Below are 223022 nucleotides of genomic sequence, written 5' to 3'. Positions count from 1 at the left end.
GGGGACCTACCTGCTGCCGCGCAACGTCGATGTCCAACGCAGCGCCGTGATCGACGCCACCCCGGCCGAGATCATCGCGCTTGCCTCGTCGACCGACGGGTTCCAGCGGATCAACCCCTACGCGTCGGCCGATCCGGCGCTCAAGATCACGCCCTTCGGCCCGGTGGCGGGCGTCGGCAGCGGGTTCGCGTTTGACGGCAAGGATGGCAAGGGCACCCAGACGGTTGCCTTCGTCAGCGACACCCGCGTCGTTTATGACATCGACATGGGCGCGATGGGCAAACCCACGCAGATGATTGACCTCGAACAGGTCGAAGGCGGCACGCGCGTCACCTGGTCGGTCGAGGCCGACATGGGCCACAACCCGGTCTTCCGCGTCTTTGGCCTCTTCATGGATGGCATGATGGGCGCTACGTTCGACCAGGGCCTCGCCAACCTCGCCAAAGCCACCGCCTGACAGGGAGCCAGACCAATGCAATACACTTTCCTTCTTTATTCGAACCCTGCCGATTTCGCCGATATGGGCCCCGAGGACTGGGCCAAGTCGAAAGCGGCCTACCAGGCCTATATCGCCGCGTTGCAGGAAGCAGGAGTATTCGTGGCGACCGACTGGCTGCAACCGGCCTACACGGCAACCACGATCAGCCTGAAGGATGGCGAGGCGCGGGTGCATGACGGACCCTTCGCCGACACCAAGGAGACGCTGGGCGGGTCCTTCACGGTCGAGGTGCCGGACCTCGACACGGCGATGGACTGGGCGCGCAAATGCCCCGCCGCGCAGACCGGCAAGGTGGAGATCCGCGCGTCCGCCATGAACGGATGACACCCGATGCGACCCGCGCCGCCGATCTTGCGGCGCGGGACAGCTATGGCCGCCTGCTGGCCATCATCGCCCGCCAGACGGGCGATATCGCTGCCGCCGAAGATGCGCTGGCCGAAGCCTTTGCCACCGCCCTTGCCACGTGGCCACGCGACGGGGTGCCCGACCGGCCGGATGCGTGGCTGCTGACCGCGGCGCGGCGCAAGCTGATCGACGCCCAGCGCCGCGCCGCACGGATGGATGTGACCGACACGCCCCCGGAACCCGATCCCTTGCCCACCGATCCAGACCGCCTCCCAGACGACCGGCTGCGCCTGATGTTCGTCTGCGCCCACCCCGCCATCGACACCCGCATCCGCACGCCCCTGATGCTGCAAACCGTGCTGGGGCTGGAGGCTGCGGACATCGCCAGCGCCTTCCTCGTGTCGCCCGCCGCGATGGCGCAGCGACTGGTGCGCGCCAAGGCCAAGATCCGCGCCAGCGCGATCCCGTTCACAGATCCTTCGCCCGAAGACCTGCAACCCCGCCTCACCGCCGTGCTGGAAGCGATCTATGGCGCCTTCGCGCTGGACTGGCTGGCGGGGCCGGGCGACCTAAGCGCCGAGGCGTTGTTTCTTGCCCGGCTGGTCGTGCGACTGGTGCCGGACGAGGCGGAAGCGCTGGGGCTGGCCGCCCTCGTCTGCCAGGTCGCGGCGCGCAGGCATGCGCGGGTGCGGGACGGGATTCTGGTTCCGGTGGAGGAGCAGGAGACCGGGGCGTGGGACGAAGCCCTTGCCGAGGAAGGCGCGCGGTACCTGATGGCGGCGCAAAGGCTGGGCAAGCTGGGTCGCTTCCAGCTGGAAGCGGCGATCCAGAACGTGCACCTCGCCCGGCGTGACAGCGGGGTCACCGACTGGCGGGCGCTGTCGCAGCTTTATGCCGGGCTTTTGCAGATCGCGCCGACGCTTGGTGCCGCCGTCAGTCGCGCGGCGGTGGTGGGCGAGGATGCAGGACCCGAGGAGGGGCTTGCCCTGCTCGACACGATCGCGGCCGCGGATATCGCAGGATTTCAGCCCGCATGGGCGGTCCGTGCGCATCTTCTTGCAAAGACCGGGGAACATGTCGACGCGCGCACGGCCTATGACAAGGCGATCGCGCTGACCGGGCATCCCCCGACCCGACTGTTCCTTGTCCAGCGCCGCGACGCGCTGGAAAACGGCCCCAGAATTACCTTGAATTGACACTATTCAGGTCATGGTAAGAGGCTATCTGTATCGTCAGTCCTGCGATGATGGAGGAGTGAGACGATGGCTTATGCTGCACAGGATCCGTTGGTCATGTCACAGGTGTTCAGCCTGGTCGCCCGCGAAGTGCGCCGCGCCTCGTCTGAAAGCGACCTCAAGAAACGGCTGGCGTCAAAGGGATACGGCATCCGCAAGTCGCCGCAGGGGCGCGTCCTTGTCACCATGCCGCACGGTGTCGAACTGGGGCTTTTGCCGCTCGGCTGAAAGGCCGCCCGCCTAGCGGCCGGCAGCCTTTCCCTTGGCAACACCATCGAGAAACACGGTCACGACATCCGCCATCTCGGCCGTCTGGCTGTGGCCATGCGAATGGCCATGGTCAGAGGATGACGTACTGTGCGACTTGTGGCTCGACGCGCCGAGCCGCGCCAGAAGCGCGATCAGCAGACCCGTCGTCAGGTACACGCCGCCAAAGATCAGCGATGCGACCACCGGGCCAAGCTCTGCGGCGATCAGGGTCCACCCCGCCGCCGTCAGAAAGCCAATGCCGATTGCCGCGCAGATCGCGGCAATCGTGTATTCCAGACCGCGCGTCGCAACGCGGGTCACGTGGTCTGACAGGCTCACGGCGCGTTACCGGCCGTTGCGGGTCATGTAACCCAGCAGGAAACCAAGCCCTGCCGCGATGCCCAGCGTGGCGCTGGGATTGGCGCGGGCCTTCTCGATCGCGCGCGCGCCGAGGACCTGAGCCTGTTCCTGCAGATCGGCTGCCGCGTCGCGGGCAGCGTCCGCACCGTCGGCGATCTTGACGCGGGCCGCGGCGGCACCCTTGGCCGCGCGTACGCGCAGGTCGTCCTTCTTGGCCTCTGCCATGTCGGACATTTGTTCGGCGAGCGAGGCGATGTCCGCCTGCAGCTGCTCGATCTGGTCGTTCAGCTCCGCAAATTCCTTGGGTGCCGATTTTCCGTTCGTCTGTGCACGTGCCATTTCAGCCTCCGTCCAAATAAGTGTTCAGCGACGCAACGCGCTGCACCGGGACGGGTTCCATCGGCTTCAGGAGGCTTCGTCGAATTCCTCGATGATCTTCACGGCGTCTTCGGCGGAATCGACGAAATGGAACAGGTCGAGGTCCTCGGGACTGATCGTGCCCGCATCCGATAAGGCATCCCAATCCACGATCTTGCGCCAGAACGCCTCTCCGAACAGCAGGAACGGTACCTTTCGCATGCGTCCGGTCTGGATCAGCGTGAGCGATTCGAACAACTCGTCCAGCGTTCCGAACCCGCCGGGGAAGACGCAGATCGCCTTGGCACGCATCAGGAAATGCATCTTGCGGATCGCGAAGTAGTGGAAGTTGAAGCACAGGCCCGGCGTCACGTATTCGTTCGGCGCCTGTTCGTGGGGCAGCACGATGTTCAGCCCGATGGACGACCCGCCCGCATCCTTGGCGCCGCGGTTGCCCGCCTCCATCACGCCCGGTCCGCCGCCCGTCACGATGACGTCCTCGCGGCCATAGCTTTGCATGGATTTCAGCGTCATCAGGCGGGAGAACTCGCGCGCCTCGTCATAGAATTTGGACAGGTCGCGCAGCGTCTTGGTGCGGGCCTTGTCCTTCTTGGCGGGTTCGGGGATGCGGGCCCCACCGAACAGCACGATGGTCGAGGTGATGCCGCGTTCGTCGAGGATCATCTCGGGCTTGAGAAGTTCAAGCTGCAAGCGGACGGGGCGCAGTTCGTCGCGGCACAGGAACTCGGGATCCGCAAAGGCAAGCCGATAGGCCGGCGCCATGGTCTGTGGCGTCTGGGGGACCTCCTCGGCAACCTGGCGGTCGCTCCCGGCATCGCGCATGGGGCTGTGACGGTCGTCTTTCATCGCTGGCACGTCCTTTGCATTCGTGTTCTGTCTGTCTAGCGTCCCGGCGGCGCAGGCACCAGTCAGGAGAGCGTTATGATCGGACCCCCGGAAATTGCCGCCGCCGCCGACCGGATCAGGGGCCATGTGCGGCGCACGCCGGTGGTCGAAGGCATCGCCGGGGCGGTGATGCTGAAACTGGAACACCTGCAGCACACCGGAAGTTTCAAGCCGCGCGGCGCGTTCAACACGCTGCTGTCGCAGGATGTGCCGGCGGCGGGGGTCGTGGCGGCCTCGGGCGGCAATCACGGGGCCGCGGTTGCCCATGCCGCGCGCGCGCTGGGGCATCCCGCGCATATCTTCGTGCCCGAGATCGCCGGGCCGTCGAAGATCGCCTTGATCGAACGCACCGGCGCGGAGCTGACGGTGGTGCCCGGTGCCTACGCCAATGCGCTCGACGCAGCGCGGGAGCACGAGGAACGGACCGGCGCGATGCAGGTCCACGCCTATGACGCGCCCGGCACCGTCACCGGGCAGGGCACCCTCTTTGCCGAGTGGGAGGCGCAGGGGCTGGACGCCGATACCGTCCTGATCGCGGTAGGCGGCGGCGGGCTGATCGGCGGGGCGCTGGCGTGGTTCAACGGGCGGCGGAAGGTCGTCGCGGTGGAAAGCGAGGGCACGGCAACCCTGCACACCGCGCTGGCCGAGGGACCGGATGCCCAGATCGTACCCGCAGGGATCGCTGCCAACGCGCTTGGGGCATCGCGGATCGGGCGCATCGCCTATGACCTTGCCAAGCGTGACGGGATCGACAGCGTCGTGGTCACGGACGCCGCGATAGCCGACGCCCAGCGCCTGCTGTGGCAGGAGATGCGGCAGCTGGTCGAACCGGCAGGGGCCGCCGCGCTGGCCGCCCTGGCATCCGGCGCCTACCGGCCCGCAAATGGCGAAACCGTCGCCGTTCTGGTATGTGGAGGGAATATTGCACCCGATCCTTTGACCTCGTGAGTTTCCGTCATGCGCCTGTGCATTGCTTCCATCCTGATATGGTTGGGATCGTTTTCGGTTGGCGTCGCTTGTTTCGCCCCGCCGCCGGAAATCGCCGCACCGATGCACGAACTTGTCGCTCGTACGGACATCATCGTGCTCGCCAAGGCCGTCCGCCCCCATCCGAAACAGCGCGCAGCGTTCGGTAGGTTCGCAAATAGGCAATTCGGAGCGCGAAGCCCGGTACCGTTTTTCAAGGTGATAGAGGCGCTGAAAGGCGATCCCGGCAGGCATGTCGTGGTACCTAACGGAGCGTACTGGACACGCGACCAGATCCCGCCGCAGGCTGATTACAACGGGCACCGCGAGCCGCTGGTCTGGAGCGGGGCAGCGTTTCGGGCCCCGAACACGCCCGCCTGCACGGTTGAGCCCAATTTCCGCGAGGGTGAAACCTATCTTCTGTTCCTCGGCCATCCGCATTGGCGGGGTTATGAACGGATCGCTACCGCCGACGACCTTTGGCTTGCTACGGTACGTCGGATGATCGCCGATCCGACCGTCCGGATCGGTGTCGACGTCACGCGGGCCGAATGGCTGAAGATGCACGCCTATGCGTTCTTCGGGAGGGTCGAAAGCTGCGTCGGACCGACCATTCGCGTGACCGAGGTGTTGAAAGGCGACCTGCCGCGCCTTTGGCGCCCGCCGCCGGGGTCCGTGCCAATGAGGCAGTTTGGCGGGAAACCGCACGCTGCGAGGTCGCATCGCAACGGGTTGCCCTGCGTCGAAGGCAGGGCTGTTTTCGCGCTTGGGCATGGTCCGCAAACCTACGAAGGGCGGACCCGGTTGGCAGACGCGTTTCCGATCAGTGATGGGGAAATCTTTCTGGCTCCCTATGAGCGCAGGCAGCGGAATTACCGCCTGACGGGGCCGGACGCCATGTCCGTCGAGGCGGTTCGACAGCTGTTCGATTGAAGCCGGGGCGATCACACCGTATACGCCCCCGGAACCTGAACACACGGAGGCCTCATGTCGAACGCAGCCCTGGAAACCGCCATCGAAGCCGCGTGGGACGCGCGCGACACGATCACGCCCGGCACCACCGGCGAGACGCGGGAGGCGATCGAAGACACGCTGAACGCGCTCGACAGCGGCACGTTGCGCGTCGCTGAAAAACAGGATGACGGGTCGTGGCACGTCAACCAGTGGGCCAAGAAGGCCGTGCTGCTGGGCTTCCGCCTGAAGGACATGGAACAGCAGGCAGGTTCGCCGCAGGGCGGGGCCTGGTGGGACAAGGTCGACAGCAAGTGGAAGGACTGGGGTGACAACGAATGGGGCGCGGCGGGCTTCCGCGCTGTGCCCAACTGTGTTGTCCGCAAGTCCGCCTTCATCGCGCCGGGCGTGGTGCTGATGCCGTCCTTCGTGAACCTCGGCGCCTATGTCGACAGCGGCACGATGGTCGACACTTGGGCGACCGTCGGGTCCTGCGCGCAGATCGGCAAGAACGTGCACCTGTCGGGCGGCGTGGGGATCGGCGGCGTGCTGGAACCGATGCAGGCCGGGCCGACGATCATCGAGGACAACTGTTTCATCGGCGCGCGGTCCGAGGTCGTCGAAGGCTGCATCGTGCGCGAAGGGTCTGTGCTGGGCATGGGCGTCTTCATCGGCCAGTCGACCAAGATCGTCGACCGGGAAACCGGCGAGGTCATGTACGGGGAGGTGCCGCCCTATTCGGTCGTCGTTGCAGGCTCGATGCCGTCGAAGAACAACGTCTCGCTTTACTGCGCGGTGATCGTGAAACGGGTGGACGAGCGGACCCGTTCGAAAACCGGCATCAACGAGCTGTTGCGCGATTGATCCCGAACGGGGGTCGGCTGACGAGCAGCCGACCTACGGCGCCGCGGGGATGTAGGTCGGCTGGTTTCCAGCCGACCCCCTTCAGCGGCGCTTGCGGCTGACCTTGGCCGCTTTCTTCTTCGACTTCACGACCCGCCGCTTGACCGGGGCCTTCTTGCGGCCTCCCGCCTTGGGGCCGCGGTGCAGGGTCTCGCCCTCGATCTCGATCAGCTCCATCGCCAGGCCGCCCGTCACCGGTGCTGCCTCGGTCAGGCGCACGACGACACGTTGGCCCAGGCTGATCACCCGGCCCGTTTCGCTGCCCATCAGCGTGCCGCTGTCGCGGTCGAAGGCCCAGTATTCGTTGCCGAGGTTGCGCATCGGGATCAGGCCGTCGGCACCGGTTTCGTCCAGTTTCACGAAGACCCCGAATTTCGCGATCCCACTGATACGTCCGGTGAAATCCGAACCGACCCGTTCCGACAGGAAGGCCGCGAGGTAGCGATCCGTCGTGTCCCGCTCGGCGATCATCGACCGGCGTTCGGTTTCCGAGATATGGGCCGCTGTCTGTTCCAGCCGTTCGATGTCCTGCTCGGACAGGCCGTCATCCCCCCAGCCATGCGCCGAGATCAGCGCGCGGTGCACGATCAGGTCGGAATAGCGGCGGATGGGCGAGGTGAAATGCGAATAGGCCCGCAGCGACAATCCGAAATGGCTGAAGTTCGACGGCGAGTAATAGGCCTGCGTCATCGACCGCAGGACGCTCATGTTGATGAGCTCCGCCTCGTCCGTGCCCTCGGCCGCATTCAGCAGCGCGTTCAGGTGCTGGGTTTTCAGCACCTGCCCCTTGGCCAGCGTCAGCCCGGCCGCCTCTGCCGTGTCGCGCAGGCTTTCCAGTTTCTCCGGCGGCGGCTCCTCGTGGACGCGGAACAGAAGCGACGTGCGCTTGGCGATCAGCGTCTCGGCGGCGGCGACATTGGCCAGCACCATCGCTTCCTCGATCAGCTTGTGGGCATCGTAGCGGTCGGAAAAGGCGACCGAGGTCACATTCCCGTCCTCGTCCAGCACCACCTTGCGTTCGGGCAGGTCGAGGTCGAGCGGCTGCCGTGCCGCGCGCGCCTTTTTCAGCGCGGCATAGGCGGCGTAGAGCGGTTTGAGAACGTCTTCGACGAAGGGCGCGGTTTTCTCGTTCGGCTCCCCGTCGATCGCCTTCTGGACTTCCTCGTAATTCAGCGAGGCGGGTGACCGCATCAGCCCGCGCACAAAGCGGTGGCCGATCTTCTCTCCGGCGGCGTTCAGGCGCATATCCACCGCGATGCAGGCGCGCGGGACACCTTCGTGCAGCGAGCACAGATCGCCCGACAGCCGGTCGGGCAGCATCGGCACGACACGGTCGGGGAAATAACTGGAATTGCCGCGCTTGCGGGCCTCGTAGTCAAGCGCCGTGCCGGGGCGGACATAGTAGGCGACATCGGCGATGGCGACCCACAGGATGTGCCCGCCCGCGTTCTTTGGATCGGTGTCCGGAAGGGCGCATACGGCGTCGTCGTGGTCCCGCGCATCGGCGGGGTCGATGGTGATGAGAGGCAGGTCGCGCAGGTCTTCGCGGCCCTTCAGGCCTGCCGGTTTCATGGCGTCCGCCTCGGCAATCACCTCGGGCGGGAAATCGTCAGGGATGCCGTGCTGGTGTATGGCGATGAGCGATACCGCACGGGGGGCCGTCGGGTCACCCAGCCGCGCCACGATCCGGGCCTTGGGCAGGCCAAGCCGGGCGCGGGGGCCGGTCTGTTCGGCCTCCACCAACTCGCCGTCCTTCGCCCCATGCGTCGCGCCCTCGGGCACCAGCCATTCGCGGTCGGCCTTCTTGTCGACGGGCTGGATGCGCCCGCCTTCCGATCCCTTGCGGAAGATGCCGACGATGCGGGGAGCCGTCTGGCCGATACGTCGGATCAGGCGGGCTTCGTAGTGGTGTGTCTCGCCTTTTACCTCGGTCAGGCGGGCGAGGATGCGGTCGCCTGCACCCATCGCCGGATCGGTGGCACGCGGCAGCAGCAACACCTTGGGTTCCGGCCCTTCGCCATGCCATTCCATGGGCCGCGCGAACAGGTCGCCGTCCGCGTCAGGGGCCATGACTTCCAGCACCGAAACCGGCGGCAGGCGGTCGGGGTCGCGGTAGGTCTTCTTGCGCTTTTCCAGATGCCCTTCCTCCTCCAGCTCCTTCAGCAGGCGCTTGAGGTCGATCCGCGCGGCACCCTTGATCCCGAAGGCCTTGGCGATGTCGCGTTTCGAAGTGAGGGTCGGGTTCTCCGCGATCCACTCGAGGATCTCGGGCTTGGTGGGGATCTGGCTCATGCTTGGGAGGTAGCACGGGCGGCAGGCGGCGTCATTTGGGTATTTCCGGAAAGATGAAGCCGGAGGTCGGCGGCCGTGTCGACATCGTGCAGGGTGTCGATGGTGGCAGTGCGCAGGTGGCCGAGGGAAGCGATGGTATCAGTTCGGGCGTGTTCGGTGGACCAGCGTACGTTCTGGAACAGGGTGGCGGGCGGGGTGCGCGGGTGCTTCAGGCCGATCAGCCAATAGCCACCGTCCGGCGCGGGGCCGAGCGTGGCGTCGTGCGAACCAAGCGAACGGAAGGCGCGGGCGATGTGGGCGGGCGTGATGCCGGGAATGTCGGCACCGATGGTGCAGGCGGGGCCGGGCGGCAGGCTGCGGAAGGTGCGGGCCATGCGCTGGCCGAGGTCCCCGGTGCCTTGCGGGATACGCGGCAGGTGCGCGGGCCAGGTTCGGCTGGTGAGGCCTTCGACATCGGGGGAAACGGCGAGGACAAGCTGCCAGCGCGGATCGTCGAGGCGGCGGAGCAATGCGCGGGTCTGGTGGCGGAACCACCACGCGGCGGCGATCATGCCGATATCGCGGCCAAGGCGTGTCTTGACGCGGCCGGGGTGAGGTTCCTTGACCATCACCACCAGCGTTTTCACAGGCTGCGTTCCATCATGATGTGGTCGATTCCGGCATCGTCGAACACCTCACCAAACCGGTGGTATCCCAGCCGTTCGTAGAAGCTGATCGCGCTGAGTTGCGCGCCAAGGATCGTGCGGGTCGCGCCCTGCGCCGCGGCGAGGTGCTGGCAGGCGTGGATCAGTTGCGCCCCGATCCCCTGCCCGCGATGCTCTTTCAACACGGCGACGCGCCCGATCTTGGCGGTGGTGCCGTAGGGAATGATCCGCGCGGCCCCAACGGGTTCGTCTTCCACTGTGGCGAGGACATGCAGCGCGTCGGTCGTGTCGTGCTCGTCCGGCTCCAGTTCCGGCGGCACGCCCTGTTCATCGACGAACACGGTGCGGCGGATGGCCCAGCAGGTGTCGACATCGTCGGTCTGCATCAGGGCCAGAGTCATGCGAACCAGTCCCGCAGGGCGCGGGTGTAGATGCCCTTGAGCTGGTGGATATGAGCGACCTCCACATGTTCGTCGACCTTGTGCATCGACTGGCCGACAAGGCCGCACTCGATCACCGGGCAATGCGCCTGGATGAACCGCGCGTCCGAGGTGCCGCCCGAGGTGCTGAGTTCGGGCGTGCGGTTGGTTTCCGCCTGCACGGCGGCGACGATCAGGTCGGAGAACGGGCCCGGCTGGGTGATGAAGCTTTCGCCGCTGATCTTGATCTGCACGTTGATTGCGACCCCGAAGGCGGTGGCGACCTCTACCGCCTCGGTGCGCAGCCAGTCGGACAGGTCCGCCCCGGAATGGGCATCGTTGAACCGGATGTTCACGCAGGACGTGCATTGCGCCGGGATCACGTTGTTGGCGGGGTTGCCGGTGTCGATGGTCACGACGGCCAGTGTCGAGGGGTCGAAGTGGTCGGTGCCGGTGTCCAGTTCGTGCGAGGCGAGCCGATCCATCAGCCGAACCATAGCGGGCAGCGGGTTGTTGGCGCGGTGGGGATAGGCGGAATGGCCCTGCGTGCCGGTCACGGTGAACCACGCCGACATCGACCCGCGCCGCCCGATCTTGAGCATCTCTCCCATCTCGGACGGGCAGGTTGGTTCGCCTACAAGGCAGACGCTCATCGCCTCGCCCGCCTGCTCCATGTGGTCCAGCAGCGCGACGGTGCCGTCGGTGGCATCGCCTTCCTCGTCACCCGTTATGGCGATCAGGATCGCCCCGTCGGGCGGTGTATCCGTGACGAAATCGATGGCGGCCGCGACGAAGGCCGCGACGCCCGATTTCATGTCACAGGCGCCCCGGCCATACATCGTCCCGCCTTCGACCTCGGCCCCGAAAGGGGCGTGGGTCCAGTCGGCCTCGTCCCCGATGGGTACGACGTCGGTATGGCCGTTGAAGCCGAAGGTGCGGGGGTGGGCCTTGTCGCCCCAGCGGGCCAGCAGGTTGCGGATGCCGCCCCGGTCAACCCATGTGAGTTCGAACCCGGCGGCGGCGAGCGGTTCGGCGATCACGTCCAGCGCGCCTGCATCGGCGGGCGTGACGGACGGGCAGCGGATCAGCGCGGCGGTCAGTGCGGCGGGATCAGTCGTCATCGTCCTCGGCCTCCAGCGGGGTGAAGAACGGCTCCATCTGCGCGACGATCACGGCGTTTTCGTCCAGCGCGCGGGTCATCAGGGCGCGTTCCTCGTCGGGGATCTCCTCCCCGGCCGCAAGACGATCATCCAGCGTGCCGTGGCCTGTCACGTCCAGCGGCGCCAGATCGGCCTGCTTCAGGATGGCGACGGTTTCGCGCACCGCCTCTGCCTCGTCCACGCCCGAGGCATAGCAGACAAGGCCGGCACCGGTGGCGCCGTCGGGCAGGCCATCGCCCGCCTTGCGGCCGACCTGCACGACAAGAGTGTAGACGGAATGGGTTCTGGTCATGCGCCACAGGTGACGGGTGCCGGGGGTGGGGTCAACCCCCCGGCACCCGGTGCCGCGCGGTCCGCTCAAGGGGATGAAGGCGGCGCGCGGCAGGTGGTCGGCGCGTCAGGGACGGCCGAGGAAATCGGAACTGACGGTGCCCTTGAAGCAGCGGGGGAAGAACGGGAACGTATCGGTCGCGAAATAGGCGTAGGTTCCGGCAGAGGTCATCGCGCCATTGCACTGGTCGAGGTTGCCGGACCCGGCGACGTTTTCCCAATCCTGTTCGAACGCGCCGTCATATGTGCCGAAGGGCGCGGTAGGGCGCTTGCCGGATTTCAGGCGCCACGACGACTGCGCCGCGTCCCCGACATAGTGGATTTCGAACCCGTCCGCGGCGTACCCGATCAGCGTGCCCTCCGTGCCGTCAAGGAATGCGGGCGAGGCGGCGTGGTAGTGATAAAGCCCGCGGTTGTCGGGATGGCCAAAGGCCGCGTCGATACCCAGCGCGTCGGCGGAGCCCATGCCTTCAAGCCGCCAGCCGCTGGACGGGTCACGCGAAAAGCCGCGCGGGCTGGATCCGTCATACCAATCGGCGGTGCCGGGCCGGAACAGGATGCCGCTGACCGAGATGCCCGAGGCGTTTGTCCGCTCGGTGATCCTGCCGGTCAGGTCCGGGGTCGCGTCCACGCAATAGGTGATGGATTGCGCGACCACCCGGTTGGGCGAATTGGCGTTCGGGAAGCTGCCGGTCTGGTGTGTCGGTGTCGCGTCGGAGGTGATGCAGCGCTCTCCGCCCGAGACCTCTTCGCTGGCCGACCCGATGGTCATCGCGGTGGCGGCGGTCATGATAAGCGATCCGGCTATGGCCATGTTGATCAGGACTTGCATGCATGTCTCCCTTCGCAGTCTCGCAGGGTGACACGCGCGGGGCCGGACGTTCCGTCGCAGAAAGTTCAGAAATCCGTGGACCCGCCCAGCGCGCGCAGGGCGTCCTGGCGGTCCACCCGGCCATCCGAGACCAGCACCTGCGCGGCATCTGTCATGCTGACAAAACCCTCCCGCGCCGCCGCGCGCGCAAGGGTGGCCGGATCGACCGCGTCCTCGATCACACCGGCAAAACCGGACGAGACGCGCAACAGTTCGGACACGACCGTGCGCCCGGAACGGCCGGTCTCCCCGCAGGTGGCGCATCCCGAACCGTTGCACGCCGTGCAGGTTGTCCGCACGAGCCGCTGTGACAGGACCCCGCGCAGCGTCGCGGCCAGCAGGTAGGCGGGCACGCCAAGGTCCATCAGGCGCGGGATCGCGGCGATGCTGTCGTTGGTGTGGATCGTCGACAGCACCATCCGCCCGACAAGCGCCGCGCGTACCGCGATCTCGGCGGTTTCCTCGTCGCGGATCTCGCCGACCATGATGACGTCGGGATCCTGCCGCAGGATCGCGCGCAGGGCGTTGGCAAAGGTCATGTCGATGGCCGGTTCCACCTGCACCTGGTTCACGCCGGGCAGCGAGAACTCGATCGGGTCCTCGACCGTCAGGATCTTGCGGTCGTCGCTGTTGAGGCCCGACAGCGCGGTGTAAAGCGTCGTCGTCTTGCCGCTGCCCGTGGGTCCGGCGACAAGGAAGATGCCGTTCGGTTCCGCCACCATCCCGGCGATCTCGGCCGCGCGCGCGGCGGGGAAGCCCAGCGCGTCCCACGACAGCGCCACGCGCGACCGGTCCAGCAGGCGCAACACGACGCTTTCACCGAATTGAGTGGGCAGGGTCGACAGGCGAATGTCGATTTCGCGGCCCCGCACCGCCATCCGCGCGCGCCCGTCCTGCGGACGCCGCTTTTCCGAGATGTTCAGGCCCGACATGACCTTGAGCCGCGACACGAGCGCCGCGCGCTGGCTGTCGGGAACCGTCTGGCGGGTGTGCAGAACGCCGTCGATGCGGAAGCGGATCAGCGCGGCGCGTTCGCCCGCCTCGACATGGATGTCGGACGCGCCCTCGCCCACCGCGCGGGCGACGATATCGGCGACCAGCTTGATCACCGGGCCGTCATTGGCCATCTGCCGCAACCGTTCGAGATCGGTCTCGGCCACGTCGGCCTGCGGGGCGTTCTCTTCGGCTTCCAGTCCGTGCAGGGCCGCCTTGATCGACGAGGGTGGCGCGATGGCCATGTCGACCGGCCGATCGAGGTGGAACCCGATGGATTGCACCGTCTCGGCACCGCGCGGATCGGACGTGGCGACCAGCAACCGCCCCCCGACATCGCGCACCGGCATCACCTCGGCCCGCGCGAGGAATTCCGGAGATAGCGAAAGCGCGCGGGCGTGGTCGCTGTCGAATTCCGCAGACGACACGAAGGGCAGGCCGACATGCCGCGCAAGCGCGCCGAACAGGTCGTCTTCGGGCAAAAGCCCGAATTCGAGAAGCGTGCGTTCGATCGGCGTGCCGGTTTGCGCACTCGCCCGCGCGGCGCGTTCGGCGGCCTCGGCCGATACGTGTCCTTCGCGCGTAAGTAGTGTCAGAAATCCGCGTTCGTCCATGACGATATGCCTGTTGCCAAAAAGTCGTGCCTTGGAACAAGGCTCTATCATTTAAGGACTTACTGGAATAGATTGTTGAAAAACTAGGCAGGTAAAAACCTGCCATTCGGGCGGTAACATGACTGAACTTCGGGAAACGCATGCACGGGGCGGACCGGTGTCGCGGGGACAATCCGCGCTTCCGGGATGGCTTGGTGCTTTGTTCCTTGGGCGGCCATTGGCCCGCCGGATGCGCGTCGTGCCGGACGGCAAACCGCGCCGCAGGACGATCCCGAAGGCGCTGTTGACCGGGGAAGGCCCGCAGGTGCGCGGGCGGCGGATGCACCGCGTGATCGACCTTGTCGTGCCACCCGACCTTGTTCTGAAACGAACCGTCACAGCGCCGGCGACGGCGCGCGGCAAGCTGGAAGAACTGGCCCTGCTGGACCTGCGGCGTCGCACGCCTTTCGGGCCCGAGGACGTGCACTGGACGCTCGACCCGCCGCACGTGGCGGGCGACACGCTGACGGCGACGCAATGGGTGGCCAAGCGGGCCGACGTCGCCGCGTGGCGCGAGCGGCTGGAAGAGGCGGGCTACCGCCTGCGCAAGCTGGTGGTCGAGGGCGCGTCCGGATCGCGGACCATCGCGGACTTCACCCGCCAGATCGCGCCGGGGGCGCAGCGGGTCATCGGACTGAACCTCGCGCTTGCGCTGATCGCCGCCGGGGCGGCAACGTTCGGCTGGCTTTACCCGGCTTGGGAGGCGCAGCGCCAGGCCACCCGCATCGAAACCGAGATCGCGCGCTTGCGCAGCGATACGCTCGACCTGCGCAAGGACGTGCAGGCCCTGCGCGCGCAGGATGCCGAACGGTCCGCCTTCTGGGATGCGATCACCGACCGCCCGATCCTCGTGGACACCTTGCGCGCCGTGACCGACGCCTTGCCGGACGAGGCGTGGATCGACACGCTGACCTACCAGCCCGACCGCGCCGTCCTGACAGGGGAAACCGGCGGGACGGCGGCGGACCTCGTTCTGCGGCTGAACGCGCGCGACCGGTTCGACAACACCCGCCTCAGCGGGGCGGTGTCGCGCACCTCGGAAGGTGCGGAGCGGTTCCAGATCAGCCTTGATCTGAGGGCGGTCAGATGATGTCTCGCGGTCTCTTGGTCGGGATCGCGGTTGCCGCGCTGGGCATCGCGGGCTGGATCGGGCTGGGCGCGCCGCTGGCGGACTGGCGGGAGGATGCTCTGGCGGGCCGGGCAACGGCGCTGGAAGACCTGCGCGAGATGCATGCCCGCGCGGCGGCATTGAAGGCGGATCATGCGGCCCTGTCCCGGACCGACGCGCTGCCCCTGATGTGGCGCGCGGACCAGATGGGCGAGGCGACCGCGCAAATTCAGGCGACGCTGTCGAAGGCGGCCAGTGACGGCGGTGTCAGCCTGCGGTCGATCAGCCCCAATCCCGCCCGCGACATGGACCTTGCGCAGGCGGCGGGTTTCAACCTCGAACTCGAGGCGACGCTCGACCAGCTGGCCGCCTTCCTGTCGACCATCGAACATCACGCGCCCGCGCTCCTGGTCGAACAGGCGATGTTGCGGCGGCTGGTGCCCACGGCGGGGCAGGCCCCGCAACCGCTGCTGTTCGCACGGATCGAGATTGCCGCGCCCGTGATGCTGACCGGTGAGGATCGGCCATGATGAGCAGGGTGCTTGCCGGTCTCGGGACGCTCTGCCTTGCGCTGCTTGCAGGCGCGGCCAGCCTTTGGGCGCACAACGTGACCCAACGCCAGCCCCCCCTGCCCGACCTTGCCAACCTGTCCGCCGAGGCGGAATTGGCCGCAACCGGGCAGGAGAGCGACAGGGCAACCGCGCGCAGGCGGCCTGCCACAGGCGATTACGACGCGATCCTCGAACGCCCGCTATTCGCCCCGACCCGCCGCCCGGTGGTCATCGCGGCGTTGCCAGAACCGGAACCGGACCTGACCACCCAGCTTGCCGCGCCCGAGGCCCCGGCGCCGGTGATACGGCTGCGCGGCGTGATCGGCGCGACGGGCGGCAACCGCGCGCTTGTCACGGTCGATGGCGCGGATGGCGGCTGGCTGACCGAAGGCACAGAGGTCAGCGGCTGGACGGTAACCGGCATCGGCCCCGACTGGCTGGACATCTCGCGCGGAGAGATCCGCAAGCGCATAGACCTTTACGAGCGGTGAACGCATGACCCTTGCCCCGATCGCCAGATTCCTGAGCGCCTTTCTTGCGCTGGCCTTGCTTGCCGCTTGCGGCGACGCGCCGGAAGTGTCCCGCGGCACGGCACCCCTGCTGGCCAACAGCGCGCAGGCCGATGGCGGGTCGGTGCGCGCGGGCGCGGGTGCGATCCGGGCCGGTTTGAACGGGCCCGGACCGGAACGCCGCCGCCTCGGGACCGACAGTTTCCTCGGGGCCGAGGTCACCCGGCCCGACCTTGTCGAGATGTCCGAGGACGGCGCCTTCACGCTGAACCTCGTCGACGTCCCGATCGAGGCCGCGGCAAGGGCCGTGCTGGGCGATGCGCTGGGACGCAACTACACGATCAAACCCGGTGTGAACGGCACGGTCACCCTGCAGACCACGCGGCCCTTGTCGGAAAAGGCGCTGCTGGAAACCTTCCAGACGGTGCTGGAAATCAACGGCGCGGCGCTGCAACCGGGCCCCGACATGATCACCATCGCGCCCGCGCGCGGCGCGGCGAAACGGATCACCCGGTCGAACAGCGCCGCGCAGCTGGGATCGCGCGTGGTCGCCGTCCCGCTGAGTTACATCGGCACCGCCGAAATGGTGCGCCTGCTTGAGCCGATCATCGGGGAGACCGTGGGCCTGCAACCCATCGCCAAGCGCAACATCCTGCTGATCTCGGGCGCGCGGGACGAAATCAACGCCGCCATCGACGCGGTCAACCTGTTCGATGTCGACGTGCTGAAGGGCAAGTCGGTCGGTATCTACCGCCTGAAGGCCGCCGAACCGGAAGCCGTGGTGGACGAGTTGAACCTGATCTTCGAGACCGGAGAAGGCGGGTCGTTGCAGAACGTCGTGTCGTTCATCCCGTCGAAACGGCTGGCGGCGGTGATCGTGGTGTCCTCGCGCTCGAAATACCTGATCGAGGCCGAACGCTGGATCCGCGACCTCGACAAGACCGCCGGCGGGACCAAGCGGCGCCCGACCGTCTATGCCCTGCAGCACCGCAGCGCCGAGAAACTGGCGCCGATCCTTGCCGAGATGATCGACGACGTGGTCGAGGACGACATCAACCCGACCGAGGGCCGGCCGAGGGTCGTGGCCGACGACACCAAGAACGCGATCATCGTCTGGGGCAACGATTCCGAACAGGATAACTTCTCGCGCCTGATACACACGCTCGACACCGTGCCCGTGCAGGTGCTGCTGGAAGCGACGATTGCCGAGGTGTCGCTGAACGACGAGTTGAATTTCGGCCTGCGCTGGTTCTTCGAGAACGGGGACCTGAAGGGCACCTTCTCGGACGCGAGCACTGGTGCCGTGGCATCGGCCTTCCCCGGTCTCAGCTTCCTGTTCCAGGGCTCGTCCTCGGCGGTGGCGCTGAACGCGCTGGCGTCGGTCACGGATGTGAACGTGGTGTCCTCGCCGTCGCTCCTGGTGCTCGACAACCAGGAGGCGGTCCTGCAGATCGGGGACGAGGTGCCCATCGCGACCCAGCAGGTGCGCGACACGACCGACCCGGCGGCGCCGGTCGTCAACACGATCTCGTTCCGCGATACGGGCATCATCCTGCGGGTGAAGCCGCGCGTGTCGCGCACAGGTCAGGTGATCCTTGATATCGAGCAGGAAGTGTCCAGCGTGTCGAACACGACGACCTCGGGGATCGACAGCCCGACCATCTCGCAACGGCGGATCGAAACCAACGTCGTGGTGACCGACGGGCAGACCATCGCGTTGGGCGGGCTGATCGAGGAATCGCGCAACCGGACCAATACCAAGGTGCCGGGCGCGGGCGACGTGCCGATCCTCGGCACCCTGTTCCGCAATCGGCGCGACACGGTGGGTCGGACCGAGCTTTTGGTCCTGATCACGCCGCGCGTTGTCAGGGACGGACATGAATCGCGACGGATCACCTCGGAACTGCGGTCGCGCATCACCGGGGCAAACGGGTTGATCCAGACAGGCATTGCAGTGGAGTCGACCGGCCACCGCATCATTGACTAGGCCGCGCCACGCGGGGCACGACAGGCGCAGGGGGAACGATGCCGCGATTTGCCTACAGCGCCTATGCGACCGACGGCTCGATCGAGACGGGCGAGGTGTCGGCGGCATCCGATGTCGCGGCGCTTGACCAGCTGGCCGCGCGCGGGCTGACGCCCGTTTCGCTGAAACAGGGCGGATCGGCGGTGCCGTGGTACCGGCGCGACATTTCCCTGACGGGCCGTCCACCGGCAGCGAAACCGCAGGTTCTGGCAGAGGCGTTCCGGGCGCTGTCCTCCCTGTTGCTGGTCAACTTCCCGCTGCCCCGCGCGCTGGATTTCGCGGCCCATTCGACGCCTGATCCCGCCATGCGCCGGGCGCTGGAACGGGTCGGGCAATCGGTGGCCGACGGGCAGAAGCTGGCCGACGCCATGGCCGAGGAAGGCACGACCTTTCCGGCGCGGCTTGTGACGATGGTCGGGATCGGGGAGGCCGCCAACACGCTGCCGCAGGTCACCGGACGCATCGCCGAGACCCTGACAGCCGAGGTCACGCAACGGCGCGAACTGCGCGCGGCGCTGGTCTACCCGGCGATCCTGATCGTGATGTCGGCGCTGGTTCTTGGCGTGCTCGTGTTCTTCCTCGCCCCGACGCTGGTGCCCGTCTTCGCCTCGTCCGGCACGCCGCCGCCCGCCGTGCTACGCGCCATGATCGGGCTGCGGGACGTGCTGAGCGATGACTGGCCGGTGATCCTTGCCGCGGTTGCGGGGGGTGGGCTGCTGCTGCGATGGCTGTGGCCGCGACTGCGCCACCGCGCCGCGCCGGTTCTGCTGCGCCTGCCGGTGATCGGGCCCTACCAGCGGCAGGTCAACACGCTGGAGGCGGCGCAGACGATGGCGCTGATGCTGGGCAGCGGCGCGACGCTGGTGCAGGCGCTGCGCACGGCGCACGACACCGCCACCCACCCGGCCTACCGCGCGTTGCTGGAGCAGGCGGAGACCACGATCACAGGGGGCGGCACCCTGTCATCCGTCCTGTCGGCCAGCCCCCTGATCGACCCGATGGCTGCCGCGCTGATCGAGGCGGGTGAGGAAACCGACCGGCTTGCCCCGGTTCTGGACCAGTTGAGCGACGAGTTGCGCGACCGCACCCGCCGCACGCTGGCGCAGGCGATCCGGCTGGTGACGCCGGTTCTGACGCTGGCGATCGGGCTGATCGTCGGCGCGGTCATCCTGTCGACCGTATCCGCGATCATGACGCTGAACGATGTCGCCCTCTGACCGGATCCGCCTGTCACGGTCCGCCGGCATCAGCCTGCTGGAGATGCTGGTCGTGCTGGGCATCCTCGGCGCGATCATGGCCATCGCGATCACCAACCTGCGCCCGCCGCCATCGCGCCTGACGCTCGAAGGACGGGCGGCGGACCTTCTGCGCGAGGCGGCGATCCTGCGCGGGACGGCGATTGAACTGGGGCAGACCATGTCGCTGCAGGTACCCGGCTGCGATGCGGCGGACCACGCGGTGCAGTTCTTCGCCGACGGAACGGCGCGCGGGGCGGATGCCTGCCTGATCGAAAGAGGGCGGGTCGTGAGACTGCGGGTGAAGCCGGTGCTGGGACGGCTCACCATCGTCGAGGACGCGGAATGACGCGGCGGCGGGCCGGATATTCGCTGTTCGAGGTGCTTCTGGCCTTCGCCATCATGGCGCTGGTCCTTGCCGCGCTTTTGCCGGGACAGGCGCGGTTGCTGAACCGCAACGAGGCCTCGGTGCGGAGCGGTCTGGCGATGGACCTCGCCCTGTCGCACCTCGCCCTTATGGGCGTGGCCGAGCCGCTGACCGTCGGGGAAACGCGCCAGCGCCACGGCGCGTGGACGGTCACGCGCGCGGTCGTGCCGCAAGGGCGCATCACCGGCACCGATACCGATCTTGTCGCGGTGACGGTCACCGTCGCCGACGCGCGCGGGCGGACCCTGGCCAGCCTCGGCGAAGTGCGGGTGGCCGGGCCATGACACCGCGCAGCGGCCTTGGGCTCTTTGAACTTCTCGTCGCCCTTGCCCTGCTAGCGATGATCGCGGCGGGGCTGGCCGGCAGCCTGACGCTCGCCATCGGGCTGTTCGACCGGACGAGCGTGACGCAGGATGACGCGATGCTGGCCACGCGGACCCGGTTGCGCGGTTGGCTGGCAACCGCGGCCCCGCCGACGCGGCTGGTCCCCTTTCCGGCGAGGTTCATCGGGGTCGAGGACGGGTTCAGCTTTGTCACCGTGTCTGACACGCCCTTTGCCCCCGATGCCACCGCGCTGCGCGTCGCCGTGCAGGTCACCGACGACACCTTGCGGCTGACAGCGACGGCGCTGGACGATACCGGCAACGTCATGGACACGTGGACGACGCTTGTACCCGTCACCATCCCGCTGAGCGTGAGCTATTTCGACGAGACGCGCGAGCCCGCCCGCTGGCGCGCGCGCTGGACGCGGCAGGCCGCGCTGCCCTCGCTGGTGCGGATCGCACCCGCCTCGCCACGCGATGCCGGGGAGGACTGGCCGGAATTCGTGGCGCGCACGGTCCTGAGGTAAACGGGGCGCCGCGCCGTGCGTCAGCGCAGTTCCAGCACCACGTCGGAAATCGCCCCGAAGGCAACGATGCCAAGCGCGCGCTCGGGCGCGCCGTCGATCACGGCCAGAACCCGGAAGGTCGTGTCGGTGGGTGGAGCGATCCACGCGCGGTCGAGCGATAGGGCAAGGTCCGCGCGCGTTCCTGATCGCCCCGCCAGCACTTCCAGAACCTCGATCGGGGCGGCGTCCGGATCGATGCCTTGCCGGCCCGACACAACGGTTGCGACCCTGCTGACAACCGCCATGGCCTCGTCCGAGGCGCCGACGATGCGCCGGAAATCCGCCACGCGCTGCAGCCTTGTCATGGGTTCTCGCGCGGCAGCAAAGGCCGCGACCCGGTCGACCGGTAAATCCGATGCCTCAGCCAACCGGCGCAGCATGTCGGCAGGTGCCGTGTTCAGGTCGATCAGCCCCGCAACGTCCCTTAGGTACAGCGTGACCCGCGCGTCACCCCATTGCAGGTCGAGCGGCTGATCGAAGGGGACCTTCCCCGGCCCGGTCCCAAAGGTCTTGAGCGCGATGTCGACAAGCGATTGCGTCCGGTGCGCGTACCGGGCGAGCGTCAGGTCCGCGAAGGCCAGCCGCTGACCTGCCACAAGCCGCGCACTTGCCACCGCGAACAGGAGCGTGATGATGGCCAGCATCGACAGCACGACCACGAGGGCAAAGCCCGAGCGGCGGGACGGACGGGGCGAAGACGCGCGCATGACGCAAGGCTATCAACCGCGGGAGGGGATGCAAGCGATGCGGCTGGCGGTGCTGCCGGTGGCGCATGCCGCCATCTATGCCGCGCTTTGGTGGACGAGCCCCCTTCCACCGCCATCCCTTGTCGCGCTGGCCGTGGCGGGGGTGCTGATCTGGATCAGTTGCATCGACATCCAGCGGTTCGAGATCCCCGATACCGGCGCGGTCGCGCTGGCGGTTCTGGCGGCGTTGGCATTGCCTTGGGCGGACCGGGTGGCTTTGGCTTCCCATCTGATTGCCGCTGCCGTCTGGCCGCTCTTGTTCCTTGCCGTCGCAACAGGTTTCCGGTGGCTGAAAGGGTATGACGGCCTCGGCCTTGGCGACGTGAAACTGATGATCGGGATCGGCCTGCTGTGCGGGCTGGGCGGGACGGTCTTTGTCGTGCTGTTCGCCGCGCTTGCCGCGATCCTGTTCCTGCTGGTCGCGTCTCTCAAAGGGTCCGGCACGTCGATGCGCCCGGACAATTCCGCAGTTGCATTTGGACCTTTCCTTTGTCTTTCTGCATGGGGCATCTGGGTTTGGGGAACGTTCGAATGATCAGGCCAAGAGGCGACCGGACAGGGCCGCGCAGCGGGATCACGATCCTCGAAGTGCTGATCGTTCTGGCCGTGATCGCGATGATCGCCGCCGTGGTGGGACCGCGCCTGATCGGCTATCTCGGCCGCGCCAAGAGCGAAACCGCCCAGCTTCAGATCCAGCAGATCGGCAACGCGTTGCAGCTCTTCTACATCGACACCGGCCGTTATCCGACCAATGCCGAGGGGCTGGCGGTGCTGATGACCGCGCCTGCCGGGGACGTGACGTGGTCGGGGCCCTACCTCGACAGTGCCGAGGCGCTGAGCGATCCCTGGGGACGTGCCTATGTCTATGCCGAACCGTCCGATGACGGGTCACCGGGCATCACGTCGCTTGGGCGTGATGGCGTGCGCGGTGGAACCGGCGAAGACCGCGACCTGTCGCTCAACTGACCGCCTGCCTCATCCCGTCGCGGGCAGGCAGGCGGTCGCCCGGTCGACATATGGCGACAGAACCCCGTCATCGGCGATGCGCCGTGCAAGGGGCGTCGCCATCGGCGTGCTGCGCATGGCGGACAGCATCGCGCCCACCGAGGCATCCGCCGCCGTCATGCGCGACCCGAACAGGAAGGGCTGGCCGTCCAGCATCCGCGCCAGCGCCACCAGATCGGCATCCACCCGCGCCAGCCGGTCCTCGGCAGAGAACCTGCCAAGGCCTTGCACATTCAACCCCTTCAGGATGTCGCGGCGCAGACCGCCCGCGACGAGATGCCGGACGACCGGCGGGATGGATCCGAAGTAGGTGTCGCGGATGGTCGGCCAGACATCGTCGTTGCCCCAGCGATCGAGCATCAGGATGAAATACATGTGCTCTTCCGCCATGCGGATGACGGCGCGCGATGCGGCCTTGTCGCGCGGGCTAAGGCCGGGATCGAACTCCGCGCCCTGCGCTTCCAGCCATGCGCGGATGTTGTCACTGTCCGCGATCACCTCCGGCCCCGCACGCAGGACGGGCAGTTTCCCGTACCGCGTCTTGCGCGGGTCGCTCACGTCCTCGCGCTGCCACGGCTGGCCCGACATCTGCAGGAGCAGCGCCGCCTTGACGCAAAAGGGGCTGGGGCTGAATTCGCCAAGGGCGGCGGGGTAGGTCAGAAGCTTGAGCATGAGGCGGGCCGGGGCTGTTTTCAGGTGTCGTGACCGTAAGCGTAGGTCATGACAGATTTTGTCAGCAATCCATGGTATCCCTGACCCATGTCCAGAACCGCACGCCTTTTCCACCTGATGCAGACGATGCGCGGCATGGCGCCGCCCGTGACGGCCGAAGCCCTGTCAGATGCCCTGTCCGTCTCCCCGCGCACGATCTATCGCGACGTGGACACGTTGCGCAGTCTTGGCGCGGTGATCGACGGGGCGGCGGGATACGGGTTCACGCTGGTCGAAGACAACGCGATCCCGCCGCAATCCTTCTCCGACGACGAGCTTGAGGCGCTGGTTCTGGGCCTGCGCGAGGTAGAGGTGACGGCGGAGCCCGTCCTCGCCGCCGCCGCTGCCGGCGCGCTTGCCAAGCTGCAGGCTCGGTTGCCCGACCGGCAGGCGCACAGGCTGAAACACGCCGTCCTGCATGCGCGCCGGTTCAGCCCGATCCCCGAACCCAAGGTCGACACCGCCGCCCTGCGGCAGGCCACGTGGGACGAACGGCGCGTGCGGTTCGCCTATACAGACAAGGAAGGCGCCGAAACCGTGCGCGAGGTCGACCCGCTGGGCATCGTGCATTTCGACGCATCGCACTGCCTGATCGCGTGGTGCCACCTGCGCAAAGACTACCGCGTGTTCCGGCTGGACCGACTGCGCGAGTTGCAGATCACCGATACCAGTTTCCGGCCCAACCGCGTGCCGATGCTGCGCACCTACATGGAGGCGCTGGCGGCGCATTGCTGACGGGGCGGGTCCATGGGCCCGGCCCTTTCGAACCGCCGGATCGCGCGGTAGGGTCGGCGTACAAGGCGGGAACAGGGCCGCCGGGTGGTGGAGCAGCGACATGCGGTGGATGCGGGCAGTATCAGCGATCGTTCTGGCGGGCGTCGGATCGGCGGGCATGGCCGCGCCCGATGGATCGGTGCGCCCGAAGACCCGCGATGGCGGGATCACGCTCGCGGCCCTCGCCACCGCGCCCAACGCCTCCTTGCGCCCGGTTCTGCGCCCGGCGCCCGCTGAGACACGGGTCAGCACGACCCACGATGCCGGGCTACGCCAGTGGGTCGCGGCGTTCCGGTCGCGGGCTCTGGCCGAGGGCATTTCGGCACGGGTCTATGACAACGCTATGGCGAGCGTGCGGTATGTAGCCGACGTGGTGCGCCGCGACCGCAACCAGTCGGAATTCACCAAGACGATCTGGGATTACCTCGACACCGCCGTTTCGGACCACCGCATTCGCAACGGCAAGGCCGCGCTGAAAAAGCATCGCGCGCTTCTGGACCGGGTCGAAAAGCGGTTCGGCGTGGACCGCGAGATCGTCGTGGCGATCTGGGGGCTGGAATCGGCCTATGGCGCGGTGCGCGGCAAGACGGACGTGATGTCGGCCATGGCGACGCTGGCCTATGACGCGCGCCGCGCCGCGTTTTTCGAGGCGCAGGTTCTTGCCGCGCTGAAGATCCTGCAGGACGGCCACACGACGCCGGCGCGGCTGAAGGGGTCGTGGGCGGGCGCGATGGGGCATACTCAGTTCATGCCGACTTCGTGGCGCGATCACGCGGTCGATTTCAACGGGGACGGTCGGCGCGACATCTGGGGCGATGACCCGACCGACGCGCTGGCGTCGACCGCGGCGTATCTCAAGGCCAATGGATGGCGAACCGGCCAGCCATGGGGCGTCGAGGTCCGGGTGCCCGACGGTTTCGACTATGCGAGCGCGCGGCGGGAGAACACCAGGATGCCCAGCGCCTGGGCGCGGCTGGGTGTGGTGGCGATGGACGGGCGCGCGGTGCCGGATCACGGGCGCGCATCGGTCCTGCTGCCCGCCGGGCATCAGGGCGCCGCGTTCCTCGTCTTCGACAATTTCGAGGTGCTGGAAAGCTACAACACCGCCGACGCCTACGTGATCGGTGTCGGGCACCTGGCCGACCGGATCACGGGCGGTGGGCCCATCCGGGGCGACTGGCCCCGGCAGGATCGCGCGCTGACCTATGACGAGCGGATCGAGTTGCAGACCCGACTGACCGCCGCCGGGTTCGACACCCGCAAGATCGACGCGCGCATCGGGCCGCTGACCATCGCGGCGGTCCGCGCGTATCAGCAATCCAAGGGCTGGGTACCGGACGGATACGCCTCGCTTAACGTGCTGAAGTCGTTGAGGTAGCCAACCCCGTTCAAAGCCATGGCGCCAGTGCGTCATCCGTGATCCGCCTGAGGCGGGCGCGCTTTGCATCGTCGCCCACGTCCGGATGATGCGGACGGGGTTCGTCTTCGGCGAACAGCACACCGGTGACGTCCTTGAATTTCGACGACGCTACAAGGCGTACGATACGATCGGCCCCCACCTCGGGTGGGGACGCCATGATGCGCATCACGCCCAACATCACCTTTTCCGCACCCGTCAGATTACGCAAAAGGTTCGAGCGGATGTACCCCGGATGTTGCAGGTTCACCGTCACGCCCCGACCCTTCAACTCCTGCGCAAGGTCGAACGAGAACATTTCGAGCGCCAGCTTTGATGCCGCGTAACTCTCGGTCAGGCCCAGGTCCGGTTCACGCTCCATCTCGTCGAGATCAAGGCCGTCCAGATAGGATGTGTCAGTGGACAGATTGACGATCCGCGCGGGGGCCGATGAGACAACCCGATCAAGCAGGAGACGGGTCAGGAGAACCGGCGCGAGGTAGTTGACGGACCAGTTCATGGCGAAACCGTCTCGGGCTGGCTTCGTGCTCATGGCATTGACCCCGGCACAGTTCACCAGCGCGTCGATACGCGGGACAGAGGCGCGGATTCTTTGCGCACATTCCTTGACGCTTTGCATCGTCGCGAGGTCGCATTGTTCGAACTGCGCAGTCCCGCTCCCGCCGGATGCATCAAGTTCTTTAAGGATCACGGATCCCTTTGCCGGATCGCGCCCGAGGATCACAAGGTTCGCACCCATGGCATGCAGCATGTCGACGGCAACCCGTCCCATGCCATCGGTCCCGCCGGTGAACACGATGGTCTTACCGGACAGGTCACGATCTGCCACGGGCACCGCGTGTCGGGGATCGGGTGCGCGGTGCTGCGGCGTGAAGAGTTTCAGGGCGATGCGGGTCTTCTTGCTCAAGAGCGGCACTGGCAGTGGTCCTTCGGCAGACAGGCGGAACGCATGTCATTTTGACATTTATTGTTTGAATGTAAAGTTGACGATCTTTGTCCATTTGTCAAAATGGCGTCCATGAGCAGTTCCGAGAAAGAGATCCTCGACGCGGCGTTGCAGATGTTTTCCCGTTATGGCGTCAGACGCACCAGCATGGGCGATCTCGCGAAGACGGCGGGGATCAGCCGCCAGACGCTTTACAACGCGTTCCGAAACAAGGACGACATCCTGCGCGCCCTGATCCGCGCTTTCACCGACGATGCCATCCGCGGGATCGAGGCAGAGATCGGGACTGTGAAAAACCTCGGCGATGCCCTTGATATCGTCTTTGACAAGATGGTTCTGGCGGGATTCGACCTTGTGCTGGACACGCCGAATGCGCAGGACTTGGTCGATGGCTTCAATGCGTCAGGGCAGGAAGAAATGACCCGCGCCGCTGAGCGGTTCCGCGACGTGATCGAACGCATACTGATCCCTCACGAGGCCGCTTTGAAGGAAGCGGGCCTGACACCGGTGGCCTTGTCGGATTTCATCCAGCGGTCCGCCAAGGCGGCAAGTAACACGGCGCGGGATCGTGAACATCTTGCAAGGCAGCTGGAAACGCTGAAACGGTTGTGCCTTGCGACGGTAGATGCGTGAGCGTTCAGTCGCCCAGCTTGGCGTGAACCTCGTCGAGGTCGATCTCGCCGATGGGCATCTTGTTGCCCGGATTCTCGAAGTCGTATTTGAACAGGTCGAAATCGCGGTGGTAGATTTCGTACACGAGGTGCATCGACAGGTCGTCGAAGTAATCCTCCACCGGGTGGGCGCGCTTGGGTCCGTGCCCCTCGCTTTCGTTGAAGCGCGGGATCTTGGCGAGGTCGACGGGATGGGCAACCTCGATCCGGTCGAGGACCTGCTGCATGCCGTCGTTGAACGCCTCGGTCCAGAATATCTTGTCGTACTTGCCGCCGTTCACGATGAAGGTCGAGATATGGCCCGACATCGCGGACCAGTGGATGTCCGGCTCCATCGGGCGCTTCCAGCGGATGGTGTCGCGCGCGAACAGCAGGAAGCGGCGGAACGACTTGATCTGGTCGAATTCGGCCTTGCCGTCGGGGCCGCCCACCTCGATCCCGTATTTCTGGATCAAGAGCGGGACAAGGTTGCCGCGATACCGTTTGCCGTTGCGCTGGATGCCGCAGATCTTGTCGAAGAACGACGACAGGATGCGGGTGTAGGGGTTGCGGACGCAGGTGAAGGCATAGCTTGAATGCGTTTTCACGTTGGCGCTGATGACCGGCTGGCTGACGTCCAGCGACCACTTGTGCAGGCCGTCCTTGGCGTCGTGAATGTCCCCGTCGAAGAAGCGCCCGTGATCGGAATAGAACATGATCTGGCCGATGGTCGAACAGGCGCATTTGGGTACCACGCGGTACACCACGCTCTCGCTCTCGGTCATCCAGGTGCCTGGAAAGCCCATGCCTGCCATCCTCCTCGGCGCAAAACCCCGCGCCACCAAGCATCCGATTGCGTCACAATTGTGGTTCGCTTGTGAACGACTTTATTTTCGGGTGAATGCCTGTTTATTCAGTCTGCATTCACGACTATCAAAGTAAACAATACAGGTAAACACGCGCTTTCGGTTCTCAAATGGCAAAAATTGCCTTCATCCTGCTGTGTCACAAAGACCCAGAGGCCATCATCAAGCAGGCGCAGCGGCTGACCGCGGCGGGCGATTACATGTCCATCCATTTCGACGCGCGCGCGGCGCCGTCGGCCTATGCCCGGATCCGCAAGGCGCTCGCCGACAACGACAACGTCACCTTCGCGCGCAAACGGATCCGTTGCGGGTGGGGGGAATGGTCGCTGGTGCAGGCGACGCTCAACGCGATCGAGGCGGCGGCGGACGCCTTTCCGCGCGCCACCCATTTCTACATGCTGTCGGGTGACTGCATGCCGATCAAGTCGGCGGAGTATATCCACGACTTCCTCGGCAACCACGACCGCGACTTCATCGAAAGCTTCGACTATTTCGAAAGCGACTGGATCAAGACCGGCTGGCGCGAGGAGCGGCTGATCTATCGCCACTTCTTCAACGAACGCGAACAGAAGAAGCTGTTCTATGCGTCGTACAACCTTCAGAAGCGGTTCAACCTGACCCGCAAAGTGCCCGAGGACATCCAGGTGATGATCGGGTCGCAATGGTGGTGTCTGCGGCGGCGCACGATCGAGTGGATCCTCGATTTCGTCAAACGCCGCCGTGACGTGATCCGGTTCTTCCGCACGACGTGGATCCCGGACGAGACGTTCTTCCAGACCGTCGTGCGCCACCTCGTGCCGGGGCACGAGATCGAAAGCCGCACGCTGACCTTCCTTTTGTTTTCGGATTACGGGATGCCGGTGACGTTCTACAACGATCACTACGACCTGCTGCTGAGCCAGGACTACCTGTTCGCGCGCAAGATCAGCCCCGAGGCGAAGGAACTGAAACGGCGGCTCGGGGTGCTGTATTCCTCGGAAGGAACGGAGTTCCAGATCTCGAACGAGGGGGCGAGCCTTTACAAGTTCCTGTCCGGGCGCGGGCGCATCGGCCGGCGGTTCACGATGCGGTTCTGGGAGAGCGAGGCGAGCCTCGGCCACGAACGTGAGTTGCTGATCGTCGTGTGCAAGAAGTGGCACGTGGCCAAGCGGTTGCTGGAGCGGATCCGGCAGGTCACGAACGTACCGTGCGTGGAATACCTGTTCAGCGAGGCCGATACCGACCTGCCGGACCTCGGCGGTATCCAGGCCACGATGAACAAGCGCCACCGTCACCGGCGCGCGCTGATGCGGATGCTGTTCGAGTATTACGACACCGACCGGATGATCATCTGCCTCGATCCCGCGAACCTCGACCTGATGCAGGATTTCTGCGGCGACCGGGCCTCGACCAAGCTGCTGGAGATCGAGTGCCACTTCTCGGACGAATACCTGATCGGCCACGCCCAGCGCGTCGGACTGGCCGGCAAACGTACCCCGCGCGAGACGATCGACCGGCTGATGCCGACCATCCGGCACGACCTGGTGTTCGAAAGCGACCGCATCCGCGAGGCCGACTTTCCCGGCCACCTGCGCATCCGCGAAAGCAATCCGGTCGACCTGAATGTCGATCCGCTGATGGAGTTCCTGTCGATCTCCCGTGACCAGGCGCATCACATCGCCAGCGCCGACCACCTGTTCACCGATTGAGGATCACGCCGATGCACGACTATGACGATCAGAACATCTTTGCGAAGATCCTGCGGGGGGAGATCCCGAACGACACGGTTCTGGAGACAGAGCACAGCCTTGCCTTCCGGGATATCCAGCCTCAGGCTCCGGTGCACGTGCTGGTGATCCCGAAGGGGCCTTACGTAGATTACGATCATTTCGCGAGTGCGGCGTCGGATGCCGAGATCGTCGATTTCACCCGCGCCGTGGGCGAGGTGTGCCGGCAGGAAGGCGTGCAGGAAGACGGCTTCCGCCTGATTTCCAACGCCGGGCCGCACGGCGTGCAGGAAGTGCCGCATCTGCATGTGCATGTCGTCGGCGGTCGTCGCCTTGGCCGGATGCTGCAGCCTTCCTGACCGGGGGTCGGCTGACGAGCAGCCGACCTACAATTACCGTGCACGATTGAATGTAGGTCGTGGTGATTTCACCCGACCTGCCGATTGACGGCGGCGGAACATTCGCCAATAACCGGCGCACTGCCAGAGGATGCCTGACCATGTCGACCGACGCGCCTGAAACCCGGATCGTGGATGCCTATCGCGTGGCCTGTGATGGCGGCGAGGGCGCGCTGGGCCATCCCCGCGTGTGGCTGCAGATCCCGCAGACGGTGGGCTGGGTCGAGTGCCCCTATTGCGACGCGAAGCTCGTACATCGCGATTTCGAGGGCAAGGTCTGACGAATCGGCCCGATTTGCGGGCTGAAGCCGCAGGAGCCTCCGGCGGACATAATTAGCAAAGAGAAGAAGGGGACAGGGCGAGTGTGCCGTGCCCCCGTGGTGTGTCAGCTGGCGTCGCGGCGTTCGCGCAGGGCGTCGGCGATGCGGCGGGGTTCGGGGTTGCCGCCGGGCTTGGCGGGCCAGCCTTCGCGTTGCCGCGACCGGTCGCCATCGTGTTCGTCGGTCTGGTCGTGGAACAGGACCACGCGCGTGGGGTAGGGCATGTCGATCCCGGCCTTGTCGAGCGCCTGGTAGACCTGCTGGATCACGCGCCCGTAGATATGCACCACGTCGGCGCGTTCGGGAGCCGTCCACCAACGCAGGCGGATGGTGTTGCCGTCCATCGCCATGTCCCACGGGATGGTTTCGGGGGCGGGATCGGAGAGGACGCCTTTGACGCTGGCGCAGGTCTCTTCCATGATCCTGCGGGCTTCGTCCCAGTCGTCGTTGCACCCGATCATGATGTCGTACTGGCTGCGGCGTTTTTCGAAGGCGGTGTTGACCACGACGGCATCGGTGTAGATGTCGGCGTTGGGGATCACCACGCGGCGGCCATCGTAGGTCTTGATCAGCGTGGCGCGGGTTTCGATCTTTTCGACGGTGCCTTCGTGGCCGCCGGACACGATCTGGTCCCCCACCTCGAACGGTTGGCGCAGGAGGATCAGGATGCCTGCGAGCATGTTCTGCAGGATATCCTTGAACGCGAAGCCGATGGCGACGGAGCCGATCCCGAGGCTGGCGAAGAGGTCGGCGGGGGTGACCGAGGGTGCGACGATGGTCACCGCGAGCATCACGCCGATGATCGTGATCGTCCAGCGCACGAGGCTGCCGCCCACGTCGCCGAGGTTGCCCCGGTCACGATTCTTCGCGCTGCGGCGAATCAGGCCTCCGACGATGCGGCCGAGGATCCAGAACAGGACCAGCACCACCAGCGCCAGCCCGATATTCGGCAGGAGCCGGAAGAACCCGTCGATCCATGCATCGAGTTTTTCAAAAATGTTGCCGACATCGGCATCGACCTGGTCCAGTCCGGTTTCGTTTTCCATTGGGTCCTCGGCAGTCGTTTCGTGCCAGCGCAACGGCCAAGGGGCGACCGGGGTTCCCGATCGGGCGGTGCCTCTGGCATGGCCCGCGCAACCGTGGCACACAGAGCCGGTCCAGAACGGAGGCGGGAATGGGTTTCGGCAAAGGTCATCATCTGCACCTGATCGACGGGTCGGCCTTCATCTTTCGCGCCTACCACGCGCTGCCGCCCCTGACGCGGAAGTCGGACGGTTTGCCCATCGGTGCGGTCAGCGGGTTCTGCAACATGCTGCATCGCTATGTCGAAGCGAACACCGGTGCGGATGCCCCGACCCACGTGGCGGTCATTTTCGACAAGGGCAGCCACACGTTCCGCAACGACATGTACGACCAGTACAAGGCCAACCGCGAAGAGATGCCCGAGGATCTGCGGCCGCAGATCCCGCTGACGCGGCGGGCGACCGAGGCGTTCAACATCGCCTGCAAGGAGTTGGAAGGGTACGAGGCCGACGACATCATCGCCACGCTGGCCGTGCAGGCCCGCGAGGCCGGGGGGCGGGTGACGATCATTTCTTCCGACAAGGACCTGATGCAGCTGGTCGGCGGCGGGGTCGAGATGCTGGATGCGATGAAGAACACCCGCATCGACCGCGAAGGCGTGTTCGAGAAATTCGGCGTCTACCCCGAGCACGTCGTGGACGTGCAGGCGTTGGCGGGCGACAGCGTCGACAATGTGCCCGGCGCGCCGGGGATCGGGATCAAGACGGCGGCGCTTTTGATCAACGAATACGGCTCGCTCGAAGAGCTTCTGGACCGCGCCGAAGAGATCAAGCAGCCCAAGCGCCGCCAGACGTTGATCGACCATCGCGAACAGATCGAGTTGTCGAAGAAGCTGGTGACGCTGGACGACAAGACGCCCATCGACTTTACGCTGGATGATCTGGAAGTGAAGGAGCCCGACCCCGAAGTCCTGATGCCTTTCCTGACAGAGATGGAGTTCCGCACGCTGACCAAGCGCCTTGCGGACCAGCTGGGTGTCGAGGCACCTGTGATCGAGGCGACCGTGCAGGCCCCCGGCGATGCACCGGAAGAGCCCGAGACGGTGCCGTTCGACAAGGCCACCTACACGCGGGTCGGTGACCGCGACGCGCTGCAGGGCTGGATCGAGAAGATCAACGAGCGCGGCTATGTCGCCGTCGATACCGAGACCACCGGGCTGAACGAGATGATCGCCGATCTGGTCGGCATCTCGCTGTGTGTCGAGGCGGGGGAGGCTTGCTACATCCCCCTGACTCACCGCGCCGAAAGCGGCGAGGGGCTGTTCGGGTCGGACGAGTTGGCCGAGGGGCAGATGCCGCTGGACGAGGCCATCGCGCTGCTCAAACCGGTGCTTGAGGACCCGGCGGTTCTCAAGATCGGGCAGAACATGAAATACGACGCCAAGATCTTTGCCCGGTATGGTATCGACGTGGCGCCGATCGATGACACGATGCTGATCAGCTATGCCCAGCACGCGGGCCTGCACAATCACTCGATGGACAGCCTGAGCGAACGCTACCTCGGCCACACGCCGATCCCGATCAAACCGCTGCTCGGGTCGGGCAAATCGGCGATCACCTTCGACAAGGTCAAGATCGAGGATGCGGTCGCCTATGCCGCCGAGGATGCGGACATCACCCTGCGCCTGTGGCAGACGCTGAAACCGCGCCTGCACGTGGCGGGAACGACCAAGGTGTACGAGCGGATGGAGCGTCCCCTGGTCCCGGTGCTGGCGCAGATGGAGCGGCACGGGATCAAGGTAGACCGCGATACGCTCAGCCGCATGTCCAACGCCTTTGCCCAGAAGATGGCGGGGCTGGAGGCGGAGATTCACGAACTGGCGGGCGAGACCTTCAACGTTGGCTCACCCAAGCAGTTGGGCGAGATCCTGTTCGACAAGATGGGGCTGGAAGGCGGCAAGAAAGGCAAGACCGGGGCTTATGCCACCGGCGCCGACGTGCTCGAAGACCTTGCCACCACCCACGACCTGCCCGCACGGGTGCTGGACTGGCGGCAGCTGTCGAAACTGAAATCGACCTACACCGACAGCCTGCAGGAACACATCAACCCCGATACGGGGCGCGTGCACACGTCCTACTCGATTGCCGGGGCGAACACCGGGCGGCTGGCCTCCACCGATCCGAACCTGCAGAATATCCCCGTACGGACCGAGGAAGGCCGCCGCATCCGCGAGGCGTTCGTGGCCGAGCCGGGGAACGTGCTTGTCTCTCTCGACTACAGCCAGATCGAACTGCGCATCCTCGCCCATATCGCGGGAATCGACGCGCTGAAGGAGGCGTTCCGCGACGGGCAGGACATTCACGCCGCCACCGCGTCCGAGATGTTCAACGTGCCCTTGGACGAGATGACGCCCGACGTGCGGCGGCAGGCCAAGGCGATCAACTTCGGCGTGATCTACGGCATCAGCGGGTTCGGCCTTGCGCGGAACCTGCGCATCCCGCGGGCCGAGGCGCAGGGCTTCATCGACCGGTATTTCGAACGCTTTCCCGGCATCCGCGACTACATGGACGCGACCAAGTCCTTCGCCAAGGAACACCTCTACGTCGAAACCCTGTTCGGCCGGAAGATCCACACGCCCGAGATCGGGGCGAAAGGCCCCCGTGCCGGGTTCGCCCAGCGCGCGGCGATCAACGCGCCCATCCAGGGCACCGCCGCCGACATCATCCGCCGCGCGATGATCCGGATGCCCGACGCGATCGAGGGCAAACCCGCGAAGATGCTGCTGCAGGTCCACGACGAATTGCTGTTCGAAGTGGCCGAAGATGGCGTGGACGACCTGATCGCCACGGCGCGCGAGGTGATGGAGGGCGCCGCCGACCCGGCGGTGAAGCTCGACGTGCCGCTGATCGTCGATGCAGGCCGGGGTGCCAACTGGGCCGAGGCGCATTGACCCGGTGTATTGAGTGACCGCGGCCCCCGACGCCCCGAGGGTCGAGGTGCGGTCCCGCACCGACCTGCGCGACTGGCTTGGGGCAAACCATGCGACCGCGCCGTCGGTCTGGCTTGTTACCTACAAGAAACACACGCCGCATTACCTCGGCTATGACGAGTTGATCAGCGAATTGCTGTGCTGGGGCTGGATCGACAGCCAAACGCGCAAGGTGGACGAGGATCGCACAAGCGTTCTGATCGCACCCCGAAATCCGGAATCCGCGTGGTCGGCCATCAACAAGCGCAAGGTCGAGGAAGAGCGCACAGCGGGTCGCATGACCCAGGCGGGCGAGGCACTGGTCGCCGCCGCGCAAGCCAACGGGATGTGGTCGTTTCTCGACGATGTCGAGGCGCTGATCGTGCCGGACGACCTTGCCGCCGCCATGTCGGACCACCGGGAGGGGTGGGAGGCCTATCCACGCTCGGTCAAGCGCGGCGCGCTGGAATGGCTGAAAACCGCGAAAACCCGACCGACCCGTGACAAGCGTATCGCCGATATCGCGGGCTCGCTTGCTGAGGGGCTGCGCCCCTCCCCCTTCCGCCGATGAGATTACCGGTGTAGGTCGGCTGCTCAGCAGCCGACCTACCTTGTTTCGCCCATGATCGTCCTTTTCAACAAACCCATGAACGTGCTGTGCCAGTTCACCGATGGCGAGGGGCGGCAGACACTGAAGGACTTCGTGGATGTGCCGAACGTCTATCCCGCCGGGCGGCTGGACCGCGACAGCGAGGGGCTTGTGGTCCTGACCGACGATGGCCGCTTGCAGGCGCGCATTTCCTCGCCCCGGTTCAAGAAGCCCAAGACCTACCTCGTGCAGGTCGAAGGCGCGCCGAGCGATGTCGACCTTGCGCCGCTTCGGTCCGGCGTCACGCTCAAGGACGGGAAAACGCGGCCTGCCAGGGCACGCGTTATCGACCCACCGGATGTCTGGCCCCGCGTCCCGCCTGTGCGAGAGCGCAAGTCGGTGCCGGATACGTGGATCGAACTGACGTTGACCGAGGGGCGCAACCGGCAAGTGCGCCGCATGACCGCCGCCATCGGTTTCCCCACGTTGCGGCTGATCCGCTGGTCGGTCGGGGATTGGTCGCTGGACGGGTTGGCGCCGGGCGCGTGGCGGAAGGTGTAGAGCCGCGCGATTGCCGGGCCGCGGTACGTCGATCCGACGGGTCTGCTAATTGCTTTATTTCAACCAAATCCGCGCGACAATGAAGCGACGCGCCAAACCCCAACAAATCGACGTGCCGTGGGGGCGGCCCGTCGATGGCGCGGCGGCCTGCGGCCTTGATTCCGCGCCGTCCTGCTCCGTCGTCAGAAATTCTCCACCCACGGGCGCACCGCGATCTCGTGCGACCATGCAGAGCGGTGCTGCCGCACCAACGCCAGATAGGTCTGCGCAATCGCATCCGGTTCCAGCATGGCGTCGGGCGTCTGCGGGATGCGTTCCGGCCGGTCAGGATTGCGGATGCCGCCGTCGACGTTGATCCACGCGACGTGCACGCCCTGCGGATGCAATTCCCGCGACATGGATTGCGCCAGCCCGCGCTGCGCGAACTTGCCCATGGCGAATGACGCGGACTTGGCGAACCCCTTCACCCCGGCACTGGCTCCGGTGAACAGGATCGTGCCCTTCACGTCGCCGTCCTGCGCCAGCATCCGCCGCGCCGCCGCCTGACCCAGCGCGAAGGACCCGAACGCCGTGATCTCGACCGCGCGCTTCACCTCATCCGGGTCAAGGTCGATCAAGGGACCCCGCGACCGCGCCGACGGGTTGTAGATCGCCACGCTCAACCTGCCCGGCAAGCCGTCCACAAGCGCGCGCGTTGCCGCCGCGTCGGACCCATCCAACGCGTGCACGCTGGCCCCGGTCTCTGCCGCCAGCGCGTCCAGCTTGTCGATATTCCGCGCCGCCAGCGCGATGTCGTATCCTTCGGCTGCGAACAACCGGGCGCAGGACGCGGACAGCCCGCTTCCCGCCCCGACGATCAGGCAGGTGCCGGTCATGGCAGGTCCTCTGACGGGATGATCGGGAAGAAGGAGCCACCCGACCACAGGCCGAACCACCCGTCATGATGGGTCCCGATCTCCACCAGCCGGTAGAACGACTTGCGGTCGATCAGCGCCTCAAGATTGGCCCGCACCAGCACATAGGGTGACGGCTCCCCGGTTTCGGCATCCCGCTCAACCCGGATCGGCGCGGACGGGCCGGCGGTGACGGTGTCGCCCACGTTCGTCTCGAACGTCAGGACCTGGTCTTCTCCTTCACCCGATACCTCGAAATCCACCGCGACAAACGGCGCGTCGTCGACGGTGATCCCCACCTTCTCGACCGGGGTGACAAGGAAATACGCGTCGCCATCCTTGCGCAGGATGGTGGAGAACAAGCGCACGAGTTCTGGCCGCCCGATCGGCGTGCCTAGGTAGAACCACGTCCCGTCCCGCGCAATGCGCATGTCGAGATCGCCGCAAAACGGCGGGTTCCACAGGTGTACCGGCGGCAATCCGCCTTTCGTTGCGGCACGGGCCGACGCGGCGATGCTTTGTGCGTCAGGCTTCACGGCTTTTTGTGCGGTCATCTTTTGCCATCCCCGTTGGGCGCGTTACACTCTCCCCCACGAATATAACCCGAAAGGACGCGCGCGCCATGACGGACCCCACCCAAATGGTTGGTGACATCGAAGCCCTGGGCGAGAAGTTGACGGCGGCCAAGGCCTCCATCGCCGCAAGGTTCATCGGGCAGGAGCAGGTCGTGGACCTGTCGCTCACCGCCCTGATCTGCGGCGGCCATGCCCTGCTGATCGGCCTGCCCGGCCTTGGAAAGACCCTGCTGGTCGACACGCTGGGCACCGTGATGGGGCTGAACACCAACCGCGTGCAATTCACGCCCGACCTGATGCCGGCCGACATCCTTGGATCGGAAGTGCTGGACCAGGGCGAGGACGGGTCGCGCAGCTTCCGCTTCGTGCCGGGCCCGGTCTTTTGCCAGCTCCTGATGGCGGACGAGATCAACCGCGCCTCCCCCCGGACGCAATCGGCGCTCCTGCAGGCGATGCAGGAAAAACAGGTGTCTGTCGCCGGTGTCGACCGCCCGCTGGACGCGCCGTTCCACGTGCTCGCCACGCAGAACCCGATCGAACAGGAAGGCACCTACCCGCTGCCCGAGGCGCAGCTTGACCGGTTCCTCGTGCAGATCGACGTCGCTTATCCCGACCGCGAGACCGAGCGCGACATCCTGCTGGCCACCACCGGTGCGGAAAGCGGCACCTCGACCGAGGTCTTTTCCGCGGCCGACCTGATCGACGCGCAGGACCTGCTGCGCCGGATGCCGGTGGGCGACAGCGTGGTCGACCAGATCCTCGACCTTGTCCGCCGCTTGCGGCCCGATGATCCCAGCGCGCCCGACGTGGTGCGCAACACCGTGGCATGGGGCCCCGGCCCGCGCGCCGCACAGGCGCTGATGCTGACGGTGCGCGCCCGCGCGTTGCTGGACGGTCGCCTTGCGCCCTCGGCAGAGGATGTCGTGGCGATGGCGCTGCCCGTGTTGCAACACCGGATGGGGTTGAGCTTCTCGGCCCGCGCCCGAGGCGAAAGCCTGCCCGACCTGATCCGCGCCCAGACCGAGGACGCGGTGAGCGTCGCGGCGTGACCCAGACCGCCCCCTCCCTGCGGCTTGAAGCTGAAGAGGCCGCCGCCCGGCTGCCCGACCTTCTTGCGCATGCCGATCACCTCGCCTCTACCGTGCTGCTGGGCACCCATGGGCGGCGGCGTGCCGGGCTGGGGGATGATTTCTGGCAATACCGCCCGGCACGGCCCGGCGATTCGCGGCGGATGATCGACTGGCGGCGTTCGGCGCGTGGCGACACGCAATTCGTGCGCGAACGCGAGTGGCAGATCGCCCAGACCGTGCAATTGTGGATCGATCAGGCCGGGTCGATGCGGTTCACCTCGGGCCAGCACCCCGACAAGGCGCACCGCGCGCGGCTGGTCGGCCTCGCACTGGCCGTGTTGCTGTTGCGGTCGGGTGAACGTGTCGGCCTGACCGGCACCCGCCTCCCGCCGCGGCGGGGGGACATCCAGATCCTTCGGTTGGCCGAGATGTTCCTCGACGCCGAAGATGCCGATTACAGCCCGCCGGAACACCGGGGGATGCTGCCGCGCAGCCAGGCCGTGTTCGTATCGGATTTCCTGGGAGAGATCGACGAGGTCGAAACCGCGCTGACCAAGGCCGCCGACCGGGGCGTGCGCGGGGTGCTTCTGCAGATCCTCGACCCGGTCGAGGAGAATTTCCCCTTCCGGGGCCGCGCGATCTTTCAAAGCGTGGGCGGGTCGCTTGCGCATGAAACGCTCAAGGCCGATGACCTGCGCGACCGGTACCTCGACCGGCTGGCAGAGCGGAAGGCGCGGCTGTCGCACCTCTCCTCGGTCACCGGGTGGCAATACCATTGCCACCATACCGACCAATCGGCGCAGGCGGCGCTGATGTGGCTGTACCATGCGCTGGACCGGAGGCTGTAGATGCTGAGCCTCGGCGCCCTCGCCTTTACCACGCCCTGGCTGTTGCTGGCCCTGATCGCCTTACCGGTCCTGTGGCTGATCCTGCGCGCCATCCCGCCCGCTCCGATCCGAAGGCTGTTCCCGGCGGTCACGCTGCTTCTGGGCCTGAAGGACGAAGACCACGTATCGGACCGCACGCCGTGGTGGCTGTTGCTGCTGCGCTGCCTTGCGGTGGCGGCGGTGATCCTCGGGCTGGCCGGGCCGATCCTGAACCCCCGCGACAATGCGCAGGCCGGCGACCAGCCGCTGATGGTGCTGCTGGATGCGTCATGGGCTTCGGGCACAGGTTGGGCGGCGCAGATCGCCGCCGTCGACGCGGCGCTGGCAGAGGCGGAACGCGACGACCGGCCCGCCGCGCTGATCCAGCTGACGGACCCGCAGGAACCTGCCTTCCGTTCGGCCCGTGACGTGCGCGCGCAGCTGTCCGGCCTTGCGCCCGAACCGTGGACCCCGCGGGACGCCGACATGGCGGCCACGATCAGCGCACTGGCGTCTCTTGATCCGTTCGACACGCTGTGGCTGTCGGACGGGGTGGCACGGGACAACCGCGTACCCTTGCTCGACTTGCTGACCGCGCAGGGGCGCGTGCAGGTGATCGAGCCCGGCACCCCGGTCGTGGCCCTTGGCCCGGCGAAGTTTGCGGACGGCGCGATCACGCTGACCGGGTACCGGCGCGACACCGACGCGATCCCGGCGCTTCAGGTCGCGGCCTTCGGCACCGACCCGAACGGCACCGTGCAGGAGATCGACCGGATCACCCTCCCCTTCGACGCGGACGCCACGGTTGCAGAGGCCGTGCTGGACCTTCCCGCCGAACTGCGCGCAAGGCTCACCCGCTTTGCCATAGTTGGCCAGACCAGCGCGGGCGCCGTCAGCCTGCCGGATGACAGCCTCGCCCGGCGCGAAGTCGCGCTGTTCGCGGGCCGCGATGACCGGGAGGGGCTGGAACTGCTGTCGCCCGTGCACTTCCTGACCAAGGCGCTGGAGCCGACGGCGGATTTGCTGGATGCGCCCTTTGGCGACGTTCTGCCGGCCAACCCTGATGTCATCATCCTCGCCGATGTCGTGTCGCTCACGGCCGAGGAAACCGAAGGATTGACCGACTGGGTGTCCGAAGGCGGGCTCTTGCTGCGCTTTGCCGGGCCGCGCGTGGCTGCAAGCGATCTGAGCCGGGATACCGAAGACCCGCTGATGCCCGTGCGCCTGCGCGCCGGGGGGCGCACGGTGGGCGGCGCGATGTCGTGGGGGGAGCCGAAATCGCTGGCCCCCTTCCCCGCCGAAAGCCCGTTCTTCGGCTTGTCCGTTCCCGACGACGTGCGCATCTCGGCCCAGGTGATGGCCCAGCCCGATCCGACGCTCGCCGACCGGGTGATCGCGCTGCTGAGCGACGGCACGCCGCTGGTCACCCGCAAGCGCATCGGGCAGGGGCAGGTCGTGCTGATGCACGTGTCGGCCAATGCCGAATGGTCCACCCTGCCGCTGTCGGGCCTCTTCGTGCAGATGCTCGAACGCCTCGCCGTGTCGACCGCCATCACGGCGCCGGATGCACAGGATCTCGCGGGCACGTTCTGGGAACCTGCAAAAGTGCTCGACGGGTTCGGCACGCTGCGCGATGCCTCGACCCTGCCGGGGGTGAGCGGCGAGACGCTGGCCGAGGCTCCGCTGGGTCCCGACATGCGGCCGGGGCTTTACACTTCGGGCGACCGCGCCATCGCGCGCAACGTGATCGAGGTCGACGCCGTGCTGACGGCAGCGACATGGCCTGCGGGCGTGTCTGTCGCGGGGCTGGAGGCGCCACAGGAACAGCCGCTCGGCGGGTGGCTTCTGGCGGCGGCGCTGGCGCTGTTGCTGATCGACATCCTTGCCTCGCTCTGGCTTTCGGGCCGTCTGGGCGGGATGCGCGGCGCGGCGACGACGGCGAGCCTTGTCCTTGGACTGGCCCTTGCCTTCCATCCGCATCCCGGCGCGGCGCAGAGCGAGGAATTGGCCGCTATCGAGGCCACGAAAGAGATCGTGCTCGCGCATGTCCTGACCGGCGACCGCCGCGTCGACGAGATCGCCGAAGCAGGTCTGCGCGGGCTGAGCCAGACGCTGTTCCAGCGCACCTCGGTCGAACCGGCGGCACCGCGCGGCGTGAACCTCGAACGGGACGAACTGGCCTTTTACCCGATGCTTTACTGGCCGATCACCGCCGACCAGCCATTGCCCTCGCGCGAGGCGTCAGCGCGGCTCAACGCCTTCCTGCGGTCCGGCGGGTTGATCCTGTTCGATACGCGGGATGCGGATGTGGCCGGGTTCGGCGCGTCGTCACCCGAAGGCCGCAAGCTGCAACAGATCGCGCGGACGCTGGACATCCCCGCGCTGGAACCCGTTCCGGGCGACCACGTGCTGACGCGCACCTTCTACCTGCTCCAGGATTTTCCCGGCCGCCATGCGGGTCGGGATGTCTGGGTCGAGGCCGCGCCGCCGGACGCGCAAGCGATCGAGGGGATGCCGTTCCGCAACCTCAATGACGGGGTCACGCCGGTCATCATCGGCGGCAACGACTGGGCCGCCGCGTGGGCGCGCGACACCGACGGGCGCACGATGTTCCCCGTCGGACGCGGCTTTGCCGGCGAGCGGCAGCGGGAAATGTCCTACCGGTTCGGCGTGAACCTCGTGATGCACGTGCTGACCGGCAACTATAAATCCGACCAGGTGCATGTGCCCGCCCTGCTGGAAAGGCTGGGCCAGTGACGAACCTCGTGGTCTTCGATCCCCTTTTGCCGATGCCGGTGCTGATCGCGCTGGCCGTCGCGCTTGTCGCGGGGCTGGCCCTTGCGATCTGGCGGGGTCTTTCGGGCTGGGCGCTGCGGGCGCTGGCGGGCGCGGCGATCCTTGGCGCCATCGCGCAACCGTCGCTGGTGCGCGAGGACCGCGCGCCGCTGGATGACATCGTGATCGTGGCGGTTGATGCATCCGACAGCCAGCAACTGGCCGACCGGGCGGAAACGACAGAGGCCGCCGCCGCCGACCTGATCGCGCGGCTGGACGCGCGCGACGGCACGACAACCCGGCGGGTGGACATCGTGAACGAGGGCGAGAACCTTGGCACGCAAGCGATGGCAGCGGTGTCCAAGGCGCTGGCGGAAGAGCCGCGCGCACGGGTATCCGGCGTGATCCTGATCAGCGACGGGCAGGTGCACGACATGGACGCCACCCCGTCCCTGCCCGCGCCGATGCACCTGCTTCTGACCGGGTCGGAAGAGGATTGGGACCGGCGCATGATCGTCGAAAACGCCCCCGCCTTCGCGATCCTCGGCGAGGAGGTCCTCCTGACGCTGCGGATCGAGGATCAGGGCGCGGCACCGGCGGCCACGCAAACGGTCATCGATATCGCCGTGGATGGTGAAGAGCCGCAGCGGTTCAACATGCCCATCGGGCAGAACGTGAACCTGCCGATCCGCCTGCCCCATGGCGGGCGCAACGTGATCGAGTTCTCGACCCCCGCCGTCGACGGCGAGTTGACCGACCGCAACAACCGCGCGCTGATCCAGATCAACGGCGTGCGCGACCGCTTGCGCGTGCTGCTTGTATCGGGGGAACCGCATGCCGGGACGCGGACGTGGCGCAACCTGCTGAAATCGGACTCGTCCGTCGACCTTGTGCATTTCACCATCCTGCGCCCACCGGACAAGCAGGACGGCGTGCCGGTGTCGGACTTGTCGCTGATCGCTTTCCCGACGCGGGAGCTGTTCCTCGACAAGGTCGACGATTTCGACCTGATCATCTTCGACCGGTACAAGCGGCGGGGCATCCTGCCCGCGCTCTACCTCGACAACGTGCGCGGCTATATCGAGCGGGGCGGCGCGGTTCTGATCAATGCCGGGCCGGATTTCGCCTCGGCCGACTCGCTGTTTCGCTCGCCGCTTGGGCAGGCCTTGCCGGGCGAGCCAACGGCCCGTGTGGTCGAACGCGCCTTCGCCCCGACGGTGACGGAAATCGGCGACCGCCACCCGGTCACGGCGGGGCTGGGCACGCCCGCCGACTGGGGCAGATGGTTGCGGCAAGTCGAACTGTCGCCACGGTCCGGTGACATCGTCATGTCGGGCGTGGACGACGCGCCGCTTCTGATGCTCGACCGCGTGGGCGAAGGGCGCGTGGCGCTGCTGGCGTCGGACCAGGCGTGGCTCTGGTCGCGCGGATACGAAGGCGGCGGCCCGCAACTGGAATTGCTGCGGCGGCTGGCGCACTGGATGATGAAGGAGCCGGACCTCGAAGAAGAGGCCCTGCTGGCCGAGGCGACGGGCCAGACCATGCGCATCATCCGCCGCACGCTGGGCGAGAATGTCGGCGACGTGACGCTGACCTCGCCTTCGGGCCGGACCTTCACGCTGCCGCTCGCGGAATCCGCGCCCGGCCGGTTCGAGACGACGTTCACCGGGACCGAGATCGGCCTTTACCGGCTGGAAGAAGGTGAGCACAGCACTGTCATCGGCCTTGGCCCCGCATCGCCCAAGGAATTCGAGGCGACGATTTCGACCGGCGAAGTCGTCGCGCCCGCGCTGGAATCGATGCGGGGCGGCGTGCACCGGCTCGAAAACGGGGCGCCGCGCATCCGCGAGGTGCGCGAAGGGCGGCCTGCGGCGGGGCGGGGATGGATCGGGCTGACGCCGCGCGCGGCCTACGAAACCCTGTCGGTATCGCACACGTCCCTGTTGCCCGCTTGGCTGGTTCTGCTGGTCATCGCGGCGCTGACCATCGGCGCGTGGTTGCGCGAGGGCCGCAGCTGACGCGGTTCAGGCGGGAGCCCCGCGCACCCGTCCACGGCGCGTGGTGGTCCAGAACAGTGTGCCGAGGATCGCTAGGTTACCAAGGTTCCACAGGATGCCGTTCCAGAACGCCCATTCGTAGGACCCGGTCACGTCATAGATCCAGCCCGACATCCAGCCGCCCAGCGCCATGCCGAGGATCGTCATCATGATCACGAAACCGACGCGGGCTCCGGCCTCTTCGGCGGGCAGGTAATCCCGCACGATCACCGCGTATCCAGGTACGATCCCGCCCTGGCTGAGCCCGAAGACAAGGCTGACGACATAGAGCGACGCGAGGCCCTGGGCAGGCAGGTAGAGAAACAGGGCGAGGCATTGCAGACCCGACCCGATCAGGACGGTAACCAGCCCGCCCAGCCGGTCGAACAGCAACCCCGAGACCAGCCGCGACACGACGCCGCCGAACAGCATCAGCGACAGCATCTCGGCCCCCACCGCCGATCCGAAGCCAAGATCGACGCTCAGCGCCACGATGTGGACCTGCGGCATGGACATCGCGACGCAGCAGCCCACGCCGGCAGCGGCCAGCAGGATCTGCAACTGCCGGGGCGTGAACGGCATCCGCCCGGCCCGCGCGGCCACATCCGCATTGGCCACTGCCCGCGCCCCCGCACTGATCTTGTGGCGCAGGAACAGGCTCAACGGCACCACGATCACCAGCGCGATGGCGGCAAGGGCAAGGTAGACCGCCCGCCACCCTTCCTCGGCCAACAGGCCCGACAGTAGGACCGGCCAGATCGCGCCGCTCAGGTAGTTGCCGGATGCAACGATCGCGACGGCGACCCCGCGAAAGCGCCGGAACCAGTGAGAGATATCGGCCATCAGCGGCCCGAACCCCGCCGCCGTGCCCAGCCCGATGGCGAATTGCGCGGTTGTCAGCCACCAGATCGACGGCGCCAGCGCCGCCGCGACCGACGCCGCCGCGAACAGCGCCACCGCACCCAGCAAAGCGAGCGTCACGCCGTGGCGATCCACCACGCGGCCCATCGCCATGTTGCCCAGCGCGAAGCCGATCATGGTGGCCGTGTAGGGCAGCGAGGCATCCGCGCGGCTCACACCGAACTCGGCCTGCACCTGCGGCAGAACCATGATCACCGCCCACATGCCGACATTGATGATCGCGGCAATCGCGAGCGTCACCACGAGGCGGATCCACGAATATCGGCTGTCGGTTTCCATGCCGGGACGCTAGGCGCGCGACGCGCGGCTGTCGATCCGCCGATTTAGATTTTGACACGGGCCGGTAACTTCGCAGACTAGCGGCAAACGGGAGGACGCATGTTTCTGGGACTGGATCTGGGCACGTCGGGGCTGCGCGCCCTGCTGGTGGACGATACCGGCGCGTCGGTAGCCTCGGCCGAGGCGGGCTATTCGGTGTCGCACCCGGCAAGCGGCTGGTCGGAACAGGACCCGGCCCACTGGATCACCGCCTGCGACAGCGCCATGCGCGCGCTTGCGGCGGACCATCCCGGCCCGATGAGCGCCGTCCGCGCGCTGGCCATTTCGGGGCATATGCACGGCGCGGTGCTGGTGGACGACACCGGTGCGCCGCTGCGGCCCTGCATCCTGTGGAACGACACGCGAAGTCATGCGCAGGCGGCGCGGCTCGACGCGACGCCGGGCGTGCGGGAGGCATCGGGCAACATCGTCTTTCCGGGTTTCACCGCGCCCAAGCTTGTCTGGGTGGCCGAGGAAGAGCCCGACATCTTCGCGCGGGTCGCGATGGTGCACCTGCCCAAGGACTACCTGATCCGGCACCTGACTGGCGAGGCGGTGGCAGAGATGTCGGATGCCGCTGGCAGCGCGTGGCTGGACATCGCGGCGCGCGACTGGTCTGCGCTCTTGCTGGACGCCGGGGGCATGGATCGCGCGCAGATGCCGCGCCTGATCGAAGGGACCGAGGTGGCGGGTACCCTGCGCGCCGACCTCGCGCGCGATTGGGGCCTGCCCTCGAACGTGCAGGTCGTGGGCGGCGGGGCCGACAATGCCGTGGCCGCCTGCGGTGTGGGCGCGTGGGCCGAAGGGGCGGGGTTCGTGTCGCTTGGCACCTCGGGCGTGATCCTCGCCGCGCGGGACACCTGCGCACCGATGCCCGAAACCGCCGTGCATACCTTCTGCCACGCGATCCCGGAGCGCTGGTACCAGATGTCGGTGATGCTGGCGGCGACCGACAGCCTCAACTGGCTGGGCGGGATCACCGGGCAACCCCCGGCGGCGCTGTCGGACCTGTTGCCGGATGCGCCCACCGGGCCGTCCTCCGCGCAATTCGCACCCTACCTGTCGGGTGAACGAACGCCTCACAACGATGCCGCGATCCGGGGCGGGTTCACCGGGCTCGATATCGCGCATGGACCCGCCGACATGGCACAGGCGGTGATGGAAGGCGTGGCCTTTGGCTTGCGCGACGGGCTGGAGGCGCTGAAAGCCACGGGTGCGCGGCTGGACCGGCTCATCGCCATCGGCGGCGGCACGCAATCGCCCTTCTGGTGCCAGACCCTTGCCAACGTGCTTGGCGTCCCGCTCGACCTGCCCGCGCAGGGAGAGTTCGGCGCGGCGATGGGTGCGGCCCGGCTGGCCATCTGCGGTGCCACCGGCGCGGACGTGGCCGGCGTCATGACCCGCCCCGACATCGCCCGCACGATCGATCCCGACACGACCCTCACACACGCTTATTCATCGGCCTATGCGCGGTTCACCGCGACCTACCCGGCCCTCTCCGCCCTGCAAGGAGCCTGATTCATGACCGACTTTTTCAAAGGCATCGACGCCATTTCATACGAAGGTGCCGATAGCACCAACCCGCTCGCCTACCGCCATTACGACCCGGACGAGGTCGTCGCCGGAAAACGGATGGAAGATCACCTGCGCTTTGCCGTCGCCTACTGGCATTCCTTCGCATGGGAAGGCGGCGACCCGTTCGGAGGGCAGACGTTCGAACGGCCTTGGCACCCGCAAGACAGCCTCGACACCGCCAAGCTGAAGGCCGATGCCGCGTTCGAGATGTTCCGCCTTCTGGGCCAGCCCTATTTCTGCTTCCACGACGCGGATGTGCGGCCCGAAACCGGCACCTTCGCGGGCAACCTCGCCGGGCTGCAGGAAATGACCGACTATTTCGGCACCAAGATGGAGGAAACGGGCACCAAGTTGCTGTGGGGCACGGCCAACATGTTCTCTCACCGGCGCTGGATGGCGGGCGCCTCGACCAATCCCGACCCTGATGTCTTTGCCTTCGCGGCGGCGACGGTGAAATCCTGCATGGACGCGACGCAGGCGCTGGGTGGCGAGAACTATGTCCTGTGGGGCGGGCGCGAAGGGTACGAGACGCTGTTGAACACCGACATGGGGCAGGAACTGGACCACATGGGCCGCTTCCTGTCGATGGTGGTCGAATACAAGCACAAGATCGGTTTCAAGGGGCAGATCCTTGTCGAGCCGAAACCGCAGGAACCGTCCAAGCACCAGTATGATTACGACGCCGCCACGTGCTTTGGCTTCCTCCAGAAATACGGGCTGGAAAAAGAGGTGAAACTGAACCTCGAACAGGGGCACGCGATCCTTGCTGGCCATTCGTTCGAGCACGAGATCGCGACCGCCGCTGCCTTGGGCGTTTTCGGGTCGATCGACATGAATCGCAACGATTACCAATCCGGTTGGGACACCGACCAGTTCCCCAACAACGTCCCGGAAGTTGCGCTGTGTTACTATCACATCCTGAAGGCGGGCGGTTTTACCACGGGCGGCACCAATTTCGACGCCAAGCTGCGCCGCCAGTCGCTGGATGCCGAGGACCTTCTGGCCGCGCATGTCGGCGGCATGGATGTCTGCGCGCGGGGGTTCAAGGCGGCACTGGCGATGCTGGACGACGGCGGTATGGAGCAGGCTTTGGCCGAACGCTACGCGGGCTGGAACACGCCCGAAGCCAAGGCAATGTTCGACAGCGACCTCGCCACCATCACGCAGCGCGTTCTGGATGACGAAATCAATCCCGAACCAAGTTCCGGCCGGCAGGAGCAACTGGAAAACTGGGTCAACCGCTTTGTCTGAGGACCGCCCGGCCATCGATCCGAGAGACATCGAAACAGCCGTGTTAGAGACGGAAAAGGCGCGGATCACCGTGCTGTCCATCGGCTGCGCGATCCAAGCGTGGGAGGTTAAAAGCCGCCCGCACCGGTCGGTCGTGCTCGGCTATGGCAACCCGGCGGATTACATCGCCAACCCGGTGGCCATGGGCATCGTGATCGGGCGCGTGGCGAACCGGATCAGCGGCGGGCGTTTCACGCTGGACGGCCAGACGCACACCCTGCCCCGCAACGCCGGACCTGATCACATCCACGGCGGCCCCGGCGGGTTCGGCTGGCGCAACTGGCGGATGGAACGGGACGGGTCCCGCGCGGTACGGTTGACGCTGACCTCGGAGGACGGCGACCAGGGATATCCGGGCAAGGCAGAGGCAAGCGTGACCATGACGCTCGACGGGGCGGCGTTGCGGTACGACATGAAAGTCACCGTGGACAGGCCCAGCCCGGTGAACCTTGCGCAGCACAGCTATTTCAACCTGATGGGCGATGGCGACGTGATGGACCACGTGCTGCAACTGCGCGCGTCGAACTACACCCCCAACGGCCCCGACCTGATTCCGCTGGGGAAAGTCGCGCCAGTTGACGGCACGATTTACGATTTCCGCAAACCGCGCCGATTGGGTTTGGCCGATCCCGACCGCGAGGGCAGCGATGCCAATGTTGTCCTCGACCCCGGCGAAGGCCCTGCGGCGACCCTGACCGCGCCGGACGGGCTGCGCCTGCGGCTCTGGACGGACCAGCCGGGATTGCAAGTCTATTCCTCGGTCACGCTGGGCCCGCACGGCACGCCGATGCCCGGCCCGCGCCACCTGCCCTTTGCCGCGCTCTGCCTCGAAGCGCAGGGGTATCCCGACGCGCTGAACAAGGGCTTTCCCGCCTCCATCGCAACGCCCGACGCCCCCTACACCCAGACAACAACGATCGAGATCGCATGACCCTCCACTCCGCGCTCAACCTCGCCGACTTCCCCCTCGACGCGCCCGGATCGGACGCCTACGCGGCGCTTGTCGCGCGCTGCCGGAGCGAGATGGAAGCCGAAGGGATGTTCAACCTCGACGCTTTCGTGACGGCTGCCGCCGCGCAGACGGAGGCCGACCGCCACAAGCCGAAGATGGCCACCGAAAGCTTCAACCACGCGCGCACCCACAACGTCTATTTCCGCAAGGAGGTGCCGGGCCTCGCCCCCGATCACCCCGCCCTGCGCCCGTTCGATACGTCGAACAACACGCTGTGTTCGGACCAGCTGGACGGGTCGCTTGTCGGGCAGATCTATCGCTGGCAACCGCTGATCGATTTCCTTGCCACCGTGATGGACAAGCCCGCGCTTTATCCGATGGACGACCCGCTCGCGGCGTTCAACGTCATGCAATACGCCGAGGGGCAGGCGCTGAACTGGCATTTCGACCGCTCGGAATTCACGGTCACGCTGTTGCTGCAGGCCCCGGACGAGGGCGGCGCGTTCGAATACCGCACGGGCCTGCGCACACCCGACGATCCGAATTACGAGGGTGTCGCACAGCTTCTGGCAGGGGATGACCCGCAGATGAAATCCATGTCGGTCGTGCCGGGGACGCTGAACGTGTTCAAGGGTGTGAACACGCCACACCGTGTGACCCCCGTGGTCGGGGATCGCCCGCGAATGATCGCGGTTCTGACCTATTATGAACGCCCCGGCGCGATGTTCACCCGCGAAGAGCAGATGGGCTTTTACGGGCGCACCACCTACGCCTGAGCCAGCCAGAATTTCCGTACGAAAATTCTCCCTCCGTCACGCCACCTGGTGAGCGATGGCGCATTGCTTCCACAGCGTCTTCAGCGCCGTGACAAGGCGGTCGATGTCGCCATCGGTGTGCAGCGGGCCGGGGGTGAAGCGCAGCCGCTCCGTGCCTTTCGGGACGGTCGGGTAATTGATCGGCTGCACGTAGATCCCGTAATCCTGCATCAGGATATCGGCGATCTGGCGGCATTTGACCGGATCCTTGATCATCACCGGGATGATATGGGACGGGTTCGGCAGGTGCGGGATGCCTTCGCGGTCAAGCGCGGCGCGCAGCTTGGCCACCTGTTCGCGCTGGCGCTTGCGCTCTGCGCTCGACGCCTTCAGGTGCCGGATCGAGGTGGTCGCGCCCGCCGCCACTGCCGGGGGTAATGCCGTGGTAAAGATGAACCCGCTGGCAAAGGACCGGACGAAGTCGCACAGCGCCTCGGACCCGGTGATGTAACCGCCGACAACGCCATAGGCCTTGCCCAGCGTGCCCTCGATCAGCGTGATCCGGTCAGCCAGCCCTTCGCGTTCGGAAATGCCGCCGCCGCGGGGACCGTACAGGCCCACGGCATGCACCTCGTCGAGATAGGTCATGGCGCCGTGTTTCTCGGCCACTTCGACGATTTCCTGCATCGGGCAGATATCGCCGTCCATCGAATAGACACTCTCGAACGCCACGATCTTGGTCGCGTTCGACGGAAGCGCGGTCAGCTTGCGGTCAAGGTCTTCGGGGTCGTTGTGCTTCCAGATCACCTTCTGGCAGCGGGCGTGGCGCATGCCTTCGATCATCGAGGCATGGTTCAGCTCGTCCGACAGGATCACCGCATCCGGAAGCCGCGCCCCGAGCGTCGACAAGGCCGCCCAGTTCGACACGTAGCCCGAGGTGAACAGCAGCGCGCTTTCCTTGCCGTGCAGGTCGGCCAGTTCCGCCTCCAGCACCTTGTGGTGGTGGTTGGTCCCCGAGATGTTGCGCGTGCCCCCCGCGCCCGCGCCGCACTCGTCGATCACGCGTTTCATCGCGGCGCGCACCTCGGTGTTCTGGCCCATGCCAAGGTAGTCGTTCGAACACCAGACCGTCACCTCGTCTGGTGCGTCGTCATCGTGGCTGCGCGCGCGCGGGAAGGCACCGCAGCGGCGCTCGAGCTCGGCGAAGATGCGATAGTTGCCCTCGTCTTTCAGCACGTCCAGTTGTTCGTTGAACAGCCCGTCAAAGTCCATCGGCCATCTCCCTTGTCGTGTCTTGTCGTTTGGGCGCGGGCAGCATCCAGCGCCAGAGTTTCGCATCCGGCAGCGGCAGCACCATCAGCCAGTGTTCCAGAAGGGCGAGCGTCGTGATCGCCGCCAAAAGGGCAAAGCCCGTCACGTCCGCCGGCGCGCTCACCGCGTAAAGCCGCTCCAGCCAGCAGGCGGTGGCGAAGGTCAGCGCGGTGATCGACACGGGGTAGAGCCAGTTCATCGGTGCGATCCGGAAATGGCTTTGCAGGTGCGTCAGCTTCGCGGGCAGGAATTCCACGTTGATGCGCGGCACCCCGGCATAGAGGTTCAGCTTGGCCGACACCCGCGCAAAGTATAGCACCACGAAGGTCCAGAGGCCGAATGCGTTGGGTGCCCCCCAGCCGAACCACAGGATCGCGATAAGCGCGGCGGTCAGAAGTATCTCGTGATAAGCCACGGTGCCCCATGCCCGCAGGAACCGCTCCCATTCCGGGACGCCCTCGGGACAGGGGGAGGTATTCGGCCCGGTGATCTCTCCCGTCAGGAAGGCCAGTTCGATCCAGCCCCAGACCGCCAGCGCCGACAGGAATGCATAGGTGGCTGCCATGGGCGTTTCGATATGGAACGTGGTGCTCAGCCCCCAGACGCCCAGCGCGAAGACGGGCAGCGACAGAACCGTCAGCGCCGTGCCCCTGTTCGCCCGGTCCGCCACGCGCACCGCGAACAGGATCGCCCCGGTGGAAAACCACCAGGCAAACAGCGCGAAGGCCGCAGCGATCCAGGGGCTGGTCACAAGCGCCCCCTGTCCCGAGGCGCGCATGCAAGGGCGCGACGAGGTGCCATCAGTACGCAGGCTCCAGCCGGACGCTATCGGGCACGTCATGGCGAATGGCCGGGATCGTCAGCAGCGACAGGAACGCCGCACCCGCCTGCGCCTGCGCCACAATTTTCGCAAGAAAATTGTTGGCCGCTGCAAGGTCGGCATTGGCCTTCTGCAACCGCACCAGCCCGCGCTGCCAGCGCGGATGCTCGATATCCAGCGTGATCGGGAAGATCTGTTCGCTGAGCTTCGATGTCTTGGTATAGACCTCGTGAGCGTACCAGTCCGGGTCGACCCCCAATGCCTCGTGGAAGGCGGGACGCTGATGGTCACGGACGTACATCGTGGCATAGACCGCCGTCAGGAAGAACTTGATCCAGTAGACGTTGATGCCGCTGGTCAGCTTCGGGTCGGTTTTCATCAGCAGCGCGAACGCCTCGCCATGGCGGAACTCGTCGCCGCACCATTCCTCGAACCACTTGAAGATCGGGTGGAAGCGGTGTTCGGGATTGGCCTGCAAATGCCGGAAAATCGTGATGTAGCGGGCGTAGCCGATCTTTTCGCTGAGGTAGGTCGCGTAATAGATGAACTTCGGCCGGAAGTAGGTGTACTTCTTCTTCTGCGTCAGGAAACCGAGGTTCACCGCAACCCCCGCCTCGCGCAGCGCGTCGTTGATGAACCCGGCATGCCGCGCCTCGTCCCGCGCCATCAGTTGGAACAGCTGCACGATGTCACCGTTCTTGCCGCGCCGCTTCATCTCCTTGTAAAGGACGCAGCCCGAGAACTCGGCGGTGCAGGAAGAGATCAGGAAGTCGATGAACTCCTTCTTCAACTGCGGCTCCATCCCGTCCCAATCGACGGTGTCCCAGTCCTCATTCTTCTTGAAATGACCCTTGTTCGGGTCTGATTCCATCTCTTCGATCAGCCCGTCCCACTCGGCCCGGACGGGGGAGACGTCGATCGCGTCCATCTCGTCGAAATCGGTGGTGTAGAAGCGCGGCGTCAGCAGGGTGTTCTGCATCGCCACGTCGGTGGCAAACTGGCTGTCGTACTTGGCCTGCTCTTCCTGGATGGCAAGGCCCTCTTCGACGGTGGTGGCGTCGGCGGTGTGCTTGGCGTGCATGTTCGTCGCACCGGAGGTGCGCGGGTTCTGAATATTCACAGCGTCACCTCCTCGGAGAAGGAGAACTCGCACAGCTCCATCACCTCAAGGTCGCCGGTCAGGCGCGTCCACTGGCGTTCCAGCCACGAGGCGCGGACGATGGTGGCCTCGCGCTGTTCGACGACGATCTCGCCGAAGGGCGCCATGATTTCGGCACCATGCACTTTCACCTCGTCACCGGGGTGGATGACCGATCCGTCGTCGAACCGCACATGCGCGTGCAGGCTTTCGAACTTGTGGCTCACCTCGACGGTGCAGGGGACTTTCTCGAACTCTCGGGTCAGCAATCCCATGGTTCTCTCCTCATTGCGCCAGAAGCCGGGCGAAGGCTCTGGCATTGTCTGCGCCGAACCCCATCAGGTCGGCGCTCCATCCGGTGGACGGGTCGGTGATCGACAGCCGTCCGTTTTCGTGGCGAGAGACGGTGACGGGACCGTTCAGGTCCGTGCCCGCCTTTGTGCGTTCGCGCTGCAACACGCGCGCGACGCCAGCGATGAACCCGCCTTTCGCTTCGTCAAGATGCGCGATGGCGCTGCCCATCGGGTCAAGCACGATGATCCGGCCCGACTGGTCGGCCCGCAGGATCACGTCGCGCGACATGGCAACCTCGGACACGGGCGGGGTGGCCGACAGGGGCCTGTCCGTCAGACGCGCATACGAGGCGACGACCAGGGCGCCCAGAACCAGTCCAAGCATGGCCTTGCCCATGAAGGGCGGGATCACCGGGGTGTCGTGCGAACGCGTGTCGGCCATCGTCTCTACTCCGCGGCGATCGCCTGCTTGGGCAGGCGGATTTCGGGTTGGGAAATGCGCGCCTCTGCCGCCTCGCCGATCAGGCGGGCGATGCGTTCGGCATCGGGGATGCAGCGCAGGGCGGGCTGGGTCTTTTTCATACGCCATGGCCGCACGTGCGGCCATGTCATGACGTAACTGAACTGCACATCGCCCAGCGTGTCGAAGGCGATGGTGCCGGTGCCGCGCCGGCCCATGGCAAGGTCGGCGCGGGCGATCTGGCGATAGGGCAGGTTCAGCGTGACGGTCAGCGCCGCGCCAATGCGCATCGCCACCCGCCGGTTCGTCACGGTATAGACGGTCGCCCAAGCCTGGATCGCGGCAAAAGCCGTCAACAGCGCGACGACGATCGCGCCGAGGATCAGGAACGGCATGGAGACCGCCACCGCCTGACCCAACGGCATCAGGTCCACCGCCGCGCCGAACCGCCACAGCGCCAGCACGACGAAATACCCGATCACCCACGGCAGGCTCAGCGATTGCCACGCCAGCGCGCGCCAGTCAGGCCGCCCCTGCCACAGGATTACCTCGCCTTCCGGCGGAAGCTCGGGCAGGCCCTTGATCGGTTCCTGGTCAAAATCGTCGTGCATGACGCACCTCCTGTCAGAGCTGCGGCTCTTGCCGCGCTTCGCTCGCATAGAGGTAGCCACCGGCGTAGTAGCCGCTGATCTTGTCCTCTTCGAGCTTGGTCACCTGCGCATCGCTGGCCGTGGTCGGGATGCCCGCGAAGTTGTGGGCATAGAGCGACTTGATGAACACCTTGCCCATCCAGATGCGCGCCAGCGTGATCGGCACGATCCGCGTACCGCCGCCATGTGCGTCGTCGAGCGTGTATTCGAGGTAGCGCACCAGCTGCTCGGGTTCGTCCACCCACATGTCGGTGACGGTGCCCACGACCTGCTTGTCACCGGAGATCACGGGGTACCCGCGCGGGTCCGACCCGGCGGCGTGCACGAATTCGGTGTTGCGCATCGGGATGATCTTGGGATGGCCTTTCCAGTTAAGCTCGGGGATGTCCTCCCGCGGGGCCCATGATGCGGGGCCGACGCCATCGGCCATCGGATCGCCCGTCGGTTCCAACGGGTACCCGTTGCCCGGACCGACCCGTTGCAGCGCGATATCCGCGCGCTCGGGCGTCTGTTCGGACGGAAGCGACTTGGTGCCGCGCCCGTTGGGCAGGATGAAGGTCTTGTCCTCGGGCACGGGGAACGGCCCCTGATTGGCGGCGACGTTTCCGTCGTCATCCGTCATCGGGTAACCTTCGCGCATGTTCTCGCGCTGGAGGTAGTACACCAGCAGGGCGAAGAAGATGTAGAACAGCCAGAGCGTCAGGCTGACCAGATCGAAATTGCCAAAGAATGGTTCCGCCATGGGATGGTCTCCTTAAGTCTCAGGTCGGAAAATCCGCCAGGCCCAGCCGGGCCTGACGGGTGTTGAGTTGCCGGGTCCCCGCGCGAACGAGGGGACCCAGGATGATAAGCGTGACGAACAGAAGTCCGATTTCGAGGTGGTAGACGGCCGAATAACCGGTCGCGGGATTGGCCAGTGCCTCACCCCACCGTCCGGCGAGGGCCGCACCGCCCACGATGTCGCGAATGCCGCCACCCAGCGCGATGGCCAGCCCCGCCGCCGTGGCCTGCGCAGCGCCCCACGCGCCCAGCGCCAGACCGCGACCGGCCAGCCCTTCGGCGGGCAGCGTCATCGCGGCCATCAGGGTGGCCACGGCAAAGTACCCGCCGCCAAACCCGATCAGCACCGCACCTGCGTAGAACAGGGGTGTCGATTGCAACGGCGCGGCAAAGATCACCAGCGCGAAGGCGAACAGCCCCGCGACCAGACCCATCCCCGCCATGCGGAACGGGTTGCCTCCCCGCGCCAACCTGCGACCCGCCAGCGCAAAGCCTGCCAGCGCCCCGCTTGCCCACAGCGCCGTCAGCCACGTGGTCTTTGATACCGAAAGGCCAAGGATCTCGCCGCCATAGGGCTCCAGCAGAACGTCCTGCATGTTGAACGCCATCGTCCCGGCAAAGACGACCGCCAGCAGCCGCCCCGCCGTACCGCCACCGGCATAATCCGCCCATGCGTCGCGGAACCGGGGACGCGGCGCAGCGCGCTCCTCCCGCGACATCGGGCGCACCTTTTCCTGTTTCCACAGCGCGATCAGGTTCAACAGGATGCCGGCCAGCGCCGCCCCCTGCACGACCCGCACCAACCGCTCCTGACTGAAATCGGTCAGGAGCCAGCCGATGACGAGCGACGACAGACCCATCCCCAAGAGGAACATCACGTACAAAAGCGCCACGACGCGCGGCCGCGTTTCTTCATCCGCACGATCGGCGGCCAGTGCCAGCCCCGCCGTCTGCGTCATGTGCAGGCCCAGGCCCGTCATCAGGAAGGCCAGCGCCGCCAGCACTTCCCCGGCCCATGTGGGCCCGAGCGTCTGGTCACCCGACAGCACGATCAGCGCAAAGGGCATGACCGCCAGACCGCCCATCTGCCACAACGACCCGAACCACAGGTAAGGCACCCGCTTCCACCCGATGGCGCTGCGATAGGTGTCCGACCGGAAGCCCAGCAGCGCCCGGAACGGCGCGATCAGCACCGGCAGCGCGATCATCAGCGCCACGACCATCGCGGGCACCGAAAGCTCGACGATCATCACCCTGTTCAGCGTCCCCAGCAGCATGACGGTGGCCATGCCGACGGAGACCTGGAACAGCGACAGGCGCAGCAACTGGCCCAGCGGCAGACCCTCGCTCGCCGCATCCGCGAAGGGCAGCGCGCGCATCGTCAGGCGCGTCAGGGGATGGGGCGCGCGGGCGGTCATGGCGTCAGCTCCATCGCCGCGCTGATGTAGAACCCGCGATGCACCCGCGTGACCGGGCGCAGCATCCGCCGCACGCCCGCATCGCGGCAGGCGCGCTGCAAACCGTCGAAGCTGTGCGGCACCATTGTGGGCGAGCGGTCAGCCTTGGGAAACATCTGCCCCGCGCGCCACATCATCATCAGCAGCGCCGAGCGCGGCGCGACGGTGAACACGATCGACCCCGACGTGCGGTATTCAAAATCATGCAGCGCCCGCGCGATATCGCCCGCCGAGTAATAGATCAGGCTGTCCATCGCGACGACATGTTCGAAATAGCCGTGCTGGGCGCTCAGCATGTCACCGGAGGCAAAGCTCACCTGGTGACGCACATCGCGCGGCAGGCGTGCCCGCGCGATCCCGATCAGCGAGGGCGAGATATCGACGCCCACAACCTCCGCCCCGCGCCGCGCCAGTTCGACGCTCAGCGCCCCGGTGCCACAGCCCGCATCCAGCACCCGCTGCCCCGTCATGTCGAGCGGCAGGCGCGTCAGGATCATCGCGCGCATCTCGTCCCGGCCCGCGCGAACCGTCTGGCGGATGCGCGACACCGGCGCGTCCGACGTCAGCGCCTCCCACGTGCGCGTTGCGGTGCGGTCGAAATACGTCTCCACCCGTGCGCGCGTGCGCGCATAGGCCGACCGCGTCGCGGGCAGTTCGGCGATATCACCGCTCATGCGGGACAGGGGAGGGCGCGATCCGTCCATCAATCGAAACCCAGAAGCTCGAAAATCTCGCGGTCGGGCAGCGGGGCGGGGGCCAGCGGTTCGGTCCCGCGCCACAGCGTCTCGGCCAGCCGCACGTATTCGGCCCGTGCCATGACGATGTCGTCCTCGTCCGGCATCTCGAACAGCGTCTTCTTCTTCAGGCGAGACCGCCGGATCGCGTCGAAATCGGGCATGTGCGCGATGCGGTTGAAGCCCACCACGTCGCAATACCGGTCCACCTCGTCCGTGGCCTTCGACCGGTTGGCGACACATCCCGCCAACCGCACCTTGTAGTTCGCGCTCTTGGCCTGAACGGCGGCGATGATCCGGTTCATCGCGTAGATCGAGTCGAAATCGTTGGCCGTCACGATCACCGCACGGTCGGCGTGCTGCAAGGGCGCCGCAAAGCCCCCGCACACCACGTCGCCCAGCACGTCAAAGATCACCACGTCGGTGTCATCCAGCATGTGATGCTGCTTGAGCAGCTTTACCGTCTGCCCCACGACGTACCCGCCACAGCCGGTGCCCGCAGGCGGCCCACCGGCCTCCACACATTGCACGCCGCCCCAGCCTTCGGTCACGAAATCCTCGGGGCGCAACTCCTCGGGGTGGAAATCCACCTCCTTCAGGATGTCGATCACCGTGGGCTGCAACCGCCCGGTCAACGTAAACGTGCTGTCGTGCTTCGGATCACACCCGATCTGCAGCACCCGCTTGCCCAGCTTGGCAAAGGCCGCCGACAGGTTGGACGAGGTCGTCGACTTCCCGATCCCGCCCTTGCCATAGACCGAAAAGACCTTGGCCCCCTCGATCTTCATCGAGGCGTCCTGGTGCACCTGCACCGATCCTTCGCCATCCTGCCCCCGCAGCACCGGGGGATTGCGATCCAATGGGCTCATCCGCCCCTCCTTTCGAAGGACTCCACGGTCCTTCTCTGGTTCAAAAATACCTCGGGGGTGTGGGGGCTGGCCCCCACGCACGCCCGATCCAAGAGGCCACGCACGATCATTCCGCCGCCACCCCTTCCATCCGGTCTTCCAGCGCATCCGCCGCCGCCTGCAACGCATCCAGCGTCTCGGCATCCGGCGTCCAATAGGCGCGGTCCGACGCTTCCAGCAGACGGTTCGCCATCCGGCTGGAGGCAACCGGGTTCAACTCCGCCAGCCGCGCGCGCATCTCGTCGTCCAGCACGAAAGTCTCGCTGATGCGTTGGTACACCCACGGCTCCACCTGTCCCGTGGTCGCCGACCAACCCATCGTGTTGGTCACATGCGCCTCGATCTGGCGCACGCCCTCGGCCCCGTGCTTCAACAGCGCCTCGTAGAATTTCGGGTTTAGCGAGCGGGAGCGTGTCTCCAGCGCCACCTGGTCCGCCAGTGTACGTACCTTGCCCGTCCCGCGCGTCGTGTCGCTGATATAGACGGCGGCCTCATCGCCACCCCGCGCCCGCTTCACCGCACGCGAGATACCGCCCAGCGTGTCGAAATAATGGTCAACCGTGGTGACCCCCAACTCGACCGATTCAAGGTTCTGATAGGCCAGATCCACATCCGCCAGCGCCCGCGTCAGAAGTTCCGCGTTCTTCCGCGCCTTGCCGTCCGTGCCATAGGCGAACGACTTCCGCGCCTCGTAGGCATCGGCCAGCTCGTCTTCCTCGCCAAAGGCCGAGGCATCGACCAACTGGTTCACGTTCGACCCGTACGCGCCCTCGGCATTCGAGAAGACGCGCAACGCCGCCGTCTCCATGTCGCAGCCATGCTCGGCGGCATAGGCTCGGGCATGGGCGCGGACAAAATTCATCTCGTCCGGCTCATCCGCCATCGCCGCCAGCAGCGCGGCCTCGGCCAGCAGTTTCGTCTGTAACGGCAGCAGGTCGCGGAAGATGCCCGACAGGGTCATCACCACGTCGATCCGCGGGCGACCCAGCTCTTCCAGCGGGATCAGGTCCGCCCCGCACATGCGCCCGAACGCATCGAACCGCGGCTTCGCCCCGATCAGCGCCAACGCCTGCCCAATGGGCTCGCCATCCGACTTGATATTGTCCGACCCCCACAGAACCACCGCGACCGACCGCGGCAGCGTCGCGTGCGTTTCCAACAGCAATCGAGCCTGTTCCGCACCCGCACGGCAGGCATATTCCGACGGCATCCGGAACGGGTCGAACGCGTGGATGTTGCGGCCCGTGGGCAGGATGTCGGCGTTGCGCACGATGTCGCCCCCCGGCACCGGCGGCGTGTAATGCCCGCCCAGCGCGCGGATCAGACCCGGCAATTCGGTGTCCTGCGCCAGCGCCTCCCGCGCGGCCTCCGTCGGCTCCGGCATGGCGTCGAGGTAGCTTTGCCGCTCCGCCTCCGTGAGTGGTGCGCCGACGACGTGCAGTCCCTCGGGGATCAACGCGCTTTCGGTATCGAGCAGCTTCAGCCACAGCCCGTCCGGGTCGTCCCCCGGCAGGTCCACAGTCGCCGCCTGATCAGCGATCAGCGTCGCAAGCTCATCGTCCCGCTCGGCATCCGGTAAGCTCCGCCACCGCGTCAGCGAGTCCTTCAACTCGGCCAGCGCCTTGTAGAGCCCCGCCTGCGCCAAGGGCGGCGTCAGGTGCGTGACCGTTACCGCGCCCGACCGGCGCTTGGCCAGCGTCGCCTCGGAAGGGTTGTTGGCGGCGTACAGGTAGACGTTCGGCACGTCCCCGATCAGCCGATCCGGCCAGCACTGGCCCGACAGACCCGCCTGCTTGCCCGGCATGAATTCCAGCGCCCCGTGCATCCCGAAATGCAGCAGCACATCGGCCCTGAACGTCTCCCGCAGCCACAGGTAAAAGGCGCTGAACGCATGGGTCGGCGCAAAGCCACCCTCGAACAGCAGGCGCATCGGGTCGCCCTCGTACCCGAACCCCGGCTGCAACCCGACAAACACGTTGCCGAACTGCTGGCCCAGCACGAACACCCCCCGCCCGTCCGACTGCACGCGCCCCGGCGCCGGGCTCCACACGGCCTCGATCTCGTTCAACCACGGCGTCCCGCGCACGATGTCGTCAGCGGTGACCAGCGCGGCCACGTTCGCTTCCTGCCCGTACTGCGCCGCCGACCCGCCCAGCACCGCCTCGCGCAGCGCCTCGACCGTCTCCGGCACATCGACTGAATAGCCCTGCTCCGCTAACCCGCGCAGCGTGTTCAGAAGCGAGGCAAACACGTCCAGATGCGCCGCCGTCCCCGCCGCTCCCGCGTTCGGCGGGAAGCCGAAAAGCACGATCCCAACCTTGCGATCCGCATTCCGCGCCCGCCGGTTCCGCGCCTGCCGCGCCACCCGGTCGGCCAAGGCCTCCACCCGCTCCGGCGCAGGCGCCATCGCATCGGCCCGCGCACCCTCCGGCGCATGCCCGGCCCCGTGCCGCCCGGCAAAAACCGTCGGCACCGTCGCGCCATCCAGCTCGGGCAAAGCGATCAGCATCGTCGTCTCGATCGGCCCCAGCCCGCCCTGCGACGCGTCCCACTGCTGGAGCGTCTGAAACTCCAGCGGATGCGCCGCGATGTAGGGCACGTCGAGCCGCGTCAGCACGTCAATCGCCGCCGCATTATCGTTATAGGCAGGCCCGCCAACCAGCGAAAACCCGGTCAGCGACACCAGCGCATCGATCCCTTCGAAATACGCGTCAATCGCGGGCCGTCCATCAAGGCCACCAGCAAAAGCCGGGATCACCCGCAGCCCCCGCGCTTCGAACGCGCGGATCACCGCGTCGTAATGGGCAGTGTCAGACGACAACACGTACGACCGCATCATCAGCACGCCCACCGCAGGTGCGTCACTCGCAGGCAAGTCCGCCAGATCGGTCACGATGCCGCAATCGGGGTGATACAGACCCACATCGGGGTACTCGGTCGGCAAGGGCGCATCCGCCCCGCGCCACTCCGGACGGCTCGCATAACGCGAGATCAGGAACCGCACCAACCCCTCGATATTGTCGTCCGACGCACCCAGCCAGTACTGCATGGTCAGGAACCACGCCCGCAGGTCCTGCGCCTTGCCCGGTATCAGCCGCAGGATGCGCGGCAGCCGCCGCAACATGCGCATCTTCTTCGCGCCATCCTCGGTCTTGGGCTCGGACGACCCGCGCAGCTTCTTCAACAGCTGCATCGTGGACGAGGTCGGCGCCGCCATGTCGAGCGCACCCATCTTCGTCAGCTTCACGATCTGCGCATCCGCGATGATGCCAGCCATCGCGTCACACTGGTCCCGCCGCGCTTCCAGCGCCGGGCGGATCGCGCGCACATGATCGTCAAGGAACAACAGCGAGGTCACAACGATATCGCCCCGCTCCACGTCCTCCTTGGCCGCCTCCAGCGCCTCCGGTCGCTCGCCCCACTCGGCGGCGGCATGAACGGCAATCTCCAGCCCCGGAAACTCCGACGCCAACCGCTCGGCTGCCACGTCACACGGCCCGGCGGCATGCCGGTCCAGCGTGATCAGAACCACGCGATATGGATCCAGATCACCGCGCATAATGCGCCTTCGCCTCGTAAAGGGTCTCGACACTGATCTCGGCCACGCCCCGTTCAGCCGCGAAGGCCTCGGTATTCCGCCGCGCCTTGCCACGGACAAAGAACGGCACCTTCCGCAACTCGCGCTCGGCATCCGTCAACCAGATGACCTCTCCACCCGGCGCGGGTTCGATCTTCTCTGGTTCGGAAATACCTCGGGGAGTGTGAGGGGCTGGCCCCTCACTCCCGCCAACCGCCAAAGGCGCATGACCTCCATGATGCGACGGCCCCGCCGCATCGTGGAATTCGAAATCCTCGCGGAACATCGTCAGCAGATGCTCCTCCAGCCCCATGACCAGCGGGTGCACCAGCGTGTCGAACAATACGTTCGCGCCTTCCAACCCCATCACCGGCGAATACCGCGCCGGGAAATCCTGCACATGCACGGGGGCCGAGATCACGGCGCAGGGGATGCCCAGCCGCTTGGCCGTGTGGCGTTCCATCTGGGTGCCAAGGATCATCTCGGGCGCGGCGGCCTCGATGGCGCGTTCGACTTCAAGGTAATCGTCGGTGATCAGCGCCTCGACACCATAGTCCCGCGCCATCGCGCGGAGGGGTCGGGCCATCTCGCGGTTGTAGCAACCAAGGCCAACCACCTCGAACCCCATCTCGTCCCGCGCGACTCGGGCCATCGCCATTGCGTGGGTGCCGTCGCCGAAAATGAAAACGCGTTTGCCGGTCAGGTAGGTCGAGTCGACCGATGCCGAGTACCACGGCAACCGCAACCGGCTCTCATTGAGCCGCGGTGTGATGCCCAGAAGGCCCGCCAGTTCCCTGACGAAATCGTGGGTCGCGCCGACGCCAATCGGCACGACCTTGGTGAAGGGCAGCGACAACTCACGCTCCATCCACCGGCAGGCGGCTTCGCCCGTCTCTGGGTACATGAGCACGTTGGCATGGGCGGCGCCCAAACGCGTCAGGTCGCTCGGAGACGCGCCGTAAGGTGCGGCGACATTCACGTCGACGCCCATATCGTCGAGCAGCGCCGTGATCTCGGTAATGTCGTCACGGTGGCGGAAGCCAAGGCCGGTGGGGCCGATCAGGTTGACGGACGGGCGCGCCGTCTTTTCGCACGGACGCGCCAGCGCGCGCACGATCTGGAACAGCGTCTCATCCGCGCCGAAGTTTTCCTTGCGCTGGTAAGACGGCAGTTCCAGCGGGATCACCGGGACGGGCAGACCCATCGTTTCGGCCATGCCGCCGGGATCGTCCTGGATCAGTTCGGCGGTGCAGGACGCGCCAACGATCATCGCCTCGGGCAGGAAGCGATCATAGGCCTCTTGCGCGGCGGTCTTGAACAGGTTCGCCGTGTCAGAGCCCAGGTCGCGGGCCTGGAACGTCGTGTAGGTCACAGGCGGGCGGTGATTGCGCCGCTCGATCATGGTGAAGAGCAGATCGGCATAGGTGTCGCCCTGCGGCGCGTGCAGGACGTAATGCAGCCCTTTCATCGCCGTGGCGACCCGCATCGCACCCACGTGGGGCGGGCCTTCATATGTCCAGACCGTCAGCTTCATGGCTGGCGCCGGGCCGGGGGTTTCACACCCCCGGACCCCCGTGAGGTATTTCGCAACCAGAGAAGCCTCATTCCGCAGCCTCCAGTTGCAACAGGTCCTTGCGGCGCACCGGGCGGGCAAAGAGGGAGGCGAGGTCGCCCGCCTGTTCGTAGAAATGCACCGGCGTGAAGACGAGCTCGATGGCCCACTTGGTCGTCAGCCCTTCTGCTTCGAGGGGATTGGCGAGGCCGAGGCCACAGACGGTGAGGTCGGGCGACGCGGCGCGGCAGCGGTCGAGTTGCTTGTCGACATGCTGGCCTTCGGAGATCACCTGGCCATCGGGCAGGAGCGCGAGTTCGTCCCGCATCAGGGTGGAGTGGATGAAGGGCGCGCCGACCTCGACTGCTTGCATGCCGCATTCGCGGGTCAGGAAGCGGGCGAGCGGGAGTTCGAGCTGGCTGTCGGGGAAGAAGAACACCGACTTGCCGTCGAGTGGCTGCGCCGCCCGGGCAACGGCCTTGCGGGCGCGGGCGCGGGGGGCGGCGGTCACTGCCTCGAACCGCTCTTGCGGGACATCGAATTCGCGGGCGATGGCCTGAAGCCAGGCCGTTGTGCCCTCCTCTCCGAACGGGAAGGGTGCAGGCAGGTGGCGGGCGCCACGGCGGGTGAGGGCCGCGTGGGTGTCGCCGAGGAAGGGTTGGGTCAGGGCGTAGACGGTGTTTTCACCCACGCCCATCTCGGCCTCGGCCCGCGGGGCGGGGAGGACGCAGACATCCTCGATCCCCATGCCGCGCACGAGGTCGAGCATCTGGTCCTCGACCACGTCGGGCAGGGCACCCACCAACATCAGTTGGCGGCGGTCCGTTTCGGGCAGGACGGGGACCATGGCGGCGAGGCAGGCGTCTTCCCCCTGCGTGAAGGTCGTTTCGATTCCCGACCCGGAATAATTCAGCACCCGGACATGCGGAGCGTGCTTTTGCGTCAGCCGTTCGGCGGCGCGGGCAAGATCCAGCTTGATCACTTCCGACGGGCAGGACCCCACAAGGAAGAGTTGACGGATGTCAGAGCGACGTGACAGCAGTTTGGACACTTCGCGGTCCAGTTCCTCGTGCGCATCCGCGAGCCCGGCCAGGTCCGATTCTTCGAGAATCGCCGTCCCGAACCGGGGTTCGGCGAAGATCATCACCCCCGCCGCCGATTGCAGAAGGTGGGCACATGTGCGCGACCCGATGACGAGGAAGAAGGCGTCCTGCATCTTGCGATGAAGCCAGATGATGCCGGTCAGTCCGCAGAACACCTCGTGCTGGCCGCGCTCCTTCAGGACAGGGGTGGCGGAGCAGCCTGCAGCCGGTGCCGGAGGGGTCAGGTCGTTCATGCCGCGACCCCGCCCTGAAGCCGCGCCTGGCGGAGTTTCCACAGGAACTGCCCGGCATTCACGACGTAGAGCGCATAGGCCGTCAGCGCGAGCGCAATCTGGGTGGCTGGCCCGGCTGTTTCCGTAAACAGGGCAACGAGATAGGCGGTGTGGAGCGCGATCACCGCGAAGCTGACCATGTCCTCCCAGAAGAAGGCGGGGGCGAGCAGGTACTGGCCGAAAACCTCCTTTTCCCAGATCGCGCCGGTCACCATGATCAGGTATAGAATGCCGGTCTTGGCAACGATCGAAACGGTCGCCGCAAGGTAGCCCTCTCCGGTTGCCAGGTAGCGCAGGACAAGCACCAGCGAGACGAGGAAAACGGCGAATTGCAGGGGCGCCAGAACGCCCTGAACAACCGTCCACCGCGAGGCATCGCGGCGGCGTTTCTGTTCAGGCGTATAGAGCGCGGCACCCGCGCGATGTTGCCCGGAGGCGCGAGCCATTCATCGACTCCCTGTCTAGACATCCAAGGCAAGCGTAGCGGGCGGTGGGCGAAAGTGTCAATTCAAACTTACAGTTGCCCAATTGACAGATTGGCGGCCGAATGGCCGAGATTGACAGTTATTCCAAGGGTTTTTGATGATTTCTCCACGATTCACGGAAGGGCGCAAAGTTGACACCGGGGACGATGTCATATCACACTTGTCTATTCGCTTTGACATTTAAGGCCCGATCAACGACACTCCGGGGGTCTCGCGATGGTTGCGGCCCAGGTCTGGGTCGGGGATCGCCGGACGGCGAGGATGGCTCCAATGTCAAAGGACACATCGCGACGCGCACCGGTGGGAGCAGCCGCTCCCAGCCCCGGCGTCAGTGCCCTTGCGGTGCAGGCGTTGTCCCTGTTGCGTGCGCCCTCCCCGGCCCTGCATACCGACCTTATGGACCGCAAGCTCGTTGCAGCGATGCGTACCCTCATCCTGCAAAGCCCCGCTTGCCCCAGCGACATGATCGTGGACGAGATGCGCGAGGCGGGCCTTGACGACGCGCAGATCGTCGACCTCTACATTCCCGCCGTTGCGCGCGAGTTGGGCGATTGCTGGCTGTCGGACGAATTGCCCTTCGCGCAGGTATCGATCGGCGCGGCGCGGCTGCAGGCGCTTTTGCCGCTTCTCAGCGACGCGCCGCAGGACGGGGTCCGGGGGAAACACGGCGCGGGCCTACTGATCGTCACCCGGAATGAAACCCACACGCTGGGCGCCTTCGTTCTGGCCCACCAGATGCGCCGCCGGGGTATCAGCATCCACGTGACCGTCGGCCCGCCGGAAAACGAGGTGACCGCGCTGGTGAGCCGTGGCGGATTCGATGCGGTCCTGATCTCGTGCGCGCAGCCGTCCGGCCTTGTATCCGTGGGCAATCTGGTCGATACTATCCGCAAGACCTGCGCCGTTGTGCCGCCTCTCGTTCTGGGGGGCGCGGTGGCCCAAGGGTCGGACGATCTGGTTCAAGAAACAGGCGTGGACCACGTGCTGACCGAAGTGACTGACCTGCTCCGCTTGTTCGGTGCTCCCGTGGCCAACGGAGCCATCGACCGATGAGCACGGACGGGTCAACTTTCTGGACAACCCATTCGATTCCGCTGATCGAGCCCGAATTCCTGTCGAGCATCGTTTCGGCGGCCTCGGACATCGCGCTTGTCGTGTCCGCGGATCACGAGGTTCTGTCGGTGCTGACCAATACGGGCGTCGCGCCGTTCGGGAACCTGTCGCACTGGGAAGGCAAGCCCGTCACCACGATCCTGACCTCGGAAAGCGTCGGCAAGTATTACGCCGCGATGGAGGTCATGGCCTCGTCCGACGAGGCGAAGACGACATCCGAACTCAATCACCAGGACGGGACGGACTGGCAATTCCCGGTGTCGTATTCCTTCCACCGGATCGGCCACAAGGGCGCGGTTCTGATGCTGGGGCGCGACCTGCGACCCATCGCCGAAACGCAGCAGCAACTGGTCCAGACCCAGATCGCGCTGGAAAAGGGGTACGAGGCGCGGCGCGGGTTCGATGCGCGGTTCCGCTCGCTCCTGCACACGGTGCGCGACGCGGTGGTTTTCGTCTCCGTTCCCGATGGCCGGATCGAGGACCTGTCGAACACCGCCGCGGACGTTCTGGGTGGTACGGCGGACAGTTTGCGCGGCACGTCGTTCGTTCAGGCCTTCCAGGATCGGCAGCGCGCCGAATTCGTCGAGGCGCTGACATCATTGAGCGGCAAGGAAACCGGCGGAGAAATGTCGGTTGCGCTGAAGCGGTCGGGCCAGAAGGTGCGGATCGAACCCACGCTGTTCCGGGCAGCGGGTGCGCGGCTGGTCCTGTGCCGGCTTGTGCCTCTTGGCGATGGCACCGGCACGGCGATGGCTGCACCGTCGCACCTTGACGCGTTCTTCGCAGGCGCGGCCGACGCGATCCTGTTCACCAACGGCAAAGGCGTGATCGAAGCGGCGAATGACAGCTTCCTCGATCTTGCAGACGTCGCGCAGGAACAGCAGCTGATCGGACGCAGCTTTGCCGATTTCCTTGGTCACGGGCAGATCGACCTGAACGTGCTGATCGAGAATGCACAGCGCACGGGTCAGATGCGGCTGTACGCGGCGCAGCTTGTGAACGAGCTGGGCATCCGTCGCCCGGTCGAGATTTCGGCGACCGCGCTCAACGACATGGAACCGCGGCAGATGGTGTTCGTGCTGCGGGATGCGGAACGATCGGAAACCGTGCGCCAGCCGATGTCGGATGCGTCCAGCGAACAGGCACAACGGTCGGTGATGGAGCTTGTGGGCTCGTCGCCGCTGAAGGACATCGTGGCCGAAACGACCGACGTGGTCGAACGGATCTGCATTGAAACGGCGGTGAACCTGACGCGGAACAACCGCGTGGCCGCGGCCGAGATGCTGGGCCTGTCGCGGCAGTCGCTTTACGTGAAACTGCGCAAATACGGCATGTTGTCCAAGGACGCCTCTGACTGACAGGCACTTGATCAGAATCGGACTGTCAGCCATAGTTGACACATGTCCATTTCAACTGTCACGGCATCACGTAAATACCCTGATCCGACGGCGCTTCTGACCCTGATCAAGCCGATCACGTGGTTTCCGCCGATGTGGGCGTTCCTGTGCGGTGCCGTGTCATCCGGCGCAGCGGTAGCCGGATCGTGGGGCGTGGTCGTTCTGGGCATCCTACTTGCCGGTCCCGTCGTCTGCGGTATGAGCCAGGCCGCGAATGACTGGTGTGACCGGCACGTGGACGCGATCAACGAACCCGACCGCCCGATCCCGTCGGGCCGCGTGCCCGGCAGGTGGGGCCTGTGGGTCGCGCTTGCCATGTCGGCGCTGTCGCTGGCGATAGGCTGGCTGCTGGGGCCGTGGGGGTTTGGCGCGACTTGCCTCGCCGTGCTGGCCGCCTGGGCCTATTCCGCCGAACCTGTGCGCCTGAAACGGTCGGGCATCCTTGGCCCCGGCCTTGTCGGACTCAGCTATGAAACCTTGCCGTGGTTCACGGGCGCGGCAGTCCTGACCGCCGGCGCCCCGCGGATCGAGATCGTCATCATCGCGCTCCTCTACGGCATCGGCGCGCACGGGATCATGACGCTCAACGATTTCAAGGCGCTGGACGGAGACCGCCAGACCGGCGTGAAGTCGCTGCCGGTCACGATGGGCCCCAACGCCGCCGCGCGCACCGCCTGCTGGGTCATGGCAGCACCGCAAGTCGTCGTCGTGACGCTCCTCGCGCTGTGGGGGCCGGTCTGGCACGGGGTCGCGATCGCGGCGCTGCTTCTGGCGCAGGTCTGGGCGATGGTCGTGATGCTCGAAGATCCGAAGGCCAAGGCGCCCTGGTACAACGGCACCGGAGTTCTTCTTTACATCTCGGGCATGATGGTCGCGGCATTTGCGTTGCGGAGCATGGTCTGATGCTGGGCTGGGGTGGCATCGCGCGGCTGTGCCTTGCCAATGCCGCCATCGGCGCGCTCGCCGCGCTGCCGGTCAACCTGTTCAACCGGCTGATGACGGTCGAGCTTGCCCTGCCCGCGTTGCTGCCCGGCCTGCTGGTCGCCCTGCATTACGGCGTGCAACTGACGCGGCCCGTCTGGGGCCACCGGTCCGACGCCAAGGGCGGGCGGACGCCGTTCATCCTTGGCGGGATGGTGGTTGTCGGGCTGGGCGTCATCGCCGTCGCATGGGGGATCGCTGTCGCGGAAAGCTCCACTTCCGTCGCGCTGGCGATCTGGGTCGCGGCCTATATCGCCATCGGGCTTGGCATCGGGGCGGCCGGCACATCCTTCCTTGCGCTTCTGGCCACCGCGTCGCCCGACGCCCGCAAGGGCGCGGCGGCGACGCTTGCGTGGCTGATGCTGATCGCCGGGGCCATCGCGGCATCCGTCGGCGCGGGCATCGCGCTTGATCCCTATTCGACCTCGAGGCTTCTCGTGGTCGTACCATCCGTTGTCCTCGTCGCGCTGCTGATCACGGGCCTCGCCGTCTGGCGGGTCGAAAGGCGCTGCGGCCCGGCACCGCTGCCGGAAGAGGCCGCCTTGCGCCCTGCCCTTGCGGCCACGTGGGCCGATCCGGCGGCGCGAGCCTTTACCGGGTTCGTCTTCCTGTCGATCCTTGCGTTCTACCTGTCCGAACTGGTGCTCGAACCCTTCGCGGGTCACGTGCACGGCCTGACGCCCGATGCCTCGACCCGTCTGTCGGGTGGCAAGGACGGCGCGGCTCTAATGGGTATGATCGCCGCCGGGGCACTGTCCACGTTTGGTATCGGATCTCTGCGTGGCTGGGCGGTGGCGGGTTGCGTGATCTCGGCCATGGGACTGATCGCGCTGGGCGCGGGCCTGCCGCTGATGCCCGCAACGGTCACGCTGGGCCTTGGCAACGGCTTGTTCGTCGTGGGGGCCATAGGGTCGATGATGCGGCTTGCGGCGGCACGGGCCGGGGCCACCGGCACGCGCATGGGTGTCTTCGGCGCGGCACAGGCCGTCGCGGCGGGGCTGGCCGGGTTGATCGCCACCGGCACGCTTGACCTCGCGCGCCTCGCCATGCCCGACGCCTCGGCCTACGCGCTTGTCTTCGGGATCGAGGCAATCCTGTTCCTCTGGGCCGCCATCGTGGCCCTGCGTCTTCTGTCACCCGCAACCGCGCCCGCACCGGCGCCCCTTGTCCATCCGGGAGAATAGCCATGTATGACGTCGTAGTCGTGGGCGGCGGCCCTGCCGGGGCCACAGCCGCCATGGACCTCGCCAAGGCCGGGCGACGGGTCGTGATGATCGACCGCGCGGGGCGGATCAAGCCCTGCGGTGGCGCTATCCCGCCCCGCCTGATCCGCGATTTCGACATCCCCGACGACCAGCTGATCGCCAAGGTCGACACCGCGCGCATGATCTCTCCCACGGGCCGCAAGGTCGACATCCCGATCGAGAACGGATTCGTCGGCATGGTCGATCGCAAGGATTTCGATCCCTATCTGCGCGACCGGGCCGAGCTTGCCGGGGCGGAACGGCGCACCGGCACTTTCACCGGGATCGAGAGGGACGCGGATGGCACGCACGTCCTTTACCGCGACAAGTCCACCGGCACGACCGAGCGGCTGACCACGCGGCTGGTGATCGGGGCGGACGGCGCGCGGTCGCGCGTCGCGGCGGACAGCGTGCCGGGCGGCGACACGATCCCCTACGTGATCGCGTATCACGAGATCATCGCGGCCCCACCGAAGAACGAGGTCTATGACCCGATGCGTTGCGATGTCGTCTATGACGGCAGGATCAGCCCCGATTTCTACGGCTGGGTGTTTCCGCACGGATCAAGCTGCTCGGTCGGCATGGGGACCGGCGTGGACGGGGTCGACCTGAAACAGGCGACCGCCGATTTGCGCGCCGCCAGCGGGTTGACCGATTGCGAGACATTGCGCCGCGAAGGTGCGCCGATCCCCCTCAAACCGCTCGACCGGTGGGACAATGGCAGCGACGTGGTGCTGGCCGGGGACGCGGCGGGCGTGGTTGCGCCCTCGTCCGGCGAAGGCATCTATTACGCGATGTTCGGCGGGCGCGTGGCGGCCATCGCCGCCGCCGCCTGCCTGTCCACCGGCAAGGCGAGCGACCTCGCATTGGCGCGCAGGATGTTCATGAAGGACCACAAGATGGTCTTCCGCGTCCTTGGCTCGATGCAGAACGCCTATTACCGGTCGGACGCGCGCCGCGAACGCTTCGTCTCGCTCTGCCATGACGAGGACGTGCAGCGCCTGACGTTTGAGGCCTACATGAACAAGGAACTGGTCCGCGCCCGGCCCATGGCGCACCTCAAGATCGGGCTCAAGAACATTGCCCACCTCACCGGGCTCGTGCGAGAGACATTCGTATGACGATCATGATTCCCGCCTGGGTGGATGGAGAGATCACACCCGTCGAAAAGCTGGAGGTCCATGAACGCGGGTTGCGGCACAAGGCCGTGTCCGTGTTCGTGATGGACGGGGATCGCGTGCTTCTCCAGCGCCGGGCCCTGTCGAAGTACCACACGCCTGGCCTGTGGGCGAATACCTGCTGCACCCATCCCGATTTCGGCGAAACCGCCGAGGCCTGCGCCGAACGGCGGCTGTTCGAGGAACTGGGGATCGCGGGCGTGTCGCCGGTGCATTGCGGGCAGGTCGAGTACCGGGCCGAAGTTGGCAACGGGCTGATCGAGCACGAGGTGGTCGAGATTTTCCGCTGCGATGCGAGCGCTTCGCTCGATGTCCTGCCCAACCCGGACGAGGTTATGGATGTGCGGTGGGTGTCGCTCGACGATCTGGACCGTGACATCGCCGCCAACCCTGCCGTGTTCACACCATGGCTGCGCATCTACCTCGCGGAACACCGCGACCTGATCCTGCCGGTCACGGTCTGAAGTCGCGCCATCGACGGGCCGCGGGACGTCGATCCACCGATCTTTCCCGGGCCGTTTATGTCGGCAAGATCCGCGTGCCCTCATATGACGCGCAGACCCCAGCCAAATCGACGTGCCGTGGGGGCGGCCCGTCGATGGCGCGGCGGCCTTCGGCCTTGATTCCGCGCTTTTGTCCCGGTTTCGCAGTTTCGCCTCCGCCCAATATTGACTCGCGTAAAATTCCCGCGCATCCAACCGGGACCCATCGGAGACAGACATGAAACGCTCCCGCATCAACGAGATCTTGCGCGAAGGCGATGCCTTCATCCGGTCGTTCGGCTACATCATGCCGCCTTTCGCCTACTGGTCACCCGACCAGTTCAAGGCCGCCGACCACCGCATTCACGTGGCGCGCGGCATGGGGTGGGACATCACCGATTACGGGCGGGAAAAGTTCGACGATATGGGCCTGTTCCTGTTCACCGTGCGCAATGGCGATCCATCGCATCTCGGCCAGCCCACGGGCATGATGTATGCCGAAAAGATCATGATTTCGCGCAAGGACCAGTATTCCCCGATGCACCGGCATATCGTGAAGGCCGAGGACATCATCAACAAGGGCGGCGGCACGCTGGTGCTTGAGCTGTTCAACTCGCTCCCTGACGGGTCGATCGACCGCGATACCGACGTCACCGTACATTGCGACGGGACCCCGCGCACCGTTCAGGCCGGCGGGCTGATCAAGCTCGATCCCGGCGAGTCGGTCACGCTGATGCCCGGCGACTGGCACGCCTTCTGGGGTGAAGGCGACGACGTCCTGATCGGCGAGGTCAGCACCGTGAACGACGACAAGACGGACAACGTGTTCGAGATGGATATCGGCCGCTTCGCGAATGTCGAGGAAGACGAAGCCCCGCTGCACCTGCTTGTGTCGGATTATGACCAGTGGCTGACATGATCCTGTGTTGCGGCGAAGCCCTGATCGACATGGTGCCGCGCAAGACGGCGGAGGGAGAGGATGCGTTCCTGCCCCTGCCCGGCGGCGCGGTCTATAACACGGCGCTGTCGCTGGGCCGACTGGGCGCAAGGGTCGGCTTTTTCTCGGGCCTGTCGACGGACGTGTTCGGGCGAAAACTGCGCGCGTTCCACGAGGAAAGCGACGTCGACACCTCCCGTGCCGCGATGTCGGACCGGCCCACGACGCTTGCGATCGTGGAACTGAAGGACGGGCACGCGACCTATTCCTTCATGGATGAAAACAGCGCGGGCCGCATGCTGTCGGTGTCGGATATTCCCGACATCACCGGCGTCTCGACGCTCTATTTCGGGGGAATCTCGCTGTGCGCGGAACCGGCAGCCTCGGTCTATGCCGAGATGTGCACGCGCTATGCCGCGGACCATGTGGTGATGATCGATCCCAACATCCGGCCCGGCTTCATCACCGACGAACCGGCCTACCGCGCGCGGATCGAACGCATGCTTGCGGTCTCAGATATCGTGAAAGTGTCGGACGAGGATCTCGACTGGCTGTATCCCGGTGCGGGGCCGCAGCGTATTCTGGAGCTGGGTCCAAAACTGGTACTGATGACCAAAGGCGCGGACGGGGCCGAGGCGCATCGCGCGGGTGGTGGCATGGTCAGCGTGCCGGGCGTGCCCGCAACGGTCGTGGACACGGTCGGGGCCGGTGACACGTTCAACGCGGGCGTGCTGGCATCTTTGCAGCAGGCCGGAGCCCTGACCAAAACCGCGATTGCCGATCTGCCGGACGAAACGCTTGCCGACGCGCTGGCGCTGGGTGCGAAAGTGGCCTCGGTCACGGTGAGCCGGGCCGGCGCGAACCCGCCCTGGGCGTCGGAACTGAAGTGAAGGGGGTTGGGTGAGGATCACCCGACCTACGTAGGTCGGCTGCTTGTCAGCCGACCCCCTTTCAGGATCGCAGCCGCGTCACGTTGCTGGCGGCAGGATTGAGAGCCAGTCGCACCGTTTCCGCCATGTCCTGCGCCGTCAGTCCGGCATCAAGGTACATCTGGTCCGGCGAGGCCTGGTCGATGAAGCGGTCGGGCAGCGTCATGGTGCGCACCTTCAACCCGGTGTCGAGCAGGCCCTGCGCCGCCATGTGGTGCAGCACCATCGCGCCGAACCCACCCTGCGCGCCCTGCTCGACGGTGACCAGCATCCGGTGCGACTGCGCGAGGTCGCGGATCAGGTCGGTATCCAGCGGCTTGGCAAAGCGGGCATCGGCCAGCGTCACCGTCAGCCCGTCCTCTTCCAGCATGCGCGTCGCGCGCCGCGCCTCGTCAAGATGCGCACCGAAGGACAGGATCGCGACATCCTCGCCCTCCTGCAGGACCCGGCCCTTGCCGATCTCAAGCGGGACGCCCCGTTCGGGCAATTCGGTTCCGACGCCCGCGCCGCGCGGATAGCGGAAGGCGATGGGTCCCGTGTCATGCGCGGCAGCGGTCGCCACCATGTGCACCAGTTCCGCCTCGTCCGCCGCGGCCATGACCACCATGTTCGGCAGCGCCGCAAGGTAGCCCACGTCGAACGCGCCCGCATGCGTGGCCCCGTCGGCCCCGACCAGCCCCGCCCGGTCGATGGCAAAACGCACCGGCAGGTTCTGCAAGGCCACGTCGTGCACGACCTGGTCATAGCCGCGTTGCAGGAACGTGGAATAGATCGCGCAGAAGGGCTTCAACCCGCTGGCGGCCATGCCCGCCGCGAAGGTCACGCCGTGCTGTTCGGCGATGCCGACGTCGAACACGCGCGCCGGAAACCGGTCTGCCATGATGTTCACACCCGTCCCCGACGGCATTGCCGCCGTGACCGCGACGATGGACGGGTCGCGCGCCGCCTCTTCCGTCAGCGCCTTGCCGAAGACCGAGGTATAGGACGGCGCGTTGGGTTTCGATTTCGATTGCTGGCCCGTGGCGACGTCGAATTTCGACACGCCGTGATACTTGTCGGCGCTGGTTTCCGCCGGGACGTATCCCTTGCCCTTGACCGTGCAGCAATGGATCAGCACCGGCCCGGTCGCCCGCGCGCGCGCCGCGCGCAGGACCGGCAAAAGCTGGCTCATGTCGTGGCCGTCGATGGGGCCGACATAGTCAAACCCCAGATCCTCGAACAGCGTCCCGCGCGGATGCGCGCCTGAAACAAGCGCCTTTGCCCGGCGCATGCCGTCGCGCATGGGGGCGGGCATCGCATCGGCGAAACTGTCGGCCATTTCGCGCATCCGGGCGAGCGGTTCGTTGGCGTAAAGCTGTGACAGGTAGGAGGACATCGCGCCCACGGGCGGGGCGATCGACATCTCGTTGTCGTTGAGGATCACGAACATGCGGCGGCCTTCGGCACCGGCGTTGTTGAGCGCCTCGTAGGCCATGCCCGCACTGATCGACCCGTCGCCGATCACCGCGATGGCGTCTCCCGTCGGCTGGCCCATGTCACGGCCGACGGTGAAACCCAAGGCCGCGCTGATCGAGGTCGAGGAATGGGCGGCACCGAACGGGTCATAGACGCTTTCGCTGCGCTTGGTGAACCCGCTCAGCCCGTCTTTCTGGCGCAGGGTGCGGATGCGGTCGCGGCGTCCGGTCAGGACCTTGTGCGGGTAACACTGATGACCGACATCCCAGATCAGCTTGTCCGCGGGGGTGTTGAAAACGGCGTGAATCGCCACCGTCAACTCGACCACGCCAAGCGACGATCCGAGGTGCCCGCCGGTTTCGGACACGGCCGATATGACCTCGGCACGCAATTCTTGCGCCAATCTCGAAAGCTCGGAATCCGTCAGCGATTTCAGGTCCGAGGGACCGGCCACGCGGTCAAGCACGGGGGTTTCGGGACGGGTCATGGCAGCGTCTCCCACGGCGGGCGCGCTTTTTCGCGCGACTTGTGTTAAAAAGGCGCCGCACGGAGGGACCCGTGCGACGCCAGTTTCCTGTCGCCAACAGGAAGGGAACCGGGGTGGAAGCCCCGTATCCTGAAGTGTGCTGTCACCCCAGGATGGCGAAGATGCGCGACCGGGCAGGAAGCGCCCCGCCGCGCATCTGTCTCGTCAGCCACCCCCGATGGTCGCAAGCTCGGGGTAGGCTTCCAGCCACAGATGGCCGTTCACGGGGCGGTTCTGCCCCTGGTGGCAGGTCAGGCATCCGGCCTTGGGTGCGTCACCCATGATCGGGCCCAGACGGTTGTCGGGCAGCGTGTCCTTCAGCGGCACGAGGTAGTCGGCGTTCAGCGTCTGGACCATCTCGCGCGCCACCTGTGCGGTGGCCCATTGCGGCGTCACCTGCCCGCCGTCATAGAACGCGCGGCTGTTGTGGCAGAACACGCAGTTCACACCCAGCGAGTTGTCGTAATAGTTCATCAGGCTGAACGTCATCTCGGTCTGCTGGATCGAGGCGACTTCGCCCTCGGCAATCGAGCCTGCAACGCGGCTTTCAAGGTCGTGGACCTGGATGACCTCGTCCCCCAGCAGGTAGGATTCCAGCGCGTTCGACGGCAGCGAGGTGGATTGCGATTGCATCGTCGCGCGGTTCTGTACCGCCGACCAGCCGCTCGCCGCCTCGTTCACCGCACCCAGCTTGAACCACACGCCGTTCGGGACAGGCTGGCCCCGGTGGCAGGTGTAGCAGGTCACGCCCACGCCCTCGCCCGAAGCATTGACGTGATAGCCATACTCCTCGTTCAGGAACTGCGTCATCGAGATCATCAGGTAGGCGACGTTGGTCTGGTAATTGTCCTCTGCAAAGAGGTTGGGGATGCCGGTCCATGACCGCATCGCCGTCACCAGCTCGTCCCCGAGACCCGGATCATACTCGACCGCCGGCGCCTCCCCTTCCGGAGCGACGACATAGTTTGCCGCCGCCATTTCCGGGTCGGCCTTGCGGGCAGCAAGCGCGCGGACGAACTCGGTCTGGCTCATCCCCGTGCCGCGCGGGCCGGATTGCTGGGACGCGGTGGCATAGGGCTGCCCCCACGTGATCAGCATGATCGCCACGAACACCGCCCCGCCGAGCGATCCGATCAGGATGGCCGGACCGAAGACATCGGTCGGGTTATCCGCGTTCCATTTGTTGAACCACTTGGGAAACATCGATCAGCCCTCCTGTCCGAACTGGGTGTCGTAGGCTTCGTAGCCGTAGTCACCGTTGTATTCCGGAGCGAAGTTGTGCTCCTGCGCCCAGATGAACCAGTTGTCGACGACGGTGCCGGTCAGCAGGATCCCGATCCCGCCGGTGATCGGCGTCAGGACGGCGAACCACCACGCCCAGCGGTGAATGCCTTCCATCGTGGCGTTGAAGCCCATGGTCCAGCGCCAGAACAGGGCGGCCCGTTCGGTCGCGGTACCCCGGTCATAGATCTGCTCCAGCTCGCGGTCGCCGCCAAAGCGGGTCACCGCCAGGATGGTCGCGCCGTGCATGGCGAACAGCAGGACCGAGCCGTACAGGAACACGATCGAAAGCGCGTGGAACGGGTTGTAGTAAAGGTTGCCGTACCGGATCGAGAACGCGGTCGTCCAATCGAGGTGCGGGAAGATCCCGTAAGGCACCGCTTCGGACCACGCCCCCATCAGGACGGGGCGGAACAGGCCCAGCACGAGGAACAGCCAGATCGCGGCACCGAAGGCCCAGAAGATGTGCTTGCCCATCTTGTGCTGCTCGGCCAGGAACCACGTCCGCGCCCACCAGCTCATCACCGATACCAGCAGGAACATCGAGGCGATGATGTACCATCCCCCGTCATCCAGCGGCGGCATGGACAGCCCGTATTCAGGGCTTGGCGGCTCGAGCGCCAGCCAGAACAGCTGCCGCAGGAATTCCGGGATGGACCAGCCGACCTGCGCCAGCATGTTCAACCCGATGATGTTCAGCGCCAGGATCCCGGTAAACAGCGACACAAGCCCCGTCCAGCCCAGGTAGATCGGCCCGATCTGCGCGTTGCCGACCCAGCCGACCAGGGTGGAGAAGAAGGGCTTTTTCGTGCGCTCCTTCATCATCTGGTTCTCGTTGTCCGTCCCCATTTCAGGGGAGCCCTGGACCTGAACCTGGTTAAAGATGTTCTGATATTCGACGATCATGGCTTACATCCCCGCCTGAGAAGGCCACAGCGGCAGTTCCAGCCACCAGTTCCACCAGCTCGGCCAGCTTTCGGTCCAGACCGGGCCCGAGATGATGATGCACACCGCGCTCCAAAAGCCGGCATTCAACGCCAGCAGCAGGCCAACCCGGTGGATGCCCAGCGTGCCGACCGAATAGCCGATGAAGTCGCGGAAGAAGGTGTCCTCGTTGTCGGGGCTCAGGCTCTCATCGTCCTTGTTGGCCGGGTTCGCGGCCGACAGGACAAGCCCCCCGTGCAACGCCAGTGCCAGCGTGGTGGTGAAGAAGAAGGTCACCGCCAGCATGTGCGCCGGGTTGTAGTGGAAGTGCAGGTAGGCGTAGCCGGTGTTCGACACCCAGTCGAGGTGACTGAAGATCCCGTAGGGGAACCCGTGCCCCCATGCCCCCATCAGGAGCGGGCGGAAGACAACCAGCGTGACATAGGCGAGGATCGCGAAGCTGAAGGCGAAGGGAACGTGGTATCCCATGCCCAGCTTGCGGCAGATCTCCACCTCGCGCAGCGCCCAACTGCTGAAGGCCCCGATCGCGCAGATCGTGATGATCTGCCACAACCCGCCTTCCAGAAGCGGTGCAAGGCCCAGACCGTAACTCAGGTCGGGCGGTGCGATGTTGATGAGCCAGGGGTTGAAGGTGCCCTGTTGCGAGGCCCCCCAGAAGATCAGGACCGTGCCGAGCAGCGCAAAGAACGCCCCCGTCACTCCGAAAAAGCCGACGTAGAAGGGTCCGACCCAGAAATCGAACAGGTCACCGCCGATCAGCGTCCCCCCGCGGACGCGGTATTTTCTCTCAAAACTCAAGAGCGCCATCTTGATGTCTCCGCGATTGCCGGCCGGCGAAGTGGCCCAGCGTGGTCATTGTGGTTTGCCGCGGGCGAGGTCACCCCCGCCCGCAGCGCTTCAATGGATCAACCAGCAGCCTTCATGGCTGCGATCTCAAACCAGTTGAAGTGGTCGGTGCTCAGGAGCACCAGGTGGATCATCGCGGCCAGCAGGAACAGGAACACGCCCTGTGCCACGAACACGCGACGCGGATCGAAGATGAGCCAGATCTTGTAGAACTTTGCCATTTATCGATCCTTTCTCAGAACCACGGACGCCAGATGAACACGGCCAGATGAGCGACCACTGCGACTGCCGAAAACAGCCAGAGCCCGCTCATGTAGACCGCATGCAATTCTTGCGCCTGCTCGTCTGTGAGACCTGTGAAGGACAGGTCGGAGTTATCAGCCATTAACTTTCCTCCGGAACGTTACGCTGATGCCGCGACACCCTCGCGGCAGGGTCCGAAGAGGCCCTGACGGGCCCCACCGGGCTCTGACCGCCGGGGCGGCCAGTGCGGTTTCCCGGACGCGACAGCGTCACGCCGAGAAGATCATGGGCGTCACCGTCCGCGCCTGGCTCCAGGCACGGGCCAGCGGGCCCTTGTTCGGTTCGCCCTTGCGGTGCAGCGGGTGCGTGATCCAGGCGATCAGCGCAAACGGCAGCGCCGCGGCGAAGATGATGGCGAAATAGACCCTGAATTCGGCACGCGTGCCGTGCTTGCGGGTCTGGGGGGTGTTCGAGGTGATGTCGGTCATGCCCCGGTTCCTCCTGTTGAATTCGATGGGTCGAGCGCCTCGACCGTTTCGCGCACGACACGCTCCGCGCCTTGGGCCAGCGCCGCGCGCTCGGCCTCGTCGCGCAGCGTCTTCGCGGCGGAAATGCGTGTAAGCACCGGGTGCTGGGCCACGATCCGGTCCAGCGCCGCCTGCGCGTCGGCATCCCACGGGAAGTCCCGGCGTAGGGTGGTCGGCGTCGCCTCGGCAGCGTCCATCTGGGTGCCAAGCGGCAGGATGTGGAACAGCGCGTCGAACAGCCCGTTGCAGACCTCCTGCAACAGGTAGGTCGCCCCGGCATAGCCCATGAAGGGCGTGCCCGTGTGGCGCCGGATCGCGGCACCGGGGAACGAGGCTGGAATGAACGCGGGCGACGGCCCGTGCCCGCCCTTCAGTTCAGCCAGGTACATCTTCTCGTTGATCGACCCGAAGACGATCAGCGGGCGGTGCTTGGCCATCTCGGCCCGGACATGATCGTTGTCGGTCTTCGACCCGCGCGACCGCGCCACGGCAAAGGCGCAGGGCAGCCCCAGATCGCTTTCGAAGTAATGTCGGATGCCGCGCGCGTAAGTCTCGGTCGCCACGATCCCGAAAGACGCGGTGGCAAAGAAATCCTGCGTGACCGACCGCCACAGATCCCAGACGGGCTTGATGGTCGAATGTTTCTCCCGCTCGATGAACGGCTCGGGATCAAGGTCCAACAGATCGCCCAGCATGCGCAGGAACTTGGTGGTGGAATCGATTCCAATCGGGGCCTGCAGGTACGGCTTGCCCAGCACCTCGCACAGCCCCCGCCCGAACTCGCGGTACATGCAGACGTTCACGTCGGCATTCACCAGGTCGCGCATCTCGGCCACGTGGGCACCAAGGGGCATGACCATGTTGATCTCCGCCCCGATGCCTTCGACCAGCCGCCGGATCTCGGCCAGGTCGGATGGCATGTTGAACGTGCCGTACATCGGCCCAAGGATGTTCACGCGGGGCTTTGCACCCTCCTCGCGCGTCTTCTCCTTGGGCATCCGGCCCTTGGTCATCCCGAACTCGGTAAAGATCCACGTCATCGCCCGGTCGGCGGCTTCCCACTGATCCTCGTCGATGGTGCGCGGCAGGAAGCGCTGGATGTTAGTGCCTTGCGGGGTCACCCCGCCACCGATCATCTCGGCAATCGACCCGGTCACGACGACGGCAGGCAGCGCAGGGTCCAGCGTGCCCCAAGCCCGCTTCATCGCGCCCTCGGTCCCGTCGCGGCCCAACTCTTCCTCGCCCAGCCCCGTCACGACGATGGGTAATTCATGCGGCGGCAGCGCGTCGGTGTAATGCAGCACCGACGTCACCGGCAGGTTCTCGCACCCGACCGGCCCGTCGATCACGCATTGCAGGCCCTTCACGGCACAGAACGCATACACCGCGCCCCAGTACCCACCGGCCCTGTCATGGTCCTGTATCAGCACGGGGAGGCCCTCCCCCGCTTCTTCGGTTGAAAAATACCTCGGGGAGCGCGAGGGGCTGGCCCCTCGTTCCGGCGATATGCAGCCCGCACCACCATCAGATCATCTCCGCCGCCTTGGCGGCCTTGGCGGCGCGGTCCATCTTCTTCTGGTTCAACGCGCGGAAATCCTCGCGCACGTTCGGATCGCCCTGCCAGACGCCCGCCGTGTCACCGGCACCCACGCCTTCGAAGAAAGCGCGCATGTCGTCCATGCGGTCCTTGTTGGCCATCGCCGCCTTGATCACCTCGATCAGCGACCCGGCACCGGCCGGTCCCATCAACGGCCGCGCCGAGATGAGGTTGGTGAAATAAAGCGACGGAACGCCCAGCTCCTTGGCCTTCTGCACCACGGGCGTCGTGCCGATGGCAAGGTCGGGGCGCAGGCCTTCGACGGCGGCGCAATCGTCTTCCAGCGAAGCGCGGAACCTTACGGTAACGCCATGCGCCTCCAGCCAGTCGCAATCGTGACTGTTCCACCGCGATCTGGCGCAAGCCGTTCCCACGTAAGGCACTGTCGCGCCCGCTTCGATCAGCAGACGCGCGACCAGCAACTCGCTGCCTTCGTACCCCGAAACCGTGATCGTTCCGCTCAGGTCAGCATCGGCAAGCGCCGCCTGAACCTGTGGCACGAACGCGTTCTGTGCGGTTGAAATCAGGCTCTGTTTCAGCCCGAAAGCCTCACCGATACCCGCCAGCCAGTCACGCGTGCCATCGACACCCACGGGCGCCGATCCCACGACGGGCCGTCCCGCGGCCTCGAACTCCCGCACGGCAGAGGTGTAGAACGGATGTATCGCCGCGACCGCGCCGCAATCGAGCGCGGAATATAGCTCGCGCCATTCCCGACACGGAACAACCGGCCCTGCCGCAAGACCGAGGGGTGCCAGCATCGCCCCGATCATCATTGGATCGGCAGGGAACATCTCTCCCAACAGGGTCACGGTCGGCCGGTCGGAGACGCCTCCGACAGGTGCCGCGACGGGTCCCGCCTCGATCTCCTGGCGGGCATAGTTGAGCATCGCCCCGGCCAGCACGTCCTTCGCCTCGGCATGGGTCGGCACACCGAAGCCGGGCACGTCGATCCCCACGATGCGCACGCCGTTGATCTCGTCCGGCAGCAGCCGCAGAGGCACGCCCGACGCGGTCGGCACGCAGAGGTTGGTCACGACGATGGCGTCGTATTTCGCGGGGTCGGCCAGTTCGTGCACGCTGTCGCGGATGTCCTCGAACAGCTTGCCAGTCACAAGCGTTTCGGAATTGAACGGCACGTATCCGACGGACCGTCGCGCGCCGTAGAAGTGGGACACGAAGGTCAGACCATAGACGCAGCAGGCAGAGCCGGACAGAACCGTCGCCACGCGCCGCATCCGCAGTCCCACGCGCAGGGAGCCAAAGGCCGGGCACATCGATTGCGGCTTGTCATGCGGCCCGGTCGGGTAATCCGCCGCGAATTGTTCAAGGAGTTCGGATTGCCCTGCCGTGCGCGCGGCTTTTTCGAGGTCCGCGCCGGAATGACAGCCAATCGCCGCGTCGCCCTGCGGCTGATCGCCCACTTCCTCGCGCCCCTTGCCAAGGGTCACATCGGCCTCGTGTGCCGCGTCATATGTGATCTCGCCGCTCACTTGCGGGCTTTCGCGTCAAAAGGACAGGTGGCAGGCGCTGCCGGGCGCGGTGTGACCGCGGCGGTGGCAGGTTCCCGATCGCCACCGGGACTGGCGGCATCCAGTTCCCGCAGGCCGCGGTCCCAATCGTCCATCTGGTCGAGGTCAAACATCGTCGTAAATGACCTCCAGGCTTTGCTTGGGCTTGGCGTCGGCGCCGCGCATGTCGGCATCCGTTGCGGGTTCAAGCACCACGCCCGCGCCCGTGTCGGACCCGTCGAACAATTCCAGCAATCCGTCCTGCGACAGCGGCGTCGGGCGCACCGGTGGTGCTTCGGCCACGTTCATCCCCAGCTCGGCAAACAGCGGGCCCCACGGGCCGTCCATCGTGCCGACGATCTGGTAGTTCGCGGATTTCTTGCGCAGGTCGTCATCCTGCGGGATCGCGGCCAGCACGGGGATATCCACCGCCTTGGCAAAGGCCTGCGCCTCACCCGTGCCGTCGTCCTTGTTGATGACCAGCCCCGCGACGCCCACGTTACCGCCCAGCTTGCGGAAATACTCCACGGCCGAGCAGACGTTGTTCGCCACGTACAGCGATTGCAGGTCGTTCGACCCGACCAGGATCACCTTCTGCGCCATGTCCCGCGCGATGGGCAGGCCAAACCCGCCGCAGACCACGTCGCCCAGGAAATCGAGCAGGACATAGTCAAAGTCCCAATCGTGGAAGCCAAGCTTTTCGAGCAGTTCGAACCCGTGGATGATCCCGCGCCCGCCACAGCCGCGCCCCACCTCGGGGCCACCCAGTTCCATCGCGAAGACGCCGCCACGCTTGAAGCAGACGTCGCCGATCTGCACTTCCTCGCCCGCGAGCTTCTTCTTGGTCGAGGTTTCAATGATCGTCGGGCAGGCCTTGCCGCCGAACAGCAGCGAGGTGGTGTCGGATTTCGGATCGCAGCCGATCAGCAGTACGCGCTTGCCCTGCTCGGCCATCATGTGGCTGAGGTTGGCCAGCGTGAAGGACTTGCCGATGCCGCCCTTGCCGTAGATCGCGATGATCTGGGTCTTCTTGGTCGCCTCGGTCGGGATGACGTCGGCCAGATCCTCGTTCGCCTCGTCGCGCAAACGGTCGCTGAACTCGGTCAGCTTGGGCGGAGCGCCCTTGTCCTTGATGACGTCGTCTTTCACGCCGCGTCCTTCCAGTTGAGGATCATCTTGAGGCAGGCGGGGTCCTGGAACGCCTTGGGATAAGCGTCAGCCGCCTGCGTGGCGGCGCGCTGGTGCGTGATCAGCCCGTCGAGCGACAGGGCGCCGCAATCGATCAAACTGCGCGTGGCGATCAGGTCTTGCGCCGTCCATTCCGCGGCCACGCGCAGCCGCGCCTCCTTCATGAAGGCGGGAGGAAAGGCGAAACTGAGGGGTTCAGCGTAAAAGCCCGCAAGGACGATCTCGCCCCCCTTGGCGATCCGTCCGATCAGGTCGTTCAACAGGGCCGACTGCCCGGAGGCGTCATAGATGCTGGCGAAATCACGCCGATCATCCTCGGCCGGGTCGATGACCTCGTAGCCTTCGGCCCCCGACCTGCGGGTGGGGTCGATTTCCCAGACGGTCGGCGCGGGCGCGCCCGAGGCCAGCGTGAGCCGCGCCAGAAGGCGGCCCAGAACGCCATGACCCACGATCAGGTCGGGCGGGGTGTTTTGCAGGCCCGCCATGGCATGGCGCGCGGTCGCAGCCAGCGCCAGCAACGCGCCCTCGGCCCCGAGGCCGGGATCGATGCGGGCGACACGTGCGGCGGAACTGGTGATATGCGCCGAGGCCCCGCCGAACAGTCCATGGGCATCGTCGAAACAGGCGCCGCCGGGGACGAACACGGTGTCACCGGTACGGAAGCCGCTGAGTGGACCGGCCTCGACCACCTCGCCCGAGGCCTCGTAGCCGGGCACAAGTGGATACCCCATGCCGGGAAACGGCGGCATCTCGCCCGTCCAGAACAGTTTCTCGGTCCCGGTGGAAATGCCCGAATGCCGGACTTCGACGACAACGTCATCCGCCGCTGGCGGTTTCAGCGTCACGGCCGCAACGGACAGATCACGGGGACCAGTCAGAAGGACGGCTTGAGTCTGCATCGTTGACGTCTCTCTCCCTGAAGGTGGTGACGGAATCGTCCCGCCCTTCACACTTAGTTGACTGTCAGTTTAACTAGACAGTCTTGTTTGTCAAACATGATAGACAGTTTGAGAGCGCTTTAAGTGTCCTTGATCGCTGACACTGCCTGCGTGACATAGCTGCGCCGTGGGCGGTGGATGCGCAGGTTAGAGAAGCCAGCTTCGCGGCACATCCCGGCGATCCTTTCGGCAGAGCGGACCCGGCCGGTCTGCATCGCCATGGTGTAGATCGCGAAGTACACATCGGTGATCGAATCGGGACTGTCACCGCCGGACATCGGCTCTGACACGATCAGGCGGCCCTTCTCCGGCAAGGCGTCGTATGCCTTCTTCAGAAGCTGCATCACCGTCGCGTCCGAATGGTCGTACAGCACTCGGATCAGTGAAATGGCATCTGCCCCATTCGGCAGCGGCCCGGTCTTGAAAGAGCCGGGGGTGATCGTCAGGCGGCCCGCGCGCGCCACGTCGGTCAGGCGGCTGGGCACCTCTTCCACCACGTTGGGCAGGTCGAACAGCATCAGTTGCAGATCGCGGTTGCGGGATGCGGCCTCTTCCAGGAACACGCCCGATCCGCCGCCCACGTCCATCAGGCAGCGCACGCCCCTAAGCGAAACGGCGTCAAGCGTGTCCGCCGCCACAAGGCGCTGCGATTGCGCCATGAGATCGGTGTAGATTCGCGCGTCGTCCTTCGGAATGTCGGTGCCGCCGCCGAAGACATAGGGCCAGAACCGCGCCAGTTCGGTGTCGTCGGGACCTTTGAAGAACGCCACCGGATCGGCGAGGTCGCGGTAGAGAACATCGTGATGCCGGATCATCGCCTGAAGGCCCGGCACGCCGACCAGTGCCGCCCCCTTGCGCGCCAGATTGACCCGCCCGTCGCGCTGGCGCTTGAACAGGCCCATTGCGATCGCGGCATCCGACAGGACGTGCATCCGCGGTTCGGGAATGTCTGTCAGGCGTGCGAGGCTTTCGACGGTGCGCGGCCCGTCCAGCAGCGTTTGCGGCAAGTCGAGCCGCACCAGCGCCATCAGCACCTGGCTTTGCACAAAGCCCTGCACAAGGCCAAACATATCGGCCCCGTCTCGCGTGGCGAACCGGCGGGTCAGGGGGAACTTTGCCGCCCAGCGCTGGAACCCCGGACGCGCGACAAGCCTGTTCAGGTCGGGAAAAGGCCAGCGCCGCGACGGTCGGGTGCGACGGGGCGCGACGTCGACCACGGATCAGGCGCGGCTGTGGGCCGGGGCGACAGGCGTCAGCCGCTCGGCATAGGCGCGCACCATGTGGGCCAGCGCCGCTTCGCCCGGACAGGCCGGGATCGACGCGATCGCGCCTGACAGGATGTCCTTCAGACGGCGGATCGCGCCGTCGACTCCCAGTTCGGCCACGGCGGACGGACGGCCATGCAGATCGTCCTGACCCACGGGCTTGCCCAGCGTCTCGGCATCGTAAAGCGCGTCGCGCAGATCGTCGGCAACCTGGAACGCTTCGCCGATGCGCGCGCCCAGTTCTTCCCACGGCTCCGCCTCCTGCCCCGCGGCCACCGCTCCCATCTGCGTGGCCGCGATGAACAGCGCGCCGGTCTTGGACATGTGATAGGCGCGCAGGTCGATCTTGTCCTCGCTCTCCCAGCCTTGCCCGGCGCAGATACCCATCGGCATGCCCGACCGGGTGGCGAGGATCCGCAACAGTTCCAGCCCGCGCGAGGGCGCGGCATCAGCGGCCCGCGCCAGCGTCTCGAACGCCAGCATGATGAGGCTGTCACCCGTGAGCACCGCCAGCGGTTGCGAATAGGCGCGGTGCACCGCCGCCTTGCCGCGCCGCATGTCCGCATCGTCGAAACAGGGAAGGTCGTCGTGCACGAGGCTTGCGCAATGCATCAGTTCAAGCGCCGCCGCCGCGGCATCGGCCAGCTGCGGCTGGTCGTCCCCGCACGCACCGTTGACCGACATCAGGATCGTGGGCCGTATGCGTGCGCCGCCGGGCGTCGTCGCATAGTCGAGCGCTGAGGCAAGCCGGGACGGCGCGGGCTGTCGCGCAGCGTTGCGGACCGCTTGCGTCAAAGCAGCATCGATACGCGCCTTCGGGTCGGAATTCATGCGGGCGGCCCCTTGGTGTCAGTTTAGACTTACAGCATACTGTAAATCATACTGGACAACTTGCTTGAGCGAGTCAACAATTCCGGGATGGATGGAGGATCCCTTTCGGATCGGCCGCGCGTGGCGGTCATCGGCACTGGAATCGGCGGGTTGAGCGCGGCGGCGCGGCTCGCTCACGCGGGCCTGTCCGTCACCCTGTTCGAGCGGCAGGCGCAGATCGGCGGCAAGATGCGCGTCGTGCCCAGCGCGGCGGGGCCGGTCGATACCGGGCCAACCGTTCTCACGCTGCGGGCGGAATTCGACCGGCTGTTCGCCGATCTCGGGGCGCGGCTTTCTGACTATGTCGACCTTGTGCCGCTGCCGGTGCTGGCGCGGCATTTCTGGCCCGATGGCAGCCGGCTTGACCTGTTCGACGACATCGACACCTCTGCCCGCGCGATCGAGGCTTTTGCAGGCCGCCACGCACGCCGGGATTACCTGCGGTTCCGTAAGAAAACCGCGCGTCTCTTCGATGCGTTCGAGGCGCCGATGATGCAGACCGCCGTGCCGAAACCGGCCGACCTGACGCGTCACGTGGCGCTGCGTCCATGGCTTGTCCCGGCGATGGCGCCCATGTCGACCCTTGCCCGCAGGCTGGCGCGGGATTTCAGCGACGCGCGGCTTGCGCAACTGTTCGGGCGCTACGCGACCTACGTGGGTGGATCACCGTTCCAGTCGCCTGCGCTTCTGTCCCTGATTTCCGAGGCGGAAGCGCGCGGCGTCTGGGCGCCACGCGGAGGGATGCTGGCGCTGGCGCATGGCGTGGCGCAACTGGCCACAGAACTGGGCGCACGCATCATCTGCAACGCCCATGTGGACGAGATCATGACGTCAAATGACCGGGTGATCGGCTTGCGCAGCGGCGCCGACATCTTCCCGGCGGACGCGATCCTGTTCAACGGCGATCCCCGCGCGCTTGCCCTTGGCCACCTCGGCGCAGCCGTTGCGGACGAGGCCCCGCTGACCCGCACCGATGCGCGCAGCCTGTCGGCCAATGTCTGGGCCTTCTCCGCCACGCCGCAGGGCGCGGACCTTGCCCATCACAACGTCTTCTTCAGCGCCGACCCGGCTTGGGAATGGCGCAGTCTCGATGCCGGGCACTGGCCCGAGGACCCCACGATTTACGTCTGCGCGCAGGACCGCGCAGAGGGCGCGCCCGACGGGCCGGAGCGGTTCGAACTGATCCTGAACGCACCGCCCCTGACCCGCCGCACGCCCGAACCGGAGGATTACAAGACATGCCACCGACAGACATTCCAGACCCTCGCACGGCACGGGCTGACCTTCGATCCACCCCCCGGACCCGAGGCGCTGACGATGCCGCAGGAATGGGAGGCGCGCTTCCCCGGGTCGGACGGCTCCCTTTACGGGCAGAGCCCGCACGGGATGATGGCCGCCTTCCGCAGGCCGACGGCGCGGGCCGCGATGAAAGGGCTCTACCTCGCCGGGGGCGGGGCACATCCGGGGGCGGGCGTGCCGATGGCAACCCGTTCCGGTCGCCTCGCGGCAGAGGCGATGATCGCCGACCTGTCTTCAACCTCGATGTCCCGCCCAACGGCTATGCGTGGTGGTATGTCGACGGGATAAGCACCTGCGGGACCCGCGCGATCTCCATCATCGGCTTCATCGGATCGGTCTTTTCGCCGTGGTACCGCTGGTCGGGTCGCCGCGACCCGGCCAATCACTGCTGCATCAACGTGGCGACCTATGGCCCCGGTGGCCGGTTCACGATGACGGATCGCGGACGTTCGGCCCTGCGCCTGTCGGACGACGTTTTTCGCGTCGGACCGTCGTCGATGCGGTGGACGGGCAGCGAACTGGTGATCGACATCAACGAAATGGGCGCGCCGCCCATGGTCACCCGCGTGCGCGGACAGGTCCGCCTGACACCGCGCGCCATCACCGGCGTCGAGCTGCCGTTGACCGACGACGGCGCACATGTCTGGCGCCCCTTTGCGCCGGTCAGCGACATCTCTGTCAGCCTCGAATCAAAAGGCTGGCAGTGGAGCGGTCACGGCTATTTCGACGCCAACTTCGGCACCCGCGCGTTGGAGGAGGACTTTGGCTACTGGACGTGGGGCCGCTTCCCGACCGCCGGGGGCGCGACCTGTTATTACGACGCGACCCGGCTGGACGGATCGACGCTGAAATGCGCGGCCACGTTCGACAAGGATGGGGAGGTACGCCTTGCCGACCTGCCGCCCGCGCAACCGATGGCGCGCACGATCTGGGCGCTCAGGCGCGAATGTCGCGCCGATCCCGGCACGCGTGCGGAACAGCTCCTGCCGATGCTCGACGCGCCCTTCTACACCCGCGCGGGCGTCAAAACGCGGCTGAACGGGGAGTGGACGACGGGTGTGCACGAAGCGCTGGATCTGACCCGGTTCCGCTCACCCCTGCTGAAGCCGATGCTGGCGGTGCGTGTTCCCCGCGTTCCGCGCTGGAACTTCACGGATTAGAGACTGTTTCGCCTCAATCGGCGCTTGCGTCGGGGTTCAGGCGCAGGACACTCAGGTTCAGCGCAGCCGCGACCGACACCCATGCAAGGTATGGCACGAAGAGCAGGCCGGCGATCTGGTCGACCTGCCAATGCGTCACCATTGCGCCAAGCACGGCGAGCCACAGGAAGATAATGATGATCAGCGCGGCGCGCATCCGGCGCAAGCCAAAGAACACCGGCGTCCAGAGCGTGTTGAACGCGATCTGCATGGCCCAGAATACCAGCGGCAAGGCGGCGCCTTCGATCCCGGCGACGCGCGCCCCAGCCACGGACATGCACAGGTAAAGCGTCGTCCACGTCACCGGAAACATCCATTTCGGCGGGTTCCAGGACGGCTTGTTCAGACCGTCATACCACTTGCCCGGATCGAACATCGCGCCGGTTGTCGCGGCGGCCCCGCAACTGACCAGGAACAGGCTGAAATAGACCCAGAACATCGCTATCGCGCCTCTTCCCGTGTCTTGAGCGTGGCAAAGGTCGCGTACAGCGTATCGCTCCAGTCCGGCGCGCGGGTTCCGGGATCGGCGGTGGCATCGACGAGGAACGCGACCTCGGGCAACGGGCGCGCATAGATCACGGGCGACCGGGGCCATGCCAGCGACAGGCCGGTCTGCCAGATCGACAGGCCCAGAAGCCCCAGCTTGGTCCCCTTGGATGTCACCGCGCGGCGCGTGACGCTGTCATGGTCTGCCTTGCGGATGCGCGGACCGATGGCGGCATAGATGTGCCGCGCGGCGTAAATCCCTGTTCGCGCCTCGACCGGCAGGGACGGAACACCCGCTTCGGCCCTTGTATAGAGCCTGTCTGCCTCTCTCAGCAGGCGGTGCACCATGGCGCGGATCGCGCGGGATGGCTCGGGGCTGGCGAGGAACGCGTCAGGGTCGATCCATGCCTCCTCGAACCAGTCGAGCGGTAGGTAAAGCCGCCCTTCGCGTGCGTCTTCGCCCACGTCGCGGGCGATGTTGGTCAGCTGCATCGCGACACCCAGATCGCAGGCCCGTGCCAGCGCGTCGCGGTCGCGCACGCGCATCAGCACGCACATCATCGCCCCCACCGCCGCCGCCACCCGCGCGGAATAGCTGCGCACGTCCGACAGCGTCTGGTAGCGGCGTTCAAGCGCGTCCCAGGCCAGTCCTTCCAGCAAGGCCTCGGGCAAGGCGCGGGGCATTTCGAACTGTTCGACAATCGCGGCAAAGGCGCGGTCCGGCGCGGCGTTGCGCGGACGCCCGTCATAGACACGTTCCAACCGGTCCTTGAGATCCGTCACGGCAGCGGTCTTTGCATCGCCTAGGTCGACCTCGTCATCGGCAAGGCGGCAGAAGGCGTAGAGCGCAAGCGCCGGGTCACGCACGCGCGCCGGCAAAAGCCGCGACGCGGTGTAGAAGGACAGCGACCCGTGGCGGATCGCTTCGCGGCAATGGGCAAGGTCGGCAGTGTCGATCATGCGCGCACCCATGCGTCAGCGGGCGGAACAAGCTGCGCCATCACGTCGGCGCTGGCGATCACGCCCGGCAGCCCGGCACCCGGATGCGTGCCCGCCCCGGACAGGTACAGCCCTTCGACCTCTTCGCTGATGTTGTGCGGCCGGAACCATGCGCTTTGGAAGATGCGCGGCTCCATCGAAAAGCCCGCACCCAGCGGCGACAGGTACCGGTCGCGGAACGTGTCTGGCGTGAACACAAGCGAACTGCTCAGATGCTCACCCAGCCCCGGCAATAGGCTCTGTTCCAGCATGTTTTGCACCTTTTCGCGGTACTTTTCGCCGATCTCGGCCCAGTCCGCCGCGTCATGGCCCAGATGCGGGACGGGGCTGAGGGCATAAAAGGTGTCGTCACCCTCGGGCGCTGCGGTCGGGTCGGTCACCGTGGGCCGGTGGACATAAAGGCTCATGTCATCCGCCAGCTTGCCCCGGATGAAGATGTCGTTCACCAGACCCTTGTAGCGCGGGCCGTTCAGGATCGTGTGGTGGCCCACATCGGCCCATTTCCCCCGCGTCCCGCGCGTTCCGAAATACCAGACGAACAGGCCCATCGACCACCGCGACTGCGCCACGCGCCTGTCGGTCCAGCGGCGGCGCACGTGGTGGCGCAGGAGGTGGGTATAGGTGTGGCCCGCATCCGCGTTCGACACGACCAGATCGGCGGTGATCACGTCGCCGCCCGTCAGCTTCACACCGCAGGCGCGCTTGTCGCGGATCAGGATTTCGTCCACCTCGGCCCCCTGCCGCACGATGCCGCCCTGATCCTGCACCACGCCCGCCATGGCCTGCGCGATCGCCGCAACGCCGCCCATCGCGCAATGCACGCCGAACTCCTTTTCGAGATGGCTGACGAGGATATACATCGAGGTCACGTTGAACGGGTCACCCCCAATGAAGAGCGGGTGGAACGACAGCGCCATGCGCAGGCGCGGGTCGCGGATGCGCGACGCCGCATGGGCATAAACCGACCGGTCCGCGCGCAGCATCCCGAAAGTCGGCAGCACCTTGATCAGGTCCCACAGGCGGTGCATCGGGCGCTTGCCCAGATCCTCGAACCCGAACTCGTATCGCCGCGCGCTGTCACGCAGGAAGCGGTCATAACCGGGCAGGTCGTCGGGCGACAGGCGCGCCACCTCGGCCCGCATGCCTTCGTCCGACTGGGTCGCATTGAAATGCGATCCGTCCGGCCAGCGGATCTGGTAGAACGGGTCAAGCGCGCGCAGGTCGACATCGTCATCGAAAGACCGGCCGCAAGCCTCCCACAAGTCGCGGAACACTTGCGGCACCGTCACGATGGTCGGACCCAGATCGAACCGGTGGCCGTCCTGCCAGATGGCCGACCCGCGCCCGCCGGGCACGTCCAGCCGATCCAGCACCGTCACGCGGTACCCCTTGGCCCCCAACCGCATGGCCGAGGCAAGGCCGCCCAGCCCCGCACCGATCACGACGGCATGGGGCGCAAAGGCGCGCGCCGCGTGCTGGTGAAAGCCCGGATCGACTCGTGTCATCATGCGAGCAGCCTAAGGCTGTCTACTTTGATTTACAATTAGTGTTTGCCGCGATCAGTATGTCACTCTAGACTGACAGTTGGAACAAAGTGGAAGGATGCTCCCATCCAAACGGTCACGCTCACGCTCTACCGTTTCGACACCTGGCGCGCCCGTGCCTGGGCGCTGGGCATGATGGGGCTTGGCCGCATCCTGCTTCCCCGCGTCCCCGATATCGGGTTCTGGAAACTGTGCGGCGCGGGCAAGGGAGAGGGGTTTACCCCGACCGCGAACATGGCAACCGTTGCGATCCTTGCGACATGGCCCGACCACGCCACCGCGCAATTCGGCACCCAGCATTCCGCTTCCTTCCAGCGATACGCCCGCAAGGCCGACGAAAGCTGGACAGTGTACCTGTCCGCAACGCGCAGTTCGGGCGCATGGGCGGGCCAGGCGCCTTTCGAGGTCTCGACCCAGACGTCCGATGGCCCCCTTGCCGCGTTGACCCGCGCCACGATCAAACCCGGCATCGCCGCGCAGTTCTGGCGGCGCGTTCCGGATATCAGCCGGATGATCGGGTCGGACCCGAACGTGGCCTTCAAGATCGGGATCGGCGAAGTGCCCCTGCTGCACCAGGTCACGTTCTCGATCTGGCCGGATGCGCAGGCCATGGCGGCCTTTGCCCGGCAGGACGGGCCGCATGCGCGCGCCATCCGCGCGGTGCGCGCAGGCAAGTGGTTCCGCGAGGAATTGTACGCCCGGTTCGCCATCCTTGGCGATCACGGGACATGGGGCGGGTCCAGCCCGCTCGACCGGTTGGAGGCAGCATGATGCGCCACGTCTTCCCCTTTTCCGCGATCGTCGGCCAGGAGGCCATGAAGCGCGCGATGATCCTCACCGCCATCGACCCGACCATCGGAGGTGTCCTCGTCTTCGGGGACCGTGGCACCGGCAAATCCACTGCCGTCCGCGCGCTTGCTGCGCTTCTGCCTCCCATCGACGTGATCGCCGGATGCCCCGTCAACTCGGATCAGGCCGAGGATGTGCCGGAATGGGTCCAAAACGCGGGAACAGAGACGCATGCCGTCCCAACGCCTGTCGTTGATCTGCCCCTTGGCGTCAGCCAGGACCGGGTCACCGGCGCGCTGGATATCGAACGGGCGCTGACCCGTGGCGAGAAGGCGTTTGAACCGGGTCTGCTTGCACAGGCGAACCGCGGTTACCTTTATATCGACGAGGTCAACCTGCTAGAGGACCACATTGTCGATCTTCTGCTGGACGTCGCGCAATCGGGCGAGAATGTCGTCGAACGTGACGGCCTGTCGATCCGCCATCCCGCGCGTTTCGTGCTGGTCGGATCCGGCAACCCGGAAGAAGGTGACCTGCGTCCCCAGCTTCTGGACCGGTTCGGGCTGTCGGTCGAGGTGACCTCACCCACGAACATGGCGGAACGTGTCGAAGTCATCCGCCGCCGCGACGCGTTCGACCGTGATCCAGCCGGGTTTACAAATGACTGGCACACAGCCGATGCGATCGTGCGCGACCGGATCGTGAAGGCACGCGAGACCATCGCCTCTTACGACGTGGGCGACGATGTGCTCGAAACCTGCGCGCGTCTGTGCATCGCACTCGGATCCGACGGCCTGCGAGGTGAATTGACGCTGCTGCGCGCGGCGCGAGCGCTGGCGGCCTTTGAAGGCGCCAGCGAGGTTGCGCATCACCATGTGACGGTCGTGGCCCCGATTGCCCTGTCGCACCGCCTGCGCCGCGATCCCCTGGACGATGCCGGGTCATCCTCCCGCGTGGAACGGGTGCTGGCTGACGTGATGGCATGACCGGCGCAAGCACCTGCTGGTCTGACACCGTCGTCGCGCTTGGCGCGTTGAACCGCGCACCCGGATTGCACGGTCTTGTTCTGAAAATGCGGCCCGGCCCGGTGTACGACGCGGCGATGCAGGCCGTTGCCGATACGTTTCCGAAGACAACACGCTGGACACCATCGATGCCGGCGGCCGCGCTGACGGGCGGCATCGACCCGGTGGCAACGCTTGCCGCCGGGCGCGCGGTGCACAGGCGGGGCCTGTTGCAGCAGGAGGCCCCGTTGATCGTCGCATCGGCCGAACGGCTTGAACCGCAAACGGCGGCGATCATCGCGCAGGCGATGGACGACGGTGGCGCGCCTCCCCTCATCCTAATCGACGAATCGGCAGAGGCCGAGGAGAGCCCGCCGCTCTTCCTGACCGACCGCGTCGCGTTCTTGTGCGACCTGACCGGCCTGTCGATGCGGGAGATCGGGGAAACGACTCCGGACAGTCCGGCAACGGCAGTTGTGGAAGATCCCGAAGCCACGCTTGCCCTGATCGCGGCAAGGCTTGGCATACCCGGCGTACGTCCGGTGCTTCTTGCCCTTGGTGCGGCGCGTGCCCTTGCCGATGGGGATGAGGTGACGGAAGCCGATGTCGCGCAGGCGGCGGCGCTGGTTCTGGCACCGCGCGCCCTGACCTTGCCCGAAGAGATGGACGAGGACTCGCCGGCAGAGGAGACGCCCAAGCAGGAAGAATGCGCCAACGATGGTGACACGGGCGGCAGCCGCCCGCTTGATGACATGGTGATCGACGCCGTGCGCGCGCGCTTGCCAGACGGGCTGTTGGACACTCCACCCACCCTCGGCAAGGCCGGGCGCGGGTTTTCGGGGTCGGGCGCGAAACGGCGTGGCAACCGCCGGGGCCGCCCCCTGCCCGCGAAGGCAGGAGCGCCGGACGGACATGCCCGGCTTGACCTGGTTGCAACCTTGCGCGCCGCGATCCCTTGGCAAACCCTGCGCCACCGGGCCGCTCCGGACCGGACCGGCGTGATCCTGCGCCCATCGGACCTGCATGTGCAGCGGATGGAAGAGCGTGCGGACCGGGTCCTTGTCTTTACCGTCGATGCGTCGGGGTCGTCCGCGATGGCGCGGCTGGGAGAGGTGAAGGGCGCAATCGAACTGGTGCTGGCACGCGCCTATGCGCGGCGCGATCACGTGGCGCTGGTGGCGTTCCGCAAGGAACAGGCCGACACGATCCTGCCGCCAACCCGGTCGCTGGTGCAGGCGAAACGCCAGCTTGCCGCGCTGCCCGGCGGGGGCGGCACGCCGCTGGCCACGGGGATGGAGGCCGGCCTGCGGCAGGCATTGCACGCGCGCAGCCGCGGGATGACGCCCCAGATGATCCTGCTGACGGACGGGCGCGGCAATATCGCCATCGACGGTACCGCCAACCGAACCAAGGCGAGCGAGGATGCGCAACAGGTGGCCCGGCACCTTGCCGCGTCGCGAATCGACACGCTGGTGATCGACACCGGCGCGCGTCCGCAAGCCCCGCTCGCGGAACTGGCGCGGAACATGCATGCCACCTACGTCCCGCTGCCCCGCGCGCAGGCCAGCCAGATTTCGGACGTTGTCGCGGACGCGCTGTAATGCACTGGCCGCGAGACCTTGAAGGATGGCCGCATCGCGAGGCCTCCACCCGCATCGCGGGACCGGTGCATCGCTGGCACGTTCAGGCCAGTTGTTCGCCGGACACCGAAAAACGGGACATCCTTTTGCTGCATGGAGCGGGGGCAAGCACCCATTCGTGGCGGCACCTGTTCACGCTTTTGTCTGACCGCTTTCGCGTCAAAACGCTCGACCTGCCGGGGCACGGGTTCACAACGCTCGGCGCGCGTCACAGGTCCGGCCTGACCGCGATGGCGGAGGACGTGACATCCTTGTGCACCGCGCAGGAATGGCGGCCCGCCACGATCATCGGGCATTCCGCCGGGGCGGCGGTCGCCTTGGAAGCGGCGCGGCGCGGGCCATTGCGAGGCGTGCCGGTGATCGGGCTGAACGCCGCGCTGGGCGCGTTTCCCGGTCTGGCCGGAGTGCTTTTCCCGATGCTTGCACAGGTTCTCGCCGCCGCGCCGCTGGTCCCTCGCCTCGTGGCCCGGCAAGTCGGGCAGGCGCGGCAGATCGCGCGGCTGATCGAAAGCACCGGCAGCACGCTCGATCCCGAAGGTCTGGAACTCTACCGCCATCTCGCCGCCGATCCGGATCATGTGTCGGGCACGCTTCAGATGATGGCGCAATGGGACCTCGACCCATTGCTGGAAAGCCTTGGCGAACATCCGTCCGACGTCACGCTGTTCGCAACCGAAGGCGACCGGTCGGTGCCCGCCATCACCTCGGTCGAGGCGGCGAAACGCCTCCGGCAAGGGCAGGCGATCCTGCATCCCGAGCTTGGGCATCTTGCCCACGAGGAAGACGCCGAACGCGTCTTGGGCTGGATTCTGCCGTACCTGCCTGACTGATTTGCCCAAAAAAGCAGCAAAATGATGCATGGCAGGCAGCGTTCCCGCGCATTCTTCGCGACTTTTTCGCGTGTGCAGCATTCCTGCACCAACACAACCCGGCCCATTCAATTCTCGGGCAATGGTTGAAGCGTGCAACCGATGCACCGTTGCGAAGCGATTTTCGGGCCTCAAGATATCGTAACCACCTGACCAAAAACGCATATTCCTGATTGAATGGGGACATGCCCTGTTCGGTACGATTCAAAGAGGGCGCGAATGGCGGGTAACTCCCCGTTCTCCCGGCAGGAATCTGCCGAGATGCCGCCAGAAAATTAGTCGTTTGCCGTGACCGAAGAAGAAGTGTAGAACCGGGCTGTGGAGTTTTTCTGCACATCAAGTCTGGAGAGCAATATGAAAAAGTTTTCGATTGCTGCTGCTATCGCTGCTGTGGCTGCCGTTCCGGCCGCCGCTCAGCAAGCATCGACCGATCCGTTCGTTGCTACGCAAGGCATCGCTGACCCGCTGTACATCGCACTGGGCATCGCGTTCCTCGCAATCGCAGTTGCAGCTTCTTCGGGCACCGACTAAGTCGGACGCCCTTTGAGTCATTGAAGGCGGCGGCCCCCTCGGGGGTCGCCGTTTTCTGTTTTCGGCAGTTTTTAACTGTAAATCTGCAGGCCGGTGGTCAGACCTGATGTTTGCGGTACCAGTCCACGAACCGCGTTACGCCGGTTTTCAGATCGGTCCGGGGCAGCGGCCCCACAAGATCCGTCAGCAAGGTCGTGTCCGCCCAGGTCGCCGGAACGTCCCCCGGCTGGATCGGCATCATGTTCCTCGTGATGGGTGTGCCCAGCGCGTCCTCGATCGCCTGAACGAAGTCCAGCAGGTTCACCGGCGCGCCGTTTCCGATGTTCACAACCCGCCATGGGGCAACGGGCGAGAGCGAATCAGCATCGCCAACCGGCGAGCCCACGACAGGCGTCACGTCAATCAGCCGCAGGATTCCTTCGACAAGGTCATCGACATAGGTGAAGTCGCGCATCATGTCGCCGTTGTTGTAAACGTCGATCGCCTGACCCTGCATCGCGGCCTTCACGAACTTGAACAGCGCCATGTCCGGGCGGCCCCACGGCCCGTAGACGGTGAAGAACCGGAACATCGTGGTCGGCAGGCCATAAAGGTGGGCATAGGAATGGGCCATCGCTTCGGTCGCGCGCTTGGTCGCAGCGTAGAACGACATCTGGTGATCGGCCTGCATCGTTTCGCGATACGGCATCTCGGTATTCGCACCATAGGCGGAACTGGTCGACGCCAGCAGCAAGTGGCGCGGCGGATGCGCGCGCGCCGCTTCGATCACTTCGAACGTACCGCACAGGTTCGACTGGACGTAGGACCGCGGCGATTCGATCGAGTACCGAACACCAGCCTGCGCCGCGAGGTGGATGACCGTGTCGGGCGTATACTCGGACATGACATCCAGGATGACGCCCGGTTCTTCGAGCGCGGCGATGACAGGAATGAACCCGTCATGCGCTTCCAGTTGGGCGAGGCGCGCGTCTTTCAGGGCCGGATCGTAGTAGGACGACATGTTGTCGAGCCCGATGACGCGCCACCCGTCGGCCAAGAGCCGTGAAGACAGGTGAAATCCGATGAAGCCGGCGGCTCCGGTCACCAGTGCGGTGCGCGTCATGTGAAATGCTCCACAACTTCAATAGGATCAGTTTAACCTGCACCCAAGAGAATAAGAAAGGACAAACACACGCCAAGCGCGATCCCGCCCAAGGCCCACAGCAGACCGACCCTCAATCGCATGCGCGACGGCGCTTCCGGTTGCGGATTTGCCTGCCTGACAAGCACGTCCTGCATCAGTTCCGGCAGTCGCGGGCCGAACCGGGACAGGACCAGCGCCGTCTTTGCTAGATCCCGCACAAGCGCGGCGGGACCGATGGACCTGCGGATATAGGTTTCCACGATGGGCTGCGCGACCTGCCAGATGTTCATATGCGGGTCGAGAGACCGCGCGACCCCTTCGACCACCACCATGGTGCGCTGCAGCAGGATCAGTTCGGTCCGCGTTTCCATGCCGAATCGCTCGGTCACCTCGAACAGGTAGGACAGCAGGCGGCCCATGCTGATTTTCGTGGCATCCATTCCAAAAATCGGCTCACCGACAGCTCGCAGGGCGCGCGCGAATTCGTCCACGTCCTTGTCGGCGGGCACGTATCCGGCCTCGAAATGGACCTCGGCGACGCGTTTGTAATCCTTGCGGATGAACCCGAACAGGATCTCGGCATAGACGCGGCGGGTGTATTCATCGATATGGCCCATGATCCCGAAATCGTAGGCGATGATGTCCCCGTTCGGCGCGACCTTCAGGTTGCCCTGGTGCATATCCGCGTGGAAATAGCCGTCGCGCAGCGCGTGGTTGAGGAACAACTGCAGGACCCGCGCGGCCAGGTCGCGCCGGTCATGGCCCGCCGCATCGATCGCGTCGTTGTCGCCCATCGGCACGCCTTCGGCCCAGCCCAGCGTCATCACGCGCCGACCCGAATAGGGCCAGATGATCTTGGGCAACTGGAAGCCCTTGTCATTGGCAGTGTTCGCCGCGAACTCACTTGCCGCCGAGGATTCAAGCCGGAGGTCCAGTTCCCCCTGCACGACGCCGTCGAAATGCTCGATCACGTCCATCGGGCGCAGGCGGCGCGCCTGCGGTGCGGCGATCTCGATGATCCGCGCGGCAAGATAGAAGGCGTCCACATCCTTGCGGAACGCCCGTTCGATCCCCGGCCGAAGCACCTTGACGGCCACCGTCTCACCCGTGTCCCGCAGCCGCGCCTTGTGCACCTGCGCGATGGAGGCCGCGGCAACCGGTTCGGACAATTCGGAAAAAACGGTGTCGGCATCGACCTCCAATTCGCGCGCGATCGCCTTCTTGGCTTCGCCGATAGAAAAGGGCGGCAGCTTGTCCTGCAGCACGCGCAATTGCTGGGCCAGTTCCGCACCCACCACGTCGGGCCGCGTCGACAGAACCTGACCGAACTTGATATAGGCCGGGCCCAGCGCCGTCAGCGCGCGGGTCGCGGGCGGCATCGACGGATCGCCGCGATAGCCCAGCCACTGGAACGGCCAGCCCAGCACCCAGGCCACGGCCCGCAACGGGCGCGGCGCATCGAAGGCATCAAGTACGACGTTCATCGCACCCGTCCGTACCAGCGTCGCGCCGGTGCGGATCAGCCGGACGATATTGTGTGGGCCGCGCATCTAGCGAGGCCGCCCATCAGGGCGGATGAGCAGCACCTTCACAGTTTCCACCCCGAATGCAGGCAGGCGATCCCCATGGACAGGTTGCGGTATCGCGCCTGTTCGAACCCCGCGTCGCGCACCATGCCAAGGAAAGTCTCCTGGTCGGGAAACTTGCGGATCGACTCGACGAGGTACTGGTAACTGTCGCGGTCGTTCGCGATCACCTGCCCCATGGCAGGGATCACGTTGTAACTGTACCGGTCATAGGCCCATTGCATCAGATCGTTCGGGATCTGGCTGAATTCCAGGACCATCAACCGCCCGCCGGGCCGCAACACGCGAAATGCCTCGTTCAAGGCCTCCTGCGGCCGGGTGACGTTCCGGATGCCGAAGCTGATCGTGTAGACGTCGAAACTGTTGTCCGGAAACGGCAGGGCCATCGCATCACCGACCACCCAATCGAGGCTGTCGGCCAACCGCTCGGCCTCGGCCCGGTTGCGGCCTTCGATCAGCATCGGCTCGGTCAGGTCGAGAACCGTCGCATTCCCATGCCCCGCCCGTTTCAGAAAGCGAAACGCGATGTCACCGGTGCCACCCGCCACGTCAAGCAGCCGCTGCCCGGCGCGGGGCGCCAGCCAGTCCATCATCGCGTCTTTCCAAAGCCGGTGGATGCCCACCGACATCACGTCGTTCATGATGTCGTATTTCGAGGCGACCGACCCGAACACACCCTGAACCAGCCCGGCCTTGTCCTCTTCGCGCACCGTCAGGTTGCCGAAATGCGTGGTCTGGTCGTCGTTCATCGGTATCTTCCGTCCGTGGCAAAGCCGCTGTGACCCCTGACACAAATGTGGGCGCGAGACAAATCGTCAAATTCCCACGTTGTCGCAGGGCTTCGGGCGGCGCTTGTGTCCCGGCACGGGCGATGCTCAAGTGCAGCGTCTGCCGAGGGAGCACGCGATGCCCGAATTGCCCGAAGTCGAAACCGTCCGCCGCGGGCTTGCGCTGGTGATGGATGGCGGGCGGATCGACCGGGTCGAGGTGCGTCGCCCGGACCTGCGCTGGCCCTTTCCCGAACGCATGGCCGAACGGCTGACCGGCCAACCCGTGCTTGGCCTGCGGCGGCGGTCGAAATACATCCTTGTCGACCTTGGTTCGGGCGAGACGCTTCTGGTGCATCTGGGCATGTCGGGCCGGATGACCATATCGGGCGATCCGCTGGGGCGCTTCGTGCACGACCATCCGCTGCGCGAAACGCACGATCACGTGCAGATCGACATGCAGAGCGGCGCGCGCATCACCTTCAACGACCCGCGCCGGTTCGGCGCGATGGATCTTTTCCCGTCCGACGACGCGGACCGGCATCCGCTGCTGGCCAAGCTGGGTCCCGAACCTCTGGGCAACGCGTTTGACGAAACGGTGCTGAAGACCGCGTTGAAAAACCGCAACACGCCAGTGAAATCCGCGCTTCTGGATCAGCGGATCGTGGCGGGGCTGGGCAACATCTATGTCTGCGAGGCGCTGTTCCGGGCGGGAATTTCGCCGTCGCGCAAAGCCGGTCGCATCGCCGGCGATCGCGTGGCCGCGCTGGTTCCGATCATCCGCGACGTGTTGACCGAGGCGATCGACGCCGGCGGCTCCTCCTTGCGCGATTACCGCCAAGCCGATGGAGAGCTTGGATATTTCCAGCACAAATTCGATGTCTACGGACGCGAGGGCGCGCCGTGCCGCCGCGACGGTTGCGACGGAACGGTTCGCCGAATCACGCAGGCCGGACGCTCAACTTTCTATTGCGCGCAATGCCAAAGATAACTTGGCGGGGTGACACATGGCTGTTAGGTGTGGCGCCTTGAGGTAACAACCGAGAGCCCGCTCATGGCCTACGAGACGATCACCGTCGAGATCGAAGACCATATCTGCACCCTGACCCTCAACAGACCGGACGCCCTGAACGCCCTGAACACGCAACTTCTGGGCGAGATGATCGAGGCGTTGAAGGATGCAGACCGCAACGACAAGGTGCGCTGCATCATCCTGACGGGGTCCACCAAGGCCTTTGCCGCGGGTGCCGATATCGAGGAGATGTCGCACAAGACCTTCGTCGAGGTGCACAGCGAGAACCTGTTCGCCGATTTCCACGACGATTTCGTGCGAATCCGCAAACCCGTCATCGCGGCGGTCGCGGGATACGCTCTGGGCGGTGGGTGCGAGCTGGCCATGATGTGCGATTTCATCATCGCCGCCGACACCGCGAAATTCGGCCAGCCCGAAATCAACCTTGGCGTTGTCGCCGGGATCGGCGGCTCGCAGCGCCTGACCCACGCGGTGGGCAAGGCGAAGTCGATGGACATGCACCTGACGGGCCGCTTCATGGATGCCGAGGAGGCCGAACGCTCGGGCCTCGTCAGTCGCGTGGTCCCCGCCAAGAAGCTGATGGAAGTCGCCCGTGGCGCGGCTGAGAAGATCGCCGCGAAGTCGACGATGACGGCGCGGGTGGTCAAGGAGTGCGTCAACCGCAGCGTGGAGATCGGCCTGACCGAAGGCGTTCTGTTCGAACGCCGCGCCTTCCATTCCTTGTTCGCGACCGAGGACCAGACCGAAGGCATGAACGCCTTTGTCGAAAAGCGCGAAGCGCAGTTCCGCGACAAGTAACGCAAACCGTTTGCATCATGCGGCCCGTTCGGGTAGTGCGGCGCATCACATGCGCGTGCTGCCCGCTTTGGCAAGAAGGTTCCTCCTCTGATCACGGGTGGGCATTGCGCGCTTTTTGCACTGACCCACGACCCGGAAAGAGGGACACGACACATGGCAAATTCGCCCCAGGCCAAGAAACGCGCCCGCCAGAACGAAGCACGCTTCGCCGTGAACAAGGCGCGCCGCTCGCGCATCCGTACCTTCCTGCGCAAGGTTGAAGAAGCAATCGCATCCGGCGACAAATCCGCGGCCGAAGCGGCCCTGCGCGCCGCCCAGCCCGAGCTGATGCGCGGCGTCACCAAGGGTGTGTATCATAAAAACACCGCATCGCGGAAAGTGTCGCGGCTGGCCTCCCGCATCAAGCAACTCGGTTAACCCGAATCGAAATTTTTTTCGCGATCGGCGTCTCCCTGTGGAGACGCCGATTTTTTGTTTGTGTCGCAAAAATTTCACGTCGTTTTTACATTTGTCTGAACCGGGATTCGGTCGCCTACTCTTCAAGTCAAGAGCAAAGGTTTGTTGAACCGAGCGCAGGCGAATTGGTAATCCTACCGGTGCGACTCGCGTCGCGTTGGGGGGACTTGATGGTCCTTGGAATGATCGCTGCTGCTAAGTGATTGTGAGAGTATGGCAAGCGGGTGTGGGAGCCCGGCGTACCGGCATCGTTCCGACCATGGTCTGCATACGTCCAAAAGGACACTGTAGGAATGTCGAGGCTGTGCGGCGTGCCTGATCGGGCGCCGACACAAACCGGTTCGGCGTGTCGCGAGCATAGTGGGAAACTCCGTGCAGGTGCCGCGTTAAGGGCGCCGCGCGTGACAGGCAGAGAGATGGCGATGACGCGAGATCAATGGGGGGCTTTGCAGAATACGCTGCAAGAGACCGTGGGCAGAAACAATTACGTGAACTGGATCAAGCCGCTGGAATATTCGGGCGTCGACGATGGCGTCGCGCGGTTTCTCGTTCCCACGACCTTCCTTGGCAATTACGTCTCGCAGAATTTCGGTGACCTGATCCTGTACCAGATGTCGGCCCGTGGCGCCGATGTCCGCCGGATCGAGTTCGCGGTGCCCACCACCCCGATTGCCGAACCGAAGGCCGCGCCGGCCGCCCGCCCCGTTCCTGCCAAGACAACCCAAAGGTCCGACGCCATGCTTTCCGCCCCGCTTGATGAACGCTTCACCTTCGACAGCTTCATCGTGGGCAAACCGAACGAGCTGGCCCACGCCGCGTCCCAGCGCGTCGCCGAAGGTGGTGCCGTCACCTTCAACCCGCTGTTCCTGTATGGTGGCGTGGGCCTCGGCAAGACGCACCTGATGCACGCCATCGCCTGGAAGCTGAAGACCGACCGTCCCGACCTGAACGTGCTGTACCTGTCAGCGGAACAGTTCATGTACCGCTTCGTGCAGGCGCTGCGCGACAAGAAGATGATGGACTTCAAGGAACTGTTCCGGTCGGTCGATGTGCTGATGGTCGACGACGTGCAATTCATCGCCGGCAAGGACAGCACGCAGGAAGAGTTCTTTCACACGTTCAACGCACTGGTGGACCAGAACAAGCAGATCATCATCTCGGCCGACCGCGCGCCGGGCGAGATCAAGGACATGGAAAACCGGATCAAGTCGCGCCTGCAATCCGGCCTGATCGTCGACCTGCACCCGACCGATTACGAATTGCGCCTTGGCATCCTGCAGTCGAAGGTCCTGAAGCAGCAGGCCAGCTATCCCGACCTCGAAATGGACGACGGCGTGCTCGAATTCCTCGCGCACCGCATCACGTCGAACGTCCGCGTGCTCGAAGGCGCGTTGACCCGGCTCTTTGCCTTCGCCTCGCTCGTCGGCAAGCCGATCAACATGGAACTGACGCAGGATTGCCTTGCCGACGTGATCCGCGCATCCGAGCGCAAGATCACGGTCGAGGAGATCCAGCGCAAGGTGGCCGAGCATTACAACATCCGCCTCAGCGACATGATTGGTCCCAAGCGCCTGCGCGCCTTCGCCCGGCCCCGGCAGGTGGCGATGTGGCTGTGCAAGAAGCTGACCACGCGCAGCCTGCCCGAAATCGGTCGCCGGTTTGGCGGGCGCGACCACACCACCGTCATGCACGGTGTCAAACGGATCGAGGAGTTGCGCCTTGCCGATCCGCATATCGCCGAAGACATCGAAATCCTGCGCCGGTCCCTCGAAGGGTAGCGCGGCGGACTCACTCGGGCCTTAAACAGGGCGCGTCAGGGTTGCACACCTTGACGCGCTTTTGCTTTGTGCCGACAACCGCCAATAACGCACTTGAGCGGGCGGCTGTTTGGTCTAAAGTCGCGGTCCGGCACGTGGAGGGATGGCGCATGAAGGTCAGCATCGAACGGGGCACATTGCTGAAGGCGGTGAGCCAGGCGCAGTCCGTGGTTGAACGGCGCAACACCATCCCGATCCTTGCCAACGTGCTGATCGAGGCCGCCGATGACAAGGCGCAGTTCCGCGCCACAGATCTGGATATCGAGGTGGTCGACCAGGCGCCTGCACAGGTCGAACGCTCGGGCGCGACGACGGTGAACGCGGTCACCTTGCACGAGATCGTGCGCAAGCTGCCCGACGGCGCGCTTGTCACCCTGACGGAAGAGCCGGGATCGGGTCGCCTGACGGTTGAGGCGGGCCGGTCCAACTTCCAGCTTGCCACGCTGCCGCGCGAGGATTTCCCGGTCATGCCGGCCTCGGATTATGCCGCGAACTTCTCGGCCAAGTCGGACGTTCTGCGCCGCCTGTTCGACAAGTCGAAATTCGCGATCTCGACCGAAGAGACGCGGTATTACCTGAACGGCGTCTACATGCATGTCGCTGAGGGCGAAGGCGGGCAGACCCTGCGTTGCGTCGCGACGGACGGCCACCGCCTGGCCCGGATCGACGCGGACCTGCCCCAGGGCGCGGAAACGATGCCCGGCGTGATCGTTCCCCGGAAGACAGTGGGCGAGTTGCGCAAGCTGCTGGACGATGACGACACGCCCATCGCCGTGTCGGTGAGCGAGACCAAGGTCCGCTTCGCGACCGAGGACATCACGCTCACCTCCAAGGTCATCGACGGCACCTTCCCCGACTATTCGCGCGTCATTCCCTCGGGCAACACGCGCAAGATGGAAGTGGATGCCAAGGAATTCGCCAGCGCGGTCGACCGGGTGGCCACCGTGTCGTCGGAACGCTCGCGCGCGGTGAAGATGCAACTGGACGAGGATCGCCTGATCCTGTCGGTCAACGCGCCCGACAGCGGCGCTGCCGAGGAAGAGCTGGGCGTGGCCTATGGCGACGACAAGCTCGAGATCGGGTTCAACGCGAAATACCTTCTGGAAATCGCGAGCCAGGTGGACCGTGAGAACGCCGTGTTCCTGTTCAACTCGGCGGGTGATCCGACCCTGATGCGGGAAGGCAACGACACTTCGGCGATCTACGTCGTGATGCCGATGCGCGTGTGACGCGCCAGCCGTCGATTTCGACCCTGACACGCCGTTTCCGCGCATGAGCCTGCATGTCGCGTCCCTGACCCTGTCGCATTTCCGGTCGCACCGCGTGGCCCGCCTGCGGCTTGATGCGCGGCCCGTCGCGATCCACGGAGCGAACGGATCGGGGAAGACAAACCTGATCGAGGCGATTTCCCTTCTTTCGGCCGGGCGCGGCCTGCGCCGGGCCGCCGCCGCCGACATGACCCGCCGCCCCGAGGCGCTGGGCTGGAAACTGACCGCCGAAGTCATCCGCGATGGCGAGACGATCGAGGTCAAAACCTGGTCTGATGCTGGCGCGGCGCGGCAGGTGCGGATCGACAGCAAGGCCGCCTCGCAGCTTGACCTCGCCGAACGCATCCGCGTGCTGTGGCTGATCCCCGCGATGGACCGGCTGTGGATCGAAGGAGCCGAGGGGCGGCGCAGGTTCCTTGACCGCGCCGCGATGAGCCTCTTTCCCGACCACGCGACCGCGACGCTGGCCTATGAAAAGGCAATGCGGGAACGCAACCGCCTGCTGAAGGAACAGGTGCGCGACGCGCACTGGTACCGGGCGCTGGAACGCCAGATGGCCGAAAGCGGCGCTGCCGTGCATAGCCACCGCATGGCGACGCTCGACGCGCTGCGCACCGCGCAACAGGATGCCACCACCGCCTTCCCTGCGGCCGAACTGAGCCTTGAACCAATCGAGGGCGATCTGCCGGAAACCGCCGAAGACCTCGCCGACGCGCTGGAAGAGAGCCGCTTTCGCGATCTCGCAGCCGGGCGCACGCTGGTCGGCCCCCACCGCGCGGATCTGAGCGGGCGATACGCGGCCAAGGACGTACCCGCCCGCGATTGTTCGACCGGGGAGCAGAAGGCGCTTCTTTTGTCCCTGATCCTGTCGAACGCGCGTGCGCTCAAGGCGCGGATCGGCACGCCGCCGCTCTTGCTGCTGGACGAGGTCGCTGCCCATCTCGACGCGAACCGCCGCGCCGCGCTTTACGACGAGGTCTGCGCGCTGGGTGCGCAGGCATGGATGACCGGGACGGGCCCCGACCTGTTCGAGGACCTCGGCGACCGCGCCCAGCGCCTGCTCGTCGAAGACGAAGACGGCGTCAGCACGGTGACCGTGGAATGACGCTGTCGGCGGGAGACATGGCGCTCTATGTCGGGGCACTTCTGATCCTCTTCTTCACCCCCGGACCGGTCTGGGTTGGACTGATCGCACGCAGCCTGTCCGGCGGGTTCCGTGCCGCCGTGCCGCTGGCGCTGGGGGTCGTGGTGGGCGACGTGCTGTGGCCCTTCCTCGCGATCCTTGGCGTGACATGGGTCGCCAGCATGTTCGACGGGGTGATGACGGTCCTGCGCTGGGTCGCGGCGGGGCTGTTTTTCTGGATGGGCTGGCAGTTGATCCGTACATCGGACCGCCCCATCGTGACCGACAGCCGCCTGACGCGCCCCGGCTGGTGGGCGGGGTTCGCGGCGGGTGTTGCGCTGATCCTCGGCAATCCCAAGGCGATCCTGTTCTACATGGGCGTCCTTCCGGGGTTCTTCGACCTCACGCGGGTCACGTGGCAAGACATCGCCGCCATCGTCGCCGCGTCGATCTTCGTCCCGTTATTCGGCAACCTGACGATGGCGTTCTTCATCGGCCGCGCCCGCGCACTGATTGCATCGCCCGAAGGGTTGAAGCGTCTGAACATCGTGTCAGGGCTGATGCTGCTCGCTGTGGGCTGCCTGATTCCCTTCACCTGAGGCGGGGTCGGCTGACGAGCAGCCGACCTACATCTCTGCCCGCAAGTAGGTCGGCTGCTCGCCAGCCGACCCCCTTCACAAAATACAGCGCATCCGCGTGACAACCCCCTCTATACCTTGTATAAATCGCCGGAATAAGAACGAGAGGGCATCCATGTCCGACGCCGAGCAAGACAATGCCGAATACGGCGCAGAATCCATCAAGGTTCTCAAAGGGTTGGAAGCAGTCCGGAAGCGTCCGGGCATGTATATCGGGGATACCGATGACGGCTCTGGCCTGCACCACATGGTGTACGAGGTGGTGGACAATGGCATTGACGAAGCGTTAGCCGGACACGCCGACTTCGTGCGCGTGAAAATCCACGCCGACAACAGCGTGTCCGTGCGCGACAACGGCCGCGGAATCCCGGTCGATATCCACGAGGAAGAGGGCGTTTCGGCGGCCGAGGTCATCATGACCCAGCTGCATGCCGGCGGTAAATTCGACAGCAACTCCTACAAGGTCTCGGGCGGTCTGCACGGCGTCGGCGTATCGGTCGTGAACGCGCTGTCCGTCTGGCTGGAACTGCGCGTCTGGCGCGATGGCAAGGAGCATTACGCCAAGTTCGAACATGGCGAGACGTCCGAGCATCTGCGCGTCGTCGGTGACGCCAATGGCGAGAAAGGGACCGAGGTTCGGTTCCTCGCCTCAACCGGCACGTTTTCAAACCTCGACTACTCGTTCGAAACGCTGGAAAAGCGCCTGCGCGAGCTGGCCTTCCTCAATTCCGGCGTGCGCATCATCCTCGAAGACGAACGGCCCGCCGAACCGCTGCATTCGGAACTGTTCTACGAAGGCGGCGTGAAGGAGTTCGTCAAGTACCTCGACCGGTCCAAGACACCCGTGATGGCCGAACCGATCCACGTGGTCGGCGACCGGGACGATATCGGGGTCGAGGTCGCGATGTGGTGGAACGACAGCTACCACGAAACCGTCCTGCCCTTTACCAACAATATCCCGCAGCGCGATGGCGGCACGCACATGGCGGGCTTTCGCGGTGCGCTGACGCGGGTCATCCAGAAATACGCGCAGGAAAGCGGCATCGCCAAGAAGGAGAAGGTGAATTTCACCGGCGACGACGCGCGCGAGGGGCTGACCTGCGTGCTGTCCGTGAAAGTGCCCGATCCCAAGTTCTCGTCCCAGACGAAGGACAAGCTGGTCTCGTCCGAAGTCAGGCCCGCCGTCGAAGGCCTGATGAACGAGAAACTGACCGAATGGTTCGAGGAAAACCCGAACGAGGCCAAGATGATCGTCGGCAAGATCATCGAGGCGGCGCTGGCCCGCGAAGCCGCCCGCAAGGCCCGCGAACTGACCCGGCGCAAGACGGCGATGGATGTGAACTTCCTCGCAGGCAAGCTCAAGGATTGTTCCGAGAAAGACCCGTCCAAGACCGAGCTGTTCCTTGTCGAGGGTGACAGCGCCGGGGGCTCCGCCCAGACGGGCCGCGACCGGCTGACACAGGCGGTGCTGCCCCTGCGCGGCAAGATCCTGAACGTGGAACGCGCGCGGTTCGACCGGATGCTGTCGAGCCAGGAGATCGGCAACCTCGTCATGGCGCTGGGCACCGGCATCGGGCGCGACGAGTTCAACATCGAAAAGCTGCGCTACCACAAGATCGTCATCATGACGGATGCCGACGTGGACGGTGCGCATATTCGCACGCTGCTGTTGACGTTCTTCTATCGCCAGATGCCCGAACTGATCGAAGGCGGGTACCTCTACATCGCGCAACCGCCGCTTTACAAAGTGCAGCGAGGCAAGTCCGAGGTCTATTTGAAGGACCAGACCGCGCTGGAAGACTACCTGATCCAGCAAGGCACCGACGGCGCGATGCTGCGGCAGGGCAATGGCGAGGAAATCACCGGGCAGGACCTTGTCCGCGTGGTCGAGGAGGCGCGGCAGCTCAAGCGCGTGCTCGACGCGTTCCCGACGCATTATCCCCGCCACATTCTGGAGCAGGCCGCCATTGCCGGGGCTTTCGTGCCGGGCGCCGTGGATAGCGACCTGCAAGGCGTGGCCGACCGGGTCGCCCAGCGCCTCGACATGATTGCGCTGGAATACGAACGCGGCTGGATGGGCCGGATCACGCAGGACAAGGGCATCCGCCTTGCCCGCATCCTGCGCGGGGTCGAGGAAGTGCGCACGCTGGACGGCCCAATGCTGCGGTCGGGCGAGGCGCGCAAGACCGGCTCCTTCACGCAAAGCCTTCAGGATGTCTACGCCACCCCCGCGACGCTGCACCGCAAGGACCGCGCGCAGGAAATCCACGGGCCGCTGACCCTGCTGGATGCGATCCTTGAAGAGGGTGAAAAGGGCAACCAGCTGCAACGCTACAAGGGTCTGGGGGAGATGAACCCCGACCAGCTGTGGGAAACCACGCTGGACCCGGATGCGCGCACGCTGCTGCAGGTCCGGATCGAGGACATGGCCGAGGCGGACGACCTGTTCACCAAACTGATGGGCGACGTGGTGGAACCGCGCCGGGAGTTTATCCAAGCCAATGCGTTGAGCGTCGAGAATTTGGACTTTTAGCGCCCGAATCCCTCATTGAACGTTGACTCCGCAAGCGAGATTCCCAACACTTGGCATGAGGCCCATCGGCAGCCACAAAACCTTGCGTCACACTTTGGCGAGAAAGGAGGTGGAAGATGGCAAAAAGTTGTAAACCGGTCACAAGAACGGTTCGCGCGACGAAGAAGCCAGGACCGAAGATTGTTTCGGTGAAGCCGCATCGTCGTTCCAAGCCCAAAAAGGGCTGCTAATCCGCCAAGATTAAAGCGATACGCTGATGGGCCTCACCTTCAAATTAGTAGAATCCATTCTTAGGACTTCTGCAAACAAAAAAATTTCTCAACTCCGCGATGCTTAGGCACGACCAGCAAGAGACTGCCCAAAAACGTGCCGAATTTCCCACAGCGGGGAATCGCCGTATCCTGTGCGGATAGACTTGGTCAACGCGGTCGCTTACCGCTGATCCAACGGCGATTTTTGAGGGCGAGGCATTGACCATGGCAGATCACCCAGTTTGCAGGCGTGCCGGTTTCATTGGTCTGGTTGCGGCGTCGGCCCTTGCAGCGGCAAGTGCGGTTCAGGCGCAGTCACGGCCTGAGAGTTTCAACTTCTACGGTCTGCCCGGTCTGGTCGACATGCCGACCGCCAACATGGCGCCGGACGCGACCCTGTCGACGACCTTTGCCGGGTTCGGGGACCAGACCCGCACGACGCTCGCCTTCCAGATTACTCCGCGTATCCAGGCGGCGTTCCGGTATTCCTCCATCCGGCAATTGCCGATCCCCGGCGCGGTAAACGGCAACTTCTTCGACCGCAGCTTCGACATCCGCTACCAGGTCCTGAAAGAGGGCCGGTACTGGCCCAGCGTCGTGGTCGGCCTTCAGGACTTCATCGGGACGGGCCTTCTGGGCGGCGAATACATCGTGGCCACGAAAGAGGTCGTGCCCGGACTACAAGTCACCGGCGGGGTTGGCTGGGGCCGGTTCGGGACGGTCAATCCGTTCGCGACAACAGGCACACGCCCGACCGCCATCGACCCGCAAGGCGGCACCCTGACATCGGATCGCTGGTTCCGCGGCGATGTCGCGGGTTTCGGCGGCGTCAGCTACAGCCCGAATGACCGCCTGACCTTCAAGGTCGAATACTCGTCGGACAACTACAACCTCGAACGCACGAGCGGCCAGTTCCGCGGCACGTCGAACTGGAACTACGGGATCGATTACCGCCTGCGCAACGGCCACCAGTTGTCATTCTATTATGCCTATGGCGAGGAATTCGGCGCGCAACTGACGATCCACGCCAACCCACGCCGTGCCATCGTGCCGGGCGGGCGCGACCAGGCCCCGGTCCCGGTATCGCGCCGCGACCGGACCGTTGCCGCCGATCTTGGCTGGGTCACGCGGCCCGATCAGCGCGCGAACATCCGGCAGCAGATGATCACCGCGCTCAACACCGACGGGCTTGAATTCCAGGGCTTTGAATCGGACGGGCGCCGCGCCGTTTTGCGGATGCGCAACGGCACGTACAACACCACGCCACAAGCCGTTGGCCGCGCCGCGCGCATCATGAGCCGCGTCGTCCCACCATCGGTCGAGGAATTCGTGATCATCCCGGTGGTCAACGGCCTCGCCATTTCGGCGGTGACGCTGAAACGCTCGGACATCGAGGACCTTGAAAACAGCAAGGCCACGGCGATCCTTGCACGGGCCGAGTTCACCGACGCCTTCGGCAAGCTGCCGGCGCTGGATGACGACAACATCTATCCGAAATTCATCTGGTCGCTTGCGCCCTACCTGTCGCTGTCGGTGTTCGATCCCGACAGCCCGGTGCGCGCCGATCTGGGTGGTCGCCTGCAGGCGCGGTACGAATTTACGCCGAATTTCGTCCTGTCAGGGTCGGTTACCAAGCGCCTTGGCGGCAACCTGACGGACCTGCGCCCGTCCAACTCGGTGCTGCCGCGGGTGCGCACGAACTTCAACCGCTTCGCGGCCGAGGGCGATCCGGCGCTCGAACACCTGACGCTGACGGGCTATGCGCGCCTTGGGAAGAACCTGTATGGCCGCGCGACCGTCGGGTATCTTGAGCCGATGTATGCCGGTATCTCGGGCGAGGTGCTGTGGAAACCGGTCAACAGCCGCCTTGCGCTGGGGGCCGAGATCAACGCGGTCCGCCAACGCGAATACGCACAAGGGTTTGGGCTTCAGGACTGCGCGACGCTGAAGGCGAACGAGAACTTCTCTGATTGCACGATCATCACCGGGCACGCCTCGGCCTACTACTCGTTCGGCAACGGGTTCCACGGCCAGCTTGACGTGGGCCGCTACCTTGCCGGTGACTACGGCGCGACCCTGTCGATCGACCGCGAATTTGCCAATGGCTGGCGCGTGGGGGCCTATGCCACGATGACCGACGTCTCGGCCGCCGATTTCGGCGAGGGGTCGTTCGACAAGGGCATCCGCATCACCGTCCCGCTGGGCTGGGTGACGGGTACCGCGACGCGCCGTACCAACACGGTCGCCATCCAGTCGCTGACCCGCGACGGCGGCGCGCGCCTGAATGTCGATGGCCGGCTCTACGACCGCATCCGCGACTATCACCGACCGGACATGGAACGCAGCTGGGGAAGGTTCTGGAGATGAGTGGCATGACGCGCTGGCGCAATCTCTTCGCGGGCTTCGCCGCCCTGACCTTTGTCTCGGCCTGCGGAAACGCGCCGGACAGCCAATCGACCCGGTCGCTGCTGAAAAGCCTGTTCGAACTGTCGCGCACCGCACGCAGCGCCCCGCCACAGGCGACGCTGACGCCGCAGCAGATCGAACAGATCCTCGCCGCGACGCCGAATTCGGTGATGCTGTTCACCTCGGAAAAGACCAAGTCGCAGGCGCCGATCATCCAGATCGAACGCAACCTCGCCTACCGCACCTACGCCACCGGCGGGCGGCAGACGGTCACCATCAAGAACGGGTTCGTCACGGCCACACGCGGTTTGGGTGGCGACCTGATGTCGTCCGAGATTGACCAGTCGCTGGCGCTGGTGTCGCGCCGGTCCGCCGGACAGGCGACACGCGTGATGCGGTTCCTGACAGGTGATGACCAGACGTTCGAATACAATTTCGACTGCGTGATTTCGGTCCAGGGCGGTCAGGGTGGCCTGCAGGGCATGCGCGAGGATTGCCGCGATGGCGAGACCACGTTCATCAACACCTACGCCGTGGACCGCAACGGCCGCATCCGCGCGTCGCGCCAGTGGCTGGGCAATTTCACCGGTTACGTATCGCTCGCCTTGCTACGGGACTGACGCACCGACACGCCTTTGAAAACGCTCGCGAACATCAGCTGCCAGTCGTAGCAGAAGTTGCGGTTTTCGGCATAGATCATGTCGATCCGCGCCTTCGCGGGCAGGCACCGGCGGGCATAGACCTCTTCGGTCTCTTCCGGCGTCGTGCAGGGATCCAGCAGCTCTCCCTCTCGCTTGTGAAAGACGAGCGTCGCGAGCCCCGTGACGCCGGGCCGCGCGCGCAGGACCCGTTCGAAAAGGTCTGGCCGCATTTCGACATAGCGGCGCAATTCCGGGCGCGGCCCGACAAAGCTGATATCCCCTTTGAAGATGTTCCAAAGCTGCGGAAGCTCGTCCAGACGCTTGGCGCGCAACTTTCGGCCCGTCTCGGTGATGCGATGCGCCTTGTCGCCGCCTGACACGCCGGCATCCTTGTCATCCACGGTCATGGTGCGGAATTTCAGAAGCTGGAAGCCTTTCGTCGGTGTTTTCATCCGTTCCGACACGTACAGGATCGGGCGGCCATCGGTTTTCAGGATACGCCAGACGCACCACAGGATCAGCGGCGACAGGACGACCATCAGAACCAGCGACCCGACGACATCCAGAAGCCGTTTCAGGGGTGTCATCATGCGCCTGCTCCGCCTGCCGCCATCATCGCCTCGTGTAAGCGGGTGTTTGCCGCATCGAACCCGAAGGCATCCGTTTCGCCACCCATATGCCACGTTCGGGACTTGTCTGTCGCCGGTCGGCAACCGCAACTTGCCCAAATCGCCAAAGTGTGTCTATCAGTCTTGAAACGACAATAAAGGGGCCAAGAGCGGTGCTCCTGAGACAGAAGACCGGGGATACGTCATGCGCATCGGTGTGAAGCTGTTCGTCGCCTTTTTATGTGCCTTGACGTTGAGTGCCTGCAACGTGCCGCGCGGCGCCGCCCTGCAAAAGGAAATCACCCGCGAAGCCACGGCAGAGAACCCCACGGTAGAGGTGGTCCTGGTCTCCCGCGCGAAGGTTCCAGTGGTCAATTCCTGGCCGGTGACGGGGTGGCACGGGCATTACCATTGGCTGGGCTCCAGCCATGGACACGATTCCAAGGTCATCCGCCCCGGTGACACCGTCAATCTCATCATCTGGGACAGCCAGCCGAACTCGCTTCTGACCAACGAGGCCGAAAAGGCCGTGCGCATGGAGGGGCTGGAAGTTTCCGGCGGCGGGGCGATCTTCGTGCCCTATATCGACACGGTGAAGATCAGCGGCCTGACGCCTGACCAGGCGCGTCGCCGCATCCAGACCCGGCTGGAGCCGGTCGTGCCGTCGGCGCAGGTGCAACTGACGATGGCGGCGGGTTTCGGCAACTCGGTCGACCTGGTTTCAGGCGTGAACAGTCCCGGCAGCTACCCGATGCCGAACCAGAATTTCACCATCCTCAGCCTGATCGCTCAGGGTGGCGGGATCTCCACCCAGTTGCGCAACCCGCTGGTGCGCCTGATCCGTGGCGGTTCGACCTATGAAATCCGGTCTGAAGCGCTGTTTTCCACTGCCCACAAGAACACCCGGCTGTTCGGTGGCGACAAGATCGTCGTGACCGAAGATGACCGCTATTTCACCGCCATCGGCGCGTCGGGCACCGAAGACATCATCTATTTCCCCAAGGAACACGTCACCGCTCTTGAAGCGATCTCGCTCATGGGCGGGTTGATCGACGACCGCGCGGATCCGCAGGGCGTCCTGATCCTGCGGGAATACGATCCGCTTTCGATCCGCTATGACGAAAGCGGTCCCTCGCGGCAGCAGGTGATCTTTGCCTTCGACCTGACCTCGGCAGACGGGCTGTTCGCGGCGCGGAACTTCCGGGTCAATCCCGGCGACACCGTGCTGGCGACCGAGTCGCCCGCCGTGAAGACCCGCACCATCCTGGGTCTGTTCGGAACCGTCCTTGGGTCAGCCGTGCAGGCGTCAAACGCCGTCAGGTGAGCCGGGGCCGAACCCGGCCCGACCCACCGCAACGTAGGCGTCGAATCCCGCGTCCCGCGCATCTTCGGCCGAGTAGATGTTGCGCAGGTCGGCCATGCGCAGACCGGGCGCGGCTTCGGCCATGCGCTTGAGGTTCAGGGCGCGGAACTCGTTCCATTCGGTCAGCAGGACCAGAACGTCGGCGCCCTCTGCAGCCTCATAGGCATCCTCGATCCACTCGACACCCGGCAACAGGGCATCCCCTTCGCGGCGGCCTTGCGGATCTGTCACGCGCACCCGCGCGCCACCACCGACCATCGCGGGCACCAGCGTCAGGGACGGCGCATCGCGCATGTCGTCGGTGTTGGGTTTGAACGTCACACCCAGAACGGCGATGGTCTTGCCGTTGAACGACCCGTCACACAGGTCGCGCACCTTGTCGACCATGCGGCGCTTGACCTCGTCGTTGACGGTGATGACGGTTTCGGTGATCTGCATCGGCACCGCGTGCTCCTGTCCGATCCGGGCCAGCGCGCGGGTGTCCTTGGGAAAACATGATCCGCCATAACCGGGCCCGGCATGCAGGAACTTGTTCCCGATCCGGCCATCCAGCCCCATGCCCTTCGACACCTGTTTCACGTCGGCACCGGTGCGTTCGCACAGGGCGGCGATTTCGTTGATGAAGGTGATCTTGGTCGCGAGGAACGCATTGGCGGCGTACTTGATCATCTCGGCGGATTCGAGGTCGGTCGTGATGATCGGGAAATCGCGCAGGTAAAGTGGGCGATAGATGTCGGCCATGACCTGCGCAGCGCGATCCCCTTCCACACCCACGACAACCCGGTCGGGTTTCATGAAATCGTCGATCGCCGCGCCTTCGCGCAGGAATTCGGGGTTCGAGGCAACGTCGAAATCAAGCTGCGGATTGGCGCGCGCCACGGCTTCCTTCACCTGTCGGTTGGTGCCCACCGGGACGGTCGATTTGGTCACGACGACGATATAGTGATCCGCGACCTGCGCGATCTCTTCCGCGGCTGCCATAACGAACCGCAAATCGGCGTGCCCGTCGCCGCGACGGGTTGGCGTGCCGACGGCGATGAACACCGCATCGGCACCGGACACTGCCTTGGCCAGATCCTGCGTGAAGGTCAGGCGACCCGCATCGACGTTGCGCGCCATGAGCGTGTCGAGGCCCGGTTCGTAAATCGGAACCTCGCCCCGGTTCAGCTTGTCGATCTTGGCGGCATCCTTGTCGACGCATACGACGTCATGGCCGAAATCGGAAAAGCAAACGCCCGATACCAGCCCGACATAGCCGGTTCCGATCATCGCGATTTTCATGGGAGTCCCCTTGCTGCCTTGCCGCAGGTCTATGACGCAATTCCTGCAACAGCGTCAACGGCGGGCGGGCAGGCGAGGTGGCGGTGGGCCGCTGACGCGCGGCCCACCGGGATCGGATCAGTTGGAGGCTTCTGCCGCTTCCGGCGCGGGGCCGACCGAGACAAGATACGCCCACACGTCGCGGGCATCGGTTTCGTCGGTCAGCTTGAACGACATTTTCGAGCGGGCCGAGTTGTCGTCCAGAACCTCGCGCAGCCAGCCGCGCGGATCGGCGACGTAGGCCACGAATTCCTCTTCCATCCAGCCGTCGGGCATCGTTTCGCCCGCGGCGATCAGGTCCTTGCCGTATTTCTTGCCGAAGTCTTCCTCGGCCCCCGGCTGACGGCCGAACACGCCGTACAGGTTGGGGCCAGTGCGGCCGCCCTTGACGATGTCGTTGCCTTCGGCGTCCTGGATCATGTGGCAGGATTTGCACTTGCGGAAGACTTTCTCGCCCGCCTCGGCATCTCCGGTCGCGTGGCCATCGGCATAAACCGGTGCGGCCAGAACAAGCGACGTCAGAAGCGTCGCGATTTGCGTTTTCATCGTAAACCTCTTGTGACTTTGTTCGTTATCCATCACCCATCAAGACAGCGGTCAGGTTTCCATAGAAATGCGCTGGCCGCTCGCCGGATGCGCGCGTGCCCGCTGAAGGTATCCTGAATGTCCGGCTTGGCAAGCCAACACTTGCGTGAACACCGAATGCGGGAATTTCTTAGAACCAATGCCAAGTGGCTGGGGGCCGGGGCGCTTCTGACGTTCCTGTCGGGATTCGGGCAAACCTACTTCATCGCGATCTTCGCGGGCGCCCTGCGGTCCGAGTTCGACCTGTCCCATGGCGCGTGGGGCGGGATCTATACGATCGGCACGCTGGCCTCGGCGCTGGTGATGGTCTGGGCGGGTGGATTGGCGGACCGGTTCCGCGTGCGCGCGCTGGGCCCCGTCGTTCTGGGGCTTCTGTCGCTGGCCTGCCTTGCCATGGCGGTGAATTCCACCGTCTGGCTGTTGCCCGCGATCATCTTTTTCCTGCGGTTCGCGGGGCAGGGCATGTCGACCCACCTTGCGCATGTGTCGATGGCGCGGTGGTTCGTGGCGACGCGCGGCCGCGCGCTGGCCATCGCGTCGCTGGGTTATTCCGTTGGCGAAGGGTTGCTGCCGGTGGCCTGTGTCGCGCTGATGGCGTTTGTCGATTGGCGGCTGATCTGGGTCGGGGGGGCTTTCGTCGCCCTCGCCGGGGTTCCGATCCTGTTGACCCTGCTGCGGACCGAACGAACGCCTGCCGCAACCGCGCAGGACCAGAACGCCACCGGAATGAATGGGCGGCACTGGACAAGGCGAGAGGCGCTGGGCGATCCCCTTTTCTGGATCATGCTGCCCGCCGTTGCCGGCCTGTCGGCCTTTGGCACCGTCTTTTTCTTCCAGCAGGTGCTGTTCGCCGAGGTGAAGGGATGGTCGCACCTGCAGCTGACGGCCCTGTTCCCGCTATACCCGCTGGTTTCCATGGGGGCGATGCTGGTCTGGGGATGGGCGCTTGACCGGATCGGGACGGCACGGTTGTTGCCGTTCTTCATGCTGCCGATCACGCTCGCCTTTCTGCTGTTCGCGCTGACGGACAGCATCTTCGGCACACTTCTTGGCCTTGTCGCGTTCGGGATCACGTCCGGTGCCAATGCCACCGTGCCGACGGCCTTCTGGTCGGAATTCTACGGCACCCGGCATATCGGCGCGATCAAGGCGCTTGCGACGGCGGTCATGGTCTTCGGGTCCGCCGTCGGGCCGGGGATTTCCGGGCTGATGCTGGATGCCGGGATTGGTCTTTTGACCCAATTCCAGGGTTTCGCGGTCTATTTCGTGGTGGTCACGCTGCTTTTGACGCTGGGTATCCGAAAGGCGGCACGCAAGCTGCCGGTCACCGCCGCTTCCTGAGATAAACGTAATACGCGCCGTCCCCGCCATGGCGCAGGTGCGCCGGGGTGACCTGCAACACGGCTGACGCCGCCGGTCCCGAGGCCAGCCATTGCGGCACGACCTGCCGCAGCACGCCGCGACGGCGCGGGATCGGCCAGGGCGCCTCGTCCGGAGAGCCCTTTCCGGTGATGACCAGAACCAGACGCTTGCCCGCCGCGTGGCTGGCATGGATGAACCCGATCAGGGCAGGATGCGCCTGCGCCTGGCTCATGCCATGCAGGTCGATACGGCCTTCGGGCTTCAATTTGCCACGGGTCATCTTGCCATGGGTGCGTGCGTCCATCCGCACGGGATGATCCGCCAGCCGGTCCCGCATACGGCGCGTTGACTGGTGGATTTCCGGCAGCGGTTTCGCCTGCGATCCGACGTCGAACCGCGGCACTTCTGTTTCGGTCGGGACCGTCGTGACGTCGGGCAAGGCTTTGGTCGGTTCGGGTCGTTTCGCCTTTTCCAGCGGGAACAGCCGGTCGGTCGTGCGCGCGACCTGGTTCCACAGTTGCTCTTCGTCGGGGCGAAGCTTGCGCGGGCTCACTGGATCCCCTCGGGCAGCAGGGCATAGGCGCGCTGGATCGGAAGAAGGACGACCATCCGGCCCGGATCGCGCATCCGGCCTGCCGTGCGGCCGGCCTTGTCCCCGGTGCCCACGAATACATCCGCCCGTTGCGCGCCCTTGATCGCAGATCCCGTATCCTGCGCGATCATCACGCGGCGCAGCGGCAGCGCCCCGTCCTTTTCGACCCAGACCGGCGCACCCAGCGGGGTGTATCGCGGATCGACCGCGATAGAGCGCATCGCCGTGATCGAGCGGTTCATCGCACCAAGCGGCCCCTTGTCCGCCGGGACCTGGCTAACCTCGCGGAAGAAAACGTAGGACGGGTTGTGGTTCAGCAGGTCCTCACCCGCCGCGCCGTTGCGGGACACCCAGTTGCGGATCACCTGCGCCGATACCTGGTGTGATTTGTAGACGCCGCGCCGGACCAGCTCCTGCCCGATCGACCGGTAGGGATGGCCGTTCTTCCCGGCATATCCGACCCGCAGGTATGACCCGTCCGGCAACCGGACGCGCCCCGATCCCTGAACCTGCAGGAAGAATTTTTCGACCGGATCATCGACCCACGCGATTTCCAGCCCCCGTCCTTCCATCACGCCGGATGTCATGATCTCGCGCCTCGAGACCCATGACCCGTCACGCGCTTCGGGCGGGAGGGCGTAAAGGGGATAGCGGAAGCGATCGGTCCGGACGCGGGAACCTTCAAGTTCGGGTTCAAAATAACCGGTGAAGAGCGGTTCTGCCCCGTCTTCGACAAGCACGGGACGGAAGAAAAGTTCGAAAAACGTGCGGCCGCTCTTCTGGTCGGCCGCGGCGGCGCACAACGCTTTCCAGTCGTGCGATTTCAGGTCACGGCAAGTGGATTTGAAAACCTCGAACGCGGCGTCGTGGTCGTCGTCGACCCAACCATCAAGTTGGTCAAACCCGAGGATCGTGTGCGTCACGTCCTTTGACTGTGCAGGCCCGGTCATGGCCGCAACTGCCAAGGCCGCAACGCACAGCGCACGCTTCATTCGCCCGTGGCGACCAGTTGCCAGTTTGGATCGTCGCGACCCATCGTGCGCGCGAAGGTCCAGACGTCTTTCTGGCGCTTGATCTTGCCCGCTTCGCCTTCGACGATGGTGCCACCTGCATCGCGCACGACCGAAGTCATCTCGGACACGAAGCGCACGGTGATCTCGGCAAGGTTGGTGGCCTCGTCGAACTCCGCCTCGCTCAACGTCAGTTCGCGGATGCCGACGAATTCGGCCTCGACCTTCAAGCCCTGGCTTTCGCGCGCCTCGACCACCTCGGCAAAAGACTCATAGACGTCGTCGGACAGGAACGGCTTGATCTCGGCCAGTTCGCCACGCTCGAATCCCATCAGGATCATCTCGTAGGCGCCGCGCGCGCCTTGCAGGAAATCGGAGACGCCAAAATCTGGTTCCACCGCCTTCATCCGCGCAAGCGCGTCAGCGCTGGGGCTTCCGGACGGGACGTGATCGGTGATGTCGGGGTCAGGGCCGCCTTCGATCACCTCGAACGACCGCTCGCGGCGCGATGACGTTGCCGCCGTACGCTCTGCGGGCGGTTTCTCGAACCCTTCGCGGGTGCCCAGAACGGACTTGAGCCGCAGGATCAGAAACACAGCAATTCCAGCCAGCACCAACAATTGCAAAAGCGGCGAATTCATCAGGGTCCTCACGAGGCTCATGGAAAGGTCGTCAACTTGCCCCTATGTAGGTGCTGCGTGGGTGCAAGTCCACCGCGACCCCGCGCGTCGAGATGTCATCCTGCCGGAGATGCGCCATGTGGCTTTTCCTGGCCTTTCTGGCCGTACCCCTGATCGAAATCGCCCTGTTCATTCAGATCGGCGGATTGATCGGTTTGTGGCCCACGCTGCTGATCGTAATCCTGACCGCCATCGCCGGGACCATCCTTGTGCGCAGCCAGGGCGCTGTGGCGCTGTCGCAACTGCGCGGGTCGATGGAACGCTTGCAGGATCCGACCGGGCCGCTGGCGCATGGCGCGATGATCCTGTTCGCGGGCGCGCTTTTGCTGACGCCCGGTTTCTTCACTGACGCCTTAGGTTTCGCGCTGCTGATGCCGCCGGTACGCAACTGGGTGATCCGTTTCGTACGGTCGCGCATCAAGGTGCAAAGTTTCCAGATGGGCGCGGGCCCGACGCGCCCGGACGCCCGCCGCCACGAAGGCACCGTGATCGACGGAGACTATTCCGAGGTCACCGAACCGGACCCACCCAAGCGCCCGACGCATCGCCCATCGGGCTGGACAAAGCATTGAGACCGCTGGTGTAAGCTGGTACGTCTCTGCCAACTTTATTTCAGGGAGACGCCATCATGGCCGACGAACAACAACCCGAGGCAGCACAGCAGGCGCCTCAGGTCAAAATGAACGTCCTTGCGCAATTCATCCGCGACATGTCGTTCGAAAACATCCTCGCCCAGAAGGGTGTAGCGGGTGACGTGCAGCCGGACGTGCAGGTTCAGGTGAACCTCGACGCCAAGAAACGGCCCGTCGAACACCAGTTCGAAGTGTCGATGAACCTGAACATCACCTCGAAGGCCAAGGAAGGCGACACCGTCTTTTTCGTGCTCGAGCTCGACTATGCGGGCGTGTTCCACGTCGAAGGGCTGGCGGACGAACAGATACATCCCTTCCTTCTGATCGAGTGTCCGCGGATGCTGTTCCCGTTCGTGCGGCGCATCGTCAGCGACGTCACGCGCGACGGCGGCTTCCCGCCGCTGAACCTCGAGACGATCGATTTCGTCGGGATGTATCGCAGCGAGCTGATGAAACGCCAGGCCGCGGCCGGCGCATCGAACGGCAAGCCCGCCGACGCCTGATCAAAATATCTTGCGATGTTCGAAAGCCCCGCCCGATCCGGCGGGGCTTTTCGATTCTAGCCGCGCCGCCACACCGCATCGTCACCAAGGGCATCGACGAAAGCGTCATGCGCGGCGGCCTCTTCGGCCGTCAGCCGGGACGCAAGCGGGGACGGGCGGGGCGACGGGCGCCACACGCTGCCCGCTTCCTGCGTCACGGCTCCACCGCCCGCGCCGGCAAGCCCGAAATCCGGTTGCCGCCCGCCGATCAGTTCCAGGTACACCTCGGCCAGGATTTCACTGTCGAGCAAGGCGCCGTGCAGGGTGCGCGACGAGTTGTCGATCCCGAAGCGTCGGCACAACGCGTCAAGCGAGGCTGGCGATCCGGGAAATTTCTTGCGCGCGATGGCGAGCGTGTCGATGGCCTGTTCCCAAGGCAGGTGCGGCAGCTTCATCCAGCCCAGTTCGGCATTGAGGAATTTCATGTCGAACGCAGCATTGTGGATCACCAGCTTTGCGTCGCCCACGAAATCGAGGAAGGCCTGACCGACCTCGGCAAACTTGGGCTTGTCGGACAGGAATTCATCGCCCAGCCCGTGCACCTCGAACGCCTCGTTCGGCATGGACCGTTCGGGGTTGATATACTGGTGATAGGTGCGTCCCGTCGGCAGGTGATTGAGCAACTCGACGCCACCGATCTCCACGATCCGGTCACCCTGTTCGGGATCGAATCCCGTCGTTTCGGTGTCGAGCACGATTTCACGCATCACGCTTGCTCCTGATGTCCTGAACGATGGCTTTCACCTGAGCGCGAGCATGATCCATCGATGTCGTCTCGACAATATATGTCGCGCGCGCACGCTTCTCGGAGTCGGGCATCTGCCGCGACAGGATCAGCTTGAAGTCATCCTCGCTCATGCTGCCCCGCTCCAGAACCCGGTCGCGTTGAATATCGGGCGGCGCGGTCACGACGACAACCGCGTCCATCTGGTCCTGGGCCCCGGTTTCGAACAGCAGGGGAATGTCGAGCACGACGATGTCGGCCTCGGCCTCTTTCAGGAACCGCTCCCGATCCTCGCGGACAATCGGGTGAACGAAGGCGTTGATCCGGTCCAGAAGGCCGGGATCGGCGCGGATCGCGTCGCGCAGCGTCGCCCGGTCCAGTCGATCGTCCTTCAGGGCGGCCGGAACCAGTGCGCCAACCGGGCCGATGGCCGGACCACCCTGTGCGTAGGCGCGGTGCACGGCCGCGTCCGCATCCCAATGCGCGCATCCTTCATCGACGAACATCGCCGCGGTGGTCGACTTTCCCATGCCGATCGACCCGGTCAGGCCAAGCCGAAAGGTCATCTGAGGATCGCGGCGCGCGTGGAGTCGTCCACCGTGGGGCGCATGCCGAAGAACCGCTCGAACGCCGGAACGGCCTGGTGCAGCAACATTCCCAATCCGTCGACGCAAATGCATCCGCGCTCTGCCGCCGTGCGCAACAGGCGGGTTTCGAGCGGGACATAGACAAGATCGCTGACCACGGTGCCCCGACGCAAACCGTCCAAGGGCACCCGCATCTCGGGCTTGCCCTGCATGCCAAGGCTTGTCGTGTTCACCACCGTTGTCGCCTGTTCCAGCAGGTTGCCCGCCTGAATCCAGTCCGCGACGCGCACGCGCTTGCCGAATTCGTCGTGCAGCTGCTCCGCGCGGATACGGGTGCGGTTTGTCACGATGATATCCTGTACGCCCGCCTCGATCAGGGCGGCGACAACCGCCCGCGCCGCGCCACCCGCACCCAGCACGACCGCCGGTCCCGCCTTGGGATTCCAGTCGGGCGCTTGCTGGCGCAGGTTCTGGATGAACCCGTAGCCATCGGTGTTGTCGGCGTGGATCTTGCCGTCACTCCGGAAAATGATCGTATTGGCCGCCCCGATCAGCGTCGCACGGTCGGTGATGAGATCGGCAAGCTCCATCACCCGTTCCTTGTGCGGGATCGTCACGTTGATCCCGCGAAAGCCCATCTTGGGCAGGGTGCGCAAAACCTCGCCCAAATCCTCGGGCTGGACATGCATGGGGATGTAATGGCCGCGCAATCCCAACTGCCGCAGCCAATGCCCGTGAAGTTGCGGGGATTTCGAATGCGCGATCGGCGCTCCGATCACGCCGGCAAGGGGTACGTTTGGCGTCGTCATTGCGGGAGCATGTCGCGGCTGGTCAGATAGGACAATATCGGAAGCAACGGCATCCCGAGAATTGTGAAGTAATCGCCGTCTATCCGGGTGAACAGGCGCACGCCTTCCTCTTCGATCTTGTAACCACCAACCGAATGGCGAACGCTGTCCCAGTTCCGCGCGATATAGTCCTCCATGTAACTGTCGGTGAACATCCGCATCGACAGGTGCACCACCCCGACATGGCGCCAGACGGGCTCCCCGTCCTCGCAGATCACCGCACCGGAAATCAGGCTATGACGCTTGCCGCGCAGCTGGGTCAGCTGGTCGCGCAATTCCTCGATACTGTCCGGTTTCGAATAGATGTACCCGTCCATCGCCAGAACCTGGTCTGATCCAAGAACCATCGCACCGGGATGACGGTCACTGATCTTGCGGGCTTTCATTTCCGCCAGCGTGTCGGCAACGTCGCGCGGCGGGGCCTCTTCGGCCTGCAAGGCGCGGCGCACCGTTTCCTCGTCAATGCGCGGCACGTCTACGTCAAAGGACACGCCGGCCTTGCGCAACATCTCGGCCCGGATCGCGGATCCGGAGGCAAGAACAAGGTTCGACATATGGATAACTCCCGAACAACCCAGCGTGTATCCCGGCGCATAATTCAGGGGACAGGGAGGAGGCAATCCGGATCGGGGATAAACCGCCACCCGCGACGCGCCTCGTCAAAGGGTCATGCACGGGGGAAAGGGATAACGTGCGCGGGTGGCACAGCGATGGCTTGAAGAGTTTTGTCCGCCAGTTTATCCACAGCTTGGGCAAAATCGATATTCGTTACTGCGTTGTTTATAAACTGTTTTCTGAGAGAATGTGAAAGTTTTTCAATCATCCCGGTGGTCATACACACAGTACGCAACCTGTGAAGAAGAACCGGAACAACCGAATAATCCACGGGTCAGGGCCACCCCAACATAAACATCTTCCTTTTTCTTATATTTCTTTATTTAAGGGGAGAGAGACCACAGGACCCGTTCCATGCTCGACTTTCTTGCACTTGCCTATCCGTGGACCAAGAGCCTGCACATCATCTCGGTGATCGCGTGGATGGCTGGGCTGTTCTACCTGCCTCGCCTGTTTGTCTATCATGCAGAGAAGGCGGGATCGGAAGGAATCTTGCACGATACCTTCGTCGTGATGGAACGTCGTCTTCTTAAGGCGATCATGAACCCGGCCATGATCGCGACGTGGCTGTTCGGTCTGGCTCTCGTCCTCACGCCCGGACTCGTCGACTGGTCGAATGTCTGGCCGTGGATCAAGGCGGTGAGCGTGATCGCGATGTCGGGGTTCCATGGCTGGTGTTCGGCGCGTCGCAAGGAATTCGCGGCTGGGACGAACACACGCAGCGGGCGGACCTATCGGATCATGAACGAGGTTCCGACGCTTTTGCTGATCCTGATCGTGATCTCTGTGGTGGTGAAGTTCTAGCGCCTGCTTGACTTGGCCTGTCCGTGTGCCTAACTACCCGCGCCTCTGTCCTGAGGTGAACTTTCCCTTGATACCCGAAATCATCGTGCCCCTGGCGCGATACCGCAGGTGTACGTGATGTCCGAAGAAAATCTGAGCCTGGCCGAACTGAAGGCCCAAAGCCCCAAGGCGCTGCTGGCGATGGCCGAGGAGCTGGAGATCGAAAACGCCTCCACCATGCGGAAGGGCGAGATGATGTTCCAGATCCTGCGCGAACGCGCGGACGAGGGATGGGAAATCTCGGGCGACGGGGTGCTGGAGGTGCTTCAGGACGGGTTCGGGTTCCTGCGCTCGCCGGAAGCGAACTACCTGCCGGGTCCGGACGACATCTATGTCTCGCCCGAGATGATCCGCAAGTTCTCTCTCCGGACCGGTGACACGGTCGACGGTGTCATCAAGGCACCGGACGATAACGAGCGGTATTTCGCGCTGATGAACGCGCGGTCCATCAACTTCGAGGAACCGGAAAAGGCGCGCCACAAGATCGCGTTCGACAACCTGACGCCGCTCTACCCGGACGAACGGCTGAAGATGGAGATCGAGGATCCCACCATCAAGGACAAGTCGGCCCGCGTGATCGACCTTGTCGCGCCCATCGGGAAAGGCCAGCGGTCGCTGATCGTGGCGCCGCCGCGGACCGGTAAGACGGTGATCCTGCAGAACATCGCCCATTCGATCGAAGCCAATCATCCGGAATGCTACCTGATCGTGCTTCTGATCGACGAACGTCCCGAAGAGGTGACGGACATGCAGCGGTCGGTGAAAGGGGAGGTGATTTCCTCAACCTTCGACGAACCGGCGCAGCGGCACGTCGCGGTATCGGAAATGGTGATCGAAAAGGCTAAGCGCCTTGTCGAACATAAACGAGATGTTGTGATCCTTCTGGACTCGATCACAAGACTTGGTCGTGCCTTCAACACTGTGGTGCCATCCTCGGGTAAGGTCCTGACTGGTGGTGTGGATGCGAACGCCTTGCAGCGGCCCAAGCGGTTCTTCGGTGCGGCGCGGAACATTGAAGAGGGTGGATCGCTGACCATCATCGCTACTGCGCTGATCGATACCGGCAGCCGGATGGACGAGGTCATCTTCGAGGAATTCAAAGGTACCGGTAACTCTGAACTCGTGCTGGATCGCAAGATCGCCGACAAGCGCGTGTTCCCGGCCATCGACATCCTCAAATCCGGCACGCGGAAAGAGGACCTGCTTATCGACAAGGTCGATCTGCAGAAAACCTTTGTCCTGCGCCGTATCCTGAACCCGATGGGGACAACTGACGCCATCGAGTTCCTGCTTGGCAAACTCAAGCAGACCAAGACGAATTCCGAATTCTTCGACTCCATGAACACCTGATGCGCCATGGCGGATCACGGTGACACGATATTCGCGCTGGCATCGGCGCGGGGCAAAGCCGGCGTTTCCGTCATCCGGATCTCGGGGCCTGGGGCCCGCGACGCCGCCGCCACGCTGACCGGTGATCTGCCACCGGATCGGGAGGCGAGGTTGCGTGTCGTGCGCGATGCGGCTGGTGGCCGGATCGACGCGGCCTTGGTTCTAGTCTTCCCCGAAGACCACAGCTTCACGGGTGAAAGCGTCGTGGAGCTTCAAACCCATGGCAGCACCGCCGTGGTGCAAGCTGTTCTTGCGTGTTTGGGTCAGCTGGAGGGGTGCCGTCTTGCAGAGCCGGGGGAATTCACCCGCCGTGCGCTCGATAACAACCGTCTGACGCTCACCGAAGTCGAAGGTCTGTCCGACCTGATCGAAGCCGAAACGGAAGCCCAGCGGAAACAGGCAGACCGGCTGTTTCGCGGCGAGTTGCGCGCACGGGCTGAGGAATGGCGACAAGACCTAATCCGGGCCTCGGCGCTGATCGAAGCGTCGATTGATTTCGCGGATGAAGAGATCCCTGATGGTGTGATTGCCGAGGCTCAAGACCTGATCGCGAAGACGAAGCGGTCAGTTGATCTGGAATTGAACGGGGCACAAGCGGCGCGTGGCGTGCGGGAAGGGTTCGAGGTTGCGATTGTCGGGCGCCCGAATGTCGGAAAATCGACGCTTCTGAATGCGATCGCGCGCCGGGATGCGGCAATCGTTTCGGACATCGCCGGGACGACGCGTGATATCGTGGAGGCTCGCGTCGATCTGAACGGTCAGAACGTGCTGTTCCTCGACACGGCGGGACTGCGGGAAAGCGGTGATACGATCGAACAGCTGGGTGTGGAGAAAGCACGGTCTCGGTCAAGTGCTGCCGATTTGCGCGTGTTTCTTGGTGAGGGCGCATCGGAACTGGGTGTTCCTGTCGAGTCGTCGGATATCGTGATCGGCGCCAAGGCAGATATTTCGGGGCAGGGCGTGTCCGGTCTAACCGGAGAGGGTGTGGCAGAGCTTTTGAAAGAGGTGTCTGATCGGTTGGAGACATTCGTTGCCGGTTCGTCGCTTGCCTCGCACGAACGGCACGTTGTCGCATTGTCGGATGCGAGCGCAGAGCTCGCTTTGGCCGGATCGCTGTTGGGCTCGGACGAGGGCGCGTTTGATCTGGCGGCTGAATCGATCCGGGCATCCATCACCGCTTTGGAAAGACTGGTTGGCCGAGTCGGGATAGAAGACGTATATGACGAGATATTCCGGTCTTTCTGCCTGGGCAAATGAGGATGTTTCACGTGAAACACTTTGATGTGGTTGTCATCGGGGGTGGGCACGCAGGGTCCGAAGCTGCGCATGCGTCCGCGCGCATGGGTGCAAACACCGCGTTGGTCACCATGCAGGAAAGCGATATCGGCGTCATGTCGTGCAACCCGGCAATCGGAGGGCTGGGCAAAGGCCACCTGGTGCGAGAAATCGATGCGATGGACGGAATACAAGCCCGCGTCGCTGACGCAGCCGGCATCCAGTTTCGCTTGCTTAATCGTCGCAAGGGGCCTGCCGTTCAGGGGCCACGTGCCCAAGCCGACCGCGCTTTATATCGCGCTGCTATGCAATCTACCTTGCGCGCTCAACCGAACCTGTCGCTGGTTTTCGGAGAGGTGGTGGACATCGTCATCACCGGGAATATCGTGACGGGCATCGTTCTTGCGGACGGATCGGAGCTCACCTGCAAGAAGCTGGTTCTGACTACCGGGACTTTCCTTGGCGGGATCGTGCACGTTGGGGATCGGAGTTTCGCTGCCGGTCGCATGGGTGACAAGCCGTCGAACCTGTTGGCGGAAAAATTGCGCGCGCTTGACCTGCCTGTGGGCCGCCTGAAAACAGGTACACCGCCGCGCCTTGATGGGACGACGATTGACTGGTCGGCGCTGGAACAGCAGCCGGGTGATGAGAACCCGACATTTTTCAGTTTTGCGACCCGGCAGCTGCAAGCACAGCAGGTGTCCTGCGGGATCACTCATACAAACATGGCGACCCACAAAATCATCGAAGCGAACCTGGCTCGCTCGGCGATGTATGGAGGGCATATCGACGGGATCGGCCCACGTTATTGCCCGTCTATCGAGGACAAGATCGTCAGGTTCCCCGACAAGACCTCCCATCAGATCTTCCTTGAGCCGGAAAGCCTGTCGAACGACGTGATTTATCCCAACGGGATTAGCACGTCGCTGCCGGAAGACGTGCAGGAAGCTTATGTTCACAGCATCGCGGGTCTTGAGAGCGCAAAAATCCTCCAACCCGGTTATGCCATCGAGTACGACTTTTTTGATCCAAGGAACCTGAAGACGTCCCTCGAACTTCCGCAGATCGAGGGTTTGTATTTCGCGGGTCAGATCAACGGGACGACGGGGTACGAGGAAGCGGCGGCTCAAGGGTTGGTTGCCGGTCTGAGTGCGGCGGCGACCGTTCAGGAACGCGATGGGCCGCGGTTCGATCGGACCAACAGCTATATTGGCGTCATGATCGACGATCTCGTCACTCGCGGCGTTTCCGAGCCCTACCGCATGTTTACGTCGCGCGCGGAGTTCCGCTTGTCATTGCGAGCGGACAACGCGGACCAGCGCCTGACCTCGATGGCGATCGCATTGGGTTGTGCGTCTGACGATCGAAAGATCATGTTCGAAGCTAAGATGGACAACCTTGAAGAAGGGCGGACGGTCCTTCAATCGACCGTCTTTTCACCCACGCAATTGCGGGCGGCCAATTTCAACGTCGCACTCGATGGCAACATGCGCTCGGCCTACGAGTTGCTGGCCACGCCAAACGTGGATCGCGAGGACGTCACACGTTTGTCGTCGGAGGTCGCCGCGCTGGAAGATGATGTGCTGTTCCAACTGGCGACCGACGCGCTTTATTCGAAATACATGGATCGCCAGGCAAGCGATATTCGCGCGCTTCAGAAAGACGAAGCAACCGTGATCCCTGAAGATTTCCGATTTTCTGATCTGGATGGAGTGTCCATGGAAATCCGGAATAAGCTCGAGAAGGTACGGCCGCAATCACTGGGGCAGGCGTCGAGGATGGAAGGCGTGACGCCTGCGGCGCTGCTTGTGATCCTTGCGGCGATAAAGCGGAGAGAGAAGCTCGCAGGATGACCGATGTTTCACGTGAAACACGCGAGGCGCTGGGAAAATATGCGGAGTTGGTGAGGAAATGGTCCCCAAGGATCAATCTGGTCGCCCCGTCCACGCTGCCCAACCTCGAAACACGCCACATCGCCGACTCGCTGCAAGTGTTTCACGTGAAACAAGGCCCTTGGCGCACTTGGGTCGATCTTGGATCAGGCGGCGGTTTTCCTGGAATCGTGGTTGCCATTGCGGGCAAGCACGAATTTCCGAGCGCGCGAGTCACGCTTGTTGAAAGCGACAAACGCAAGGCAACGTTCCTCCGCGCGGTGATACGAGAGCTTGATTTGCCCGCTGATGTGCTCTCCCAGCGTGTAGAACAGGTCAGGATTGATCCTCCGGACGTTCTGTCGGCACGGGCGCTGGCGCCGCTGCCCAAACTTCTCTCGATTGCGGAGCACCTGTTGGGCCCAGACACAACGTGCGTCTTTCCCAAGGGCAAAACATGGGAATCGGAGGTCGAAATGGCGTGTCAAGAATGGTCATTCGAACATGACGTGGTACAAAGCACCACATCCCCTGAAGCCGTGATTTTGCGCATCCGAAAGGTCTCACGTGTCTGATCCCTACACCTCGCACCCGCCCAAGATCATCGCTGTTGCGAACCAGAAGGGCGGCGTGGGCAAGACGACAAGTACGATCAACCTTGCTGCCGCTTTGGTGGAAGAAGGGAAACGCGTGCTGATCGTGGACCTTGATCCGCAAGGCAACGCGTCGACGGGCCTTGGCATTTCGCATGAGCAGCGCGATCGCACGACCTATGACCTTTTACTGGGTGATGTGCCCTTGGACGACGTGATCCAGGGGACATCGCTCGAAGATCTCGCCATTGTTCCGGCGACGGTCGATCTCAGTTCCGCAGATGTCGAGCTGATCGCGACCGAAAAACGCAGCCACATGCTGCACGATGCCCTGCGGCAACCGGCCATGGCGGAGTATGACCTCGACTTCATCCTGATCGACTGTCCGCCATCGCTGAACCTGTTGACCGTCAACGCGATGGTGGCCGCTCATTCGGTGCTCGTCCCGTTGCAGAGTGAATTTTTCGCGCTGGAAGGGTTGTCGCAACTGATGCTGACGGTGCGAGAGATCCGGGACACGGCCAATCCGGGCTTGAGGATCGAAGGCGTCGTGATGACGATGCACGATATGCGAAACAAGCTTTCGCAGCAGGTAGAGCAGGACGCGCGCGATACACTGGGTGACCTGGTGTTCAAAACCGTGATTCCACGCAATGTTCGGGTCAGTGAGGCACCGTCATTCGCGATGCCGGTGCTGGATTACGACACGTTGTCGAAAGGCGCGCAGGCATACAGGGCGCTTGCGCGTGAAATTCTTGAGCGAAACAACCGGCGCGTCGCGGCCTGAAACGGGGGGAGCAGACATGGCAGAGAAGAAACGAGGCTTGGGGCGCGGACTTTCAGCGCTGATGTCCGACGTCGATATGACACCTCGCGCCGACACCAAGCCGCGCGCGCCGGATTCGTTCCTGCCGATTGAAAAGGTGCATCCAAACCCGGACCAGCCGCGTCGTCAGTTCGACAAGGAGGCCCTGGAAGAGCTTGCCTCGTCTATCGAAGCGCGCGGCATCGTTCAGCCGCTGATCGTTCGGCCACATCCCCAGACCGAAGGGGATTACCAGATTGTCGCGGGTGAGCGGCGGTGGCGGGCGGCCCAGATCGCCAAGCTTCATGCGGTGCCGGTCGTTGTTCGGGAATTTGACGATCTCGAAGTGCTCGAGATCGCGATTATCGAGAATATTCAACGGTCTGACCTCAACCCGATCGAGGAAGCGGCAGGCTATCGCCAGCTTCTGGATCGCTTTGGGCACACGCAGGACCAGTTGGCGGAATCGCTGGGAAAAAGCCGCAGCCACATTGCCAATGCCATGCGTCTTTTGCAGCTTCCGACCGAGGTTCAGGAAATGGTGCAGGACGGCCGGTTGAGCGCCGGCCATGCCCGCGCGCTTATCACGACGGATGATCCGCTGGGACTGGCGCGGCAGGTCGTCGCCAAAGGCCTGTCGGTGCGCGAGACCGAGAAGTTGGCGAAAGGCGGATATGAGCCCAAAGCGCCGAAAGCGACACGCAGTGCGGAAAGCTCTGGTGAGAAGGATGCAGATACCAAGGCGCTCGAAGGCGATCTGTCTGCAAGCGTCGGAATGCCGGTCGACATCAGGCACAAACCCGGCACGGAAAGCGGGCAACTGACGATTTCGTACCGGTCACTGGATGAGCTGGACACCCTGTGCAGGATCCTTTCGATCACGCACTAGGGCGGGTCCAGATAAACACCAGCACGCAAAGCAGGGCGATCGCCTGAATGGCGAGGACCCAAGTCGCCACACCCAAAGCCAGCGAAATTGCGAAGACGATTGCAATTGACACCGTCGCCAACCGTTTCGCCGGGCGCGAAATGGCACCTTTTTCGCGCCAATCGTGGATCATCGGGCCGAAGGTGGCGTGGTTTTCCAGCCAGGCCTGCATGCGAGGCGAGCATTTGGCGAAACAAAACGCGGCGAGAAGAATGAAAGGTACCGTCGGTAGCAGGGGAAGCACCACGCCGAGTAAGCCAAGCGCCAAAGCTGTCAGTCCGGATGCGTACCAGACCGACTTCATCATCGCGCCAACAGCCGTCGCAAGATGTGATTGAGAACCTGCATCCCTGCGGGCGTCGCGGCGATCCGGTCCTTGTCCAGTATCAAGAGACCATCATCGACGAGCCCCCTCACCTTCGTCAGTTCAAGCGGATCCGGCGAGAGAGAAGCAAACCGAGATACAGAAACCCCGGAATAGAGCCGCATACCCATCAGCATCATTTCGTCGGCCTGCTCTTGCATCGTCAAGGCGTCGGTCGAACGCATGGACCTGCCGGATGACGCGGCATCGAGCCACTTGGCCGGAGATTTGGGCTCTACGGTCGCATACCGCGTACCGTCGCGCGTGATCCGGCCATGTGCACCGGGGCCGATCCCGGCATAATCACCGTATCTCCAGTAGATACCGTTGTGCCGCGATTCCGCGCCCGGTTTCGCATGGTTAGAGACTTCATAGGCCGGAAAACCATGGGCAGCGCAGGTGGCTTGTGTCGCTTCGAACATGTCGGCGCTCAGATCTTCGTCAGGCAATCCCTTCAGCCCGCCGCGCGCATGGCGATCGCCGAACGCGGTGCCGGATTCGATGGTCAGCTGGTAAAGAGACAGGTGATCGACCGCCATGGACAGTGCCTCGGACAGTTCATCTTCCCAAGCGGCCTTCGACTGGTCCTGGCGGGCATAGATCAGGTCAAAACTCACCCGGTCGAACACGTCGCGGGCGATATCAAAGGCGCGAAGGGCGTCGTCCCGTCCGTGAATGCGGCCAAGCTTGTGCAGATCGGGATCGTTCAGCGCCTGTATTCCCATTGACACGCGGTTTACGCCGGCTTCGGCAAAGGCCGCGAACCTCGCACGCTCGACCGAGCCAGGATTGGCTTCGAGCGTGATCTCGATATCGTTGGCCGGGGTCCAGGCGGTTGTTGCCGCCTCGATCACCGTGGCGACCGTTTCGGGCTGCATGAGGCTGGGGGTACCACCGCCGATATAGATCGAATTCAGGAGGCGAGGGCCAATTTCGTCTCTAACACGGGCGATTTCGGCCTTGTACGCGCTTGTCCATCGGTCGTGATCGATCCAGCGGGCGACATGGCTGTTGAAATCGCAATAGGGACACTTGGCTTCGCAATAGGGCCAGTGGACGTACAGCCCAAAGCCGCCGTTTTGCCAATCCTCAGCCAAAGCACCCGGCAATCAGCTTGGCGAAGGCGTCGGCGCGGTGGCTGATCTTGTTCTTTTCCCAGCGGTCCATTTCGCCGAACGTGATGTCGTACCCGTCAGGTTGGAAGATCGGATCGTATCCGTGACCCTGATCGCCGCGCATGGGCCAGACGACGCGACCGGGCATCACACCGGGAAACACCTCGTCATGTCCATCGGGCCACGCGAGGACCAGCGTGCAGCAAAACCGAGCGGTTCGTGGGTGGGGCGCATTGATCGCTTCGAGTTTGTCGTGGGTCTTTTTCATCGCCATGACGAAATCGCGTCCCTCTGGCGTTTCGGCCCAGTCGGCGGTGTAAACGCCGGGCGCGTTGCCAAGCGCATCAATTTCGATCCCGGAATCGTCCGACAAAGCGGGCAGTCCGGTTGCTTTTGCCGCCGCGTGCGCCTTGATCCGGGCATTTTCAACGAAGGTGGTGCCGTCTTCGACCGGTTCGGGCAGGTCGAATTCCTTTGCGCCCTTCACTGTGACGCCGTGCGGCTGGAACAGATGCGCCATCTCTTCCAGCTTGCCCTTGTTGTGGGTGGCGACGAGGAGCGTGCCCCCGTCAAACCGGCGCGTCATGCCGTGGCATCCTTCTGGATGGCGACCAGTTGATTGACGCCGGCCTCTGCCAGATCAAGAAGCTGGGTCATCTGGTCACGGGAAAAGGTCGCGCCCTCGGCCGACATCTGCACTTCGATCAACTGGCCCGCGCCGGTCATGATGAAGTTGCCGTCGACGCCCGCCTCGCTGTCCTCGGGGTAGTCGAGGTCAAGCACAGGCTGGCCCGCGTAAATCCCGCAGGACACCGCCGCAACGTGATCGGTCAGCGGATCGGTGACGATGGCGCCGGATTGCAGCAGCTTGTTCACCGCAAGACGCAGCGCGACCCAGCCACCCGTGATCGATGCGCAGCGGGTGCCGCCATCGGCCTGGATGACATCGCAATCGACGGTGATCTGCCGTTCGCCCAGCGCGTTGCGATCAACGCCCGCGCGCAGGGCCCGCCCGATCAGACGCTGGATTTCCACGGTGCGGCCGCCCTGTTTGCCCGCTGCCGCCTCCCGCCGCATGCGGGTATTGGTGGATCGGGGCAGCATCCCGTATTCCGCAGTGACCCAGCCCTGACCCGATCCCTTGATGAAGGGAGGCACGCGGTCTTCAAGCGTTGCGGTGCACAGGACATGCGTGTCGCCCACGCGGATCATGGAGGATCCCTCCGCATGTTTGGTCACACCAGTTTCAATTGTAACAGATCGCATTTCGCCAAGCTGGCGACCGGAAGGGCGCATGGAACTACTCCTTGGAGGGGTGATCGCTGGATACCGCCGCGGCCCATTGAAAGGCAAGGCTCATTGACCTTTGTTAAGGCGAAAGCCATCGTCACAGCGGAGGCGTGAATGAGCGAACAATCCCGTATTCTTTCGGACATGACCACGCGATCGCGTGAGGTCTTTCGGCGGGTCGTGGAATCCTACCTTGAAACGGGCGGTCCGGTCGGGTCCCGCACGTTGACGCGCGCCATGGATGAAAAGGTCAGCGCCGCCACGATCCGCAACGTGATGCAGGATCTTGAATACCTTGGGCTTCTCGACAGTCCGCATGTCAGCGCAGGACGGGTGCCGACGGAACTGGGGCTGCGGCTGTTCGTCGACGGGCTTCTCGAAACCGGGGACCTGCCCGACGACGAACGTCACGCCATCGAATCGTCGATGTCGTCCAACAGCCAGGACGTCAGCGACGTTCTGGACCAGGTCGGGCAGGCGTTGAGCGGATTGACGCATGGTGCGTCGCTGGTCCTGACGCCGAAACGGGAAGCACCGATCAAGCATATCGAATTTGTCAGCCTCAGCCCCGACCGGGCGCTTGTGGTGCTGGTATTCGCGGATGGATCGGTCGAAAACCGGTTGTTCACGCCGCCGGTCGGGCAAACCCCGTCTTCGATGCGGGAGGCGGCGAATTTCCTCAACGCGCTGATGCAGGGCCGCACGTTGTCAGACCTGCGGACGGTGATGAACCGCGAAATCGCGGCGCGGCGGCAGGAGATCGACAAGCTGGCGCAGGACCTGATCGATTCGGGCCTCGCCGCGTGGCAGACCGACGCCGACAATACCGACCGCCTGATCGTGCGGGGGCGTGCCAATCTTTTGGGCGAAGCAGGCGACATCGAACGCATCCGCACGCTGTTTGACGACCTTGAACGCAAGCGGGACATCGCCAAGTTTCTCGAACTGACGGACGAGGGCGATGGGGTGCGCATCTTCATCGGGTCAGAGAACAAACTTTTCTCACTTTCGGGTTCCTCTTTGGTGGTGTCTCCCTATATGAACGCGGATCGAAGGATTATCGGGGCCGTGGGCGTGATCGGACCGACGCGACTGAATTACGGACGCATCGTTCCAATCGTTGATTACACGGCTCAGCTGGTTGGGCGGATGGTGTCGGACCGGAATTAGAGGTGGAGCATGGGAAACCCGAAAGAAGACGAGTTTCTGGATGATGTTGCGGCAGCCGAGGCCGAGGAATACGTCGATGGAATCGACGAACTGGCGGTCGAGGAAGACGAGCTGGAATCGCTGAAAGCCGAACGCGACGATTTCAAGGACCGCTTCATGCGGGCGCTGGCGGACGCGGAAAACGTGCGCAAGCGCGCCCAGAAGGAACGCCGCGAGGCAGAGCAATATGGCGGCTCGAAACTCGCGCGCGATCTGCTGCCCGTGTACGACAACATGATCCGTGCCGTCTCGTCCGCGACTGACGAGCAAAAGGAAGTATCGGCCGCGCTGATCGAAGGGGTCGAGCTGACGATGCGAGAGCTGATCAACGTGTTCAAGAAACACGGGATCGAGCCTGTTCAGCCGCAAGTGGGCGACAAGTTCGACCCGCAACTGCACGAAGCGATGTTCGAGGCACCCGTTCCGGGCACCAAGGCCGGGGAAATCATCCAGGTTTCCGCCGATGGCTTCCTGCTGCACGACCGGCTGTTGCGCCCGGCGCAGGTAGGCGTGTCGTCCTTCACGGGCTGACAGTCGTCAGGATGTGTCCTTTAGCGCGTCTTTCAGGTCGTAAAGGGCCTGAAGCGCCTCGCGCGGGGTGAGCGTGTCCGGGTCAATCCCTGCCAGAAGGTCATCGGTTTTCGACTTGGTGGGCGAAGGCGCAGGTGTCGCCGCGACCGAGAATAGCGGCAGGTCGTCGATCAACGCCTTGGGACGGACTCCGCCTTCCCGCTCACCCTGTTCCAGCGCCTCCAGCACGATCCGCGCACGCTCGACGACGCTGGGCGGAAGGCCGGCAAGCTTCGCCACCTGCACGCCATAGGATCGGTCCGCTGCGCCCTTGCGCACCTCGTGCAGAAAGATCACGTCGCCCTCCCATTCCTTGACCGCCACGGTCGCGTTTTCGACGCCGCCCAGCTTGTCAGCCAGTGCGGTGAGTTCATGGTAATGCGTTGCGAACAAGGCGCGGCAGCGGTTGGCGTCGTGCAGGTGTTCCAGCGTGGCCCATGCGATCGACAGCCCGTCATAGGTTGCCGTCCCGCGCCCGATCTCGTCAAGGATGACGAGCGCGGCCTCGTCCGCCTGGTTCAGGATGGCGGCGGTTTCCACCATTTCGACCATGAAGGTCGACCGCCCGCGCGCCAGGTCGTCCGACGCGCCGACGCGGGAAAACAGCTGGCTCACAAGTCCGATCCGCGCCGACTTGGCCGGGACGTAACTTCCCATCTGCGCCAGAAGGGCGATCAATGCGTTCTGGCGCAGGAAGGTCGACTTACCCGCCATGTTCGGCCCGGTCAGAAGCCAGACCGCGCCATTATCAGTCTCTGTTAGCGCGCAATCGTTGGCGATGAACGGGTCGCCCGTCTGCGACAAGGCCGCCTCAACCACCGGGTGCCGCCCGCCTTCGACCTCGAACGCGCGGGAGGAGTCGAGTGTGGGACGGCACCAGTCAAGATCGCGCGCCAGGTCGGCAAGGGCGGCGGACAGATCGATATCCGCAAGCGCCTGCGCGGTCAGGCCAAGCGACGGCGCAGCGTCCAGAATTGCAGCTTTCAGGCTGGAATAGAGCCGCATCTCGATATCGAGCGCATGCGCCCCCGCGTTCAGGATCCGCGTCTCCATCTCGCTGAGGGGGACGGTGGTGAACCGCACCTGGTTGGCCGTGGTCTGCCGGTGGATGAAAGTTTCCGACAACGGGGCCGACATCATCTTTTCCGCGTGGGTCGCGGTGGTTTCGATGAAGTAACCCAGCACGTTGTTGTGCTTGATCTTGAGAGAGGAAATTCCGGTTTCGTCCCTGTATTCACCCTCCATCCGCGCGATCACGCTACGGCCCTCGTCCCGCAAGGTGCGCGCTTCATCCAGATCGGCATCGTGGCCCGGTGCGATGAACCCGCCGTCACGCGCCAACAAGGGAGGCTCGGCAACAAGCGCGGCATCCAGAAGTGCGTGCAGCGTCTCGTGGCCTGTCAGGTTGGCGACGTGATCCTTCAGGGCGGGCGGCAGGTCACGGCCCTGGCACAGGGATGCGAGGGCTTCCGCCTGTTCCAATGCGGCGCGGATCGCCGTCATGTCGCGCGGGCCGCCACGGTCCAGCGACAACCGCGACAGGGCGCGGTCGATATCGGGCACCTTGCGCAGCGCATCGCGGAGGTCAGTGCAGAAGGTTACATCCGTAACCAGAAGGTCCACCGCATCGAGCCGATCGCTGATCGTGCCCATGTCCCGCGAGGGGCTCGACAATCGCCGTTCCAGCAGTCTTGCGCCCGCCGAGGTCACGGTGCGGTCAATCGTGGCAAGAAGCGATCCGGCGCGGCCACCAGACAGGCTTTGAGTCAATTCAAGGTTACGGCGCGTTGCGGCATCGATCTGCATGAAGGCCGCACCCGCCTCCCGCACCGGCGGACGCAACAGCGGGACCTGACCTTTCTGGGTGATGTCGATGTAATCGACGAGCGCACCCATCGCCGAAGCCTCGGCCCGGTCAAAGGTGCCAAACGCTTCGAGGGAGGCAACGCCAAGCGCGCTGCAGACCCGCCCCGGCGCGGCGGTGCTATCGAACGCCGCGCGGCTGTGCAGCGTCGGTGCCGCTCCGGCCTCGGCCACGAGGTCCTGCACCTGCAAATCGGCGTCCTGGGCAAGGATCACCTCTGCCGGGCGCAGGCGGGCCAGTTCCGGGCCAAGCCGGACGGAGGGCAAGGGCATGACGTGGAATGCGCCGGTCGAGATATCGACCCACGCGAGCGCCGCCGCGTCGCGGATCTGGGCGAAGGCGGCCAGATAGTTGTGGCGGCGCGGTTCTAGCAGCGAGTCCTCGGTCAGCGTGCCGGGGGTGACCAGCCGCACGACCTCGCGCCTTACGACGGCCTTGTAGCCGCGTTTCTTCGCCTCCGCCGGGCTTTCCATCTGCTCGCACACGGCGACGCGAAAGCCCTTGCGGATCAGGGTCAGGAGGTAGCCTTCGGCGGCGTGCACCGGGACACCGCACATCGGGATATCGGCCCCGTCATGCTTGCCGCGTTTCGTCAGCGCGATGTCGAGCGCGGCAGAAGCCGCCACGGCATCATCGAAGAACAACTCGTAGAAATCGCCCATCCGGTAGAACAAAAGCGCCTGCGGATAGGCGCTTTTGATCTCAAGATATTGCGCCATCATCGGCGTGACGGTTTGCGCGCTCACCACTTCCCCCCGGTGTTGGGATGCAACACTAAGGGGGCAGCGACCGGGGCGAAAGACCCTGTTTGGGCCGCAATTGCATCACTTGGCGAAAGCCGCCGCGTCTCCCCACAGTTCCAGCACCCGCTGGTCGCGTCCGCAGGCGGTGCGATAGCGTTTGTAGGCGTCCGATTTCCTGCGGATGCCAAAGCGGGTGAAGATGCGGTCGGAGCTTTTGTAGTAGTCCTGATGATAGTCTTCGGCGGGATAGAAGGTCGCTGCGGGCAGGATCGGGGTGACGATGTCCTGGCCAAGCTCCGCCTCGGCTTGCGCCCTGACGCCTTTGGCGGCGTCGGTCTGTTCCGGAGTGGCGAAGATGGCGGTGCGATAGCTGTTGCCCCTGTCGCAGAATTGCCCGTTTGCATCGGTCGGATCGATCGAGCGGAAGAAGAGCGACAACAGCTGGTCGGCAGAGACGATTTCGGGATCGAACGTGATCTCGACAACCTCGTAGTGGCCCGTATCGCTGCCCGTGACCTGCTTGTAGGTCGGGTTTTCGGTCCGCCCGCCGGCAAACCCGCTGACGACCTCGGACACGCCATCGACCTGTTCGAAATCGGCCTCGACGCACCAGAAACAGCCACCCGCGACGGTGAGCGTTTCGGCCTGTGACGCGCCAAGCGGCAGGGTCAGTCCCAAGACAACTGTCAGCGCGGTCAGATTGAACTTGAACATCGCAAAGTCCTTTCGCAGAGAACGGGGAGACCGGATCACGACACCGCCCTTGCACTCAAGAGCGGCGTGGGCAGGTTCACACAGGGTTGAGGGGATGTGAGGGATGACGAAGCGGATTGCCATGTGGTCAGGCCCGCGCAACCTGTCGACGGCGATGATGTACGCCTTCGGCAACCGCACCGATTGCGCCGCCACGGATGAGCCGTTCTATGCAGCCTTTCTTGCCAAGACGGGCCTGGATCATCCGATGCGGGCCGAGGTTCTGGCATCCCAAAGCAATGACGAAACACAAGTCGCGCAAGACATGGTTGGTCCCGTGCCGGGTGGGCGGGCGATCTGGTACCAGAAACATATGTGCCACCACATGGTGGACGGCATGCCGCTCGACTGGATGGGCGAGGTGACAAACGTCTTCCTGATCCGCCATCCGGCGCGGGTGATCGCGAGTTACGTGGCCAAGCGTGAACGCCCCACGGCAGAGGATATCGGGTTCGTCCGGCAGGTTGCCTTGTTTGACGAGGTCGCGGCCAGGGGGCCTGCCCCGATCGTGATCGAGTCCAGCGATATCCGTGCGGACCCGGATCGCGCCTTGCGCGTCTTGTGCGCCGCGCTGGGCGTGCCGTTTAATCCCGCGATGCTGGAATGGCCCGCGGGGCCGAAACCGTTTGACGGTATCTGGGCGGCGCATTGGTACGATGCGGTGCACCGCTCTACCGGGTTTGCGGGTGCCGAAGGCCCGTTGCCCAAGTTGGAGGGCGAGGCCGCCGACCTGATGCGTGCCTCGATGCCGTATTACGAACGAATGACCGAACACCGGTTACAGATGTGACCGATTGGAGCGCGGTTTCCCCGTGAAACGAGTCTGCTGCATTCCCATTTTCCGCTCATGAACAGACGTGATTTTCTTGCATCCTCGGGTGCGGCGGCCGGATTGGCCGCCGTGCCCGTTCCAGTGAAGGCCGCAACCCTGACCAAGACCGCGCAACCGGCACGATACGTGTGGGCCGTGGCGATGGCGCAGGCGCGCGGGCACGTATCTGCTGAAGTGATCGCGCAAAGCCTCAAGCTGCCAATGAACGAGGCGGCGGCGCTGGTGACCAAGCTGCAGACACGCGGGATCGTGGGGGCGGCGAGCGCGAATGGCGTGGCGCGGGCCACGGCCCCGTTGTTCAGGGCTGGCGTGACGACCTCGACCGCGCAGACAGTGACGGCGAAGGTTAGAAAAAGCGTCTCTGACACGGCGGAAAAGGTGATCCGCCGCGTCGCGGACGATCTTATTTCAGACGACGATCCCGCGCCGCCAGAAGCTTCAGACGAAGCGCGTTCAGCTGAATGAAGCCCTTGGCGTCGGCCTGATCGTAGGCGCCGGCATCCTCTTCGAAGGTCACGTGCGCCTCGGAATAAAGCGAGTGGTCAGACCACCTACCAACAGTCCGCGCCGAGCCCTTGTAGAGTTTCAGGCGGACGGTCCCGGTGACATGGGTTTGCGAGGCATCGATGGCAGCTTGCAGCATCTCGCGTTCGGGGGAGAACCAGAACCCGTTATAGATCAGTTCGGCATACCGCGGCATCAGCTCGTCTTTCAGGTGCGCCGCTCCCCGGTCGAGCGTGATGGATTCGATCCCGCGATGGGCTTCCAGCAGCAGCGTGCCGCCCGGTGTTTCGTAGATGCCGCGTGATTTCATGCCAACGAACCGGCCTTCGACCAGGTCAAGCCGCCCGCAGCCGTGCTTTCCGCCCAGTTCGTTCAGCTTGGTCAGCAGGGCCGCCGGTGACAGTTTCTCGCCATTGATCGACACGGCATCGCCCTTCTCGAACCCGATCTCGACGTATTCGGGCGTGTCCGGCGCGTTTTCGGGGTGCACCGTGCGCTGGTAGACGTAATCGGGCGCTTCTTCGGCGGGGTCTTCCAGCACCTTGCCCTCGGACGAGGTGTGCAGAAGGTTCGCATCAACGCTGAACGGTGCCTCGCCGCGCTTGTCCTTGGCGATCGGGATCTGGTTCTGCTCGGCAAACTCGATCAGCTTGGTGCGCGAGGTCAGGTCCCACAACCGCCACGGCGCGATTACCTTGATGTCGGGGTTCAGGGCATAAGCTGCCAGTTCGAACCGCACCTGGTCATTGCCCTTGCCGGTCGCGCCGTGAGCCACGGCATCCGCGCCCGTGGCCTCGGCGATCTCGACCAGTCGTTTGGAGATCAGCGGCCGCGCGATGGAGGTGCCCAGCAGGTACTGCCCCTCGTACACCGCGTTGGCGCGGAACATCGGGAAGACGAAATCGCGCACGAACTCTTCGCGCAGGTCCTCGATGTAGATCTCGGAACAGCCCAGCATCTCGGCCTTGGCGCGGGCGGGTTCAAGCTCTTCCCCCTGTCCCAGATCGGCGGTGAAGGTGACCACCTCGCAGCCATACTCGGTTTGCAGCCATTTCAGGATGATCGAGGTGTCGAGGCCACCGGAATAGGCCAACACGACTTTCTTGGGTGCGCTCATCGTCATTCTCCTGCTGCAATGGCGCGCCGGGTACCGGGTTTGGCCCTTATTGGCAAGCGGGCGGGCATGTGTCAGACGGGTCGGATGCCCGGATTGCCCTATCTCTGCCGTGCCGGTGTTCAAGGACGTGCTGCGCGATGACCGATTTTCAGGATCTTGCCCTTGCGGCGACCGCCCGGATGCGGGCGCTGTTTCCCGCCACGCCCTGCCAGCGCAACGATTACCTGTCGGATCGGTACAACGCCGATATCTGGCTGAAACGTGAAGACCTGTCGCCGGTGCGGTCCTACAAGATCCGTGGCGCGTTCAACGCGATGCGCAAGGCGATGGCGGCGGCGCCGGATCAGAACCTGTTCGTCTGTGCCAGCGCGGGCAACCACGCGCAGGGCGTTGCGTTCAATTGTCGGCATTTCGGGGTGCGCGGCGTAATCTTCATGCCGGTCACCACGCCGCAACAGAAGATCGACAAGACCCGCGTGTTCGGCGGTGACGCGATCGAGGTTCGGCTGGTCGGCGACTATTTCGACGACACGCTTGCCGCGGCCCAGCGTTTCAGCGCCGAGGCGGGCGGGCATTTCCTGTCACCCTTCGACGATGCCGACGTGATCGAGGGTCAGGCCTCGGTCGCGGTGGAGATGCTGGAGCAGGTGGGCCGCGTGCCGGACCGCATCGTGCTGCCGGTGGGCGGTGGCGGGTTGTCGGCGGGGATGCGGGGCTACCTTGGCCCGGATGTGCCGATGACCTGTGTCGAACCCGAGCGCGCGGCGAGCCTGAAGGCGGCGCTGATGGCGGGGGAGCCGGTGACCCTGCCCACGATCAGCAATTTCGTGGACGGCGCCGCCGTCGCGCGGATTGGGGCAGAGCCGTTCCGGTACCTGCAGGACATCGATCCGGCGGACGTGATCACCGTGAACGAGGATCGCATCTGCACGACAATCGTCGAGATGCTGAATGTAGAGGGTATCGTGCTGGAACCCGCGGGCGCACTTGCCATCGACGCGCTGAAAGACCTTGGCCCGGTGATCGAAGGCAAGACGGTCGTGTGCCTTGCCACCGGCGGCAATTTCGATTTCGAGCGGTTGCCCGAGGTCAAGGAACGCGCCCAGCGCTTTGCCGGGGTGAAGAAGTATTTCATCCTGCGGATGCCGCAGCGCCCCGGCGCGCTGAAGGAGTTCCTGAACTTCCTTGGCCCGCATGACGATATTGCGCGGTTCGAGTACCTGAAGAAGTCGGCGCGCAATTTCGGGTCGGTCCTGATCGGCATCGAAACCAGCGATCCGGCCGCGTTCGCGGCCCTGTTCGCCAAGCTCGAATCCGCCGGGTTTTCCTACACCGACATCACCAATGACGAGATGCTGGCGCAGTTCCTGATCTGAGTCAGGCGGCGTAACGCGTCGCGATTTCGGACAGGAAGAACGCCTTTGTCGCGTGGTAGCTGCGGGCGATTTCTGTCAGATCGATTGCTGCCGTATTGCCGGCGCGGGCCGCGGATTCGCCGGCCTGGCACAGCGCGGAAAATTCGGCGAAGCCGAGGTTCAGCGCGCTGCCTTTCAGGAAGTGAAGCTGGGCTTCGAGCGTTGTCGCGTCCGCGGTGGGAGACAGCATGGCAAGCGCGCCCTCGACCTCCTCAAGGAAAACATCGACGAGTTCGCCGAATTCCTCCGCGCCGACTGCCTCGCGCAACTCTTCAACCTGATCCCAAGCAATCATCATGCAATTCCTTCGACCTGTCGCTTGGGTTTACCTGTTCGATCGTAAAGAAAGCCTTGCGGTTGGACAAAAATGTAGAACGCCTGTTTGCAATTTATGGGTTGTTAAAGCCGTGCCCGTATCACCCTGCCAAGGTGATCGGAGGCGCAGGCGTGGGACAATCGAAACTGGTTCCGGACAGTCAGGCAAGCGTGGCCGCCAGCGGCACGTCGACTGCCGGAATCACGCGCGTGCTGGTGGCCGATGACAGCCGGTTGCAGCGCAAGATACTCGTCGCCAGTCTCAAGCGCTGGGGATTCGAGGTGGTGGAGGCAGAGACAGGCCGCGACGCGCTGGACAAATGCCGTGACGTGCTGCCCGATCTTGTTCTCAGCGACTGGATGATGCCCGAAATGGATGGGCTGGAATTCTGCACCGCATTCCGCGATCTGTGCGGCGACCAGCATTACGGCTATTTCATCCTGCTGACCTCGAAGGCCGAGAAGGAAGAGATTGCGCGCGGGTTGGAAAGCGGCGCCGATGACTTCCTGTCCAAGCCGTTCGATGCGTCCGAGTTGCGGGCCCGAATCCGGGCGGGCGATCGGCTGGTTGCGATGCACAAGCAGCTGTCGGAACAGAATGCCGTCGTGCAAGACACGCTGACCGAGCTGAAGTCGGTCTATGACGCGCTGGATCGCGACATCGCCAATGCGCGCAAGATACAAGAGGCGCTGGTTCCCTCCCGGACGGGGGATTTCGGCAAGGGGCGGGTCAGCCTGCTTTTGAAACCCTGCGGCCATATTGGCGGCGACCTTGTGGGCATGTTCTCGCCCGGTCACGGCATGGTCGGTTTCTACGGCGTTGACGTGTCCGGCCACGGCATTACCTCGGCCATGATGACCGCGCGCGTGGGCGGTTACCTCAGCCCCACCCACCCCGAACAGAACATCGCGATGGTCCGGCGGATGGACCGGTTTTTTGCCCTTCTGCCGCCTGGAGAGGTGGCGGAAATGCTGAATGACAGGTTCACGATGGACACGGGCGTGGAGGAGTATTTCACCATGGCCTACGCCGTGGTCGACCAGTCAAACGGACGGATGCGCGCGATCCAGGCAGGCCACCCCTATCCGATGGTGATCCGCGCCGACGGATCGCACGAATTCGTTGGCGATGGCGGTGTGCCCTTGGGTCTGATGCCGAACGTCGAATTTGCCGAGTTCGAAGTGAACCTCTCCCCCGGTGACAAGGTGCTGTTCTATTCCGACGGATTTTCCGAGGCGACGATGCGCAATGGTGAAATGCTGGAACAGGAGGGTATGTCGCGCCTTCTGGCCAAGTGCGACCTGTCCGCTTCGGGTGTCGAGATCCTTGATGACCTCTACTGGTATCTCAACCAGTGTCTCGACCCGGAAATCGGCATTGATGATGACGTCTCTGCCGCGCTGTACGAGTTCAACGGATAAGACCGCGCCACAAGGCAAGGCGCAGGGCATCGACATCGCCGGGGCTGACCAGCACGTCGAGAGCCGCCTCTGCGTCGAGCCACAAGGCAATGTGCCCCTCTTCGGTCGGTGGGCCGATGCGTTGCACCGGATGGGCGATGAAGATGTGGCAGATCTTCTCGGCGAACATGTCGTATTCGGGCATGAACACGAACCGCCGATAGGTCAGTACGCGGCGCGGACGCGCCAGTGTCCACCCCGTTTCCTCGCGCGCTTCGCGGTAGAGCGCGGGAATGGGTGATTCTCCGGGGTCGATCCCGCCACCCGGCAGCTGGATTTCCGGTTCCGGTTCATCCTGGTAGGTGAGCAGAAGCTGCCCATCGCGGGGCAGAATGGCGTAGGCGCCGGGGCGCATCGTGTAGCGCTGCCCCGCAATCGGCGGGTCGCCATACCGTCCGTTCATACCTGCTGCCCCCTTGGACCTCGCTGCGCGGTCTCTATATACTGCCGACACTCCTCAGAGGCCAAGGATACACCCATGAGCCAGGTTCAGAAACTCGCCTGGGACGACACGGTATTGCCGTTCCAACTCGACAAGTCCGACATCCGCGGCCGCGTGGCGCGGCTGGACGGGGTGCTTGACGGTATCCTGAAGCAGCACGACTACCCCGCACCGGTCGAAGCGCTGGTGGCGGAAATGGCATTGCTGACCGCGATGATTGGCCAGACGATCAAGCTGCGCTGGAAGCTGTCGCTGCAGGTCCAGTCGAATGGCCCGGTGCGCATGATCGCCACCGATTACTTCGGCCCGACCGACGAGGGCGAGCGCGCGAAAATCCGCGCCTATGCCAGCTTTGACGCGGACCGGATCGACCCCGATCAGCCTCCCTTCGAACAGTTGGGAGAGGGGTATTTCGCCGTGCTTATCGATCAGGGAAAGGGTACCGCACCCTACCAGGGGATCACTCCTATCGCGGGCGGGTCGCTGAGTGCCTGTGCGGAAAGCTATTTCGCGCAGTCCGAGCAGTTGCCGACGCGGTTCGCGATGGCGTTTGGCCGTTCGTCGGAACCGGGTGTGCCCGAACACTGGCGCGCCGGTGGCGTGATGTTGCAGCACATGCCCAAGGCCTCGCCCTTCGTGGCGCAGGACGGCGGCAGCGGTGACCAGGGCCTCTTGCGGCCCGAAGACATCGTGCTGGACGACGGTGACGGCGAAAACTGGAACCGGGTCAATTTCCACCTCGACACGGTGGACGCGCTGGAACTGATCGGGCCATCGGTCGCGCCCAGCGACCTGCTGGTGCGCCTGTTCCACGAAGAAGCGCCGCGCGTGTTCGACGTGCAGCCGGTCACCTTCGGGTGCACCTGTTCGCGTGAACGCGTGCAGCAGACGCTGTCGATCTATTCGTCCCGCGATATCGAGAAGATGACGACCGAGGATGGCCAGGTCACGGCAGACTGCCAGTTCTGCGGTGCGCATTACGTGATGGACCCGTCCGAGGTCGGCATGCATGCCGTGCAGAATGACGGCTGACATCGACACGCTTCGCGCGGCGCTTCGTGCGTCCGGTGACCGGTCGTCCGATTTCGACCTGAACCCGGACGTTTCGATACCCGGTGGCCGCGTCCTGCGGGACGCGGCCGTTCTTGTCGCGATCATGGAAGGCGCCGACGGGCTGGACGTGCTGCTGACCAAGCGCAGCTCGGCCCTGAAACACCATCCCGGACAAGTCGCGTTTCCGGGCGGCAAGAAGGACAACGACGACGCCGATCTGCCGGCCACCGCGTTGCGGGAAGCTTGGGAAGAGGTGCGCCTGAACCCCGATCACGTCGACATCATCGGGACGTTGCCGACGCACGAAACGGTGACGTCCTTCACGGTCACGCCTGTCGTGGGCTTGGTAACCGGGGACTTTCAGGCTGAAATAGAGCCGAATGAAGTTGCCGAGGCGTTTACCGTCCCGCTGCACCACGTGCTCGACCCCGACCGTTATCGCGTCGAATCGCGGCTCTGGCAGGGCCGGCGGCGGTACTACTACGCCGTGCCGTTCGGACCCTATTACATCTGGGGAGCGACCGCGCGCATCCTGCGGGGTCTGGCGGATCGGGTGGCCTCGTGCAGGTGACCGGCACATGGTTGCATCATCCCGGTGCGCAGGCGGTGTGCCGGATGCTGACGGATGCGGGTCATCAGGCGCTGTTCGTGGGTGGTTGCGTGCGTAACGATCTGCTGAACGCGCCGGTCGGCGACATCGATATCGCGACCGACGCGCATCCCGACAAAGTCATCTCGTTGGCGGGTAAAGCCGGACTGAAGGCCATTCCAACAGGGATCGAACATGGCACGATCACGGTCGTCGCGCATGATGTGCCGCACGAAGTGACCACGTTCCGAAAGGACGTGGAGACGGATGGCCGCCGCGCGATCGTCTCTTTCACGTCCGATCCCTCCGTGGATGCGGCGCGGCGCGATTTCACGATGAACGCGCTGTACGCGACGCCCGATGGCGAGATTGTCGATCCCTTGGGCGGTCTGGACGATCTGCGCGCGCGTCGCGTCCGGTTCATCGGTGACGCCGCCCAGCGCATGCGCGAGGACTACCTGCGCATCCTGCGCTACTTCCGCTTCCTCGCGTGGTACGGCGACCGGTCGCTTGGCACGGATGCCGATACGCTGGCGGAGATCGCCGCGCATCTCGACGGCCTCGACCAGTTGGCTGACGAGCGGATCACGGCGGAATTTGTCAAACTTCTGCGCGCGCCCGACCCGGCGCCGGTGCTGGGCGTAATGCACGAAGTGGGAGTTTTGCCCCGCTGCCTGCCTGCCGCGCATGTACCATCGCTGGCAGCCTACCTGCATCTCGCTCAGGAGGCCGCGCCAGAGCCGTTCCTGCCTGCAAAGCTGGCCGCTTTGCGGGCGCCGGAAGGGGGCCATCGCCTGCGGCTCGACAAGGCGACCGCGCGGGATTGGGAACGAGTGCGCAAACTGGCAGAAAACGGCTCTAACCCTGCGGAAATGGGGTATCGCCATGGGGCCGGCATAGCGATTCAGGCGATGCTTGTCCGAGCGGCGCTGACGGGCCATGCGGACCCTGACGCGGCGGCAGAAGCCGCGCGCGGGGCAGCGGCGTCCTTCCCCGTCACGGCGCAGGATTTGATGCCCAGGTTCAAAGGCAAGGCGCTGGGTGAAAAGCTGCGCGAGATCGAGGCGCGCTGGATCGCGTCCGATTTCACACTCGACCGGGACGCGCTCCTGTCGTAACCGGCCCGGATGGATCCGCTTTATGGTTTTGTCTTCCTCGGCCTGTTCTCACCCGGACCGAATGTCATCCTGCTGACGATGTCGGGTGCGCGGTTCGGGTTTGCCGCGACGCTGCCGCATCTTCTGGGCGTCGCGCTGGGCGTGGGGGTGATCGCGGCGGTGACTGGGTTGGGAATCGCCGCGCTGCTGCTGGCGCAACCGGCCCTGGAACTGGTTCTGAAAATCATCGCGGCGGCGTGGATCCTGTGGATGGCGCTGGGCCTGTGGCGATCTTCCGCGCGGTCCGCCGATGGCAAGGGCCGCCCGATGACGTTTTTCGAAGCGGTCCTGTTTCAGTGGGTGAATCCAAAGGTCTGGGCAGTCGCCCTGACCGCCGCGTCGGCCTATCCCGGCGCTGGTGGCCCGGTGTCCGAGGCCGCGCGGCTGGCGCTGGCGTTTTCCGGGGTGAACCTCTTTGTCTGCCTGTTCTGGACCTCGGCGGGGGCGCTGCTACAAAGGTTGCTGACGCGGCCCATGGCCTGGCGCCTGTTTGCCCGCACGATGGCGGTGGCGCTGGCGGTGTTCGCGTTCTTGATTTTCGTCTGACGTGATAGCAACCGGGCTCCGGGAAAGAGGCGTTTCGTGCGATTGTTCCAGTTCTTCGAGGGCCTCGTCGATCCCTACACCCCGTATCAGGAGACCGACACGCCGCCCGACCGGCTGTGGCCGTTCCTTTTGGACTATGCCCGGCCATTCAGGCGCATCTTCGTCTATGCCGCGCTCTTTTCGGTTGTCGTCGCCGCGATCGAGATTGGATTGATCTGGCTGATGGGTTGGGTCGTGGACATCCTGTCGGGCGATCCCGCGCAGGTGTGGGAGACGCATGGCACCACGCTGATCTTGCTGGGCCTCTTCATCCTCTTGGTCCGTCCGCTGGTGCAGGGCATCGACGTGCTGTTGCTGAACAACACGATCCTGCCGAATTTCGGGACGCTGATCCGCTGGCGCGCGCACAAACACGTGCTGCGCCAATCCGTGGGCTGGTTCGAGAATGATTTTGCCGGGCGCATCGCCAACCGCATCATGCAGACGCCGCCCGCCGCCGGAGAGGCCGTGTTCCAGGTGTTCGACGCGATCACCTTTGCCATCGCCTATGCCGTGGGTGCGGTGATCCTTCTGGCGCAGGCCGATCCGCGCCTTGCCGTGCCTTTGGTGCTTTGGCTGGGGCTATACGGCTGGCTGGTGGTCTGGACCGTGCGCCGCGTCGGCCCGGCATCCGAGGCCGCATCGAACGCGCGCAGCGAGGTCACGGGTCGGGTCGTGGACAGTTACACCAACATCCATTCGGTGAAGATGTTCGCGACCGATCAGCGGGAACTCGACTACGCCAAGGACGCGATCGAGAACACCCGCCGGACCTTCATGGCCGAGATGCGGCTGTTCACCTTCATGGACTTCGCTCTGGTCGTCCTGAACGGGCTGCTGATCGTCGCGGTGGTCGGTTGGGCACTGACGCTGTGGATGCAGGATACCGCAACCGTCGGCGTCGTGGCGGCGGCGACCGCGCTGACGCTGCGGCTGAACTCGATGACCGGCTGGATCATGTGGTCGCTCACCAGTTTCTTCCGGCAACTGGGCGTGGTGCGCGAGGGGATGGAGACGATCGCGCAACCCATAGAACTGGTCGATGCTGTGGGGGCGAAACCCTTGCTGTTGACGGATGGGCGGATCGAGATTCAGTCTCTGACACACCACTATGGGCGTGAATCCGGGGGGCTGGACCGGATCGACCTTGTCATCCGGCCGGGGGAGAAAGTGGGGCTTGTCGGGCGGTCCGGCGCGGGCAAGTCGACACTCGTGAAGCTGTTGTTGCGGTTCTACGACGCTGATGGCGGGCGGGTCCTGATCGACGGGCAGGACATCGCGCAGGTCACGCAGGACAGCCTGCGGGCGCAGATCGGGATGGTGCAGCAGGACAGCGCGCTGCTGCACCGCTCGGTGCGGGAAAACATCCTTTACGGCAAACCGTCCGCGTCCGAGGACGAGATGCGCGCCGCCGCGCAACAGGCCCGTGCCGAGGAGTTCATTCCCGATCTCGAAGATGCCGACGGGCGGCGCGGATACGATGCGCATGTGGGCGAACGGGGGGTGAAGCTGTCAGGCGGGCAACGACAGCGGATCACGCTGGCGCGGGCGATCCTCAAAGACGCGCCGATCCTGCTTCTGGACGAGGCGACAAGCGCGCTGGACAGCGAGGTAGAGGCCCAGATCCAGGAAACGCTGAAGGACATGATGCAGGGCAAGACGGTGATCGCCATCGCGCACCGCCTGTCCACCATCGCGCATCTCGACCGCATCCTCGTTCTGGACGAGGGCCGCATCGTCGAGGACGGGACGCATGATGTGCTTTTGGCGAAGGGCGGGCTATATGCCGGTTTCTGGTCTCGTCAATCGGGCGGGTTCCTCAACACCGAAGCCGCCGAATGAAGCTGATCGATCCCTTCCAGCCAGCCAAGGGCCCGCCGCCACAGACGCTGGGCGCATTCCTTGCATGGTGCCTGTCGGGCGCTTGGTGGGGTCTGGGGCTGGCCGCGATCTGTTCGGCCTTTGCCGGCGCGATGGAGGCGGTGACCGCCTATATCCTTGGCCGGGTGATCGACAGCGCGGTGTCCGGTGGGCCGGAAGGATTTTTCTCGGCGGGTAACGTCGGGCTGATCATCGGCGCGGTCGTGTTCTTCATGCTGGTGCGGCCGCTGGCGTTCGGCGCCTCGGCGGCGACCAACGCGATGATCGTGCAGCCCAACGTGAACACCCTTGTCCTGTCGCGGCTCAATCGCTGGACGCTGGGCCAATCGGTCACGTTCTTCGACAACGACTTTGCCGGCCGCATCGCGCAAAAGCAGATGCAGGCCGCCCGCGCCATTACCGACATCGTGGCGGAAACGTTCAATGTCGTGACCTTCGCCGTGGCGTCGCTGTTTGGCGCGCTTCTGTTGCTGACGGCCATCGACGCGCGTGTGACGGCGGTTTTCCTTGTCTGGCTGGTGGCCTATTTCGCGATGATCCGCTGGTTCATGCCGCGCGTGCGGGTCCGGTCGCGGTCGCGCGCGGCCAGCCGGGCGATGGTGTCGGGGCAGGTCGTCGACACGATCACCAATATCAAAACGGTGCAGCTGTTCGCCTCGGCCGGGCATGAAGACGGCGCCGCGCTGGGCGCGATGGCGCGGTTCCGCCGGGATGCGCTGCACTTCGGACGGCTGAGTGCCGTGTTCCGCCTGTGCCTGATGACGCTGGCGGGGATCCTGCCGCTGCTGTTGATCGGGGGCACGCTGCTGATCTGGCAGGCCGGGCAGGCGACGCCGGGCGACATCGCCGCGGCGGGCGCGGTGGCGATCCGCATTTCACAGATGACCGGCTGGGTCAGTTTCACGCTGATGGCGATGTACGCCAACGTGGGCGAGGCCGAGGATGGGATGCGCACGCTCACCCCGCGCGAACGGGTCGAAGATGCCGAAGACGCCCGCGATCTCGCGGTACCGAACGGCGAGGTCGCGTTTGACGACGTCAGCTTTGGCTATGGCCGGGAAGCAGGCGGGATCACGGACGTTTCGCTGACCATCGCACCGGGAGAGAAGCTGGGGATCGTGGGCGCGTCGGGCGCGGGCAAGACGACGCTCGTATCGGTGCTGTTGCGGCTATACGCGGTGGAACAGGGTCGCATTTGCATCGACGGGCAGGATATTGGGGACGTGACGCAGGAAAGCCTGCGGCAAAGCGTCGGCATGGTCACGCAAGACACGGCGATGTTCAATCGCTCGGCGCTGGACAACATCCAGTATGGCCGCCCCGACGCCCCGTTCGAGGACGTGGTCGAGGCCGCGCGGCAGGCCGAGGCGGACGCGTTCATCGAGGGCCTTGTCGATCACGCGGGCCGCACCGGGTACGATGCGCATCTGGGCGAGCGCGGGGTGAAGCTGTCTGGCGGCCAGCGCCAGCGGATCGCGCTGGCCCGCGCCATCCTGAAGGATGCCCCGATCCTCGTGCTGGACGAGGCGACAAGCGCGCTCGACAGCGAGGTGGAAGCGGCGATTCAATCGGCGCTCGACCGCGTGATGGAGGGCAAGACCGTCCTTGCCATCGCACACCGCCTGTCGACCATCGCGCGGATGGACCGGATCGTCGTTCTGGACGAAGGCCGGATTGTCGAGGAAGGCACCCATGCCGAGCTGTTGCGGCGGGACGGGCTTTATGCCCGGTACTGGCATCGCCAGTCGGGCGGGTTCCTCGGGCTTGATCAGGCGGCAGAGTGACCGGGACATATCGAATCGCGCGGCTGGGCCATCGCGGTGACGGGGTCACCGAATGTGGGCTTTTTGCACCCCGCACGCTTCCGGGCGAAGAGGTGACCGGCACGCTGGACGGGTCACGCCTGACGGATATTCGCATCCTCACCCCGTCGCCGTCGCGGGTTTCGCCCCCCTGTCGCCATTACGCCGGATGCGGCGGGTGCCAGGTCATGCATGCCACCGATGAAGTCGTCGCGGACTGGAAGCGGCAGATCGTCATCGATGCGCTGGCCGCGCGCGGCCTTGAGGCGGAAGTGGCGCGGACCGAAACCTCGCCGCCCCGGTCCCGGCGCCGGGCCACCTTTGCCGTGCGGCGGACGAAAAAGGGGGCGCTTGCAGGGTTCCACACGCGGGCCAGCGACACGATTGTCGCGATTCCGGACTGCCAGGTGCTGACCGATCGGTTGCGCGCGGCGCTTCCGATGGTCGAGGCGCTGGGCGCGGTGCTGTGCAGTCGCAAGGGGGAAGCCGCCGTCACCGTCACTGACAGTGTCGAAGGGCTGGACGTGTTCGTGTCGGGCGGCAAGGTGCTTGACGGGCCGACACGGGCAGAGCTTGGCGCGCTGGCAGGGCGGTTTGACCTCGCCCGGCTGACCTGCGGGGACGAACCGGTCGCCGCCGCCCGTCCGCCTTACCAGACATTTGGCACTGTGCGCGTCGTCCCCCCGCCGGGGGCCTTCCTGCAAGCCACGGCGCACGGCGAGTCCGCGCTGGTCGAAGCGGTCCGCGAAGGTATCGGTGATGCGGCGCGTGTCGTCGACCTGTTCGCCGGGTCGGGCACGTTCACCTTTCCTCTGGCGTCGGGCGCGGCGGTGCACGCGGTCGAAGGCGACCGCGCGATGATGGCGGCGGTCGACGCCGCATGGCGCAAGACGGACGGGCTGAAGCGCGTGACAACCGAGACGCGGGACCTGTTTCGCCGTCCATTGGAGCCGGACGAGCTTCAAGGGTTCGACGCAGCCGTCATCGACCCGCCCCGCGCGGGGGCGGAGGCGCAGATCGCGCGGCTGGCCGAGGCGCGGTTGCCCCGCATCGCGCACGTGTCCTGCAACCCGGCGACCTTTGCCCGCGATGCGGCCACGCTAGCCGCCGCTGGATACGCCATGGGGCCGGTGCGGGTTGTCGACCAGTTTCGCTGGTCCGCGCATGTCGAACTGGCGGCGACCTTCACGCTTGCATGACGGCAATCCGGCGCATGAATCGCCTCTCGCACAGAGGGGGCGGTTGGCGTACACTCGGGCCAGATAAAAAGAAAACGAGGTTGGGTCATGAAACGCCGGATCTTCCTGCTGGGGGCGGTTTCCACGTTCCTGTCAGCCTGCGCGAGCAAGTTTCAAAGGTACACCGGGCCCGAGGTTACCCGGATCCTTGTCTACAAGGACACGCGGCGGATGTACCTTCTGAGCGGGTCGGAAACCCTGCGCAGCTATGACGTGCAGCTTGGTTTCACCGCACGGGGCCACAAGCAGTTCGAAGGCGACGGCAAGACGCCGGAAGGCGACTACCTGATCGACCGGCGCAATCCCAAATCGGCCTTTCACCTGTCGCTGGGCATCTCGTACCCGAATGCCGAGGACCGCGCCTATGCCGCATCGCAAGGTAAAAGTCCGGGCGGGGACATCTTCATCCACGGGCGTCCCAATGCGCGGGTCGACTGGCGGCGCGCGAAGAAACGGGGCGAGGATTGGACGGCGGGCTGCATATCCGTCAAAAACCGCGAAATCGAAGAGATCTATGCCATGGTCAAGAACGGCACGGTGATCTCGATCTACCCCTGACGGGTCACTCGACCGCTGCGATCTCCGGGGTTGCGACGGTTGCCGTGGGAAGCGCCTGACCGCCAAGGACCAGCGTCCACCAGATCTTGCCGTTGTCTTCCTGGAACCATGCGAAGCCAAGATCGCGCGCGCCGGGCGCAAGGAGAACCTTTTGCGTCACCGGGTCTTCGGACCATGCGCCCAGAGTCACCAGCTCGGTTTCGTAGGTTTCCGAAATCAGCTCTCCCATGAACTGGCCCGGATACCCGACGCGGCGGGTGCGGTCGATCGGCGACGACCCGTCAGACCCAAAGTGCCACGGCCGGTTCTGCAGCGACATGTCGCGCGAATGGGTGGCCGCCGCGGCGTTGAGTTGCGCGTTGAGGCGAACCGGTGCGACGCCAGCCGCGCGACGAAGCGCGTTCACGCCGTCCTCGACCCGGAACTGGATCTCCGCGGTGTCGGCGGGGCGGATCCGGTAAAGCTTTGGCAGGGGCAGTCCATCAGGTCCAAGCTGGGGCGACGACGTTGACGGCGCGCATGCGGCAACCCCAAACGACAGGCACAGCAATATAAGGAAGACTCGCATGGGTTTGGCCTCGGCTTTTTGCGGTGGCTTAACGTGGGGGCGTTGCGATTCAAACCCACATCGGCGTGACTTGGCCGAAACACGCCGGTTTGATTTGCGACTGCGGCATTACGGCAATATTTTGCCAAGAACGAGTCCGGTTTCCGAGAACGAGGGAATTTCCATGTCCGATACCCCGAAACAGGCGCTGAACCGTCGCGCGTTCCTTGCCGGAACCGCCGCGACCGTGCTGGGCGCACCCGCGCTTGCGCAAGACGTGAACGCCAACACGACCGAGGTGGAGCGCGACCTGAGCCGCGCGGTGCGGCGCAACATTTCAAGCTTCCGCGCGCTGGATTGGCGGCCCTATTTCCGCAACCTCGAAAACGGGGCGATCCTTGTCGATGTGGACAGCCGCGCGCTGCACTACTGGTCGGCAGATGCCTCGCTTTACAAGCTTTATCCGTCTTCCGTGCCGCTGACCGAGGACCTGACGCGCCGCGGACGGACCCGCGTGACGCTGAAGGATCCCAACCCGTCATGGCGCCCGACGCCAGCCATGAAGATCCGCAATCCCGAATGGCCCGACTTCATCGGCCCCGGCCCGGACAACCCACTGGGCACGCGTTCGCTGCACCTCAGCTGGCAGTATTACCGCATCCACGGCACCCACGACACGCGCAAGATCGGGCGCCGGTCGTCCAACGGATGCATCGGCCTGTACAACCAGCACATCGAAGAGCTGTACGAACTGGCGAAAGTGGGCACACAAGTGTTGCTTATTTGACGACATGACGGCTTGTGCGTGACGTTCTTAAGCATCAAGGGTTTGCAATCGCGCAACTTAACTGATTGAAGGGACTCACGAGGTTAAGTCTTGGGGCTTTCCGCGCGCCTGTGCGCGGTAAGCGAATATCTGGAGGATATCATGAAAAAACTCGCACTCGCCGCAGTTCTGGCTGGCGCAGCTTCGACCGCTTTCGCAGGCGGCAAAGACGAAGTCATCATCGAAGCACCCGTGATCGTCGAAGAGGCTGTTGAGCAAGCTTCGTCCTCGGGCGGCATCATCGTCCCGCTGGTCCTGTTCCTGCTGGTTGCAGCTGCAGTCGCCAACTAAGGCGGTTCGCCCGGATTACCGGGTGGCTTGAGAATTCGAAAAAGGCGGTGGGTTCCACCGCCTTTTTCTATTGGTACCGTCAGGAAAAATCGGTCAGTCGATCCAGCCGCCAAGGTTTTCGCGGATCACCTGCGTCAGCGCCGCGACATGTGCGGGATCGTCGTTGAGGCACGGGATATAGGTGAAATCCTCGCCGCCCGCTTCCTCGAAGCTTTCCTTGATCTCTTCGTTGATCTCTTCAAGCGTTTCGATGCAATCGGCGGAAAAGGCGGGCGCGATGACCGCGATGTTGGTCTTGCCGTCTTCTTCGGCAAGGCGCGCGACTTCTTCCACGGTGTAGGGTTTCAGCCATTCCTCGGGGCCGAATTTCGACTGGAAGGTCGTGGTGATCTGGCTGTCATCCCATCCCAGCCGCTCTTTCAGCAGCCGCGTCGTTTTCTGGCACTGGCAATGGTACGGATCGCCTTCCAGCAGGTACCGTTTCGGCACGCCGTGGTACGAACAGACGAGGATGTCGGGCTTTTTCTCGGCCGCGGCATAGGCACGCTCGACCGACTGCGCGAGCGCCTCGATATACATCGGGTGCTGGTAATAAGGGTCGACGACCCGCGCCGTCGGTTGCCATTTCTCTTCCATCATCGCGCGGAAGAACTGGTCATTTGCGGTGGCCGAGGTCGCACCGGCGTAATGCGGATAGAGCGGGAAGAACAGGATCTTGCGGCACCCGGCCTCGACCATCTCGCGCACCTTCGACTTGGTCGACGGGTTGCCATAGCGCATGCAGAAATCGACCAGCACCTTGTCGCCGTACTGCGCCTTCAGGTCGTCGGCGATGGCGGCGGTCTGGTCCTTGGTGATCGTCATCAGCGGGCTTTCGCCCTTGTCGTGGTTCCAGATGGATTTGTACGCCTCGCCCGAACTGAACGGGCGTTTCGACAGGATCACCAGTTGCAGCAGCGGTTGCCACAGCCACGGCGAGTAATCGATCACCCGGCGGTCGGACAGGAACTCGCCCAGGTAGCGCCGCATGGACCAGTAATCGTAATTGTCCGGCGTGCCGAGGTTGGCCAGCAGGATGCCCACCTTGGCCGTGGGCAGGGCCGGGTGCGTTGCGGGCGCGTGGTTCGGGCGGGTTTCGGTCTCGTTCGGAGCGAGCACGGGCGGCGTCCTTCTTGTCATTTCTGGACCTGCATCTATCGCGGGGTGGGGTGGCGTCAATCCTTCAGGGGCCGTTCGACCGCGCCCAGCACATCGGCAAGGCGTGCCGTGGCAGAGCCGGGGCGCAAGGGTTGGGGCTGTGACGCGTCGGGCGCCCAGCCGGTCAGGGTGATCATGTCGAAGGTCGCCGTGACCCCGCCGTCGGTGGCGTGGGTCCGGGTATAAAGCTCGATCGCGCGCATCAGCACGGCCCGCCGCGTGGGGTGTTTCAGGCGGTCGGAGAGTGCGTTCGTCTCTCCCATCCGGCGCAGGTCCTGCATCAGGTGCAGGGGCGTCCGGTAGGTGACATTCACCGGCGAACTGTCGGCCACCGGCAGGGCAAGCCCCGCCCGTTGCAACAGCGCGCCAAGGTCGCGCACGTCCCCCATGGGCAGCACGCGCGGCGACAGCCCGCCGGTGATCTCGGCCTCTGCCGTGGCGAGGGCCGCGCGCAGTTCATGCAGCGTCTGCCCGCCAAGGCACACCGTCAGCAACAGCCCATCGGGCCGCAGGGCGCGGGCGCACTGGATCAATTGCCCGACCGGGTCGTTCGCCCAGTGCAGGCACATCGCGTGCACGACGAGGTCATGCGACGCGGGCGCAAGGTCAAGCGTGTCCGTGTCGGGGACGCAGCGCATGTCCGGCAACATCCCGTCCCATGCGGCCGGCACAGGCGTCACCACGGCGGCCGAATTAAACGCTTTGTTAACCAAGGAGAGGCGATGGTCGATCTCGTCTCGGGCAAGGTCGTGCAGGAACGTGCCCTTGCCCGGATCCATGCGGGCGCGGTTGCGGTCCAGCGCCGCGCGGTCGATCAGGTCAGCCTCTTTCATACCGGGCAGATAGTCTCATGCGCGCCACGTTGCAAACCGCCCTTCACCTGCTCTACCCGCCGCGCTGCCTTGCCTGCGGCGGACAGGTGGCGTCGGATTTCGGGCTGTGCGGTGCCTGCTGGCGCGACACGCCCTTCGTCACCGGGCTGTCCTGTGACGGTTGCGGGACGCCCTTGCCGGGCACGTCGGACCAGGCCGAGCACTGTGATGAATGCCTGCGCATCGTCCGTCCGTGGGACCACGGACGCGCCGCGCTGATCTACAAGGACGAAGCGCGGCGGCTGGTTCTTGGCCTCAAGCACGGCGACCGCCATGACATCGCGGTTCCGGCGGGTCGGTGGATGGCGGCGCGGGTGCGCGACCTCGTCTCGCCTTCGACGCTGGTCTTGCCCGTGCCCCTGCACCGTTGGCGGCTCGCCAAGCGCCGGTTCAACCAGGCCGCCTTGCTGAGCGGCGCGCTGTCCAAGGAGCTGGGCCTGTCCCACGCGCCCGACCTGCTGCAAAGGACGCGCGCCACGCGCAGTCTTGATGCGCGGTCGGTCACCGACAGGTTCGCCGAGATGCAGAACGCGATCGCCGTCCATCCGGGGCGTGCCCACCGGGTCGCGGGGCGGGAGGTTCTCCTGGTCGATGACGTGATGACTTCGGGCGCGACGCTCGCGGCGGCGGCAGATGCCTGCCTTGCGGCCCGCGCAAGACGGGTTTCCGTCGTGGTACTGGCGCGCGCGGTCAAGGACGCCTAGGTATCGCACAACGGACCAGAAAGGACCGCATCGTGACGAAACCTGTCGAAATCTACACCTCGCCCCTCTGCGGCTACTGCCACATGGCCAAACGGCTGCTGACGTCCAAGGGCGTCTCGTTCACTGAGATCGACATCCTCGCCGAACCGCAGCGTCGGGGAGAGATGATGCAACGTGCCAATGGCGGGCGGACGGTGCCGCAGATCTTCATCGGTGACATTCATGTCGGTGGCAGCGACGACCTGCACGCGCTGGAACGCGCGGGCAAGCTGGATGCGCTGTTGGCGGCGTGAAGGCGGGCCTTGTCCAACTGAACAGCAGCGACGACCCGGCTGCGAACCTTGGCCCGACCCGCGCGCTGATTGCCGAGGCGGCAGGGGCCGGCGCGGGGTTTGTTCTGACGCCCGAAGTGACCAATTGCGTGTCGACCCGCCGCGCGCGCCAGATCGACGTTCTGCAGCACGAAGCGGATGACATCACGCTCGCCGCGCTGCGCAAGGACGCGGCGGCGCTGGGCATCTGGCTGCTGATCGGGTCGCTGGCGTTGAAGACGGACGATCCCGATGGCCGGTTCGCCAACCGGTCCTTCTTGATCGCGCCGGACGGGACCATCGCGGCGCGATACGACAAGATACACATGTTCGACGTCACCGTCAGTGAGACCGAGCAATACCGCGAATCGGCGGGCTACCGGCCAGGCACTGACGTCGCGCTTGCGCCGACGCCCTTTGCCCGGATCGGCATGACCATCTGCTATGACCTGCGCTTTCCTTACCTCTATCGCGCGCTGGCGCAGGCGGGGGCCGAGGTGCTGACGGTGCCGTCGGCGTTTTCACCCGTGACCGGTGATGCCCATTGGGAGACGCTGTTGCGCGCGCGGGCGATCGAGACGGGCAGCTACGTGCTCGCACCCGCGCAAACCGGCACGCATGCCGCATCCGAAGGCAAGCCGCGCCGCACCTATGGGCATTCGCTGGCCGTGGGGCCGTGGGGAGAGATTCTGGCCGATGGCGGGGAAGACACAGGCATCACGCTCATTGATCTGGATCGCGATCAGGTGGCACAAGCACGAAGGCGCATCCCCGCGCTGACCCACGGAACGGACCTGGCCTGACCTGATGGACGACACCACCGATACCCTTGCGGTTTCGCTGTTCGGCGAAATCCTCACGGTCGATCAGCTGGCGCGGAACCAGCTGTCGAAGGTGTTGCCCAAGGGGATGGAGATTTCGCACTTCTCGGTCCTGAACCACCTTGCGCGGACCAAGTCGGAAAAGACGCCCGCGCAACTGGCACAACTGTTCCACGTCACGCGCGGGGCGATGACCAACACGGTGACCAAGCTGGAATGGGCGGGATACGTGCACGTGCGCCCCGACTGGGACGACGCCCGCCGCAAATGGGTGTCGATCAGCCCTGCGGGCACGCGGGCGCGGGACGTGGCATATCAGGCCATCTCTCCCATGCTGCGTGGGCTTGTCGAGGACCTTGGCCCGGATGCGGTGAAAGAGGCGCTGCCGCTCTTGCGCGCCCTGCGTGACCGCATGTCGGGAGAGCCCGAAACCTAGCCCGGTTTGCGCGCCGCGGTGACGTAGTTCACGCTCAGATCGCGGTCCGACAGCGACCAGCTCCACCCCAGCGGATTGAACACGTATCCCTTGCGATCCACCGGTTCGAGGCCCGCCTGGCGCATCAGGTCGAACAATTCGTCGGGCGTGATGAACTTGGACCATTCATGCGTGCCCTTGGGCAGCCAGCGCATCACGTATTCCGCCCCCACGATCGCCATCACGTAGGATTTCGGGTTGCGGTTGATGGTCGAGCACAGGTGCAGCCCGCCGGGCTTCAGAAGCTGCTGGCAGGCGGTGAGGTAGGCCAGCGGGTCGGCCACGTGTTCGACGACCTCCATGTTCAGCACGATGTCGAACTGCTCGCCCGCCGCCGCCATCGCCTCGGCCGTGGTGTGGCGGTAATCGATGTCCAGCCCCGACTGCGCCGCGTGCACGCGCGCGACAGGGATGTTCCGCTCTGCCGCGTCGGCGCCCACGACTTCGGCCCCGAGCCGCGCCATGGGTTCGCACAACAGACCGCCGCCGCACCCGATGTCGAGGATTCGCAGCCCGTCGAACGGTTTGGGCGTCGCGAGGTCACGGCGGAATTCCGCCGCGATCTGGGTAGTGATGTAGTCCAGCCGGCACGGGTTGAGCATGTGCAGCGGCTTGAACTTCCCGTTCGGGTCCCACCACTCCTCGGCCATCGCTTCGAACTTGGCGATTTCCGCCGGATTCACCGTGGTCTCGGCAACGGTCATGGCATTTGTCCTATGGTCTTTTGTACCTTCCGGACAATATAGGACTCCAGATGGACAAAGACCCGAGCCAAAAGAGCGCAGTCCAGTCGCTGCATCCGCCGATCGACCCGTTCGATCAGCGCATGATCGATGTTGGCGACGGTCACACCCTGTACGTCGAACAATGCGGGCGCCCCGACGGGGTGCCCGTTGTCGTTTTGCACGGCGGTCCGGGTGGCGGGTGCAGCCCGGCGATGCGGCGGTATTTCGATCCCAAGGTCTATCGCGTGGTGCTGTTCGATCAGCGCGGCTGCGGCCGGTCCCAGCCCCATGCGAGCGTTGCGCACAACACGACGTGGGACCTTGTCGCCGACATCGAGAAGATTCGCGAGCTGCTGGGGATCGAGAAATGGATCGGGTTCGGCGGCAGCTGGGGCGCGACGCTAGCGCTGGTCTATGCCCTGACCCATCCCGACCGGGTGCGCGCGCTGGTGCTGCGAGGGGTCTTCCTGATGACCCGGCCCGAGCTTGACTGGTTCTATGGCGGCGGGGCCGGACGCTTCTTTCCCGACACGTGGTCAAGTTTCGCCGGGATGATTCCCGAAGCGGAACGCGACGACCTGATCGGCGCGTACCATGCGCGCCTGTTCTCGGGGAACCTGCCGCAAGAGACCAAGTTCGCGCAGGCATGGTCGGCATGGGAAAACGCGCTTGCCTCGATCCAGAGCGACGGGGCCGGCGGGCGCCCGCCCGGTCACTACGCCCGCGCCTTCGCGCGGCTCGAAAACCACTATTTCACCAATCTCGGCTTCCTGCCCTCCGACGACTACATCGTCGAGAATGTCCGGCGGATCGCGCATTTGCCGGGTTGGATCGTTCAGGGGCGGTACGACATGATCTGTCCACCGATCAGTGCGCATCGTCTTGCCAACCAGTGGCCGTCGGCGCGTTTGCACATGATGCCCCTGTCGGGACACGCCCTGTCAGAACCGAACATTTCGCGCCAGCTGGTCGAAATCATGGATATTCTGCCGCAACGTGTCCCCCGTTAGGCCAATTCTTCACCAGCCATAGGTCCAATTCCGGCAAAGGGCTTTACAGACCTCTGCCAAGTGTGAACGGTTACATTCCAGGGAACACGGGGGGACATCGCCGACCATGAACTCGGTCTTGCGAATCTTGGTACAGCGTATCGGCTTGGGCATTCTGACCCTGTTCATCGTTTCCATCGTCATTTTCGGGTCGGTCAACCTGCTGCCCGGCGACTTTGCGCAGGCCATCCTTGGCCAGGGCGCGACGGACGAGGCCGTGGCCGCGATCCGCGAACAGATCGGGCTGACCAAGCCGTTCTGGGTGCGGTATTTCGACTGGCTGGGTGCGCTGGTCACGGGCGACCTTGGCGTATCCTATTCGCAGCTGATGTTCGCGGCCAACATGGGCGGCGACCAATTGATCCCGATCACCACGCAGATCGCGCCGCGCTTTTACAACACGATGTTCCTTGCCGGCCTGACGGCGATGATCGCGGTCCCGTTCTCTCTGTTCCTGGGGGTTCTGGCGGCGCTTTATCGCGGGTCGGTGTTCGACCGGGGGGCCAACATCTTCACGCTGTCGTCGATTTCCAGCCCGGAGTTCTTTCTTGCCTACATCCTGATCCTGTTCCTCGCGGTGCAGGGCCAGTGGCTGCCGTCGCTGGCCTCGGTCAAGCCCGACATGCCGCTGGGAGAGCGGGTCTATACCACGCTGCTGCCCGCGCTGACGCTGACGCTGGTCGTGACCGCGCACATGATGCGGATGACGCGGGCGGCGATCATCAACCTGCTGGCCAGCCCCTATATCGAGATGGCGCGCCTGAAGGGCATCAGCCCCATGCGGGTGGTCGTCAAGCACGCGCTTCCGAACGCGCTGGCCCCGATCATCAACGTGATCGCGCTGAACCTTGCCTACCTGATCACCGGTGTCGTGGTGGTCGAGGTGGTGTTCGCCTATCCGGGCATCGGCAACCTGTTCGTGGACGCCGTGCGCACGCGTGACATCCCGATGGTGCAGATCTGCTGCCTGATCTTCGCCGCCGCCTACATCCTTCTGAACCTGACGGCGGACGTGCTTTCGATCCTGTCGAACCCGCGCCTGAGGCATCCCAAATGAGCCGAGACATGGCGCTTCCCTTCGGCGCGGCGGTTGCGCTGGTCGTCGTTCTGCTGGACCGGGCCTTGGGCCTTGGCATCCTGTCGGCGCTGCTGACGCTTCTGCAACTGGTCATGACCCCGGTCGGCTGGGTGGTCGCGCTGGCAACGCCCGCCGCGGCGGCGCTGGGCGCGTGGAAATGGCTGGTCTACCTGCTGCTGGTGATCGCGGGCGGTTACGGCTTTCGCGCGGCGGGGCAGGCGATGACCGGCAACGCGCCGTTCTACCGCGACATGACGCTGGCCGTCGCCGTCGGCTATGTCTTTGCCGCCGTCGTGGCGATCGCGGTGGCCTATACCTACAGCATCAGCTTCTCGACGGCGGGCGGGATGCCGGACAGCTACTTCTTCTTCCGGCTGGCGATCCACGGGCTGGCGGCGGCGGTGGTCGCGGCGATCCTGTTCCGGCAACTGGGCATGTGGATCGGGACGCCGGGATCGCGGAAGCTGTTCCGCCAGATGCCCGGCACCGCCGCCTTCGGCATCTTCATCATCCTGTGCTACGCCATCGCCGCGATCTTCGCCGCGTGGATCGCGCCCTATGGGCAAGAGGAAGTGCTGGCCAAGGCCAACATCATCCCGCTCGTCTCGGCCGAGATGGGCGGCGATCCGGGCTTCCCGCTGGGGACCGACCAGATCGGGCGCGACATCTATTCCCGCCTGATCTATGGCGCGCAGAACACCGTCGGCATCGCCTTCGTCACCACCATCCTCGCCTTCTTTCTCGGCGTGACCGGCGGTTTCCTTGCCGCGGTGCTGCAGGGCTGGACGGACCAGGTTCTCAGCCGCCTTGTGGACGTTTTGATGGCGATCCCGGCGCTGATCTTCTCGCTTTTGCTGATCACGGCGGCGGCGTCGCTGTTCAAGGGGTCGTCCCTGACGGTGGCGATGATCGTGATCATCGCGGTGATCGATTCGACTCGGGTGTTCCGGCTGGCGCGTGCCGTGGGGATGAACATCGTGGTGATGGATTACATCGAGGCAGCCAAGCTGCGCGGAGAGCGGATGTCCTACCTGATCTTCCGCGAGGTTCTGCCCAACGCCTACGCGCCGCTTCTGGCGGAGTTCGGCCTGCGGTTCTGCTTTGTCTTCCTGACCATCGCGGCGCTCAGCTTCCTTGGTCTTGGTATCCAGCCGCCACTCGCGGACTGGGGGACGATGGTGAAGGACCTTGGCCAGTTCGTGAACTACGCGGCCTTCCTGCCCCAATACGCGATGCTGCCGCTTTTGCCCGCCGGCGCGATCGCGCTGCTGACGGTGGCGGTGAACTTCGTGGTGGACTGGATGCTGCACCGGTCTTCGGGGTTGAAGGAATGAGGGACCAAGCCTGCACCATGCCCGACCTCGGGAGGGTCGTTGGAATATCCCCGAGGGGGCTTCACCCGCGGCCGGGGGCCGCCCTTTCCGAGATGCACGCCCGTGGGAGCTGGACATGACAGACCGTGACGTTCTTCTGGAAGTCCGGGGCCTGAAACTGGAAGGCCGCAGCGACGAAACGTGGACCCCCATCGTCAACGGAGTCGACCTGACGCTGCACAAGGGCGAGGTACTGGGCCTGATCGGCGAATCGGGCGCGGGCAAGTCGACCGTGGGCCTTGCGTCGATGGGGTTCTGCCGCGACGGCGTCCGCATCGCCGGGGGCAGTGTGAATTTCGACGGGATCGACCTTGTGAACGCTTCCGCCGCGACCAAGCGTTCGCTCTTGGGCAAGCGGATCGCCTATGTCGCGCAATCGGCGGCGGCGTCGTTCAACCCCGCGCACAAGCTGATCGACCAGCATACTGAGGCGCCGGTTCAGCACGGGGTGAAATCGCGGGCCGAGTCGGAAAAGGACGCGATCGAGCTTTACCGCAAGCTGCGCCTGCCCAACCCCGAAGAAATCGGCTTCCGCTATCCGCACCAGGTGTCGGGCGGCCAGTTGCAACGGGCGATGACGGCGATGGCTATGTCCTGCCGACCCGACCTCATCATCTTCGACGAACCGACCACCGCGCTGGACGTCACCACGCAGATCGAGGTTCTGGCCTCGATCCGTGACATCGTCGACCAGTTCGATACGGCGGCGATCTACATCACGCACGACCTAGCGGTCGTGGCGCAGATGGCGGACCGCATCAAGGTGCTGCTGAAAGGCGACGAGGTCGAAGAGGCCGACACCCGCACCATGCTGTCGGCCCCGAAAGAGGACTATACCAAGTCGCTTTGGGCCGTGCGTTCCTTCCAGCGCCCGCAGAAACCCGCCGTGCAGACGGGTGCAACCTCGGTCATCGCGGTGAAGAACGTGACCGCCGCCTACGGCAAGACGCCCGTGCTGTTCGACGTGTCATTCGACATCCACGAAGGCCGCACCGTCGCGGTCGTGGGCGAATCCGGGTCGGGCAAGTCCACCACGGCGCGCTGCATCACCGGCCTTCTGCCACCGCGCGAGGGACATATCGAGTTCGAGGGCACCGCGCTGCCGCTGGATTACCGCAAGCGGTCGAAGGACCAGCTGCGGCAGGCGCAGATGATCTACCAGATGGCCGACACGGCGCTGAACCCGCGCAAGACCATCGGCGAGCTGATCGGCCGCCCGGTCGAGTTCTACCTTGGCCTGCGCGGGCGCGAGAAGCGCAAGCGGGTCGAAGAGCTGCTGGAGCAGATCGAGCTGGAGCCATCGCAATACATCAACCGCCTGCCGTCCGAGTTGTCGGGTGGCCAGAAGCAGCGAATCGGGATCGCCCGCGCGCTGGCGGCCGAACCGCGCTTCATCATCTGTGACGAGGTCACGTCGGCGCTTGACCAGCTTGTGGCCGAGGGGATCCTGAAACTGCTGGCCAAGTTGCAGGACGAGCTGCGCTTGAGTTATATGTTCATCACGCACGACCTCGCCACCGTGCGCGCGATCAGCGACGAAGTCGTGGTGATGAAGGATGGTCGCGTGGTGGAGCAAGGGCAGAAAGACGACATGTTCACGCCGCCGCACCACCCCTATACCGACCTTCTGCTTGCCTCGGTTCCCGAAATGGACCCGGATTGGCTCACCAACCTTCTGGCGCAACGCGGGGCGGACAATATCGGGGACGCTGCCGTCGACAAGATGACCTGAGGAATCCACCGGCGCGGGAGGGGCCGCGCCATACAAAAAGCACGTCACAAACAGGGAGAGATGACATGCATTCAATCAGCCGTCGCGGCCTTCTGAAAACCGGCGCAGCCGCCGGTGTTCTGGCCGCCACAGGTATGCCCGTCCGCGCTGCACAGCGCGGCGGCACGTTCAAACTGGGTCTTGCGGGCGCCAACACGTCCGACAGCTGGGACGGGCGCACGCACTCGGACAGCTACATGATCGTGACTGCGCATGGCTGCGTGTTCGACTGCCTGACCGAGGTGAACGCCAATGGCGAACTGGTCGGCGAACTGGCCGAAAGCTGGGAAGCCAGCGCCGACGCCAAGACCTGGACGTTCAAGCTGCGCCAGGGCGTGACCTTCCACAACGGCAAGCCGTTCGGCGCGGATGACGTGATCGAATCGCTGCAGATGCACACCGCCGAAGGTGCAAAATCGGCGGCCAAGCCGATCGTGTCGGCGATCACCGAGATGAAGAAGCTGGGTGAACACGAGGTCCAGTTCACGCTGGCCGCGGGCAACGCCGACTTCCCGTTCCTGATGTCGGACTATCACATCCTGATGTACCCGGCAGGCATGATCGAGGAAGCCATCGCCAAGGGCATCGGCACCGGGCTTTACAAGGTCGACAGCTTCGATCCCGGCGTGCGCACGCTGATGAGCCGCGTCGACAGCCACTACAAGGATGGCAAGGCCGGCTGGTTCGACTCGGTCGAGGTGATCGCGATCAACGACTCGTCCGCACGGATGAACGCGCTGATGACCGGCCAGATCGACGCCGCCAACCGCGTCGACTTCAAGCTGGAAAACCTGCTGAAAGCCAACCCGAACATCAACATCTTCGAGGTGACGGGCAACCAGCACTACACCTTCCCGATGCTGACCAACCTGTCGCCCTTCGACAACTTGAAGGTCCGCCAGGCGCTGAAATTCGCGATCAACCGCGAAGAGATGGTCGAGAAGGTGCTGCTGGGTCACGGCGCAGTGGGCAACGACCACCCGATCGGTCCGGCGAACCAGTACTACGCGGCCGACCTGCCGCAGAACGACTATGACCCGGACAAGGCGGCGGCCCTGATCAAGGAAGCCGGTCTGGACGGTCTGCAAGTCGACCTGTCGTCATCGGATGCGGCCTTCTCGGGCGCGGTCGACGCGGCGCAGCTGTACCAGGCCTCGGCCAAGGCAGCGGGCATCGACATCAACGTCGTGCAGGAGCCGGCGGACGGCTACTGGTCGAACGTGTGGCTGAAGAAGCCGTGGGTTGCCTGCTACTGGTCGGGTCGCGCGACCGAGGACTGGATGTTCTCGACCGCGTACGAGACCGGCGTGCCGTGGAACGACACGAAGTGGGAGAACGCCCGCTTCCAGGAGCTGCTGCTGCTCGCCCGTGCCGAACTGGACCAGGCAAAGCGCCGCGACATGTACACCGAGATGCAGGCGCTGATTTCGTCCGAAGGCGGCACCGTCGTTCCGATGTACGCCAACTACGTCGACGCGCATTCGACCAAGATCACGAATGGCGGTGCGACCATCGGCAACCTGTGGCAGCTCGACTCGAGCCGCATCATCGAACGCTGGTGGATGGCGTAAGCCTTAGACCCGGTTCTGAATTCGAAACGCCCCGCGAAAGATCGCGGGGCGTTTTTCATTTCAGGTTTTGCGCCGCGCGTGGCGCGTCGCGGAAAGCGGGGGTTTCACCCGCCGTCCATTGGGCTCGGACCAATGGCGCCCAACAAACGGCCCCCCAAGGTATTTCCAAACCGAAGAAGGACCTAAAGCACGTAGCGGCTGAGATCGGTGCTTTTGGTCAACTCGCCCAGGTTGGCCTCGACGAAGGCGGCGTCGACCGTGATCGCGTCGCCGGTGCGGTCGGGGGCGGTGAAGCTGAGTTCCTCGAACACGCGTTCCATCACGGTGTAGAGGCGGCGGGCGCCGATGTTTTCGACCGAGCCGTTCACCTCGGCCGCGATGCGGGCGAGCGACGCGATGCCGTCATCGGTGAAGGTGACGGTGACTTCCTCGGTGCCCATCAGCGCCACGTATTGCTTGGTCAGTGCGTTGTCGGTCTCGGTCAGGATGCGGACGAAATCGGTTTCGGTCAGGTCGCGCAGGGTGACGCGGATCGGCAGGCGGCCCTGCAGTTCGGGCAAAAGGTCCGACGGTTTGGCGATGTGGAACGCGCCCGACGCGATGAACAGGATGTGGTCGGTCTTCACCGGCCCGTGCTTGGTGCTGACGGTGGTGCCTTCGATCAGGGGCAGGAGGTCGCGCTGCACGCCTTCGCGGCTGACATCGCCGCCACGCGCATCGGAACGGGCCGCGACCTTGTCGATCTCGTCGAGGAAGACGATGCCGTTCTGTTCGACCGCCTCCAGCGCGGCGGTTTTCACGGTGTCGTCGTCAAGCAGCTTGTCGGCCTCGTCCGAGATCAGGACCTCGTAGCTTTCGGCGACGGTCATGCGCTTGCGCACGGTGCGTCCGCCGAAGGCCTTTCCGAACATCTCGCCCAGGTTCATCATGCCCGCGCCGGGCTGTCCGGGGATTTCGAATTGTTCCATCGGGTTCGACGTGTCGGCGATTTCGAGGTCGATCTCGGTATCGTCCAGCTCACCCGCCTTGAGCTTCTTGCGAAACATCTCGCGCGTGCCCTCGCGCGCGTCCTCGCCCGCGATGGCGTCGATCACGCGTTCCTCGGCAGCGGCGTGGGCGCGTGCCTTCACGTCCTCGCGCATGTAATCGCGGGTCTGGGCGATGGCGGCATCGACAAGGTCACGCACGATCTGTTCGACATCGCGCCCGACGTAGCCGACCTCGGTGAACTTGGTGGCCTCGACCTTGATGAAAGGCGCGCGGGCCAGTTTGGCGAGGCGGCGAGAGATCTCTGTCTTGCCGACGCCCGTGGGGCCGATCATCAGGATGTTCTTGGGATAGACCTCGTCCCGCAGGTCATCGGCCAGTTGCTTGCGGCGCCAACGGTTGCGCAGCGCAACCGCCACCGCGCGCTTGGCATCCGACTGCCCGATGATGAACCGGTCGAGTTCGTGCACGATTTCGCGGGGGGTCAGGTCGGTCATGGCTCTCTTTCACGTGGTCTGGCCCGTCACATAAGGGGCGGGGCACAAAACGCAAGGTGATGACAGGGGATCACATCGGCGTGGGGACGCTAGGCAAGCGGGGCCGCATCGCGCAAGTTGGCGATGTTTCGCGTTTGACTTGGAGGACCACAGATGGATCGTCGCGCATTTCTGATCACGTCCCTTGCGGGCATTACCGCCGCCTCGACCGGGATCGCGGGTGGCCATGGCCGCATCGGCACGTTCGAGGGAGCCTCGAACCACGTGACCACGGGCCGTGCAGAGCTGGCCAAGGAGAACGGCAAGTTCATCGTGCATCTGCTGGACGATTTCACCTTTGACGGGGCACCCGATCCCAAGGTCGCGCTGGGCAAGGACGGGTATGACAAGTCGACGCTGATGGGCCTGCTGAAGAAGAACCGCGGCGCGTCGTCCTACGAGGTGCCCGAGGGCATCAACGGCGAAGATTACAACGAGGTCTGGATTTGGTGCGAGCGGTTCAACGTGCCGCTGGGTGTCGCCAAGTTGAACTAGGCCGCGGTGGACGGTGGCAGCCGGTCAAGCGGCAGGACCCCCGCGAACGCCCTCAGCAGGACAGCGCGGATGCGTTCCCAGAACGCGCCCAGCACCAGAAGCACGATTCCGAGCGTCAGGATCACCGCCGCGCCACCTTCGCCGCCGAACACGGTGAAAGCGAGCGTCACGCAATAACCGACCGCCGCGATCAGGAACGAGCGGCGGTCGATGATGATCGCCACCAGCGCGAACACAGCCAGCACCAGCGCCAGCAGCATGTTCATGCCTTCACCACTCAGCAGCGTCAGCGCCAGAGTGTTCACAAGGGCGGGTGCGGCGATGATGTGTAACCAGAACCCGTTCGCTGCGCGGCGGGTCACGCGGTGCGGGTCGGACATGTCGAACGCCATGGCGATGGCGAAGAACACCACGCCCAGGCCCAGCGTGATCCAGGCGAAACCGCCATCGGCGGACAGCAGGAAGATTTCTTCGATCCGGGCGGGAGTGCCGTTGCGCGCGGCGACCCACATCAGGGCGACACCGAAGGCTCCCAGCGCGATCAAGGCCATGGCAAAGGGCACGCGAAACCGCGCCCACCACGCCAGCACCGCCAGCGTCGTCACGGCAAGCGGCAGGGGAAGGCTGTTGAGGTTTTCCTGCGCCACCATGAAGGGTTCGGACAGCCACGCGGTCAGCCCGATCCCGGCATTGATCGCCCAGAAGATCGACAGGGTGATGGCCGGGGCGACCATGCGGCGGCGGCGGATGAAGTATTCCGACAGCGCCCACAGGATCACCGCACCAAGGGCTGCGAACAGGATCGCGCGGCTGAACACGTTCTGCTGTCCCAGTTCGGTCGAAAGCCCGGCGACGGCCAGGTAGCCCGCGCCAAGGATGACGAGGCCCACCACGATGAAGATCTCGTTGAACCCCTTGAACAGCTCGAACGGTTCGTCACCGGCGTTCAGGTTTTCGCGCGCGCCCTTGCGGCTGTCGGCCAGCGCGGCAAGGCGGGCGGCCTGTGCTTCGGTCACGACCCCGGCCGAGACGGCGGCACGCAGATCGTCGCGGTCGATCATGCCGGGATCGTTTCGACCGTGAGGTTGCCGTTGGTGTAGACGCAGATGTCAGCGGCGATGGCCATGGCCTTGCGCGCGATGGCTTCGGCGTCGAGGTCGGCCTCCATCAACCCGCGCGCTGCGGCGAGGGCATAGTTGCCGCCCGATCCGATGGCGGTGACGTCGTGTTCGGGTTCCAGCACGTCACCGGCGCCGGTGATGACCAGCAGCGTGTCTCCATCAGTGACAATCAGCATCGCTTCGAGCTTTTGCAGGTACTTGTCGGTGCGCCAGTCCTTGGCCAGTTCGACCGAGGCGCGGGCCAGTTGGCCGGGATGCCCCTCCAGCTTAGCTTCGAGCCGTTCCAGTAGGGTGAAAGCGTCCGCCGTCGACCCCGCGAACCCCGCCACGACCTCGTGCCCGCCGGGGGACAGGCGGCGGACCTTGCGCGCGGTGCCCTTGATGACCGTCTGGCCAAGGGAGACCTGTCCGTCGCCCGCGATGACGACCTGCCCGCCCTTCTTGACGCCGATGATGGTGGTGCCGTGCCAGCCGGGGAACGTGTCTTGCCTCATGGGTGTCGTCCTTTTCAACGGTTCCGTTGTATATGGACAGGGACGAGAGGGTGACAACCCCGAGGGAGAGCAGCGCATGAGCAGTCCAGGATACGACGCCGTGGCCGAGGTCTGGCCGGACCTGCGCCAGCAGGCCGGGCTGCCGGAGGAGGGGTGGAATTTTCATCCCGTGTCGCGGCGCGAGGATGCGCGGGTCGACCGCGCGGTCGGACGGTACGAGGGGCCGGGTGGCGGGGTGATCGTGAAGCGGCAGTCACGGCCGGTCGATCCAGACGGGTTCGTGTCCCGGTTCGAGGCGCATGTCGCCGCATTCGAGGCGCTGGGCGGTACCGGGCCACACCGCGTGCCAGAAATCCTCGCCGTCGACCTGGAACGTCAGGCTCTCCTGATGACGGTTGCAGAGGGTCGGAGCCTGTTCGATGCGTTGACCGAGGCCTCCGAAGACGATCAGGCGCGCATCCTGACACGGGCGGGCGCGTGGCTGTCGGCCTTTCACGGGGCGCAACTGGACGAACGCCGCCAGTTCCAGCCGAAATACACGCTCAACTACCTGCGGCAGCTGATAGGCGAGGTGGTGGACGGATCGCGGGAGGTGGCCTCGCCCGGCAAGTTCCTGCGCTGGGCGGAATTGCTGATCGAGATGGGCGGGCGGTTCGAACACAAGTGGACGGCCTCTTGCGCTACCCATGGCGACTTGCACCAGCGCAACCTGATCCTGTCGGATGACGCCGTGACCGGCATCGATTTCGGCAACCGCACCATGGCGCCGGTCGGGCACGACATCGCGCGTTTGCTGGTCGATCACGCGATCACCACGGCGCAGGGTAAGCCGGATCGCGGCGAGGTTCTGACCGACCTTGCGCGCGATGCGTTTTTTGCGGGTTACACGCTGGTCGGCCCGGACGATCCGAGCGTCGGGCTGATGTTGCGGATGCGGCTTTTGGCGGAGTGGATCGCCCTGCCGCCGGAGGAAGAGGATCGCGGCCCGTCACAGGCGCAAAGGTTCAAGGCGTTGCGGCAATTGATCCCGCGGGTGATGAAGGGCTGAGCCCACGAAAAAGGGCGCCCGCAGGCGCCCCGTCTCATCCGGTTTCGCGCGGATTAAAGCGCGTCTTCGATCCAGCTTTGCAGCTGCGCCTTGGGTGCGGCGCCCGCGCGGTTCGACACGACCTGTCCGTCCTTGAAGATGAACAGCGCCGGGATGCCGCGCACGCCCAGCTGGGCGGCGGTGTTGGGGTTCGAATCGACGTCGACCTTGGCGATCTTCACGCGGCCTGCCATCTCGTCCGACAGCTCTTCCAGCGCGGGACCGATCTGCTTGCAGGGACCGCACCACGCGGCCCAGAAATCGACGACGACGGGAACGTCGGCGTTCTTCACTTCGGTGTCGAACGTGTCGTCCGTGACAGCTACGGTGCCCATGATGCCCTCCTTCAAGGCGCGAGTCGGAAACAGACCCGGAACCTAGGGAGCCGGTGCGGCTTGGTCAAGATGTGCCGCGCGTGACAGGGCATCCATCACCATATTGTGCGGAAGCATTTGGATTTCGCCCGTTGCCGTCCAGACCAGCGCGGTGTCGATCCGCCGGTCGGGGAAAATCTGTGCCAGCGCGGCGGCATAGGCGCCCATCTGCCGCAAAAGCCCGTCCGGCACCGCGTCGATGGTCGCGGGCACGGTGGCGTTCGATTTGAAATCCACGGCCAGAACGCGGGTGTCGTCGATCACCAGCCGGTCGATCACGCCGAGGATCGACGCGTCGAGTTCCGCCAGCGGCGCGGTAACCGGCACCTCGACCAGCGCGTCGGCGGCAAAGAGCGGTGCGAGGTCCGGCGCGTCGAGGCAGGCATCGACATGGCGCATCGCAGCGTCCAGCAGGGGGCGTTCGGCCTCTGCCAGCAGGTCGCGCGCCGCGTCGCGGTGGGTGTCACGTGGCAAGGCGGGCAGGTGTTCCAGCAGCCGGTGGACGATGCTGCCAAAGGCCATGGCCGCCTCCACGTCCTGCCCGTCCTCTCCCGGCAGGGCCTTCGCTCCGCCAAGGTCCGAGGGCGAGCGGGAGCCGGGGGCCGGCGCGGGCGGCGGTGCCACCTGGTGCGCCCATCCGGGCAGCGCGTCCTGTTGCGTGGCTGCTGGCGGTGGGATGTCGACGATGGCAGGCCACGGCGTGCCATCCAGCGCCAGTCCCGCGCCGCCTTCCCCGTCCGCAAAGGCGAATGGTTCGATGGTTGCGCCACGCTCTTCCATGCCGCGCCGGATGATGTCGTACCAGCCCTTGCCCTCTTTCCCAAGCTCGCCCGCGGCGCAGACGATCAGCCGCTGTTCCGCCCGCGTCATGGCGACGTAAAGAAGGCGGTCCCGTTCGGCATTCTGCCGGGCCTTGGCGTCGGCCAGGGCGGTTGCCACCGTTTCCGGCGTTTCCGCCGCGCGGGTCTTCCACAGCACGCGACCCGCATCTGTCACGACGTTGCCCTTGATCTCGTCCTTCTTGGGGGTCGTGTCGGGCAGGATCACCACCGGCGCTTCCAGCCCCTTCGCGCCATGCACCGACATCACCCGCACCTGGTCGGCGTTTTGCGAGATCTGGCGCTTGATCTTGTCGTCGTCGGTTTCCATCCACGCGAGGAACCCGGTGAGCGAGGGGATTTCCCCCTGCTCGTAGGCCAGCGCCTGCGCCAGAAGCGCGTTGATGCCGTCTTCAGCCTCCAGCCCCAGCCGCGACAGCAGCTTGCGCCGCCCGTCGTGGCGGGTCAGCGCCCGTTCGATCAGGTCGAAGGGCCGCTGGAAATCCGCCTGCCGCATCAGGTCGAGAAGCAGCGTGGTCTCCGCCTCCGCCGCCGGCGCGGTGCGCAGGGATTGCCACAGGAACGGGTCTTTCCGGTGATGCGCGAGGGTGTAGAGCCGCTGTTCGTCCCATCCAAACAGCGGGCTTTTGAGGACGGTCGCCAGCGCGAGGTCATCCTCGGGCGTCGCCAGCACGGTCAGCAGCGCGCGCAGGTCACGCACCGCCAGTTCGGCACTGACCTTCAGCCGGTCGGTGCCCGCCGTTGGCACGTTCGCGGCCTTCAGCGCGCGGATGATCTCGTCAAAGATCGGGCCGCGGCTCTGGACAAGGATCAGCACGTCGCCGGGCGTCATCGGGCGGGAGGACCACTGGCCGCGGTCCCGGTCGAACACGGCGATGGGCGTGCGCGTGTCGATCATCCGGCGCAGTTCCAGCGCGATGCGCCGGGCGAGGACGGCGGGCGCATCCTCGTGCCGCACCACGTCCACCGGGTCCTCGAAGGCTGGGTCATCGATCTTGTCGGGTTTCGGGACCAGCGGCCACATCTCCACCCGTCCGGGCATCGCGGCATGGAACGCCTTGTGCGATCCGCGTCCGGCAAACCCCGAGGCTTCGCGCCCCCGAAATGTCGCATCCACAAGGTCGAGGATCACGGGCGCGGATCGGAACGAGTATTCCAGCGTCGCGTCCTGTAGGGGCGTCGGCCCATGGGCGAGTTGCGCGCCGAACTGCTCCTGCATCCGGTCGAACGCGCCGGGATCGGCCCCCTGGAAGGAATAGATCGACTGCTTCTTGTCACCCACGACGAAGAGGGTGCGCGGGCGGTCCTCTGCCGTGCCCTGACCGCTGGTGATTTCCAGCGCCAGCCGGTCCACCACGTCCCATTGCCGGGGGGAGGTGTCCTGCGCCTCGTCGACAAGGATATGGTCGATCCCGCCATCCAGCCGGTACAGCACCCATTCGGCCACGTCGCGGTCGTTCAGCAGCGCGCGGGCACGGTCGATCAGGTCGTCGAAATCCAGCACCCCGCGCCGCAGCTTGGCCGCGTCATAGGCGGGCACGAACACCTCGGCGAACTGGTGGAGCGCGATGGTGCGGTCGGCGGCGTGCAACGCGATGCGGCGGGCCTTTCCGTCCTCGACCGCGCGCATCCAGTCGTTCAGGCGGTCGAGCAGGGCGGGGTCCATCGCGTCACGCGTCGACTTCATCGGCAACGTGCCGATCTTGGCCGCGCCGGGTGTCTTGCCGCCCTTGAACAGGAATACCGCTTCGAGCGTGGCAATCGCGCCTGCATCCAGTTGCGTGATCCGGCCTAGCGCGCGGGCGGCCTTCTGGTCGTTCGAGCCGCTGTTTCCAAAAACGCCGACCAGCGCGTGCAAAAGCGTCATGTCGCCGGGGCGCAGGGTGTCCTGCAGGATCGCGTCGGCGGTCTGGTTCGGCGGCACACCGAACCAGCCCCGGATCGTCGCCGGGTCGGCGGGCGGGATCAGGCCCGCGCGGTGGGCCAGAACCTCGGTACAGATATCGTCGAACCCGTCCTCGCTCAGCCCCCGCGCCACGTCCGTGACGCGCGGCGCGTCAGGGCCGGAGGCCAGCGCTTCGACCACCTCGACACGCAGCAGGGCGGCGGCGCGGTCCTCCATCTCGTGAAATTGCGGGCTGACCCCGGCTTCGAGAGGGAAGCGCCGCAGAAGCGTTGCGCAGAAGGAGTGGATTGTCTGGATCTTCAGCCCGCCCGGTGCCTCGATCGCCGTGGCAAACAGCCGACGTGCCTTGTTCAGGCGGTCGGTAGGGAAGGGGCCGTCCTCGCCCAGTTCGGCCAGGTCGCGGCGCAGCGCGTCGTCGGGGCGCATCGCCCAGCCGCCCAGTCGCGCGAACAGGCGGTTCTGCATCTCGGACGCGGCGGCCTTGGTGTAGGTCAGGCACAGGATCTTTTCCGGCCGCACGCCCTGCAAGAGCAGCCGCGCCACGCGGTCGGTCAGAACGCGGGTCTTGCCCGAACCGGCATTGGCCGACAGCCATGTCGACAGACCGGGATCCGCCGCCCTGACCTGCGCCTCGGTCGCGTCGTCGCGGCGGATCATGTCAGCACCTGCAGGGTTGCGGGCGTGGTGTGATCCCATTCGCCGAACCGGGCGAGGTGGTCGTAATCGCCTTCGAACCGCGTCTCGAACACGGCGCGGCGTGAGGTGAAGCCGTGGCCGGGATCAAGCACCTGTTCGAGGAAAGTCGCCAGCTTGGCCCAGACTTCCTCGACCGTTTCCTGCTTGTCGCCATCGCCCAGCGGTGCGTCGACCTCGGGCACGTCGGTGCCAAGGCCCAGGTAGGTCGCGCGGATCACGGTGGTGGCGGCCACCGCGTCGAACGCGCCGAAGGTCAGCATCGCCGCTTCGATCAGCAATTGCCGGTCGAAGGCGAGCTGCTTGGGCGGCGTCGGCGGTGCGCCGGTCTTGTAATCGTACAGGAATGCCTGGCCGTCTTCGGTCAGGTCGATCCGGTCGGCGCGGCCTTTCAACTCGACGCCCACTCCCTTGATCGTCGTCCGTGCCTTGGCTTCGAACGCGACGGGGTGGGCGAGCGCCTGCCGCCCGAGTTCCGCCGTGACAAAGGCGGGCGCGATCCGGTCCAGCCGCGCCTGCCACGCCGCGCGGGTCGAGGCCCATGGCGCGCCTTCGGCAAAGGCGACCTCTCCCGCCGCGCTGAGCGCCTCGGGGGTGATCACGCCGCCCTTCACGAACCGTTCAAGCGCGCGGTGCATCAGGATGCCCCGCAGGCGCGGGTCGGGGACGCGCACGACAGGGTTCAGTGGGCGCAGGCGCAGGATGTCGCGCGCATAGATGGCGTAAGGGTCGCGCCGCAATCGCGCGATGTCGGTCACGTTCAGGCTGCGCGGCCGGACGTCCCTTGGCGGTGCGGGTGACGGGCGCGGGGCGGGCGTGCCGGGATCGACCGCGTCCAGCATCTCGGCCTGCCGCAACCACGTCTCACCGCGCGCGCGGGCGGCCTTCCATGCCGCGTCGCCTCCCTGCGCGTCGAGCCCCGTCAGCAGGTTGCCCAGCCGGTTGATCCAGCGCGAGGGCACGGTTTCTGCATCGTCGGATTTCAGGGACCGGCTCAGCCACACTTCGGGCGCGGCAACCGCGATCTGGAAGTCATGGGCGGACAGGCCCACCTGCCGATCCGGCAGCAAAAGGCCCGCGCGGTTGCGCAGCACGCGGTTCAGCCACGGGTCGGGGCGCGGGGCCTGCGGCCATGTCCCGTCGTTCAGCCCGCCGAGGATCACAACCTCGGCCCCCTGCACCCGCGCTTCCAGAGTGCCCCAGATCAGCACGTGCGGGTGCGGCGCGTCCCGATCCCGAACCTCGCCCCGCGACAGAAGCGAGTGGACGAGGTTGGCAAAGTCGCGCGGTGCCATCGGGATGGTCGGGGCGTCGTCGGCGCCCGCCTCGGCCTCCAGATCATCAAGCATCTCGCGCGCCTGCCGGCCCGCCGCGCCTGCCCACAACTCGGCCGGGTCTCCATCCGGGCCAGCGGCGGCACGCTCCGCGCGTTCGATCAGGGTGCGGGTCTGCGCCTCTACCGGCCGCGTGTCGGCATCCGTGCCGAACAGCACGTCACAGGCCCATTCGCCCCATGCCGCTGCATCCTTGGACGCGGCAAACGCCCTGATCCGGGCGGGATCGGGATAGGCGACCTCCTTGTCGCGCAGGTGCAGTTCCAGGTCGCGGGTCAGCCGCTGGTGCGCGCCGCGGTCGCCGCCGGAATGGGTCAACGGGTGCTTCATCACCGTCAGCAGGGTTTCCACCGTGACAGGTTGCGTCGGCAAGGCTGCAAGGTGCCGCAACAGGCGACCGGGGGGCGACAGGTGAAGGGGCGTGCCTGCGCTGTCATCCGGCACGATGCCCCAGCGGTCCAGCGCCGCCGCGACCCGGCGGGTCAGCATCCGGTCGGGCGTGATCAGTGCCGCCGCGCGTCCGTCCTCTGCCGCCTGCCGCAGGCGCAGCGCGATGGCCTGCGCCTCCTCGCGCGGGGAGGACGCTTCGAGCAGCGTGACATTGTCAAGCGCGTTGCCAAGGTCACCCAGCGCCGGTCCGTCACGCCGCCACTGGTCGGTGACGGGCGCGGGGCGCAGGGCGAGGGAGACAAGCCGGTTGCGCAGCGGGTCGGACGGGGCCGCGTCGGTCCATGGTTGTGTATCGCCCGCGTTCAGGTCGAGCGCGCGCAGAAGGCGTGCATAGCGGAACTGCGGATGGTCTTCCCCGCTCAGCGGATCGTTCAGCCTGGCCCAGCCTTCGGGCGGCAGGTCGTGATCGAAACCGGGTAGGATGAGGCCGCAACCGGACAGCTGCGCCGCCGCCAGCATCAGCCGATGCGTCGTTCCACGCGACCCGGTCGACCCGGCGATGTAGACGGGTGTGACGGGCGGATGGTCCTGCCAGTGGGCCAGCCAGGCATCCGTGACCCGCACCTGCCGGGTCTCTGCATCCACGCCGGTGGCCGCCCCGAGGTAATGCGCGACGATCCCGAAGAAGCGCTGCGCGCGGGCCCAGTGCCCCGACTGGTCGGTCACGTCGAGCTTTGCGACGGTGTCGGCCGTGACGCCCTCCCCCTGCATTTCGTCCATCAGCGCGATCAGGCTGTCGGCAAGGTCGTACAGCGATGCGCGGGGGGCGAGGGTCGGGTCGGCCTCGATCAGCCGGGCGACCAGTTCGATGATGTCGAGCCTGCGCCGCAGGCCCGAGGTCGCGGGCGGGATCGGCGGATGGCCCGGCGGGAGGCTCATGGCCGTGACCACCTCGATCCTCGGCAGAAGGAGGGCAGGCCCGGCGGTGAAGAGCGTCGTGAGGCGACGCTCCATCCGGCGGGTGTTCACGATGACCCGCACGCGGGCAAGCTCGATCGGATCAGGATGCCTTTCGACCAACCCGCGCATCAGTTCGGCGGCGAAGTCGACGCCGGGAGGGAGGGTGAAGAGGGTCATGTCGCGCGCTCCAGCATCGCCTCGGCCAGCGCGATGCCGCCGGAATGGCCAACGTCGCACCATCCGCCGGGATGCACCGCGCCAAAGAGCCGCCCGCGCTGGGCGAGGTCGGTCCAGACGGCGTTGAGCGAGAATGCGCGCTCGGGCCGTGCGGCGACGCATGCGCCCTTGATGATCTGCGCCCCGGAATAGACGTATGGCCCGCCGCGATGCAGCCGCCCTTCGGCGTCGATCGTGAAGTCGCCCGTGCCACCATGGCCTTCCGCCCGGTCGGTTGGCACGCAGAGCAAAAGCGCATCCATGCGCGCCGGGTCCCACGCCGCGTTCAGCGTTTGAAGGGGAGAGGGGCCGGTCCAGACCGCATCGGTGTTAAGCGTGAAGACCGGCCCGTCCGCCATCAGCGGCAGCGCCTGTTTCAACCCGCCACCGGTGTCGAGGATGTCGGGCTCCTCCCGCGACAGGTCCAGCCCGTGCGTCGCGGCATACTCCGCGATCTGGTCGCCAAGGTAATGCGCGTTCACCACCTTGCGCGGCAGGTCGAGTCCCTTGGTCTGGTTCAGCGCATGGGTCAGAAGCGGCTGGCCTGCGACCTCGATCAGCGGCTTGGGCCGGGTGTCGGTCAGGGGCCGCATGCGGGTGCCGAACCCGGCGGCGAAGAACAGGATGGAGCGTGGCGCGGTCATGCGTGCACCGCCAGGTATCCGGGCGCGGCGCGGGCAAGGGCGCGGCGCAAATCGGTGCAGGCGGGGTGTGCAAGGCATGCCGCGAGGTGGTGTTCGACGCGGGGCACAAGGGGGGCGTATTTCGGTTTCCCGGCGCGTGTCAGCCGCGCGAAGATGCCAAGGATGCGCAGGTTGCGTTGGGCACCCTGCACCGCCACCCCGGCAACGACCGCGTCGTGGCTGTGCCCGGTGGCGTCGCAGAACGCCTCTGTCGCCGCCCTTGATGCTTCCGCCGACACGTCCCGCCGTGCATCCTGGAAGAGCGAGGCAAGATCATAGGTCGGATCGCCCGCCAGCGCGTCCTGGAAATCGAGCAGGCCGATCCGGGCATGGCCGTCACGTTCGGGCAGCCACAACAGGTTCTCGGCATGGAAATCGCGCAGGATCAGCACGGGGTCGGCAAGGGCGTGGGCGCGCAGGGTATCCTCCATCGCGCGTTCCATGTCGCTGATCCCGCCCCGGTTCATCGGGACGGCGTATTCGTGGAAGGGGCCCAGCATTTCGGCCATGCGAGGCGGGTCGTAGCGGTCCGCCCATTCTGGAACGGGTTCCAGATGCAGGGCCGCGAGCATCCGCGCCGTCGCGGCATAGATCATCGGCTCGTGGCCTTGGTCCTCTGCGCAGATGGCAGAGACCAGCCCGTCCCCCAGATCCTCCATCAGGATCAGGCCGGCCGGTTCGTCCCAGTCGAGGATCGCGGGGGCGCTGAACCCTGCACGTGCCAGATGCCGGGCCACGCGGACGAATGGTGCGGTGTCTTCGCCGGTCTCTGGCGGTGCGTCCATCAGCATGGCCTGTGCGCCATCTTGCGCGATCAGCCGAATGTACCGGCGGGCCGACGCGTCACCTGCAAGCGGGTGCCGCACGGCCGTGTCCCAACCCGAGCGGGCAAGGAAGGCGTCGATCAGTGGTGCGCGGGTCATGCCGGCCATGCGGGTACCCGGCTTGCCCAGCGTTCTGCCAGGCCGGACACGGCAACATCACGACCGCTCCCTTCGGCATCCACGGCAAAGGTCAGCGTCACGGCATCGGCCGGGCGCAGGTCACCCAGCCGTTCGGGCCATTCGATCAGGCACAGGGCCGTCTCCATCGCTTCTTCGAGGCCCAGTTCGATCACCTCTCCTGGCCCGCTGACGCGGTAAAGGTCGCAGTGCCAGATCTCGAAATCCGGGGTGTCGTAGGTCTGGACCAGCGTGAAGGTCGGGGAGGGGACGTCTTCGGGCTCTGCCAGCCGCGACTGGATCAGCGCGCGGGCAAAGGCCGTCTTGCCCGCGCCGATCCCGCCTTCCAGCAGCACCACGTCGCCCGCACGCAGGACCCGCGCCCAGGCTTGCGCGAACGCCTCGGTCGCGCGGTCGTCCGGCAGGTGGTACTCGGCAAGCGTGGAACGGGTCAGGTGCGCGGTCATGGTGGGCCGAAGATGACCGCCCCCCGCCGCCGCTGCAAGCGGGTTAGACGCCCACGGACACCGATTGTGGAGGCAAGGTCGGCTGGCCGATCTTGAACCGGACGAGGGTCGCGCCGCCGCTCAGCGGTTCGGCCTCGCATGTCAGCGACCGACCGTCGAGATTGCGGACCACCGCGCTCCACTCTTCGCGCGGGCCATAGGACATGACGTAGTCGCGGATATCGGTCCATGCGGGCGACGGATGGCAGCGTGACTGCCAAAGTTTCGAGGTGGTCTGCACGGTCACGTCGCCCAGACCGGTATCGGTTTCGACCCCCCAAAGCCGGTCATAGGCCGTGTTCGAAAACGTCAGCCGCCCGGATGGAGAGAACACCGCAACCGCGGTTTCCAGCGTGTCGAGCACCGCGTGCCCGATCTCAAGCTCTTCGCGGAAGCGGCGGGTCAGCGAAATCTCGGCGCTGATGTCCTCGAACAGGAAGGCGATGGCTCCGTCCGGGTGGGGGCGTCCGGTGACGCGGTAGGTGAGGCCCGAAGGCAGGTTCCACGTTTCGGAATAGCGCCCGTCGCTTGCCGCGATCACCACGTCCGCCAGCGTTTCGCGCCAGCCGGTATAGTTCTTGGGTTCGGGCATCACGTGGTTTTCACGCAGGCCGTCGAAGAAGGACATCAGGTTCGGCCGTTGCGACAGGAATTCGGGCGACAGGTCCGTCAGGTCGATCAGCGCGGGATTGAACAGTGCAAGCTGCCGGTCGCGATCAAAGATCGCCAGCCCGATGGACAGGTGCGCAAAGGTCTTGGTCAGGGTCTGGACAAAGTTGCGCTGGGCGGCCTCGGCCCGGACGACCGCCGTGACCTCGGTCGCGAAGAACAGCGTGTTCGGCCCGTGCACGCTGCGACTCACATCGAACCAGAGTTGCTTTTCGGGGTCCGGCGATCCGATGGCGCAGCGCCGGTGGTTCACCGTGCCCGACATGCCAAGATCGCCGACATCGAACAGGACCTCGTGCGAGGCGCGCGCGCCCAGATGGGATTGTGCCATATCCCAGTAGGCGGCGTTGCCCCATGCCAGCGCGCCCTTGTTGTCGAGGATCCACATCGGGTGCGGTGCGCGTTCCGCCGTGCTGGCCATGGCGCGGACCTGCGCCGACAGCATGACGCCCTGCGATGCCCCGTCGGCCTCTTCCAGCGTGATCGTCGTCACCGCGTCCCGTGTCGTCAGGACCAGCCGCGCGGGATCGTTGGGCGCATCGGCGGCGGTGTAGACGACGGCCTTGCCGTCTGTCATGTCGGGAGGGATTTCGGGCAGGTCGGGAAAGCGGTGTTCGAAGACGGCCCGCACGGCGGCCCAGCCATCATCGCGGTCGATCAGGTCAAGCAACGCACCGGCGGCGGCGCTGGTCCGGGTGATCCGGCCTTCGGACAGGACAAGGACAATCGGATCCTTCGGCGCGGGGTCCCGGCGCAACCGGTTCGGCGAAGCCGACAGGAATCGCACCGTGAATGCGGCGGTGCCCAGCGCCGCGCCGAGAATGACGGCCAACTCCAGCCATCCGAAAGTCAACATTCCGTTCCCCTTCCGGTTGAAAGGGTTTGTTCGCGACGGTTAACAAATCGTTAATTTGGCGTCCGGATATGTGGATATTCCGTAAACGATCAGGGCAGGATCAGCTGGTTCGGGGTTAGCGCGGGGCTGGGCGTGTCGCTGCGCGCCACGTCGATCATCGCGCGTCGCCACAGCACCTCGACAATGGCGCCGGACCCGCGCGTGCCGTTATACGCGCCATTGGCAAAGGTCAGCTCGGCCCCCGTCCGTTCCAGCAGCGTCTTGGCAATGAACAGCCCCAGACCCATGCCTTCGTATTCCGGGCGCTGGTGACCGCGCGCGCCGTCGCGGCGCCGCCGCATGAACGGGTCGCCGATCCGTCCTATCAGGTGCGGCGGAAAGCCCGGCCCGTCATCCTGTATCCGGATCGAGATGGTGTCGTTCGTCCACATCGTTTCGATCCAGACGGCGCTGTCCGCGAAATCGACGGCGTTCTGCACGAGGTTGCGCAGCCCGTGAATGATCTCGGGCTGGCGCACGATGACGGGCTGGATCGACCCGCCGGGATCGCCGGACAGCGCGGATTGCGACAGCGCCTTGCCGCGGTCCTGGTGGGGTTCGGCAGCCTCGCGGATGATCTCGCTCAGCGGGGCTTGTTTGAGATGTGAATCGTCCTTGCCCGCTCGTCCCATCGACCGAAGGATGTCGCGGCAGCGATCCGCCTGTTCGCGGATCAGGGCCGCGTCTTCGCGCTGGTCGCCCTCCAACTCTTCCATCAATTCCGCCGAGGTCAGCTTGATCGTGGCTAGGGGCGTGCCCAGTTCGTGCGCGGCGGCGGCAACCACTCCGCCCAAGTCGGTCAGCTTCTGCTCCCGCGCCAGCGCCATCTGCGTCGCGGCAAGCGCGTCGGACATCGAGTTGATCTCGGTCGTGACGCGCCGCGAGTAGACGCCGACGAAGACGATCGCGATGACCAGAGCGGTCCAGTGGCCGAACTTGAAGATATCGGGCATCGACAGGATCGTGCCCTGCGCCGTGACCAGCGGCACGTGGACGAACACCATCGCGGTTGTCAGGGCCAGGGCCGTCGCGCCCACGAACAGGGCCGCGCCCAGCGACAGGACGGTCGACGACAACACCACCGGCCCCAGCACGAGCATGGCGAAGGGATTGTTCAGGCCGCCGGTCAGAAACAGCAGGAAACACAGTTGCAGAAGGTCGAAATAGGTGGTCCAGAGGTTCTCGGTTTCCGACAGCCGCTTGTTCTCGGGATAGACGAACATCGCCACGACGTTCGACGCCGCCGACAGCCCGATGGCGAGGAAACACAAGCCCAGCGGCAATTGCAGGCCGAACACCCATGTCGCGACGGTGATCGCAAGGATCTGGCCGGTGATCGCCACCCATCGCAGCACGATCATCGTGCGCAGTCGGATCCAGTTGCCGCGTTGCGTCCCCGCCGGTTGGGTCGTGTCAGGTTGCCGCATCGCGGAATTGTTCCTTGCTGCACTCGTTGCGGAAGGTAGGTCTGTCACTGTCTTAACGCAAATCACCGGAGGTCGCATGATCCGCATCGCCGCACTTGTCGCCACCCTTGCCATCGTGGCGCTGATCGGAAGCCTTTGGTACGTCACAAGCCGCGAGGCGCGCGACGTGTTCGCCGCCTGCCGCTCCGGCGTTGCGGGCGGCGATATCGGCGGGCCTTTCACGCTTGTGAACGGCAACGGTGAAACGGTGACCGATGCCGATGTCATTACCGAACCGACGCTGATCTATTTCGGCTACACGTTCTGCCCGGATGTTTGCCCGCTGGACATGGCCCGCAATGCCGAGGCGGTGGACCTTCTGGCGGACGAGGGTATCGACGCCACGCCGGTCTTCATCACCGTCGATCCCGCGCGGGACACGGTCGACGTGGTGCGCGAATTTGCCGACGTCTTCCACCCCAGGGCCATCGGGCTGACGGGAACGCCCGAGCAGATCGATGCCGCGGCCAAGGCCTATCGCGTGTTTTACCGCGCCCATGACGACGGGGATGAATTCTATCTCGTCGATCACTCCGTCTTCACCTACGTGGTTCTGCCCGGACACGGGTTCGTCGATTTCGTGCGCCGCGACACTTCGCCCCGGCAACTGGCGGACCGTGTCGCCTGTTTTGCAAACGCGGCCTGATTTGACGGGTGCGGGGCTGCGCATTACCTACCGGTGGAAAGGCGTTGCTTGATGAAGGACACATTCATGGCCAATGCGGCTGCTCTCGATCTCGGGCCTGACCCGACCCTGCTGCTGGTTGACGACGACGAAGCGTTTCTGAAACGTCTTGCCAAGGCGATGGAAAAGCGCGGATTCTCGGTTGAAACCGCGGGTTCCGTCGAAGGCGGCAAGGCGATCTGCACCGCGCGTCCGCCCGCCTATGCGGTGGTCGACCTGCGGCTGGAGGACGGCAACGGGCTGGATGTGGTCGAGGTCCTGCGCGCCCAGCGGCCCGAGGCGCGGATCGTGGTGCTGACGGGATACGGCGCCATCGCCACCGCCGTGGCCGCGGTCAAGATCGGTGCGACGGACTACTTGTCGAAACCGGCGGATGCGACGGACGTGGTGAACGCCTTGCTTGCCCAGCCCGATGAACTGCCACCGCCGCCCGAAAACCCGATGAGCGCCGACCGCGTCCGGTGGGAGCATATCCAGCGAGTGTACGAGCTGTGCGACCGCAACGTGTCGGAAACCGCGCGCCGCTTGTCGATGCACCGGCGCACTCTGCAACGTATCCTCGCGAAACGCAGCCCGCGCTGACCGGGCGAGCGCCTTCGGTCAGCCGCGCAGGTTCTTGGCCGATTCCATGATCTCGTCGTACTGGCCCGAGGGGCGGAACCGCCACAGGTAGTCGGGCAGAACGGCCTCTGTCGCCGTGGGCGTGATCCCCAAATCGGCGAGCGTGCGCGCACCTTCGGACACCACGTTGTCGGTGCGCAGCGACTTGACCTGGTCGAAGGTGATCACCTTGTTCTTTACAAGGCCAAGCGTCGCGTACTGCATCACGGTAAATCCGAAGGCCATCAGGTTGCCCACGAAGAACGGCATGTTCAGGACAAGCCTGCGACGATGGATCACCGCCAGCATCTCGTGCATCCACTCGGTGAAGGTCTGTACGTCAGGTCCGCCCAGTTCATAAACGCCGGGCGCAGCCTTGCCGGTGACGGCCATTTCCGCCGCCTCGGCCACGTTGTCGACATAGACGGGCTGGAATTTCGTGTCGCCGCCCACCACCGGCAGGATCGGGCCAAGACGCGCCATGCCTGCGAACCGGTTGAAGAACTGGTCTTCGGGTCCGAAGATCACCGACGGGCGCAGGATCACGGCCTGCGGCATGTGTTCGGTCACCGCCTCTTCGCCCCGCGCCTTGGATTGCGCGTACTGGCTTTCGCCGTCGATATCGGCCCCCAGCGCCGAGATGTGGACCATCGTGCCGACACCCTGCGCGGCGGCGATCCGGGCGATCCGGCCCGCGCCTTCGACATGGATGTTCTCGAACGAGTTGCGGCCGCGGGCATCGAAGGTGCCGACGCAGTTCACCACCGCGTCCGCGCCGGTCATCACCGATGCCACGCTCGCGTCGTCGCGGATGTTGCAGAAGACCGGTTCGACCTGCCCGACCGAGCCATAGGTTTTGACGAACATCGCCTCGTTCGGGCGGCGCACGGCCACGCGCACGCGCCATCCCGCTTTCGCCATGCGGCGTGCGATGTACCGGCCGACAAAGCCCGATCCGCCGTAAATCGTCACCAGTTTCGACATCGGCTGCATCCTTTGGTTCCCTGCGGTCGGGCATAAACCGGCGGGTGCGGGCAGACAAGGGCTACTCGGCGGCGCGGTCCGTCTGAAGCGCCGCCGCGCCGGTCTCCGTCAGGTCATAGACGCCGGGCGAGACGCGTGCGAACCAGCCATAATGGTTGTCGGCCATCATCCGCGTGGCGCGGGGCACCTCGGCGCCTTTCGCCACCACGGCGCCCTTGGTCGCACCATGGACCGACAGGTACCTGGCGCAGCGCCATGCCTCTTGCCGGTAGGCGGTGACTAGGCCGTTGCGATCGCTGCCCCCGGTCGTCGGGTCGCCGCGCCTGCGGTCGAATTCCTGCAGCAGGGCGGTCTTGCGCGGGCGGCTCTTGCGCGGGGTGAAAGTGGTCGGGTCGGCGTGGCACTGCACCGATCCGTCCGGTGCGACACTCAGCACGCCCAGCGCCAGCCGCTTCGCAAGGCCGACATTGGCCTTGAACGCGCGCCATCCGGCCTTTCCCTTCCAGCGCGGCACGGCGACATAGACAAGGTCGGTGATGCGCTGGCGCGCAACCGCCTGGTGCAGGAGCGTCAACGAAAAACCGAGCTTCAATTCGACGATCAGCGTCTCGTCATTCCGGCAGGCCACCACGTCGGCCGCGCCGATTTCGCCCTTCACGTCAAAGCCGCGCGCGGTGAGGTAGGCCTTGATCGGCGGGTAAAGCTCTGTCTCGCGGGTCTGTGCCATGGGCAGAGGTTACCGCCCCCGCCGCCGCTCCCAAAGGCCCTGCCTGTGCGTCGGGCAATGCGTGAGTCCTTTTTGCGACAAAGCCCGTTGACTTGCCCTCGCACCCTGCGTATCTGACCCGTCACCAACCCGTGCCCAGATGGCGGAATTGGTAGACGCGCTAGCTTCAGGTGCTAGTGTCCGTATGGACGTGGAGGTTCGAGTCCTCTTCTGGGCACCAAATTCCCGAAATTTTTTCCATAGCGTCGTGGCGGGATCAGTTCGGCCGGCACGGTTTCGCATAGATCGCGACGCGGCGGTTTTCGGTTGCGTCAGGCGCGAATCCCACCAGCAGCTCCTGTTCGCCCATGGCAAGCACCTCGACAATGCGGGTCCGGTCGGCGATGGTTCCGGCAAGGTAGGACGCCACACGCTCCACCCGTTTTCGAGACACCGTGAGGTTGGCATCGGCCGGGCCGGAGCTGTCGGAATGACCGACCAGCCGTAGGCAGGCGTCCTGCAGGACCGACGTGTCGAGCACGCGGGCGAGAAGCGCCAGACGCTGTGCCTCCCCCGGTTTCAGCGTGTCGCCGGTGGCGAAGAAGATGTGGCTTTCCATCAGGCGCTGAAGATCCGGCGTGGCCTCTGCCACCGGTTCGGACGGTCCGTCGCACCCGATGGCGCGGACGCCGTATTTCTCGGTCACTTCGCGGCATTCTTCTGCCGTCAGGGCAGCAGCGGACTGGGCCAGCGCCCATGCCGCGACACACCCAGCCAGAACCGTTGCAAAACGCGACTGCACCATGGCCAAACACCTCGTCTTTCGGGGGTGTCTACGCTGATTCCGTCTAAGGAACCGTGAACGCGAAAAAATTGCGAACGGCGCGTGCGCGTTCACGGAATGTTAGACCGCCACGGTGCATCCCGGTCCCCGATGACGAGGGTTACTGCGATGGGACAAAGCGCGCGATTCGTCTGGCTGGATGCGTGTCGGCTGATCGCCGGGGTGTCGATGGTCGGGCTTCATGCGACGGCCGATGCGAACGGTCAGCCTTGGGTCGACTACGACCCCGGCGAACGCGTTTTGCCGATGCTATTGCGCGCGGTGATCTATACCGCGCGGACCGAGTTGTTCATCGTCATCTCGATCTTCCTTCTGATGATGGCGCTGGACCGCCGCCCGCGCGGCTATCGCCAGACGATCGCCGAACAATCGCGCCGCCTGCTGGTGCCGTTCGCGTTCTGGGTGGTGTTCTACGCGGCCTACACGCTCATCAAGGCGGACAGCTTCGGATACGCGGATGCATGGTTGGCCCAGCTTTCGGACCCTGCCGCATGGGCCGGGTTCCTCGTCCTCGGTGACGTCAAGTACCACATGCATTTCATCCCGACGCTGTTCGGCCTTGTCCTGTTCTACCCGCTGTTCCGGATCGCCGTCGCGCATCCCTGGACCGGGTTCGTCGTGCTGGCCTGCCTGATCGTGAAGCGCGAGCTTGATGTTATGCTCTGGTCCACGTTCTGGAGCGCGGACTGGCTGCCGTGGGCCGTGCGTGCGGTCAAGATCGTCACATATATCGGCTATGGCATGGTCGCCGCAGCCTTCTGGGGCATCTGGAGCCGGACCCGGATGGAGGACCGCGCGCCATGGGTGCCGCTGATCCTGTTCGTCGGCGGGCTGATGTTCCTGATCAAGCTGGTGGCGACCTACAAGACCGTTGAAACCGGTGCCTGGCCTCATTCCTACACGCCCGGCTACTGGGCCGACTTTCTCATGCCGGTGGCGCTCTTCGCGCTGTGCCTCTGCCTTGCGCACAAGGCGTGGCCGCCGGTCCTGTCGCGCCTCGCGCCCTATTCCTTCGGAATCTACCTGTGCCATCCGATCTTCCTCGACATGGCAGAGATCGCGCTGAAGGGCACCGACCTGGCGCCGATGGCGCAGATCGGGATCAAGATCGGCTGGGCCCTGCCCGCCACCACGCTGTTCGTGATCGTTCTTTCCAAATTGCCGCCCCTTGCCTGGACGGTGGGCCTTGGCCCGCTTCCCCGTCTTCGGTCTCGGGCGGCGCGTATTCCCCAGCAGGAGACCTGAACATGCTCTTCGATATCGAGACTATGCCCGGAGGCATCGCCGTCGTTCGGATGAGGGGAGGGTTGACGCAGGCCTCGTTGCGCGGGCCGCTGAGGACATTGCGGGACAGGTTGCACGCGGCCCACGCCACGGCCGTCCTGTTCGACATGAAGCAGCTGCGGCAGGTGAACCTTGCGGGCATCGCCGCGCTGATCGACCTGTTCAAGTCGCGGAACCCGATCCCGCTGGGTGCCTGCGGCATGCCCGCCCGCGTGGCGGGGATGCTGCGCCAGGTCGGCCTCGATACGCTCATCCCGTCCTATTCCAGCGTCGATGCGGCGCTCAGCGATGCCACGCTCCGGCCGCTGTCCCTGCGTGGCACGCGGGCGGTTCTGCTTTGCGCGGGCAAGGGGACACGGGCCCGCCCGATGACGCAGACGGTGCCCAAACCGATGCTCGACATCGCCGGGCGTCCGATCCTCGATCACGTGCTCGACCATCTCGAACGGTGCGGCGTGCACGACGTTTTGCTGAATCCCGGTCACCTCGGCCCCGTCATCTCCGGTCACTACGCCGCCCAACCCCGCTGGCGCCAGTCGCTGTTCTTCGTGAACGAAGGGCATTGGGCGGGCGGCGACTGGACCTCTGACCCGATCGGCTCTGCCTCCACCCTGAAACGGATGCAGGACGCGCACGGAGCGTTCGACCGCGACTTGATCGTCATGTGCGGCGACGCGCTGACCGATATCGACCTGCCGGCCATGATGGCCCGTCACCGGGCCGAGGACGCGGCGGTGACCATCGCGGTGCAGACCGTGCCGGAAGAGGACGTGTCGAAATACGGAATCGTCGTCACCGATCCGCGCGGCCGCATCACCTCTTTCCAGGAAAAACCATCGCGGGACGCCGCGAAATCGCGCCTGGCGAATGCGGGCATCTATATCTTCTCGCCCCGCGTGCTCGACCTCATCGCGTCGCGCAACGGGCTCGACATCGCCGGCGACCTGATGCCGGCGGTCATGGCGTCCGGCGGGCACATGGTCGCCTATTCCGAGCCGTTCCAATGGGTCGATATCGGGTGCGGGCGCGACTATGCCGCCGCGCTCGACAAGGTCCTCGCCGGGGAAGTGACGGGCGTGAAACCGGACGGGGAGGCGCAGGGCAACGGGCAATGGTTTCACGAGACCGCCCGCGTCAGCCGCCGCGCCTCGATCTCCGGTCCGGTGCATGTGGGCGCGGGCGCCGTGATCGAAGCGGGCGCCAAGATCATCGGGCCCGCAACGATCGGCGCGCGGACACGTGTCGCGGGCAAGACGCTGATCCGGTCAAGCCACGTGATGGCGGACACGTCGGTGTCGAAGGGCGCGATCCTCGACCACGTGATCGCATCCGGCCACTGGGCGGTGGATCACCGGTTCGCCGATGGCCGGTCGGCAGATCACCTTCCGCTTGCGAAGGTCGGCCCATGTGACGCGGCCCCGACCCGGTTCGCCAAAGCGGTATAAACGGGCAACGGGGAGCGCGGGAATGACAGGCTATTTCACCGCCTACGAGCGACGCCTCCCTCCGGCCACGCCGCCGATGTCGGCCCGGCGTGAAGCCGCGTGGCATTTCTGGGCGGCGCTCACCATCGGTCTTGGCCTGTGGTACCTGCACTGGCGGTGGACGGCCTCTCTCAACCCCGATGCGCTTGGATTTTCCATGGCGGTCGCGCTGGCCGAAACCATGGCGTATCTCGGCACGCTGCTGTTCTTCTACGACATCTGGAAGGAAGGCGACACGCCGCGTCAGGCGCCACCGGCGACACGGGCCGAGGTTGGGCTTGACCCGCATGGGGCGGTCTCGGTCGACGTGTTCATCACCACCTATGACGAGGACGTGGACATCGTCGAGCCTTCGATCCGGGACGCGCTGGCGGTGTCGGTGCCGGACGGCGTGACCTGCGCGGTCCATGTGTTGGATGACGGCGACCGGCCGGACATGCGCGCGCTGGCCGGGAGGCTTGGGGCCGGTTATCTGCGCCGCGACACCAACGAAGGGTTCAAGGCCGGCAACATCCGCAACGCGCTGTTCGAGACGGACGGCGACTTCATCGTGATCTGCGATGCCGATACCCGCCTGATGCCCACCTTCCTCGAAAACACGCTCGGCTATTTCCGCGATCCGAACGTGGCGTGGGTTCAGACGCCGCACTGGTTCTACGACATTCCCGAGGGCCAGCCGCTGGCGCGGGTGTGGGAACGGAAGGCCGGAAAGGCCGGGCGCTGCGCCGCCCGCATCTGGGGCGTGTTGAGCGGGCAGACGCATGTCGGACGCGATCCTTTTCACAGCGACCCGGCAGTGTTCTTCGACGTGATCCAGCGACGCCGGAACCGGCATGGCGCGTCGTTCTGCTGCGGTGCCGGATCGATCCACCGGCGCGAGGCGGTTTTCGAATGTGCCCTGCGCACCTATGCCGCCGACCTCGGCCGCCTTCAAAGACGTAGCGGTGTCGCCAGCACGGGACCCTGCGCGGAGCACCTGTCGGGTGACGTGGACCTTCAGCCCTTCCGCTTTCACGTATCCGAGGACCTGTTCACCTCGATCCTGTTGCACAGCGATGATGCCGCCGCGTGGCGGTCGGTCTATCACCCGCAGGTCGAAAGCCGCATGCTCAGCCCGTGGTCGATGGATGCCTGGGCGACCCAGAGGCTGAAATACGCCGGCGGAACCTTCGACATTCTCTTGCGCGCGAACCCGCTTTTCCGGCGCGGGATGCCGTGGCGGATCAAGCTGCATTATGCCGCGACCTTCTGGTCCTATCTCGGCACGCTCTGGATGCCCGTTCTGCTGTTCGCGCCCGGCATCTCGATGCTGCTTGGCGTCGCCGCGGTCGAGGCGTATTCGATCACGTTCTTCGCCCACCTGTTGCCCGTCCTACTTGCGAACGAGGTCGCGATGTCCATCGGGTGCAAGGGGCATGACAAGACCTCCGGTTCGATCATGTGGCTGTCCTCCTTTCCGCTGACCCTGCGCGCGCTGTGGCTGGTCGCGCGCGGCAAGCGTCCGAAATTCCCGCCGACGCCCAAAACGCCGGGCCGTGGTGCCTCCTACCGCCACGTGCGCGCCAACATCGCGATCCTCGCCTTTTTCGCGCTCGCTGCCGCCTGGGGCATCTGGGCGCATTTCGCCGGGTCGATCGCCCATTCCGGCGCGTTCATGGTGGTGAACCTGTTCTGGCTTGGCTGGAACGCGCTGGGTGTCGGGCGGATCATCACGGCCGCGTCATGGCAGCCCAAAAACGAACTGAACATTCGAACGCAAGACCAACCGGGGGAGGCCCAAGATGCCCGCAACCTTCAACCTGTCTGACTATCGCAGCTCGATCCTGTTCGCGGGTGGCTTGGTGCTTGCCGCGGGCCTCGCCATGTCGCTTGACGGTGGCCTGCGCCTTCTGGCCCTGTCCGGCGCGACCAAGGTCGACTATGCAAGCGAGGGTCTTTTCACACCCGCCGCGCCGCGCGCGTTGTCCGATGCGGAACGCGAGCGCGCGGTCGTGGCCTGGGCTTATATCGAGCAAAACACGCGCGCCGAGACCGGCTGGGTCGACAGTGTCGCAGGCTTCCCCTCGACCACGCTCTGGGACCAGGGTTCGTACCTTCTGGGGCTGGTTGCCGCGCGGCAGCTCGGATTGGTCGAGGATGGCGATTTCGACGACCGGGTGCGCAGGATGCTCGACAGTTTCGCACGCCTCCCCTTGCATGACGACAAACTGCCGAACAAGGTCTACGACACCCGGACGCTGGCGATGGTCGACTATGCCAACCGTCCTGCGCCCGAAGGCGTGGGGTGGTCCGCGCTCGACATCGCCCGCATGCTGACCGCCTTCCGCGTGCTTGAACGGCACATGCCGCAATATGGTGGCGAGATCCGTGACGTCCTATCGACCTGGGATCTGGCCTCGATGGCCCAAAACGGCGAACTTTATGGTGCCGAACGTGCGGATGGGGAGACCCGCCTCGTGCAGGAAGGCCGCATGGGGTACGAGCAATACGCCGCGCGCGCGGCGGCGATGTGGGGGCTGGACGTGGTTCAGGCGATCTCTGCCGAACGCGTGCTGGATTGGCACACGGTTTCGGGTGTCGACGTGCCGGTGGACCTGCGCGAACATACCGCGTTCCAGGCCATCACCCCAACCTTGTCGGAACCCTACCTGCTGCAGGCGTTCGAATTCGGCCTCGACAGCGAGGCGTTGCGGCTCGCCGGCCGCGTCTACGCCGCGCAGGAGCAGCGTTACCGGTCCACCGGATTGCTGACCGCGGTGAGCGAGGATCACATCGATCGCGCGCCGCATTTCCTGTATTCGTCCGTCTTTGCCAACGGGAAAGCGTGGAACGTCGTTGCCGAGGATGGAGAGGCCCATACCGATCTGCGCACGCTTAGCCTCAAGGCGAGTATCGGCTGGGATGCCCTGTTCGATACCGCCTATTCCGAAGCGTTGGTGACCGCCGTGGATCCGCTCGCCGACCCAGAGCGCGGCTGGCCCGCCGGGATCTATGAAGCGGATGGAGCGGTGAACGATGTCTATACCCTCAATACCAACGCCATCGTTCTCGAAGCCCTGCATTTCACGGCCCGTGGCCCTTTGTGGAACGTGCGGTAAAAGCAGTTCAGATCGCGCCACGCGCGGTCAGGCGGCTTTCGAAACGCGCCGGATTGACCGGTTGCTGGGTGCTCAGGGGAGGTAGTCGTTCAACGACGTGTACCCTTCGACGACCGCTGCCGGAGCGGGCGGTTTCACGGCGGGGCGGATCACGCGGACCGACAACCGGCGGCGAATCCGCTCCAGCAGGTCGTAATCGATCCGGCCCGACGGGATCAGCCCCTCGTCCGACTGGAACCGCGCGATAGCCAGACGGGTTTCCTCCGTCATCCTGCCACGCGCCGCCGCAGCCGAAAGGTAACCCAGTTCGATCAGGCCATCCTGCACCTTGCCGACCTGCAGGGCCGTAGGAATACGGGTGACTAGCCGCTCGCGCAGATCGGCCTGGCGGGGATGTTCGACCGGCAGGCTCAGACAGGTCCAGTACGGCACGCGCGCATGCCGCCCCAGCAATTCGATCGCCCCCAGCTCGACCAGGTTGCGCACGGCCTGTCCAAGGCTTTCCACCCGCGTCACGCGCAACGTGGCATCCACGCCTGTCATCTCGATCAACCCGGAGGCGCCGGTGCGAAAGCCGCGCGAGGTCACGACCATGGAATTCGCCACGGACCCGCCGGGCACGACGCGGCGGCTGGGATACTGGACGAGGTGCAGGTCCACCGTGACCACCGTATGCGCGCCGTTCCCGCCATAGACCGTCTTTTCCTGCCCGAGAGGCGTGATCGGGCCCGAGGCATTGCCGACATTCACGGTCAGGCTGCCTTCGGACACGTTGTTGTCGAGCTGGCTGATCGATCCGCGGATGTAATGGCTTGGCGTCACGTCTTGGTCGCTGGCGATCCGCACCTCGAACTGGCCGTCCTTCTTGATGATCGCCTGGTCGACGAACACGTAGGCGCTGTTCGACCGGTTCATCTGGTTGATGGCGTTGATCAGCATGTCGTCGGCACCGACCGCCACGCGAAAGGTTTCGTCGGGGATGTCGGTGGACGAGATCAGCGTCGTGCCCCGCCCGGCGCGCGCCAGCAATCCGTCCATGCAGCGCAGCGCACCGTTGAAATTGGTGAAATTCCGCGCCGGTGGCGTGTTGGGTTCGGCGGCCACGGGCGCCATGATCGCCCGGTCCGGCGTGCACGCGCCCAGCCCGGCCAAGACCGCGCACACCGATGCCGTTCGCCTGATCCAACCCAGCATTGCGAGCCTCCACACCCTGAAATCGAGTGGAAGGATGCCGCACCGTGCTGAAGGTGCCGTTAACCGCAATCGCCGTATCGCGGGAGTTTCACCGCAAGTTCGTTCAAATTTGCACAATCGGGTGGAGGCGCGTTTACCGATCTCTCATATCCGGGGCGATATCCAAGCGGCAATGTGACGAAACCGGGGTAAGGTGCATGGTCGGGTTGTTCCGCAAGGTGGTGTTAATGTCGCTGGCGCTGGCTGGCGCGGCGACCGTCGCGAAAGCCGGTACCGATGTGCCGCGCCTGCCGCTGAATGCCGATTACTGCACGATCCTGCGGGCCTTCACGGACGGGCCTGACCGGAATTGCCCGACCCTGCCAAGGCCCACGGCGACGCGCAGCGTGTCCCATGCCGCGGTGCCACCGGGTGATGCGCTGGACGAGCGTGGTTATTTCATCCGGTTCGCGTTCGATTCGGCCCAGTTGACCCCGGCCTTCCAGCGGCACCTCACGCAGGTGTCACAGGTTCTGCGGTCTGACGCGATGTCTGAACTGTGCCTGCTGCTCGTCGGCCATACTGACAGCCTTGGGTCGGCAACATATAACGAATCCCTGTCGGCGCGGCGCGCACGGGCGGTGAAGCTTTATCTCGAAGGGGTCGCAGGGGTGTCTCCGACACGGCTCGGCACGTCTGGCATGGGCGAGTCAGAGCCGCTTTCCGGGCTCGCGCCCGATGATCCCCGCAATCGCCGGGTGGAAATCCTGGCCAAGCCCCGCGACGGCGCGACCTGTGGGTAGGCAGGCATGGCTTGGCGCGTTGGTCCTGGTATTTGCGTGGACAACCACGCTGCATGCCCAGACCAAGACCGCGCTGGTCATCGGAATTGACGAGTATCATTTCGGTGCCGACCTGCGCACGCCCGCGGCGGATGCGCGGGCCGTGGCGCGGCGGCTGTCGGCGCTTGGCTTTGACACGCACCTCTCGATCAACCCGACACAGCCGCAAATCCTGACCGCGCTGGCGCGGTTCCGGCTGGCCAGTGCCGAGGCGCAGACAACCCTGATCTATGTCGCGGGCCACGGCGTGCGCTGGCGCGGGGACACCTACTTGCTGGCCTCCGACACGCCGTTCGCCGACGGGGCAGGGCTCATCGCGCGCTCGATCCCCGTGCCGGTCCTGCTGGCGGCAACAAGCGACAAGGTGCGCAACAAGATCGTCCTCGTCGATGCCTGCCGCGACCTGCCTCTCGCCCGGTCCGCGCTGGCTGAAATGAGCCGTGTCCCGATGCGCACGCGGGGGGCGACGCAAGCGGGCAGCTTCGTGCTGTATGCCGCTCAACTAGATGGTGTGGCCGAGGACGGGGAGGGCGCGCACAGCCCGTTCGCGGCGTCGGTTCTGTCAGCCCTCGACCGGACCACCGATCTGGACGGCTTTGCGCGCGCGGTCCGGGCCGGGGTGATCGCGCGCACGAGGGGGGCACAGATACCGTGGTCGGAATCGTCGATGCTCACGACGCTCGACCTGGCCCATCAGTGACCTGTCGGGTCGAAGAACGACGCGCCGTTCTGCGCGCGGATCGCGAATTCCACCTGCGGTTTGGTTCGCGGAATGGGTTGCGGCATGAAATCCGGATCGACCGGGGCATAGGCCGCCAGCAGCGCGGACGGGCCGGCGGTCGCACGCTCCACGGGGGCTGACCACGCCCGCGCATCCCGCACCCCGCGATCCGCCGCCCGCGCCAGCCATCGAAGGTAGGCCGCGACCATCGCGATGCCGTCGGTCTGGGTGCGCAGCAGCACCACCTCCCCCCGCTCGATCACAAGCGACGTGCCGGGTCGCGCAAGGATCGCCAGCACGTCATCGTCCACCGGCTCGTTGAACACCTTGGGGATCGACCGGCTGGTGCCGTAATTCAGTGCCGAGATGCGGGCATCCCACGGCGCGTATCCGGCCAGCCGCACCACCCCGGTCCGGTCGGCCGTCAGGACCAGCCCCGGCGCCCGCGCGGTGCACCCGCGCAGTTGCACGCGGCAGGTCACCGTCCACATCGGCGTCCGGTTGGTGCCGTTCACCGACAGGAACTGCGCCGTGCCGTCGGTGCGGATGTCGGCGAGAATGTTCGATTCACGCGCACCGCCACCCCGCGGAAACGCGACCGATCCGGTCACGGCGAGGCCAAGGAAGGCCAGAAGGCAGAATTGAGCTGCTCGCATATCGGTCTCCAATCAAGCGCGGCAAGAAAACGCGCGCCCGTTGGCAGCGGCATGGGGGAATTGCGGCAGCGACGCGGAGAATGCCGAGACATCGGCTAAAATGCTCGCCAATCCCCCGACCGGGGGGGTCGGCATGGCGCTCAAGCCCACCGGTGCATGGATGAGGGCGTGATACGAGCGACGCCGGGCCGCGCCTTGGGAGCGCGACCCGGAAAAGATTTGCCTTGCGAGCGTTGAGGGTCGGGAAGCGAGGAGACACTTGTCAGCGCGCTGCGCCCCCTGTCTCAGGTCTCGAAACTGTGGGGGGCGACGACCTGCTCCATCAGGGCGTTGTCCCAGGTGCCTTCGACCTTGATGTGCGCCGCCGCGCCCAGCATGATGCCCTCGATCAGGTTGTGGTTGACGTAGGCGTACACGCCCGGTTGCTCGAAAGTGTACATCGCCGCCACGGCGCTGCCGCCCCGCACGAACCAGGTTTCCATGTTGCGCATCGGCGGGTCGGTGAAGGAGCTTTCCCAGACATAGGAGCCATGTCCACCGATCAGGTGTGGGCGCGAATCGCGGTTGGCCTGGTTGTGGACCATCAGCACGGTTTCACCGACCTTCGCCTTGATGGCGTTGTCGCCGGTCAGGGCACCCACGGACCCGTTGAACACCAGGTGAGTGGGGATCAGCGTACGCATGGCGTCGAGGCTGTCGGCATAATCGTCGCCCGCGTATTCATAGGTGCGGTAGTCGCCGTTTTCGTCTTTCGGCAGGTAGAAGTCCTGCTCGCCGAAATAGGCGATGCGGTCATAGCGCAGCGGGTTGCCGTCCTTGTCCTTTAGGCCGTCGCGGGGCAGTACCATGATGGCCCCGTTCATGCCGTGCGTGACGTGATAGGGGATCATGTCGCCGCCCGGCGCGCAGTGGTAGGTGAAGCAACCGGGCTTGGTCGCTTTCCAGCGCAGCACAACTTCCTCGCCCGGAAAGACGTGGGTCAGGCCACCGCCGCCCAGCGCGCCGGTCGACGCGTGGAAGTCGATGTTGTGTTCCAGCATGCTGGAGGCCGGGTTGCGGAGCGTCAGCTCCACCATGTCGCCTTCGTGCACGATGATCAGCGGACCGGGGACCGAGCCGTTATAGGTCAGCGCCCAGATTTCACCGCCGTTGTCTTCGTCGACGACCAGCAGGCGTTCCTCGGTTTCCAGCGCGATCTCCACGATCTTGGGCCCGCCAGTGGCAACCTGTTCGTGTTCCGGCGCGAAGGGCGGCGCGACAAGCTTCTGCCTCACGCGGGTATAGCCCGAAAGATCGGCGGGTTTGGCATTGACGGTGGTCTCTTGCTCTTCCGCCGCGTTGTAAAGATGGGCCGAGGCGGCATTGACGCCGCGAAGGCTGGGCGCATGCGGAGCCGCTTTGGCTCCGGCACCCGTCAAGGCGGCCGCTCCGGCAAGCAGGCTGCCGCGCAGGACGTTACGCCGGCTGGTCATCATGAGGCCGGGATTGATGAATTTGGTCATGGTTCCCTCCTTCGGGGCTTGGTTTTGGTTGGCGGGTGAAAGGTCCGCCGAACCGTCAGTTGGTTGCGAGATTGGCGAGTTGGGCCGTGAAGCGCTCCTTGGCTTTCGGCGGGACGCGGCCTGCGAGGAAATCCGCGGGCGCGTCGACGTCACCGACCGCGATGGTCAGCACCATGCCCATGGCGAAATGCGGCTTGCAGATCACGCCGTAGACGCCTTCAACGTCCAGCGTGACCTCGAACTCTTCGTTGATCTTGCCTTTGAAAGCCTCCACGCCTTCGGGCAGCATGCCCTTGTAGACCTCGGCGTTGTGGCCCTTGGTCGTGGCGATGAACCTGATCGTGTCGCCGGGCTTGGCGCGAACGAAGTCAGGTTCGAAAACCATGCGTTGCCCGTCGGACCCCTGGTTGAGCATCTGGACCTCGAAGGTGTCGGCACTGGCCGCGCCTCCCAAAAGGACAGCAAGGGCGAAACCGGATACAACCGTGCGAAACATGTCCGTTTTCCTTTTCGTTCGCGGTGATCGTCGAGGGCAAAATAGGGAACCCTCGATTTCGAACATTGCGCTGGGTCAAATTCGAATTCGATTTTCGAAAAGCCGGAATTGGGGAGGTAAAGAATTGAATTTACGGCAGATATCGCGGCAAGATCACGCGCATGACTGAAATGTCTCCGCGCAGGACCCTGCCGCGGCTGGATGAAAGCCTGCTGACGCACCTTCCGCCCTTCTCGAAACTCGACAGGCGCCAGATACGCACGATTCTCGATCAGGCGACGTCGCGGAGATACGACAAGGGCGTCGCGATCTTCGATGAAGGCGCGCCTGCGGAGCGGTTCTTCATGCTGCTTGACGGCTACGTGCGCGTGGTGCGCGTCACCATGACCGGAGAGCAGGTGACCGTCCTGCACATTCCCGCGGGCCAGCTTCTGGGCATCGCCAGGGCCATCGGCCGCGACAGGTATCCCGCAACGGCGATGACGGCGACCGAGTCGATCGTTCTAAGTTGGCCGACGCGGCTGTGGGACACGTTCGTGGCAGAGTATGACGGGTTCGCGACCCAGACCTACAAGACCGTCGGCGACCGCTTGGGCGAGGTCCACAACCGCGTCGTGGAAATGGCAACGCAGCAGGTCGAGCAACGGGTGGCGAATGCATTGCTGCGCCTGATCAACCAGACCGGACGCAAGGTTGCGGACGGGATCGAGATCGACTTTCCGATCACGCGACAGGACCTGTCGGAACTGACCGCCACCACCCTTCACACGGCCAGCCGCCTGCTTAGCGCGTGGGAGAAACAGGGCCTTGTCGAAAGCAAGCGCAGGCGTATCAAGGTGCTGGACCCCCACGCGCTTGTCCTGCTCTCCCAGCCCAAGCCCGACCTATGAGTCCAGGATCTCCCGCAGCTCGGCCATGAAGGCGTCCTCGTCCAGATCGTATTCCTCGCAGGCATCGACGACCGAGTGAAAAGGGCTCACAAGGCACCCGACGCACAACATCCGGCGCGCATTGAACACCGCGATGGTTTCCGGCCAGCGCGTCATCAGATCCGCCAGCGTCATGTCGGGATCGTCGGACTTTTTCTGTCGCATGGCCGCCTCCTGATGGGCCGAGTTTAAGGGCAAGGCACCGCGAAACGTTGTGCTGCCGCAAATTTCGACCCGGTGCGCCCCGCCCCTTTCTATTCCGCGGCCATGGCAGGACCCGATTTCAGCGCTTCGTCGGCCTCGTACTGGCTGAGAAAGACGCGCCCGGACAGGCGTTCGAGGAAGTCGGACCTTTGCAGCCGATCCAGCACCGGTCCCTTCACCTCGCTCAGATGCAGCCGGATGCCCGCGTCCTTCAGCCGGTGGTCGATCTGTTCGAGGCTTTCCAGAGCCGACGCGTCGATGAAGTTGATGGCGGAACACATCAGGACGACATCCCGGACATCGGGGTCGAGGGAGACCGCGTCGTTGATCGTGTCTTCGAGGAAGCGGGCATTGGGGAAATACAGGCTCTCATCCACCCTGATCGACAGGACGCCGGGCGTCGTGTCGACCGCGTGGCGATTGATGTTCCGGTAATGCTCGGTTCCCGGAACCCTGCCCACGATTGCGAAATGCGGGCGGGAGGTGCGTTTGAGGTGCAGCGCGAGCGACGCGAGGACGCCGATCGCGATGCCGATTTCGACCCCAAGGGCGAGCGTGCCGAGGATGGTGCCCAGCATCGCGGCAAAGTCGCTTTTGGAATAGGTCCATGTCCGCCTGATCGTCTCAAGGTCCACAAGCGACAGGACCGCGACGATGATGGTCGCCGCCAGCGTTGCCTTGGGCAGGAAGAACAGGGCGGGCGTCAGGAAAACCGTGGCAAGCGCGATGCCCACGGCGGTAAAGGCCCCCGCCGCCGGCGTTCTTGCCCCGGCGTCGAAGTTCACGATCGAGCGGGAGAAACCACCGGTCACCGGAAACCCGCCGGACATGGCAGAGCCGATATTCGCGGCGCCAAGGGCAACCAGTTCCTGGTCGGGGTCGATGCGTTCGCGCCGTTTGGCGGCAAGCGTCTGCGCGACCGAAATCGTTTCGACATATCCCACGATGCCGATCATCAGCGCGGGCAGGAAAAGTGTGCCCCATAGTTCCGCATCGAATGTCGGGAGCGCCGGTGTCGGCAGGCCACGCGGAACGTCCCCGACGATGGCGACACCCGCCGATTGCAGGCCAAGCAGGTAGACCGCCAGCGTCGTCGCGACCACCGCAACGACCGGGGCGGCCTTCGACAGGCTGGCAGCCAGCGATGGCGACAGGCCCGCACGCGCGAGCAACGGCGCCAGTGCGCGCCGCGCCCAGAACAGGAACGCCGCTGCGCCGCCACCAATTGCGAGGGTGGCGAGGTTGGTACCGGACAGGCCACCGACAAGGCTCGCAACCTGTTCGACCAAGTTATGGCCCGAGACGTCGATCCCGAGGATGTGTTTCAACTGCCCCACCGCGATGATCAGCGCGCTGGCGGTGATAAAGCCCGAGATGACGGGATGGCTCAGGAAGTTGGCGAGAAAGCCCAGCCGGGCCAGCCCCATCGCTACCAGCACGAGCCCCGAAATCAACGCTAGCACGATGGCCGCGCCCAGGTATTCGGGCGTGCCTTTCGCGACCAGCTCGCCGATGGCCGACGCCGTCATCAGCGACGCCACCGCAACCGGCCCGACGGCCAGCGTCATCGACGTCCCGAAGATCGCGTAGATGACCAGCGGCGCGATCGAGGCATAAAGCCCGACTTCCGGCGGCAGTCCGGCCAGCAGCGCATAGGCCAGCGATTGCGGGATCAGCATGATGGTCACGATCACCGCGGCGATGGCATCTGCCGCGAACGTGTCGCGATTGTAGGACGGTGCCCATCCGAGAATGGGAAAGTAGCGCGATACCATCGCGGGCCTCGATTTTTCGGGGTGAAGTCGGGTTGAGGCGGCTGGCTGGCAGCCGCGCTCGATTGCGTTCGGCTAGGTCTGGCCGGCGTCCGCCTGCGTCAGCAGCCACGCGTTCGTCGCGCGCGCGCCAGACCGGCAATAGGCGAAAACCTTCGCGCCCGGTCGGGCGACCACCCGTGCCAGCTTTTCCGCCTCTTCGGCGAACGGCTCACCCGGCGTGATCGGATGGTAGTGAAACGCCATCCCCAGACCTTCGGCGGTGACCGCCATCTGCGTGGACGGCGTGTCTTCGGGATGCTCTTCGTCTGGCCGGTTGCAGACGATGTCGGTGAAGCCCGCTTGCGCGAGATCGGACAGGTCGTCTTCTGTGATTTGCGGCCCGACAGACAGGTTCGGGGCGATCTGGATCATGTCCATGTTCACCTCATGCCATTGAGTTGCGAAAGTGTCTGGCCGGGACGGCCAGCAGCATGCCGCCGATCATCGAGCCGACGAACAGCAGGCCCTCCCACCCGCCGAACGAAAGGGCGGCAAAGGACGGTCCGGGGCAAAGCCCCGCAAGACCCCAGCCCGCGCCGAAAATCATCGAACCGACGGCAAGGTCGGTCGTGACCTTCTGCTCCAGCGGCAGGGGGAACGTCCCGCCCGCCACGGGCGCCTTGCGGTATTCAGAGACGCGCCACGCGATGGCCATGGGGATGATGGCACCACCCAGAACGAAGGCCAGCGTCGGATCCCAGTCACCAAATATGTCGAGCCATCCCTGGACCCGGTTGGTATCCACCATGCCCGAGATCAAAAGCCCAATACCGAACAGCGCACCGCTCGTAGCCGCGATAAGTCCACGCATCAGATCACTCCCAGCACATGTTTGAACAGAAGGACGCTCACACCGCCCGCGAAGAGGTAGAACACCGTCGCGGCAATGCCCCGAAGCGACAGGCGTGAAATCCCGCACACCCCGTGACCGCTGGTGCAGCCGTTGGCGAGCCGCGCGCCGAACCCCACCAGCAGACCGGCCGTGATCAGCACGACCGGGTTGGAGGTGATGTTGGTGCGCGCCTCGATATCGAGGAGCGTGACCGCCAGCCACGGCGCCGCGACGAGGCTGGCGATGAACAGGGCCCGGTCCCGCCATTCGGCACGGCCCGAGCCATCGACAAGGCCGCCGATGACTCCGCTGGCGCCCATGATGCGCCCGTTGCCCAGAAGGTAGACCGCTCCGGCCAAACCGATGATCAGGCCACCGATCAGCCCGTAGATATAGCTTGCGTCAATCATCGTATCAGAGCCTGTTGACCGGAACCTTGAAGTAGACGTTGCCGTCGTCCTCGGCCGGTGGCATCTGCCCCGCCCGCATGTTCACCTGCAGCGACGGCAGGATGAGCCGTGGCATGCCCAGTTCGGCATCCCGCTTGGTGCGCATGGCGACGAATTCCTTTTCGACGCGCCCGTGTCCCACGTGCTTGTTGAACTCCTTCTGCGCGCCGATGGTGGTTTCCCACTCGAATTCGTCGCGGCCCGGTGCCTTGTAGTCGTGTCCGACGAAGACGCGAGTGTCGTCCGGCAGGGTAAAAAGTTTCTGGATCGACGCGTAAAGCGTTTCCGCCGACCCGCCGGGGAAGTCCGCGCGGGCGGTGCCGAAATCGGGCATGAACAGCGTGTCCCCGACAAAGGCCGCGTCTTCGATCACGTAGGTCAGGCACGCGGGCGTGTGCCCCGGCGTGTGCAGCACCTTCGCGTGCATGTTCCCGACCGAGAAGGTGTCGCCTTCCTCGAACAGCCTGTCGAACTGGCTGCCGTCGCGCTGGAACTCGGTCCCGGCGTTGAAGACCTTGCCGAACGTGTCCTGAACGACGGTGATCTTCTCGCCGATGCCGATCTTGCCGCCAAGCTGCTCTTGCAGGTAGGGGGCCGCGCTCAGGTGATCGGCGTGCACATGCGTTTCGAGGATCCAGTCGACCGTCAGGTCGTTGTCGCGAACGAAGTCGACGATCCGGTCCGCCGACCGGAAGTCGGTGCGGCCAGAGGCATAGTCGAAATCGAGAACGGAATCGATGATCGCGCATCGCTTGGTGTCCGGGTCCGTGACGACGAACGACGCCGTGAAGGTGTCTTCATCAAAGAACGGTGTGACTTGGGGATTCATTGCGTTTCTCCAACTGATCTGCACCCCACATATTATAAAAACATAATATGTCAACATACGCCGGGGAGAAATATTAAAAAAGTTGAATATTTCTTGCCAGGGCCTATATCGAACGCGGCAATGAAAGGGATCTTGGCCGTGAATGTTCAGATTGATCTGCCTGACGACGCGCTGGCCGCCTTCACCGAAGGCGGTTCTGACGCGCCGGAACAGGCTGCCCGATTCCTGAAATCACTGGCCCACCGGGACCGGCTGAAGATCCTGTGCGGGCTCTTGCATGAAGAGCAACCGGTCGCCGCGATCGAAGCGATGGTCGGTGCCAGCCAGTCGGCGGTGTCGCAGCACCTCGCGCGGTTGAAGGCCGAAGGAATCCTGTCCGCCCGGCGCGATGGCCGGCAGGTCTATTATGCCATCTCCGACCCTATGGTCCGGGACCTGATCGAGTTACTGTACCAAAGGTTCTGCGCGCCCGAGTGATGCGCCCGCCGGCTTCGGCGACCGCAACGCCCGAAGCGCGTTCAGGATGGCCGCCACGTCGATCACCTCCTGGAATACCGCCCCCTGCACCGGTGTCAGGTATCCGAAGGCGGCCGCAATCATCCCCGCAACGGACAGCCCGACACCTAGCGCGACGCTTTGAAAGGCGATGGCGCGGGCGCGTTGCGACGCCCGCAGCGCGTTTCCAAGGGCCGAGATACGGTCCACCAGCAGCACCGCGTCCGCCGTTTCCGCCGTGGCCGCCGCGCCGCGAACGCCCATGGCGACGCCGACATCGGCAATCGCCAGCGCAGGGGCGTCGTTCACGCCGTCACCGATCATCATCGTCGGGGCCAAGCGACTTTCGCTTGCCACCAGTTCGGATTTTTCCTCGGGCGTCATCTCCGCGTGAACCGCGTCAACGGGCAGGCCCCGCGTCAACTGTTCGGCGACGGCGCGCTTGTCACCGGTGGCAACGACGATCCGTGAAATCCCGGCGCGGCGAAAGGTGCCAAGCAGCCCCTGCACGTCGTCACGCAGGGCATCCTGCAACTGCATTGCCCCGACGATCCGTCCATCGACCGCAACGGCAACGCCGTCTTGCGGCGGCGTGCCCGCCGCACGGGCACCGACAAAGGCAGGCTGCCCCACGACAACCTCATGCCCCCCGACCATTCCGGTCAGCCCCTCGCCCGCGGTTTCGACCACGTTCCGCGGGCTTTCCAAGGCCAGGCCATCGGCCATCGCCGCCTTGCAGATCCGGGCCGCGATCGGGTGGGTGGAGGCCTGTTCGAGGCTCGCCGCAAGCTGCAATATCCGTGCCCCGTCCATCCCGCCGGTCGTCGTGATCCCGGTAAGCCGCGCTTCGCCATGGGTCAGCGTGCCGGTCTTGTCCATGACGACGGTCCTGAGCCCCGCCATCCGTTCCAGCACCTTGCCGCCCTTTATCAGCACGCCAGACCCCGCGGCCCGCGAAAGCCCCGCCGACAGGGCGACCGGGACTGCCAGGATCAGGGGGCATGGCGTGGCCACCACGAGGACGGCTACCGCGCGGATCGGATCGCCGGTCAACGCCCACGCCGCGCCCGTGATCGCCAGCGTCACGGCAAGGAAAGCCATCGCGTAGCGGTCGGCCATCCTTGCCATCGGGGCCTTCGATGCCTGCGCGGCCTTCACCAGCCGGACGATCCCGGCATAGGTGCTGTCGGCCGCGGCTTTCGAGGCAACCAGCACGAAGGCATCGCCGACATTGACGCTACCGCTCATCGCGGACGCGCCATCTGCATGGCGGACGGGCACGGATTCCCCGGTCAGCGAACTTTCGTCCAGAACGGCCGTGCCCGAAACCTGTCCGTCCACCGGCACGACGTCGCCCGCGCGGATCAACAGGTGGTCGCCCGGTTGCACGGCATCGATGGGCGTTTCCACCAGCCCGTCACCCTGCTGGCGCATCACGGTTTTCGGCACGCGTGCCAACAGCGCCGTCATTTCGCGCGAGGCGCGCCCGTCGGCATAGGATTCCAGGTACTGGCCTCCGGTATACATTAGCGCGACGATGGCCGCCGCCGTGTATTCGCCGAAAACCAGCGCGGCGGTCATGGAAAGCGCCGCGACCACGTCCAGCCCCACATCGCCCGCCACGAGGCTGGTGACAATCTCCCAGACCAGCGCGGCGAGCACCGGCACGGCAGCAACAACATAGCTGGCGGTCGCAAGAAGGGGATCATCCAGCGCGTACTGGAACACCAATCCACCGACGAGACCAGAGACGGCGACAACCAGAAGTGCGAATCTCATTCCGACGATCCCTTAGAGGCCACGCCCGTTGATCGCATCGGCGCGGTACATGACAGGCCCAGCATGGCCTTTCCGGGGAAGATTGGAAATCCGCCGTTTTTGCAGGATTGGAGCTCAGTCGATCCGCGTCGCCTCGTCCTTGACCCGCCGGATCGGGATCGAGCTTTCCAGCGAGGCGACACCGGGCAGCTTGGTCAGCTTGCCCGTCAGGAATTGTTCGAATTCGTGCAGGTCGCGGACGACGATCCTCAAAAGGTAGTCGAACGTGCCGGTCATCAGCCAGCAATCCACGACCTCGGGGAACACCCGCACGTTGCGCTCGAAATTTTGCAACCTGTCGTCGACCTGCTGGTCGAGCTTGACGGATACGAACACCGACACTTCGAAGCCCAGCTTGGCCTCGTTGATCCGCGCGGAATAGCCGGTGATGATGCCGTCGGCCTCAAGCCGCCGGATCCGGCGCGCGCAGGGGGTCGGCGAAAGCCCCACCTGTTCGCTGAGCTGCTGGTGGGTCAATCGCGCGTCTTTCCGAAGCGCCGCCAGAATTTTCAGGTCAATCGCGTCCATGTCGCCCCAATCCTAGAGAATTTCCCCAAGTATAAGGAAATTCGTGAAGGAAAGCGCCAAAACTATAGTGATCCGTAGAGAGTTCGCTCAGTTTCCCCAACCGTGACGGTGCAGGCTTCGCGCGAACAGCGAAAGAGCATCCCATGACCGACACGGCCCTTCATCTGACGCACCTGAAAACCATCGAACAACGCCTGCTGTGGCTGTCGCACTGGATGATCCACAACGCCAATCACCTGCGCCCGAACGAGGACGGCATCAAGGTGGGTGGGCATCAGGCGAGTTCGGCCTCGATGGTGTCGATCATGACGGCGCTTTATTTCTCGGCCCTGCGGCCCGAAGACCGGGTGGCGGTCAAGCCGCATGCGAGCCCGGTCTTCCACGCCATGCAGTATCTGATGGGCAACGTGGATCGGGCGCGGATGGAGAATTTTCGCGGGCTGGGCGGCGTGCAGCCTTATCCCAGCCGCACGAAGGACGTGGATGACGTGGATTTCTCCACCGGGTCGGTGGGGCTTGGGGTTGCGATCACCTCGCTTGCGTCGATGGTGCAGGATTTCATCACGGCCAAGGCGTGGGGCGCGGACGTGCCGCTGGGGCGGATGGTGGCGCTTGTGGGTGACGCAGAGCTGGACGAGGGCAACATATACGAGGCGTTGCAGGAAGGCTGGAAGAACGACCTGCGGAACTGCTGGTGGATCATCGATTACAACCGCCAGTCGCTTGACGGCATCGTGCGCGAAGGGCTGTTCGAGCGGGTCGAGAAGATCTTTGACGCGTTCGGCTGGCAGGTCGTGCGGGTCAAGTACGGCGCGTTGCAGCGGGCCGCGTTCAAAGAGCCGGGTGGCGATGCGTTGCGCGACTGGATCGATAACTGCCCGAACCAGACCTATTCGGCCCTGACCTATCAGGGCGGCGCGGTCTGGCGGCAGCGCCTGATGGACGATCTGGGTGATCAGGGGCCGGTCACGGCACTGATCGACGCGCGCAGCGATGACGAGCTTGCCGCCCTGATGGAGAACCTTGGCGGCAACTGCGTGGAGACGATGGCAGAGACCTTTGCCAGCATCGACCACGACCAGCCCGTCTGTTTCCTCGCCTACACGATCAAGGGTTGGGGCACGCCCATCGCGGGCCACAAGGACAACCACGGCGGCCTGATGACCAAGGCCCAGATGGCCGCGTGGCAGCGTGACATGGGCGTCCCGGAAGGGCAGGAATGGGAGCCGTTTGCAACGATCACCGACAAGGCCGCCTTTCAGGACGCGCTGGAGGCCGCGCCGTTCTTTGCCAAGGGTCGGCGCAGGTACGACGACGCCAAACTGCCCGTTCCGCGGATCGAGATTGCCACGGATCGGGAGATTTCGACGCAGGCGGCGTTCGGAAAGATCATGGATGGTCTGGCCAAGGGCGACGGGCCGCTAGCGGAGCGTATCCTGACGACCTCACCCGACGTGACAGGCACGACAAGCCTTGGCCCTTGGGTGAACCGCCGCAAGCTGTTTGCCCGGCAAGAGATGGCCGACGCCTTCATCGAACACCGCATCCCGTCGACCGCGAAGTGGAATTTTGCGCCCGAAGGCCAGCATCTGGAACTGGGCATTGCCGAGATGAACCTGTTCCTGCTGCTGGGGGCAGCAGGCCTGTCACATGCGCTGTTCGGCAAGCGGATCATTCCCATCGGGACGGTCTATGACCCGTTCGTGCATCGCGGCCTCGATGCGTTGAACTACGCCTGTTACCAGGATGCGCGGTTCATGATCGTCGGCACGCCGTCCGGCGTCACTCTGGCGCCCGAAGGTGGGGCGCACCAATCCATCGGGACGCCCCTGACGGGGATGGCGCAAGACGGCCTTGCGAGTTTCGAGCCTGCTTTCGCGGACGAGTTGGCCGTTATCATGGAATGGGCCTTCGACTATCTGCAACGCGAGGGCGGCGACGATCCCGACGAACGCACGTGGTTGCGGGATGAAACCGGCGGGTCCGTTTACCTGCGGCTGACGACCGCGCCACTGGAACAGCCCGGCAAGCGGCAGGACGATGCCTTCCGGCAGGGGGCCATCGACGGGGCCTATTGGTTGCGGGAGCCGGGGCCGAACTGCGATGTCGTGATCGCCTATCAGGGCGCGGTCGCGCAGGAAGCCATCGCGGCAGCGGGGCAACTGGCCGAAGCGCGGCGCGACGTGGGCGTTCTTGCCGTCACCTCCGCCGACCGGTTGAACGCGGGCTGGACGGCGGCACAACGGGCGCGGGCACGGGGGAACCCCGCCGCCCGGTCACATATCGAAACGCTGCTTGGCGTGTTGCCCGCCACCTGTTCCATCGTGACCGTCATCGACGGGCACCCGGCCACGCTTGCGTGGCTTGGGGCGGTCGCGGGTCATCGCGCGATCTCGCTGGGCGTGGAGCATTTCGGCCAAACCGGCAGCATCGGGGACCTTTACCGCCATTTCGGCATCGACCGGACCGGCATCCTTGCGGCCGTTGACGGGCTGACGACAGGCCGCCCGGTCGACTTTCGCTCCATCGGCTGACCGGCGCATGGGAGGCAGGACAACCGCGATAGGCCGTGTTACGCGCTCGTTCGCGCAAGATGTCCGGATTGGGTGGTGCCGCTGAAGGGACTCGAACCCCCGACCCCATCATTACGAATGACGTGCTCTACCAGCTGAGCTACAGCGGCCCCGTGGCGCCGCGATATAGCGGCGCCACGCGCGGGTGAAAAGCGTTATTTGGTCTCGTCAGCCTCTTTGACGATCTCGCCGTCCACGGCTTCGATGATCTCCGCCTCCGGAACCGTCAGTTCGTCGGGCTTGTCATCAGTGGCGCCCACGATCAGCGGCAGCATTTCCACGCCAGTGGGCGTGGCGACTTCCTGCTTGGTGGGCGCTTTCCAAGTCAGCGTGTCCAGACCGTCGCAATTGGGGCAGGTGGCGGTCCATTCCGGTACGACCGCATGGCAATTGTCGCACACCCATTGCGGGCCGCGCGGTGCGGCGATGGCACGGGCCAGCCAGCCCTTTACGATCTCGTCCGACGCACCTTCGCCGCGTTCGATCGCGGCCATGATGGTCAGGACGCGGGCATCTGGTTCCTGCTCGGCCAGGTCGCCGATGGCCTTGCGGGCGGCGGGAAAATCCTCTGCCGCGATGTTCAGCTCGGCGGTCAGCAGGCGCGACTCGCGGTGATTGGGGGCAAGACGGGTCAGGGCCTGGAACCGCTTCAGGCGCGCCTGCGCGGTTTCGTCCGGTTCGATCTCGGCAAAGGCGGCGGCGAGCGACGGGTGCGGTTGCGCTTCCCACGCTTTCTTGAGAACCCGCGTCGCATAACGCTTCTTGTCCTGCGCGATATAGGTCCGGGCCGCCATGATCGCGGCGGGGATCAGGTCGGGCGACAGGCGGTTCGCCTCGATCGCCGTTTCGCGGGCGTCGATCGATGCCTCGTCGTCGCCCAGCAGCGTCGTGGCCTGGCTCAGCGCCAGCACCGCTTCGCGGCGGCGGTGCACGTCGCGCGGCATGGTGCCCGATTTCAGCTTGGCATCCAGCGTCTTGCGCGCACCGGTCCAGTCATGCGCCTTGGTCTGCAATTGCAGCAGAACGTCCTGCGTCTCTTCATGGCGCGGCTTCAGGGCAAAGGCCTTTTGCGCCAGCTTCAGCGCCGTTTCGGTATCCCCGGCAGCGAGCTTTTGCTTCATGATCCCGCGCACGCCGACGAACCGCGTCGCGTCGTTCTGCAGAAGGCGTTTATAGGTCTCTTCGGCCCGCGCCCGGTCGCCTGCCATCTCGGCGGCTTGCGCGGTCACAAGGTCCGTCAGTTCCGGGCGTTGCAGGTACTTCTCGGCCCGCGCGGCCTTGGACATGGCCAACCGCCCCTCGCCCGAGGCCAGCGCCATCAGTCCTTCGCTCAACGCCTGGTAGCCGCGACGTTCGCGATTGCGGTCGAAATAGCGCGAAATCGCAGTTTCGTCCCCGTTCAGGAAGCGCACCAGCGCCACGAGGAACGACACGACCTTCAGCACCACCCACAACAACACGACCAGCACGATCAGCGCGATGACGGATTGCAGGGCCGACAGCGGGTATTCCGTTCCGGCGAAGGTGATCATCAGGCCGTCGCCACGGCCCATCAGCCAGGTCGCGACAAGCGTCAGAAGCGCGACAAGCGAGATGAAAAACAGGATCTTGATCAGAGACCACAGCATGATGCAGGTCCTTCCAGGGTCAATTCAGGCGCGCTGCAACGTCGGCAGCGGCGGATATGGCGGCAAGGCGGGCGCGCGCGGCGTCTTCCCACTGGGCAAGTTCGGCGCGGGAGGAGGCGGGCAGCGCCTCGATCTCGGTCAGGGCCTTGTCGAGCGCGTCGACCTTCACCGCGGCTTCGGCGCGGGACAGGATCGCATCGACGGAATTGCCTTCCTGCGGCGTGACGGACCGGGCGCCGACCTGCGCTTGCAGGTAGTTCAGGAACCCTTCGCCATCACCGCTTTCCCCGGCAGAGCGGGCCGCACGCAACGCGGCGCGGGCGGCATCGGGATAATCGGCTTGCAGCGCGGCAAGCGTCGCCACCCCGTCCTCGGCCACCGCCGACAAGGCCGATGGCACATCGACGCCACCCGCTTCGGACAGGTCGGTCAGGGCGTCGTCGAACGGGGTACCGCTATCGAGCGCGAGTTGCACGCGGGCCAGCGCTTCGCTTGCCGCGGCGGCCTTGGCCTCGGCCAAGGCGCGTTCCTCCATCTGGCTCGCCTCCTCGGCGATGCGGGCGACTTCGGCCTTTTGCTGGGCCAGAAGCTCCTCGATCGCGCCGCGTTCGGCGGCCATGGCGGCCTGAAGGTCGGCCAGTTCCTTTTCATAGGCCGCGATGGCCTCGCGCGAGACGTTGTCGGCAATCGGCTTCTTTTCGAGCGTCGTCAGGCGGCTTTCGATGTCGTCCAGCCGCTGGCCGAGCGTGGCAAAGGTTTCGGTCGCGGCTGCCAACTGGTCGGTCAGCGCGGCGCGGGCCGATGCCTCGCCGGCGATCTGCGCGGCGGCTGCCTCGGACGCGTCCGACAGGGGTGTCAGGTCGATTGCGGCAACGGCCTCTGCCGCGCCGGTCGCGATGGACTGGGTGTCGCTGACGCGGTCGGACAGGTCGGACAGGGCCTGTGATTGTGCGTCAAGCTGGCCCTGCACATCGCCGGATTGCTGGAACAGGTCATAATACGACGCGGCATAGCCAAGCCCGGCCGCGACGATGCCGCCAAGCACCAGCGGGACGAACCCGCCCCGCTTTTCCACCACGACCTTTTCGACCGTCGCGGGCGGGGGCGGAGGCGGCGGTACGCTATCCTCCGTGGCCATCGATGCGGTGTCTGCAATCGTGTCGGATGCATCCGCCGCTGCCGGGGGCGCATCGGCCGCGTCATTCAGCTTTTCGGCTTCCTCGGGGTCGGGTTCGGGCGTCTCGATGTCCGCGGACGTGTCGTCGCCGGCTTCCGCGACAGGGGTGTCGGGCGCGGGCGTCTCCTCGACGATCTCGGCATCGATGATGTCGGATGCGGGTGTCGTATCCGCGGTGTTCGCCGCCTCGACCGTGTCCGCGTCGGCGGCCCTGGTCGTGCGCGTCGCCCGCGGTTTCGCCGGCGACTTGCCCTTGGAAGTGGATGCGCCGGAAGTCGATTTCGCCACGCTACAGAACCTTTCGAATCTCGTGCCGCGCGCTGCGGCCCTACCAAGTTTAATGTGGCCCCCTGACCCTCTCAAGCAAGTAGCCGCCGGATCCTGTCAACCAGCGTTGTCAGCATGCCCTCAAGGTCAGGCGAGGAACTGGTATCCAACGTCGCCCAACCCGGTTCGGTTGCGGCCCTTGCCACAGCCGGGCTCAACGCGACGCCGTGAACCGGCGCCGAACCGGTCCAGACCTCGGCAAGATGCATCGCGGCGCGGGGGGAAAACAGGGGAATGACAACCGGTTGGTTCCCCGTTGCCACCGCCTGTACGGCGGTCGGCAAGGGCAGGGAAACCTGTTCGTAAACCACGTGTTCCCGTGCCTCGATGCCGCGATCCGAAAGGGTTTTCGCGATGTTGCCACGGGCGTGTTGTCCGCGGAGATGCAGGACCGGCGCCTGTGGCGGCGCCTTTTCCAGCCGCTCCAGCAGGTCCTCGGCGTCGCGTGCGGTTGTCTGCACGTCGAAACCGGCATCGCGCGCGGCCTCTGCCGTGCGGGCGCCGACCACGTGGCAGGGCAGGCGTCTGCCCAAAAAACAGGCAACAGCGGCAGCGACACCATGCCGCGACGTGAAAACCAGCGATCCGGCGTCGTCGGTGTCGATCGCGTCGGACAGGTACCGGATGTCCAGAAGCGGCGCGTCGACGATGTCGACCCGCGTGCGGATGTCCGCCGGAAGCGCCTCTGTCAGGCGCGCATTGTCGGCGCCCTGACGGGTCAGCAGCAGAACGGGGCGGTGGATTGACGGGATTGTTTGCACAGCGTCCCAGTGGTAGCCCCGCGCGAACCCTTCTGCAACGGCTCTCCCGCGTCACCATGCCCGCCCTCACGCTCCTCGGCATCGAAAGCAGCTGCGACGATACTGCCGCCGCCATCGTGACCGGCGTGCCGGGTGACGCGCAGGTGCGCGCCTCGGTGGTGGAGGGGCAGAACGCGCTGCATGCCCGGTTCGGCGGCGTCGTGCCGGAAATCGCCGCGCGGGCCCATGCCGAACGGCTGGACAGCGTGGTGGCCGACGCGATGCGCGGCGCGCAGGTCGGCTGGACCGATATCGACGCCATCGCCGTCACCGCCGGGCCGGGTCTGATCGGCGGCGTCCTGTCGGGTGTGATGTGCGCCAAGGGCATCGCGGCGGCGACCGGCCTTCCGCTGATCGGCGTCAATCACCTCGCCGGTCACGCCCTGACGCCGCGCCTGACCGACGGCATCGCCTATCCCTACCTGATGCTGCTGGTGTCGGGCGGCCATTGCCAGTTCCTTGTCGTCGAAGGGGCAGACACGTTCCGCCGACTGGGCGGCACCATCGACGACGCGCCGGGCGAGGCATTCGACAAGATCGCCCGCCTTCTGGGTCTGCCGCAGCCGGGGGGGCCGGCGGTCGAACAATGTGCGCACGCAGGGGATCCGAAACGCTTCGCCCTGCCGCGCCCGCTTCTGGATCGCGCCGGGTGCGATCTCAGCTTCTCGGGCCTCAAGACGGCGGTCCTGCGCGCGCGGGACAAGCTTGTGGCGGCACAGGGTGGCCTTTACCACGCCGACCGCGCCGACCTGTGCGCCGGGTTCCAGGCGGCGGTCACCGATGTGCTTGCGGCCAAAACCCGCCGCGCGCTCGATCACTACCTCGAACTGGCACCAGAAAAGCCGACCCTTGCCGTGGCCGGTGGCGTGGCCGCCAACACGGCCTTGCGGACGGCGCTGGAAGAGGTTGCGGCCGACACGGGTGCGGTGCTTGTCGCGCCGCCCCTCGCCCTTTGCACCGACAATGCGGCGATGATCGCCTATGCGGGACTGGAACGCATGGCGCTGGGCGCGCGGGATGACCTTTCTCTCTCCGCCCGCCCGCGCTGGCCGCTCGACCGGCAGGCCGCGCCGTTGATCGGTGGTGGAAAGAAGGGGGCCAAGGCCTGACGGGTTGACAGCATCGCCCGCGCCGGGAGTTACTGGCGACGGGAACGAACCGGGGGGACCTCATGCTGATTGCACTGACCGCGCGCGACAAGGTCGGCGGGCTGGACCTGCGGCTTGCGACACGTGACGCGCATGTCGCCTACCTGAAGGGCGCGGGCGACACGGTTGCGATGGCCGGGCCGCTTCTGAACGCCGAAGGTACCATGTGCGGCAGCCTCATCATCCTCGACGTGCCGGACCTTGCCGCGGCAGAGGCCTTTGCCGCCGATGACCCCTATGCCAAGGCCGGGCTGTTCGACAGCGTCACGCTGGATCCGTGGAACAAGGTGATCGGCTGATGGCCTTCTGGCTCTTCAAATCCGAACCTTCGACATGGTCATGGGAGGACCAGGTTGCGAAGGGCGCGGAGGGCGAGGAGTGGGACGGCGTGCGCAACTACCAGGCCCGCAATTTCATGCGCGAGATGCGGCTGGGCGACCGCGGCTTTTTCTACCATTCGCAGAAGGAGAAGGCAGTGGTCGGCATTGTCGAGGTCTGCGCCGAGGCGCATCCCGACAGCACGACGGACGATCCCCGCTGGGAGTGCGTCGATATCCGCGCCATCGCTCCCCTCGAACACCCCGTCACTTTGGACCGGATCAAGGAAGAGCCCGGTCTGGAAGAGATGGTCCTCGTCAAGAATTCCCGGCTGTCGGTGCAACCCGTGACCGACGCCGAATACCGCCAGATCTGCAAGATGGGCGGGATCGACCCGGCATCAGCCGGGGACTAAAGACCGACTGGAGGGACACATCATGGGTATTCTGGCAGTGATCGTCGCCGGCGTGGCGGCATTCGCGTTTGGGGCGGTGTGGTACATGGCCATGGCCTCGCAATGGATGGCCGCGTCCGGCGTGCCCGTCAAAGACGGCAAGCCCGCGAATTCATCCAACCCGGTGCCTTACATCACCGGGCTGATCGCCTGCATCCTCGTTGCGGGCATGATGCGCCACATGTTCGTACTGGGCGGGATCGACACGGTGGCGAAGGGGCTGGTGAGCGGGCTGGGGCTTGGCCTGTTCATCGTGCTTCCGTGGTTCGCGACTTGTTATGCCTTCGCCGCGCGCCCGGCCAAGCTAACGATGATCGACGGTGTGTACGTCACCGGCGGCTGCACCGTGATCGGGATCGTGCTGACGCTCTTCTGATTGCCCTGCGCAAAAGAAAAGGCCCCGGCGCGATCACGCGTCGGGACCCTGCTTCCGCGACCCCCCGCATCCCACTGCGTCCTGCCACCCGCAGACTGATAGGATCGCAATCCTACCGGTTCGTTAACGCGGCGCGCGGTGGGTGGGGGTGGGCGGCAATCCGCCCTCAGCGGTAGACCGACTCCTTGTTGAAGCGCTTGGTCAGCATGTAATAGATCACGGCGCGGTACTTATTTCGCTCGGACTTGCCGTAGGTCTCGATTGCGGCGTTGATGCCTTCCATCAGGGCGGGGCTGTCGGACAGGCCCAGCTTCTTCATCAGGAAATTCGTCTTCACGGTTTCAAGCTCGGACGGTTGCGATCCCGCAACGGTCGATGCGTCGTCGTTGTAGATCGACGGGCCACAGCCAATCGTCACCTTCGTCAGCAGGGCCATGTCCGGCTCCATGCCGCACTTGTTCCGCAGGTCGTCCGCGTATTTCGCGATCAGATCGTCACGCTTTCCCATGTCTCGCTCCCAGTCCCGGTTTTGTTTTGTTCGAGTTCGTTCGTTCGAGGCAGATGCCTTGCGCGCAAAGTGGCAAAGTTGAGACTCTGAAACAATGGGAAATACTTCCGGCATATTCCCCGCGTGACGTTGCGGCGGGTTCGGGTCAGAGAACCACCTCGATCAGGCAAGGTCCCGCCACGTCGTCCGCATGGGCCAGCGCCGCGTTCAGTTCGGCCAAGCTGTCGGCGCGCACGGCATCCAATCCGTGGCCCCTCGCCAGCGCCATCCAGTCCAGTTCGGGGCCCGTCAGGTCGAACATGGCACGTGCGTTGCGGCCAACCTGCGCGACGCCCAGCGCCTCCAGTTCATGGTGCAGGATGCGGTAGGCACCGTTGTTGAAGACCACCACCGTCACGTCGAGGTTTTCGCGCGCCATCGTCCAGAGCGACTGGATCGTGTACATCGCCGATCCGTCACCTGTCAGCGCCAGCACCTTTCGGTCGGGGCAGGCAATGGCGCTGCCGACGGCCGTCGGCAGGCAGCAGCCAATCGCGCCGCCCACCGTGGTCAGGAAGTCGTGCGGACGCGCGGTGCGGCTTTGCGGGCCGAAGGTCAGGCCCGATGTCACCGCCTCGTTCACGACGATGGTCTCCTCGGGCATCCAGCGGATGATCGTGGCGCAGGCCGTCTCGGCGGTCAGGTCCGCGTCCGGCGCGACTTCCGGCAGGTCGAAGGCGCGGCGATCCGGTTCCGACCCCGCCGCGCCCACCCGCTTTTCAAGCGCTGCAAGGGTGCCCGTCACGTTGCCGTCGCGCCCGCACAGGTCGATCACCGCGCAGGTGTCGGGCGTCGGCACCGAAGGCTGGCCGGGATAGGCAAAGAAGTTCACCGGCGGCGGCGTCCCGATACAGACGAGCGTGTGCAGGTCGGCCAGCACCTCCGCCGCCAACTCGCCGCGATAGGGCAACTGGTCCAGCACGACCTGGCCCGCGCCGCGCCGCACCCGCGCGGTGAACAAGGGCGCGATCAGGCGGCACCCGGTCGCCTTGGCGATCCGCCCCGCAGCCTCAAGCTCGGGTCCGTAGGTTGCGATCCCGCCAAGGAACAGCGCCGCTCCGGGCCGGCCAAGCGCGTCCGCGACCGTTTCCAGCTCCGCCTCCGATGGCAGGTCGCCGTCTTCCGTGGCGGAGGCGATGGCCGGTGCCGATCCCTCGCCCCACGCGGTGTCGGCGGGCAGGATCAGCGTGGCGATCCGCCCGTTGCCCGCCCGCGCGGCCGCGATGCCCGCCGCCCCGTCACCCGCGACATCCGCCGCCGTGGCGCTGGTGCGGGTCCAGTCGCTGATCGCGTGGCTGATCCCGGCGGTATCGCCCCGCAGCGGGCTGTCATAGGCCAGGTGATAGGTCGCGTGTTCGCCCATCACGTTCAGGATGCCCGACCCGGCCTTGCGCGCGTTGTGCAGGTTGGCAAAGGCATTCCCGAAACCGGGGGCGAGGTGCAGCATGGTGGCCGCGACCTTGCCGCTCATCCGGAAATACCCGTCCGCCGCGCCGGACGTCCCGCCCTCGAACAGGCACAGGACGCAGCGCATGTCCGGGTGCTGGTCCAGCGCCGCGACGAAGTGCATCTCGGACGTGCCGGGGTTGGCGAAACAGACCGTGACGTCGTTTTCCAGAAAGGTTTCGACAAGGCTCTCGGCGCCGTTCATCCCGATCTCCCATGCAATGCACAAATCGTGACACGACCACGCGCCCGAGCCAAGCGCCGAAGGGTGCGCCGCCGCACATCCCGCACGCACTAATGCGACGGGCCTGTCTGGCTATCGCAGAGGGCGGCTGCCTTGCATGCCGCCCCGGTCAGATCACTGCGCGCTGTTGAGGTTTCCGACGCGGTTGGGGATGTAAAGCAGGCCACGCCGGTGAATCCGCCGCATCTGGATCGCCGCCGTGCGCGGCTGTGCCCGCGCCGACATCATGCCCATCTGGAAGCGAAAACGCGCCGGTTCCGCAAGGGGCGTCGTGCAGCCGTCAGCGCGTCTGCAGGGCGGCGCAAAGGTCGTGCGAACCTTGTCCATGGCCCAGACGGGTTTGCGGTTGCAGAACACTTCCAGGAAACCCTGGTCGTCGTCGCGAATGCGGACCCGCATTTCCACCCGCACCCATTGCGACAGGTCCGACGGCGTGAAACACCGCCGCCCCATCACCGTGATGCCGTTGGTCGCGTCAAGCTGCACGCGCGCCAGCAATTCCTCGGGCGCGCTGATCCGGACGAAACGCGCCACGTCCACCGGGACGCGCGGCAATTCGCTGGCCTTCGCGCGGATGTCGAACCCGAACAACCACGTATGGCCCAGCCGCCACCGCTGCCCGGTCTCCAGCGCCGTGTTGCGCTGGCCGGGGCGAAGCTGGAACGAGGTGATCACCTCGCGCGGGGTGTCGGTAAAGGTCGGCGTTTGTTGAGAGAAAGAGGCCTCGGCATCCGGCTCCAGAACCCAGCGAACGTCTTCGAATTCCACGTCTATGGGAAAGATCGGACCCTCGCTTGCACAGGCGCCAAGGAAAAGGGTCAGAAGGAGGAGGGCAAGGCTGCGTTTCATAATGTCTTCCAGGTCAAAGGCCGGACTGGCCGCGATCAAGGGTAACAAAAAAATGAAAGCGAGAGGGACGGGAATTTGTGTCAGCCCGGCGCCGCGTCCCGTTCCGGCGGGACAGCGCCCATCGGGGGCGGTGGGGCGCGACTTCCGCGCGCCCCGGTCGCATCAGTAGCGATAGTGTTCGGGCTTGAACGGGCCTTCGGGTTTCACGCCGATATAGGCGGCCTGATCCTTGTCCAACTCGGTCAGCTTCACACCGATACGCTTCAGGTGCAGCCGCGCGACCTTCTCGTCGAGGTGCTTGGGCAGGATATAGACCTTGTTCTCGTAGGCGTCGGTGTTCGTCCACAGCTCGATCTGCGCCAGCACCTGGTTGGTGAAGGAGGCCGACATCACGAAGGACGGGTGGCCCGTCGCGTTGCCGAGGTTCAGCAGGCGACCTTCGGACAAGAGGATGATGCGGTTGCCCGAGGGCATCTCGATCATGTCCACCTGTTCCTTGATGTTCGTCCACTTGTGGTTCTTCAGGCTGGCGACCTGGATCTCGTTGTCGAAGTGGCCGATGTTGCCGACGATCGCCATGTCCTTCATCTCGCGCATGTGCTCGATGCGGATCACGTCCTTGTTGCCGGTCGTGGTGATGAAGATGTCCGCGTCGAGGTTCTCTTCCAGCAGGACAACCTCGAACCCGTCCATCGCGGCTTGCAGCGCGCAGATCGGGTCGACCTCGGTCACCTTCACGCGGGCACCGGCACCGGCCAGCGATGCCGCCGATCCCTTGCCCACGTCTCCGTAACCGCAGACGACGGCGACCTTGCCCGCCATCATCGTGTCGGTCGCGCGGCGGATGCCGTCGACGAGGCTTTCCTTGCAGCCGTACTTGTTGTCGAACTTCGACTTGGTCACGCTGTCGTTCACGTTGATCGCGGGGAAAGGCAATTGGCCGTCGCGCACCAGTTGGTAGAGGCGGTTGACGCCCGTGGTCGTTTCCTCGGACACGCCCTTGATCTGGTCACGCACCTTGGTGAACCAGCCGGGGCTTTCGGCCATCCGCTTGGCGATCTGCTTCTTGATGACCTCTTCCTCTTCCGAGGTCGGGACCGGGATGATGTCTTCGCCCGCTTCGGCGCGTGCGCCCAGCAGCACGTACAGCGTCGCGTCGCCACCGTCGTCGAGGATCATGTTCGGGCCGTCGTCGAAAAGGAAGGACTTGTCGAGGTAATCCCAGTGCTCTTCCAGCGTCTGCCCCTTGATCGCAAAGACCGGAACACCCGCCTCGGCAATCGCCGCTGCCGCGTGGTCCTGGGTGGAGAAGATGTTGCACGACGCCCAGCGCACATCGGCGCCGAGGGCAGTCAGCGTTTCGATCAGGACGGCGGTCTGGATCGTCATGTGCAGCGATCCGACGATGCGCGCGCCCGTCAGCGGCTTGCTGTCACCGAATTCCTCGCGGCAGGCCATCAGGCCCGGCATTTCCGTTTCGGCGATGTCCAGTTCCTTGCGGCCGAACCCGGCCAGCGCGATGTCCTTGACGATATAATCCTTGGCCATTAGCCCGCTCCGCTCTCATGTTTGGCGAAGCGGCTAGCAGGTATTGCACCCGCGCACAATGCAGGGCACGGTCGCGGCGAGGCACCGACGAAAAGGCAGGCACCGTCATGGCCGGATCACCCCCCGATTTCGACCACTTCATCACCGCGAACGAACACGGGTTCTATTGCGTGCCCGAAAGCTTTCGCGGGCGCGAGGTGCCACGGCTCCTGCGCCGGGGCGAGGTGTATGAACCGGCCACCCTGCGCTTTCTGTCCCGGCATGTGGGCAGCGGTGATATCGTCACCGGGGGCGCCTTTGTCGGTGACTTCTTTCCCGCGCTGGCACGGGCCATGGCTCCCGGCGCACGTATCCGCAGCTTCGAACCCGCGCCGGACACCTTTGCCGCGGCCCTGCACACCATCGCGCTGAACGGTCTGGACAACGTGGAGCTGTCGCAAGTCGCGGTGGGAGCGGAAGACGCGGTTCTGCCCTTGCAGGTCGCGCGGCCCGGTGCGTCGGAACCGCTGGCCGCCGGGGCGAGGATCGTTGCGGAGGCGGGAAAGGGGCAGACCATCGACGTTCCGGTGGTCACCATCGACTCGCTCGTGCCTGCCGACCGGACGGTCTCACTCCTGCATCTCGACGTGGAGGGGCACGAAATCCCGGCACTTCAGGGCGCGGTGGAACTGATCGCACGGGACGCGCCGATTCTCGTTCTGGAAACCGGCAAGCGGAAGCGGCGGATCGAATACCTCGATTTCCTGGGCGAGGCGGTGCCGCAGCACCGCTATATCCACACCTCGCAGATCGAGGAGAACGGGATCTTCATCCCGACGGCGGCGGTCTGACCTAGCTTTGCACGCTGGTATCGAGGTCGATACCAACCCAGTCGGTGCCGTGGGCGATGATGCAGGCGGTCCCGTCCGGGCGTGTCATCAGCATCGTCCAGCTGCCGGTTTCGGGCGATTGCCACAACTCGATCATCGCGTCTTTCGACCGCAGGCCCGCACCGGTGATCTGTTC

224 protein-coding genes and 2 tRNA genes (2 of these 226 running past the window's edge) are annotated in these 223022 nt (G+C 65.2%); 115 read left to right on the top strand and 111 right to left on the bottom strand.

Going from position 1 to position 223022, the window contains the following annotated elements:
- The 4 genes from ATO11_RS11555 to ATO11_RS21815 form a co-directional block, all read left to right on the top strand.
- Positions 1 to 457: the 3' portion of an SRPBCC family protein gene (locus tag ATO11_RS11555; RefSeq protein WP_050531009.1), read on the top strand. 56 nt of this gene lie to the left of the window's left edge; 457 of the gene's 513 nt are visible here — the last part of the coding sequence; its start codon lies off the left edge, out of view; the stop codon is at positions 455 to 457.
- Between the two features lie 15 nt (positions 458 to 472).
- The gene (locus tag ATO11_RS11550; protein WP_050531008.1) at positions 473 to 823 is read left to right on the top strand and encodes a YciI family protein; all 351 of its coding nucleotides are present in this window, start codon (positions 473 to 475) and stop codon (positions 821 to 823) included.
- A complete protein-coding gene (locus tag ATO11_RS11545; RefSeq protein WP_050531007.1) occupies positions 820 to 2040 on the top strand; it encodes an RNA polymerase sigma factor in 1221 nt (406 codons plus the stop codon). Before ATO11_RS11550 ends, ATO11_RS11545 begins: the two co-directional genes overlap by 4 nt.
- A gap of 66 nt (positions 2041 to 2106) precedes the next feature.
- Positions 2107 to 2307, top strand: a complete 201-nt coding sequence (locus ATO11_RS21815; RefSeq protein WP_134643103.1) for a hypothetical protein — start codon at positions 2107 to 2109, stop codon at positions 2305 to 2307.
- Between the two features lie 12 nt (positions 2308 to 2319).
- On the opposite strand, the gene ATO11_RS11540 is transcribed toward ATO11_RS21815, so the two are convergent.
- The 3 genes from ATO11_RS11540 to ATO11_RS11530 all read right to left on the bottom strand — a co-directional run bounded on the left by ATO11_RS11540 (position 2320) and on the right by ATO11_RS11530 (position 3912).
- Positions 2320 to 2667 (bottom strand): hypothetical protein, encoded by a 348-nt coding sequence (locus tag ATO11_RS11540; RefSeq protein ID WP_050531006.1) that lies wholly within the window; start codon positions 2665 to 2667, stop codon positions 2320 to 2322.
- A gap of 6 nt (positions 2668 to 2673) precedes the next feature.
- A complete protein-coding gene (locus ATO11_RS11535) occupies positions 2674 to 3027 on the bottom strand; it encodes a DUF883 family protein (protein ID WP_050531005.1) in 354 nt (117 codons plus the stop codon).
- Positions 3028 to 3093: 66 nt separating this feature from the next.
- On the bottom strand, positions 3094 to 3912 hold the full coding sequence (locus ATO11_RS11530; RefSeq protein WP_050531004.1) for an LOG family protein: 819 nt from the start codon (positions 3910 to 3912) through the stop codon (positions 3094 to 3096).
- A 75-nt stretch (positions 3913 to 3987) separates the two neighbouring features.
- On the opposite strand from ATO11_RS11530, the gene ATO11_RS11525 reads away from it, so the two are divergent.
- From ATO11_RS11525 to dapD, 3 genes are read left to right on the top strand one after another with little or no spacing between them, the layout of a single operon-like run.
- Positions 3988 to 4899: a threonine/serine dehydratase gene (locus tag ATO11_RS11525; protein WP_050531003.1), complete on the top strand. Its 912-nt coding sequence runs from the start codon at positions 3988 to 3990 to the stop codon at positions 4897 to 4899.
- A gap of 9 nt (positions 4900 to 4908) precedes the next feature.
- A complete protein-coding gene (locus ATO11_RS11520; protein ID WP_050531002.1) occupies positions 4909 to 5850 on the top strand; it encodes a hypothetical protein in 942 nt (313 codons plus the stop codon).
- A 54-nt stretch (positions 5851 to 5904) separates the two neighbouring features.
- Complete coding sequence (gene dapD, locus ATO11_RS11515) at positions 5905 to 6732, top strand: 2,3,4,5-tetrahydropyridine-2,6-dicarboxylate N-succinyltransferase (protein WP_050531001.1); 828 nt, start codon at positions 5905 to 5907, stop codon at positions 6730 to 6732.
- A gap of 81 nt (positions 6733 to 6813) precedes the next feature.
- Here dapD and rnr read toward each other — a convergent pair whose 3' ends face one another.
- The 7 genes from rnr to ATO11_RS11480 all read right to left on the bottom strand — a co-directional run bounded on the left by rnr (position 6814) and on the right by ATO11_RS11480 (position 14094).
- Positions 6814 to 9063, bottom strand: a complete 2250-nt coding sequence (gene rnr / locus ATO11_RS11510) for a ribonuclease R (RefSeq protein WP_050531000.1) — start codon at positions 9061 to 9063, stop codon at positions 6814 to 6816.
- The gene (locus tag ATO11_RS11505) at positions 9060 to 9671 is read right to left on the bottom strand and encodes a TIGR04282 family arsenosugar biosynthesis glycosyltransferase (protein ID WP_082176283.1); all 612 of its coding nucleotides are present in this window, start codon (positions 9669 to 9671) and stop codon (positions 9060 to 9062) included. The genes rnr and ATO11_RS11505 overlap by 4 nt, the downstream gene beginning before the upstream one ends.
- Before the next feature lie 14 nt (positions 9672 to 9685).
- Complete coding sequence (locus tag ATO11_RS11500; protein ID WP_050530999.1) at positions 9686 to 10108, bottom strand: GNAT family N-acetyltransferase; 423 nt, start codon at positions 10106 to 10108, stop codon at positions 9686 to 9688.
- Entirely contained in the window at positions 10105 to 11247 is a 1143-nt protein-coding gene (gene dapE, locus ATO11_RS11495) for a succinyl-diaminopimelate desuccinylase (protein WP_050530998.1), read from the bottom strand. The genes ATO11_RS11500 and dapE overlap by 4 nt, the downstream gene beginning before the upstream one ends.
- On the bottom strand, positions 11237 to 11578 hold the full coding sequence (locus tag ATO11_RS11490; protein ID WP_050530997.1) for a hypothetical protein: 342 nt from the start codon (positions 11576 to 11578) through the stop codon (positions 11237 to 11239). The genes dapE and ATO11_RS11490 overlap by 11 nt, the downstream gene beginning before the upstream one ends.
- A gap of 105 nt (positions 11579 to 11683) precedes the next feature.
- Positions 11684 to 12448 carry a YHYH protein gene (locus ATO11_RS11485; RefSeq protein WP_050530996.1) on the bottom strand — a complete coding sequence of 255 codons (765 nt, stop codon included), beginning with the start codon at positions 12446 to 12448 and terminating at the stop codon, positions 11684 to 11686.
- A gap of 65 nt (positions 12449 to 12513) precedes the next feature.
- The gene (locus ATO11_RS11480; RefSeq protein ID WP_050530995.1) at positions 12514 to 14094 is read right to left on the bottom strand and encodes a GspE/PulE family protein; all 1581 of its coding nucleotides are present in this window, start codon (positions 14092 to 14094) and stop codon (positions 12514 to 12516) included.
- Between the two features lie 118 nt (positions 14095 to 14212).
- Here ATO11_RS11480 and ATO11_RS11475 point away from each other — a divergent pair, with 118 nt between their 5' ends.
- Genes ATO11_RS11475 through ATO11_RS11440 form a run of 8 tightly spaced genes read left to right on the top strand, consistent with a single transcriptional unit; the run spans position 14213 to position 20839 of the window.
- Positions 14213 to 15223, top strand: coding sequence for a PilN domain-containing protein (locus tag ATO11_RS11475; protein WP_082176271.1), 1011 nt, complete (start codon positions 14213 to 14215; stop codon positions 15221 to 15223).
- Positions 15220 to 15771: a type II secretion system protein GspM gene (gene gspM, locus ATO11_RS11470; RefSeq protein ID WP_082176270.1), complete on the top strand. Its 552-nt coding sequence runs from the start codon at positions 15220 to 15222 to the stop codon at positions 15769 to 15771. The genes ATO11_RS11475 and gspM overlap by 4 nt, the downstream gene beginning before the upstream one ends.
- On the top strand, positions 15771 to 16283 hold the full coding sequence (locus ATO11_RS11465) for a hypothetical protein (protein WP_134643102.1): 513 nt from the start codon (positions 15771 to 15773) through the stop codon (positions 16281 to 16283). Before gspM ends, ATO11_RS11465 begins: the two co-directional genes overlap by 1 nt.
- A 4-nt stretch (positions 16284 to 16287) precedes the next feature.
- Positions 16288 to 18288: a type II secretion system secretin GspD gene (gspD, locus tag ATO11_RS11460; RefSeq protein WP_050530991.1), complete on the top strand. Its 2001-nt coding sequence runs from the start codon at positions 16288 to 16290 to the stop codon at positions 18286 to 18288.
- 38 nt (positions 18289 to 18326) lie between these two features.
- On the top strand, positions 18327 to 19544 hold the full coding sequence (locus ATO11_RS11455; protein WP_050530990.1) for a type II secretion system F family protein: 1218 nt from the start codon (positions 18327 to 18329) through the stop codon (positions 19542 to 19544).
- Positions 19531 to 19911 (top strand): pilus assembly FimT family protein, encoded by a 381-nt coding sequence (locus ATO11_RS11450; protein WP_050530989.1) that lies wholly within the window; start codon positions 19531 to 19533, stop codon positions 19909 to 19911. The genes ATO11_RS11455 and ATO11_RS11450 overlap by 14 nt, the downstream gene beginning before the upstream one ends.
- Entirely contained in the window at positions 19908 to 20273 is a 366-nt protein-coding gene (locus ATO11_RS11445; RefSeq protein ID WP_050530988.1) for a type IV pilus modification PilV family protein, read from the top strand. Before ATO11_RS11450 ends, ATO11_RS11445 begins: the two co-directional genes overlap by 4 nt.
- The gene (locus ATO11_RS11440; RefSeq protein WP_050530987.1) at positions 20270 to 20839 is read left to right on the top strand and encodes a hypothetical protein; all 570 of its coding nucleotides are present in this window, start codon (positions 20270 to 20272) and stop codon (positions 20837 to 20839) included. The genes ATO11_RS11445 and ATO11_RS11440 overlap by 4 nt, the downstream gene beginning before the upstream one ends.
- Before the next feature lie 20 nt (positions 20840 to 20859).
- Here ATO11_RS11440 and ATO11_RS11435 read toward each other — a convergent pair whose 3' ends face one another.
- Entirely contained in the window at positions 20860 to 21585 is a 726-nt protein-coding gene (locus tag ATO11_RS11435; RefSeq protein ID WP_165586964.1) for a hypothetical protein, read from the bottom strand.
- Here ATO11_RS11435 and ATO11_RS11430 point away from each other — a divergent pair.
- The gene (locus ATO11_RS11430) at positions 21584 to 22159 is read left to right on the top strand and encodes a prepilin peptidase (RefSeq protein WP_165586963.1); all 576 of its coding nucleotides are present in this window, start codon (positions 21584 to 21586) and stop codon (positions 22157 to 22159) included. The genes ATO11_RS11435 and ATO11_RS11430 overlap by 2 nt on opposite strands.
- The gene (gspG, locus tag ATO11_RS11425; protein ID WP_050530984.1) at positions 22156 to 22590 is read left to right on the top strand and encodes a type II secretion system major pseudopilin GspG; all 435 of its coding nucleotides are present in this window, start codon (positions 22156 to 22158) and stop codon (positions 22588 to 22590) included. Before ATO11_RS11430 ends, gspG begins: the two co-directional genes overlap by 4 nt.
- A gap of 9 nt (positions 22591 to 22599) precedes the next feature.
- Here the strand turns inward: gspG and ATO11_RS11420 are convergent, their stop codons facing one another.
- Positions 22600 to 23301, bottom strand: a complete 702-nt coding sequence (locus ATO11_RS11420) for a glutathione S-transferase family protein (RefSeq protein ID WP_050530983.1) — start codon at positions 23299 to 23301, stop codon at positions 22600 to 22602.
- Between the two features lie 87 nt (positions 23302 to 23388).
- On the opposite strand from ATO11_RS11420, the gene ATO11_RS11415 reads away from it, so the two are divergent.
- Together ATO11_RS11415 and ATO11_RS11410 are read left to right on the top strand one after the other, a co-directional pair.
- Positions 23389 to 24075 carry a helix-turn-helix transcriptional regulator gene (locus tag ATO11_RS11415; RefSeq protein WP_050530982.1) on the top strand — a complete coding sequence of 229 codons (687 nt, stop codon included), beginning with the start codon at positions 23389 to 23391 and terminating at the stop codon, positions 24073 to 24075.
- 109 nt (positions 24076 to 24184) lie between these two features.
- Entirely contained in the window at positions 24185 to 25492 is a 1308-nt protein-coding gene (locus tag ATO11_RS11410; protein WP_423212706.1) for a lytic murein transglycosylase, read from the top strand.
- A 10-nt stretch (positions 25493 to 25502) separates the two neighbouring features.
- On the opposite strand, the gene ATO11_RS11405 is transcribed toward ATO11_RS11410, so the two are convergent.
- Positions 25503 to 26282 carry an SDR family NAD(P)-dependent oxidoreductase gene (locus ATO11_RS11405; protein WP_207382961.1) on the bottom strand — a complete coding sequence of 260 codons (780 nt, stop codon included), beginning with the start codon at positions 26280 to 26282 and terminating at the stop codon, positions 25503 to 25505.
- Between ATO11_RS11405 and ATO11_RS22310 the strand changes: the two genes are divergently transcribed.
- Both ATO11_RS22310 and ATO11_RS11400 read left to right on the top strand, forming a co-directional pair.
- Positions 26274 to 26492 carry a hypothetical protein gene (locus ATO11_RS22310; RefSeq protein ID WP_207382960.1) on the top strand — a complete coding sequence of 73 codons (219 nt, stop codon included), beginning with the start codon at positions 26274 to 26276 and terminating at the stop codon, positions 26490 to 26492. The two genes, ATO11_RS11405 and ATO11_RS22310, sit on opposite strands and share 9 nt — an antisense overlap.
- A gap of 57 nt (positions 26493 to 26549) precedes the next feature.
- Complete coding sequence (locus tag ATO11_RS11400) at positions 26550 to 27110, top strand: TetR/AcrR family transcriptional regulator (RefSeq protein WP_082176267.1); 561 nt, start codon at positions 26550 to 26552, stop codon at positions 27108 to 27110.
- A 4-nt stretch (positions 27111 to 27114) separates the two neighbouring features.
- Here the strand turns inward: ATO11_RS11400 and ATO11_RS11395 are convergent, their stop codons facing one another.
- The gene (locus tag ATO11_RS11395) at positions 27115 to 27933 is read right to left on the bottom strand and encodes a sulfotransferase family protein (RefSeq protein ID WP_050530979.1); all 819 of its coding nucleotides are present in this window, start codon (positions 27931 to 27933) and stop codon (positions 27115 to 27117) included.
- 170 nt (positions 27934 to 28103) lie between these two features.
- On the opposite strand from ATO11_RS11395, the gene ATO11_RS11390 reads away from it, so the two are divergent.
- The 3 genes from ATO11_RS11390 (at position 28104) to ATO11_RS11380 (ending at position 30378) form a co-directional block, all read left to right on the top strand.
- Entirely contained in the window at positions 28104 to 29681 is a 1578-nt protein-coding gene (locus ATO11_RS11390) for a DUF5928 domain-containing protein (protein ID WP_050530978.1), read from the top strand.
- Positions 29682 to 29692: 11 nt separating this feature from the next.
- The gene (locus ATO11_RS11385; protein WP_050530977.1) at positions 29693 to 30058 is read left to right on the top strand and encodes a histidine triad nucleotide-binding protein; all 366 of its coding nucleotides are present in this window, start codon (positions 29693 to 29695) and stop codon (positions 30056 to 30058) included.
- 140 nt (positions 30059 to 30198) lie between these two features.
- A complete protein-coding gene (locus tag ATO11_RS11380) occupies positions 30199 to 30378 on the top strand; it encodes a zinc-finger domain-containing protein (protein ID WP_050530976.1) in 180 nt (59 codons plus the stop codon).
- A 104-nt stretch (positions 30379 to 30482) separates the two neighbouring features.
- On the opposite strand, the gene ATO11_RS11375 is transcribed toward ATO11_RS11380, so the two are convergent.
- Positions 30483 to 31463 (bottom strand): mechanosensitive ion channel family protein, encoded by a 981-nt coding sequence (locus ATO11_RS11375; RefSeq protein WP_050530975.1) that lies wholly within the window; start codon positions 31461 to 31463, stop codon positions 30483 to 30485.
- A gap of 128 nt (positions 31464 to 31591) precedes the next feature.
- Here ATO11_RS11375 and polA point away from each other — a divergent pair, with 128 nt between their 5' ends.
- From polA to ATO11_RS11360, 3 genes are read left to right on the top strand one after another with little or no spacing between them, the layout of a single operon-like run.
- Positions 31592 to 34390, top strand: coding sequence for a DNA polymerase I (polA, locus tag ATO11_RS11370; RefSeq protein WP_050530974.1), 2799 nt, complete (start codon positions 31592 to 31594; stop codon positions 34388 to 34390).
- Between the two features lie 13 nt (positions 34391 to 34403).
- Positions 34404 to 34979 (top strand): YdeI/OmpD-associated family protein, encoded by a 576-nt coding sequence (locus tag ATO11_RS11365; RefSeq protein WP_050530973.1) that lies wholly within the window; start codon positions 34404 to 34406, stop codon positions 34977 to 34979.
- Positions 34980 to 35030: 51 nt separating this feature from the next.
- On the top strand, positions 35031 to 35558 hold the full coding sequence (locus tag ATO11_RS11360) for a pseudouridine synthase (protein ID WP_050530972.1): 528 nt from the start codon (positions 35031 to 35033) through the stop codon (positions 35556 to 35558).
- 182 nt (positions 35559 to 35740) lie between these two features.
- Here ATO11_RS11360 and ATO11_RS11355 read toward each other — a convergent pair whose 3' ends face one another.
- Positions 35741 to 36433 (bottom strand): SDR family NAD(P)-dependent oxidoreductase, encoded by a 693-nt coding sequence (locus ATO11_RS11355; RefSeq protein WP_050530971.1) that lies wholly within the window; start codon positions 36431 to 36433, stop codon positions 35741 to 35743.
- A complete protein-coding gene (locus ATO11_RS11350; RefSeq protein WP_050530970.1) occupies positions 36430 to 37005 on the bottom strand; it encodes a DUF1285 domain-containing protein in 576 nt (191 codons plus the stop codon). The genes ATO11_RS11355 and ATO11_RS11350 overlap by 4 nt, the downstream gene beginning before the upstream one ends.
- A 68-nt stretch (positions 37006 to 37073) precedes the next feature.
- Between ATO11_RS11350 and ATO11_RS11345 the strand changes: the two genes are divergently transcribed.
- From ATO11_RS11345 to ATO11_RS11330, 4 genes are read left to right on the top strand one after another with little or no spacing between them, the layout of a single operon-like run.
- Positions 37074 to 38075: an AAA family ATPase gene (locus ATO11_RS11345; protein ID WP_050530969.1), complete on the top strand. Its 1002-nt coding sequence runs from the start codon at positions 37074 to 37076 to the stop codon at positions 38073 to 38075.
- Positions 38072 to 38944, top strand: coding sequence for a DUF58 domain-containing protein (locus ATO11_RS11340; RefSeq protein ID WP_050530968.1), 873 nt, complete (start codon positions 38072 to 38074; stop codon positions 38942 to 38944). The genes ATO11_RS11345 and ATO11_RS11340 overlap by 4 nt, the downstream gene beginning before the upstream one ends.
- Positions 38945 to 41719 (top strand): DUF4159 domain-containing protein, encoded by a 2775-nt coding sequence (locus ATO11_RS11335; protein WP_050530967.1) that lies wholly within the window; start codon positions 38945 to 38947, stop codon positions 41717 to 41719.
- On the top strand, positions 41716 to 43755 hold the full coding sequence (locus ATO11_RS11330; protein ID WP_050530966.1) for a hypothetical protein: 2040 nt from the start codon (positions 41716 to 41718) through the stop codon (positions 43753 to 43755). Before ATO11_RS11335 ends, ATO11_RS11330 begins: the two co-directional genes overlap by 4 nt.
- A 6-nt stretch (positions 43756 to 43761) precedes the next feature.
- Here the strand turns inward: ATO11_RS11330 and ATO11_RS11325 are convergent, their stop codons facing one another.
- Positions 43762 to 44973 carry an MFS transporter gene (locus ATO11_RS11325; protein ID WP_050530965.1) on the bottom strand — a complete coding sequence of 404 codons (1212 nt, stop codon included), beginning with the start codon at positions 44971 to 44973 and terminating at the stop codon, positions 43762 to 43764.
- Positions 44974 to 45072: 99 nt separating this feature from the next.
- Between ATO11_RS11325 and xylB the strand changes: the two genes are divergently transcribed.
- The 4 genes from xylB to ATO11_RS11305 are packed head-to-tail and all read left to right on the top strand — an operon-like array spanning position 45073 to position 49605.
- Complete coding sequence (xylB, locus tag ATO11_RS11320) at positions 45073 to 46530, top strand: xylulokinase (RefSeq protein WP_050530964.1); 1458 nt, start codon at positions 45073 to 45075, stop codon at positions 46528 to 46530.
- Positions 46531 to 46533: 3 nt separating this feature from the next.
- Positions 46534 to 47838, top strand: a complete 1305-nt coding sequence (xylA, locus tag ATO11_RS11315) for a xylose isomerase (RefSeq protein WP_050530963.1) — start codon at positions 46534 to 46536, stop codon at positions 47836 to 47838.
- Between the two features lie 40 nt (positions 47839 to 47878).
- Positions 47879 to 48808: an aldose epimerase family protein gene (locus ATO11_RS11310; protein WP_050530962.1), complete on the top strand. Its 930-nt coding sequence runs from the start codon at positions 47879 to 47881 to the stop codon at positions 48806 to 48808.
- Complete coding sequence (locus ATO11_RS11305) at positions 48805 to 49605, top strand: HalD/BesD family halogenase (protein ID WP_050530961.1); 801 nt, start codon at positions 48805 to 48807, stop codon at positions 49603 to 49605. The genes ATO11_RS11310 and ATO11_RS11305 overlap by 4 nt, the downstream gene beginning before the upstream one ends.
- Before the next feature lie 36 nt (positions 49606 to 49641).
- Here ATO11_RS11305 and hemA read toward each other — a convergent pair whose 3' ends face one another.
- The 14 genes from hemA to bchF all read right to left on the bottom strand — a co-directional run bounded on the left by hemA (position 49642) and on the right by bchF (position 65085).
- Positions 49642 to 50856 (bottom strand): 5-aminolevulinate synthase, encoded by a 1215-nt coding sequence (gene hemA, locus ATO11_RS11300; RefSeq protein WP_050530960.1) that lies wholly within the window; start codon positions 50854 to 50856, stop codon positions 49642 to 49644.
- Complete coding sequence (gene puhE, locus ATO11_RS11295) at positions 50846 to 51646, bottom strand: putative photosynthetic complex assembly protein PuhE (RefSeq protein ID WP_242601405.1); 801 nt, start codon at positions 51644 to 51646, stop codon at positions 50846 to 50848. Before puhE ends, hemA begins: the two co-directional genes overlap by 11 nt.
- Positions 51647 to 51695: 49 nt before the next feature.
- Positions 51696 to 52796, bottom strand: coding sequence for a magnesium-protoporphyrin IX monomethyl ester (oxidative) cyclase (acsF, locus tag ATO11_RS11290; RefSeq protein ID WP_050531119.1), 1101 nt, complete (start codon positions 52794 to 52796; stop codon positions 51696 to 51698).
- A gap of 35 nt (positions 52797 to 52831) precedes the next feature.
- Positions 52832 to 53128, bottom strand: coding sequence for a hypothetical protein (locus tag ATO11_RS11285; protein WP_050530958.1), 297 nt, complete (start codon positions 53126 to 53128; stop codon positions 52832 to 52834).
- 10 nt (positions 53129 to 53138) lie between these two features.
- Complete coding sequence (gene puhC, locus ATO11_RS11280; RefSeq protein ID WP_050530957.1) at positions 53139 to 53588, bottom strand: photosynthetic complex assembly protein PuhC; 450 nt, start codon at positions 53586 to 53588, stop codon at positions 53139 to 53141.
- A gap of 5 nt (positions 53589 to 53593) precedes the next feature.
- Entirely contained in the window at positions 53594 to 54217 is a 624-nt protein-coding gene (gene puhB, locus ATO11_RS11275; RefSeq protein ID WP_242601404.1) for a photosynthetic complex putative assembly protein PuhB, read from the bottom strand.
- A gap of 13 nt (positions 54218 to 54230) precedes the next feature.
- Complete coding sequence (gene puhA / locus ATO11_RS11270) at positions 54231 to 54998, bottom strand: photosynthetic reaction center subunit H (RefSeq protein WP_050530955.1); 768 nt, start codon at positions 54996 to 54998, stop codon at positions 54231 to 54233.
- A 19-nt stretch (positions 54999 to 55017) separates the two neighbouring features.
- Complete coding sequence (locus ATO11_RS11265) at positions 55018 to 56454, bottom strand: PucC family protein (protein ID WP_050530954.1); 1437 nt, start codon at positions 56452 to 56454, stop codon at positions 55018 to 55020.
- Positions 56451 to 57167, bottom strand: coding sequence for a magnesium protoporphyrin IX methyltransferase (bchM, locus tag ATO11_RS11260; protein ID WP_050531118.1), 717 nt, complete (start codon positions 57165 to 57167; stop codon positions 56451 to 56453). The genes ATO11_RS11265 and bchM overlap by 4 nt, the downstream gene beginning before the upstream one ends.
- Before the next feature lie 29 nt (positions 57168 to 57196).
- The gene (bchL, locus tag ATO11_RS11255; protein ID WP_050530953.1) at positions 57197 to 58096 is read right to left on the bottom strand and encodes a ferredoxin:protochlorophyllide reductase (ATP-dependent) iron-sulfur ATP-binding protein; all 900 of its coding nucleotides are present in this window, start codon (positions 58094 to 58096) and stop codon (positions 57197 to 57199) included.
- A 106-nt stretch (positions 58097 to 58202) separates the two neighbouring features.
- Entirely contained in the window at positions 58203 to 61694 is a 3492-nt protein-coding gene (locus ATO11_RS11250; protein ID WP_050530952.1) for a cobaltochelatase subunit CobN, read from the bottom strand.
- Positions 61684 to 63246, bottom strand: coding sequence for a ferredoxin:protochlorophyllide reductase (ATP-dependent) subunit B (gene bchB, locus ATO11_RS11245; RefSeq protein ID WP_050530951.1), 1563 nt, complete (start codon positions 63244 to 63246; stop codon positions 61684 to 61686). The genes ATO11_RS11250 and bchB overlap by 11 nt, the downstream gene beginning before the upstream one ends.
- A 67-nt stretch (positions 63247 to 63313) precedes the next feature.
- Complete coding sequence (locus ATO11_RS11240) at positions 63314 to 64600, bottom strand: ferredoxin:protochlorophyllide reductase (ATP-dependent) subunit N (protein WP_050530950.1); 1287 nt, start codon at positions 64598 to 64600, stop codon at positions 63314 to 63316.
- Positions 64597 to 65085, bottom strand: a complete 489-nt coding sequence (gene bchF, locus ATO11_RS11235; RefSeq protein ID WP_050530949.1) for a 2-vinyl bacteriochlorophyllide hydratase — start codon at positions 65083 to 65085, stop codon at positions 64597 to 64599. Before bchF ends, ATO11_RS11240 begins: the two co-directional genes overlap by 4 nt.
- Positions 65086 to 65394: 309 nt before the next feature.
- On the opposite strand from bchF, the gene ATO11_RS11230 reads away from it, so the two are divergent.
- The 8 genes from ATO11_RS11230 to ATO11_RS11195 all read left to right on the top strand — a co-directional run bounded on the left by ATO11_RS11230 (position 65395) and on the right by ATO11_RS11195 (position 73346).
- Positions 65395 to 66177 carry a cobalamin B12-binding domain-containing protein gene (locus ATO11_RS11230; protein WP_207382959.1) on the top strand — a complete coding sequence of 261 codons (783 nt, stop codon included), beginning with the start codon at positions 65395 to 65397 and terminating at the stop codon, positions 66175 to 66177.
- Entirely contained in the window at positions 66174 to 67595 is a 1422-nt protein-coding gene (gene ppsR / locus ATO11_RS11225) for a transcriptional regulator PpsR (protein WP_050530947.1), read from the top strand. Before ATO11_RS11230 ends, ppsR begins: the two co-directional genes overlap by 4 nt.
- A 42-nt stretch (positions 67596 to 67637) precedes the next feature.
- The gene (chlG, locus tag ATO11_RS11220) at positions 67638 to 68537 is read left to right on the top strand and encodes a chlorophyll synthase ChlG (protein WP_050530946.1); all 900 of its coding nucleotides are present in this window, start codon (positions 67638 to 67640) and stop codon (positions 68535 to 68537) included.
- Positions 68537 to 69799, top strand: a complete 1263-nt coding sequence (locus tag ATO11_RS11215; protein ID WP_110553642.1) for a PucC family protein — start codon at positions 68537 to 68539, stop codon at positions 69797 to 69799. The genes chlG and ATO11_RS11215 overlap by 1 nt, the downstream gene beginning before the upstream one ends.
- A gap of 2 nt (positions 69800 to 69801) precedes the next feature.
- Positions 69802 to 70980, top strand: a complete 1179-nt coding sequence (locus tag ATO11_RS11210; RefSeq protein ID WP_050530945.1) for a geranylgeranyl diphosphate reductase — start codon at positions 69802 to 69804, stop codon at positions 70978 to 70980.
- On the top strand, positions 70977 to 71501 hold the full coding sequence (idi, locus tag ATO11_RS11205) for an isopentenyl-diphosphate Delta-isomerase (protein WP_050530944.1): 525 nt from the start codon (positions 70977 to 70979) through the stop codon (positions 71499 to 71501). The genes ATO11_RS11210 and idi overlap by 4 nt, the downstream gene beginning before the upstream one ends.
- A 256-nt stretch (positions 71502 to 71757) precedes the next feature.
- Positions 71758 to 72438: a D-lyxose/D-mannose family sugar isomerase gene (locus ATO11_RS11200; protein ID WP_050530943.1), complete on the top strand. Its 681-nt coding sequence runs from the start codon at positions 71758 to 71760 to the stop codon at positions 72436 to 72438.
- A complete protein-coding gene (locus tag ATO11_RS11195) occupies positions 72435 to 73346 on the top strand; it encodes a carbohydrate kinase family protein (protein WP_050530942.1) in 912 nt (303 codons plus the stop codon). Before ATO11_RS11200 ends, ATO11_RS11195 begins: the two co-directional genes overlap by 4 nt.
- A gap of 61 nt (positions 73347 to 73407) precedes the next feature.
- On the opposite strand, the gene dxs is transcribed toward ATO11_RS11195, so the two are convergent.
- The 14 genes from dxs to ATO11_RS11130 form a co-directional block, all read right to left on the bottom strand.
- The gene (gene dxs, locus ATO11_RS11190) at positions 73408 to 75327 is read right to left on the bottom strand and encodes a 1-deoxy-D-xylulose-5-phosphate synthase (RefSeq protein ID WP_050531116.1); all 1920 of its coding nucleotides are present in this window, start codon (positions 75325 to 75327) and stop codon (positions 73408 to 73410) included.
- Positions 75328 to 75531: 204 nt separating this feature from the next.
- Positions 75532 to 76569: a photosynthetic reaction center cytochrome PufC gene (gene pufC / locus ATO11_RS11185; RefSeq protein WP_050530941.1), complete on the bottom strand. Its 1038-nt coding sequence runs from the start codon at positions 76567 to 76569 to the stop codon at positions 75532 to 75534.
- A 3-nt stretch (positions 76570 to 76572) separates the two neighbouring features.
- On the bottom strand, positions 76573 to 77550 hold the full coding sequence (pufM, locus tag ATO11_RS11180) for a photosynthetic reaction center subunit M (RefSeq protein WP_207382965.1): 978 nt from the start codon (positions 77548 to 77550) through the stop codon (positions 76573 to 76575).
- 6 nt (positions 77551 to 77556) lie between these two features.
- Positions 77557 to 78399 (bottom strand): photosynthetic reaction center subunit L, encoded by an 843-nt coding sequence (gene pufL / locus ATO11_RS11175; protein ID WP_050530939.1) that lies wholly within the window; start codon positions 78397 to 78399, stop codon positions 77557 to 77559.
- 98 nt (positions 78400 to 78497) lie between these two features.
- On the bottom strand, positions 78498 to 78659 hold the full coding sequence (gene pufA, locus ATO11_RS11170) for a light-harvesting antenna LH1, alpha subunit (protein WP_050530938.1): 162 nt from the start codon (positions 78657 to 78659) through the stop codon (positions 78498 to 78500).
- Between the two features lie 14 nt (positions 78660 to 78673).
- Positions 78674 to 78823 (bottom strand): light-harvesting antenna LH1, beta subunit, encoded by a 150-nt coding sequence (gene pufB / locus ATO11_RS11165; protein WP_050530937.1) that lies wholly within the window; start codon positions 78821 to 78823, stop codon positions 78674 to 78676.
- A 127-nt stretch (positions 78824 to 78950) separates the two neighbouring features.
- Positions 78951 to 79169, bottom strand: a complete 219-nt coding sequence (gene pufQ / locus ATO11_RS11160) for a cytochrome PufQ (protein ID WP_050530936.1) — start codon at positions 79167 to 79169, stop codon at positions 78951 to 78953.
- Positions 79166 to 80638: a chlorophyllide a reductase subunit Z gene (bchZ, locus tag ATO11_RS11155; RefSeq protein WP_050530935.1), complete on the bottom strand. Its 1473-nt coding sequence runs from the start codon at positions 80636 to 80638 to the stop codon at positions 79166 to 79168. The genes pufQ and bchZ overlap by 4 nt, the downstream gene beginning before the upstream one ends.
- A gap of 94 nt (positions 80639 to 80732) precedes the next feature.
- Positions 80733 to 82298: a chlorophyllide a reductase subunit Y gene (gene bchY / locus ATO11_RS11150; protein WP_050530934.1), complete on the bottom strand. Its 1566-nt coding sequence runs from the start codon at positions 82296 to 82298 to the stop codon at positions 80733 to 80735.
- Positions 82295 to 82450: a hypothetical protein gene (locus tag ATO11_RS22145; protein ID WP_165586961.1), complete on the bottom strand. Its 156-nt coding sequence runs from the start codon at positions 82448 to 82450 to the stop codon at positions 82295 to 82297. The genes bchY and ATO11_RS22145 overlap by 4 nt, the downstream gene beginning before the upstream one ends.
- The gene (locus tag ATO11_RS11145; protein WP_050530933.1) at positions 82443 to 83465 is read right to left on the bottom strand and encodes a chlorophyllide a reductase iron protein subunit X; all 1023 of its coding nucleotides are present in this window, start codon (positions 83463 to 83465) and stop codon (positions 82443 to 82445) included. Before ATO11_RS11145 ends, ATO11_RS22145 begins: the two co-directional genes overlap by 8 nt.
- Positions 83462 to 84403: a chlorophyll synthesis pathway protein BchC gene (gene bchC / locus ATO11_RS11140; RefSeq protein WP_050530932.1), complete on the bottom strand. Its 942-nt coding sequence runs from the start codon at positions 84401 to 84403 to the stop codon at positions 83462 to 83464. The genes ATO11_RS11145 and bchC overlap by 4 nt, the downstream gene beginning before the upstream one ends.
- 119 nt (positions 84404 to 84522) lie before the next feature.
- Positions 84523 to 85659: a methyltransferase gene (locus tag ATO11_RS11135; protein ID WP_242601403.1), complete on the bottom strand. Its 1137-nt coding sequence runs from the start codon at positions 85657 to 85659 to the stop codon at positions 84523 to 84525.
- Between the two features lie 3 nt (positions 85660 to 85662).
- Positions 85663 to 86538 carry a polyprenyl synthetase family protein gene (locus ATO11_RS11130; RefSeq protein WP_050530931.1) on the bottom strand — a complete coding sequence of 292 codons (876 nt, stop codon included), beginning with the start codon at positions 86536 to 86538 and terminating at the stop codon, positions 85663 to 85665.
- Positions 86539 to 86625: 87 nt separating this feature from the next.
- Here ATO11_RS11130 and crtD point away from each other — a divergent pair, with 87 nt between their 5' ends.
- Together crtD and crtC are read left to right on the top strand one after the other, a co-directional pair.
- Positions 86626 to 88164, top strand: a complete 1539-nt coding sequence (gene crtD, locus ATO11_RS11125) for a 1-hydroxycarotenoid 3,4-desaturase CrtD (RefSeq protein ID WP_050530930.1) — start codon at positions 86626 to 86628, stop codon at positions 88162 to 88164.
- Positions 88161 to 89036, top strand: coding sequence for a carotenoid 1,2-hydratase (gene crtC, locus ATO11_RS11120; protein WP_082176281.1), 876 nt, complete (start codon positions 88161 to 88163; stop codon positions 89034 to 89036). The genes crtD and crtC overlap by 4 nt, the downstream gene beginning before the upstream one ends.
- Positions 89037 to 89049: 13 nt before the next feature.
- Here the strand turns inward: crtC and tspO are convergent, their stop codons facing one another.
- From tspO to ATO11_RS11105, 3 genes are read right to left on the bottom strand one after another with little or no spacing between them, the layout of a single operon-like run.
- Positions 89050 to 89514 (bottom strand): tryptophan-rich sensory protein TspO, encoded by a 465-nt coding sequence (tspO, locus tag ATO11_RS11115; RefSeq protein ID WP_050530929.1) that lies wholly within the window; start codon positions 89512 to 89514, stop codon positions 89050 to 89052.
- Between the two features lie 2 nt (positions 89515 to 89516).
- Complete coding sequence (crtB, locus tag ATO11_RS11110) at positions 89517 to 90521, bottom strand: 15-cis-phytoene synthase (protein ID WP_050531113.1); 1005 nt, start codon at positions 90519 to 90521, stop codon at positions 89517 to 89519.
- Positions 90518 to 92068 carry a phytoene desaturase gene (locus ATO11_RS11105; protein ID WP_050530928.1) on the bottom strand — a complete coding sequence of 517 codons (1551 nt, stop codon included), beginning with the start codon at positions 92066 to 92068 and terminating at the stop codon, positions 90518 to 90520. The genes crtB and ATO11_RS11105 overlap by 4 nt, the downstream gene beginning before the upstream one ends.
- A 102-nt stretch (positions 92069 to 92170) precedes the next feature.
- Here ATO11_RS11105 and crtA point away from each other — a divergent pair, with 102 nt between their 5' ends.
- The 5 genes from crtA (at position 92171) to ATO11_RS21810 (ending at position 96937) form a co-directional block, all read left to right on the top strand.
- Positions 92171 to 92875, top strand: coding sequence for a spheroidene monooxygenase (crtA, locus tag ATO11_RS11100; RefSeq protein ID WP_423212708.1), 705 nt, complete (start codon positions 92171 to 92173; stop codon positions 92873 to 92875).
- Complete coding sequence (bchI, locus tag ATO11_RS11095; RefSeq protein ID WP_050531111.1) at positions 92875 to 93879, top strand: magnesium chelatase ATPase subunit I; 1005 nt, start codon at positions 92875 to 92877, stop codon at positions 93877 to 93879. Before crtA ends, bchI begins: the two co-directional genes overlap by 1 nt.
- Positions 93876 to 95498 carry a VWA domain-containing protein gene (locus tag ATO11_RS11090; RefSeq protein WP_050530927.1) on the top strand — a complete coding sequence of 541 codons (1623 nt, stop codon included), beginning with the start codon at positions 93876 to 93878 and terminating at the stop codon, positions 95496 to 95498. The genes bchI and ATO11_RS11090 overlap by 4 nt, the downstream gene beginning before the upstream one ends.
- The gene (gene bchO / locus ATO11_RS11085) at positions 95498 to 96367 is read left to right on the top strand and encodes an alpha/beta fold hydrolase BchO (protein WP_050530926.1); all 870 of its coding nucleotides are present in this window, start codon (positions 95498 to 95500) and stop codon (positions 96365 to 96367) included. Before ATO11_RS11090 ends, bchO begins: the two co-directional genes overlap by 1 nt.
- A gap of 357 nt (positions 96368 to 96724) precedes the next feature.
- Complete coding sequence (locus ATO11_RS21810) at positions 96725 to 96937, top strand: hypothetical protein (RefSeq protein WP_134643100.1); 213 nt, start codon at positions 96725 to 96727, stop codon at positions 96935 to 96937.
- A gap of 97 nt (positions 96938 to 97034) precedes the next feature.
- On the opposite strand, the gene ATO11_RS11080 is transcribed toward ATO11_RS21810, so the two are convergent.
- Genes ATO11_RS11080 through ubiE form a run of 3 tightly spaced genes read right to left on the bottom strand, consistent with a single transcriptional unit; the run spans position 97035 to position 100395 of the window.
- Positions 97035 to 98039, bottom strand: a complete 1005-nt coding sequence (locus ATO11_RS11080) for an NAD-dependent epimerase/dehydratase family protein (protein WP_050530925.1) — start codon at positions 98037 to 98039, stop codon at positions 97035 to 97037.
- Positions 98040 to 98071: 32 nt separating this feature from the next.
- Positions 98072 to 99610: a 2-polyprenylphenol 6-hydroxylase gene (gene ubiB / locus ATO11_RS11075; RefSeq protein ID WP_050530924.1), complete on the bottom strand. Its 1539-nt coding sequence runs from the start codon at positions 99608 to 99610 to the stop codon at positions 98072 to 98074.
- A 38-nt stretch (positions 99611 to 99648) separates the two neighbouring features.
- On the bottom strand, positions 99649 to 100395 hold the full coding sequence (gene ubiE, locus ATO11_RS11070) for a bifunctional demethylmenaquinone methyltransferase/2-methoxy-6-polyprenyl-1,4-benzoquinol methylase UbiE (protein ID WP_050530923.1): 747 nt from the start codon (positions 100393 to 100395) through the stop codon (positions 99649 to 99651).
- 157 nt (positions 100396 to 100552) lie between these two features.
- On the opposite strand from ubiE, the gene mutM reads away from it, so the two are divergent.
- The 10 genes from mutM to ATO11_RS11020 all read left to right on the top strand — a co-directional run bounded on the left by mutM (position 100553) and on the right by ATO11_RS11020 (position 113356).
- On the top strand, positions 100553 to 101404 hold the full coding sequence (gene mutM, locus ATO11_RS11065) for a bifunctional DNA-formamidopyrimidine glycosylase/DNA-(apurinic or apyrimidinic site) lyase (protein WP_050530922.1): 852 nt from the start codon (positions 100553 to 100555) through the stop codon (positions 101402 to 101404).
- Between the two features lie 63 nt (positions 101405 to 101467).
- The gene (locus tag ATO11_RS11060) at positions 101468 to 102244 is read left to right on the top strand and encodes an enoyl-CoA hydratase-related protein (RefSeq protein ID WP_050530921.1); all 777 of its coding nucleotides are present in this window, start codon (positions 101468 to 101470) and stop codon (positions 102242 to 102244) included.
- A gap of 153 nt (positions 102245 to 102397) precedes the next feature.
- Positions 102398 to 102661, top strand: coding sequence for a 30S ribosomal protein S20 (gene rpsT / locus ATO11_RS11055; RefSeq protein ID WP_050530920.1), 264 nt, complete (start codon positions 102398 to 102400; stop codon positions 102659 to 102661).
- A 461-nt stretch (positions 102662 to 103122) separates the two neighbouring features.
- A complete protein-coding gene (gene dnaA / locus ATO11_RS11050; protein ID WP_050531110.1) occupies positions 103123 to 104478 on the top strand; it encodes a chromosomal replication initiator protein DnaA in 1356 nt (451 codons plus the stop codon).
- 149 nt (positions 104479 to 104627) lie between these two features.
- Positions 104628 to 105746: a DNA polymerase III subunit beta gene (gene dnaN, locus ATO11_RS11045; RefSeq protein WP_050530919.1), complete on the top strand. Its 1119-nt coding sequence runs from the start codon at positions 104628 to 104630 to the stop codon at positions 105744 to 105746.
- A gap of 43 nt (positions 105747 to 105789) precedes the next feature.
- Positions 105790 to 106890, top strand: coding sequence for a DNA replication/repair protein RecF (gene recF, locus ATO11_RS11040; RefSeq protein ID WP_050530918.1), 1101 nt, complete (start codon positions 105790 to 105792; stop codon positions 106888 to 106890).
- Complete coding sequence (locus tag ATO11_RS11035; RefSeq protein ID WP_050530917.1) at positions 106887 to 107507, top strand: LysE family translocator; 621 nt, start codon at positions 106887 to 106889, stop codon at positions 107505 to 107507. The genes recF and ATO11_RS11035 overlap by 4 nt, the downstream gene beginning before the upstream one ends.
- 154 nt (positions 107508 to 107661) lie before the next feature.
- Positions 107662 to 110079 (top strand): DNA topoisomerase (ATP-hydrolyzing) subunit B, encoded by a 2418-nt coding sequence (gene gyrB, locus ATO11_RS11030; protein ID WP_050530916.1) that lies wholly within the window; start codon positions 107662 to 107664, stop codon positions 110077 to 110079.
- A gap of 476 nt (positions 110080 to 110555) precedes the next feature.
- Entirely contained in the window at positions 110556 to 112697 is a 2142-nt protein-coding gene (locus ATO11_RS11025) for a YjbH domain-containing protein (protein WP_050530915.1), read from the top strand.
- Positions 112694 to 113356 carry a YjbF family lipoprotein gene (locus ATO11_RS11020; protein ID WP_082176264.1) on the top strand — a complete coding sequence of 221 codons (663 nt, stop codon included), beginning with the start codon at positions 112694 to 112696 and terminating at the stop codon, positions 113354 to 113356. Before ATO11_RS11025 ends, ATO11_RS11020 begins: the two co-directional genes overlap by 4 nt.
- Here the strand turns inward: ATO11_RS11020 and ATO11_RS11015 are convergent.
- The gene (locus tag ATO11_RS11015) at positions 113326 to 113964 is read right to left on the bottom strand and encodes a sugar transferase (RefSeq protein WP_050531109.1); all 639 of its coding nucleotides are present in this window, start codon (positions 113962 to 113964) and stop codon (positions 113326 to 113328) included. The two genes, ATO11_RS11020 and ATO11_RS11015, sit on opposite strands and share 31 nt — an antisense overlap.
- A gap of 226 nt (positions 113965 to 114190) precedes the next feature.
- On the opposite strand from ATO11_RS11015, the gene ATO11_RS11010 reads away from it, so the two are divergent.
- Positions 114191 to 115309: a polysaccharide biosynthesis/export family protein gene (locus ATO11_RS11010; RefSeq protein ID WP_050530913.1), complete on the top strand. Its 1119-nt coding sequence runs from the start codon at positions 114191 to 114193 to the stop codon at positions 115307 to 115309.
- Here the strand turns inward: ATO11_RS11010 and ATO11_RS11005 are convergent.
- A complete protein-coding gene (locus ATO11_RS11005; RefSeq protein ID WP_050530912.1) occupies positions 115292 to 116629 on the bottom strand; it encodes a UDP-glucose dehydrogenase family protein in 1338 nt (445 codons plus the stop codon). The two genes, ATO11_RS11010 and ATO11_RS11005, sit on opposite strands and share 18 nt — an antisense overlap.
- A gap of 117 nt (positions 116630 to 116746) precedes the next feature.
- Positions 116747 to 117214, bottom strand: a complete 468-nt coding sequence (locus ATO11_RS11000) for a c-type cytochrome (RefSeq protein WP_050531108.1) — start codon at positions 117212 to 117214, stop codon at positions 116747 to 116749.
- A 156-nt stretch (positions 117215 to 117370) separates the two neighbouring features.
- On the opposite strand from ATO11_RS11000, the gene ATO11_RS10995 reads away from it, so the two are divergent.
- The gene (locus ATO11_RS10995) at positions 117371 to 118594 is read left to right on the top strand and encodes an MFS transporter (protein ID WP_050530911.1); all 1224 of its coding nucleotides are present in this window, start codon (positions 117371 to 117373) and stop codon (positions 118592 to 118594) included.
- Here the strand turns inward: ATO11_RS10995 and ATO11_RS10990 are convergent.
- From ATO11_RS10990 to ATO11_RS10980, 3 genes are read right to left on the bottom strand one after another with little or no spacing between them, the layout of a single operon-like run.
- Positions 118578 to 119168 carry a Smr/MutS family protein gene (locus ATO11_RS10990; protein WP_050530910.1) on the bottom strand — a complete coding sequence of 197 codons (591 nt, stop codon included), beginning with the start codon at positions 119166 to 119168 and terminating at the stop codon, positions 118578 to 118580. The two genes, ATO11_RS10995 and ATO11_RS10990, sit on opposite strands and share 17 nt — an antisense overlap.
- The gene (mltA, locus tag ATO11_RS10985) at positions 119165 to 120157 is read right to left on the bottom strand and encodes a murein transglycosylase A (protein WP_110553639.1); all 993 of its coding nucleotides are present in this window, start codon (positions 120155 to 120157) and stop codon (positions 119165 to 119167) included. The genes ATO11_RS10990 and mltA overlap by 4 nt, the downstream gene beginning before the upstream one ends.
- Positions 120158 to 120195: 38 nt before the next feature.
- Positions 120196 to 120858 carry a Tim44/TimA family putative adaptor protein gene (locus ATO11_RS10980; protein WP_050530908.1) on the bottom strand — a complete coding sequence of 221 codons (663 nt, stop codon included), beginning with the start codon at positions 120856 to 120858 and terminating at the stop codon, positions 120196 to 120198.
- A gap of 116 nt (positions 120859 to 120974) precedes the next feature.
- Here ATO11_RS10980 and ATO11_RS10975 point away from each other — a divergent pair, with 116 nt between their 5' ends.
- Together ATO11_RS10975 and secB are read left to right on the top strand one after the other, a co-directional pair.
- The gene (locus ATO11_RS10975) at positions 120975 to 121469 is read left to right on the top strand and encodes an FxsA family protein (RefSeq protein ID WP_050530907.1); all 495 of its coding nucleotides are present in this window, start codon (positions 120975 to 120977) and stop codon (positions 121467 to 121469) included.
- A gap of 56 nt (positions 121470 to 121525) precedes the next feature.
- Positions 121526 to 122032: a protein-export chaperone SecB gene (secB, locus tag ATO11_RS10970; RefSeq protein ID WP_050530906.1), complete on the top strand. Its 507-nt coding sequence runs from the start codon at positions 121526 to 121528 to the stop codon at positions 122030 to 122032.
- A 56-nt stretch (positions 122033 to 122088) separates the two neighbouring features.
- Here the strand turns inward: secB and dnaQ are convergent, their stop codons facing one another.
- From dnaQ to ATO11_RS22140, 5 genes are all read right to left on the bottom strand, one after another.
- The gene (dnaQ, locus tag ATO11_RS10965; RefSeq protein ID WP_050530905.1) at positions 122089 to 122778 is read right to left on the bottom strand and encodes a DNA polymerase III subunit epsilon; all 690 of its coding nucleotides are present in this window, start codon (positions 122776 to 122778) and stop codon (positions 122089 to 122091) included.
- On the bottom strand, positions 122771 to 123361 hold the full coding sequence (gene coaE, locus ATO11_RS10960) for a dephospho-CoA kinase (protein ID WP_050530904.1): 591 nt from the start codon (positions 123359 to 123361) through the stop codon (positions 122771 to 122773). The genes dnaQ and coaE overlap by 8 nt, the downstream gene beginning before the upstream one ends.
- Positions 123358 to 124191, bottom strand: coding sequence for a shikimate dehydrogenase (locus tag ATO11_RS10955; RefSeq protein WP_050530903.1), 834 nt, complete (start codon positions 124189 to 124191; stop codon positions 123358 to 123360). The genes coaE and ATO11_RS10955 overlap by 4 nt, the downstream gene beginning before the upstream one ends.
- On the bottom strand, positions 124188 to 124784 hold the full coding sequence (locus tag ATO11_RS10950) for a Maf family protein (RefSeq protein WP_050530902.1): 597 nt from the start codon (positions 124782 to 124784) through the stop codon (positions 124188 to 124190). Before ATO11_RS10950 ends, ATO11_RS10955 begins: the two co-directional genes overlap by 4 nt.
- Positions 124785 to 124897: 113 nt before the next feature.
- Complete coding sequence (locus tag ATO11_RS22140; protein ID WP_165586960.1) at positions 124898 to 125065, bottom strand: hypothetical protein; 168 nt, start codon at positions 125063 to 125065, stop codon at positions 124898 to 124900.
- A gap of 134 nt (positions 125066 to 125199) precedes the next feature.
- On the opposite strand from ATO11_RS22140, the gene hemJ reads away from it, so the two are divergent.
- The 7 genes from hemJ to ATO11_RS10915 all read left to right on the top strand — a co-directional run bounded on the left by hemJ (position 125200) and on the right by ATO11_RS10915 (position 132510).
- Positions 125200 to 125649 (top strand): protoporphyrinogen oxidase HemJ, encoded by a 450-nt coding sequence (hemJ, locus tag ATO11_RS10945; RefSeq protein WP_050530901.1) that lies wholly within the window; start codon positions 125200 to 125202, stop codon positions 125647 to 125649.
- 117 nt (positions 125650 to 125766) lie between these two features.
- A complete protein-coding gene (rho, locus tag ATO11_RS10940; RefSeq protein ID WP_050530900.1) occupies positions 125767 to 127038 on the top strand; it encodes a transcription termination factor Rho in 1272 nt (423 codons plus the stop codon).
- A 6-nt stretch (positions 127039 to 127044) separates the two neighbouring features.
- Positions 127045 to 128334 (top strand): tRNA uridine-5-carboxymethylaminomethyl(34) synthesis GTPase MnmE, encoded by a 1290-nt coding sequence (mnmE, locus tag ATO11_RS10935; protein ID WP_050530899.1) that lies wholly within the window; start codon positions 127045 to 127047, stop codon positions 128332 to 128334.
- Positions 128335 to 128336: 2 nt separating this feature from the next.
- On the top strand, positions 128337 to 130205 hold the full coding sequence (gene mnmG, locus ATO11_RS10930) for a tRNA uridine-5-carboxymethylaminomethyl(34) synthesis enzyme MnmG (RefSeq protein WP_050530898.1): 1869 nt from the start codon (positions 128337 to 128339) through the stop codon (positions 130203 to 130205).
- Positions 130202 to 130798, top strand: a complete 597-nt coding sequence (rsmG, locus tag ATO11_RS10925) for a 16S rRNA (guanine(527)-N(7))-methyltransferase RsmG (RefSeq protein ID WP_050530897.1) — start codon at positions 130202 to 130204, stop codon at positions 130796 to 130798. Before mnmG ends, rsmG begins: the two co-directional genes overlap by 4 nt.
- The gene (locus tag ATO11_RS10920) at positions 130791 to 131603 is read left to right on the top strand and encodes a ParA family protein (protein WP_050530896.1); all 813 of its coding nucleotides are present in this window, start codon (positions 130791 to 130793) and stop codon (positions 131601 to 131603) included. The genes rsmG and ATO11_RS10920 overlap by 8 nt, the downstream gene beginning before the upstream one ends.
- Before the next feature lie 16 nt (positions 131604 to 131619).
- Positions 131620 to 132510, top strand: coding sequence for a ParB/RepB/Spo0J family partition protein (locus ATO11_RS10915; protein WP_050530895.1), 891 nt, complete (start codon positions 131620 to 131622; stop codon positions 132508 to 132510).
- Here ATO11_RS10915 and ATO11_RS10910 read toward each other — a convergent pair.
- Genes ATO11_RS10910 through rph form a run of 4 tightly spaced genes read right to left on the bottom strand, consistent with a single transcriptional unit; the run spans position 132500 to position 135324 of the window.
- Positions 132500 to 132853: a YbaN family protein gene (locus ATO11_RS10910; protein WP_050531107.1), complete on the bottom strand. Its 354-nt coding sequence runs from the start codon at positions 132851 to 132853 to the stop codon at positions 132500 to 132502. The two genes, ATO11_RS10915 and ATO11_RS10910, sit on opposite strands and share 11 nt — an antisense overlap.
- The gene (gene hemW / locus ATO11_RS10905; RefSeq protein WP_050530894.1) at positions 132853 to 134010 is read right to left on the bottom strand and encodes a radical SAM family heme chaperone HemW; all 1158 of its coding nucleotides are present in this window, start codon (positions 134008 to 134010) and stop codon (positions 132853 to 132855) included. The genes ATO11_RS10910 and hemW overlap by 1 nt, the downstream gene beginning before the upstream one ends.
- Positions 134003 to 134614, bottom strand: coding sequence for an RdgB/HAM1 family non-canonical purine NTP pyrophosphatase (rdgB, locus tag ATO11_RS10900; RefSeq protein ID WP_050530893.1), 612 nt, complete (start codon positions 134612 to 134614; stop codon positions 134003 to 134005). The genes hemW and rdgB overlap by 8 nt, the downstream gene beginning before the upstream one ends.
- The gene (gene rph / locus ATO11_RS10895) at positions 134611 to 135324 is read right to left on the bottom strand and encodes a ribonuclease PH (RefSeq protein ID WP_050530892.1); all 714 of its coding nucleotides are present in this window, start codon (positions 135322 to 135324) and stop codon (positions 134611 to 134613) included. Before rph ends, rdgB begins: the two co-directional genes overlap by 4 nt.
- 108 nt (positions 135325 to 135432) lie before the next feature.
- On the opposite strand from rph, the gene hrcA reads away from it, so the two are divergent.
- Together hrcA and ATO11_RS10885 are read left to right on the top strand one after the other, a co-directional pair.
- On the top strand, positions 135433 to 136488 hold the full coding sequence (gene hrcA / locus ATO11_RS10890) for a heat-inducible transcriptional repressor HrcA (RefSeq protein ID WP_050530891.1): 1056 nt from the start codon (positions 135433 to 135435) through the stop codon (positions 136486 to 136488).
- 9 nt (positions 136489 to 136497) lie between these two features.
- A complete protein-coding gene (locus ATO11_RS10885; protein WP_050530890.1) occupies positions 136498 to 137058 on the top strand; it encodes a nucleotide exchange factor GrpE in 561 nt (186 codons plus the stop codon).
- Between the two features lie 6 nt (positions 137059 to 137064).
- On the opposite strand, the gene mutS is transcribed toward ATO11_RS10885, so the two are convergent.
- Together mutS and msrA are read right to left on the bottom strand one after the other, a co-directional pair.
- Complete coding sequence (mutS, locus tag ATO11_RS10880) at positions 137065 to 139683, bottom strand: DNA mismatch repair protein MutS (RefSeq protein WP_050531106.1); 2619 nt, start codon at positions 139681 to 139683, stop codon at positions 137065 to 137067.
- A gap of 102 nt (positions 139684 to 139785) precedes the next feature.
- Complete coding sequence (msrA, locus tag ATO11_RS10875; RefSeq protein ID WP_050530889.1) at positions 139786 to 140418, bottom strand: peptide-methionine (S)-S-oxide reductase MsrA; 633 nt, start codon at positions 140416 to 140418, stop codon at positions 139786 to 139788.
- Between the two features lie 103 nt (positions 140419 to 140521).
- Here msrA and ATO11_RS10870 point away from each other — a divergent pair, with 103 nt between their 5' ends.
- Together ATO11_RS10870 and ATO11_RS21675 are read left to right on the top strand one after the other, a co-directional pair.
- A complete protein-coding gene (locus ATO11_RS10870; protein WP_050530888.1) occupies positions 140522 to 141247 on the top strand; it encodes a sulfotransferase-like domain-containing protein in 726 nt (241 codons plus the stop codon).
- A gap of 57 nt (positions 141248 to 141304) precedes the next feature.
- Entirely contained in the window at positions 141305 to 141754 is a 450-nt protein-coding gene (locus tag ATO11_RS21675; RefSeq protein ID WP_110553637.1) for a twin-arginine translocation signal domain-containing protein, read from the top strand.
- Here ATO11_RS21675 and ATO11_RS10865 read toward each other — a convergent pair.
- Positions 141693 to 142910: an argininosuccinate synthase gene (locus tag ATO11_RS10865; RefSeq protein ID WP_050531105.1), complete on the bottom strand. Its 1218-nt coding sequence runs from the start codon at positions 142908 to 142910 to the stop codon at positions 141693 to 141695. The genes ATO11_RS21675 and ATO11_RS10865 overlap by 62 nt on opposite strands.
- A gap of 137 nt (positions 142911 to 143047) precedes the next feature.
- Here ATO11_RS10865 and ilvA point away from each other — a divergent pair, with 137 nt between their 5' ends.
- Positions 143048 to 144286: a threonine ammonia-lyase IlvA gene (gene ilvA / locus ATO11_RS10860; RefSeq protein ID WP_050530887.1), complete on the top strand. Its 1239-nt coding sequence runs from the start codon at positions 143048 to 143050 to the stop codon at positions 144284 to 144286.
- Between the two features lies 1 nt (position 144287).
- Here ilvA and ATO11_RS10855 read toward each other — a convergent pair whose 3' ends face one another.
- The gene (locus tag ATO11_RS10855; protein ID WP_341271331.1) at positions 144288 to 144623 is read right to left on the bottom strand and encodes an Hpt domain-containing protein; all 336 of its coding nucleotides are present in this window, start codon (positions 144621 to 144623) and stop codon (positions 144288 to 144290) included.
- Positions 144624 to 144787: 164 nt separating this feature from the next.
- On the opposite strand from ATO11_RS10855, the gene ATO11_RS10850 reads away from it, so the two are divergent.
- Entirely contained in the window at positions 144788 to 146062 is a 1275-nt protein-coding gene (locus ATO11_RS10850) for a PP2C family protein-serine/threonine phosphatase (protein ID WP_050531103.1), read from the top strand.
- On the opposite strand, the gene ATO11_RS10845 is transcribed toward ATO11_RS10850, so the two are convergent.
- Positions 146052 to 146504: an NUDIX domain-containing protein gene (locus ATO11_RS10845; protein WP_050530886.1), complete on the bottom strand. Its 453-nt coding sequence runs from the start codon at positions 146502 to 146504 to the stop codon at positions 146052 to 146054. The genes ATO11_RS10850 and ATO11_RS10845 overlap by 11 nt on opposite strands.
- Positions 146505 to 146579: 75 nt before the next feature.
- Here ATO11_RS10845 and hslO point away from each other — a divergent pair, with 75 nt between their 5' ends.
- The 8 genes from hslO to ATO11_RS10805 all read left to right on the top strand — a co-directional run bounded on the left by hslO (position 146580) and on the right by ATO11_RS10805 (position 155406).
- On the top strand, positions 146580 to 147575 hold the full coding sequence (hslO, locus tag ATO11_RS10840; protein WP_050530885.1) for an Hsp33 family molecular chaperone HslO: 996 nt from the start codon (positions 146580 to 146582) through the stop codon (positions 147573 to 147575).
- Positions 147565 to 148167, top strand: coding sequence for a CoA pyrophosphatase (locus ATO11_RS10835; protein ID WP_050530884.1), 603 nt, complete (start codon positions 147565 to 147567; stop codon positions 148165 to 148167). Before hslO ends, ATO11_RS10835 begins: the two co-directional genes overlap by 11 nt.
- Positions 148164 to 149303 (top strand): CCA tRNA nucleotidyltransferase, encoded by a 1140-nt coding sequence (locus ATO11_RS10830; RefSeq protein WP_341271330.1) that lies wholly within the window; start codon positions 148164 to 148166, stop codon positions 149301 to 149303. Before ATO11_RS10835 ends, ATO11_RS10830 begins: the two co-directional genes overlap by 4 nt.
- Positions 149304 to 149312: 9 nt before the next feature.
- On the top strand, positions 149313 to 149888 hold the full coding sequence (locus tag ATO11_RS10825; RefSeq protein ID WP_050530882.1) for a LysE family translocator: 576 nt from the start codon (positions 149313 to 149315) through the stop codon (positions 149886 to 149888).
- A gap of 42 nt (positions 149889 to 149930) precedes the next feature.
- A complete protein-coding gene (locus ATO11_RS10820; RefSeq protein WP_050530881.1) occupies positions 149931 to 151769 on the top strand; it encodes an ABC transporter ATP-binding protein in 1839 nt (612 codons plus the stop codon).
- Positions 151766 to 153592, top strand: coding sequence for an ABC transporter ATP-binding protein (locus ATO11_RS10815; protein WP_050530880.1), 1827 nt, complete (start codon positions 151766 to 151768; stop codon positions 153590 to 153592). The genes ATO11_RS10820 and ATO11_RS10815 overlap by 4 nt, the downstream gene beginning before the upstream one ends.
- Complete coding sequence (locus ATO11_RS10810; RefSeq protein WP_050530879.1) at positions 153589 to 154809, top strand: class I SAM-dependent RNA methyltransferase; 1221 nt, start codon at positions 153589 to 153591, stop codon at positions 154807 to 154809. The genes ATO11_RS10815 and ATO11_RS10810 overlap by 4 nt, the downstream gene beginning before the upstream one ends.
- An 87-nt stretch (positions 154810 to 154896) precedes the next feature.
- Positions 154897 to 155406 (top strand): L,D-transpeptidase family protein, encoded by a 510-nt coding sequence (locus ATO11_RS10805; RefSeq protein ID WP_050530878.1) that lies wholly within the window; start codon positions 154897 to 154899, stop codon positions 155404 to 155406.
- Between the two features lie 4 nt (positions 155407 to 155410).
- Here the strand turns inward: ATO11_RS10805 and dalA are convergent, their stop codons facing one another.
- Entirely contained in the window at positions 155411 to 155974 is a 564-nt protein-coding gene (gene dalA / locus ATO11_RS10800) for a divisome-associated lipoprotein DalA (RefSeq protein ID WP_050530877.1), read from the bottom strand.
- A gap of 163 nt (positions 155975 to 156137) precedes the next feature.
- Here dalA and ATO11_RS10795 point away from each other — a divergent pair, with 163 nt between their 5' ends.
- Positions 156138 to 156740 carry a L,D-transpeptidase gene (locus tag ATO11_RS10795; RefSeq protein WP_050530876.1) on the top strand — a complete coding sequence of 201 codons (603 nt, stop codon included), beginning with the start codon at positions 156138 to 156140 and terminating at the stop codon, positions 156738 to 156740.
- Positions 156741 to 156881: 141 nt separating this feature from the next.
- Positions 156882 to 157070 (top strand): hypothetical protein, encoded by a 189-nt coding sequence (locus ATO11_RS10790; RefSeq protein ID WP_050531102.1) that lies wholly within the window; start codon positions 156882 to 156884, stop codon positions 157068 to 157070.
- 93 nt (positions 157071 to 157163) lie between these two features.
- Here the strand turns inward: ATO11_RS10790 and hemH are convergent, their stop codons facing one another.
- Together hemH and ATO11_RS10780 are read right to left on the bottom strand one after the other, a co-directional pair.
- A complete protein-coding gene (gene hemH, locus ATO11_RS10785) occupies positions 157164 to 158249 on the bottom strand; it encodes a ferrochelatase (RefSeq protein WP_050530875.1) in 1086 nt (361 codons plus the stop codon).
- Positions 158250 to 158284: 35 nt separating this feature from the next.
- A complete protein-coding gene (locus ATO11_RS10780) occupies positions 158285 to 159100 on the bottom strand; it encodes a methyltransferase domain-containing protein (protein WP_050530874.1) in 816 nt (271 codons plus the stop codon).
- A 17-nt stretch (positions 159101 to 159117) separates the two neighbouring features.
- Here ATO11_RS10780 and ATO11_RS10775 point away from each other — a divergent pair, with 17 nt between their 5' ends.
- From ATO11_RS10775 to ATO11_RS10760, 4 genes are read left to right on the top strand one after another with little or no spacing between them, the layout of a single operon-like run.
- On the top strand, positions 159118 to 159843 hold the full coding sequence (locus tag ATO11_RS10775; RefSeq protein ID WP_050530873.1) for a ComF family protein: 726 nt from the start codon (positions 159118 to 159120) through the stop codon (positions 159841 to 159843).
- A gap of 32 nt (positions 159844 to 159875) precedes the next feature.
- Complete coding sequence (grxC, locus tag ATO11_RS10770) at positions 159876 to 160136, top strand: glutaredoxin 3 (protein ID WP_278044292.1); 261 nt, start codon at positions 159876 to 159878, stop codon at positions 160134 to 160136.
- Positions 160133 to 160957 carry a carbon-nitrogen hydrolase family protein gene (locus tag ATO11_RS10765; RefSeq protein ID WP_050530871.1) on the top strand — a complete coding sequence of 275 codons (825 nt, stop codon included), beginning with the start codon at positions 160133 to 160135 and terminating at the stop codon, positions 160955 to 160957. The genes grxC and ATO11_RS10765 overlap by 4 nt, the downstream gene beginning before the upstream one ends.
- Before the next feature lie 4 nt (positions 160958 to 160961).
- On the top strand, positions 160962 to 161411 hold the full coding sequence (locus ATO11_RS10760; RefSeq protein ID WP_050530870.1) for a MarR family winged helix-turn-helix transcriptional regulator: 450 nt from the start codon (positions 160962 to 160964) through the stop codon (positions 161409 to 161411).
- On the opposite strand, the gene ubiG is transcribed toward ATO11_RS10760, so the two are convergent.
- Positions 161408 to 162154 (bottom strand): bifunctional 2-polyprenyl-6-hydroxyphenol methylase/3-demethylubiquinol 3-O-methyltransferase UbiG, encoded by a 747-nt coding sequence (ubiG, locus tag ATO11_RS10755; protein ID WP_050530869.1) that lies wholly within the window; start codon positions 162152 to 162154, stop codon positions 161408 to 161410. The genes ATO11_RS10760 and ubiG overlap by 4 nt on opposite strands.
- A gap of 50 nt (positions 162155 to 162204) precedes the next feature.
- Between ubiG and pip the strand changes: the two genes are divergently transcribed.
- The 5 genes from pip (at position 162205) to ATO11_RS10730 (ending at position 169017) form a co-directional block, all read left to right on the top strand.
- A complete protein-coding gene (gene pip, locus ATO11_RS10750) occupies positions 162205 to 163185 on the top strand; it encodes a prolyl aminopeptidase (protein ID WP_050530868.1) in 981 nt (326 codons plus the stop codon).
- 106 nt (positions 163186 to 163291) lie between these two features.
- Positions 163292 to 164281 (top strand): ABC transporter permease, encoded by a 990-nt coding sequence (locus ATO11_RS10745; protein WP_050530867.1) that lies wholly within the window; start codon positions 163292 to 163294, stop codon positions 164279 to 164281.
- A gap of 164 nt (positions 164282 to 164445) precedes the next feature.
- Entirely contained in the window at positions 164446 to 165636 is a 1191-nt protein-coding gene (locus ATO11_RS10740) for an ABC transporter permease (RefSeq protein WP_423212707.1), read from the top strand.
- A 115-nt stretch (positions 165637 to 165751) separates the two neighbouring features.
- On the top strand, positions 165752 to 167407 hold the full coding sequence (locus ATO11_RS10735; RefSeq protein WP_050530866.1) for an ABC transporter ATP-binding protein: 1656 nt from the start codon (positions 165752 to 165754) through the stop codon (positions 167405 to 167407).
- 65 nt (positions 167408 to 167472) lie between these two features.
- Positions 167473 to 169017 carry an ABC transporter substrate-binding protein gene (locus ATO11_RS10730; protein WP_050530865.1) on the top strand — a complete coding sequence of 515 codons (1545 nt, stop codon included), beginning with the start codon at positions 167473 to 167475 and terminating at the stop codon, positions 169015 to 169017.
- A 182-nt stretch (positions 169018 to 169199) separates the two neighbouring features.
- Here ATO11_RS10730 and hslU read toward each other — a convergent pair whose 3' ends face one another.
- Entirely contained in the window at positions 169200 to 170501 is a 1302-nt protein-coding gene (gene hslU, locus ATO11_RS10725; protein ID WP_050530864.1) for an ATP-dependent protease ATPase subunit HslU, read from the bottom strand.
- A 153-nt stretch (positions 170502 to 170654) separates the two neighbouring features.
- On the opposite strand from hslU, the gene ATO11_RS10720 reads away from it, so the two are divergent.
- Positions 170655 to 171035, top strand: a complete 381-nt coding sequence (locus ATO11_RS10720) for a DM13 domain-containing protein (protein WP_050530863.1) — start codon at positions 170655 to 170657, stop codon at positions 171033 to 171035.
- On the opposite strand, the gene ATO11_RS10715 is transcribed toward ATO11_RS10720, so the two are convergent.
- Together ATO11_RS10715 and hslV are read right to left on the bottom strand one after the other, a co-directional pair.
- A complete protein-coding gene (locus tag ATO11_RS10715) occupies positions 171032 to 172096 on the bottom strand; it encodes a hypothetical protein (protein WP_050530862.1) in 1065 nt (354 codons plus the stop codon). The two genes, ATO11_RS10720 and ATO11_RS10715, sit on opposite strands and share 4 nt — an antisense overlap.
- Positions 172093 to 172650: an ATP-dependent protease subunit HslV gene (gene hslV, locus ATO11_RS10710; protein ID WP_050530861.1), complete on the bottom strand. Its 558-nt coding sequence runs from the start codon at positions 172648 to 172650 to the stop codon at positions 172093 to 172095. The genes ATO11_RS10715 and hslV overlap by 4 nt, the downstream gene beginning before the upstream one ends.
- Before the next feature lie 76 nt (positions 172651 to 172726).
- Between hslV and ATO11_RS10705 the strand changes: the two genes are divergently transcribed.
- On the top strand, positions 172727 to 173698 hold the full coding sequence (locus ATO11_RS10705) for an aminoglycoside phosphotransferase family protein (protein WP_165586959.1): 972 nt from the start codon (positions 172727 to 172729) through the stop codon (positions 173696 to 173698).
- 53 nt (positions 173699 to 173751) lie between these two features.
- On the opposite strand, the gene trxA is transcribed toward ATO11_RS10705, so the two are convergent.
- The 8 genes from trxA to regB form a co-directional block, all read right to left on the bottom strand.
- The gene (gene trxA, locus ATO11_RS10700) at positions 173752 to 174072 is read right to left on the bottom strand and encodes a thioredoxin (protein ID WP_050531100.1); all 321 of its coding nucleotides are present in this window, start codon (positions 174070 to 174072) and stop codon (positions 173752 to 173754) included.
- A 42-nt stretch (positions 174073 to 174114) separates the two neighbouring features.
- The gene (addA, locus tag ATO11_RS10695; protein WP_050530859.1) at positions 174115 to 177513 is read right to left on the bottom strand and encodes a double-strand break repair helicase AddA; all 3399 of its coding nucleotides are present in this window, start codon (positions 177511 to 177513) and stop codon (positions 174115 to 174117) included.
- A complete protein-coding gene (addB, locus tag ATO11_RS10690) occupies positions 177510 to 180410 on the bottom strand; it encodes a double-strand break repair protein AddB (RefSeq protein ID WP_050530858.1) in 2901 nt (966 codons plus the stop codon). The genes addA and addB overlap by 4 nt, the downstream gene beginning before the upstream one ends.
- Positions 180407 to 181093 (bottom strand): nucleotidyltransferase family protein, encoded by a 687-nt coding sequence (locus ATO11_RS10685; RefSeq protein ID WP_050530857.1) that lies wholly within the window; start codon positions 181091 to 181093, stop codon positions 180407 to 180409. The genes addB and ATO11_RS10685 overlap by 4 nt, the downstream gene beginning before the upstream one ends.
- Complete coding sequence (locus tag ATO11_RS10680; protein WP_165586958.1) at positions 181090 to 182055, bottom strand: aminoglycoside phosphotransferase family protein; 966 nt, start codon at positions 182053 to 182055, stop codon at positions 181090 to 181092. Before ATO11_RS10680 ends, ATO11_RS10685 begins: the two co-directional genes overlap by 4 nt.
- Entirely contained in the window at positions 182052 to 182540 is a 489-nt protein-coding gene (gene tsaE / locus ATO11_RS10675) for a tRNA (adenosine(37)-N6)-threonylcarbamoyltransferase complex ATPase subunit type 1 TsaE (protein WP_050530855.1), read from the bottom strand. Before tsaE ends, ATO11_RS10680 begins: the two co-directional genes overlap by 4 nt.
- A 43-nt stretch (positions 182541 to 182583) precedes the next feature.
- The gene (locus ATO11_RS10670; protein ID WP_050530854.1) at positions 182584 to 184104 is read right to left on the bottom strand and encodes a PAS-domain containing protein; all 1521 of its coding nucleotides are present in this window, start codon (positions 184102 to 184104) and stop codon (positions 182584 to 182586) included.
- A gap of 89 nt (positions 184105 to 184193) precedes the next feature.
- Positions 184194 to 185570 carry a sensor histidine kinase RegB gene (gene regB, locus ATO11_RS10665; protein WP_050530853.1) on the bottom strand — a complete coding sequence of 459 codons (1377 nt, stop codon included), beginning with the start codon at positions 185568 to 185570 and terminating at the stop codon, positions 184194 to 184196.
- A gap of 76 nt (positions 185571 to 185646) precedes the next feature.
- Between regB and ATO11_RS10660 the strand changes: the two genes are divergently transcribed.
- The gene (locus ATO11_RS10660; protein WP_050530852.1) at positions 185647 to 186255 is read left to right on the top strand and encodes an SCO family protein; all 609 of its coding nucleotides are present in this window, start codon (positions 185647 to 185649) and stop codon (positions 186253 to 186255) included.
- Between the two features lie 66 nt (positions 186256 to 186321).
- Positions 186322 to 186876, top strand: coding sequence for an ActR/PrrA/RegA family redox response regulator transcription factor (locus ATO11_RS10655; protein ID WP_050531099.1), 555 nt, complete (start codon positions 186322 to 186324; stop codon positions 186874 to 186876).
- An 18-nt stretch (positions 186877 to 186894) separates the two neighbouring features.
- On the opposite strand, the gene ATO11_RS10650 is transcribed toward ATO11_RS10655, so the two are convergent.
- The gene (locus ATO11_RS10650) at positions 186895 to 187878 is read right to left on the bottom strand and encodes a complex I NDUFA9 subunit family protein (protein ID WP_050531098.1); all 984 of its coding nucleotides are present in this window, start codon (positions 187876 to 187878) and stop codon (positions 186895 to 186897) included.
- Positions 187879 to 187939: 61 nt separating this feature from the next.
- Positions 187940 to 188605 carry a DUF2161 domain-containing phosphodiesterase gene (locus ATO11_RS10645; protein WP_050530851.1) on the bottom strand — a complete coding sequence of 222 codons (666 nt, stop codon included), beginning with the start codon at positions 188603 to 188605 and terminating at the stop codon, positions 187940 to 187942.
- Positions 188606 to 188738: 133 nt separating this feature from the next.
- Between ATO11_RS10645 and ATO11_RS10640 the strand changes: the two genes are divergently transcribed.
- A tRNA-Leu gene (locus tag ATO11_RS10640) sits at positions 188739 to 188825 on the top strand.
- A gap of 36 nt (positions 188826 to 188861) precedes the next feature.
- Here ATO11_RS10640 and ATO11_RS10635 read toward each other — a convergent pair.
- Positions 188862 to 189389, bottom strand: a complete 528-nt coding sequence (locus ATO11_RS10635) for an OmpA family protein (protein WP_050530850.1) — start codon at positions 189387 to 189389, stop codon at positions 188862 to 188864.
- 129 nt (positions 189390 to 189518) lie between these two features.
- Between ATO11_RS10635 and ATO11_RS10630 the strand changes: the two genes are divergently transcribed.
- Genes ATO11_RS10630 through ATO11_RS10615 form a run of 4 tightly spaced genes read left to right on the top strand, consistent with a single transcriptional unit; the run spans position 189519 to position 195294 of the window.
- Positions 189519 to 190673 carry an acyltransferase gene (locus tag ATO11_RS10630; protein WP_207382958.1) on the top strand — a complete coding sequence of 385 codons (1155 nt, stop codon included), beginning with the start codon at positions 189519 to 189521 and terminating at the stop codon, positions 190671 to 190673.
- 2 nt (positions 190674 to 190675) lie between these two features.
- Positions 190676 to 192157: a sugar phosphate nucleotidyltransferase gene (locus ATO11_RS10625; protein WP_082176259.1), complete on the top strand. Its 1482-nt coding sequence runs from the start codon at positions 190676 to 190678 to the stop codon at positions 192155 to 192157.
- A gap of 22 nt (positions 192158 to 192179) precedes the next feature.
- Complete coding sequence (locus ATO11_RS10620) at positions 192180 to 194003, top strand: glycosyltransferase family 2 protein (RefSeq protein ID WP_165586957.1); 1824 nt, start codon at positions 192180 to 192182, stop codon at positions 194001 to 194003.
- A complete protein-coding gene (locus tag ATO11_RS10615) occupies positions 193978 to 195294 on the top strand; it encodes a DUF3131 domain-containing protein (protein WP_050530846.1) in 1317 nt (438 codons plus the stop codon). The genes ATO11_RS10620 and ATO11_RS10615 overlap by 26 nt, the downstream gene beginning before the upstream one ends.
- A gap of 72 nt (positions 195295 to 195366) precedes the next feature.
- On the opposite strand, the gene ATO11_RS10610 is transcribed toward ATO11_RS10615, so the two are convergent.
- Complete coding sequence (locus tag ATO11_RS10610) at positions 195367 to 196458, bottom strand: peptidoglycan-binding protein (protein ID WP_165586956.1); 1092 nt, start codon at positions 196456 to 196458, stop codon at positions 195367 to 195369.
- Positions 196459 to 196715: 257 nt separating this feature from the next.
- Between ATO11_RS10610 and ATO11_RS10605 the strand changes: the two genes are divergently transcribed.
- A complete protein-coding gene (locus tag ATO11_RS10605) occupies positions 196716 to 197270 on the top strand; it encodes an OmpA family protein (RefSeq protein WP_165586955.1) in 555 nt (184 codons plus the stop codon).
- Positions 197271 to 197289: 19 nt separating this feature from the next.
- Entirely contained in the window at positions 197290 to 198009 is a 720-nt protein-coding gene (locus ATO11_RS10600) for a caspase family protein (RefSeq protein ID WP_050530843.1), read from the top strand.
- Here the strand turns inward: ATO11_RS10600 and ATO11_RS10595 are convergent.
- From ATO11_RS10595 to ATO11_RS10585, 3 genes are all read right to left on the bottom strand, one after another.
- Positions 198003 to 198686: a hypothetical protein gene (locus ATO11_RS10595; RefSeq protein ID WP_050530842.1), complete on the bottom strand. Its 684-nt coding sequence runs from the start codon at positions 198684 to 198686 to the stop codon at positions 198003 to 198005. The genes ATO11_RS10600 and ATO11_RS10595 overlap by 7 nt on opposite strands.
- A gap of 284 nt (positions 198687 to 198970) precedes the next feature.
- Entirely contained in the window at positions 198971 to 200188 is a 1218-nt protein-coding gene (nirK, locus tag ATO11_RS10590; protein ID WP_050530841.1) for a copper-containing nitrite reductase, read from the bottom strand.
- Positions 200189 to 200243: 55 nt separating this feature from the next.
- Positions 200244 to 200684 carry a pseudoazurin gene (locus ATO11_RS10585; protein WP_050530840.1) on the bottom strand — a complete coding sequence of 147 codons (441 nt, stop codon included), beginning with the start codon at positions 200682 to 200684 and terminating at the stop codon, positions 200244 to 200246.
- A gap of 161 nt (positions 200685 to 200845) precedes the next feature.
- On the opposite strand from ATO11_RS10585, the gene ATO11_RS10580 reads away from it, so the two are divergent.
- Positions 200846 to 201574 carry a Crp/Fnr family transcriptional regulator gene (locus ATO11_RS10580; RefSeq protein WP_242601400.1) on the top strand — a complete coding sequence of 243 codons (729 nt, stop codon included), beginning with the start codon at positions 200846 to 200848 and terminating at the stop codon, positions 201572 to 201574.
- Here ATO11_RS10580 and ATO11_RS10575 read toward each other — a convergent pair.
- The 6 genes from ATO11_RS10575 to ATO11_RS10550 all read right to left on the bottom strand — a co-directional run bounded on the left by ATO11_RS10575 (position 201569) and on the right by ATO11_RS10550 (position 205741).
- The gene (locus tag ATO11_RS10575; protein WP_050530838.1) at positions 201569 to 201778 is read right to left on the bottom strand and encodes a DUF1858 domain-containing protein; all 210 of its coding nucleotides are present in this window, start codon (positions 201776 to 201778) and stop codon (positions 201569 to 201571) included. The genes ATO11_RS10580 and ATO11_RS10575 overlap by 6 nt on opposite strands.
- Positions 201779 to 201867: 89 nt before the next feature.
- Positions 201868 to 203592, bottom strand: coding sequence for a SulP family inorganic anion transporter (locus ATO11_RS10570; protein WP_050530837.1), 1725 nt, complete (start codon positions 203590 to 203592; stop codon positions 201868 to 201870).
- 72 nt (positions 203593 to 203664) lie between these two features.
- Positions 203665 to 204003 carry a protein tyrosine phosphatase family protein gene (locus ATO11_RS10565; RefSeq protein WP_165586954.1) on the bottom strand — a complete coding sequence of 113 codons (339 nt, stop codon included), beginning with the start codon at positions 204001 to 204003 and terminating at the stop codon, positions 203665 to 203667.
- 13 nt (positions 204004 to 204016) lie between these two features.
- Positions 204017 to 204442, bottom strand: coding sequence for a DUF6691 family protein (locus ATO11_RS10560; RefSeq protein ID WP_050530835.1), 426 nt, complete (start codon positions 204440 to 204442; stop codon positions 204017 to 204019).
- Positions 204442 to 204873, bottom strand: coding sequence for a YeeE/YedE family protein (locus ATO11_RS10555; protein WP_050530834.1), 432 nt, complete (start codon positions 204871 to 204873; stop codon positions 204442 to 204444). The genes ATO11_RS10560 and ATO11_RS10555 overlap by 1 nt, the downstream gene beginning before the upstream one ends.
- 4 nt (positions 204874 to 204877) lie before the next feature.
- A complete protein-coding gene (locus ATO11_RS10550) occupies positions 204878 to 205741 on the bottom strand; it encodes an MBL fold metallo-hydrolase (protein WP_050530833.1) in 864 nt (287 codons plus the stop codon).
- A gap of 138 nt (positions 205742 to 205879) precedes the next feature.
- Between ATO11_RS10550 and ATO11_RS10545 the strand changes: the two genes are divergently transcribed.
- On the top strand, positions 205880 to 206218 hold the full coding sequence (locus ATO11_RS10545) for an ArsR/SmtB family transcription factor (RefSeq protein WP_242601399.1): 339 nt from the start codon (positions 205880 to 205882) through the stop codon (positions 206216 to 206218).
- On the opposite strand, the gene ATO11_RS10540 is transcribed toward ATO11_RS10545, so the two are convergent.
- Both ATO11_RS10540 and ATO11_RS10535 read right to left on the bottom strand, forming a co-directional pair.
- Entirely contained in the window at positions 206186 to 208015 is a 1830-nt protein-coding gene (locus tag ATO11_RS10540) for a heavy metal translocating P-type ATPase (protein ID WP_050530832.1), read from the bottom strand. The genes ATO11_RS10545 and ATO11_RS10540 overlap by 33 nt on opposite strands.
- 114 nt (positions 208016 to 208129) lie before the next feature.
- Complete coding sequence (locus ATO11_RS10535) at positions 208130 to 208582, bottom strand: Lrp/AsnC family transcriptional regulator (protein ID WP_050530831.1); 453 nt, start codon at positions 208580 to 208582, stop codon at positions 208130 to 208132.
- Between the two features lie 143 nt (positions 208583 to 208725).
- On the opposite strand from ATO11_RS10535, the gene ATO11_RS10530 reads away from it, so the two are divergent.
- Positions 208726 to 211116, top strand: a complete 2391-nt coding sequence (locus ATO11_RS10530) for a transketolase-like TK C-terminal-containing protein (protein ID WP_050530830.1) — start codon at positions 208726 to 208728, stop codon at positions 211114 to 211116.
- A gap of 73 nt (positions 211117 to 211189) precedes the next feature.
- Here ATO11_RS10530 and ATO11_RS10525 read toward each other — a convergent pair.
- The 4 genes from ATO11_RS10525 to ATO11_RS10510 form a co-directional block, all read right to left on the bottom strand.
- Positions 211190 to 211265, bottom strand: a tRNA-Thr gene (locus ATO11_RS10525).
- A 45-nt stretch (positions 211266 to 211310) separates the two neighbouring features.
- A complete protein-coding gene (locus ATO11_RS10520; protein ID WP_050530829.1) occupies positions 211311 to 212783 on the bottom strand; it encodes a heme biosynthesis protein HemY in 1473 nt (490 codons plus the stop codon).
- Positions 212784 to 212802: 19 nt separating this feature from the next.
- Positions 212803 to 214248: a COG4223 family protein gene (locus ATO11_RS10515; RefSeq protein ID WP_050530828.1), complete on the bottom strand. Its 1446-nt coding sequence runs from the start codon at positions 214246 to 214248 to the stop codon at positions 212803 to 212805.
- 71 nt (positions 214249 to 214319) lie between these two features.
- Positions 214320 to 215048, bottom strand: coding sequence for a uroporphyrinogen-III synthase (locus tag ATO11_RS10510; protein ID WP_050530827.1), 729 nt, complete (start codon positions 215046 to 215048; stop codon positions 214320 to 214322).
- 56 nt (positions 215049 to 215104) lie between these two features.
- Here ATO11_RS10510 and tsaD point away from each other — a divergent pair, with 56 nt between their 5' ends.
- From tsaD to ATO11_RS10490, 4 genes are all read left to right on the top strand, one after another.
- The gene (gene tsaD / locus ATO11_RS10505) at positions 215105 to 216196 is read left to right on the top strand and encodes a tRNA (adenosine(37)-N6)-threonylcarbamoyltransferase complex transferase subunit TsaD (RefSeq protein ID WP_050530826.1); all 1092 of its coding nucleotides are present in this window, start codon (positions 215105 to 215107) and stop codon (positions 216194 to 216196) included.
- Positions 216197 to 216258: 62 nt separating this feature from the next.
- On the top strand, positions 216259 to 216534 hold the full coding sequence (locus ATO11_RS10500; protein WP_050530825.1) for a YciI family protein: 276 nt from the start codon (positions 216259 to 216261) through the stop codon (positions 216532 to 216534).
- A complete protein-coding gene (locus ATO11_RS10495) occupies positions 216534 to 216968 on the top strand; it encodes an EVE domain-containing protein (RefSeq protein WP_050530824.1) in 435 nt (144 codons plus the stop codon). Before ATO11_RS10500 ends, ATO11_RS10495 begins: the two co-directional genes overlap by 1 nt.
- 22 nt (positions 216969 to 216990) lie before the next feature.
- Entirely contained in the window at positions 216991 to 217383 is a 393-nt protein-coding gene (locus ATO11_RS10490; protein ID WP_050530823.1) for a DUF1761 domain-containing protein, read from the top strand.
- A gap of 166 nt (positions 217384 to 217549) precedes the next feature.
- Here ATO11_RS10490 and ATO11_RS10485 read toward each other — a convergent pair whose 3' ends face one another.
- The 4 genes from ATO11_RS10485 to ahcY all read right to left on the bottom strand — a co-directional run bounded on the left by ATO11_RS10485 (position 217550) and on the right by ahcY (position 222017).
- Entirely contained in the window at positions 217550 to 217891 is a 342-nt protein-coding gene (locus ATO11_RS10485) for a DUF2853 family protein (protein ID WP_050530822.1), read from the bottom strand.
- 145 nt (positions 217892 to 218036) lie between these two features.
- On the bottom strand, positions 218037 to 219581 hold the full coding sequence (locus tag ATO11_RS10480; RefSeq protein WP_050530821.1) for an acetolactate synthase large subunit: 1545 nt from the start codon (positions 219579 to 219581) through the stop codon (positions 218037 to 218039).
- Positions 219582 to 219734: 153 nt separating this feature from the next.
- The gene (locus ATO11_RS10475; protein ID WP_134643096.1) at positions 219735 to 220469 is read right to left on the bottom strand and encodes a hypothetical protein; all 735 of its coding nucleotides are present in this window, start codon (positions 220467 to 220469) and stop codon (positions 219735 to 219737) included.
- A 162-nt stretch (positions 220470 to 220631) separates the two neighbouring features.
- Positions 220632 to 222017 carry an adenosylhomocysteinase gene (gene ahcY / locus ATO11_RS10470; RefSeq protein ID WP_050530819.1) on the bottom strand — a complete coding sequence of 462 codons (1386 nt, stop codon included), beginning with the start codon at positions 222015 to 222017 and terminating at the stop codon, positions 220632 to 220634.
- A gap of 107 nt (positions 222018 to 222124) precedes the next feature.
- Here ahcY and ATO11_RS10465 point away from each other — a divergent pair, with 107 nt between their 5' ends.
- The gene (locus ATO11_RS10465; RefSeq protein ID WP_050530818.1) at positions 222125 to 222847 is read left to right on the top strand and encodes an FkbM family methyltransferase; all 723 of its coding nucleotides are present in this window, start codon (positions 222125 to 222127) and stop codon (positions 222845 to 222847) included.
- A 1-nt stretch (position 222848) separates the two neighbouring features.
- On the opposite strand, the gene ATO11_RS10460 is transcribed toward ATO11_RS10465, so the two are convergent.
- A protein-coding gene (locus ATO11_RS10460) for a hypothetical protein (protein ID WP_050530817.1) crosses the window boundary here: on the bottom strand, positions 222849 to 223022 show its 3' portion. The gene runs 132 nt beyond the window's last position; the window shows 174 of its 306 coding nt (coding positions 133–306); its start codon lies beyond the right edge, outside the window; its stop codon occupies positions 222849 to 222851.

The organism is Pseudaestuariivita atlantica (assembly GCF_001205715.1).
GTDB classification, from domain to species: domain Bacteria; phylum Pseudomonadota; class Alphaproteobacteria; order Rhodobacterales; family Rhodobacteraceae; genus Pseudaestuariivita; species Pseudaestuariivita atlantica.
Note: the sequence above shows the minus strand (reverse complement) of the source record. Positions and strands in the feature narration are given on the sequence as shown.

What these genes read in the sequence shown, in the direction of transcription:
- ATO11_RS10825 (WP_050530882.1), top strand. Translation starts at nt 149,313, where the DNA reads ATGGATCCGCTTTATGGTTTTGTCTTCCTCGGCCTGTTCTCACCCGGA.
- ATO11_RS10535 (WP_050530831.1), bottom strand. Translation starts at nt 208,582, where the DNA reads ATGGACGCGATTGACCTGAAAATTCTGGCGGCGCTTCGGAAAGACGCG.
- ATO11_RS11355 (WP_050530971.1), bottom strand. Translation starts at nt 36,433, where the DNA reads ATGACCGGCACCTGCCTGATCGTCGGGGCGGGAAGCGGGCTGTCCGCG.
- rdgB (WP_050530893.1), bottom strand. Translation starts at nt 134,614, where the DNA reads ATGACGCGCCGGTTTGACGGGGGCACGCTCCTCGTCGCCACCCACAAC.
- mutM (WP_050530922.1), top strand. Translation starts at nt 100,553, where the DNA reads ATGCCCGAATTGCCCGAAGTCGAAACCGTCCGCCGCGGGCTTGCGCTG.
- ATO11_RS10865 (WP_050531105.1), bottom strand. Translation starts at nt 142,910, where the DNA reads ATGAGCGCACCCAAGAAAGTCGTGTTGGCCTATTCCGGTGGCCTCGAC.
- ATO11_RS11230 (WP_207382959.1), top strand. Translation starts at nt 65,395, where the DNA reads ATGTCAAAGGACACATCGCGACGCGCACCGGTGGGAGCAGCCGCTCCC.
- hemJ (WP_050530901.1), top strand. Translation starts at nt 125,200, where the DNA reads ATGCTCGACTTTCTTGCACTTGCCTATCCGTGGACCAAGAGCCTGCAC.
- gspG (WP_050530984.1), top strand. Translation starts at nt 22,156, where the DNA reads ATGATCAGGCCAAGAGGCGACCGGACAGGGCCGCGCAGCGGGATCACG.
- ATO11_RS10730 (WP_050530865.1), top strand. Translation starts at nt 167,473, where the DNA reads ATGCATTCAATCAGCCGTCGCGGCCTTCTGAAAACCGGCGCAGCCGCC.
- tsaE (WP_050530855.1), bottom strand. Translation starts at nt 182,540, where the DNA reads ATGACCGCGCACCTGACCCGTTCCACGCTTGCCGAGTACCACCTGCCG.
- ATO11_RS10530 (WP_050530830.1), top strand. Translation starts at nt 208,726, where the DNA reads ATGACCGACACGGCCCTTCATCTGACGCACCTGAAAACCATCGAACAA.
- ATO11_RS10845 (WP_050530886.1), bottom strand. Translation starts at nt 146,504, where the DNA reads ATGAACGGACGGTATGGCGACCCGCCGATTGCGGGGCAGCGCTACACG.
- addA (WP_050530859.1), bottom strand. Translation starts at nt 177,513, where the DNA reads ATGATCCGCCGCGACGACGCGACCGAGGCGCAGGTCAGGGCGGCGGAT.
- ATO11_RS10520 (WP_050530829.1), bottom strand. Translation starts at nt 212,783, where the DNA reads ATGCTGTGGTCTCTGATCAAGATCCTGTTTTTCATCTCGCTTGTCGCG.
- ATO11_RS10630 (WP_207382958.1), top strand. Translation starts at nt 189,519, where the DNA reads ATGACGAGGGTTACTGCGATGGGACAAAGCGCGCGATTCGTCTGGCTG.
- ATO11_RS10955 (WP_050530903.1), bottom strand. Translation starts at nt 124,191, where the DNA reads ATGACGACGCCAAACGTACCCCTTGCCGGCGTGATCGGAGCGCCGATC.
- ubiG (WP_050530869.1), bottom strand. Translation starts at nt 162,154, where the DNA reads ATGACCGTTGCCGAGACCACGGTGAATCCGGCGGAAATCGCCAAGTTC.
- ATO11_RS11350 (WP_050530970.1), bottom strand. Translation starts at nt 37,005, where the DNA reads ATGACCGCACAAAAAGCCGTGAAGCCTGACGCACAAAGCATCGCCGCG.
- pufC (WP_050530941.1), bottom strand. Translation starts at nt 76,569, where the DNA reads ATGTTTCCCAAGTGGTTCAACAAATGGAACGCGGATAACCCGACCGAT.
- ATO11_RS10540 (WP_050530832.1), bottom strand. Translation starts at nt 208,015, where the DNA reads ATGAGATTCGCACTTCTGGTTGTCGCCGTCTCTGGTCTCGTCGGTGGA.
- ATO11_RS11520 (WP_050531002.1), top strand. Translation starts at nt 4,909, where the DNA reads ATGCGCCTGTGCATTGCTTCCATCCTGATATGGTTGGGATCGTTTTCG.
- bchB (WP_050530951.1), bottom strand. Translation starts at nt 63,246, where the DNA reads ATGAAGCTGACGGTCTGGACATATGAAGGCCCGCCCCACGTGGGTGCG.
- coaE (WP_050530904.1), bottom strand. Translation starts at nt 123,361, where the DNA reads ATGACCTTTCGGCTTGGCCTGACCGGGTCGATCGGCATGGGAAAGTCG.
- tsaD (WP_050530826.1), top strand. Translation starts at nt 215,105, where the DNA reads ATGCCCGCCCTCACGCTCCTCGGCATCGAAAGCAGCTGCGACGATACT.
- idi (WP_050530944.1), top strand. Translation starts at nt 70,977, where the DNA reads ATGACGATCATGATTCCCGCCTGGGTGGATGGAGAGATCACACCCGTC.
- ATO11_RS10485 (WP_050530822.1), bottom strand. Translation starts at nt 217,891, where the DNA reads ATGGGAAAGCGTGACGATCTGATCGCGAAATACGCGGACGACCTGCGG.
- ATO11_RS11525 (WP_050531003.1), top strand. Translation starts at nt 3,988, where the DNA reads ATGATCGGACCCCCGGAAATTGCCGCCGCCGCCGACCGGATCAGGGGC.
- ATO11_RS11405 (WP_207382961.1), bottom strand. Translation starts at nt 26,282, where the DNA reads ATGCTGCATGCCATGGGTGCGAACCTTGTGATCCTCGGGCGCGATCCG.
- ATO11_RS11000 (WP_050531108.1), bottom strand. Translation starts at nt 117,214, where the DNA reads ATGAAAACGCAAATCGCGACGCTTCTGACGTCGCTTGTTCTGGCCGCA.
- ilvA (WP_050530887.1), top strand. Translation starts at nt 143,048, where the DNA reads ATGACCGATTTTCAGGATCTTGCCCTTGCGGCGACCGCCCGGATGCGG.
- ATO11_RS11210 (WP_050530945.1), top strand. Translation starts at nt 69,802, where the DNA reads ATGTATGACGTCGTAGTCGTGGGCGGCGGCCCTGCCGGGGCCACAGCC.
- ATO11_RS10995 (WP_050530911.1), top strand. Translation starts at nt 117,371, where the DNA reads ATGCGGGAATTTCTTAGAACCAATGCCAAGTGGCTGGGGGCCGGGGCG.
- ATO11_RS10615 (WP_050530846.1), top strand. Translation starts at nt 193,978, where the DNA reads ATGCCCGCAACCTTCAACCTGTCTGACTATCGCAGCTCGATCCTGTTC.
- mnmE (WP_050530899.1), top strand. Translation starts at nt 127,045, where the DNA reads ATGGCGGATCACGGTGACACGATATTCGCGCTGGCATCGGCGCGGGGC.
- hemA (WP_050530960.1), bottom strand. Translation starts at nt 50,856, where the DNA reads ATGGACTTTGACGGGCTGTTCAACGAACAACTGGACGTGCTGAAAGAC.
- pufA (WP_050530938.1), bottom strand. Translation starts at nt 78,659, where the DNA reads ATGGCAAAGTTCTACAAGATCTGGCTCATCTTCGATCCGCGTCGCGTG.
- secB (WP_050530906.1), top strand. Translation starts at nt 121,526, where the DNA reads ATGGCCGACGAACAACAACCCGAGGCAGCACAGCAGGCGCCTCAGGTC.
- ATO11_RS10715 (WP_050530862.1), bottom strand. Translation starts at nt 172,096, where the DNA reads ATGATCGACCGCGACGATCTGCGTGCCGCCGTCTCGGCCGGGGTCGTG.
- ATO11_RS10950 (WP_050530902.1), bottom strand. Translation starts at nt 124,784, where the DNA reads ATGTCGAACCTTGTTCTTGCCTCCGGATCCGCGATCCGGGCCGAGATG.
- ATO11_RS10760 (WP_050530870.1), top strand. Translation starts at nt 160,962, where the DNA reads ATGGACGACACCACCGATACCCTTGCGGTTTCGCTGTTCGGCGAAATC.
- ATO11_RS11285 (WP_050530958.1), bottom strand. Translation starts at nt 53,128, where the DNA reads ATGGGATTGCTGACCCGAGAGTTCGAGAAAGTCCCCTGCACCGTCGAG.
- ATO11_RS11130 (WP_050530931.1), bottom strand. Translation starts at nt 86,538, where the DNA reads ATGAATTCCGACCCGAAGGCGCGTATCGATGCTGCTTTGACGCAAGCG.
- ATO11_RS10635 (WP_050530850.1), bottom strand. Translation starts at nt 189,389, where the DNA reads ATGGTGCAGTCGCGTTTTGCAACGGTTCTGGCTGGGTGTGTCGCGGCA.
- pufQ (WP_050530936.1), bottom strand. Translation starts at nt 79,169, where the DNA reads ATGACCGACATCACCTCGAACACCCCCCAGACCCGCAAGCACGGCACG.
- ATO11_RS11440 (WP_050530987.1), top strand. Translation starts at nt 20,270, where the DNA reads ATGACACCGCGCAGCGGCCTTGGGCTCTTTGAACTTCTCGTCGCCCTT.
- ATO11_RS22145 (WP_165586961.1), bottom strand. Translation starts at nt 82,450, where the DNA reads ATGTTTGACCTCGACCAGATGGACGATTGGGACCGCGGCCTGCGGGAA.
- recF (WP_050530918.1), top strand. Translation starts at nt 105,790, where the DNA reads ATGAGCCTGCATGTCGCGTCCCTGACCCTGTCGCATTTCCGGTCGCAC.
- crtD (WP_050530930.1), top strand. Translation starts at nt 86,626, where the DNA reads ATGGATGGAGGATCCCTTTCGGATCGGCCGCGCGTGGCGGTCATCGGC.
- ATO11_RS10795 (WP_050530876.1), top strand. Translation starts at nt 156,138, where the DNA reads ATGTCCGATACCCCGAAACAGGCGCTGAACCGTCGCGCGTTCCTTGCC.
- ubiB (WP_050530924.1), bottom strand. Translation starts at nt 99,610, where the DNA reads ATGCGCGGCCCACACAATATCGTCCGGCTGATCCGCACCGGCGCGACG.
- xylB (WP_050530964.1), top strand. Translation starts at nt 45,073, where the DNA reads ATGTTTCTGGGACTGGATCTGGGCACGTCGGGGCTGCGCGCCCTGCTG.
- bchM (WP_050531118.1), bottom strand. Translation starts at nt 57,167, where the DNA reads ATGAGCGGTGATATCGCCGAACTGCCCGCGACGCGGTCGGCCTATGCG.
- ATO11_RS11530 (WP_050531004.1), bottom strand. Translation starts at nt 3,912, where the DNA reads ATGAAAGACGACCGTCACAGCCCCATGCGCGATGCCGGGAGCGACCGC.
- ATO11_RS10465 (WP_050530818.1), top strand. Translation starts at nt 222,125, where the DNA reads ATGGCCGGATCACCCCCCGATTTCGACCACTTCATCACCGCGAACGAA.
- ATO11_RS11505 (WP_082176283.1), bottom strand. Translation starts at nt 9,671, where the DNA reads ATGGTCAAGGAACCTCACCCCGGCCGCGTCAAGACACGCCTTGGCCGC.
- ATO11_RS10685 (WP_050530857.1), bottom strand. Translation starts at nt 181,093, where the DNA reads ATGACCGCGCCACGCTCCATCCTGTTCTTCGCCGCCGGGTTCGGCACC.
- xylA (WP_050530963.1), top strand. Translation starts at nt 46,534, where the DNA reads ATGACCGACTTTTTCAAAGGCATCGACGCCATTTCATACGAAGGTGCC.
- pufL (WP_050530939.1), bottom strand. Translation starts at nt 78,399, where the DNA reads ATGGCGCTCTTGAGTTTTGAGAGAAAATACCGCGTCCGCGGGGGGACG.
- hslO (WP_050530885.1), top strand. Translation starts at nt 146,580, where the DNA reads ATGAGCCAGGTTCAGAAACTCGCCTGGGACGACACGGTATTGCCGTTC.
- mutS (WP_050531106.1), bottom strand. Translation starts at nt 139,683, where the DNA reads ATGATGGCGCAATATCTTGAGATCAAAAGCGCCTATCCGCAGGCGCTT.
- puhB (WP_242601404.1), bottom strand. Translation starts at nt 54,217, where the DNA reads ATGCACGACGATTTTGACCAGGAACCGATCAAGGGCCTGCCCGAGCTT.
- dnaA (WP_050531110.1), top strand. Translation starts at nt 103,123, where the DNA reads ATGACGCGAGATCAATGGGGGGCTTTGCAGAATACGCTGCAAGAGACC.
- ATO11_RS11475 (WP_082176271.1), top strand. Translation starts at nt 14,213, where the DNA reads ATGACTGAACTTCGGGAAACGCATGCACGGGGCGGACCGGTGTCGCGG.
- mnmG (WP_050530898.1), top strand. Translation starts at nt 128,337, where the DNA reads ATGTTTCACGTGAAACACTTTGATGTGGTTGTCATCGGGGGTGGGCAC.
- ATO11_RS10855 (WP_341271331.1), bottom strand. Translation starts at nt 144,623, where the DNA reads ATGATGATTGCTTGGGATCAGGTTGAAGAGTTGCGCGAGGCAGTCGGC.
- ATO11_RS11450 (WP_050530989.1), top strand. Translation starts at nt 19,531, where the DNA reads ATGTCGCCCTCTGACCGGATCCGCCTGTCACGGTCCGCCGGCATCAGC.
- ATO11_RS11360 (WP_050530972.1), top strand. Translation starts at nt 35,031, where the DNA reads ATGATCGTCCTTTTCAACAAACCCATGAACGTGCTGTGCCAGTTCACC.
- ATO11_RS10790 (WP_050531102.1), top strand. Translation starts at nt 156,882, where the DNA reads ATGAAAAAACTCGCACTCGCCGCAGTTCTGGCTGGCGCAGCTTCGACC.
- ATO11_RS11325 (WP_050530965.1), bottom strand. Translation starts at nt 44,973, where the DNA reads ATGGAAACCGACAGCCGATATTCGTGGATCCGCCTCGTGGTGACGCTC.
- ATO11_RS11335 (WP_050530967.1), top strand. Translation starts at nt 38,945, where the DNA reads ATGCTGAGCCTCGGCGCCCTCGCCTTTACCACGCCCTGGCTGTTGCTG.
- dnaN (WP_050530919.1), top strand. Translation starts at nt 104,628, where the DNA reads ATGAAGGTCAGCATCGAACGGGGCACATTGCTGAAGGCGGTGAGCCAG.
- ATO11_RS22140 (WP_165586960.1), bottom strand. Translation starts at nt 125,065, where the DNA reads ATGACCACCGGGATGATTGAAAAACTTTCACATTCTCTCAGAAAACAG.
- mltA (WP_110553639.1), bottom strand. Translation starts at nt 120,157, where the DNA reads ATGACCGGGCCTGCACAGTCAAAGGACGTGACGCACACGATCCTCGGG.
- ATO11_RS10575 (WP_050530838.1), bottom strand. Translation starts at nt 201,778, where the DNA reads ATGCGACAGAAAAAGTCCGACGATCCCGACATGACGCTGGCGGATCTG.
- msrA (WP_050530889.1), bottom strand. Translation starts at nt 140,418, where the DNA reads ATGTTCAAGTTCAATCTGACCGCGCTGACAGTTGTCTTGGGACTGACC.
- ATO11_RS11080 (WP_050530925.1), bottom strand. Translation starts at nt 98,039, where the DNA reads ATGACGCGCACCGCACTGGTGACCGGAGCCGCCGGCTTCATCGGATTT.
- rho (WP_050530900.1), top strand. Translation starts at nt 125,767, where the DNA reads ATGTCCGAAGAAAATCTGAGCCTGGCCGAACTGAAGGCCCAAAGCCCC.
- ATO11_RS21815 (WP_134643103.1), top strand. Translation starts at nt 2,107, where the DNA reads ATGGCTTATGCTGCACAGGATCCGTTGGTCATGTCACAGGTGTTCAGC.
- acsF (WP_050531119.1), bottom strand. Translation starts at nt 52,796, where the DNA reads ATGCACGCCAAGCACACCGCCGACGCCACCACCGTCGAAGAGGGCCTT.
- ATO11_RS10495 (WP_050530824.1), top strand. Translation starts at nt 216,534, where the DNA reads ATGGCCTTCTGGCTCTTCAAATCCGAACCTTCGACATGGTCATGGGAG.
- ATO11_RS11480 (WP_050530995.1), bottom strand. Translation starts at nt 14,094, where the DNA reads ATGGACGAACGCGGATTTCTGACACTACTTACGCGCGAAGGACACGTA.
- rpsT (WP_050530920.1), top strand. Translation starts at nt 102,398, where the DNA reads ATGGCAAATTCGCCCCAGGCCAAGAAACGCGCCCGCCAGAACGAAGCA.
- ATO11_RS11535 (WP_050531005.1), bottom strand. Translation starts at nt 3,027, where the DNA reads ATGGCACGTGCACAGACGAACGGAAAATCGGCACCCAAGGAATTTGCG.
- ATO11_RS10980 (WP_050530908.1), bottom strand. Translation starts at nt 120,858, where the DNA reads ATGAATTCGCCGCTTTTGCAATTGTTGGTGCTGGCTGGAATTGCTGTG.
- ATO11_RS11015 (WP_050531109.1), bottom strand. Translation starts at nt 113,964, where the DNA reads ATGACACCCCTGAAACGGCTTCTGGATGTCGTCGGGTCGCTGGTTCTG.
- ATO11_RS11060 (WP_050530921.1), top strand. Translation starts at nt 101,468, where the DNA reads ATGGCCTACGAGACGATCACCGTCGAGATCGAAGACCATATCTGCACC.
- ATO11_RS11550 (WP_050531008.1), top strand. Translation starts at nt 473, where the DNA reads ATGCAATACACTTTCCTTCTTTATTCGAACCCTGCCGATTTCGCCGAT.
- ATO11_RS10745 (WP_050530867.1), top strand. Translation starts at nt 163,292, where the DNA reads ATGAACTCGGTCTTGCGAATCTTGGTACAGCGTATCGGCTTGGGCATT.
- ATO11_RS10670 (WP_050530854.1), bottom strand. Translation starts at nt 184,104, where the DNA reads ATGTTGACTTTCGGATGGCTGGAGTTGGCCGTCATTCTCGGCGCGGCG.
- ATO11_RS10645 (WP_050530851.1), bottom strand. Translation starts at nt 188,605, where the DNA reads ATGGCACAGACCCGCGAGACAGAGCTTTACCCGCCGATCAAGGCCTAC.
- ATO11_RS11455 (WP_050530990.1), top strand. Translation starts at nt 18,327, where the DNA reads ATGCCGCGATTTGCCTACAGCGCCTATGCGACCGACGGCTCGATCGAG.
- rph (WP_050530892.1), bottom strand. Translation starts at nt 135,324, where the DNA reads ATGCGCCCTTCCGGTCGCCAGCTTGGCGAAATGCGATCTGTTACAATT.
- puhC (WP_050530957.1), bottom strand. Translation starts at nt 53,588, where the DNA reads ATGGCCGACACGCGTTCGCACGACACCCCGGTGATCCCGCCCTTCATG.
- ATO11_RS10565 (WP_165586954.1), bottom strand. Translation starts at nt 204,003, where the DNA reads ATGATCCAGATCGCCCCGAACCTGTCTGTCGGGCCGCAAATCACAGAA.
- ATO11_RS11395 (WP_050530979.1), bottom strand. Translation starts at nt 27,933, where the DNA reads ATGGGCTTTCCAGGCACCTGGATGACCGAGAGCGAGAGCGTGGTGTAC.
- ATO11_RS10580 (WP_242601400.1), top strand. Translation starts at nt 200,846, where the DNA reads ATGACTGAAATGTCTCCGCGCAGGACCCTGCCGCGGCTGGATGAAAGC.
- ATO11_RS10595 (WP_050530842.1), bottom strand. Translation starts at nt 198,686, where the DNA reads ATGCGAGCAGCTCAATTCTGCCTTCTGGCCTTCCTTGGCCTCGCCGTG.
- puhA (WP_050530955.1), bottom strand. Translation starts at nt 54,998, where the DNA reads ATGGCGGAACCATTCTTTGGCAATTTCGATCTGGTCAGCCTGACGCTC.
- ATO11_RS10660 (WP_050530852.1), top strand. Translation starts at nt 185,647, where the DNA reads ATGATCCGCATCGCCGCACTTGTCGCCACCCTTGCCATCGTGGCGCTG.
- ATO11_RS11345 (WP_050530969.1), top strand. Translation starts at nt 37,074, where the DNA reads ATGACGGACCCCACCCAAATGGTTGGTGACATCGAAGCCCTGGGCGAG.
- ATO11_RS11195 (WP_050530942.1), top strand. Translation starts at nt 72,435, where the DNA reads ATGATCCTGTGTTGCGGCGAAGCCCTGATCGACATGGTGCCGCGCAAG.
- ATO11_RS10625 (WP_082176259.1), top strand. Translation starts at nt 190,676, where the DNA reads ATGCTCTTCGATATCGAGACTATGCCCGGAGGCATCGCCGTCGTTCGG.
- ATO11_RS10560 (WP_050530835.1), bottom strand. Translation starts at nt 204,442, where the DNA reads ATGCGTGGACTTATCGCGGCTACGAGCGGTGCGCTGTTCGGTATTGGG.
- ATO11_RS10585 (WP_050530840.1), bottom strand. Translation starts at nt 200,684, where the DNA reads ATGTTTCGCACGGTTGTATCCGGTTTCGCCCTTGCTGTCCTTTTGGGA.
- ATO11_RS11490 (WP_050530997.1), bottom strand. Translation starts at nt 11,578, where the DNA reads ATGACCAGAACCCATTCCGTCTACACTCTTGTCGTGCAGGTCGGCCGC.
- hrcA (WP_050530891.1), top strand. Translation starts at nt 135,433, where the DNA reads ATGAGCGAACAATCCCGTATTCTTTCGGACATGACCACGCGATCGCGT.
- ATO11_RS10650 (WP_050531098.1), bottom strand. Translation starts at nt 187,878, where the DNA reads ATGTCGAAACTGGTGACGATTTACGGCGGATCGGGCTTTGTCGGCCGG.
- hslU (WP_050530864.1), bottom strand. Translation starts at nt 170,501, where the DNA reads ATGACCGACCTGACCCCCCGCGAAATCGTGCACGAACTCGACCGGTTC.
- ATO11_RS11415 (WP_050530982.1), top strand. Translation starts at nt 23,389, where the DNA reads ATGTCCAGAACCGCACGCCTTTTCCACCTGATGCAGACGATGCGCGGC.
- bchC (WP_050530932.1), bottom strand. Translation starts at nt 84,403, where the DNA reads ATGCAGACTCAAGCCGTCCTTCTGACTGGTCCCCGTGATCTGTCCGTT.
- bchL (WP_050530953.1), bottom strand. Translation starts at nt 58,096, where the DNA reads ATGAGCCCATTGGATCGCAATCCCCCGGTGCTGCGGGGGCAGGATGGC.
- ATO11_RS10870 (WP_050530888.1), top strand. Translation starts at nt 140,522, where the DNA reads ATGACGAAGCGGATTGCCATGTGGTCAGGCCCGCGCAACCTGTCGACG.
- ATO11_RS11435 (WP_165586964.1), bottom strand. Translation starts at nt 21,585, where the DNA reads ATGCGCGCGTCTTCGCCCCGTCCGTCCCGCCGCTCGGGCTTTGCCCTC.
- ppsR (WP_050530947.1), top strand. Translation starts at nt 66,174, where the DNA reads ATGAGCACGGACGGGTCAACTTTCTGGACAACCCATTCGATTCCGCTG.
- ATO11_RS10815 (WP_050530880.1), top strand. Translation starts at nt 151,766, where the DNA reads ATGAAGCTGATCGATCCCTTCCAGCCAGCCAAGGGCCCGCCGCCACAG.
- ATO11_RS10475 (WP_134643096.1), bottom strand. Translation starts at nt 220,469, where the DNA reads ATGAAACGCAGCCTTGCCCTCCTCCTTCTGACCCTTTTCCTTGGCGCC.
- ATO11_RS10605 (WP_165586955.1), top strand. Translation starts at nt 196,716, where the DNA reads ATGTCGCTGGCGCTGGCTGGCGCGGCGACCGTCGCGAAAGCCGGTACC.
- tspO (WP_050530929.1), bottom strand. Translation starts at nt 89,514, where the DNA reads ATGTTCTGGGTCTATTTCAGCCTGTTCCTGGTCAGTTGCGGGGCCGCC.
- ATO11_RS10655 (WP_050531099.1), top strand. Translation starts at nt 186,322, where the DNA reads ATGGCCAATGCGGCTGCTCTCGATCTCGGGCCTGACCCGACCCTGCTG.
- ATO11_RS10500 (WP_050530825.1), top strand. Translation starts at nt 216,259, where the DNA reads ATGCTGATTGCACTGACCGCGCGCGACAAGGTCGGCGGGCTGGACCTG.
- ATO11_RS11035 (WP_050530917.1), top strand. Translation starts at nt 106,887, where the DNA reads ATGACGCTGTCGGCGGGAGACATGGCGCTCTATGTCGGGGCACTTCTG.
- ATO11_RS10720 (WP_050530863.1), top strand. Translation starts at nt 170,655, where the DNA reads ATGGATCGTCGCGCATTTCTGATCACGTCCCTTGCGGGCATTACCGCC.
- ATO11_RS11430 (WP_165586963.1), top strand. Translation starts at nt 21,584, where the DNA reads ATGACGCAAGGCTATCAACCGCGGGAGGGGATGCAAGCGATGCGGCTG.
- ATO11_RS11400 (WP_082176267.1), top strand. Translation starts at nt 26,550, where the DNA reads ATGAGCAGTTCCGAGAAAGAGATCCTCGACGCGGCGTTGCAGATGTTT.
- ATO11_RS10915 (WP_050530895.1), top strand. Translation starts at nt 131,620, where the DNA reads ATGGCAGAGAAGAAACGAGGCTTGGGGCGCGGACTTTCAGCGCTGATG.
- dxs (WP_050531116.1), bottom strand. Translation starts at nt 75,327, where the DNA reads ATGACCCGTCCCGAAACCCCCGTGCTTGACCGCGTGGCCGGTCCCTCG.
- ATO11_RS11420 (WP_050530983.1), bottom strand. Translation starts at nt 23,301, where the DNA reads ATGCTCAAGCTTCTGACCTACCCCGCCGCCCTTGGCGAATTCAGCCCC.
- ubiE (WP_050530923.1), bottom strand. Translation starts at nt 100,395, where the DNA reads ATGAACGACGACCAGACCACGCATTTCGGCAACCTGACGGTGCGCGAA.
- ATO11_RS10550 (WP_050530833.1), bottom strand. Translation starts at nt 205,741, where the DNA reads ATGAATCCCCAAGTCACACCGTTCTTTGATGAAGACACCTTCACGGCG.
- ATO11_RS11215 (WP_110553642.1), top strand. Translation starts at nt 68,537, where the DNA reads ATGCTGGGCTGGGGTGGCATCGCGCGGCTGTGCCTTGCCAATGCCGCC.
- nirK (WP_050530841.1), bottom strand. Translation starts at nt 200,188, where the DNA reads ATGACCAAATTCATCAATCCCGGCCTCATGATGACCAGCCGGCGTAAC.
- ATO11_RS11545 (WP_050531007.1), top strand. Translation starts at nt 820, where the DNA reads ATGACACCCGATGCGACCCGCGCCGCCGATCTTGCGGCGCGGGACAGC.
- rsmG (WP_050530897.1), top strand. Translation starts at nt 130,202, where the DNA reads ATGACCGATGTTTCACGTGAAACACGCGAGGCGCTGGGAAAATATGCG.
- ATO11_RS10735 (WP_050530866.1), top strand. Translation starts at nt 165,752, where the DNA reads ATGACAGACCGTGACGTTCTTCTGGAAGTCCGGGGCCTGAAACTGGAA.
- ATO11_RS11375 (WP_050530975.1), bottom strand. Translation starts at nt 31,463, where the DNA reads ATGGAAAACGAAACCGGACTGGACCAGGTCGATGCCGATGTCGGCAAC.
- ATO11_RS11265 (WP_050530954.1), bottom strand. Translation starts at nt 56,454, where the DNA reads ATGACCGCCCGCGCGCCCCATCCCCTGACGCGCCTGACGATGCGCGCG.
- dapE (WP_050530998.1), bottom strand. Translation starts at nt 11,247, where the DNA reads ATGACGACTGATCCCGCCGCACTGACCGCCGCGCTGATCCGCTGCCCG.
- addB (WP_050530858.1), bottom strand. Translation starts at nt 180,410, where the DNA reads ATGACCCTCTTCACCCTCCCTCCCGGCGTCGACTTCGCCGCCGAACTG.
- ATO11_RS11005 (WP_050530912.1), bottom strand. Translation starts at nt 116,629, where the DNA reads ATGAAAATCGCGATGATCGGAACCGGCTATGTCGGGCTGGTATCGGGC.
- ATO11_RS11500 (WP_050530999.1), bottom strand. Translation starts at nt 10,108, where the DNA reads ATGACTCTGGCCCTGATGCAGACCGACGATGTCGACACCTGCTGGGCC.
- hslV (WP_050530861.1), bottom strand. Translation starts at nt 172,650, where the DNA reads ATGAGGCAAGACACGTTCCCCGGCTGGCACGGCACCACCATCATCGGC.
- ATO11_RS11390 (WP_050530978.1), top strand. Translation starts at nt 28,104, where the DNA reads ATGGCAAAAATTGCCTTCATCCTGCTGTGTCACAAAGACCCAGAGGCC.
- ATO11_RS10780 (WP_050530874.1), bottom strand. Translation starts at nt 159,100, where the DNA reads ATGAAAGAGGCTGACCTGATCGACCGCGCGGCGCTGGACCGCAACCGC.
- hemH (WP_050530875.1), bottom strand. Translation starts at nt 158,249, where the DNA reads ATGACAAGAAGGACGCCGCCCGTGCTCGCTCCGAACGAGACCGAAACC.
- ATO11_RS11020 (WP_082176264.1), top strand. Translation starts at nt 112,694, where the DNA reads ATGAGTGGCATGACGCGCTGGCGCAATCTCTTCGCGGGCTTCGCCGCC.
- ATO11_RS11445 (WP_050530988.1), top strand. Translation starts at nt 19,908, where the DNA reads ATGACGCGGCGGCGGGCCGGATATTCGCTGTTCGAGGTGCTTCTGGCC.
- crtB (WP_050531113.1), bottom strand. Translation starts at nt 90,521, where the DNA reads ATGATCGACACTGCCGACCTTGCCCATTGCCGCGAAGCGATCCGCCAC.
- ATO11_RS11250 (WP_050530952.1), bottom strand. Translation starts at nt 61,694, where the DNA reads ATGCGCGGTGATCTGGATCCATATCGCGTGGTTCTGATCACGCTGGAC.
- ATO11_RS11485 (WP_050530996.1), bottom strand. Translation starts at nt 12,448, where the DNA reads ATGCAAGTCCTGATCAACATGGCCATAGCCGGATCGCTTATCATGACC.
- ATO11_RS22310 (WP_207382960.1), top strand. Translation starts at nt 26,274, where the DNA reads ATGCAGCATGTCGACGGCAACCCGTCCCATGCCATCGGTCCCGCCGGT.
- dnaQ (WP_050530905.1), bottom strand. Translation starts at nt 122,778, where the DNA reads ATGCGTGAAATCGTGCTCGACACCGAAACGACGGGATTCGATCCCGAA.
- ATO11_RS11410 (WP_423212706.1), top strand. Translation starts at nt 24,185, where the DNA reads ATGCGGGCAGTATCAGCGATCGTTCTGGCGGGCGTCGGATCGGCGGGC.
- ATO11_RS10490 (WP_050530823.1), top strand. Translation starts at nt 216,991, where the DNA reads ATGGGTATTCTGGCAGTGATCGTCGCCGGCGTGGCGGCATTCGCGTTT.
- ATO11_RS10705 (WP_165586959.1), top strand. Translation starts at nt 172,727, where the DNA reads ATGAGCAGTCCAGGATACGACGCCGTGGCCGAGGTCTGGCCGGACCTG.
- ATO11_RS11010 (WP_050530913.1), top strand. Translation starts at nt 114,191, where the DNA reads ATGCGCATCGGTGTGAAGCTGTTCGTCGCCTTTTTATGTGCCTTGACG.
- ATO11_RS10480 (WP_050530821.1), bottom strand. Translation starts at nt 219,581, where the DNA reads ATGAACGGCGCCGAGAGCCTTGTCGAAACCTTTCTGGAAAACGACGTC.
- bchO (WP_050530926.1), top strand. Translation starts at nt 95,498, where the DNA reads ATGCACTGGCCGCGAGACCTTGAAGGATGGCCGCATCGCGAGGCCTCC.
- ATO11_RS10910 (WP_050531107.1), bottom strand. Translation starts at nt 132,853, where the DNA reads ATGAAGTCGGTCTGGTACGCATCCGGACTGACAGCTTTGGCGCTTGGC.
- ATO11_RS11200 (WP_050530943.1), top strand. Translation starts at nt 71,758, where the DNA reads ATGAAACGCTCCCGCATCAACGAGATCTTGCGCGAAGGCGATGCCTTC.
- dapD (WP_050531001.1), top strand. Translation starts at nt 5,905, where the DNA reads ATGTCGAACGCAGCCCTGGAAACCGCCATCGAAGCCGCGTGGGACGCG.
- ATO11_RS11025 (WP_050530915.1), top strand. Translation starts at nt 110,556, where the DNA reads ATGGCAGATCACCCAGTTTGCAGGCGTGCCGGTTTCATTGGTCTGGTT.
- ATO11_RS10620 (WP_165586957.1), top strand. Translation starts at nt 192,180, where the DNA reads ATGACAGGCTATTTCACCGCCTACGAGCGACGCCTCCCTCCGGCCACG.
- ATO11_RS10805 (WP_050530878.1), top strand. Translation starts at nt 154,897, where the DNA reads ATGAAACGCCGGATCTTCCTGCTGGGGGCGGTTTCCACGTTCCTGTCA.
- dalA (WP_050530877.1), bottom strand. Translation starts at nt 155,974, where the DNA reads ATGCGAGTCTTCCTTATATTGCTGTGCCTGTCGTTTGGGGTTGCCGCA.
- pufB (WP_050530937.1), bottom strand. Translation starts at nt 78,823, where the DNA reads ATGGCTGATAACTCCGACCTGTCCTTCACAGGTCTCACAGACGAGCAG.
- trxA (WP_050531100.1), bottom strand. Translation starts at nt 174,072, where the DNA reads ATGGGCACCGTAGCTGTCACGGACGACACGTTCGACACCGAAGTGAAG.
- ahcY (WP_050530819.1), bottom strand. Translation starts at nt 222,017, where the DNA reads ATGGCCAAGGATTATATCGTCAAGGACATCGCGCTGGCCGGGTTCGGC.
- ATO11_RS10975 (WP_050530907.1), top strand. Translation starts at nt 120,975, where the DNA reads ATGTGGCTTTTCCTGGCCTTTCTGGCCGTACCCCTGATCGAAATCGCC.
- ATO11_RS10885 (WP_050530890.1), top strand. Translation starts at nt 136,498, where the DNA reads ATGGGAAACCCGAAAGAAGACGAGTTTCTGGATGATGTTGCGGCAGCC.
- ATO11_RS11385 (WP_050530977.1), top strand. Translation starts at nt 29,693, where the DNA reads ATGCACGACTATGACGATCAGAACATCTTTGCGAAGATCCTGCGGGGG.
- ATO11_RS21675 (WP_110553637.1), top strand. Translation starts at nt 141,305, where the DNA reads ATGAACAGACGTGATTTTCTTGCATCCTCGGGTGCGGCGGCCGGATTG.
- bchF (WP_050530949.1), bottom strand. Translation starts at nt 65,085, where the DNA reads ATGGCTCGCGCCTCCGGGCAACATCGCGCGGGTGCCGCGCTCTATACG.
- regB (WP_050530853.1), bottom strand. Translation starts at nt 185,570, where the DNA reads ATGCGGCAACCTGACACGACCCAACCGGCGGGGACGCAACGCGGCAAC.
- ATO11_RS10570 (WP_050530837.1), bottom strand. Translation starts at nt 203,592, where the DNA reads ATGGTATCGCGCTACTTTCCCATTCTCGGATGGGCACCGTCCTACAAT.
- ATO11_RS11305 (WP_050530961.1), top strand. Translation starts at nt 48,805, where the DNA reads ATGACCCTCCACTCCGCGCTCAACCTCGCCGACTTCCCCCTCGACGCG.
- ATO11_RS11090 (WP_050530927.1), top strand. Translation starts at nt 93,876, where the DNA reads ATGACCGGCGCAAGCACCTGCTGGTCTGACACCGTCGTCGCGCTTGGC.
- chlG (WP_050530946.1), top strand. Translation starts at nt 67,638, where the DNA reads ATGTCCATTTCAACTGTCACGGCATCACGTAAATACCCTGATCCGACG.
- ATO11_RS10775 (WP_050530873.1), top strand. Translation starts at nt 159,118, where the DNA reads ATGCGCGCCACGTTGCAAACCGCCCTTCACCTGCTCTACCCGCCGCGC.
- gspD (WP_050530991.1), top strand. Translation starts at nt 16,288, where the DNA reads ATGACCCTTGCCCCGATCGCCAGATTCCTGAGCGCCTTTCTTGCGCTG.
- ATO11_RS10555 (WP_050530834.1), bottom strand. Translation starts at nt 204,873, where the DNA reads ATGATTGACGCAAGCTATATCTACGGGCTGATCGGTGGCCTGATCATC.
- ATO11_RS11465 (WP_134643102.1), top strand. Translation starts at nt 15,771, where the DNA reads ATGAGCAGGGTGCTTGCCGGTCTCGGGACGCTCTGCCTTGCGCTGCTT.
- ATO11_RS11380 (WP_050530976.1), top strand. Translation starts at nt 30,199, where the DNA reads ATGTCGACCGACGCGCCTGAAACCCGGATCGTGGATGCCTATCGCGTG.
- bchI (WP_050531111.1), top strand. Translation starts at nt 92,875, where the DNA reads ATGCGCCACGTCTTCCCCTTTTCCGCGATCGTCGGCCAGGAGGCCATG.
- pip (WP_050530868.1), top strand. Translation starts at nt 162,205, where the DNA reads ATGGACAAAGACCCGAGCCAAAAGAGCGCAGTCCAGTCGCTGCATCCG.
- gspM (WP_082176270.1), top strand. Translation starts at nt 15,220, where the DNA reads ATGATGTCTCGCGGTCTCTTGGTCGGGATCGCGGTTGCCGCGCTGGGC.
- ATO11_RS10680 (WP_165586958.1), bottom strand. Translation starts at nt 182,055, where the DNA reads ATGACCCGCGCACCACTGATCGACGCCTTCCTTGCCCGCTCGGGTTGG.
- ATO11_RS10835 (WP_050530884.1), top strand. Translation starts at nt 147,565, where the DNA reads ATGACGGCTGACATCGACACGCTTCGCGCGGCGCTTCGTGCGTCCGGT.
- rnr (WP_050531000.1), bottom strand. Translation starts at nt 9,063, where the DNA reads ATGAGCCAGATCCCCACCAAGCCCGAGATCCTCGAGTGGATCGCGGAG.
- gyrB (WP_050530916.1), top strand. Translation starts at nt 107,662, where the DNA reads ATGTCCGACGCCGAGCAAGACAATGCCGAATACGGCGCAGAATCCATC.
- polA (WP_050530974.1), top strand. Translation starts at nt 31,592, where the DNA reads ATGGGTTTCGGCAAAGGTCATCATCTGCACCTGATCGACGGGTCGGCC.
- ATO11_RS11105 (WP_050530928.1), bottom strand. Translation starts at nt 92,068, where the DNA reads ATGATGACACGAGTCGATCCGGGCTTTCACCAGCACGCGGCGCGCGCC.
- ATO11_RS11240 (WP_050530950.1), bottom strand. Translation starts at nt 64,600, where the DNA reads ATGAACGACCTGACCCCTCCGGCACCGGCTGCAGGCTGCTCCGCCACC.